The organism is Deinococcus metallilatus, from assembly GCF_004758605.1.
In the GTDB taxonomy this organism is placed as follows: Bacteria; Deinococcota; Deinococci; order Deinococcales; family Deinococcaceae; genus Deinococcus; species Deinococcus metallilatus.
Map to the genome: position 1 here is coordinate 1,256,966 of NZ_CP038512.1, position 180,535 is coordinate 1,437,500.

Below are 180,535 nucleotides of genomic sequence, written 5' to 3' on the forward strand. Positions count from 1 at the left end.
TTGTGGACGACACCTATTACGCCTACGGCACGGGCCTGAACGGCCAGGCGGGGCAGCGGGCGTTCGAGGTGCTGACCTCGCCCGACCTCGTCCACTGGACCTCGCACGGGGGGGTGCTGGAACCGCTCGGCCCGGAGCGGCTGGACTACTGGGCGCCCGAGGTGGCGCGTTCCGGAGATACCTTTTACCTGTACTACTCCGCCGGGCACGGGGACGCAGGCCACCATCTGCGGGTGGCGGCGGCCCCGCACCCACTCGGCCCCTTTCGTGATCTGGGGCTGAACCTCACGCCGGGGGAACTGTTCGCCATCGACCCGCACCCCTTCCAGGCGCCCGACGGGTCGTGGTGGCTGTTCTACGCGCGGGACGACCTGAGCGGCGAGCGGCCCGGCACGCTGCTGGCCGCCGCGCCCCTCCACGACATGACCCGGCTGGGCGAGCCGCGCACCATCCTGCGCGCCAGCGGTGACTGGCAGGTGTACCAGCGCGGCCGCAGCATGTACGGCGCCGTCTACGACTGGCATACCCTGGAAGGTCCCTTCGTGCTGTACCGGGGGGGCCGCTACCACCTGCTGTACTCGGGGGGCGCCTGGACCAACGAAACGTATGGCGTCGGGCACGCCGTCGCGGACCATCCGCTGGGGCCCTGGACCGAGCCCCGACCGGGCGCGAACGTGCTGCGCACTGCCGGGCACCTGCGCGGTCCCGGCCACGCCAGTGTCACGCGGTTGGGGGGCCAGGACATCCTGGTCTTTCACGCCTGGAACGAGGAGCGCACCAAGCGGCAACTCCACGCCGCGCCGCTGCGCTGGGAAGGCGGCCTGCCCACCGCGTTGCCCGAACCCGTCTGAGGCGTTCGGAGTGGGGGAGGGCCGGGGGCGAGGCGGCCTCCCACCCCCTCCCCCGTGCTATCCTGTAATCCCGGAGGCCGAGCGCCCCGGCTTTTCTTTTTGGCCCCAGGCAGGGGTCAGGCGCTCGTGTTCAGACATGAAATACATCTTCGTGACGGGCGGCGTGGTCAGCAGCCTCGGCAAGGGCGTGGCGAGCGCCAGCCTGGGGGCGCTGCTGCGGGCGCGCGGTTATAAGGTCACGGCGGTCAAGATCGACCCCTACATCAACATCGACGCGGGCACCATGCGGCCCTATGAACACGGCGAGGTCTTCGTGACCGCCTCGGGCGCGGAAACCGACCTCGACATCGGCAACTACGAACGCTTCCTCGACCTCGACATTCCGCCGGGCAGCAACATCACGACCGGGCAGGTGTATCTGGAAGTCATCCGCAAGGAACGCGCCGGGGATTACCTCTCGCAGACGGTGCAGGTCATTCCGCACGTCACCGACGAGATCAAGCGCCGCATCCGCGGGGCGGGCGAGAACGCCGGGGCGGAAATCGTGCTGATCGAGGTGGGCGGCACCGTGGGCGACATCGAATCGCTGCCCTTCCTCGAAGCCATCCGGCAGTTCAAGTTCGACGAGGGCGACGAGAACGTTCTCTACATCCACCTCACGCTGGTGCCGTACCTGGGAACCTCGAACGAGTTCAAGACCAAGCCCACGCAGCACTCGGTGGCCGAACTCCGCTCGGTCGGCATCAGCCCAGATATCGTGATGGTCCGCTCCAGGGAGAAGCTGCCGCCCGACATTACCCGCAAGATCGCTCTGTTTACCTCCGTGCGCGAGAACCGCGTCTTCTCCTCCTACGACGTGGGCCACGTCTACGAGCTGCCGCTGGCGCTGGAGGAACAGGGCCTCGGCAAGGCGGTGGAGGACCTGCTGGGCCTGGAGCGGACCCACCCCAACCTGGGCGTGTGGCAGAACGCCGTCCGCACGATGAAGCATCCGCAGAATGAGGTCACCATCGCCATCGCGGGCAAGTACACCGAGATGCCCGACGCCTACCTCAGCCTGCTCGAATCGCTCACCCACGCCGGGATCGCCAACGACGCCCGCGTGAACATCAAGTGGGTGAACGCCGAGGAACTGGCCGAAGGCGACCTGGAAGCGCAACTGGGGGACGCGGACGGCATCCTGGTGCCCGGCGGCTTCGGCATTCGCGGCATCGAGGGCAAGGTGCGCGCCGCCGAGTACGCCCGCACCCATGACGTGCCCTACCTGGGCATCTGTCTGGGAATGCAGATCGCGGTGATCGAGTACGCCCGGAACAAGGCGGGCCTTGCGGGGGCCAACTCCGCCGAGTTCGACCCCTACGCGCCTCACAAGGTGATCGACCTGATGCCCGAACAGCTCGAAGTCGAGGGGCTGGGCGGCACCATGCGCCTGGGCGACTGGCCGATGGAACTGCGCGCCGGAACGAAAATCGCCGAGCTGTACGGCGTCCCGCAGGGCGGCACCGTCAAGGAACGCCACCGCCACCGCTTCGAGGTGAACCCGGCCTACACCGGGCAGCTTCAGGACGCGGGTCTGGTGATCAGCGGCGTGACCCCCGGCGTGGAGGGGCGCGGCGCGGGGCTGGTGGAGAGCATCGAGATTCCCGAGCATCCCTTCTTCGTGGCGCTCCAGGCCCACCCGGAGTTCAAGAGCCGCCCGATGCGGCCCAGCCCGCCCTTCGCGGGATTCGTGGCGGCGGCGCTGGGGAGCCAGCCGTCAGCCGTCAGTGGTCAGCCGGAGAAGGCCGGGGCGTAAGCCAGTTCAGCGAAAGAAAAGCCTCAGCGGTTGCTGGGGCTTTCTTCTTCCTGGCTGCTGGCGACTGGCGCCTGGATGCCCAGCACCCTCAGCGCCGCGTCCACCTGCCGCTCCAGCCCCGCCAGGTCGCCGCTGTTGTCCAGCACAAAGGTTGCCCGCTTCCGTTTCTCGTCGGCGGGCATCTGCCGGGCGTCGCGGGCCAGCACCTCCTCGGCGCTCAGGCCGCTGCGGGCGGTCACGCGGGCCAGGCGCAGGGCCAGCGGCGCGTCCACCACCAGCACGGCGTCCATCTGCGCCTCCAGGCCACCCTCGAACAGCAGGGGCACGTCCTGCACGATCCACCCCTCGCCGCGTGTGGCGGCGGCCTGCTCCAGCGCCAGCATCCTCTGCCGCACGCGCGGGTGTGTGATTGCGTTCAGCACGGCCAGCCGCGCCGGGTCCGCGAAGGCGACTTCGGCCAGGGCCGCGCGGTCCAGCACGCCTTCCCGCACCACGCCGGGAAAGGCCGCCCCGATCTCACGCAACACCGCCGGGTCGTGCGTGACTTCGCGGGCCACGGCGTCGGCGTCGAGGACAGTCAGGCCGTGGGCGCGCAGCAGGCCAGCGACCGTGCTTTTGCCCGCGCCGATGCTGCCGGTCAGGCCCAGGCGGCGCGGGTGGGAAGGTCGGGAGGTCATGCCCTTCAGTGTAGGGGGCGCGCCGCCCGCGTCAGAAGCCCGTCAAACCGGCCCCTTACCCTGCGTGTATGCTTCCTTCACCCGCCGCCGGGTGGCCCACCGTTCACCGGGCGGCCTCTCACAGCGGCTTGCACCCCCGTGGGCGCGGTGTTAGCCTCATCCCGGAGGTTTCTGAGTGAAACGACGTACCCTCGGCCTGCTCCTCGCGGCAGCCACCCTGACCGGAGCAGCCGCACAGACGCAACCGACGGCTCCCGCCACCGCTCAGCCTGCACCCGCCCCGGCCGCTCCGGCGGCGGCCCCGGCACGGCCCGCACGCCCCGCCGCGAATTACGTGGTGCTGGGCAACTACTACTACGAGCAGGGCAAGTTCGACCAGGCATACGTGGCCTTCCGCGCCGCCGCCGAGATTGATCCCAAGAACACCGACGCGCTGCTGGGCCTGGGCCGCTCGCAGATGCGGCTGCGGCTGTATGCCCCGGCCATCGAGACGTTGCGCCGCCTGACGGTGACGGCCCCCGGCGACCTCAGCGGGTACATCGCGCTGTCACAGGCGTACCAGCAGCAGTTCATCGGGGCCAGTGACCGCGCCAGCGTGACTGGCAACCTGGCCGAGGCGCTGCGCGTGCTGACCCAGGCCGAGACGGTCGCGCAGGCCCAGACCGGCAATGACCGGAACCTGGACCTCAGCAAGCTGTGGAATGAACGCGGCAGCGTGTACCGCCTCCAGGGCGACGCGGGCAAGGCCATCGACGCCTTCAAGCAGGCCAGCGCCCTGAACCCCGACAACGACGTGATCCTCTTCAATCTGGGGGACATGTACTACGCGACCGGCAATCTGGTGGCGGCGCTGGGCAGTCTCCAGCAGGCCGTGATCGCCAAGCCCAGCGACGCCTACAACCGCGCGTACTACGCCAAGCTCCTCGCCCTGAGCGGGAACACGGTCGCCGCCAAGCCCGAGGCCGCGCAGGCCGCGCGCCTGGCCCCCACCAACGCCTACGCGGTCGGGCAGTACGGCGTGGTCAGCTACCTCAGCCAGGACCCGGCCACCGCCCGGACCCAGCTCGCGCAGGCGGTAAAGCTCGACCCGCTGCGCTACCCCGAGTTCTACTACTACCTCGGAAGGCTGGACCTCGACGGCGGTGACCTGAAGTCGGCCCGCGAGAACCTGACGCGCGCCGCCGCGCTGGGCAGCACCACCCCCGAGTACGCCTACTACCTGGGCCTCAGCTACGAGCGCGGGGCGGGGACCCTCGCCCCTGACCGCCTCAAGGCCCGCGAGAACTACGAGCGGGCCCTGAAGCTCAGCCCCAACTACACCCTCGCCAAAGAGGGCCTCGCCCGCGTCCGCTAAGCCTGCCCGTCCGCTGGCCCCTGCCTGAAGAGGTGGGGGCCGCTGGCTTGTTCGGCTCCTGAACGTTCCCTAAAGCCCGCGCAGGCCCTCCCGGCTCATCCGGCGCGGGTAAGATGAGAACCGTTGCCGCCCTCATCCACGGTGGGTGAGGCTCCCGGCCCGAAAGGAGCACCAACATGGCTTACCAACTGCCCCCGCTGCCCTACGCCTACGACGCCCTCGAACCCTACATCGACGCGCGGACGATGGAGATTCACCACACCAAGCACCACCAGACCTACATCGACAACGCGAACAAGGCGCTGGAAGGCACCGAATTTGCCGATCTGCCGGTCGAGGTGCTGATCACGCGGCTGGACGAGGTGCCCGCCGACAAGAAGAACGTCCTGCGCAACAACGCGGGCGGCCACGCCAACCACAGCCTGTTCTGGACGGTCATGCGCGGCGGCAACGGCCAGAGCAGCCAGCCCAGCGGCGAACTCGCCCAGGCGATCAACGACGCCTTCGGCTCCTTCGACGCCTTCAAGGAGAAGTTCGAGGACGCCGCCAAGGGCCGCTTCGGGTCGGGCTGGGCGTGGCTGGTCGTGCAGCCCGGTGGCAAGCTCGCCGTCGTCAGCACCGCCAACCAGGACAACCCGCTGATGGGTGAGGCCATCGCGGGCGCCAGCGGCACGCCGATCCTGGGCGTGGACGTGTGGGAACACGCCTACTACCTCAACTACCAGAACAAGCGCCCCGACTACCTCAAGGCCTTCTGGAACGTGGTGAACTGGGACGAGGTCGCCCGCCGCTACCAGGAAGCGAAGTCGCAGGCCCAGGCGCAGTAAACGGAGTTGCACGACACCCCCGGCCGAGTGAGCCGGGGGTGCTGTCTTGGAGGGGGCAGGCTTCGGCCGGTGTCTTTACACCGGTTCCTGGCGCATCCGCAGGGCCGCCCTCCGCGCCGCGCGCATCCGCAGCACGGGCGGCAGGATCAGCGCCATCGCCACGATCAGCAGGATGCCCGCCGTGAGGGGCTGCCGCGCGAAGATGCTGAAGTCGCCGTTGCTCTGCTGGAGGGCCGTGCGGAACTGGGCTTCGGCCACCGGCCCCAGGATCACGCCGATGATGGCGGGCGTCACCGGGAAGTCGAAGCGGCGCATCCCGTACCCGATCACGCCGAAGAGGGCCAGCAGGAACAGGTCGAAGACGCTGTTGTTCAGGCTGTACACGCCGACCGTCGAGAACACCAGAATCCCGGCGTACAGGAAGGGGCGGGGAATCAGCAGCAGCCGCGCCCAGACCGGCGCCAGCGGCAGGTTCAGCGCCAGCAGCATCACGTTGCCGATGTACAGAGAAGCGATCAGGCCCCAGACGAGGTCGCCGTTCGTCACGAACAGCAGCGGCCCCGGTTGCAGGCCGTACTGCTGGAAGGCGGCCAGCAGGATCGCGGCGGTCGCGCTGGTCGGCAGGCCCAGCGTGAGCAGCGGCACCAGCACCCCGGCGGCGGCGGCGTTGTTGGCCGCCTCGGGACCGGCGACGCCCTCGATGGCGCCCTTGCCGAACTCCTCGGGACGCCTGGTCAGGCGCTTTTCCAGCGTGTAGCTCAGGAAGGTGGGAATCTCCGCGCCGCCTGCCGGAATCGCGCCGAAGGGAAAGCCCAGGGCGGTGCCGCGCAGCCAGGGTTTCCAGCTCCGGCGCCAGTCCTCGCGGCTCATGCTGGCACCCCCCTCCAGCTTGATCACGCTGCCCTTGTCCCTCCGCAGGCGGCTGGCGACGTACAGCGTCTCCCCGATGGCGAAGAGGCCGATCACCACCGTGATGAAGTCGATGCCGTCGAGCAGTTCCGGGAAGCCCAGCGTGAAGCGGGCCTGGCCGCTCTGGAGGTCCGTACCGATCAGCCCGACGGCCAGACCCAGGAACAGGCTGGTCAGGCCCCGCAGCGGACTGCCGCCGAAGGTCGCGCTGATGGTCACGAAGGCCAGCATGATCAGGGCGAACTTGGCGCTGGGCGGAATCTGCACCGCGATCTCCGCGATGGCGGGGGCGGCGAAGGTCAGCAGCGCGGTCCCGATGGTGCCTGCCACGAAGGAACCGATGGCGGCGGTGGCGAGCGCGGCGGCGGCGCGGCCCCGGCGGGCCATCTTGTTGCCCTCCAGCGCGGTGATGATCGAACTCGATTCGCCGGGCGTGTTCAGCAGGATCGAGGTAGTCGAGCCGCCGAACATCCCGCCGTAATAGATGCCCGCGAACATGATGAAGGCGCTGACGGGCGGGAGCTTGGCCGTGACCGGCAGCAGCAGCGCCACCGTCAGCGCCGGGCCGATTCCGGGCAGCACGCCCACCAGCGTGCCGAGCGTGACGCCGATCAAGGCCCACAGCAGGTTCAGGGGCGTGAGGGCGGTTTCAAAGCCCGCGAAGAGGGAATGCAGCGCGTCCATCTACAGCACCCCTTTCAGCACGCCGGGCGGCAGCGTCAGGCCCAGCCCGTGTGTGAAGACAAGGTAGGTGACCAGGGCCACGACCAGCGAGACGAACACCATCAGTCCCCAGCGCCGTTCCCCGAAGGCGAACGCCACGCTGAAATACATGATGGCGGTCCCCAGCACGAAGCCCAGCGTGGGCAGCAGCACCGCGCCCAGCAGGAAACCGCCCAGGATGATCCCGGCGGCCCCCAGATTCACCGGTGCGTCCGGGTCGGTGTCCTCCTCGGCGGCGGGTTCGGCGCGGTCGCCGCGCAGGGCGTTCACGGTGAGCAGCACGCCCATCACCGTCGTCCCGACACTGACGATCAGGGGAAAGACGCGCGGGCCGATCACCGCGTTGATGCCGAAGGGAATCTGGAAGCTGCCCACGAGCAGCAGCACCCCGAGCAGCGTGACCCCCAGGGCGACCAGCAGGTCCGGCACGCTGATACCGCGCCGGGCGGCCGGGGGCGCGACCCGGGGCGGGAGAGAGGGAACATCTGACATAAACACTCCTCAGGAACGGCACGCCTTCAGACAGGCGTCAGGTACACGGGAAAAAGCGGGCGGGGCGGGCCATGTGGGCCGCCCCGCCGCGACGCGCTTACTTGACCAGGCCGATGTCCTTCAGGATGTTCCGGGTACGGTTGGCCTCCAGCTTCAGGTACACGTCGAACTTGCTGCCGCTGAGGTACAGGTCGGTCCAGTTGCGGGTCGCCAGCATGTCCTTCCATTCCTTGCTGGCGTGCATCTTGTCCAGGGCGGCGACCAGCGCGGCCTTTTCGGAGGCGCTGATGCCGGGAGGGGCCACGATGCCGCGCCAGTTGGCGAGGTCCACGTTCAGGCCCTGCTCCTTGAAGGTGGGCACCGGAATCCCGGCCTGGCGCTTGGGCGCGCTGATGCCCAGGGCGCGCAGCTTCCCGGCCTTGATCTGCGCCTCGAACTCGCCGTACCCGGCCACGCCCGCCGCGACCTGGTTGCCCAGCACCGCCGCCAGCGTCTCGCCGCCGCCGCTGAAGGGCACGTAGTTCATCTTCCGGGGGTCCACGCCCGCTTCCTTGGCGAGCAGGCCGACCAGCATGTGGTCCGTGCCGCCCGCGCTGCCCCCCGCGATGGCGACCCCGCCGGGATTGGCCTTCCAGGCGGCGGCCAGGTCCTGCATCGTCTTGTAGGGGCTGGAGGCGGGCACCACCAGCACCTCGTACTCGCCGGTCAGGCGGGCGATGGGCGTGACGCGGCTGAGGTCCACCTTGCTGTTGTTGGTCTGGATCGCGCCGACCATCACCAGGCCCATCGTCATCAAGAGGTTGCCGTCGCCCTTGCTGTTGTAGAGCTGCGCGAGGCCGATGGTGCCGCCCGCGCCGGGCACGTTGAACACCTGCACCGGCTTGACGATGTTCTGGTCCTGGAGCACCGTCTGGATCGCGCGGCTGGTCTGGTCCCAGCCGCCGCCGGGGCTGGCGGGCGCCATGATCCGCAGATTGTTGATGCCCTGCGCGGCGGCGAGGGGCGTGAAGAGGCTGAGCAGGGCCAGGGACAGCACTTTTTTCATGAATTCCTCCGGGGGGCGGGCCGGGGTCGGCCACGCGGGTCTGGGCTGTGAGATCGGCCTCACCTTACTCCCCGGCGCCCCGGTCAGACAAGCGGTTTTCTGCGTGCCGCACGTACTTTTTCGTGAGCATTATTTACGGCGCCGAACGCAATGTACGCAAGTCCGGCGGGGCCCCGGCCAGCCTCTAGAATGGGACAGGACGCCTATGCTGCTTTCTGCCCGCCGAGAACCGCGACACGCCAGACCGGGGTTGCAGGGCCGCCTCGTGCGCCTGCATCTGCTGGTGCTCTGCGCGATGACGCTGGTGCTGGTGGCGGTGCAGACCGCGTCCCTCTACGGGCAGGCGCGCGAACGGCTGGGCGAGCGGGCCATCACTGCCAGCCGCCTGGTGGCGCGGCTCCCGAATGTGGTGGCGGCGGCGGCGGCGGGCATGCAGAATCCGGCGCTGAACGCCCAGATCAACGCCCTGCGCGACGAGGCGGAGGCGGATTTCATCGTGGTGGGCAACCGCCAGGGCATCCGGCTGGCCCACCCGGTGCCCGAGCGGCTGGGACAACCGATGGAGGGCGGCGACAACGTGGAGCCGTTCGCGGGGCATGAGGTCGTGAGTGTCGCGCGCGGCAGCCTGGGCGTCAGCGTGCGCGGCAAGGTGCCCATCTGGCAGGGCGGGCAGGTGGTTGGCGTGGTCAGCACCGGCTACCTGATGCCGCAGGTGTGGCATCTGGTGGCGCAGGCCCTGCTGAGTCTGGCCCCCTGGTTCCTGCTGGCCCTGGCGCTGGGCACGGTGGGCGCGGTGTGGGCCGCCCGCCGCCTGCGCGCCGAGATCCTGAACCTCGAACCCGAGCAGATCGCGGCGCTGGTGGGGCAGCACCGGGCGGTCCTGGCCGCGCTCCGCGAGGGGGTGATCGCGGTGGACGCGGGCGGCCGGATGACGCTCGTCAGCGACCGCGCCGCCGAGATGCTGCCCCCGGTGGCCCCCCCGTCCCCGCTGGCCGCCGCCTGGCCGGAACTCGCCGGGCACCTCTCGGCCACCGGGCCGGTGCGGCAGCAGAACGTGGAACTCACCTTGCGCGGCCAGCCGGTGCTGGCGAACGTGGAGCCCCTCAGCGGCGGCTTCGTCGCCAGCTTCCGCGACCGGGCCGAGGCGCTGGCCCTGGCCGACGAACTCACGCACGCGCGCGGCTTCGTGGACGTGCTGCGGGCGCAGACGCACGAGTATCAGAACCGCCTGCACGTCCTCTCCGGCCTGCTGCAACTGGGCCGCCCCGACGAGGCGCTGCGCGTGCTGGACGCCGAGATCGAACAGGGCGCGCAGTTCCGCCAACTGCTGCGCGACGTGCAGGTGCCCCGACTGGTCGCGCTGCTGGCCGGAAAACGCGAGCGGGCACAGGAACTGGGCATCGACTTTCAGGTCGCCCCCGAGAGCAGCCTCTCGCCCGCCTGGGAGCGGCACGCGGATACGCTGGTGACGGCGGTCGGCAACCTCACCGAGAACGCCTTCGAGGCGCTGAACGGCCAGCCCGGCACCGTCACCGTCCTGATCGGTGAGGACCCCGAGGGGGCGCAGATCGAGGTGGAGGACAGCGGCCCCGGCGTGCCCCCCGAGGTCGCCGCCCGGCTCTTCACACGCGGCGCGAGCAGCAAGGGCGAGGGGCGAGGCTACGGTCTGGCGGGGGTCCATGCCCGCGTGCTGGCCCTGGGCGGCGAGATGCGCTCCACCCGTCGGGAGGGCTGCACGGTCTTTCAGGTGAACCTTCCCCCGCCGACCACCGCCCCGGCGGCGCGACTGGAGCAGGTATGACCCGCGTGCGCGTGCTGCTGGTCGAGGACGACCTGCGCGTGGCCCGCGTGAACCGCGACCTGCTCGAACGTGACCCCGACGTGCACGTGGTCGGCAGCGCGGCCACGCTCGCGCAGGCCGACGCGCTGGCCCAGGCCCTCGCCCCCGACCTGATTCTGCTCGACGTGCATCTGCCCGACGGGAGTGGCCTGGGCCTGCTGCGCCACTGGCGCGCGCAGGGGCGCACGACGGACGTGGCCCTGATCACCGCCGCCGACGACGAGGCGAGCGTGAGGACCGCGCTGGCGCAGGGTGCCTTCGATTACCTGATCAAGCCTTTCACGGGCGCCCGGCTGGCGGAGGTGATCGCCCGCCACCGCGCCCGCCGTACCCCGCGCGCCACCCTCGACCAGTCGCACCTTGACCGCCTGCTGGGTGTGAGTGGGAGCACGCCGGAACCTCTTCCGCGCGGCATCGACCCTCATACCCTCGAACGGGTCGCGCAGGTGCTGGAGGGGGCGGAGGACGCCCTGAGTGCCGAGGAGGTCGGGGACCGCACCCACCTGTCGCGGGTGACGGCGTGGCGCTACCTCGAACATCTGGTGCGGGTGGGCCGGGCCTCCCTCGACCATCAGTACGGCCTGGCCGGGCGTCCGGCCAAGCTGTACCGGGCGCGCACCGGGGCCCCGGGGGAATAGGAGACACGCTTCATCCCATCCGCCACCCGGGACCCTACACTGTCTCCCCGATGCGCGCCCCGCTCCCTGCTGCCCTGCTCGCCGTGTCTCTGTTCCTGGGAGCGTGCGCGCCCAACCTGACGCGGCCGCCCCAGCCCCATACTCCTGCCCTCGACTTCGGGGGGCCTGTCCCGGACGTGGTGGTTTTCGCGGTGTCGGGGCGCTGCGGGACCGGTTGCACCGCGCCGCGTGACAACTGGGATTACCTCACGGCGCGCGGGACCGTGGACCGGGTCGCGGACACCATCGCCGCCGCCGGGTACCGCGTGGAGGCGGCCGGGTACGCCTCCAGCGCCAGCGAGAGCTTCATGTCGCGCCGGGCCCAGACCCCCCAGCGCGGGTATCCGGCGTTGCTGTCGGACTACCTCCGCCTCCAGACCGCCTGGCCGGGTGCGGCGCGGCCCCGCGTGGTGCTGCTGGGGCATTCGCAGGGCGTCGCCTGGCTGCACCACCTCGCCCGCGTGACGCCGGAGCAGCCGGTCGCCCTCCAGATCGACCTCGACGGCATCTGCGCCGCGTGGCACAGCGACCACGGCGACGCGCTGAGCGAGCTGCCGGACGACCCGGCGCGGCCCTCGCCCGCCGAGGCCTGCAACCTCTTCCGCGTGGCGGGCCACTCGCTGCGCGGCAAGGACATCGTGTGGCCGAACGTCGCGCGCAACCTAGAGGTGCAGAGCAAGCGCCTGCCCGCGCGGGTCAGCGACAGCGGGGGCTTCCTGGTCAACTATCTCTTCGAGGTCACGCCCAACCTGCGGGTGGACGGCAGCTTGCAGGGCATCGAGCGGTACGTGTCGCCCCGTGAGGATCACGGCGCCGTGTCCTACCCCAACAGTGACGCGCTGCGCTGGGTGGCAGAGCAGACGGCGCTGATCGTGCAGGACTGGAAGCGCGAGGACGCCGCCCGCCCGCACTGACGCTCCCTCAGCCCCCGGCCGTCAGGGACGCGAGCCAGGCCGCCGCTTCCTGCGGCCCCTCCAGCCGCGCGCCGCGTTCAGGTGGGAACCACGCGAGCAGGGCCAGCACATCGCCGCCGTGGTGTTCCTCCAGATTCCCGAACACCACCTTGTGATCCCCGTCCGCGAGGCGCAGCAGGCCTGAGGGCACGGCGGTCACGCGCTCACCGACCGCGAGGGGCGTGCCCAGCCACACGGCGTCCACCTCCGCACCGTCGGCCGGGTTGAGGGTGCCGGGCAGGCAGCCGTAGTTCACCGGGGCGGGCCAGGGTTCGGCGCGGTAAGGGACCACCTCGCCGCCGTGCCACACGAAGCGGTCGAGGGTGCCGCGCGTCCACTCCACCACGCCCTCCACCGGCGTGCCCTCCAGAGGCCCGGTCAAGGCAGCACCTCATACAGTTCGATCTGCCGCAGCACCGTGCCGTCAAACGCGAGGACCGCCCGGTACGCGCCGGGATTCGGCGCCGGGAGGCGGAAGGTCGCGTCCCGCTGCGCCGCGTCGAGGTACACGCTGTCGCGCCCCAGTTCGCGCGCCCCGTCGAACCAGGCGACACTCAGGTAACCCGGCGTGAAGCGGCCCTCCACCCGCGCCCGCAGCACCAGTGCGTCCCCCTCGCGCACCAGGGTGGCGGCCGTCACGCGCGTCGGGAGCGTCACCTCCACCGGTTTTGGAATCAGGGGAACGTAGGCATAGCGGCAGCCTGTCAGCGCGGGCGCGAGCAGACACGCCAGCAGCAGCAGGCGGATGGGGGTGGGAAGCATGGGCGCATTGTAGGGAGGGGGAATGAGGAGGAGCGCCCTCTCCACCACGCCTACACTCCCGTTGCCACCAATGCCCCCAGCAGCGCCACCGGGGCCGTCTCCGCGCGCAGGATGCGGGGGCCGAGGGTCACGGCAACGGCTCCTCTGGCGGTGAGGGCCGCGACCTCTGCGTCCGAGAGGCCGCCTTCCGGTCCGGTCAGCACCGTGACGGGTGCGTCCCAGGTCAGGTGGTCGGTGAGGCGGGCGGTCGCGCCGGGTTGCGCGACGAAGAGCTTGCCTTGCCAGGTCAGCTCGCCCAGAGGCACGGGGGCCAGCACCTCCGGCGTGACGGCGCGGCGGGACTGCTTGCTGGCCTCCTCCGCCACGCGGCGCAGCCGCAACAACTTCTGCGCCCCGATCTCGCGGGCGTCGGCGTGCCGGGTGACGAGCAGTTGCACCCGCGCCGCGCCCAGTTCGGTGGCCGCCCGGACCACGTCCGCCAGCTTGTCGCCCTTGAGCAGCGCCACCGCCAGCGTGACGGGTTGCGGCGTCTCGGCAACTCCGGTGAGGCGTTCGCCCAGCGTCAGGACGGCGTGGGCTTCTTCCAGCCGCGTGAGCGTCGCGGCGGCCTCCGTGCCCTGACCGTCGAACACGCGCACCTCGTCCCCTTCGCGCAGCCGCAGCACGTGCAGATGCCGGGTCTCACGTGGGCCGAGCGTCATTTGCGGGGCCAGGGCATCCACCCGGACGCGGTGGGGCGCCATCAGGACCGCCTCACGAGAGCGGCGCGCGGGCCGTCACCAGCGCCCACTCGTCGTCGAGCGTTTCCTGCACGTCCCCGAAGCCCTCGCGTTCCAGCGCCGCGCGCACCAGCGGGAGCTTGACGGTCAGGATGCCGGTCAGCACCAGCGGACCGCCCGGCACGAGATGCGCGGCGTAGTCCCCGGCCAGCAGGTCGTGGAGTTCCGCGTAGAGGTTCGCCACCAGCACGTCGTAGGCGTCCACGTCTTCTTCGGGGAAGGTGAGGGCATCCTCGCCCAGCGTCCCCTCCTCGAAGCGCACGCGCCCGGCCGGGACGCCGTTCACTTCCGCGTTTTCCCGTGCAATCGGAATGGTGATCGGGTCGATGTCCACTCCGAAGGCGAAGCGCGCGCCCAGCAGCGCCGCCGCAATCGCCAGCACGCCGCTCCCGGTCCCCACGTCCAGCACCCGCGCCCCCGTTCCTTCCGGGCCGAGCGTGGCGAGGTTCAGGTCCGAGAGCGCCTCCACCGCCAGCCGCGTCGTCGCGTGGTGCCCCGTCCCGAAGGCCATGCCCGGCTCGATCACCAGCGGGAGTTGTCCAGCCTCCACCTCCTCCCGCAGCCACGGCGGCACGATGGTCACGCGGCCTGCCCGCACGGGGCGCAGCGTCCGTTTGAACTCGGCCAGCCAGTCCTGGTCGGCCTCCTCGCGCCAGTCGCCGTCCGAAACCTGGGGGGGCAGGTCGGTGCGGGCGTCGAAGTAGGCGCGGATGATGCCCGCGCGCTCCTCCAGGCCGGTCGCGCCTGCCGTCCACAGCAGGTCGAGGTCGGCTTCGCGGGTGCCAAAGGTGCCGGGCAGGTGGTACACGAGCATGGGGGAGAGTGTAGGGCCTGTGGGGTCGGGGCACGATGATGAGCCGCGCCGGGTCCCTTCGCTTTAGAAAACCGCGTGCAGCCCTTCCGGGGTTGTACTTATGGAGGATGGACGAGAACGACAGGAACGGTAGGCCGGAACAGAGGCCCAGCCCCCTCAAGCGGTGGCTGCCTCTGGTTGCCGGTGGCCTCGCGGGGGCAGTCACGGTGACGCTGCTGAACGAGGGCGCCCGGCGGCTGGTGCCGCACGCTCCCCGCCTGGACGTGATCGGTGAACGTGCCCTCAGTCAGTCGCTGCGGGCCGCTGGCGTGGAACCGCCGCACGGTGACGACCTCTACCGCTGGACGCTGGCGAGCGACCTCGTGTCGAATGCGCTCTATTACGGCCTCGTGGGCGTGGGCGACCCGGCGAACGCGACGCGCCGAGGGGCCTCCCTCGGCCTGGCGGCGGGACTGGGCGCCGTATTCCTGCCGCGACCGCTCGGGCTGGGGCGCCAGCCGGGGGAACAGCCGCCGCTGACCCAGCTTCTGACAGTGACGTGGTATCTGGCGGGCGGGCTTGCGGCGGCAGCGACGTACCGGGCGCTGAGCCGGGACGTTTCCTGAATACATCCTGAACACACAGGAATCTTCGTCGTATGGCCCACCTGCCCGGAAGGACAGGGGGCGTCCCCCTATACTCCCCGCATGAGACTCGCCATCGTCGGCGTCGGGAAACTCGGCCTTGCCCTGCTGGAGGGCGTCACCTCGCGCGGCGTGATGCCCGCAGGCGAGATCGGCCTGCTGGACGCGAACGGCACCCGGGCTGCCGAACTCGCCGCCCGCACCGGGGCGCGGAACCTCACGCCGCCTGACCTGCGCTACGCCGAACGCATCCTGATCAGCGTCCAGCCGCGCGTGTTTTCCGAGATCAGCGACTGGCTCGCGCAGGAAAACGCCGGGTACATCAGCACGATGGCGGGCGTCAGCACCGCAGCCCTGACCCGCCGCCTGGGCACCAAGCGCGTTGTGCGCGTGATGCCCAACCTCGCCGCCACCATCGGCCTCAGCCAGACGGCCATCACCGCGCCGCGCGAGGCCGAGAGCGCAGGCGACCTGGAGTTTGCCCGGCAACTCTTCGGCGCCGTTGGTGACGTGTACGACCTCCCCGAACACCTGTTCAACGCCTTTACGGGCATGAGTGCTTCCGGTCCCGCCTACGCCGCCGTGTTTGCCGAGGCGCTCGCGGACGGCGGCGTCCGCATGGGCCTTCCCCGCGCCCTCGCGCACGAACTCGCCGCCAAGCTCCTCGTCTCCAGCGGCGAACTCCTCCAGGGGCGTGCCCACCCCGGTCTGCTCAAGGACGAGGTCGCCAGCCCCGGCGGCACCACCATCGCCGGGCTGGAGGTGCTGGAAGCGGCGGGCGTGCGCGGCGCGCTGATGCGGGCGGTCGTGGCGGCCACGCGCCGGGGAGCGGAGCTGGGGAAGGATCAGGAGTGAGGCAAAGGGCAGAGGGCCTTATCCTGACCATGCGGAAAGGGCGTTGCCTTCTGGCTGCGCTGCTGCCTGCCTCTGCCCTGGCGGATGGTGGGCCGCGCCTCTCGCCGCTCGGTGTGCCGTACAGCGATACCGTCACGCTCCATTGCCAGAGCGGACGCAGCATCCTGTTCTTCTCCCCGAATACGCAGTCCGTCCGGTTGCTGTACCGGGGGAAGGTGAGTGGCTGGCTGGGATATCTGTCTTTTACATCAGGCATCCGGTACTCGAATGTCGGTTTACCTGGTATGGGCGAGTTCGACACGCCGAGGTTGGGCGAGGGGCTGGAATGGCGCAGCCTCGCCAAATCCGGCTTCTCGTGGTCAAAGAGCGAACTGTATCGGGTCACGCAACACGCGAACGGCCAGCGCGACCTGAACCTGCTGGAACGCTGCTCCGGCTGATACAGTCCCCTTCGTGCCCCAGCCCGAAGTCCTGCTCTACGGCCTCCCCCTCGCCTTTCTCGCCGGATTCATCGACGCGGTGGCGGGTGGCGGGGGCACCATCACGCTCCCGACGCTGTTTTTCATGGGCCTCTCGCCCGCGCAGGCGGTCGCCACCAACAAGCTGCTCGCCATCTTCGGGTCGGGCAGCGCGACCTTTCAATACTGGCGCAAGGGGCATGTGGAGAAGGCGCTGGTGCTGCGGCTGATTCCGCTGGCGCTGGTTGGCAGTGCGCTGGGCGCCTACCTGGTCCATTTCGTGAACCCGAATGCCTTCCGCACGCTGGTCGGCGTGGTGATTCTCGGCGTGGGCGTGCTGGTGCTGGTCAACAAACGCTTCGGCCTGGAGGACCGCTATCCCGGTCTGACGCCCCGGACGCTGGCCCTCACGCTGCCCGGCGCCCTGATCATCGGCGTGTACGACGGCTTTCTCGGCCCCGGCACCGGCACCTTTCTGATGTTCCTGTTCACGCTGGTGGGCTTCAACCTCGTCCGCTCCAGCGGCAACGCCCGCACCATCAACTTCGCCACCAACCTGGGCGCGTTCCTGTTCTTCCTGATCGGCGGGCAGATGGTCTGGTGGATCGGCCTGCCGATGGGGGCCGCCAACGCTCTCGGCGCCACGCTGGGTGCCCGGATGGCGATGCTGCGCGGCAGCGGCTTCGTGAAGGTGATGTACGGGCTGATCGTGGTGCTGGTGGCGGCGCGGCTGCTGACGCAGTGAGGCTTGTGGCACGTGGCTTGTGGCTTGTGGCTTGTAGAGAAGCTTTTGCATTGGCTTAAGCCCTCCACACGCCACATGCCACAAGCTACACGCTAAAAAAGCCACAATCCCCTATGACCTCATCACAGACGGGCGGACAGACGCAGCAGGCAATCTTCGCGGGGGGGTGCTTCTGGTGCACCGAGGCCGTCATGAAGGACGTGCGCGGCGTGACGAAGGTGGAGAGCGGGTACATCGGCGGGCACGTGCCGAACCCCGACTACCGGACGGTGTGTGGCGGTCAGACCGGACACGCCGAGGCGGTGCGCGTGACCTTCGATCCCTTGCAGGTCAGCTTCAAGGACCTGCTGAGGCTCTTTTTCGCCACGCACGACCCCACCAGCCTCAACCGCCAGGGGGCCGACGTGGGCACCCAGTACCGCAGCGCCGTCTTTCCGCTGAATGCCGAGCAGGAGCGCGAGACGCGCGAGGTGATCGACGAACTCACCCGGCAAAACATCTTTGACCGGCCCATCGTGACCACGATTGAACCCGCCAGCGAGTTCTACGGGGCCGAGGACTACCACCAGGACTTTTACGCCAACAACCCGCGTCAGCCCTACTGCATGGCCGTGATCGCCCCGAAGGTGGCGAAATTCCGCAAGGAATACAGCGACCGGCTGAGGGTCTGAACGGGGCACGGCCGGGTTCTCTATCATTCAGGGCATGGAGCGAGACGGCGGAATCTCTGAGCTGGAAAGCTTGCATGCCCTGTGGCGGGACTTCGAGGAGAGCGTGCTGGCGTCCGGCCTCGAACCGGCCAGATGCCGCAAGCTTCTGCTGAAGGCGTCCCGTTACCGGGAAGGGGCGCTCATTTACCGGCTTTCGGGCACCGACCGGCTGGAAGAGCTGAAACTGGAGATCAAGAACTCGTACTTCAAGCTGCTGCGCCCCGAATGGTTCAGCGAGCTGAACAGGGACGAGGTGATCGAGATTCTCCCCCTGCTCGTCCCCGCGTCCCTGCACTGGGAACCGCACGGCAACGGCGGGCTGATGAACTTCATCAACGTGGCGCTGGACGCCCTCCCGCGTGACCTGGCGAGCCGCATCTACCTGGACGCCTTCGCCCGCTACCTCCGGAGCTTCGGCTACTACGCGCGGGCAACACCGGAAGAAAAAGTCGGCATGCTGAAGGAATTCATGTGCCTGGACCGCCTGCACATCTACCGTTCCGCCACCGCGCGCGAGAACCGGCAGGCCCTGCAAGACCTCATCCGTGACCTGCTGGGCGAGGAGGCGGTGGCCGTGTACCAGGCTGGACTGGACGCGGCGCTGGCCGCGAGCCGGGGCTGAACCGCTGCGGCTGCTAGCTGGAACGGGCGTCCGCCAGCCGTTCCTCCAGGTTGCGGCGGAGCCGGACGGCCAGCGGGGAGTGCAGATACCGTTCCAGCGTCGCGCGGGAAGGCGTGTCCTCGTACCACAGGTCAAAGAGCTCCGCGATGGTCGGGGCCTCTGCCGGTGCGGGGGCGCGCGTGACCTCGTCCCCCCGGCCCAGGTCGCCCCCTTCCAGTACCCGGGTATAGAAGCCGGGGCGGCGTGCCCGCGCGAACCGCTTCACGAAGCCTGCGTCCGCCATGCGTGCGCCCAGGGTGCCGCAGGGAATACGCGGGGCCGTGACCTCCAGCAGCACGCTCCCCACCCGGAAGCGTTCGCCCACCTGCACACCGGCCGACTCCAGCCCGCCGATCAGCAGATTCTCCCCGAAGGTGCCGGGTTCGAGCGCCGCGCCGAGGGCCTCGGCCCAGTGGTCGTAGTCCTCACGGGTGTAGATGTAGACGGCCTGATCGGGACCGCCGTGATGCTTGCGGTCCAGCACGTGATCCCCGTCCAGCCCCTGCGCCGTGACCCTGACCCGGCCGGGCACTGGATGCTTGCAAATCCCCGTCACCGCCATGCGCTGGCCGATCTGGACAGCGGTGGGCTGGCCGATGTTCACGCTGATGAGCTTCATGCCGCAGGCTACCAGTCCCAGTCATGGGGAGCGGTCCGCGTTTCCGCCGGAACGGCTGGACGGGGCATACTCTGCCCAGGATGCGTGCGGTTCCCTCCACCCGTCTGGCCGCCTGGGCGCTCGCCTTCCTGGCGTTGCTGGCCGGGCCGTGGCCGGACGCGCACGCCCGCGGGCCGGTCTTTCCGGCCGGGCTGGAGGTGGTGGGCAACATGCTGCCGCCGCCCGACCGCGCGGCGCTGGGCGGGCTGGGGCTGAACACCTGTCCGCCGCCCGAAGCGCCCCTCGACCGCCTGCTGTATGACCGCACGCTGGGGGAGGGCGCGGCCCTGAGCTGCGGGAACCGCTTCGAGGGCCTGCTGCACTTTCCGCAGGCGGACCCGGCCTACAGCACGCAGCCGCGCACCCCGCACGGCGGCTTCGACCTGCTGGAGACGCAACTGCGCGGGACGCGACGCGAACTGCTGATCGCCAACATGATCTGGGACGACGGCCCGGACGCCCCCGGCGCAGAGGTCGCGCGGGCCATCGCGGCCCTGCGGCGGGACGTGGCCGAGCACCCCGAACGCCATCCGGACGGCCTGACCGTGCGGGTGATGCTGGGCAATTCGATCCGGCTCGACGCGCTGCTCGATCCGTCGGCCAGCGCCTACAGCGCGGCCCGGCACCTGCTGGCGGCGGGCGTGCCCCTGACCGGCGACACGGTGCCCGGCTGGCGGCTGGAGATTGCCAACTACGCCTACAGCCTGCCGCACAGCCACGTCAAACTCGTGGTGCAGGACGGCGAGACAGTGCTGGCGGGGGGTTTCAATATCAGCTTCTATCACCTGCCAGCGGACGCTCCCGGCGGGCACGGCCTGGACCTGACGGACCTGGCGCTGCGGGTGCGCGGCCCGGTCGCCCGGAACGCGGTCGCAGCCTTTCAGGACGGGTGGGCGCTCAGTCACTTGCTGACCTGCCGGACCGAGCCGACACCGGACACCCTGCGGCGGGACTGCACCTTCAGCCGCCCCACCTCGCCCCTGCCGCCCGTCTGGACGGCGCCCGCCCCCGCCGCCGGGCAGGCGCGCGTGTACCCCCTCTACCGCCGCAACGGGTACACCGGCGCGGACGAAACCGTGGTGGCCCTCTTCGGGGCGGCCCACAGCAGCATCGACGTGATGCAGTCGCAGGTCAGCGGCACCCTGGGCTGCATCGGCGCCCTCTTCGAGGAGAACGGCTGTCCGCCCGCCCTGCAACTCCCGGTGTGGCAGGCCGCAGCGCAGGCCATCCGCGAACGGGGCGTCACGCTGCGGCTGCTGCTCGACTACGACCCGCTGCTTCAGGCCGAGACGCTGGCCTTCCTGCGCGGTCTGCGCGCCGAACTGGCCCCGCTGGGGCTGGCCGACCACGTCCAGGCCCGCTGGTACGGCACGGCGGGCGGCCTGCACACCAAGGCGGCGCTGATCGACGGCCGGATGCTCACCGTCGGCAGCCAGAACCTTCACCATTCCTCCTTCGGGCGGCTGGGCCTGGGCGAATACACCCTCGCCACCAGCGACCCCGGCGCGGTCAGCGAGTACGCGCGGATGTTCGCCTTCGAGTGGGCGCGGGCCGGAGCCATCCACGCCCCCTGGTGGCTGCCCGAGGGCCAGCCCCTCCCCGCGCCGCGACCGGACGCGGAACCCGCCGAGCGTCCGGGCCGCCCGCTCCCCGCCCCGTGACCCCCGTCCTGGTGCGTCCGGGCCGCCTGTGCTGGAATGCGGGGGTGAGCCTTCCCACGCGCGGGCCGGACCCGTCTCCCTTCGACCCTGCCCTGGCCGGGGCGGGGCGCACGCCCACCCTGGCTGTCCTGGCGGGCCTGTTCATGCTGGCGACCACGCCCTTTTTCGGCCATCTGCTCCAGGGCAGCACCGACAACCTCGCGCGGAATGTGCTGTACGCCTGCGCGACCGCCGTGCTGCTGGGGCAGGTGTGGCGCGGCAGCGTGTGGGCATGGCGGCTGACGGTGGGCTTTAGCGTGTGCGCGGGCCTGCTGGTCTTCGTGGCCGGGATGCTGGCGGGCGTCAGCAACTGGCAGGGGTGGATCGTGAGCCTGGCGGGCGTGGGCTTTCTGCTGCTGGGCATGTGCCTGGTGGCGGTCCCCAGTATCCGCGCCTTTCTCGATGCGCGCTGGGCGGCCCGCGGCGGGAGGCGGGCATGACCGCGCGGCGGTTCACCGTCCAGGGCACCAACAACGCCTTTACCTGCGCGAACTGCGGCGCGGCGGTGCAGCCCCTCCAGAACGGCTCGGTTCGCAACCACTGCCCGGAGTGCCTGCACTCGCTGCACGTGGACGTGTTGCCCGGCGACCGCGCCAGCACCTGCCACGGCCTGATGATTCCGGTCGGCGTCGAGCAGAGCGGCAAGAAAGGCTGGATCATCCTCCACCGCTGCCAGAAATGCGGCTTCACCGGCCGCAACAAGGCCGCCCTGGACGACCCGGCCCAGCCCGACCGCTGGGACGCTCTGGTCCAGCTCAGCGGCCAGCGGCGCGAGTAACGGTCCGGAAAGGGGAGAGGCTGGAAAGGCCTTTCTGCCTGGACCGGCTTCCCGTGCCGTTCCTGACCCCTGGTACACTTCGGCTATGGGCTTGTGGCTGGTGGTGGCATTGATCGTGTTGAGCGCGACCTTCATTCTGGCGCTGACCTTCGGCGTGCTGCGGTCGGTGCCGAATGTGCGGGTGCTCCGGGCGGTCGCGGCGGTGCAGTACGTGGCGGCGGCCCTGCTGGCGGGGGCCCGCCTGACGGGGAACGCATGACCGGCCCGCAGCGCATCGACCTGAACTTTCAGGACGTGCCGGGCGTGATCGCCGCCCACGTGCTGGACACCGGGGACGGGCTGGCGATTGTGGACGTGGGGCCGGGCAGCACCTTGCCCGCGCTGGAAGCGGGCCTGTCCGACCTGGGCGCCTCGCTCTCCGACGTGCGGCACGTGCTGCTCACGCATATCCACCTGGACCACGCGGGGGCGACCGGCACGATTCTGGACCGGGTGCCGAAGGCCCGCGCCTACGTCCACGAGCGCGGCGCGGCCCACCTGTCGCGCCCCGAGCGGCTGCTGGCGAGTGCGGGCCAGATTTACGGCGACCAGATGGAGCGCCTGTGGGGCGAGATGCGGCCCATCGATCCGGACCGCCTGAAGGTGTTGGAAGGCGGGGAGAGCCTGAAGATCGGCCAGGCGGAGGTGCGGCCCCTCTACACGCCGGGGCACGCGGTCCATCACCTCGCCTACCACGTGGGCGACGACCTCTTCGTGGGCGACGTGGGGGGCGTCCGCCTGGACCCGCGCCAGACACCCCGCGCGCCCACCCCGCCGCCCGACATCAACCTGCCCGCCTGGCGCGAGAGTATCGCCGCGCTGCGTGATGTGGACGCCCGCACGCTCTACCTCGCGCACTTCGGCAGCCATTCACAGGAAGCGGCGCACTGGGACCGCCTGCTGGAGATGCTGGAGCAGGACGCGGATCGGGTGCGCGCGGGCCTGGACACCGGCGAACCGCTGGAAGGCCTCACCGAGCGGTTCACCGCCGAACTGCTGGACGAGCTGCGCGAGGAAGCCCCCGAGCTACCTGAACGCTATGAATTTGCCTGTCCCCCCTGGATGAGCGTGCAGGGCCTGGTGCGCTACTGGCAACGGGCCGCCGCCCGCGGCACCGAATCCCGGAGCCAGGGCTGATGCGGGTGCTGGTGGTGGGCGGCGGGGGCCGCGAACACGCCATCGTGGACGCCTGCCAGCGGGCAGGGCACGAGGTCCTGTGTACGCCCGGCAACCCCGGCATCGCGGCCCAGGCGCGCGTGATCGCCAGCCCCCAGGACCCCGGCACCCTGGCCGACCTTGCCTTGCGCGAGGGGGTAGAGGTGGTGATCGTCGGCCCCGAGGCCTACCTCACTGCCGGGTTGGTGGACGCCTGCCGTGAGCGAGGTGTGCCCGCCTTCGGCCCGACCCGCGCCGCCGCCCGGCTGGAGGGCGACAAGGCCTGGAGCAAGGCCTTCATGCTCCGCCACGGCATCCCCACCGCCGCCCACCGCAGCTTCACGGTGCTGGAGGAGGCGCTGGCCTACGCTGCGGCCCAGCCCCTGCCCCTGGTGGTCAAGGACGCCGGGCTGCGGGCCGGAAAGGGCGTCACCATCGCCCCCACCTTCCCCGAGGCGGAAGCCGCCCTGCGTGACATCTTCGCCCAGGCGGGCGCCCAGGCCGTGCTGGAAGAGTTCATGACCGGCCAGGAGGTCACGGTCCTGGCGCTGACGGACGGTGAACGTTACGCCCTGACCCCCCCCAGCCAGGACCACAAGACCATCTTCGAGGGCGATACCGGCCCGATGACGGGCGGCATGGGCGTGATCTGCCCCTTCCCGCTGACGGGCGCGGACCTGGCCCGCATCCGCGCCGAGATCATCGAACCCACCCTCGCCGGAATGCGCGCCGAGGGTCAGCCCTTCACCGGCGTCCTGTACGCGGGCCTGATGCTCACCCCGAATGGCCCCAAGGTCGTCGAGTTCAACGCCCGCTTCGGTGACCCCGAGGCCGAGGCGGTGCTGCCGCTGCTCGCCTCCGACCTCGCCCGGCACGCGCTCGACGCGGCGCAGGGCCACCTCGACCCCGCCAGCGTCCGCTTCCGGGACGGCGCCAGCGCGGTGGTGATCCTGGCCGCGCCCGGCTATCCCGGGGAACCGCAGAAAGGAATTCCCCTGCACCTCCCCAGCCCGCAAAGCGGCGAGGTGATCTACCATGCCGGGACCACCGAGCGGGAGGGGCAACTGCTCAGCAGCGGGGGCCGCGTCCTGGCCGTGACGGCGACCGCGCCCACGCTGAATGCCGCGCTGGGCCGCGCCTACGCCCTGGCGGACCGCGTGGGTTTCGCGGGCGCGCAACGGCGCCGCGACCTGGGCGGGCGCATCGGCGCGCGGCCTGACCCCCTGCCGGTTTAAGGCGGCCCGTTTGACCCCCGGACCCCCGGCACGCTAGCATCCACGTTGCCCCAGTTGGTGTTCTAGGTTGGCGGGGCGTGGGCCGGAGTGGCGGAATTGGTAGACGCACTCGACTCAAAATCGAGCGGGAAACCGTGCGGGTTCGAGTCCCGCCTTCGGCACCACCACAGACTTTCAGAGGTAATCCATGATCCTGACGCTCTTCATCATCCTGTTCGCCCTCGTCTGCGTGGGCCTGGTGTTCTTCGTGCTGCTTCAGGTGCCCAAGCAGGCAGGCCTGACCGCCAGCATGGCGTCCGGCGGCTCGCTGCTCGGTGGGCGTGGCGTGGAGGGCGGCCTGATCCGCGTCACCAGCGTCCTCGGCGGCCTGTTCATGCTGCTGTCGCTGCTGATCAGCTTCGTCTCGCACTGACCCCAGGCTCCGCTCCTCCGCCGTTCCGCTTCAGGGACGGCGGTTTTGCTTTGGCCCAGGCGGCCCCTGACCTCCAGAAGGAAGGCGGCTCCAGCAGTTCTGGGAACCCAGACGGAACGGGCCGCCCCACCACGAAGCTGACTGAAGTGTGACTGATGTGTGACCTGAAGGGGGCAATGGTGGAAAATCCCTTGACCTTTCTAGATAAATGTCCTTATATTGGCCGCGCTGGAATCCCCCAAATAGCCCGTTTGGACCGCTCCCCGGTGCGTGCCGGGCGGCGTTGAATTTCCAGATCAGGAGGAAGTCATGAAAAAAGCCCTGTTCGTTGCGATGGCGATGACGCTCGGCAGCAGTCTGGCCGCACCTTTCGTGTACCCGGCTGCCTGGACCACCAACAAGCCCGGCGATGTTCAGACGGGCGGCACGCTCCGCACCGTGAACCTCCAGGACTTCAAGACGCTGAACCCCTTCGTGAGCAAGGAAAGCCCCAACCTCCCCGCCTACATGACGGCGGGCGGGCTGCTGGGACAGGACCCCATCACGGACGAGTACTACCCGTACATGGCTTCCTCCTACACCCAGTCGGCGGACAAGAAGACCTTTACCTTCAATGTCCGTCCCGGCATGAAGTGGAGTGACGGCAAGCCGATTACGGCCGACGACTGGATCACCAGCTACACGCTCTACACCAACAAGGATATCGGCAGCAACGGCTACGACGGCTTCTTCATCAACGACCAGCCCATCAAGGTCAGCAAGGTGGACAACGACACCATCAAGGTCGTGTTCCCCAAGGCCGACGTGACGGCGCTGGAGTTCCTGACGGGCTTCGAGCCGGAGCCGACCCACGTGTTCATGCCCGTGTTCAAGAGCAAGGGCGCCGACGGCATCAAGAACATGTGGACCATCAGCACCGATCCCAAGGACATCGTGGTGAGCGGCAGCTTCATGCTCGATCGCTACCAGCGCGGTGAGCGCGCGGTGCTGAAGAAGAACCCCTACTTCGGCGAGTGGAACAAGGACAGCGCCGGGAAGGCCCTCCCGTACCTGGACGGTATCCAGATCAACGTAGTGCCCGACGCCAACGCGCAGCTCACGCAGTTCCTGGCGGGCAACATCGACGTGTACTCGCCCGGCGACCGCGACAAGCTCGCCCAGGTGAAGGCGGCGATGGACAGCAAGAAGATCAGCGGCGTGCTGATCCCCAACGCCAGCGCCCGCGCCAGCAGTGACTTTGTCGTCTTCAACATGGACGACAGCAACACCTTCAAGACCAAGCTGTTCAGCAACCCCAAGTTCCGTCAGGCGTTCAGCATGATCGTCAACCGTGACGCGATGGTGGACCTGACGCTGGGCGGTCTGGGCCAGCCCACCTACACCGGCGTGTACCCCGTCTACAAGGACTGGGTCGCTACCGGCGTGGACAAGTACAAGTACAACCCGGCGGGCGCGATCAAGCTGCTGAACGAACTGGGCTTCACCAAGAAGGCGCCCGACGGCGTCCTGATGGACCGGAACGGCAACCGGCTGGAGTTCACGCTGATCACCAACGCGGAGAACACCCGCCGTCAGGGCTTCGCCAAGATCATCCAGGACGAGGCCAAGAAGATCGGCATGAAGGTCAACACCAGCTTCATCGCCTTTAACCAGATGACCGACATGCTCGACGCCAAGCCGGATTTCAGCCGCCGGGGCTTCGACGCGATCCTGATCGGTCTGGTCGGGGGCGGGAAGGTCTTCCCCGTGAGCGGCCCGAACGTGATCCAGTGCACCAACCTGCCCGACGGCGGCAACCTGCACATGTTCAACCAGAGCAACAAGTGCCGCTTCCCCTTCGAGACGCAGACCATCAACCTGTACTGGAAGGGCCGCTCGGAGTTCAACCTCGCCAAGCGCAAGGCGATTGCTGACCAGATTCAGAAGGTCGAGGCCGAGGAGCAGCCGTACACGCAGCTTGCGGCCCAGACGGTGCACTTCGCCTGGACTGACCGCACGCAGGGCGAACTGCCCCGCGCCGCGATCAACAGCCTGAACGCCAGCACCCTCTACGGGCCCCGCATGATCGACCTGACCTGGATCAAGCGCTGAGGCGTTCCCGCCAGCGCCGCGAGTTTCATACGTAGGAGCGCGGGGCCGACTGGCCCCGCGCTTCACGCTGAGCGAGGTAGCCGTGCTTCCATACATCTTCCGCCGCGTCCTGTATTTCATCCCGACCTTTTTGCTCGCCACGTTGCTGGCCTTCCTGATCGTGCAGCTTGCGCCGGGCGACTTCCTCTCGCAGCTCAAGGAAAACCCCTCGGTGCGCCCGGAGACGGTCGAGCGGCTGCGCCAGGAATTCGGCCTCGACAAGCCCCTGTTCGTGCAGTATTTCCTGTGGCTCAAAAACTTTCTGTCGGGCAACCTGGGGATTTCCTTCCAGTACAAGCGCCCGGTGTCAGAAGTGCTGGTCGGCCCGTTTGTGAACAGCATGATTCTGGTGCTGATCGGCACGGCGCTGCACTACGCGGTGTCCATTCCCATCGGGGTGTACAGCGCCGTGCGGCCCTACAGCACGGGCGATAAGGTCTTTACGTTCTTCTCCTACCTGTTCCTGGGGATTCCCAGTTTCTTCTTCGCCCTGCTGGTGATCTGGGGCATGCTCAAGCTCCAGCAGAACTTCGGCTGGGACATGCCGCTCGGCAACAAGACGAGCAGCAGGCTGCCCCCCGATCTGCCGTGGTGGCGCTCGGCCTGGGACATCTTCATTCACGCGCTGGCCCCCAGCATTATCCTGGTGCTGCGCGGCATCAGCAGCGAGAGCCGCTTTCTGCGGGGACAGATGCTGGAAGTGCTGGGGCAGGACTACGTGCGGACCGCCCGCGCCAAGGGCGTGACTGAGAACAAGGTGGTCTACAAGCACGCGCTGCGGACCGCCCTGATTCCGCTGATCGCCGGGCTGGGGGGCCTGCTGCCTGCCCTGATCAGCGGCGCGGGCTTTCTCGAAGTGGTGTTCAACTGGCCGGGGCTGACGCCGCTGCAACTCACGGCGCTGAACAACCAGGACATCTATATCCTCCAGGCCGTCACGGCGATTGCCACGTTGCTTTATCTGGTGGGTAATCTGGTTTCGGACCTGCTGCTGTCTGTCATTGACCCGAGGATTCGGTACCACTGACCATGTCTAAGGAGAGCCTGTGACCACCACCGCCCCCACCACCGTCCGCAAGCCCCGTTCCCAGAGCCAGTGGAGCATCGTCTGGGCGCAGTTTAAGCGCAATCCCCTGGCCCGGGTCGGCCTGACCCTGCTGGCCCTGCTGTACCTGATGGCGATCTTCGCGGGCTTCCTGGCGCCGTATGGCCTGGCGGAGTACAGCACCACCGACCGCATCAGCTGGGCGCCGCCCACCTCCATTCACTGGCGCGACCAGCAGGGCCACTTCGTCGGCCCCTACGTCTACGGCCTCAAGCGCGACATCGACATGACGACGTTCCGCGACAAGTACGTCGAGGACAAGTCGGTGACCTGCCCGGTGAAGTTCTTCCAGACACATCCCGGTGTGGAGGGGCGCACCTACCGCTTCCTGGGCCTCATTCCCAGCAGCCTGAAACTCTTCAGCGTGGACCCGCCCTGCAAACTGTACCTGTGGGGCAGCGATTCGTATGGCCGCGACCAGTTCTCCCGGGTGATGTACGGCTCGCAGATCAGCCTCAGCATCGGCATCATCGCCTCGGTCCTGACGGTGCTGTTCGGCCTGATCATGGGCGGCATCGCCGGGTACTTCCGGGGGGTGGCCGATAACGTGATCATGCGTCTGGTGGAAGTCCTCTCGGCCATCCCGGAGCTGTTCTTGCTGATCACGCTGCGCGCCCTGTTCCCGCTCAACGCCGACCCGATCCTGGTGTTCTATCTGGTGATCGGCATCCTGTCGTTTATCGGCTGGGGCGGCCTGGCCCGGATCGTGCGCGGGCAGATTCTGTCGGTGCGCGAACTGGATTACGTGCAGGCGGCGACGGCGCTGGGCGCGTCCGACAGCCGCATCATCGGCAAGCACCTGCTGCCGAGTACCGCCACCTACATCATCATCTTCCTGTCGCTGGCAATTCCCGGCTTCATCCTCAGCGAGAGCGGCCTGAGCTTCATCGGCATCGGGATCGTGGAACCCTATGCCTCCTGGGGGAGCCTGCTGGGGGTGGCGCAGGCGGGAGGCTTCGAGAGCATCGACGCCCGGCCCTGGACCCTGATTCCCGGCGTCTTTATCGTGCTGGCAGTGCTGGGTTGGCAGTTTGTCGGGGACGGTCTGCGCGACGCCTTCGATCCCCGGCGCCGCAGGTGACCCGGACCGTGCCGCACATGCCCGTGAGGTGCGGCCTGACCTGTATGATGGAGCGCGTGCCTGGCAATCAGTGGCAGATGGAGGAAAGATGACCCATCAGGGTGAAGTGTTGCTGGCCGTGAATGGCCTCAAGACATATTTCAACACCGACGACGGTGTGGTGAAGAGTGTGGACGGGGTGACCTTCCACATCAACAAGGGCGAGACGCTGGCGGTGGTGGGTGAGTCGGGGTCGGGCAAGAGCGTGACCAGCCTCAGCATCATGCGCCTGATCCCGATGCCGCCCGGCAAGATCGTGGAGGGCGAGGTCCTGTTCACGGGCAAGGACGGCGTCCAGAAGGACATCGTGAAGCTCAGTGAAGCCGAGATGCGCAAGATTCGTGGCAACGACATCTCGATGATCTTCCAGGAGCCGATGACCAGTCTGAACCCGGTCTACACCGTCGGTGACCAGATCGCCGAGGCGGTTATGCTGCACCAGGGCAAGAACAAGAAAGAAGCCCTGGGCGTGGCGACCGACATGCTGCGCTTCGTGGGAATTCCCGCCCCCGAAAAGCGCGTCCATGAGTACCCGCACCAGATGTCCGGCGGGATGCGCCAGCGCGTGATGATCGCGATGGCCCTCTCGTGCAATCCGGCCCTCCTCATCGCCGACGAGCCGACCACGGCGCTCGACGTGACCATCCAGGCGCAGATTCTGGACCTGATGCGCAAGCTCCAGCGCGAGATCGGGATGAGCATCCTGTTCATCACCCACAACCTCGGGGTGGTGGCGGAGATGGCCGACCGGGTGGTGGTGATGTACGGCGGGCGCGTGGTCGAGGAAGGCGACGTGGTGGAAATCTTCAAGGCGCCGCGTCACCCCTACACGATGGGGCTGCTGAACTCGATTCCCCGCGCGGGCGAGGTCCATGTCCCGGGGCAGCCCAAGCCGCGCCTGGAAGCCATTCCCGGCAACGTGCCCAATCCCCTGAACCTGCCCCGGGGCTGCGCCTTCGAGCCGCGCTGCAAGTTCGCCGTCGAGGCCTGCCGCGAGGCGGTGCCGCCGCTGTATGACACCGGCGGCGGCCATACCGCCCGCTGCATCCGCTGGCAGGAATTTGAACAGGTCCAGCAGGAGGTGACCGCATGACCACGACGATTGCCACGGTCGATACCGGCGCGGCCCGCCGCGTGATGCCCGACAAGGGCGAGACGCTGCTGGAAGTCAACAACCTGGAAAAGTACTTCCCGATTCGCGGCGGCCTGCTCTCGCGCGTGGTTGGCAACGTGAAGGCCGTCAATGACGTGTCCTTCAGGCTGGGGCGCGGCGAGGTCGTCGGGCTGGTGGGCGAGTCGGGGTCGGGCAAGACCACGGCGGGCCGCGCGATCCTGCGCCTGATCGAACCGACCGGCGGGCAGGTGATCTTCAACGGCACCGACATCACCAAGCTCTCCAAGGGGCAGATGCGCGATTACCGCCGCGAGATGCAGATCATCTTCCAGGACCCCTTCGCCAGCCTCAACCCCCGCATGACGGTGGCCGACATCATCGGCGAGGCGATGCAGATTCACAACCTGAACCCCGGCAAGCAGCGCATCGAGCGCATCGCCGAACTGCTGGAGAAGGTGGGCCTGCGCCCCGAACACATGCGCCGCTATCCCCACGAGTTCTCGGGCGGGCAGCGGCAGCGCATTGGCATCGCGCGCGCCCTGGCCGTCAACCCCAGCTTCATCGTCGCGGACGAGCCGGTGTCGGCGCTGGACGTGTCGATCCAGGCGCAGGTGGTGAACCTGCTGCAAGACCTTCAGGAAGAACTGGGCCTGACGGTGCTGTTCATCGCGCACGACCTGGCGGTGGTGGAGTACATCTGCGACCGCATCATCGTGATGTATCTGGGCCGCGTGATGGAGATCGCGTCCAGCCGCGAGCTGAACAACAACCCCAAGCACCCCTACACCGAGGCGCTGCTCTCGGCGGCCCCGGTGCCCGACCCGACGGTGAAGCGCCAGCGCATCATCCTGGAAGGGGACATCCCCAGCCCGATCAACCCGCCTTCGGGCTGCGTGTTCCGCACCCGTTGCCGCTACGCCATCGACGACTGCGCCAAGATCGTTCCCGAACTGCGCGAAGTCGCCCCCGGCCACTTCAAGGCCTGCATCCGCGACGATATTCTTTAAGCGGTCAGCTCTCAGCTTCAGACGCCCTCGCTCCATGCGGGGGCTTTTTTGCTGATGACTGACCGCTGAAAGCTGCCCTTCTCACACTTCATCAGCGAGCGCGGGGCAAGCTGCTCTCATGAAGAGCATTGTGACGCTGGCCCTGGCGGCCACCCTGGGGGCGGCCTCGGCGGCGGACCTCCGTATCTATCCGAGCTTCAGCGAAGTGCGCGAGCCTGTGCAGGCGACCGGTCCCACCCTGACGGTCACGCTGCCGGAAGCGGCCTGGGCGGGTCTGATCCCCGGCACGCTGGACCTCGACGGGCTGACCTTTTCCGGCGCGGTGCAGCGGCAGGGCGCGGGCTGGCTGGCCTCTCTGGAAGGCAAGACGGTGTACGTGAAGCGGGATGATGGCACGGCGGAACCGGTGACCCTGATCCGTGCCCGTGACCTGCTGGTGCGGGACGCGCAGGGCCGTTACCGGACCGTCCGGTTTGAGGACCTGATCTTCGACGTGCTGCCCCCCCCGAACCCGCAGGCGCCCACGCAGACGCTGACCTTCACGCTGCCGCAGCCGGGGACGGGCACGCTGACCTACCTCACCCGCGCCGTGACCTGGGCGCCGCGCTACACCCTCAAGGCCAGCACGGGCGGCGCGCAACTCTCGGCCCTGGCGGACATCCGCAACATGTCCGACCTCGCCTATGACGTGAAGGGGACCGAACTGTACGCTGGGGACGTGGACGTGCAGGGGGGGCCACCACCCGCGCCGATGATGATGGAAAGCCGCGCGACGGCTGGGAACGCATCCGCCGACTTCGCCGCCCCCAAGATCAACTCCCTCGGTGAGTTGCGCGGCCTCTACCGCTACGCCCTCTCCACGCCCTTCGCGCTGCCCGCCAACAGCACCGTCACGCTGCCCTTCCTGACGCCCAAGCTCACGCTGTTCGAGCGGTACGCGGGCCTGAACACCTACTTCACGCCGCAGAACACGGACGGCACCCTCAGCCGCTTCTACCGCCTCAAGGCCGACCAGCGTCTGCCCGGTGGGAGCATGACCGTGCGCGAGGAGGGCCGCATCGTCGGACAGACCTCCATCTCCGAGACGCCGAAGGGCGAGGAGATCGAGTTCAGTCTCGGCAACGACCCCGACGTGCGCTACACCCGCACGGTGCAGACCGTCGGCAGTGAGAAGAACGCGCAGGGCAACGTCGTCAAGACCACCTACAAGGTCACCTACACCTTCGAGAGCAGCAAGGACCGCCCCGTCCGCGCCGAGGTGACCGAACGTGTAGGCGGGCGCCGTATCACCATCGACGGCACGGCGAAGGGCCAGAATGCCGCCGCCGAACTGCGCGTGGACGTCCCTGCGAACGGCAAGGCGACGAAGTCGTTCACGCTGGTGGTGGACAACAGCTAGGCAGAGAGCCGAGAGCAAAGGGCCACTTCCCGTTGAGGAGGCGGCCCTTTTTCTGGCTGACGGCTGACCACTCCTAAACGATCCCCTCCAGATACGCCCGCACGTCCGCCTTCACCGGCATGAAGTACATGTGTTGGCCGCGCTCGCGGGCGAAGGCGAGGGCCTGGGCCGCGAAGGTGCGGTTCCACTCCAGGGTCGGGGTGAAGGTGCGGGGAAAGACCGCGTGGTTGCGGGCGCGCCAGTAGTTCAGGGTGGCGTCGCCCGTGACGGTGGTCGCGCCCCACCAGATCTCGGCGCCTTGCGGGATCAGGTCGGCGTAGGCGTCCATCAGCCGCAGGTCGAAGAAGGGCTGGGTGAAAAAGCCGCAGGCGCCCGCGTCCAGCTTGCGCTCCAGATAGTCGCGTTCGTGGGCGAAGCTCTGCCGGTAGGGGTCCAGGCCCGCGTAGACCCGCACGTGCGGCAGCTCCCGCCGGAAACGGCGAATGGCCCGCACCGCGTCCACGTCGTAGACCCGCGCGCTCATGTCGGCGGGGGCGTCTCCAGTGATGACCAGCACCTCGTCGATGCCCGAAACCGTAAGCGCCTCGGCCATCGGCAGCGGCTCGACGGGGTTCAGGTCCACCGCTCGGACATGCGGAATCGCCCGGTAATGGGGCCGCGCGAAGGAGCAGCCCACCCACGACCGTGTGGAAAAGCGTGTCAGGTCGGGCACATTCACCGTGCAGATGCCCGGCAGGTGCCGCGCCACCACCTCCAGCTCGGCCTTCAGGCTCGAACGGCTGCGGGGGACCAGCTCGATGGAGACGCGGGTCATGCGTGGCCTCTGCCTTGCAGCTCTCCGAGTCCGGCCACAGGTCCGACGGTCAAACGGTCAGACGGTCGAGGGGGAGCCTCTTTGGGCAGTTCGGCGGTTGGACTGTTCGACCCCGCAGGGTCATACGCCAATACCGGCCCCAGCCAACGCTCCGCAACCGAAAGCGTCCAGCCCTTGCGCTCCGCGTAGTCCTCCACCTGATCGCGCCCGATGCGGCCCACCGCGAAGTAATGGGCTTCGGGGTGCGCGAAGTACAGGCCGGAGACGGCGGCGGCGGGGAACATCGCGCCCGACTCGGTGAGCGAGAGGCCAACCTCCTCCGCGTTCAGCAGGGAGAAGAGGGTGCGTTTCTCGGTGTGGTCGGGCTGGGCGGGATAGCCGGGCGCGGGGCGGATGCCCGCATAACGTTCCTTGATGAGGTCGTCGTTGCCCAGCGCCTCATCGGGCGCGTAGCCCCAGTACCGCACGCGCACGTCGCGGTGCAGCTTTTCCGCGAAAGCTTCGGCCAGCCGGTCCGCCACCGCCTTGACCAGAATCGCGCTGTAATCGTCGTGCTGCGCCTCGAAGCTGCGGGCCAGTTCCTCGGCGCCGTGGATGGCGACGGCGAAGGCGCCGATGTGGTCGCCCCGCAGCGCCACGAAATCGGCCAGAGCGGTGTTGGGAGTGGCCTGGTCGCGTTGCTGGCGGAGGGTGTGGAGGGTGGCGATCTTTTTCTGGGGAGAGAAGACCGCGATGTCATCCCCCACCCGCCGCGCCTCCCACAGCCCGATCACGCCGCGCGCCGTCAGCAGGCCTTCCTCCACCATACGTTTCAGGAGGGTCTGCGCGTCGTCGAAGAGTTGCCGCGCCTCCGCGCCGCGCAGGGGGTCGGTCAGGATGTTCGGGTAGATGCCCTTCATCTCCCAGGCAATGAAGAAGGGTGTCCAGTCGATGTAATCGAGCAGTTCGGCAATCGGCTGCTCGATGACGTGGCGGCCTGGCTGGCGCGGAGCGGGGGGCAGGGCAGAGGAGAGGCGGGGCGCGCGGGCGCGGGCTTCCGCGAGGGAAACCAGGCGCACCTTGCGCTCGCCGTGCCGTTCGCGCAGGGCGGCGTATTCCTCCTCGACGCGTTCCCGCACTGTCTCCGGCTGCGAGAGCAGGTCGCCCACTACGCCCACCGCGCGGCTGGCGTCAGCCACGTGGACCACGGTGCCGTCGTAGGCCGGGTCGATCTTGACGGCGGTATGGGCGCGGCTGGTGGTCGCGCCGCCGATCAGGAGGGGCGTGTCCAGACCCCGGCGGGTCATCTCGCGGGCCACGTTCACCATCTCGTCCAGGCTGGGGGTGATCAGGCCGGAGAGGCCGATCACGTCCGCCCCCAGCTCGCGCGCGGTGTCCAGAATCTTCTCGGTCGGCACCATCACACCCAGATCCGTCACCTGATAGCCGTTGCAGGCCAGCACCACGCCCACGATGTTTTTACCGATGTCGTGAACGTCGCCCTTCACCGTCGCCAGCAGCACTTTGCCCTTGCCGCTGCCACCTTCCTGCTTCTCGGCCTCCAGATACGGCGTCAGGTGCGCCACCGCCCGTTTCATCACGCGGGCCGACTTCACCACCTGCGGTAGAAACATCTTCCCGGCCCCGAACAGGTCCCCGACCACGTTCATCCCGTCCATCAGCGGCCCCTCGATCACGGCAAGCGGGGAGCCGAGGAGTTGATACGCTTCCTCCGCGTCCTCCACGACATAATCGGTGATGCCGCTGACCAGCGCGTGCTTGAGGCGTTCGGCCACGGGCAGATCACGCCAGGCGCTCTGGGCGGTTGCCTCGCGCTTCACGCTCTTGTAGCTCTCGGCCAGCGCGATCAGGCGTTCGGTGGCGTCCGGGCGGCGGGCCAGAATCACATCCTCGACCGCCTCCCGCAGCTCCGGCTCGATGTCCTCGTAGACGGCCAGCATCCCCGCGTTCACGATGCCCATGTCCAGCCCGGCGCGGATGGCGTGGTAGAGGAAGACGGCGTGCATCGCCTCGCGCACGTGGTTGTTGCCCCGGAACGAAAAGGACACGTTGCTGATCCCACCCGACACCAGCGCGCCCGGCAGGTTCGCCTTGATCCAGCGTGTCGCCTCGATGAAGTCCAGGGCGTAGCGGTCGTGTTCCTCCATCCCCGTCGCCACCGTCAGCACGTTGGGGTCGAAGATGATGTCCTGTGGCGGAAAGGCGGCCTGCTCGGTCAGCAGCCGGTAGGCGCGGGAGGTGATCTCGATGCGCCGCTCCAGGTTGTCGGCCTGGCCCTGCTCGTCGAAGGCCATCACCACCGCCGCCGCGCCGTAGCGCCGCAGCAGCCGCGCGCGTTCCAGAAACTTCTCCTCGCCGTCCTTGAGGCTAATCGAGTTGACGACGGCCTTGCCCTGCACCCGCCCCAGGCCCGCTTCCAGAATCTCCCACTTGGAGGAATCGAGCATCAGCGGTACGCGCGAGATGTCCGGCTCCCCGGCCAGCAGATTCAGGAACTTCACCATCGCGGCCTCGCCGTCCAGCATCCCCTCGTCGAAGTTCACGTCCACGAGCTGCGCGCCGTTCTGGACCTGCTGCCGCGCGATCTTGAGGCCCGCGTCGTAGTCCCCGGCCAGGATCGCTTTGCTGAACTTGGGGCTGCCCGTCACGTTCGTCCGCTCGCCCACGTTCACGAAGTTGGTTTCGGGGGTGACGGTGAAGGCTTCCAGGCCGCTGAGGCGGAGATAAGGGGGCAGCTTGGGCGCGGTGCGCGGGGGGAGGTCCGCGACGGCTTCCGCAATCGCGCGGATGTGGTCGGGGGTGGTGCCGCAGCAGCCGCCCACGATGTTGACCAGCCCCTCCTCCGCGAAGGAGCGCAGGACCGCCGCCGTGTGTTCGGGCGTCTCGTCGTACTCCCCGAAGGCGTTGGGGAGGCCCGCGTTGGGATGGACGCTGACCAGCGTCTCGCTATTCGCCGCGATTGCCCGCAAGTGAGGCCGCAGCAAATCTGCCCCCAGCGCGCAGTTCAGGCCCACGCTGAAGAGGTCGGCGTGTTCGGTGCTGATGACAAACGCTTCCGGCGTCTGCCCGCTGAGGGTACGCCCCGAAGCGTCGGTGATGGTGCCCGACAGCATGATGGGGAGCTTCTTCCCGGTCCGCGCGAACGCTTCCTCGCAGGCGAAGAGGGCCGCCTTCGCATTCAGCGTGTCGAACACGGTTTCGATCAGAATCAGGTCCGCTCCACCCGCGATCAGCCCCTCGATCTGCTCGACGTAGGCGGCGACCAGATCGTCGAAGGTCACGTTGCGGAAGTCGGGCCGCTCCACGTCGGGGGAGAGGGTGGCGGTGCGGTTGGTCGGCCCCACCGACCCGGCCACCCAGCGGGGCCGTCCGTCGCGGGCCGTCAACTCGTCCGCGACCTCGCGGGCCAGACGCGCCCCGGCCTCGTTCATCGCGCGGGCCAGATGCTCCGTCCCGTAATCGGCTTGCGAGATGACCGTGCTGTTGAAGGTATTCGTGCTGGCGATGTCCGCCCCCGCCTCGAAGTAGGCGCGGTGAACCTCGCGGATCACGTCGGGGCGGGTCAGTTGCAGCAGATCGAAATTGCCCCGGTACATCCGCAGGGGGTCGGCTTCAGGCCAGCGGAAGTCCCCTTCCGTCAGGCCCGCCCGCTGGAGCATGGTGCCCCACGCGCCGTCCAGCACCAGAATCCGTTTCCGCGCGTGTGCGCGAATGTCGCGTGTGTCCGCCATCCCATCACCTCAAAAAACAGCAGAGCCGCCTGTGTAGCAGCCCATGAATCTCGAATACGCCAGTCAAGCGCCGCCTCTGGGCCATCGTTCCCCGCTTCCGCCATCGTCGGCGTCTAGCGCGGGGCCTTCCAGAACGGGCACCGTTGCCGTGATGAGGGCCGGTTGCCGCGCCGTCGCCGGGGCTGGAATCCCCTCGGGCGCTCAGGATGACCGTGCCGGGGGCACGATGAATGGAGTCTAGCGCGGGCGGGGCGGGGGGAAAGGTGAGAGGGGCAGACAAGGAGAGGCGTCACTCAGGAGTGATGGTGGGCCGTTGCTCCTCTTCTCCGTGCCAGTCGAAGCGGGCCACGAACACGCCGCAGGCATCCTTACGCCGTGCATAGAGGAATCTGGCGTCGGCCCAGAATCCCACATAAGCAGCGTCATCCCAGGCGTAATCGTTGACGCTACCGCAGTTGGCGCGTTCAGGAATCCGCAGGTTCAGATGTGTTGCCTCACCTGTTTTCAGGTCATTGAGAACAAGGTTAACTTGCAGCAGCTTGAAATAGGGACTTTGGCTTTGATTCCGTAGGAAAAGAATTTTCCCCTGGCTGAAAGCCAGAGGATAGCCAACGTCAATGTTTTCCCAAAGCAGCTTGCCATCGCTTATGCGGAAGCCCGTGTTGTCCACGTGCCAGTGTTCGCCTCCGGTGGTATGGGAAACCCAGAGAACCGAATTCACCATGCCCCACCCCGGAAGGTTCCGGGTAGCACTGGACGCCTGGTAAAGTCGTCCCTCAATCTGTCGCTTCCAGAGCAGTCTGCCGTCTTTCTTCTCGTACAGGTTGATAGTGAGTTTCCTCGTCCCATACTGCACGCTACCCTGCTCTGTGAACACGGCATAAACCTTCCCCGCCGCTCCAGCCGCAACAATGTCATTCCCGCCGCCCGCATGGCCTGTGCTGGAGAGCAGGAGCGGGAGGAGCAAGGCCAGGACTTGCCGCATATGGAGAGTTTACCGACTCACCCCACCGTCTCCCGCGCCATCGGATAACTCCCGATGATCTTGGCGTAACTGGCCTTTCTCAATACCCCGGCGAGGGCCTGCGCCACTTGCGGGTCGCGGGCGTTGCCCTCGATGTCCACGTACATCAGGTAACTCCAGGCGCGGTCACGGCGGGGGCGTGACTCGATGCGCGAGAGGTTGAGGCCGCGCAGCTCATTGAGCGTCTCAACGAGAAAGCCGGGGGTGTGACGCACGGCGAAGACCAGGCTGGTCTTGTGCGGCACGTCGGTGGGCGCAGGTTCCTGGCGCGAGAGGATCATGAAGCGCGTGAAGTTGAAAGGCTCGTCCTCGATCTCGCGGGCCAGAATCTCCAGGCCGTACAGCTCGGCGGCGCGGGCGGAGGCGATGGCGGCCTCGTCGCGGGCGCCACGTGCGGCCAGGTCCTTCGCGCTTCCGGCGGTGTCGTGCGCGGCGACGGGTTGCAGCCCGTACTTGCGAATCAACCCCGTGCACTGGTCGAGGGCGGGCTGCTGGCTGGCCACCTTCCGCACATCTTCCAGCCGCACGCCGGGCAGCGCCATCAGGCAGTGGGTGACGCGCACCACCACCTCACCGGCGACGTGCAGGTCCGTTTCGGTCAGCAGGTCAATCGCCTGGTGAATCGCGCCCATCAGGCTGTTCTCGACGGGCAGTACGCCGTAGTCGGCCTCGCCGCTTTCCACCGCCCGCGCGACCTCGTGAAAGGTGGGAAAGCCCCGCGTGGTGACGCCCGCGTGGGGAATGCCCGCGCTGGCAAGGGCATTCAGCGCGGCAATCTCCCCGTATGCGCCGGGATTGCCCTGAAAGGCGACGGTGAGATGCGGCGCGTCCGCCTGCTTCTCGCTCTGCTCTTGCGCTGCGGTCCCCTGGCCACTCATGGAGGGCAGGCTAGCGCACCGCGTCCCGCCCAGTCGGAACGCGGGGTAGACGTGGCCTAGACTGTCGGAGTGTCCTCTCCACAGATGCCTGACCCCATCCTCGACCTCGACGCCGCCGCGCTGAGCGCCGCGATCCGCCGGGGCGACCTGACGGCGCTGGAAGTCACGCGCGCATACCTTTCCCGCATCCAGGCCCACAATCCCCGCCTGCACGCCGTCATCACTGTGAATGGGGAGGCAGAGGCCGACGCGGAACGGCTGGACGCCCTCCCCGAGAGCCAGCGCGGCCCGCTGCACGGTGTACCAGTGCTGATCAAGGACAACATCGACGTGGCGCGCCTCCCCACCACCGCCGGAAGCCTCCTGATGACGCGGCATGTGCCCCAGGCCGACGCGCCGCTCGTCGCCCGCCTGCGCGCCGCCGGGGCCGTGATTCTCGGCAAGGCCAACCTGACCGAGTGGGCCAACTTCATGACGCTGGGGATGCCCAACGGGTATTCGGGGGTGGGCGGGCAGACCGTGAATCCCTGGGGTGCGGGGCTGGATACGGGCGGCAGCTCCAGTGGCAGCGGCGTGGCGGTGGCCGCCCGGCTGTGCGTGGCCGCCATCGGCACCGAGACGAGCGGCAGCATCCTGAGTCCGGCGCAGCAGAACGGTGTCATCGGCCTGAAGCCGACGGTGGGCCTGATTCCGCGCACGGGCGTCGTGCCGATCAGCCACAGCCAGGACACCGCCGGGCCGATCACCCGCTCCGTGCGTGACGCCGCCCTGCTCCTCGGCGTGATGGCCGGACCCGACGAGGCCGACCCCGCCAGCCGCCGCCTCCCGGTGCCCGACCTGACCCTGCAAGCGGACGCCCTGGCGGGTGCCCACATCGGCGTGCTGCGCGACCCGCCCGGCGGGCCAGTCAGCGAGGCCGAACGCGCCGCCCTCTCCCGCGCCGAGGCCACCTTGATCGAGGCGGGCGCGACCTTGCGGGACGTGACGCTGGAAAGCGCGCCCGAACTGAGCGGCTGGCGGCTGGAGGTGCTGGTCTATGAGTTCAAGCACGACCTGAATGCCTACCTCGCGGGCGTGCAGGACGGCCCCCGCAGCCTGACCGAGATCATCGAGGCGAACGACGCCGATCCCGAACGCCTCCAGCGCTACGGCCAGACGCTGCTGTACGCGGCGCAGGCCACCCGAGGCGACCTCAGCGAGCGGGCCTACCGCGAGGCACGCGCCCGCGACCTCGACCAGACCCGGACGCGGGGCCTTGACCCCCTCTTCGCCCTGGGCCTCGACGCGCTGCTGTGGCCCGGCCTGCACGGGTACGCGGTGGGCGCCAAGGCCGGGTATCCCAGCGTGACGGTGTCGACCGGACCGCACGAGGGGGAGCCGACTGGCGTGCTGCTCACCGGCCCGGCGGGGAGTGACGGCCGCCTGCTCGCGCTGGCCGCCGACCTGAACCGCCGCCTGGGTGGGGTGCAGTTCCCGCCCGACCCGGCGTGACCGCTTGACCCCTCGCGCCTGCCCGACTAGCATGGGCGGGCTGCTCCTGCGGGGCAGGTGCGGGCGGTTAGCTCAGCGGTAGAGCGTACGCCTTACAAGCGTAGGGTCGGGGGTTCAAATCCCTCACCGCCCACCACGAAACCTCGGCTTGGCCGGGGTTTTTGCGTTTGGTGCCACCCGATGCCACCCGGGACGCCGCAGCTTGACAGACGAGGGACAGATGAACGTCGGCAGGCAGAACTCAGGCACGCCGAAAGGAGAGGCCCCTGGGTCGGCCGCCTCGGGGTCAGGCTCCCCCACGGGCGGCCCACCGGGGGATGAGGGTGCGGCCTGATCCCGACTTGCTCCGATTCCACGCGGTCCCACGTGACCGGCCAGGGGTTGGCCCCTGGAGCCGCCCTGGTAGACTCCATGGATGGCGTCCCTGCCCGAAGTCCCCCGCATCATCGACATCTTCTCGGGGGCGGGGGGCCTTTCTTTGGGCTTCAGGCAGGCAGGCTTTCAGTCCGTGTTCGCGGTGGAGCTTGATCCTCCTGCCGCCGCCACCTACGCCGCCAACTTCGGGAACCACGTGCGCTGTGGCGATGTCCGGGACGTCGTCAGCTTCGCCCAGTACCCCGCCGAGGTCATCGTCGGTGGCCCGCCCTGCCAGGGTTTTTCTCCTCTCGGGCGGATGAGCGCGACGCAGAGCCGCCTCACCCGGCACGGTGAACTCAACGCCTTGTGGGGGCACTACCTGCGGGCCCTGCACGACGTGCGTCCCCGCGCGTTCGTCATCGAGAACGTCCCGGAGTTTCTGGCCTCGCGGGAATACGCGACCTTCCGGGCCGCGGCGGTGCAGGCGGGCTACGACGTCGCGCAGGGCGTCTTGCGCGCCGAGGACTTTGGCGTGCCGCAAAAACGGCGGCGCGGCTTCGTGGTCGGCCTGCGGGGCGGGCAGGCCAGCCTCCCCGTCCCGACCTTCGAAACCCTCACCGTACGCGGGGCCATCGGGGACCTCCCCCTCGATCCCACCGGCGAGGATCTGCACTGGGGTCGTCAGCCGACCCCGGTGTCCCTGGAACGCTACCGGGTGGTGCCCCCGGGCGGCAACCGCTTTGACCTGATGCGGGCCCGGCCCGACATCACGCCCCGGTGCTGGCTGGACAAGCCCACGGGCAGTACCGATGTTTTCGGCAGGTTGCGCTGGGATGCGCCCGCGCTGACCATCCGCACCGAGTTCTTCAAACCGGAGAAGGGCTGCTACCTGCACCCCGAGGCGCACCGCCCGATCACCCACCGCGAGGCGGCGCGGTTGCAGACGTTCCCGGACGACTTCGTGTTCCAGGGGAGCCGCACCGAAGTGGCGCGGCAGATCGGGAACGCGGTGCCCCCCAAGCTGGCGGCAGCCGTCGCGCGTCACGTCCGGGCGCTGCTCGCACCCTGCGCGACACTCACGGGTGTGATGGACTACTTGCCGGTGGCTGACGCTTGAAGGCTTCAGCCCGCCGGAGCAACTCGGAAGTCAGGTCCGGCCTTGCCGGTGCTGGAGGAGGACCTGTACATGCTCGCTCTGCACCGGGCGGCGCCCCACCTCTTTGTTATGCGTTATGCCTGATTCGTGTCACTGGCGTGGACGTCGATGGTCGGGTGACGTTTCTCGAAGCGCACGCTCAGCACTCCGGCGTTCAGGCTGGCCTGGCCGCTCTGGGGGATCACGGCTTCCGGAAAGGGGAGGGTGCGGGTAAAGGTGCCGCCGGGCCGCTCGGCGCTGAGGGCACGTTCGGGCATCTCGCGGCGGCCCGCGATGGTCACGCTGCCGCCCTCCTCGTGGAGTTCCAGTGTGCCCGCGTCCACGCCCGGCACGTCGAGGAGCAGCAGCAGGTGCGTGCCCTGGTCCACCCAGTCGGCGGGCGGCGTCCAGGGACCGCCCAGGCCGAGCGTCTCGACCTCTTCACGCAGGGTCATCAGGTGCTGGAGGCGCGCGAAAACCGGCTCGTTCATGCCCTCCAAGCTACCATTCCGGTCCGGGCGCATTTGTCAGGGTTCAAGCAGGGAGAGAAAAGCCCTTTCTCATCCTGGCACGGAACTGGGTCGGGGAGGCTCTAGAATCGCGCCCGTGACGCGCGTCCCCATTCTCACGGCGCCGACAGCGGCGGGCAAGAGCGCCCTCGCGCTGGACCTGGGGCGGCGGTTCGGCCTGGAGGTGGTCGCGGCGGACGCCTTCACGGTGTACCGGGGCCTGGACATCGGCACGGCCAAACCGACCCCCGCCGAGCGCGCGGACGTTCCCCACCACCTCCTCGACGTGGCTGACGTGACCGAGGATTACGACGTGGCCCGCTACGTGCGGGAAGCGGAAGCTGCGATTGCGGATGTGCTGGAGCGCGGTGCCCTTCCGCTGGTGGTGGGGGGCACCGGCTTTTACCTCTCGGCGCTGGTGCGTGGCCTGCCCCTCACGCCGCCCGCCGACCCACAGGTGCGCGCCGAGGTGGAGGCCGATCTCGCGGTGCGCGGCCTGGACGCCCTGCTGGCCGAGGTGGAAGCGGCCCACCCCGCCGAGGCCGCCCGGCTGGAACGCAACCCGCGCCGGGTGGTCCGGGCGCTGGAGGTGTACCGCCGCACCGGGAAGTTTCCGGGTGAATTCGGGTACAGTTCCCCCGCCTTCCGCTACCGCGTCTTCGCCTTCACGCGCCCCTGGCCGGAACTGGAGGCGCGTATCGCCGCCCGCACCCGGGCCATGCTGGCGGAGGGCTGGCCGGAGGAGGCGGCCTGGCTGGCCCGGCAGGTTCCGCCCGACCGGGACCCCCGCCCGACGGCCTGGCAGGCCCTCGGCTACCGCGAGGCGCTGGCCGTCTCCACTGGGGCCCTGACGCCCGAGGCGGCCGCCCGTCAGATCGCGCTCACCACGCGGCAGTACGCCAAACGGCAACTGACCTGGGCCAGGACGCAACTCGGAGCCTCCCCCTCCACCCCGGACGAGGCGGCGCGGGCGTTGGCGGCCTTCCTGGGAGGCTGATCCCAACTTCAGGTGAGTCGCGGACGAGGGGCGAGCGAAGCGAGAAGAAGAGAATACCGGCTGGCGGCGATGGACCATGAGCGGGTCAGCCTAGGGCGCTTCCGGCAAGACAGGCGAGGGGCCGTCCCTGAGCCTCCGGCCATTGGAGAACATCCGGCGCTTTCCCGGATGTTCTGGAATCAGGGCCAGTCGGTGTGAGGCGGGGCCGGGCCAGCCCTGGCTTCCTTCGCGTCTGGACGGGGTTGAGCGGCGCCTATCCATTCTTTACCTTCGGCTGCCTGCTCATGAGTGCGCCCAGTTGCCGCGTCCGACCCGCTACACTGAAACCCGAGCAGCACCTTCACTGCGTCCCTGTGGAGTCTCGACCTGTCTCCAGGGGGACGTTCCGTCACGGACCCCGGCAGGTCCGGTCATCCCACATCCCGGTGAATCCAAGGGGGGAATGAAATGAAGCCACGAGTTCTGGGCATGATCCTGGCGGGAGGGCAAGGCTCCCGGCTCGCGCCACTGACCCTCAAACGCTCCAAACCCGCCGTGCCCTTCGGCAGCAAGTACCGCATCATCGACTTTGCGATCAACAACTTCATCAACTCGGGCGTCTTTTCGATCTACGTGCTGACCCAGTACAAGGCGCAGAGCCTCACCGAGCATATCCAGCGGGGCTGGCGCTTCGGCACCTTCCTTCAGGACTACTTCATCACGCTGGTGCCCGCCCAGATGTACCGCTACGAGGAACTGGGCGCGGTGTGGTACCGCGGCACCGCCGACGCCGTCTACCAGAACCTGCACCTGATCGACAACTTCGATGCTGATTACGTGGCGATCTTCAGCGGCGACCACATCTACAAGATGAATGTCGAACACATGCTGGCGGCGCATATGGACGCCCGCGCCGACGTGACCATCGCCGCCTACCCGATGCCCCGCACCGAGGCGCACCGCTTCGGCGTGATGCAGGTCGATGACCGCTGGCGCGTGACGGAGTTTCTGGAGAAACCCAAGAATCCGCCCGGCATTCCCAGCGATGCCAACACCAGCCTCACCAGTATGGGCAACTATATCTTCTCGCGCCGCGCGCTGGAGGAACTGCTGCACACCAGCATCAGCGCCGAGTCGGACGGCTTCGATTTCGGCCACGACGTGCTGCCCCGCGCCCTGGCGGACGGCTACCACGTGCAGGCCTACGACTTCCACCAGAATCCCATCCCCGGCCAGAGCAGCCCCAACCTGTACTGGCGGGACGTGGGCACGCTGGACGCCTACTTCGACGCCAGCCTCGACCTCGTCAGCGTGAATCCCGAGTTCGACATCTACAATCCCGAGTGGCCGCTGCGGACCAGCAGCGAATTCAGTCCGCCTGCCAAGTTCGTCCACGAGGCCGAGGGCCGCAAGGGCCAGGCCTTCAACAGCATCCTGGCCGGGGGCGACATCATCAGTGGCGGTACCGTGCGCGACAGCGTCCTCAGCCGCAACGTCCGCACCCACTCCTACTCGCTGGTCGAAAGCTGCGTGCTGTTCGACAACGTGGAGGTCGGGCGTCACTCACACCTGCGCCGGGTGATCGTCGACAAGGACGTGACCATCCCCCCTGGGACCAAGATCGGCCTTGACCACGATGAGGACCGCGCGCGCGGCTTCACGATCACCGAGAACGGGGTGGTGGTGGTTCCGAAGAGCTATACGTTCTGAAGACCGTCAGTGGGAAGTGGTGAGTGGTCAGTGGGAAAAGAGGAAGGTGGGCCGCCAGAACTGGAATGGCCCACCTTCTGTTTTTTCCACTGACCACTTCCTACCAACCCCTCACCGTCACACCAGCACCGGCTCCACGTATTCCCCGTACACCTTCTTCAGCGTGTCCATCTGTTCGCCCAGGGTGGCGTAGGCGTGGGCACTTTCCAGGAAGGCGGGCATGGTGTTGGCACCCGTGACGGCGGCGTCGCGCAGGGCGCCCAGGGCCGCCTCCACGCGCTTGGGGTCGCGCTCGCGGCGCACCTGGGCCAGCCGGGCTTCCTGCACGCGCTCGACTTGGGGGTCGATCAGTTGGATCGGCACCTCCACCGCGTCCTGGACGAATTCGTTCACGCCCACGATGATGCGGTCCTTGGTTTCCACCTCGCGCTGGTAGCGGTAGGCGGCTTCCGCCATTTCAAGCTGGAAGAAGCCGCTCTCGATGCCCGCTTCCACACCGCCCAGCGCGCGAATCTGCTCGATGTAGCCCATCGCGGCGGCCTCGATATCGTTCGTCAGCTTCTCGACGTAGTAGCTGCCCGCGAGGGGATCGACGACGCCCGCCACGCCCGTTTCATAGGCGATGATCTGCTGCGTCCGCAGGGCGATGGTCGCGGCCTCCTCAGTCGGCAGGGCCAGCGCCTCGTCGAAGGCGTCGGTGTGGAGGCTCTGCGTCCCGCCCAGCACGGCGGCGAGGGCCTGAATCGCCACACGGGCGATGTTGTTGAGCGGCTGCTGCGCGGGCAGGCTGACCCCGGCGGTCTGCGAGTGCGTGCGGAGCATCCAAGAGCGGGGATTCTTCGCCCCGTAGCGGTCGCGCATCTGCCGCGCCCAGATGCGGCGGGCGGCGCGCAGCTTGGCGATCTCCTCGAAGAAGTCGTTGTGGATGTCCCAGAAGAAGGAGATGCGCGGCGCGAACTCGTCGATGTCCAGCCCCCGCTCCAGCGCCTTTTCGACGTAGTGGAAGCCGTCCGCCAGCGTGAAGGCGAGTTCCTGCACGCCCGTCGCCCCCGCCTCGCGGATGTGGTAGCCGCTGACCGAGATGAAGTTCCACTTCGGCACCACGCGGGGTCCCCACTCGAAGGTATCGATCACGAGTTTCACGCTGGGAGAAGGCGGGTAGATGAACTCCTTCTGCGCGATGAACTCCTTGAGGATGTCGTTCTGGATGGTCCCGCCGATCCTCGTCAGGTCCTTGCCCTGCTTCTGGGCGTTGGCGATGTACATGGCCCAGATCGCGTTCGCGGGGCTGTTGATGGTCATGGAGGTGGTGACCGCTTCGGGGTCGATCCCCCGGAACAGGATTTCCATGTCCGCCAGTGAGGACACCGCCACGCCACACTTGCCGACCTCGCCCTTGCTGAAGGGGTGGTCAGAGTCGTAGCCCATCAGCGTGGGGAGGTCGAAGGCGGTCGATAAGCCCGTCTGCCCGGCCTTCAGCAGTGCGTGGAAGCGTTCGTTCGTCTGCTCGGCGCTGCCGAAGCCCGCGAACATCCGCATGGTCCAGAGCTTGCCGCGGTAGACGCTGGGCTGCACGCCGCGCGTGTAGGGGAACTCGCCGGGGTAGCCCAGGTCCCGCTCGGCGTCCCAGTCCTTCAGGTCGTCCACCGTGTAGATCGGCTCGGGGTCCATATCGGACAGGTTCTTGAAGTTGTACTTGCGCTCGGGGAACTTCTGGGTGGCGGGCTGGTAGACGCTCTGCATCCACTCGTTCTTGGTTTTCATGCGGACCTCCGAAGGGGCGGAAACAAACGCTCGTTAGGTAGGAATAGGGTAGCAGAAAGGCCGGGCGATTTGACCGTCTACCCTGACCAAACCGCCCAGCTATCTGCTAAAATACCTGTTTGGGTGTCCCGCCCACGCCAGCCCTCCGAGCGTTCCTGCTTCTCCGAGGTGCCGTGCGGCGGGCTTTTTCGTGCCGACAACCGAGCTGATGGCTGAAAGCTGACCGCTGAGAGCCAGCCGCTCCGAGCAAGGGAGCTGAACTATGGAATACCGCAACATCGCCATTATCGCGCACGTCGACCACGGCAAGACCACGCTGGTGGACGGCATGCTCAAGCAGACGCTGGAACTCAAGCACGGCGAGGAAATTGCCGAACGCGCGATGGACAGCAACGACCTCGAACGCGAGCGCGGCATCACCATTCTCGCCAAGAACACGGCGGTCGAGTACAAGGGCGTCAAGATCAACATCGTGGACACGCCCGGCCACGCCGACTTCGGCGGCGAGGTGGAGCGCGTGCTGGGCATGGTGGACGGCGCGCTGGTGCTGGTGGACGCGGCGGAAGGCCCGATGCCCCAGACCCGCTTCGTGCTGCGCAAGGCCATCGAGCTGGGCCTCAAGCCCATCGTGGTCATCAACAAGATCGACCGCCAGGACGCCCGCCCGGAAGAGGTCGTCAACCTCACCTTCGACCTGATGGCCGAACTGGGTGCGAACGACGACCAGCTCGACTTCCCGATCCTGTACGCCGTCGCCCGCGAAGGCAAGGCGTTCAAGGACCTGGACCACCCCCAGCCCGACATGCACGAACTCTTCGACATGGTGCTGGAACAGATTCCCGCGCCGAAGGTCGATCTGGACGCCCCCTTTCAGATGCTCGTCACGAACCTGGATTACAGCGAATACCTGGGCCGCATCGTGCTGGGGCGGGTGCAGCGCGGCAAGGTGAAGAAGGGCGAATTCGTGCAGCTCATCCACAAGGACGGCACGATGACCAAGACCCGCGTCATCCAGCCCTTCACTCACCTGGGCCTGCGCCGCATCGAGGTGGACGAGGTGAGCGCCGGGGACATTGTGGCCCTGGCCGGGATCGAGGACGCGCAGATCGGGGAGACGGTGGCCGACCTCGCGGACCCCGAGGCGCTGCCGATCATCACGGTGGATGAGCCGACCGTGAGCATGCTCTTCCAGCCCAACACCAGCCCGTTTGCCGGGAAGGAAGGCAAGTACGTCACCTCCCGCCACCTGAATGACCGCCTCAAGCGCGAAGTCATGACCAACGTGTCCCTCAAGGTGGAGGAAATCCGCCCCGACGAATTCAAGGTGTCGGGCCGCGGCGAGCTGCACCTCTCCATCCTGCTGGAAACCATGCGCCGCGAGGGGTACGAGGTGCAGGTGGGCGCCCCGCAGGTGATCACCCGCGAGATCGACGGACAGAAGCATGAGCCGGTCGAACATCTGGTGATCGACGTGCCCGAGCAGCACGCCAGCAGCGTGATCGGCGTGCTGGGCGCGCGCAAGGGCCAGATGGTGAACATGGAGCCGCAGGGCAGCCGCGTAAGGGTGGAGTTCAAGATTCCCTCCCGCGCCCTCTTCGGCTTCCGCACCCAGTTCCTCTCGATGACCCAGGGCGAGGGCATCATGAGCCACATCTTCGACGGGTACGCGCCCTGGGCCGGGGACCTCAAGACCCGCCAGAACGGGTCGCTGGTCAGCATGGAAGACGGGTCGGCCTTCGCCTACTCGATCTTCAAGCTTCAGGACCGCGGCAGCTTCTTCATCGACCCCGGTCAGGATGTGTACGTGGGCATGATCGTGGGGGAGAACGCCCGCGAGCAGGACATGAACGTGAACGTCTGCAAGAACAAGAAGCTGACGAACATCCGTTCGGCGGGTGCGGACGAGGCCCTGACCCTGATCCCGCCCAAGCGCCTCTCGCTGGAAGACGCGCTGGAATACATCGCGGACGACGAACTGGTGGAGCTGACGCCGCAGAGCATCCGGCTGCGGAAGAAGGTGCTGAACCCGAGCTTCCGCAAGTAAGTGGGAAGTGGTCAGTGGTGAGTAGGGGCTGGAGCCGTGGGCTTCGGCCCCTACTCCTTTGGGGAACCCGCGACCCGTGGAAGGCGTAGGGTGGGGTATGTTCGGATGGATGGTTCACCCGCTGGCCGCGTTCGCGCTGATGTTCTGGGCGTCGGTGATTTTCGGGCGGCGAGGCCGGGAATGGCAGGCGGTGGCGCTGGCGGCAGGTGTGGTGGTGGGGCTGGCGGCGCTGGGGGCGGACTGGGTGGTTCACCCGGCGGCGGGGATGTTGCTGGGATTCTTCGGCTCGCGGGCCTTTCACCGCTGGCGGGAACGCTGGCCCGCACTGCTGGCCGGGTTGGTCGCGGGCGTGTTCTTCATGGCATTGGGCGCTGGGTGGCTGATTTTCCCGCTGGCCGTGATGGGCATGATCTGGCTGTTCACGGCCGCACTGACCTGGAGCAGTGAGAAGAACGCCGCTCCCCTCGGTGCTCCGCCGTCCGTCTCTGCCCTGCCCGAGCAGGGAGGCGGCTTCCCGCTGGGGAACTTCGGCTCCCGTGCGGAGAAGGTGGCGGCCAAAGCGGCCCGCCGCGAGGCCCGCAGGCAGGCGAAGGCGCGGCTGGAGACTCCGCCGCCCGCCCCCGCACCCGCTGCTCCCGACCTCTTCATCTCGTATCTCCGTGACGAGCGCCTGCCGGGGGAGGCCCGCGCGCAGCTCGCCGCGCTGAACCTGCGGACCCGCGAGGCGCTGGCTTACCTGGACAGCCTGGGCCAGTCGGGCAGCGAGGCGGCGTATCTGGCACGCGCGGTCCGGGACGAGTACGCGCCGACCGCCGTGCAGGCTTACCTCAAGCTGCCGCCCACGCTCGCGGGCACCGCGCCCCTTCAGGACGGCAAGACGGGCCGCGACCTGCTGCGCGAACAGCTCGATCTCCTGCTCAACGCCGTGCAGGACATCCTGAACACGACGCTTCAGGCAGGTGGCCAGGAACTGCTGACCCACCAGAGGTTTCTGGAGGACCGGTTTCGCAAGGCCAGGCGTGACCTGGAGGTGTAGGCGGGTGCCTCCTGCCTGGACAGGGCCCCCAGTTCCCGGAGGTTCTCCGAGCGTGTTTTAAAAGTCAGGCTGAGTTTCCCACAGGCACGATCAGCACGGCTTTTTTGCTCCTCCCCTTGAGGGGGAGGTTGGGATGGGGTGAACGGGCACGCCAGGCAGACGCAGTTCACCTTGGATGAGGACCTGTTTGAAACACGCTCTCAGGCGGCACTGCCTGTCCTCCCGCCCGCAGAGGGCATACGTGAGACGCGGCGTCCCGGCGAGAGCCGCCCACTGACGCTGCCCCTTCAGATCACCAGCACCCCATGATGCTTGGCCTTGTCCTGCGGCTCGACATGGATGGTGACGGCGGCGCCTTCAAGCTCGGCGCGGATGGCGTCTTCCAGGCGGTCACAGATGGTATGGGCCTCCTGCACGCTCATGGCCCCTGGCACGACGAGGTGAAACTCCACAAAGGTCATGCGGCCCGCGTGCCGGGTGCGGAGGTCATGCATTTCCAGCGCGCCCTCGGCGTGTTCGCTCATCGCCTGGCGGAGGCGGGCCTCCGTGGTGGGGTCCACGGCGGCGTCCATCAAGCCGCCCACGCTCTCGCGCATCAGCGCCCAGCCACTCCAGAGGATGTTCAGGGCGACCAGCAGCGCGAGCAGCGGGTCCAGCCAGTGCAGCCCGGTGAGGCGGGCGAGCAGCACCCCGAGCAGCACGCCGATACTGGTCACCACGTCGGTGAGAATGTGCCTCCCGTCGGCCAGCAGCGCCACCGACCGCGCCGCCCGGCCTGCCCGCAGCAAGACCCCGGCCCACAGGGCATTCAGCACGCTGGCCCCCAGGTTCACCAGCAGTCCGGCGGGGGCAGCGTCCACGGCGCGGGGATGTTGCAGGGCTGGAAGGGCCTCTCGCGCGATACTCACCGCCGCCAGCACGATCAGGACGCCCTCAGCCACCGCACTGAAGTATTCGGCCTTGGTGTGGCCGTAGGGGTGGTTGGCGTCGGCAGGCCGGACGGCGACCCGCAGGGCGATCAGCGCGGCCAGCGCCGCCGCCACGTTGATGATGCTCTCCAGCGCGTCGGAGTACAGGGCCACGCTGCCGGTCAGCAGGTACGCGAGGAACTTCAGGGCCAGCACGACGGCGGCCACCACCACGCTGCCCAGGGCAATGCTCGTCGTGCGGTCCATTCAGGGGAGGCTAACAGGGTTAGGCGCGGCGAAAGGCGGCACCGGGCGGGGGACAGGGGTAGGCTGGCAGACATGAGTGATCCGGCGCGGGAGGCGGTGAAGGTGGAGGGCTATGATCCCCGCTGGCCGTGGTGGGCCAACCGGGAGATCACGCTGTTACGAGGGATTCTCGGTGACCGCATTGCCGAGATCGAGCACATCGGGAGCACGGCCGTCCCCGGAATGGACGCCAAGCCTACCGTGGACCTGATGCTCGGCACCGCTGCCTGGCCCTGGAATCCGGAGGACGATGCTCGGCTCCTGGCTGCCGAGTACAGCTTTTACAAGTCGCCGAATGAACGCTGGCGGGTTTATCTCAAACCACGAGGGAACCTGCTGCGGGGCTTTCACCTGCATGTCGTGGAGGCGGACAGCGCGCACTGGCGCGAGCATCTCCATTTCCGCAATCATCTCCGGGCGCACCCGGAGGATGCCAGAGCTTACGCCGGGGTGAAACGGGAACTGGCGCAGAAGTTCGGGCATGACCGGGGCGCATACCAGGCCGGGAAAGCTGACCTCATCCGGGCGATCCTCGCTCGCGCTGTTACGCCCCCAACATAACCCCACCTGCTAGAATCTTACGGTGACTTCCGTGCCGGACCTGCCCGAATCCCCCCTGCTTTCCCAGCTCAACCCCAACCAGGCGCAGGCTGCCGACCACTACACCGGCCCGGCCCTGGTGATCGCCGGGGCAGGCAGCGGCAAGACGCGCACGCTGGTCTACCGCATCGCGCACCTGATTCAGCATTACGGCGTGGACCCCGGCGAGATTCTGGCCGTGACCTTTACCAACAAGGCCGCCGCCGAGATGCGCGAGCGGGCCAAACATCTCGTCAGCGGGGCCGATCGGCTGTGGATGAGCACCTTTCACAGCGCGGGCGTCCGCATTCTGCGCGCGTACGGCGAACATATCGGCTTGAAACGCGGGTTCGTGATCTACGACGACGACGACCAGATGGACATCCTCAAGGAGATCATGGGGTCCATTCCCGGCATCGGCCCGGACACCAATCCACGTGTGCTGCGCGGCATTCTGGACCGTGCCAAGAGCAATCTGCTGACGCCCGCCGACCTCGCCCGCCACCCCGAGCCCTTTATCAGCGGCCTGCCGCGTGAGTCCGCCGCCGAGGTCTACCGCCGCTACGAGGCCCGCAAGAAGGGGCAGAACGCGATTGATTTTGGCGACCTGATTACCGAAACCGTCCGTCTGTTTAAAGAAGTGCCCGCCGTCCTCGACCGGGTGCGGGACCGCGCGAAGTTCATTCACGTGGACGAGTATCAGGATACGAACAAGGCGCAGTATGAATTGACGCGGCTGCTGGCTTCAAGGGACAGAAACTTGCTTGTGGTGGGCGATCCCGACCAGTCGATCTATCGCTTTCGCGGCGCAGACATTCAGAACATCCTCGACTTTCAAAAAGATTACCCCGACGCCAAGGTCTATATGCTGGAGCATAATTACCGTTCCAGCGCCCGCGTCCTGACCATTGCCAACAAGCTGATCGAAAACAACGCCGAGCGGCTGGACAAGACGCTGCGCGCCGTGAAGGAAGACGGGCATCCGGTCTTCTTCCACCGCGCGACCGACCACCGCGCCGAGGGCGATTTCGTCGCGGAGTGGCTGACGCGGCTGCACGCCGAGGGCATGAAGTTCGCGGACATGGCGGTGCTGTACCGCACCAACGCGCAGTCCCGCGTCATTGAAGAATCCCTGCGCCGCGTCAGTATTCCGGCCAAGATCGTCGGCGGCGTGGGCTTCTACGACCGCCGCGAGATCAGGGACGTGCTGGCCTATGCCCGCCTCGCCATCAACCCTGCCGACGACGTGGCGCTGCGCCGCATCATCGGCAGGCCCCGGCGCGGCATCGGGGACACGGCGCTGGAGCGGTTGATGGAGTGGGCGCGGGTGAACGGGACCTCGATCCTGACCGCCTGCGCGAATGCCCAGGAACTCAACATTCTGGAACGGGGCGCGCAGAAGCCGGTGGAGTTCGCCCAGCTCATGCACGCGATGAGCGAGGCCGCCGACAACTATGAACCAGCACCGTTCCTCCGTTACGTGATCGAGACGAGCGGCTACCTCGACCTGCTGCGCCAGGAAGGGCAGGAGGGGCAGGTCCGCCTGGAGAACCTGGAAGAACTCGTCAGCGCCGCCGAGGAATGGTCGCGCGAGAACGAGGGGACCATTCAGGACTTCCTCGACGACGCCGCGCTGCTTTCCAGCGTGGACGACATGCGCGCCAAGCAGGAGAACAAGGATGTGCCCGAAGACGCCGTGACGCTGATGACGCTCCACAACGCCAAGGGACTGGAGTTTCCGGCGGTGTTCATCGTGGGGACGGAAGAGGGCCTGCTGCCCAGCCGCAATGCGCTGATCGAGCCGGGCGGGATCGAGGAGGAGCGGCGCCTCTTCTACGTGGGCATCACGCGGGCGATGGAGCGCCTGTTCCTGACTGCCGCGCAGAACCGGATGCAGTACGGCAAGACCAACGCCACCGAGGACAGCCGCTTTCTGGAGGAGATCGAGGGCGGCTTCGACACGGTGGATGCCTACGGGCAGGTGATCGACGCCCGCGCCAAGAGCTGGAAGGAGTACCGCCCGACCGTCCCCACCCGCCCGAGCGCGGTCAAGAACACCAGCCCGATGACCGAAGGCATGGCTTACCGGGGTGGCGAGAAGGTCGCGCACCCCAAGTTCGGGGAAGGGCAGGTGCTGGCGGTGGCGGGGATGGGCGACCGCCAGGAGGTCACGGTGCATTTTCCTTCGGCGGGCACGAAGAAACTGCTGGTGAAGTTCGCCAACCTCACGAAGGTTTGAGCCTCAACTCCGCTCGACGAGGTGCCGCACCTCGCCCGGCCCGGCGGTCAGGAACTCGCTCAGGGCCAGGGGGTACACGGGACGCGCCGCCAGCTCCGTCAGGGGGACCCACTCGCAGAGCGTCTCTGCGTTGTCCAGCACCATGAACGGCTCGTCGGGGAGTTCCGGCGGCGCGTCCATACGGAAGTAGAAGCCGAGTTCATGTTGCCGCTTGTGGGGTGGGCCGAAGAAGTTCTCCAGCACACCCACCAGCCGCAGCGGTCCTGCTGACGTGCCCGTTTCCTCCTCCCACTCGCGGGCGGCGCAGGTGGTAATGTCCTCGTCGGTGGCGAGGGCGCCGCCCGGCAGGAACCAGAAGCCCAGCCCCTGGGCCGTGTTCGCCAGCAGGCGGTCATCCCGGACACAGAGGATGGCGACGCGCACGCTGAACTTGAGGCCACCGAGGGGAAGGCGAATATCGGTCATGGGGGCAGTGTGACGGGGAAGAGAGGCTGGGGCGTCGGCCGTTTGGCGGAAGTCACCGGCGGCCCTCAAGCCGCGCCCCGTCACACGTCACCGTCAGCGCCCACATCGGCAGTCCGAACAGCGTCAAGGCCTGTGTTCTGGCCCAGTACAGCCCCCGGCTGACGAACGGAAGGTCGCCGCAAGTTCCCTCCATCCCCACCGGCGTGACGCTTACCACCCGGAGGCGGCGGGTCAGGAGCCTCTGGAACGGATTGTCCAGCAGGTTGACCGAATCACGGAGGACGTGCCGGGCAAAGCTGCGCTCCTCGCTCGTCAGATCGGCGGGCATCTGTGGCACCAGCGCGGGAACGATCACGCCGGGCACGAGGAGGACAACTGTCAGAGCGAGGGGACGCGGAACCTTCACTCCGGCAGTCTGCGCTCTTGAACTGGCGTGAGCATCCCGCTTTAGGCGGAGTCCCCTGAGCCTGCCGCCTCCGCCCGCACGCTCTCGTCCGGGTCGCGGCTCAACTGTTCGCGCAGTTCTTCCGGCAGGTCTTCACGCGCCGCCACCGCCAGCCGCACCCCCTCATCAGGATCGGCGGCCAGGGCAGGCAGCAGCCCAGCGGGGAGGTCACGGTGGCGGGCGGCGGCGCGGCGCACTCCGGCATTGGCGTCGGCGGCCAGAGCAGACAGCGCGGCCTCACCGGGAGCTTCGGCGTAGGCGACGGCGCGGCGTACTTCCGCGTCCCGGTCGGCGGCGAGGCGGCTCAGGCGCTCCGGGCCGAGATCGGGCCGCACGGCGAGAATGGTGCGGACGGCGGTATCGGCATCGGCCAGCAGCGCGTCCAGCACGCTGCCTGCCAGGCCCTCCGCGCTGGCGACATGCAGGCGGATGTCCTGCTCGGGGGCGCGGGCGAGCAGCAGCACGGCGTCCTCCGGGAGGTCGTTGCGTTCCAGCAGGGCACGGCGCACCGTTTCCGACTCGGCGGCGGCGAGGCGGGCCAACCGTTCGGCTCCGGCGTCGGGGCGGCGGGCCAGGGCGGCGCGGACCTCGGGGTCGGCGTCATGTTCGGCCCGGTCCAGCCAGGCGGCGGGTACGCTCCAAGCTTGCAGCGCGGCACTCCGCACCAGCGGCTGCTCATGCCCGGCCAGCCACTCGCGCACGGCGCGGGGCAGGTCCACCCGCCGCGCCAGGGTCGCCAGCACGTCCGCGTCACCGTCGGCGGCCAGGGTCAGCATGCAGTCCAGAGGCAGGTCGAGCCGCCGCGCCACGCTGGCCCGCACGATGCTGTGCGCGTCCGCTGCCAGCGTCCGCAGCACGTCGCCGGGGAGGTCGGGGCGGGCGGCGACGGCCTTGCGCACGTCGTAGTCGTCGTCGGCGGCGAGCTGGCGCACCAGGGGTTCGGGGAGGCCAGCGCGGCCCGCCACCGCCTCGCGCACCTGCCACCCGGCGTCCCGGGCCAGGGCCTCCACCCGCTGGGCGCTCAGCTCGGGCCGCGCGGCCAGCGCCGCCCTGACGCCGAAGTCCTCGTGCCGCGCCGCGCCGTCCAGCACCCAGCCCGGCGCGCCCGGCAGGGCCAGCAGCGCGATCACGCCCTCTGCCGGAAAGGCGCCCAGCAGATTCGGGCGGGCCAGGCGCATCAGCGGGAGGCCGGGATTGTCCAGCACCTCGCGCGGGAACACCGGGGCGAGCGTTCCCAGCACCTCCACCGGCGTGTTGGGGTGCCGCGCCACCCGCGCCCGCACGCGGCTGTCCGGATGCGCGCTCAGGCCCGTCAGGGTTTCGGCGGTGGCCCGGGCCTCGCCCGCAGCCTCCAGCGCCCGCTCCATCCCCAGCGTCGTGAGGGTGCGGGGGTCGAGTTCCGAGAAGGTCATGGGGTCAATATCGCAGAAGGTGGCTGGCGCAAGGGTCCGGAGATGTCACGATGGCGGCCATGAGAGTGGCGATCCTGAGTGACGTTCACGGCAACCGTTTCGCGCTGGAGGCGGTGCTGGCTGACCTCCAGAACGCGGCGCCCGACGTGATCTGCAATCTGGGCGATACCGTCTGGGGCGGGGCCGACCCCGCCGGAGCCTGGGCGCTCCAGCTCCACGCGGCGCCGCCCACCGTGCGCGGCAACACGGACGAGTTCCTGACGGCGGCCCCGGCCGAACTGCAACCCCGGACCCGCACCTACCGCGCATTCGTGGAACGCGAGCTGGGCGGCGTGCCCCCGGAACTGGCCGCTCTCCCCCTGACGGCGACCGTTGCGGGGGGCGAGGTGCTGCTGGCCCACGGCAGCACGAACAGTCCCTGGGATGCCCTGTTCCTCACCGGAGAGGGGGAAGGCGTGCGGCCCGCCCTGCCCGGGGAAATGCTGGAGCGGGTGGCTGCCTGGCCCGGTGTCCGTGTGGTGGTCGTGGGGCACACGCACAGGGAGAACATCGCCTCGCACCGGGGCGTCACCTTCGTCAACGCCGGTTCGGTGTCGCGGCAGGGGCACGGGGACCCGGTGGCGCGCTGGGTGCTGCTGGAACGCCGCGCGGGCTGGTGGAACGTGACCTTCCGTCGCACGCCCTACGACACCGAGGCCGCCGCCCGCTGGGCCGAGGCCCACGCGCCGGACGGAGCCCAGGAGGCGCGGCAACTGCGGACCGGGCTGATGGAGTAAAGGCCCTCACTTCCCTCCGGCCACCGCGTCGATCAACTGGCGGCTCAGGCTGAAGGGCGCGGGCAGGCCGGGGAGTTCCGTGACCCGGTACCAGCGCGCATCCTCGATCTCGCCCGGCTGGGGCACGATGTCGCCGCTCACGTAGTCCGCCGTAAAAGCGATCATCAGCGAGTGCGGGAAGGGCCAGGGCTGGCTGGCGAAGTAGCGCGGCCCTCCGATCTCCACGCCGACCTCCTCGCGCACCTCGCGGCGGCAGGCGTCCTCCAGTGTCTCGGACGGCTCCACGAAGCCCGCCAGCGCCGAGTACACGCCCGGCGCGAAGTGGGGACTGCGGGCCAGCAGCAGCTCGCGCTCCGCGCCCTCGCCGCGCGTGATGAGGACCATGACGACCGGGGCCACACGCGGGTAGGTACACCGTCAGGCCACAATTCGGGCAGACTTTCGACAGCTCGTGACTACTGCGCCGGGTTGGGGTAGCGCAGGCTCCGCAGTACCGGTGCGTCCGGTCCCACTCCATCACCTGCCCCGCGTACCCGGCCAGGCCGAACAGGTCTTCGGGCAACACGCCGAAGGTGCCGCGCAGGGGCCGCAGCGTGTAGCCGCCCGGCACCTCGCCCACCAGCCGGGCGGCCAGGGCGGGCGTGCCGTCCAGCGTGCCGAGCGGGTTCACGAGGTCCAGCGGAAAATCCTCCAGGCGGCCTTGCGGCAGCGTGCCGTCTTCGCGCAAGAGGAGGCGGCCTCCCTCGAACAGGAACAGCAGCGCGTCTTCGGAGGGGGGCACGTGCAGGGACGGCACGAACGAGGCGGGGCGAATCACCCGCGCAGCATAGGCCTACTCTTCCAACCGCAGCACGTCCCCGAAGGGAAAGCCCTCGTCCTCCAGGCCGCCGGGAGGGACCACCCACAGCGTCGGCATTCCGGGGGCCTGCTCCGGGAAGTCGCCGTAGCCGTCCGTCAGGTAGATCAGCACGTCGGGCTCGTGCGAGTCCGCCAGTTTGAAGATGGGGCGGAAGTCGGTTCCGCCGCCGCCGACGGGTGCGGGAATCGTGTCACCGGGGCGTAGGGCGTAGGGGCCGTAAGCCTCGGTGTCCGCGTAATAGAGGATGGCCTTCACATGGGGGTACGCCCCCAGCACGCCCTGGACCTCCCCGACCAGCGCGCGCACCGCCTGGTCGTCCACGCTGCCGGACGTGTCCACCGCGATCAACGCGGTCAGTGACTCGTCGTCGAGCGCCTCCAGATAGAGGCCGCGCCCCACGAAACGGCGGTCGAAGCCCCCGAAGTCCACCGGCGTCCGCGCCAGGAAGCGCCACAGTTGCGCGCGCCAGTCCAGCCGGGCGGGGGAGAGGCGGGCCAGTTCGCGGTGCGCGCCCAGCGGATCGTCACCCTTGCCGCCGCTCATCGCGTCCACGCTGCGCGCCTGGGCGAGGGCCTGCTGCCACTGCCGCGCGGCATTCTGGCCGGGCTTGCTCCCCTTCGGCGGTGCGTCGGAGGGGGGACCGTCCAGCAAATCCTCCCCGGCCTCGTCGCCTTCCCCTTCCTCCTGCCCCTCCAGCGCGGTGTAGACCTCCTCCACACTGAGTTTTTCCAGATGCTCGTCGCGCTGGCTCTGCGGCGGTGTGGGCAACCCGGCGGCAGCCACCATCCCATTCACGATCAGGTCCGCCGCCCGGTTCCAGCGTTTCTTCTCGCGCGGCCCCCGCCGCTGAACGTGCGAGAGCGCCGCGTGCAGCACCTCATGCAGCAGCAGCCCGTCCAGCACATCGGGGGGCAGACTCGCCGCCACTTCGGGGTTCACGTACACCCGCTCGCCGTCCGTGCCCACCGCCAGCACCTCGCGCGAGGGCACGAACTCCGCGTGCAGCAGCAAGGTGGCGAAAAAGGCCGACTTGCCCCGCAGGCGCAGGCGCGAGCCGGAGATCAGGTGGTGGAAGTCGGGGGTCATCGCGCCTCTGGCGCGGGCGTGTGGCGCGTGGCTTGTGGCTTGTGGAAAAAGCCCACCCTTCTACAAGCCACAGGCCGCAAGCGACAAGCCGCCCTCACGCCCCCTCCGCCAGCGCCAGCGTCCCCTGCACCAGCCCCGCCAGCCGCTCGTCCCTTCCCAGCAGCCCGGCGAGTTCCCCCAGTTGGCCGAGGGCCTGGAATTTGCTGACCAGGGTGGCGATATACAGTTGCAGCCATTCCGGCCCGGCGGCGTCCGCGAGCCACTCGAAGGCGTGGAAGGCCTCGTCGGCATCGGCGGCGCGGGCGGCGAGGCCCACGACCGCTGCGTACCGCACGCTGGGTTCGTCGGGCAATCTCAGGCCCACGCCCTGACCGCGCAGCACCAGGCCCAGGTCGGGGAGTTGCTCGTACAGGCGCACGAAGGCGCTGAACTCGGCGCCCGCCGCATCACCAATGGCCGGGGCCACGTCCAGCCCGGCGCGGTGCAGTTGCGAGGCCATTTCCCAGGCGCGCGGACTCGGCCAGGCGGGTTGCGAGGGATCGAGGTGGTGCAGCAACTCGGGGCGGAAGGTCAGGAAGGCGATCACGTGTTCGTGCAGGCCGCGCCCCAACGCATACGCCCGCCAACTGTCGAAGTCGGGCCGCACGGTCAGGTGCAGGAAGCGGTTGGCGAGCGGCGCGGGCATGTCGAACACGCTGGCGCGGTCCTCCTTGCGGTTTCCGGCGGCCCACACGAACCAGCCTTCGGGCAGTACGTAGCTGCCCACCCGCCGGTCGAGGATGAGCTGCTGCGCCATGCCCTGCATCGTGGGCGGGGCCATGTTCACCTCGTCCAGAAAGAGGATGCCGTGGCCGGAACGGGGGAGAAACTCCGGTGGATACCACTTGCTCACGCCGCTGCCCTGGCCGTCCGCCTCGGGCACCGGCAGGCCGCGCAGGTCGGTCGGCGCGAGCTGCGAGAGGCGCACGTCCACAAAGTCCAGGCCGTGCCGCTGCGCCACCTGCGCCACCACGCTGCTTTTGCCCACGCCGGGCGGTCCCCAGATCATCGTGGACAGCTTGAGTTCCCCGTTGACCAGGGCGGAGAGGTAGGTTTGCAGTTCGGCGGGGGTGAGGCTCACTGAATCAGGGTAGCGCCTGACGCGCCCGTTTTTGGTGGGGTGCCGGAAGTGGAGGGGTTCACTGGACAGCCGCAGAGAGGGACAGGCTTTGGGCCTGCCTCTCTCTGCGTACCGTGCTGGTTTTATGGCGGCGATCAGAAAGCTTGTCGCCCCGGACGAAGTGAAGGGCCTCGCCGCTGCCAGCGGTGGGGGAGGCTCGGCGTTCCGCTCAGCCAACCCTTTTGCGCCCTGCCTAGAGGTTCAGGGTGCAGGTGGAAGACACCGATCCGCCGCCCGCGAGGTGCTTCATGGCCTGGATTTCCAGTTTGGGGGTCATGCCGGTGCCCCAGCGCGCCTCGAAGTCCAGTTCCTTGGGTTCGTTGGCGGTCATGGGATCGTCGATCAGCCAGATCACCTGCTGGGCACCCTGGATGGCGTTGTGGCCGAAGATGCGGATGCTCTGGGCGCTGGCGGCGAAGGTGTACGACAGCGTGGGGCTGGCGTAGTCGTAGCCGCCGTCGGCCCGGACGGTCAGGGAGCAGTCGGCGCCCGACAGCGTCTTGCCCGCATATGTTCCGGCCAGGCATGCGCTGGCCGCGGGATCGGAACTGTTGTTCACGACCGGGCAGGCCGCCAGGCGGGCGGTGATGCCCGAGCCGGGCGTGGGGTTCGGATTCGGGTTGGGACTGGGGTTCGGGCCGGGATTCGGGCTGGGGGCCGAACCGCCGCCACAGGCGGAGAGGGTCAGGGCCAGCAGGACGAGCGACGTACCTAAGACTTCACGTTTGGGCATAGGACTCCTTGGATGCAGCGGGAATGGGGGGGCAGGCCCAGGCCTGCGTGACCCGGTGGCCGAATGCTGCGGCCCGATGATGAATCAGGAGCAGCTTGCAATGAAAGGACCGTGGGCAAGCTGGGACCGGGGCCTTACACTGCGGCTGACATGAGCAACATGAGCAGCGCCGACCCGCTGGGGCGGCCCCTGGAGGTCCGGTCGGCTCCCATCACGCGGCTGTTTTCCAATTTGCGGAACGTGCAACTGCTGATGCCGTTCATGCGCCCGGGGGGCGAAACCGTCACCGGCCTGGCCCAGAAGCACCACCTGACCCTGAACGCGGCGTACCGCAAGGTCAAGCAGTTCGAGGCGCTGGGCCTGGTCCGGGTGGTGGCCGAGGAGGCCCGCCCCGGACGGGCCGTGAAACAGTACGTGTGCGTGACGCGCTCGTTTTTTATTCCAGCCGGTCAGATGTCGCTGGCCGAGACGCTCTCCGAGAGTTTCGGACGCTACCAGGCGGCCATGAACACGGCTTTCGTGCGGCACGCCCAGCTCCCGCCCAACCCGGTCGGCGGCCTGCTGCTGGTGGTCGAGGAGGGCGAACTGTGGCTGCTGCCCGCCACCCCGGGCGGTGAACGCTGGCGGCCTGATGTGCCCGGCACAGCCGCCATCCACCACGCGAGCGGTTCCCTGATGCTCGATTACGCCGACGCGCGGCAACTGCAACGGGAGCTGGTGGACCTCTTTGACCGTTACCGGGACCGCCAGGGCACCCATTGCTACCTGATGCACCTCTTCCTGACGCCGCTGGGCCTGACCCACGACCTGGCGCTGCCGCACGCGGGCTACACCGCCCGGCCCCTCGGGGGTTCCTGACCGGGCTGGGGGCGTATCGCCCTGGTCGGCGCAACCTCGCGGCGCCGCTCCCTTCCCTGGCCCCGCCTCCGCGTAGACTGAGACAACTTCCGAGCGTCCCGCCCGCGCCCGCTATACTTTGACCGAGTTCAATTTTCCGGGTTCAAAGTTCTGCCACTGTCCGAGGAGACTTGCCTTGCTGCCGCTGACCCACAAAATCCTGTTCTTCGTGTTTGCCCTGGTTGTCGGAATCTTTGGCGCCTGGGGCTTTTACCGCCTGTTCCTGCGGATTCGCCGGGGGACGCCCGCCAGCGAGGTCCGCTGGAACGAATTGGGGTCGCGCCTCTGGTACGCGGTCAAGACCTCGCTGACGCAGGAGCGCACCTTCCGCCGCCGCCCGGTCATCAGCGTGCTGCACGCCTTCATCTTCTACGGGTTCGTGTACTACATCGCGGTGAATCTGGTGGACGGGCTGGAAGGCTATTTCAACTTCCGTATCCTGTCCACCAACCCGCTCGGCGCCCTCTACAACATCCTGGCCGACCTCCTCAGCTTCCTGGTGCTGGTCGGCGTGATCGGCCTGGTGATTCGCCGCCTGTTCACGCCCAGCAAGCGCGACTTCCGCTTCACCGAAAAGACGCTGCTGCACCCGCTCGTTATGGACCGCTACATCCTGCGCGACAGCTTGATCGTCAGCGCCTTTATCACCTTCCACGTCGGCAGCCGCATTCTCGGTCAGGGCGCCAAGATGGTGCAGGAGGCGCGCGAGTTCGGGCATTACGACGCCTTCCAGCCGGTGTCGAGTGCGATTGGCGGCACGCTGTTCGGCGGCCTGAGTGACCAGGCGCTCGAAGGCTGGCGCATCTTCGGGTTCTGGGGCGCGCTGGGCAGCGTTCTGGCCTTCTTCCTGTATTTCCCGTACACCAAGCACATCCACATCTTTATGACGCCGATCAACTACGCGCTGAAGCGTCCGGTCGGCACCGGCGTTCTCCCCCCGATGAAGGGGCTGGAGGAGGCGATGGAGGCCGAGGAACCCAAGCTGGGTGTGGAGAAGCTGGAAGACCTGGAATGGCCCCGTCTGCTCGACGCCTACGCCTGCATCCAGTGCAACCGCTGCCAGGACGTGTGCCCGGCGAACGCCACCGGCAAGGCCCTCTCGCCCGCCGCGCTGGAAATCAACAAGCGGATGGAATTGAACGTGATCGCGGCGCATCCCAGCCCCTTCACGCTGCGGCCCGCGCCTTTCGAGACGGGCGGAAACACCTCTCAGCCCCTCCTCGAATACGCCATCAACGAGGAATCGGTCTGGGCCTGCACCACCTGCGGGGCGTGTATGCACGTCTGCCCCGTGCAGGACGAGCAGATGCTCGACATCATTGACATCCGCCGCCATCAGGTGATGGTCGCGGGCGAGTTCCCGCCGCAGCTTCAGACCGCCTTTCGCGGCATGGAGCGGGCCAGCAACCCCTGGGGCATCAGCCGTGACAAGCGTATGGAATGGGCCGAGGGGCTGAAGGTTCCGACGATTGACGAGAACCCCGAACCCGACGTGCTGTACTGGGTCGGTTGCGCGGCCAGTTACGACCCCGGCGCGCAGAAGGTGGCGCGGTCCTTTGTGCAACTGCTCGACAAGGCCGGGGTCAGTTACGCCGTCCTCGGCAAGAAGGAAGCCTGCACCGGCGACAGCGCCCGCCGCGCCGGGAACGAGTTCCTTTACCAGACGCTCGCGGCGGAGAACGTCGAGACGCTCAACAGCGTGCGGCCCAAGCTGATCGTCGCCACCTGCCCGCACTGCATGAACATGATCGGCAACGAATACCGGCAGATTGGCGGGCATTACCGGACGATCCACCACACCGAGTACCTCGAAACGTTGGTCGCGGCGGGCAAGCTTCCCCTGGCGCAACTTCAGGACGACGTGACCTACCACGATCCCTGCTACCTGGGCCGCCACAACGGCGTGTATGGCGCGCCGCGTGCGCTGATTACGCAGATGGCGGGCGAGGTGCTGGAACTGGAACGCAGCCGCGAGAACTCCTTCTGCTGCGGCGCGGGCGGCGCCCAGTTCTGGAAGGAGGAGGAGGAAGGCCGCGAGCGCGTGAGCGACAACCGCTTCCGCGAGATTCAGGCCCGGCTGGATACGGCCGCCGAGCAGGTGGCCGAGTACGAGCGCAGCGGCAAGGTGCTGGCGGTCGGTTGCCCCTTCTGCAAGTCCATGATGAACTCCACGCCCGAAAAGGCGAAGCGCGACGACATCGTGGTGAAGGACGTGGCCGAGCTGATGCTGGAAAGCGTGCAGCGCGCGACCGGCGAGTGGGTGGCGCCGACCGCGCTGCCGGAACCGAACGCACTGGAGGAATCCGACCAGCCCGTCGTCCCCAACGCCGCCGTACCGATGGACCGCACCGGGGCCACACCCGCCGCCGGTTCGCCCGTGACGGGCGTGACCAATGCCGACGTGATCAACGCGCAGCCCGGCAGCCCGGTGAATAATCCCGACACCGACCCCGAACCGCAGGCGGCGTACCCGGAAGACTTCAACGGGACGCCCCCGCGCAAGACGTGGGAGGCGGAAGCCGAGGCAGCCAGTGCGACTGTCCCCGCCGAAGCTGCCCCGGCCCGCAAAGCCTGGAAACCGAAGGCGAGCGCCGATGACGTGAGCGCCGCGCCTGTGAGTGAGGCCGCGACCACAGAAGCTCCCGCACCCACCCGCAAAGCCTGGAAGCCGAAAGGCAGCACGGACGAGGTGCAGGCTGCGCCGGTGGCGGAAGCGGTCAGCGAGCCGGGAGCCGTCGAGCCTGCGACCGCACGCAAGGCCTGGAAACCGAAGGCCAGTGCGGACGATGTGAGCGCGGCACCCGCGACGGAGACGGGGGGTGAGACGATTGTTGCCGAAACTGCACCTGCCCGCAAAGCCTGGAAACCGAAAGCCCAGGCTGCGGAGAGCGGGACCTCCTCTCAGGAACAGGCGACTGCGCAGGCGCCCGTCCAGCCGGAACCGGAGCCGACTGCACCGGCGAGCGGGCGGAAGAAGTGGGCACCGAAAGCAGCCACTCCGTCCGCCGAGGCTGCTCCTCCTCCCGGCGTGCCCGTTGGGGAGGCGACCCCGGCGGAAACCACTCCCGCCCCCGCGCCCACTTCCGGCGAGCGGCCCAGGTGGCAACCCAGGGCGAAGGCTGAAGCGGCCCCCACCGCCGAACCTGCCGCGGCGGCACCTCTCACCGAGCAGGCGCCCGTGGCCGAGGCGGGCCAGCCCGCGGCCCCCGAGCCGGGCGAGGGTGGCCGCAAGAAGTGGGTGCCCAGGAAGAAAGACTGAGGGCTGGAGCCTGGAAAGAATGCCGTCCATCCGGGCGGCGTTTTTTATTCATGCTGGCCGCTCCACCTCAGGTCACCCGCGTTAAGATGGCGTTCATGACTACCGCCATCGTCACGGACTCCACGAGCGACCTCAGCCCCGGGTTGCTCGCGCAATACGGGATTCGCAGCGTGCCGCTGTACGTGCTGTTCGACGGCAAGATGCACAAAGACGGCATCGACATCACGCCCGCCGACCTGTTCCGGGGCCTCAAGGAAGGCAAGAAGACGCCCTCGACCTCCCAGCCCAGCCCCGCCGAGTTCGCCTCCGTCTACCGCGAGGCCCTGGAGTCGGCGGATCAGGTGCTGAGTATCCATATCAGCGGGCAACTGTCGGGGACGGTGGGCAGTGCCCGGCTGGCGGCGCAGGAGTTCGGGGACCGGGTGACGGTGGTGGACAGCCGCTCGGTCAGCATGGGTCTGGGGATGCAGGTCCTGCGCGCGGCCCAGCGTGCCCAGGAGGGCCGCAGCGTGCCGGAGATCGTGGCCGAACTGGAGCGCGTGGCGCAGCAGGCGGATATTCGCTTCACGGTGGACACCCTGGATTTTCTGCGGATCAACGGGCGCATCGGGGGAGCGGCGGCGCTGCTGGGCGGCCTGCTGAACATCAAGCCGATCCTGACGGTGAAAAATGGGCGTGTCGAATCGGGCGGGCGTGTGCGCGGCCACAAGAAGGCGATGCAGGACATCGTGGACCACGTCCGCAAGTATGTGGAGGCCCACGGCGGGACGCGGGCGGCCTTCCTGTCCACCGTGGGCGGCGAGGACTATCTGCGGGAGGTGCGCGGGGGCCTGAGCGGCGTGCCCTTCGAGGACATGGGTGACCACCAGCTCGGCGCGGTGGTGGCGACCCACGCGGGGCCAGGGACCGTCGGCGTGACGCTGGAGCCCGTCACGGCCTGAGCGTATGGGAACGCCCCCTCCTGCCCTGCGGAACAAGGGCCGGTATCTGCTCGCGGCCCTGGCCCTCGCCGGGGGGCTGTGGGCCTGCCGCCGCCCCGACGCTGCCCCTCCCCGCGTGTCGGTGCAGGCGGCCGCTCCGGTCCGGCCTGAAACGGCCGTTGCCACAGCGGCACCTGAACCGAATGCCCCCGGTTGCCTCGGGAATGCGCCCGCCACGCTGCCCGCCCCGCCGCCGCCCCTGCCCCTCAGCGGCCGCCTGGGCCTGTGGGTCGCGGAGGTCGATCCGGTCACCCTGCGGCCCCTGCGCGCGGTCGCCTCGAACCCCGACGAGGTGTTCCCGCTCGCCAGCACCTACAAGCAGGCGGTGCTGTGGGCGGTGCTGCGGCAGTTCGACGCGGGCACCTTGCCGCCCACCGAACGCTTTGGCGTGACCCGCGAGAACCAGAGCCTGGGCAACTATCCCTACGACGGCACGACCGTCAAGGACCTGACGATTCGCATGATCCGCAACAGCGACAACACGGCCACCGACATCCTGCACCGCCGGGTGGGGCTGAAGGCCGTGCAGGCGGTGGCGGACGACCTGGGCCTGTGCCGCACCCGCCTGATCCTCCCCACCAAAGCGTGGTGGGCCGCGCAGGCGGGCCTGTCCGCCACCTTCAACGGCAAGCAGGGCTGGGGAGCCGCGACCGGGGAGGAGCGCGAACACCTGGCCGCCGCCATCGACGCCGACGCGCAGAAGTACCGCTCCGACTACCTCCAGCGCAAACTGGACGGGTATTTCGAGAGGGAGCCTGACCCACAGGACGATCTGCGTGTCCACAACCTCAGCACCCCCTACGAGTTCGCCACGCTCCTGGCGCACGAATACCTGCGGCCCGGCCTGAGTCCCCACGCCCTGAAGTGGCAGCACGAGGTCGCCGCGCTGGGTTTTGGCCGCTCGGCACTGCGGGAGGAAACCCTCCACAACGTCGCCGCGTTCTACGGGAAGGGCGGGAACGGCTGGCGCATCCTCACGTATACCGGCTACTTCCAGACCAAAGACGGCCGCCACATCGTCTACGCCTTCATGCAGCACGGGGCCGACCAGACGTACACCATGCCGAACACCCGCCGGGCCTTCGCCTGGATCAACGCCGGGATAGACGCGGTGCTGGGGGAGCAGCGGGCGGTGCCGGAGGTGAAGGCCGCCCAGCCGTGAGGCCGCAGGATCAGGCTCCAGCCTGCGCCGCGTCCACCCGGGCCAGTTCCGCCGTGATGGCCTGGTCCAGCAGCGGACGCACCTCGGCGTAGGGGAGGGCCAGGGTGGCGCCCGCCGCCGGGACGTGCCCGCCGCCCCCCAGCGCGACCGCGATGTTCTGCGCGCTGACGTCTCCGCGCGAACGCAGCGACAGTTTCACCCGGTCCCCGAAGTCCTTGACCATCACGGCGAGGACCGAACCCTCGGCCCCGCGCAGCAGGCTCACGTAGGATTCCACGTCCTCCCAGGAGGCCCCGGCGCGCTGCACCATCGCGTCGTCCACCCGGGCGAGGACCACGCGGCCCCCGTGCAGGAATTCCATCGTGCTCAGCACCTCGCGCAGCAGCAGGTAGTAGGTGCGGGGGTTCTGGCCGAGCTGATCGTTGATCCAGCCCAGCCGCGCCCCGTGCGCCCGCAGCCGTGCGGCGGCCTCGAAGGTTTCGGGCGTGACACTGTCGAATCTGAAAGACCCGGTATCGGTGGACAGCCCCAGCATCAGCGGCGTGGCGATGGCCTCCGACCAGGGGGCGCACAGAGCGTCCACCACGTCCGCGACCATCATCGCGGTGGCGGGCCGCCCCGGGTCCACGACCAACGCGGCGGCCCGGCGGGCATTGGTGCCGTGATGGTCCACGTTCACCACTTCGCCCGTGAAGGTGGACAGGTCGGCACCTGCCACCCGCGCGGGGTCGTTGTTGTCCACGTCCAGCACCGCGACCAGGGCCCCGGCGGGCCATTCCGCGAGCGGCGGGCTGAGTTCGCCCGGTCCGGGCAGAAAGCGCAGGTAGCGGGGGACGTCCATCGGCGCGATCACCGTCTTGCCCAGCGCCCGCAGCGCCCGCGTCAGGCCCAGCACACTGCCCAGCGCGTCCCCGTCCGGGTTCTCGTGCGAGAGGACCACGATGGGGCCGGGGTGCTGCCTCAGTTTGGCCGCGACGGCCGCGACGTCCTGGGCATAGGCGGGGGCAGCTTCGTTCATGCCGATCATGGCGCCGAGTATAAAAGGTCTAGGCAGACCGCAGGTTCGGGCCGGTGAGAGCGTGGGAATGCTTCCGTCCCGGTACCGCGCTATCCTGCCGGGCGTGCCCGTACGGCTGGACCTGGCGGCCCTGACCGCCGACGAACTTCAGGCGCTCCTCGGTGAAGAGGCCGCGCAGGGACGGCTGCCGGACGTGAGCCGCGCCCGCCTGGAGGGCCGTTCCCTCCCCGGCCCCGTCCTGCACACTGCCCTGACCTTCGAGGCCCTGGAGGAACGCGCCTGGGGGGCCACGCCCCAACAGGCCCGTGCCCTGACGGCGCTGGATGGCGAACTGCGCGCGGCGGGGGCCGAACCGCTCGGTATGTACTACGTGCCGCTGCTGAGCGAGCGGCGTTACCTGCGGGCCTATCTCTTCGGGCCGGAGGTGGCCGCCGCGCTGCGCTGGAGCGAGACGCCCCATTCGCCGCGCATCGCCCGCCCCTTCGTGCAGGCCGTCACCTGGCTGCGCGACCGGGCCAGCGGTGTGGCCTGCGTCTTCAGCACCACCGCCGCCGAACCGCCTGTCCCCGCTCTCAGCGAAGAGGTGGACGTACGGTTCCTCCCCGCTGCCTCTCCCGCGGACCTGCTGGCGGCACACCGCGCCGCCGTGCTGCGTCACGGGCGGGGCGGCAAGGTCGGGGGTGCCGAGGGCTGGGTGCGCGCCTGGCAGGAACTCCGCGCGCTGAACGTCGCCGCCTGGACCCGCCGGGGCCTGCTGCTGGAGGACAGCGAGGCGGGGTAATGTCCCGCGTCTGCACAGCCGCCCTGCCCGGTCGGGTCCGCTGGGGCAGAATGCGCCGCATGACTGATCCCACCCCCGCCCGTCACGTCGCCTTCGACTGGGGCGGCGTCTTCACCGTCGGCACCTTCGATGGCCGCAGCACTCAGAACCTCGCGGAGCGCAGCGGCGTGGACGTGGAGCGTGTCCGTGAGAGCTACTTCCGGCACGTGCGGCAACTGGAAGTGGGTGCCTGGACCCTCCCGCAGTTCTGGCAAGTGATGCAGCAGGAAACGGGCATCACCCTGCCCTACGCCGACTTCGAGGCCTTGTACCTGGGCAGCATCCGCGACAACCTCCCCATGTACACCACCCTCGCCGCCCTGCCCCGTGAGGTGCGGGTGGGCCTCCTCAGCAACAATTACCCGGTCGTCTGTGACCACCTGCGCCGCGACCCCCGCTTCGCCCGCTTCGACGCGCTGGTCTTCAGCAACGAGATTGGGCAGAAAAAGCCTCATCCCGACGCCTTCGCCGCGCTCGCAGACGCGATGGGCGTGCCCGCCTCCCAGGTCGCCTTCGTGGACGACGTGCAGGAGAACATCGACGCGGCGCAGGCGGCGGGCTTTCACGGTCTGCTCTACCACCACGACCACCATGCGACCTTCGAGCGCGAACTGGGGGCGTGGCTGGGTCTGCCAGTCGGCGCTTCCGGCTGAACTGGGGACCGACGCGACTTGATATGTGAGTCCATGTAGGACAACGTTTTTCTCCCTCTCCCCTTGCGGGTGACTCGTAGAGCCGCGAAGCGGACTTGTAAAGCTCCGCAGGAGAGGGCTGGAGAGAGGGGTGGCAGCCCAGCTTGCCCTCACGACATCCCAGTGCCACTTGCATTTCCACCCATCACAGGGGCTTTCGCGTAAGCCCTGAACGCCCCCGCGCCCCCAGCCCCCCGGTGGGCGCCTCGCTTTGGCCGTAGTGGTGTACCCGCCAAAGTGGTGTACCCCGCTGTCCCACGAGTACACCATCTCTGAAGTGAGGCTGCCTCACCCACAATGACCTCACTCAACACCGAGGCCGCGAGCCTCAACCGAAATCTCCCCGCACCTGCCCCCCGGGCAGGCCAGCCTCTCACACCCCCGAAGGAGCCGACCATGACCCCCACCCCCCGCACCCACGCCGAGATTCTGGAAAAGACCTGGAAGACCGAGGAACGCTGGCAGGGCATCCAGCGCAACTACTCCGCCGACGAGGTGGTGAGGTTGCGCGGCAGCCTGCCCATCGAACACACCCTCGCCAAACACGGCGCGCAGAAGCTGTGGCGGCTGATGAAGGAAGAACCCTTCGTGAACGCGCTGGGCGCGCTGACCGGCAACCAGGCGATGCAGCAGGTGAAGGCGGGCCTCAAGGCCATCTACCTCAGCGGCTGGCAGGTCGCGGGCGACGCCAACAACGCCGGGCAGATGTACCCTGACCAGAGCCTTTACCCGGCTTCTTCGGTGCCCGACGTGGTCAAGCGCATCAACAACACCTTGCGCCGCGCCGACCAGATTCAGCACGCGGAGGGCAAGGACGACATCGACTACTTCGTGCCCATCGTGGCCGACGCGGAAGCGGGCTTCGGCGGTCCCCTGAACGCCTTTGAACTCATGAAGGCGATGATCGAGGCGGGTGCGGCGGGCGTCCACTTCGAGGACCAGCTCGCCTCCGAGAAGAAGTGCGGCCACCTGGGCGGCAAGGTGCTGGTGCCCACCTCCCAGTTCATCCGGACCCTGAACGCCGCGCGCCTCGCCGCCGACGTGTCCGGTGTCCCCACCGTCCTGATCGCCCGCACCGACGCCGACGCCGCCAACCTGCTCACCAGCGACATCGACGACAACGACAAGCCCTTCACGACCGGCGAACGCACCCCCGAGGGCTTCTTCTACGTCCGCCCCGGCATCGAGCAGGCGATCAGCCGCGCCCTGGCCTACGCCCCCTACGCCGACGTGATCTGGTGCGAGACGAGCGTGCCCAACCTGGAAGACGCCCGCCGCTTTGCGGAAGCCGTCCACGCCAAGTTCCCCGGCAAGTTGCTGGCCTACAACTGCTCGCCCAGCTTCAACTGGAAGAAGAATCTGGACGACGAGACGATTGCCAAGTTCCAGCGCGAACTCGGCGCGATGGGCTACAAGTTCCAGTTCATCACGCTGGCGGGCTTCCACAGCCTCAACTACTCGATGTTCGAGCTGGCCTACGGCTACGCGCGCAGCCAGATGAGCGCCTTCGTGGAGCTTCAGGAAAAGGAATTCGCCGCGCAGGACCGGGGCTTCACCGCCGTCAAGCACCAGCGCGAGGTGGGGACGGGCTACTTCGACCTCGTCAGTACGGCGGCGGGTGGCGGCCAGAGCAGCACCACCGCGCTGGCGGGCAGCACGGAAGCGCAGCAGTTCGGCAAGGGAGAGAAGGAGATGGTCGCTGCGCACGACTGAGCCGCAGCAGGTCATGACCGCCAAGGGAGGGGAGAGCCGAGAAGGGTTCTCCCCTCCCGGCGTTCGTCATGTCGCCGTCATTCGGCGTACATAGGCTGGGCCATGCTTGCGCTTCTGCTGGTTGCCGCCGCGTCCACCCTGCCTGTGCCGCCGACACCCCAGGTCGAAATCACGTTTCCGGACGCCGCCCCTGTCACCGTGACCGGGCCGGAGAACTCCGCGCAAAATGCCGAGTACCCCTGGACGCATCAGCAAACGCTGATGTCCCCCCGTGGGGACGCGGCCGCCGTGCGCTTTTGCTGGCAGATGAGCAAGTACGGCAGTTGTCAGGTTGACCTGGCCCGGCCCGGTCAGCCGGTGCTGGAACTGAAGAACAGCAACGTGACGCGCTTGCTCTGGACGGCGGACGGCAAGTACCTGATCGGGGCGGGCGAGAACACGGTGCGGCTGTGGAACCTGACGGGTGGCAGCAGGGCCGCCGTCCCCAGACCGTTTCTCGGCGGCAAGCAGCAGAGCGTCTCACACATCGGGCGGCTGTGGCTGAGAGACGGTGACCTGTGCGTGGCGATGAACAGCGAGGTCTTCGGTCCGAATGGTGGGTACGCCACCGGGCAATTGATGACCACTACCCGCTACGCCCTCCCCATCCTCAAGCCGCTGGAAATCGTCACCCTTCCCGCGCGTGAGGGACAGGAGGCTCCCTGCCACATGCCCCAGACCTAACCGTGAGCGCCATAGGGAAAAAAAGAGGCGGAATGCCGCCCCTTCCCCGCTCTGATGACCTTTGACTCTATTGAAAGATGCGTCCTCAACCGCAGCCGGGGCGCGTTTTGTTCTTCACCCGGAAGTGTTCGCCCTCTCCGGAGCCTCCTGCTAGGCTGAGCCTACTTTGCCGACGCCCGCGAGGAGCAAGACAGCCAGAGAGTTATGGGGAGAAGCATGAATCCGAAAAAGCAGAGCCTTCTCTCGTCCTGGCCTCTTGTCCTGTCCCTGCTCATCCTGCTGCACTTCATTGCCTCGCTGGTGGTCCACAGGGTCTACCACGCGGGAAGTGTGGCGGCGTCGCTGCTCCTGCTGCTGTATTTTGCGTCTGCCAGGGCTGAGAAGTAGTCTCTTCGCCTACTCCGTCCCCACCTCGTGCCCGTCGTCGCGCTGCTCCAGCCGGAAGCCGTGCGGCAGGAAGTCGCGCACGTAGCCGCTCACCACGTCGCCGTGCTGGTTCACGCAGACCACGCGGGCACCCGGCGCGAACTCGAACAGCACCTGACGGCAGGCCCCACACGGGCTGGCGGGCGGCGTGGCCTCCGAATACACCACGATATCGGTGAACTCGCGCCCTCCGGCGGTCGCCATCGCCTGCACGGCGCTCTGTTCGGCGCAGCGGCCCAGGCCGTAGCTGGCGTTCTCGACGTTGGCGCCGAAGTACACCCGGCCGTCCGGCGTTCTCAGGGCCGCGCCGACGCGGAACTTGCTGTAGGGGGCGTAGGCCTGTCTGAAGGCGGCCTTTGCGCCCTCCAGCAGTTGCGGATCGGGCGTGAGGTTCAGGGCGTTGGCAGCGGGGGCGGTCGGGCTACTCATGAACAGGGTCCTCCACGGGTTCCAGCGGGTCGGGCATGGGTGCACGCTCCACGCGGACGCGGGTGACGCGGCGCTGGTCGGCGTCCTCCACCGTGAAGGCCCAGCCGTTATAGACGAAGCTCTGGCCGATCTCCGGAATATCCCCGAAGTGGCTGGTCATGAAGCCCGACAGGGTGTCGTACTCGCCCTCGCCGTCCTCCAGGTTGGTGCCCAGGCGTTCTTCCACCTCACCGACGGTCAGGCTGGCGTCCATCAGGTAGATGCCCTCGCCCAGCACCTCGATCAGCGGCACCTCGTCCTCGTCGGTTTCGTCGTAGATCTCGCCCACGATCTCTTCCAGCGCGTCTTCCAGCGTGACCAGGCCCGCCGTACCGCCGAACTCGTCCACCACGATGCTCATATGCGATTTCTTGTCGCGCATCTTGGCCAGCAGGTCGTTGATCTTCATGCCCTCGGGCACGAAGTACACCGGGCGCATCACGTCCGCGATCATGGTTTCGTCGAGCTGGTCGAGGTGGCGCAGCATGTCGCTGGTGTGCGCGATGCCCACGATGTTGTCGGCGGTGTCCTGATACACCGGCACGCGCGAGTAGCCGTGTTCGGCGCTCAGTTCCAGCAACCGGCGCAGGGGGGCGGCCCCGTCCACCACCACCATGTCGATCCGCGGCGTCATCACCTCGCGCACGGTGGTGTCGGAGAGGTCGAAGACGTTATAGACGAGTTCCTTCTCCTCGTCCTCCAGCACGCCCTCCTGGCTGGAGGCGCTGACGATCATGCGGATTTCCTCTTCCGAATAGGCGGTGTGGTGCCCGGCGACAGCCTTGAGGCCCATCAGCCGCAGCACGAAGGCGCCCAGCCCGTTGAGGCCCAGGATCACCGGGCGGAAGATCGCCGTGAACAGCACCAGCGGGCGCACCAGCCTCAGGGCGAGCTGCTCGCTTTTCTGGAGGGCGGCCGACTTCGGTACCAGTTCGCCCAGCACGATATGCAGCGTGGTGGACAGGATAAACGCCAGCGCGAAGGCGGCGGGCTGCTGGTAGCTGGCGGGCAGGCCCGCGCGGTTGAACAGCGGCTCGGTCAGGTGTTCGATGGCCGGTTCGGCAATGAAACCGATCAGCAGGCTCATCATCGAGACGCCGAGCTGCACGGCGGCGATATAGAGGTCGAGGCGGCCCAGCACGCGCTGAACCATCCTGGCGGCCGCGTTGCCCTCCTCGACCAGTTGGTCGATTTTGGTGCGCCTTACGCTCACCAGCGCGTATTCGACGGCCACGAAGTACCCGTTGGCGAGCACCAGCAAGAGTAGCGAGGCTACCCGAATCCAATCATTCATCTGTTCGCGCGCTCCATCGCGCCCCGGCGTCCCGCAGGGCCCATGCTGCCCACCCCGCCCGCAGGAGGGCCAGGTGTCGGTCGCCGGAATCAGTTGTCTGCCACAGCAAAAAGCCCGCCCACAGACGGTCAGGGCCGGGCGTCAGGTCAGAGCCAGAACTGGGAGGCTCCATAGGCAAAAAGAAGTCTATCACAGGGAGGCGCACCGACTGGGGAGAGGGAACCTTTAGGCGGCCTTGAGGGGAGTGAGGAGGGTGAGCGGCTCAACCCAAGAAGCGCAGCAGCGGCGGTCCCAGCACCGCCAGGCCGACCAGCAACGCGCCGAGGCTGGCGACCAGCACCGCCCCCGCCGCCCCGTCCTTCGCGGCCTTTGCCAGGGGGTGAAAGCCGGGGCTGGCGAGGTCCACCACCGCTTCCAGCGCGGTGTTCACCAGTTCCAGACTCAACACCAGCGCGCAGGACAGCAGGATGGGGGCCAGGGGTGCGTGAAGCAGCAGCGCCAGCGTCACGGCGAGAACGCCCAGCCACACCTCGATCCGGAAGTTCGCCTGGGTGCGGTAAGCGTGGGCGATGCCTGACCACGCGAAACCTGCCGAACGCACCCAGCGGCGCAGCGAGAGGGCAGGGCCATCTGACCTCATACGCCTGGAGGCAAGGCGGCCTGCGCAGCGGCCCAGGCCTCGTGGAAGACCTGCCATTCCGGCCCGGTTGCCCCTTCCTCGAAGCCCAGGCCCTCCGCGTGCGGGTGGTCGTGCCCCACCAGATGCGTGAGGCCGTGGCTGGCGAGCAGCGCCACCTCGCGTGTGAGGGAATGCCCCCGCGCCGCCGCCTGCCGCCCCGCCGTGTCCAGACTGATGATGATGTCCCCCAGGTGCGGCGGCATGAAGGGGTCCCCCGGCTCCCAGGTGGGAAAACTCAGCACGTCGGTGGGGGCGTCCTCGCCCCAGTGTTCGCGCTTGAGGGCGCGGATGGCCCGGTCACCCACCAGCACCACCGTCACCTCGCGGTCCTCCACGCCGAAATGCCGCATGGCCGCCTCCAGACTGGCGCGCAGGGCGGGCCGCAGACCAGCGGGCGGGGTCTTGCGGGCAATGAGGTCGATCACGGGAACAGGATAGGGCAGAGTGCAAAAAAGCAGAGGCAGAGGCCGCTCCGGCGCTCTGCCCTCTGCTCCCGGCTCCGGGCCTACCTGTCCCCTTCGGCCTCCGGGATACTGGCGAACTCGCCCCGGCGGGCGGCCCGCTTGTCCTGCTCGGCGTCCTCGGCGGCCTCGTAGGCCCTGATGATCTTGCCCACCAGCGGGTGACGGACCACGTCCACGTCGGTGAACTCGTGCCAGGCGATGCCCTCGATGCGGCTCAGGACGCGCTTGGCAACGGCCAGACCGCTGGTCACGTGGCGGGGCAGGTCGATCTGGGTCACGTCGCCGGTCACCACGACCTTGCTGGAAAAGCCCATGCGCGTGAGGAACATCTTCATCTGCTCGCCGGTGGTGTTCTGCGCCTCGTCGAGGATGACGAAGGCATCATTCAACGTGCGCCCGCGCATAAACGCCAGCGGCGCCACCTCGATCACCCCGCTCGTCAGGTACGACTCGAACTTCTCCTGGTCGAGCATGTCGTACAGCGCGTCGTAGAGGGGGCGCAGGTAGGGGTCGATCTTGGCCTGGAGGTCGCCGGGCAGGAAGCCCAGGCGTTCGCCCGCCTCCACCGCCGGGCGGGTCAGGATGATGCGCTTGACCTTCTTGGCCTTGAGGGCCTGCACGGCCATCGCCACGGCCAGGTAGGTCTTGCCTGTCCCGGCGGGGCCGACGCCGAAGGTGATGTCGGAATTCTCGATCTTTTCGAGATAGGTCTTCTGGCCGGGCGTCTTGGGCTTCAGGCCGCGCGGCAGGCTCAGGCCGCTGACCTGCGTTTCCTGGGCCAGGCTGCGGCCCTCGCCACTCAGGCGGGCGCTGCGGAGCAGGCTCTCGGGGGTCAGTTCGCCGCCCGTTCTGACCACGTCCAGCGCGTCGCGCACCATGCGTTCGGCGGCCTGCACGTCGGCCTGCTCCCCGGTGATCGTGACGGTTTCACCCCGCGCGATGATCTTGGCGGGCGTCAGCTCGCGCATCCGCCGCAGGTTGGCGTCACCCGCGCCCAGCAGGGCGAAGGCTTCACGCTGGTTGCTGAGCTGCACCGTGGCGGTGTTGCCTGCAGCGGGAGAGGAGGTGGGGGTGGGCTGACCGGGGGTACGCTCTGTCAATGTGGCTCCTGTCGGGTGTGTCTCCGTGCGCCAAAACGCACTCTCCCCCCAGCGGTTCTCTGGCGGGAGTCAGGAAAGGAAAGAGGCATTCGGACCCTCATATTTTCTGGCGTTCGGGCCGGGGGAGACGTGGGGCGAGGCACAATCTCCTGCCCACCGGGTCAAGGTTCAGGAAAGGGTAAAGTGCCGGGCCGCCGTTGCCGACGCGCCGGAGGCTTGCGGGCCAGAGCGGGACAGTAGACTTGACCGCGTGAACGACGGCCAGACCTCCTCCCGCAGTTCGGCTTCCAGCCTGCTGCGTGCCTTTCTCTACGCCGACCCCGCCGCGCATTCCCTGTCCCCGGCCATGCACCGCGCGGCCTTTGCCTGGGCGGGTCTGCGTGGCGATTACGAGGCGCGGCGCGTGCCCCCGGCCGAGCTGCCCGCCGCCCTGGCACAGTTGCGGGAGCCGGGCGTGCTGGGCGCCAACCTCAGTCTCCCGCACAAGGAGGCGGCGCTGGCTTATCTGGACGACCTCTCGGCGGCGGCGCGGGCCATCGGGGCGGTGAACACGGTGGTGAACCGGGAGGGAAGACTGTTCGGAGACAACACGGACGCGCCGGGTCTGTTTGACGCCTTGCTTGATCTCGGGGCGGGGAGGACGGGCGACCGGGAAATGGAGGGCCCGGTCGTGGTCCTGGGGGCCGGGGGCGCCGCCCGCGCAGCGGTCTACACGGCACTGATCTTGCTCGAACGCGACGTGTTCATCGTCAACCGGACGCGGGCGCGGGCGGAGGAGCTGGCGGCCTTCTGGCAGAATGGGGACGCTGAGGGTCAGGCCTGGGCGGCTGACCTCTCTGAGATTCCCTGGTCAAAGGTCCGCCTGATCGTCAACGCCTCCAGCGCGGGCCTCTCCAATCCCGCTGAAACGCCCCTCCCCGGCTTCGACTTCGCGGCCCTGGCCCCCGGTGCCCTGTTCTACGACATGGTCTACAAGCCCCGCGAGACGCGACTGATGCGGGACGCCCGGGCCGCCGGGGTACGCGCCGAGAACGGCCTGGGGATGCTGGCGCACCAGGCCCGGCTGGCCTTTCTGGCCTGGACGGGGGCGGACGTGCCGGTGGGCGTCTTTCTGGGCGCGCTGGAGGAGCGGTGTTGATGCGGTCCCTGCCCCGCCACCGCCGGATTCCCCTGGCCGTGCTGGTGCTGGTGCTGGCCCTGAGCGTGGGGGCGGCCCTGCTGCTCAACCGCTTCGTGGTGGCCCAGCAGAATGCGCGTTTCGACCGCGAGGTGAACGCCGCCACCTCCAGTCTCCGCAACCGCCTGAACGACTACGAGAACCTCCTGCGGGGGGTCCGGGCCTTCTGGAACGTGCGGGGTGATCCGGGTCAGGCGGCCTTTGGCGCCTACGTCGCCAACCTCGACCTGAACCGCCGTTATCCGGGGGTGCTGGCGGTCGGGTTTGTCCGCTGGGGGCCGGGGGGGCAGCCAAGCGCCGTCATTGACCGGATCGCCCCGCTGGACGCCGTCAACCGCGCCGCGCTGGGCTTCGACATGATGAGTGAACCCTGCCGCCGGGAGGGCATCTTGCGGGCACGCGCCAGCCAGAGCGCCCAGATCAGTTGTCAGGTGTCCCTGGTGCAGCGCGGGCCGGACGGGCAGCGGCTGCCGGGCATGCTCCTGTTCCTGCCGGTGCGCGAGGGCGGCGTGGTCTATCTCGCGCTGCGGACCGATCAATTTCTGTCGAGTCTGACGCCCCCGGACGCGATGCCCGGCGTCACGCTGCGGACCCTGCTGAACGGTCAGGCCCTGGGCCGTTCCGGTCCCGCCGCAGAGCCCGCCTCGCAGGCCACCTTCAGTGAACGCACCCGCCTGGATGCGGCCGGTGCGGCGTGGGGGCTGGAGTTCAGCGCGCCCGCCAGCTTTGGCCGCGACGTGGTCACGGATGTCCCCATCGTGGTGCTGATGGCGGGGCTGCTGGTGGCGGGCCTGGCCTTTTTGCTGACCCAGGCCCAGGTCCAGGCCCGCGAACGCGCCGAGGAGGCCACCCGCATCCTAGGGCAGTCGCGCGCCCGCCTGGAGCGCTCTCGCGCCGAGTTCGAGGCGATCTTCCACGCGATTCTGGACGCGGCGGCCTTCACCGACCCGGCGGGCCGCGTGCAGCGGGTCAACCGCGCCCTGGAGCAGCAGTTCGGCTACGCCCCCGGCGAACTGGAGGGCCAGGAACTGGGCCGCCTGCACCTCGACCGGCGGCTGGAGGGCCGCGCCACCTTCGACCTGATCACCACGCCCTACCGCCGCGCGGACGGCAGCGTCTTCTCCGGCGAGGCCCAGCGCAGCGAGGTGGTGGGGCCCCACGGCGAGGTGCTGGGGCTGCTGGAGGTCGTGCGTGACGTGACGGACCGCCTGGAGGCCGAGCGGGCCGTGCAGGCCGGGGAGCGCCGCTCGCGGGCGGTGCTGGACGCCATCCCGCACATGCTGTGGGTGAGTGACCCGCAGGGGGAGGTGACCTACGTCAACGCGCAGCACCGCGAGCGGCTGGGGGGCGAGCAGGTGCGCGAACGGGTCCACCCGGAGGACCGGGCGACCTACGAGCGGCTGTGGGCGGACGCCTACGCGACCGGCGCGCGGACCCAGTGCGAGGTGCGGCTGCTGGTGGGCCAGGGGGACAGCGCCCGCTGGTTCGTGCTGCGCGTCGCGCCGATCCGCGACGAGCAGGCCAGCGTGGCCGAGTGGGTGGCAAGCGCCACCGACATCCACGACCGCGTGGTGGCCGAGCGGCTGGCGCAGCGCAGCGAGGAACGCTACCGGGGCGTGCTGGAGGGGCTGCCGCAGATCGTGTGGCTGACCGATCCGCAGGGCCACCCCACCTACTTCAACCGCCGCTGGGAGGAGTACGTGGGCGTGGACCGCGCCGATTCCGGCTTCCTGAGCCTGGTCCACCCGGAAGACCGCCCCGAGTACCAGGCCCGCTGGGCCGCCGCCGTGAAGGTCCAGCGGCCCTTCGAGGCCGAGCACCGCCTGCTGGGCGAGGACGGCCGCTACCGCACCTTCGTCACGCGCGGCCTGCCGGTGCGCGCGGTGCAGGGGCAGGTGCTGGAGTGGGTGGGCACCAGCACCGACGTGGACGACCAGGTGTACGCCGAGGCGGCTGCCCGCCTGCTGGCCGACGTGTCCGAGCAGCTCTCCGCCCGCGCGGACGACCCGCTGGCGTCGCGGGAGGCCCACGCCCAGGCGGCGCTCGACCTGATCACGCAGCGGCTGGCCGAGAGTGCCGGGCTGTGGGGCACCCCGCCCGGGCTGGCGCTGCTGGCGACCTCCCGCCTCGACCTTCAGCGCGTGTCGTCCGCCGCGCGGGAGACGACCCGTCAGGCGCTGGAGCAGGTCGTGCGGAGCGAGGACCCGCTCTTCGCCCACGCGGCGGCCTACCCGCTGCTGCACGAGGTGAACGCGACCGGCGCGGTCCTGTACCCCCTGATCGGCCGCGACGGGGCCATGCGCGGCGTGCTGGGCCTCACCTACCGCCAGGCCCCCACCGACCGCGACCACGACCTCGCGCACGAACTTGCCAAACGCTTCGCCACCGCCCTCGACAACGACGCGCTGCGCATCCAGGCCGAGGCGGCGCAGGCGGACCTCCAGGCGCTCAACCAGTCGCTGGAGGAACGGGTGCAGCAGCGCACGCTGGAGTTGCAGGACGCCAACCGCGAGCTGGAAGCCTTCAGCTACAGCGTCTCCCACGACCTACGGACGCCGCTGCGGCACATCGTCGGCTTCGGGGACCTGCTGCGCAAGGACGCCTCGGGCCAGCTCTCCGCCAAGGGCGAACGCTACCTCGCGGTGATCACCGACGCGGCGGGCCGCATGAGCCAGCTGATCGACGACCTCTTGGAGTTCTCGCGGATGGGCCGCCAGGAACTGCGGCGCGGCCCGGTGGACCTGGGGGCGCTGCTGCGCGAGGTGTGGCAGAACCTCGAACCCGACCGCGCGGGCCGCGACGTGACCGCCCAGATCGGCCCGCTGCCGACCGTGCAGGGGGACCCGGCGCTGCTCACCCTGGTGTTTACCAACCTGCTCTCTAACGCCATCAAGTACACCCGGACCCGCGAACAGGCCCACATCGAGGTGACCGCGCGGGAAAGCGCGCAGGAGGTGACCGTCACCGTCCGTGACAACGGCGTGGGCTTCGATCCCAAGTACACGGATAAACTGTTTGGCGTGTTTCAACGCCTGCACCGCGCCGAGGAGTTCGAGGGGACCGGCATCGGCCTCGCGAATGTCCGCCGCATCGTGACCCGTCACGGCGGCCGGGTGCGTGCCGAGGGGGTTCCCGGTGAGGGCGCCGCCTTCCACGTGACCCTGCCCCGCACGCTGCTCCTGGATGGAGGGTCCCCGTGACCGCCCCCGGCCCCACCGACCACGCCCTGCCCGAAGCCGGACAGCCCCTGCGCATCCTGCACCTGGAGGACAACGAACTCGACCACGAACTCGTGGCCCTCAGCCTGGACGGCGACCTGCCCTGGCCGGTGGAGATCGAGCGCGTGGAGGACGAGGATGCCTTTTTGCACGCCCTGGACACGCACCGCCCGCACCTGGTCCTCAGCGACTACGCGCTGCCCAGCTACGACGGCCTGAGCGCCTTCCGGGCCGCCCATGCCCGCGCCCCGCACCTGCCCTTTATCATCGTGACCGGCGCGATGGGCGAGGAGGTCGCGGTGGACACGCTGCGCCAGGGCGTCACCGACTACATCCTCAAGCAGCGCCTGGAGCGCCTGGCCCCCAGCGTGAAGCGCGCCATCGCCGAGGCCGACGCCCGCGACCGCCGCGAGCGTGCCGAGCAGGAGGTGCGCCAGCTCAACCTCTCCCTCCAGGCCCGGCTGGAGGAGGTCGAGCGTCTGCGCGGCATCGCCGAGGCCCAGCGGCAACGCCTCGAACAGCAGGCCCGGCAACTGGAGGAGGCCCTGAACCTCCAGAAGACCTTCCTGGCCGAAACCAGCCACGAACTCCGCACGCCGCTGACCGCCCTGCTGGGCTACCTGCGCCGCGCCGAGCGCGAGGTGGGCGGTTCCCAGACCCTTCAGGACGCGCAGCGCGTCGCGGAGAACATGACCCGGCTGGTCAACGACCTGCTGCAACTCTCGCGCGGCGAACTGGTGCAGGGGATCGAGATGCACTTCGTGAACCTGGGCAATATCGTGCGCCAGGTGGGGCGCGACTACGGCGTCAAGGCCACCGCCCCCAACGCCGAGATCATCGGCGACCCGGGGCGACTGACCCAGGTGTTCGTGAATCTGGTCAGCAACGCCATCCGGGTCTGCGGCAGCCCCGACCTCGTGAGCCTGGAAGTGTCCCAGGCGGGGGGACAGGCCTGCGCGGCCGTGATCGACCACGGCCCCGGCATCCCCGACCACATCAAGCCGCGCATCTTCGACAAGTTCTACCGGGGCAAGGAAGCCGGGTCCACCGGACTGGGCCTGACCATCGCCCAGCAGGTCGTCCACTCGCACGGCGGCACCATCGAGGTGCTCGACACGCCCGGCGGCGGCGCGACCTTCCACGTCTGCTTCCCCACCCCCGACGAGGACGAGGACGATCTGGAGGTGGGTGCGGACCTGCACGGAGTCACCGCCGAAGACCGGACCCCCTGAGCCGCGCTACGCTGCCCCTATGACTGTGCCTCACAAGAAGACCCTGAACGTGACCTGGCTGGGTGAGCAACGCTACGTCGGCGTCAGCGGGAGCGGCCACCAGATCCTGATCGACAACAGCCCCGTGAAGGTCGGCGTCTCCCCAATGGAGGCGCTGCTGGCCGCACTCGCCACCTGCACCGCCTACGACGTGGTCGAGATCATGAAAAAGCGCCGCACGCCCCTCACGGCCTACCGCATCGAGGTGGAGGGCGAGCGCGCGGACACCGACCCCAAGCGGTACACCACCATCACCGTGCGCCACATCGCCAGCGGCGAGGGCCTGACCGGGGAGGCGCTGAGCAAGGCCGCCCACCTCAGCCACGAGAAATACTGCTCGGTGGCGGCCAGCCTGAACAGCGAGATCGTGTTGGAGACGCGGGTGGAGTAGGGCTTGTGGCGTGTGGCCCGTAGCTTGTGGAAGCTGATGCTTTCGCTTGAGGCTTCTGCTCGTCTACAGGCGACAAGCCACGAGCTACAAGCCTGTCTCCCCCCACACCGCCACGCCCGCCCCCCGCAGCAGCCGGATCACCAGCGCCAGCGGAAAGCCCACCACGTTGGAGTAATCGCCGTCGATACGGGCGACCAGCGCCATGCCGACGCCCTGGATGCCGTAGCCGCCCGCCTTGTCCAGTCCCTCGCCGGTATGGGCGTAGTGGGCCATTTCCATATCCGACAGGTCGCGGAAGGTCACGTCGGTGCGTTCCACGCCGCCTGCCACCTCTCCGGCAGAGATGACGGTGACGCCCGTGTACACCTGATGCGTCCGCCCCGCGAGCCGCCGCACGAAGGCGCAGTTCTCGGCCTCGTCCCGCGGCTTGCCGAGCAGTTCACCGTCGATGGCGACGACGGTGTCCGCCGCGATCACCACCGCTTCCGGGTGTGCCCGCGCGACCGCCTGCGCCTTGAGCGTGGCCAGTTCACCCGCCAGCCGCGCCGGGTCGCGTTCCGCGCTGTCCTCGGCCTCGCCGCTGACGACCACGCGGAACGTGACGCCCAGGTTCGCCAGCAGTTCCCGCCTCCGCGGGCTGCCCGACGCGAGAATGACCTCGCGGGCTTCAGTAGCCAGAACCGCTCCCCTCGCCGCTGACCAGGGCGACGCCACCCGAGGTCCCCAGCCGGGTCGCGCCCGCCTCGATCATGGCCCGCGCGTCGTCGGGGGTGCGGACGCCCCCAGCGGCCTTGATCTGCGCGCGGCCCGCGATCACGTCCCGCATCAGCCGCACGTCCTCCACGGTCGCGCCGCCCGTGCCGAAGCCGGTGCTGGTCTTCACGAAGTCCGCGCCGCCCCGCACGGCGGCCTCCGTCGCGCCGCGTTTCTGCTCGTCATTCAGGTAACAGGTTTCGATGATCACCTTCAGCACGCTGTCGGGAATGGCCCGCCGCACGGCCCGCACATCGGCCTCCACCGCCTCCCAGTCGTTCTCCAGGGCGGCGCCGATGTGGATCACCATATCCACCTCGTCCGCGCCCGCCTCCACACTCAGGCGGGCCTCGACGGCCTTCTGCCCCGGGAGGATGGCCCCCAGCGGAAAGCCGCAGACCGTGGCGATCTTGACGCCGGAGCCTTCCAGTTCCGTCTTCGCCAGCGGCACGTAGACCGGGTTCACGCACACGGCGTAGAACGAATGTTCGCGCGCCTCGGCGCAGAGCTGGCGGATGTCGGCGGCGGTGGCGGTGGCCTTGAGCAGGGTGTGATCGATGTAGGGGGCGAGGTTCACGTCCTTCAGGATAAGGGCTTGTGGCGTGTGGCTTGTCGCTTGTGGAAGAGACGCGCGTGGGAGCTGCGGCTTTTGCTTCGGCGTCTACACGCCACAGGCCACAAGCCACAGGCAATCCGCTACCCTCTGCCTATGACTTCTGGGACCCCCCGCCTCCAACCCGGTGAGCCTTTCCCCGACTTCGCCCTGCCTGGCGCCGAGGGGCAGACGCACCGCCTCTCCGACTACGCGGGCCGTTACGTGGTGCTGTACGCCTACCCCAAGGACGACACGCCGGGCTGCACCAAGGAAGCCTGCGACTTCCGCGACAGCGCCCTCCTGAAGTCGCACGGCGCGGTCATCCTCGGCGTGAGCCGCGACGATGCCGAGAGCCACCAGGCTTTTGCCGAAAAGTACAGCCTGCCCTTCCCGCTGTTGACCGACCCGGACGCGGACTTCCTGAAGAGCATCGGCGCCTACGGTCCCAAGAACCTGTACGGCAAGATTGTCGAGGGCGTCAAGCGGCAGACTTTCCTGATTGGCCCGGACGGGAGACTGGTCAAGAGCTGGCTGGCCGTATCCGTGGACGGCCATGCTGACGCCGTGGCCGCCGCCATCGACGCCGACCGGAAGACCCGCCCCAATGCCTGAAAACCCGATGCCTGAAAACACTGTGCCTGATCTGGAGGCGTTGAAAAAAGAAGCCGCGCTGCGGGCCGTCGCCCTGGTCCACAGCGGGATGCGCGTCGGCCTGGGCACCGGCAGCACGGCCAAGTATGCGATTGAGGCCATCGGGGAACGCTTGGCGTCCGGTGACCTGAAGGGCGTGGTGGGCGTGGCGACCAGTGACGCTTCGGAGGCGCTGGCCCGGCAAGTGGGTATCCCGGTGGAACCGCTCGACCCGCGCCCCCTCGACATCGCCATCGACGGGGCGGACGAGATCGATCCACGACTCAATCTGATCAAGGGTCTGGGTGGGGCGTTGCTGCGCGAGAAGCTGACCGAGGTGCAGGCGCGGCAACTCGTGATCATCGCGGATCAGACCAAGCTGGTCACGCGGCTGGGCGAGAAGGCTCCCCTGCCGGTCGAGATCGCCCGCTTCGGCTTTCTGTCCACCATCGAGCGGCTGCGGGAGATCGTGCCCCGCGGTCGGTTGCGGCAACCCGGCGCGCAGCCCTACGTCACCGACAACGGCAACTACATCTACGACGCGCGACTGCCAGAGAGCTTCGACGTGGCGGCGCTGGAACGGCAGATCAAGGGGACGCTGGGCGTGGTGGAGACGGGCTTCTTCCTCGGCATGGCGGACGTGGCGTTCGTGGCCGCGTCGGAAGGGGTGCGGGAACTCAGACCGTGAGCCGGAAGCTCAGGACTTACGCGAGACTCTGGATCGGAATATCGGGGAGTTGAGAAAACGTGGGGCTGGGATGCCCGGCCCGTTCACCCCCTCTCCTGCGGAGCTTTACAAGTCCCAGCCTCCCCCCTCCAGGGGGAAGAGAAGAAACAGCGTCCCACACGCTTTCTTCTTCCCAATCGCGTAAGCCCTGAGCTCACAGCCTCCGCAACTGCTCCGCCAGCACCTCCGGCTCCCGCGTCGGCAGGTCGCAGGCGCGGCCCACGCACACATAGGCGGTGCCGCCCCCCGGCCTTCCCTCCAGCACCGGCAGCCCTGCCCCGCGTTCGGCGGGGGCGATGGCCGCGAAGGGGAGGGGGAAGCGGGCCACCGTCCGCTCCAGCGGCGCGCGCTCCCTGGGCGTGCCGATGAGGGCCACCTCGACGTGGGGCGCTTCCAGAAACGCGGCGGCCTGCCACAGCCCCCCGAATCCGCCCGCTGCGGCCAGCATGTCGGCCTGATAGGTGCGGACGACGGAGCGGGCCAGCCGCTCGGCCTCCTCGTCGCCGTAATAGCGGCTGATCCACAGGCCCAGCAGCGAGGCGGCGGCATTGTCGCTGAGGACGGCGGAGTCGAAGCCCTGCGCCTGCCGGGTCAGCAGCGTCTCGGCCCGTCCGCCCGTAGATCGGAAGAGGCCCGCCTCCTCGTCCCAGAAGTCACGCCGGACGATCTCCCAGAGTTCGCGTGCCCACTCCAGATGGGCCAGATCGCCCCCCGCCTGGTACAGCGCCACCAGCCCCAGGCCGTAGAGCGCGTGGTCCTCCAGCAGCCCCTCCACCCGCGCCTCGCCGTCCTTGAAGGTGTGCCGCAGCGTGCCGCCTTCGAGACGGAGGTGGTCCCGCACAAAGTCCGCGTTGCGGCGGGCAAGGTCGAGGTACCGTTCCTCCCCCAGAATCCGCGCCGCGTCCGCGAAGGCGCCCAGCGCCAGCCCGTTCCACGAGGTCAGCACCTTGTCGTCGGTGCCGGGCTGCGGCCGCTGTTCGCGGGCGGCGAGCAGGCGGGCCCGCGCAGCGTCCAGTCTCGCCGTCAGCGTCTCTCCGTTCTCCCCCAGGTCACGCGCGAGGTCGGCGGGCGGCGTGAGGACGTGCAGCACGTTGCGCCGCCCCGCGTCCGGGCGGTGGGGGTCCTCGAAGTTGCCCTGCTCGGTCACGCCGTACACGCGCAGCACGAGGTCGGCGTCTGGCCCCTCGCCCAGCACCTCCCGCACCTCGTCCGGCGTCCACGTGAAGGTCAGGCCTTCCACCCCCTGCGTATCGGCGTCCTGCGCGCTGTAGAAGCCGCCCTGGGGGGCGAGCATCTCGCGTTCCAGATAGGCGAGCGTCTCGCGGGCCAGGCAGGTGAAGGTTTCATCTCCGGTGTACTGGTAGGCCCGCAGCAGCGTCCGCGTCAGTTGCGCGTTGTCGTACAGCATCTTCTCGAAGTGCGGCACCAGCCATCGTTCGTCCACGCTGTAGCGGTGAAAGCCGCCGCCGAGCTGGTCGTAGATGCCGCCCCGCCCCATCATCCGCAGGGTGTGGAGGGCCATGTCGCGCCCGTCCGGCTGCGTGAGCAGGAAGTCCAGGGTGGTCGGCGCGGGGAATTTGGGTGCGCGCCCGAAGCCGCCCAGGTCGGCGTCGTACACGCGGCGCAGGTTTTCCACGCCCCGGCGCAGGAAGCCCTCGGGAAGGTCGCCCGCCGCCCGCCGGGGACGGCTCGCCTCGCGGACGTGTTCGGTGAGGGCCTGCGCGTTGCCGGTCAGCTTGTCGCGGTCCTGTTCCCAGGCATGGGCCACGCTCGCCAGCAGGCGGCGGAAGCCCGGCATTCCGTAGCGGTCCTCGGGCGGAAAGTAGGTGCCCGCGTAGAATGGCTGGCCGTCCGGCGTCAGAAAGACCGTCATCGGCCAGCCGCCCTGCCCGGTCATCAGTTGCGTGGCGGTCATGTACACGCCGTCCACGTCCGGGCGTTCCTCGCGGTCCACCTTGATGTTCACGAAATGCTCGTTCATGAATGCGGCGGTCGCGGGGTCCTCGAAGCTCTCGTGCGCCATCACGTGACACCAGTGACAGGTCGAGTACCCGATGCTGAGCAGCACCGGCACGTCCCGCCGCCTCGCCTCCGCGAAGGCCGCCTCGCCCCAGGGCCACCAGTCCACCGGGTTCCCCGCGTGCTGAAGGAGGTAGGGGCTGGTTTCCTGCGCGAGACGGTTCATACGGGAAGCGTAGCCGTCCCAGGGTTCAAAGGTCTAAGAGGCTCAGGGGCGGAAATAGCCCATTTCCTTAGACTTTTAGACGGTTCGGCCCTCCTCAGTCCCGCATCAGCCCTTCCAGCAGGAGCTCGACATCCTCCAGGCTCGTGTAATGCGCGATGCTGGCGCGCACCACACCCTGCGGATACAGCCCCAGGTCCTTGAGCGGCTGCACCGCGTAGAAGTGCCCGGCGGCCACGTCCACCCCCTCCGCCGAGAGCCGGGCGGCGGTCAGCTCGGGCGCCTCGCCCTCCACGCGGAAGGCGACGGTCCCGACGCGGTCCTGCGTGCTGTGGGGACCGTAGACCGTGACACCGGGCGCGTTCAGCAGGCCGGAAAGCAGGTTCTCCGTGATGGGCCGTTCCAGTTCCGCGATATGGGCGGAGGCCGCCTCCAGCGCCGCGCGGGTGAGGACCGCGTGCCCGCCAAGTTCACGCAGATAGTCGAGGGTGCCCAGCCACCCGGCCAGCAGTTCAAACTGCGGTGTGCCGTACTCGATCCCGGTGATGTCCCCCGGCGGGACGAAACTCAACTTGGGCCAGGGCAGGCGTGCGCGGTGCTGCGGCGCCACCCACAGCGCCCCCAGGTGCGGCCCCCACACCTTGTAGGGACTGAAGGCGACGAAGTCCGCACCCCAGGCCTGCATGTCGGGGAAGGCGTGCGGGGCGGCGTGGACAGCGTCCACCACGGTCCACGCTCCTGCTGCCCGCACCTGTGCCGTGACCGCCGGAATATCTACCCTGACGCCCAGGGCATTGCTGGACGCCGTGACTGCCACCAGCCGTGTCCGGGGCGAGAGCAGGGCCGCGAGATCGTCCGGGTGCAGGCGCATCTCGGGCTGCCGCGCGTGCCAGACCCGCACGGTCACCCCCACCCGCTCCAGCTCCCGCCAGGGACTCGCGTTCGCCTCGTGCTCCAGGCCGCTGAGGATCACCTCGTCGCCGGGGCCCCACAGCCGCGCGAAAGCCGCCGCCAGCCGGAAAGTCAGGGCGGTGGTGCTCGGCCCCAGGGCGACATCCTCGGCGTCCGCATTCAGGAAGAGGGCGGTTCCTTCCCGGGCGCGCTTCTTCAGGGCCAGGACTTCCCGGCCCGGCGCGTGCCCCGGCATCGCGTTCGTGGCCCCGTAGCGCGTGAGATGTTCCGTGACCGCCGCGATTGAGCGCAGCGGCAGCAGCCCGCCCGCCGCGTTGTCGAGGTACGCGCGGCCGGAGGCGAGCGGCGGGAACTGCGCCCGGAGGGTGTCGAAGTTCATGGGGGGCAGTGTACGCGGAAGCCGCCCGCCCCTACCGCCGCCCCAGCGTCCAGGCCAGTCCGCCCCCCAGCACCAGCCCCCAGACGGCGCTCCCCACGCCCAGAAAGGTCACGCCGCTCGCCGTGACCGCCAGCGTGAGGAAGGCCGCCTCGCGTCCCCGGTCGTCCGTCAGTGCGGCCGTGACGCTCGCCAGCGTGGTGGAGACGAGGGCCAGGCCCGCCAGCGCCGCCACCACCGGGGCAGGCACGGCTCCCACCGCGCCGACCACCCAGCCCGCGAACACACCCAGCAGCAGATAGAAGAAGGAGGCACTCAGGCCCGCGACCCAGCGCCGCTCAGGATCGGCGTGCGCCTCCTCGCCCGCCGCGATGGCCGCCGTGATCGCCGCGAGGGTGGTGGTGTGTGCGCCGAACGGGGCAGACAGCAGGCTCGCCACGCCCGACCACGTGATCAGCGGCGAGGTCGGCACGCGGGCAAAACCGCAGGCCCGCAGCACCGCCACCCCCGGGAGCTGCTGCGAGGCGAGGTTCAGCACCGTCAGCGGCAGCGCGAGGGTCAGCACGCCGCGCAGGCTGAACTGGGGCGTCGTCCACACCAGCCTGCCCAGGCCGCCTCCCGTCAGCGGCGACACCGCTCCCACCGCCAGCGACAGCCCCGCCCCCGCCAGCAGCGCCGTCGGAACCGCCCAGCGCGGGAACCAGGCCCGCCCGGCCAGAAACACCAGCAGCATTCCGCCCACCGGCAACGGCGCCTGCGGCAGCGCCTTGAACGCCCCCAGCACGAACGGCAGCAGCACCCCGGCCAGCAGCGCGTTCGCCAGCGCCGGGGGAATGCGGGCCGTGACCCGCTCGAAGGCGCCCGTCACCCCCAGGCCGGTCATCAGCAGCGCGCTCAGCACGTAGGCGCCCAGCACCTCCGCATAGTGCATCCCGTGCGAGGCGGCCAGGGACGCGACGAGCGCGAGGCCCGGCGTCGTCCAGGCCATCTTGACGGGGGCGCGGTGCCGCCAGGTCAGCGCGAAGCCCGACACGCTGATGGCGAGGTAGCAGGCCAGCACCCAGCTCACCGTCTGGCCGTGCGTCAGCCCGAAGTCGCGCGCCGCCCCCACCAGCAGGCCGATGCTGCTCGCCGCGCCGACCACCACCGCCACGAAGCCCGCCGTCACCGCCGAGGCGGAAGCGTCCCGCCGCAGGTCAGTCAGGGCCGTCATGGGCTCAGCCGCTCCGCCCGGCCTCCCACCCACACGTCGGCTGCGCCGTCCGGCACAGCCGTGAACTGCGCGGTCAGGCGCGACGGGGCACCCGGCATCCGCTGGGCCCCCCGCAGCATGTTGGTATCGGTGGGGAGCCTGCCCTGCGCCCCCAACGTTCCTACCAGGCAGGCAAACATGTTGCTGCTCGCGCTGTCCTCCAGAAAGCCCTTGAGGGGGCCGAAAGCCCGGAAGCTGACCTCGGCCCGGTCGGGACCACTGGGGGCGTACAGGATCAGCCCCGTCGTCCCCGTCGCCCGGTTCACTGCCGCGATGGCTTCCGCATCCGCTTGGAAGGCCTCCAGCGCCGTGAAGTCCGCGGCTTCCACCACCAGATTCGGGCGGCCTACCGACGCGACCTGAATGCTCCTGGCCTCGATTCCGATGGGGGAGAGGTCCACCGCCGCAGTGTCTGTCACCTTCACATCCCCCTGACGCAGCAGCCATTCCCCGCCGCACAGTTGGGCGGGTAGCACCTCCTCGCCCATTCGCACATCCACCACGTCCAGCAGTTCGCCCCGCGCTTGCAGGCAGGCGAGGGCCGCCAGGGCGCCGGAGTCCGAGCTGCCCTTCTCTTTCGTCGGCGTAAAGACCCTCAAGGTCACGCTCCCCACGTCCGCCGCCTCCACGAACACACTTAGCGGTGCCTCGGCAATGGCGGCTCTGGCCTGAAGGTCGCCGTTTGCGTCGAAGAAGACGGCCACCGTTTTGCCGCCTTCCGAACGGGGAGGGGAGAGGACGCGGTAGAGGGCGGGGGCAACGGCGGAAGTCATCTGGAGTCTATTTCAGCACCTCACGGGGAGGCGGGTATCGCCCTTGCCTGTCCCGCCCCGTGTTCTGCTGACCGCTGAAAGCTGACGGCTGACCGCTCCCCCTACGCCCGCACCCACTCCCGCAGCACCTGTTCCAGATGGGCGTCGTCCAGCTCGCCTTCCTCGGCCAGCGCCTTGATGTGGTCGGTCACGCGGCGCAGGGCATCCTCGCCGTAGTGCAGGCCCAGTTCGCGGGCCTTGTACGCGATGGCGTGCTTGCCCGTCACCTTGCTGGCGGCCTGGATGCGGCGGCCCACGCCGAAGACGCCGGGCGGAATCGCCTCGTAGGCGCCGGGGTTCAGGTAGATCGCCTTGAGGTGCATCCCCGCCTTGTGGTTGTAGGCGAATTCGCCGGTGAGGTAGTTGTTCCAGGGAATCGGCAGGTCCACCAGTCGCGCGATCAGGCGGTCGAGTTCGGGCAGCAGCTCCAGGTTGTACTTGTCGATCAATCCCTGCGGGTCGAAGGTGAACATCCGCGCCAGGAAGCCCCCCAGCGGCGTGATGCCGTTGCGCTCCCCGATGCCCAGCACGGTCGTGTCGATATGGGTGGCCCCCGCCTCGATGGCCTCGTAGGCGTTGGAGACGGCGCAGCCGGTGTCGTTGTGCCCGTGGAATTCGATGCCGCATTCCGCGTGGATCACCTTGCGAACCTCGCGCACCAGCGTATAGACCTGCCGGGGCGTTGCCACACCGACCGTATCCGCCAGCCCGACGCGGTGAACGCCCAGGTCGGAGACGGCGCGGTACACCGCCATCAAATCCGCCTCCTCCGAGCGGAAGGTGTCCTCCGCGCTGAAGCGAATCTGGAGGCCAGGGTGATTGTGCTTGATCCAGCCGATCACCTGCGAGGCTGTGTCGATGATCTGCGCGATGCTCTTGCCGTGGCTGAATTCGCGCAGGAAGCTGCTGGTCCCGAACAGCAGGTCCAGCCCGTCCACCCCCAGGTCCACCGCCCGCTGCACGTCCTCCAGGTGGCAGCGGACGTGGGTGAGGATCTTGGCGTTCAGGCCGAGGGAGGTCAGTTGCCGGATATCGGCCTGCGTCTGCGCGCCCACCATCGGCGTCGTCACCTCGATGAACTCGGCCCCGAAAGCGTCGAGGAGCCGGGCAATCTCGATCTTGTCCCCCGTTTTGAAGTTCCCGCGCGCAAACTGCTCGCCCTCCCGCAGCGTCGAGTCGATGATGGCCCACGAACGGGCCGGGATCAGGGGGATGGAGGTTTCTGGAGTCATGGGGCGCCTCGTGGGGCGTATTTTGCCGAGAGGGCTTGGTGAATGTCAAGGAAAGATGGCTTGTGGCCTTTCACTTGAAAAGACAAGTTGCGGTGAAGAGCCGGTCCCTCTGAAGCCTGCCCTCATGTGCGGCGGCTTTTTCGGGGCGTAGGGTACGCGCATGACCATGCATGAGCGTCCGCTGGGCCGCACCGGCCTCCTTGTCAGCGAGATCGGCTACGGCGCCTGGGGCATCAGCGGCGTGCAGTGGCTGGGGGCCCAGGACGACGAGAGCCTGGCCGCCCTGCGCCGCTACCTCGACCTGGGCGGGAACTTCATCGACACGGCCCTGGCTTACGGCGAGGGGCACAGCGAGGAGCTGGTGGGGCAGGTCGCGCGGGAACGGGAGGGTGTGATCGTCGCCACCAAGATCCCGCCCAAAAATCGCGAGTGGCCCGCCGCCCCCACGACCACCGCCGATCAGGCCTTTCCCGGCGACTACGTGATCGCCTGTACCGAGCAAAGTCTGGCGAATCTGGGCATGGACAGTGTGGACGTGCAGCAGTTCCACGTCTGGAACGACTCCTGGCTGGGCCAGGGCGACTGGCAGGACGCCGTGGCGCAACTCAAGCGCGAGGGCAAAATCCGCCACTTCGGCATCTCCATCAACGACCACCAGCCCGAAAATGGCCTGCGGGCGGTCGAGGAGGGCGTGGTGGAGACGGTGCAGGTCATCTACAACGTCTTCGACCAGTCCCCGCAGGATCGCCTGCTGGACGCCTGCCAGGCGAACGGCGTCGGCGTGATCGTGCGCGTCGCGCTGGACGAGGGGAGCCTGACCGGGAACATCACGCCGGACACGACCTTTCCGGACGGTGACTTTCGCAACGGCTATTTCAGTGGCAACCGCAAGACCGAACTCCACTACCACCTGCGCGCCATCGAGGCTGACCTGGGCATCACGACCGCGGGGCTGCCGGAAACCGCCCTGCGCTTCGTCCTGAGCCACCCCGCCGTCAGCACCGTCATCGTGGGGATGCGGAGTGTTCGCAACGTGGAGCGCAACGCCGCCCTCGCGGACGGGCGAGGCCTCCCCGAAGGGCAGGTGCAGAAACTGCACGCCCACCGCTGGGAGCGCAACTGGTACGACCCGGCGTGAGGGGGAAGCTGTCAGCTTTCAGCCGTCAGCACAAGTCAGGAAGCCCCGGCAGGCGCTGAGGCGTCCTTTGCTGACCGCTAACGGCTGACGGCTGACGGCTTCTTCTGCATCAGCGCCGTCCGCTTGCAGCGCGCCACCACCTCATCGCGCTGGTTGATCGCCCGGTGTTCGACCGTCACCAGTCCCGCGTTCGGGCGGCTGCGGCTCTCGCGGGCCTCCAGCACCTCCGATTCGGCGCGGATGGTGTCGCCGTGAAAGACGGGCTTGGGAAACACCACGTCGGTCAAGCCCAGGTTGGCGACCAGGGTGCCCAGCGTCAGTTCCGGCACGCTGAGGCCCACCAGCAGGCTGAGGGTCAGCATGCTGTTCACGAGGGGCTGCCCGAACTCGGTCGCGGCGGCGTATTCGCGGTCGAGGTGGAGCGGCTGCGGGTTCATCGTCAGCGTCGTGAAGAACACGTTGTCCGCCTCGGTGATCGTGCGCGTGACCCGGTGGCGAATGACGGTGCCGGGCGTGAGTTCCTCGAAGTAGCGGCCCTGCGGGCGGTTGAGGTCGTCGTTCATGGGGGGCCTCCTTGAGCGGGATGAGGTGTTAGGAGTTTTGCTCCTCCCCCCTTGCGGGGGAGGCTGGGACTCGCAGAGCTGCTTGCAGAGGGGGGTGGCAAGCGCAGCTTGCCCTCATTCCTGAGTGATGAGGTCCTCACCTCACCCCTCTTCCCGCTCCCCGCGCGCGTGCAAAGTCGCCCGCGCCTTCGCCAGCATCGGCTCGTCCACCATCTGCCCCTCGAAGGTGAAGGCACCCCGGCCTTCCTGCGCGGCTTCGTGGGCAGCCATCAGCAGGCGGCGGGCGCGTTCGGCATCCGCGTCGGTGGGGCCGAAGATGTCGTGGGCCAGTGCGACCTGTGCCGGGTGGATGCACAGCTTCCCGCCGTAGCCGAGCGCGCGGCCCTGCACCGCGTCCTCGCGGAAGGCGGCCTCGTCGTTCAGGCGCGTGACCACGATGTCGAGCGCGTGAACGCCCGCCAGCCGTGCGGCGAGCGCGACGTGCGAGCGGGGGTACAGCACTTCCTGATTCCCCGGCGTGCGCAGCCCCCCCAGGTCGGTCGTGTAGTCCTCGGCACCGAAGTAGGCCCAGGCCACCGGCGGCACCATGATCTCGCGGGCATTCCACACCCCTGCCCCCGTCTCCAGCCCCGCCAGGATGGGCAGGTCAAGGCCCCGGGCCGCCAGCGCCTCCGCGACCAGGCGCACATCCGCCGCCGATTCCAGCTTGGGGACGACCACGCCCGCGAGTTCCGGCGTCAGCACGGCCAGATCGTCCTCGAAGTAGGGCGAGTGCGGCGCATTCACGCGCACGAAGACGGCGAGGTGGGGCGCGGCGGCGATCAGGTCGCGGGCGGCGTCGCGGGCGATGGGACGGGCGGCCGCCTTCGCTTCCCCGGTCCCCGGTACGGCGTCTTCCAGGTCGATCACCACCGCATCCGGACGACTGCGGGGCAGCTTGGCGATCAGGTCGGCGCGGTTGCCCGGCGCGAACAGCACGCTGCGGGGGCGGACCACCTCCGCGCTCATGGCGCTTCCCCACAGGTCAAACAAGCGTTCGTCAGCACGCCGCCCAGCATACGGGAGGAGCGGCCAGGCGGGCGGGGTCATCTCTAAAGTTCCTCAGAAGAAAGAGGCGGAACTTCTGTGCCTCCGCCTGTCCAAGTGGACTTACAACAGGGGAGAGACGCCCCCTCGCCCCACTCAGGAGAACGGCATGACCACCCCCACCCTGCCTTTTGAGCCTCGCCCCTTTGAACTCGGCATCTACACCTTCGCGGAACGCACACCCGACCCCGCGACTGGCCTCACCGTCAGTCCCGGGCAGCGGATGAACGACCTGCTGGAAGAGATCGAACTGGCCGATCAGGTCGGTCTGGACGTGTTCGGCGTCGGGGAACACCACCGGCCCGACTACCTCGTTTCCGCGCCGAGCGTCGTGCTGGCGGCCGCCGCCACGCGCACACGGAACATCCGCCTCACGAGTGCCGTAACCGTCCTGGGCACCGAGGACCCGGTCCGGGTCTACCAGCAGTTCGCCACGCTGGACCTGATCTCCGGGGGCCGGGCCGAGATCATGGCCGGGCGCGGGTCCTTCGCGGAGTCCTTTCCGCTGTTCCTGGGGGGACCGCCGGTGGACTACGACGCGCTGTTTGCCGAGAAGCTGGACCTGCTGCTGGGGGTCCGCGACCAGGAACACGTCTTCTGGCAGGGCCGCAGCCGCCCCACCCTGCGCGGCGAAGGCGTCTACCCGCGCCATCTGCAAAAGGAACTGCCGATCTGGCTCGCGGTCGGTGGCACGCCTTCCTCGGCCCGCCGCGCCGGAACGCTGGGCCTGCCGATGGCGCTCGCCATCATCGGCGGAATGCCGGAGCGGTTCGTCCCCTTCGTGAACCTCTTCCGTGAGGCCGCCCGCGCCGCCGGGCACGACCCGGCCCGCCTGCCCCTCGGCATCAACTCTCACGGCTTTATCGCTCCCACCTCGCAGCAGGCGGCCGACGAAGCCTTTCCGGTCCACGCCGCCGTGATGAACCGTCTCGGGCGCGAGCGGGGCTGGCCGCCGATCACCCGCGCGCACTTCGAGGGGGACCGCTCTCTGCGCGGCGCGCTGTTCGTGGGCGACCCGCAGCAGGTCACCGAGAAAATTCTCTTCCAGCACGACCTGTTCGGCCACCAGCGTTTCCTGTTGCAGATGAGCGTCGGGACCATGCCGCACGCGCAGATCATGCGGAGTATCGAACTCTACGGCACCGAGGTCGCTCCCGCCGTCCGCGCCGAGATCAGGCGCCGGAATGCCGGTACAGCCGGTCTTCAGGCCGTCCAGAACAGCGATTGACGCGGGACGGGCGCCCACCCTTCCTTCATGTCCTGCGCCGGTCTGGACCCCTGTCCCTTTTCACACCCCCCCACCCGCTACACTCGCCCCCATGAGTTCCCTGCCTCTGCCGCTCGATCACGGCCACCTCCAGAAGCTGGTGACCGCCGACCTCGTGCGCCCGGACCACCTCCTCGGCGCGCACCTCGTCACCGAGAACGGCGTGGAGGGCGTGCGCTTCGCCGTGTGGGCGCCGGATGCCCAGCACGTCAGCGTGGTCGGGGACTTCAACGGCTGGAACGGCTTCGACAACCCGCTGGGGCGGCTGGACTTCGGGTTCTGGGGGGCCTTCGTGCCGTCGGCGCGGCACGGGCAGCGGTACAAGTTCCGCATCACCGGGGCGGACGGGCGCACCGTGGACAAGATGGACCCCTACGGCACCTTTACCGAGGTCCGGCCGGGCACGGCCAGCATCATCTGGCGCCGGCCCTTCGAGTGGACGGACGACGCCTGGATGGGGCAGCGCGGCCCCGGCTTCGACCGGCCCATGAGCATCTACGAGGTTCACGTGGGGTCCTGGGCGCGGCGGGAGGACGGCTGGTTCCTGAACTACCGCGACCTGGCGCACCGATTGGCCGACTACGTGACCTATATGGGGTACACGCACGTCGAACTGCTGGGCGTGATGGAGCACCCCTTCGACGGCTCCTGGGGCTATCAGGTGACCGGCTACTACGCGCCGACCAGCCGCCTGGGGGCGCCGGAGGACTTCGCCTACCTCGTCAACCACCTGCACGAGCGGGGTATCGGCGTCCTGCTCGACTGGGTGCCCGGCCACTTCCCGACCGACGAGGCGGGCCTCGCGCACTTCGACGGGGCGCCGCTGTACGAGTACGCCGACCCGCGCAAGGGCTTTCACTTCGACTGGAACACCTCCATCTTCGACTATGGCCGCAACGAGGTCGTGATGTTCCTGATCGGCTCGGCGCTGAAGTGGTTGCAGGACTTTCATGTGGACGGCCTGCGCGTGGACGCGGTGGCCTCGATGCTGTACCTCGATTTTTCAAGGACAGAATGGGTCCCCAACATTCACGGTGGGCGCGAGAACCTGGAAGCCATCGCCTTTCTCAAGCGGCTGAACGAGGTCGTGCATCACATGGCCCCCGGCTGCATGATGATCGCGGAGGAGAGTACGGCCTTTCCCGGCGTGACTTCCCCGACCCCTTTCGGCCTGGGCTTCGATTACAAGTGGGCGATGGGCTGGATGAACGACACGCTGTATTACTTCGAGCAGGACCCCATCTACCGCAAGTACCATCACCACAAGCTGACCTTCTTCAACGTGTACCGCACTGGGGAGAATTACATCCTGGCGATCAGCCATGACGAGGTGGTGCACCTCAAGAAGTCGATGGTGTCGAAGATGCCCGGCGACTGGTACATGCAGCGGGCGGGCTACCGCGCCTTCCTGGCGATGATGTGGACCACGCCCGGCAAGAAACTGCTGTTCATGGGTCAGGAGTTCGCCCAGGGCACCGAGTGGAACCACGACGAGGAACTGCCCTGGTACGTCACCGACATCCCCGAACACCGCGGCGTCATGAATCTGGTGCGCCGCCTGAACGATCTGTACCGCGAGCGGCCTGACCTGTACGTGGGCGACACCTGGGAAGAGGGGCAGCTCTGGGTCAGCGCCGACGACGCCGAAAGCAGCGTCTACGCCTACATCCGCCGTGACCCCCGGCCCCAGGCGGAAGGCGGCGGGGCATGGAGCCTCACCGTCGCCAACCTCACGCCCGTCTACCGCGAGAAGTACCCCATCGGCGTGCCCCAGGGCGGCGAGTACCGGGTGCTGCTCTCCAGCGACGATGGCGAATACGGCGGCTTCGGCACCCAGCAGCCCGACCTGACCGCGAAGGAGGAGGGCTGGAACGGCCAGACGCATCACCTGCGCCTGAACCTGCCGCCCATGAGCGTGCTGATTCTGGAACACGTAGGGGGCACGCCCCGCAGCGAGGACCGGTGAGCGACCTCCGCCCGCAGCGCCCCAGACCGGACGCCCTGACCGTCGTCAGCCTCCTCCTGCTGACGCTGGTGGCGGTGCTGCTGCTGGTCCCGCTGCTGGGCGGGCCGCTTCCCAGCCCGTACCTGATCGTGGCGCTGCTGGCCGCCCGGTTGGTCCTGCAATTCCTGCGTTCCCGCCGCGACCCCAACCTGAAACGACCCGCTGCCTGGGCCTTCGACCTGATCCTGATCGGGCTGCTGCTGTGGGTGGCGGCGAACCGGCCGGGGGGGTGAGGGGGGTAGCTCTCAGCGGTCAGCCGTCAGCTTAGGACTTGCGCAAAACGGCTCCTCACTGGGAGAGGAAAACAGAAATTCCTTGTGATGGGACGGTTGCGCCGTCCACCCTCCTCTGCTTCGCAGCTTTTCAAGTCCCAACCTCCCCCGCAAGGGGGGACTCGTAGAGCTGCCCAGCAGAGGAGTGAAAGGCCCTCACCCACACGCACTTGGCTTTTGAATCGCGTAAGCGCCAGCTTACCCCTCTGCCAGCCGCTCAACCTGCTCCTGCTTGTCCCATCTCTTTGGCCTGTCATTCACATCAGGCGTTTGCTGGCGGGGGAGCAGGACTGCCCCCTCATTCCTGACCACTTGTGTAAACGACGTTGCGCCCGCGCCCCCCGCGCGCTATCCTCCCCCCATGACCGTGAACGGCGCGATGATGTGGTGGCCCGGCTTCGCCTGGGCTTGACGCGCCGTACCTTCCGCGAAACCGGACGCGCCCAGGTGGAACCCCCACCGGGCGCGTTTCCCGTTGTCCTTTCCCAAGGAGCCACATGACCCCCACCGTCCTCCGCCCCCCCCTCGCCGTCGCCGTTCAGGAGCTGAATGCCGACCTCGACACGCCCGTCACCGCCTATCTGAAAGTCGCGCAGGGCCACCCGGTCAGCTTCCTGCTGGAGAGCGTGGAGGCGGGGGAGAAACTGGGCCGCTATTCCTTTATCGGTGTGGGCGAACAGGGCCGCTTCGCGTACCGCGCCGGGCGGGTGACCAGCCGTGGCACCTTCGGTGACTTCGACGGGCCGGAGGCCGATCCCCTCGCGCGGCTGTACCATGCGGCCACGCGAGCCGCGCCCCTCCCCGCCGGGCTGCCTGCCTTTATCGGCGGGGCAGTCGGGTACGCCGCCTACGACCTGATCCGTGCCTACGAACGGCTCCCCGACGGCAATTCCGACGAATTGAACCTCCCCGACGCACTCTTTATCGCCCCCGAGGGCATGGTGATTTACGACCACCTGAAGCACCGGCTGATCGCGGTGGCGACCTCCGACACGCAGGTGCAGGCGGACGCGGTGGTGGAGAATCTCGCCGCCCGCCTGCGTGGCCCCCTCCCCGACGAGGTACCGGGACGCGAGCGGGCCGCAGCGCCGACCTTTACCAGCAACTTCACACCGCAGGGCTTCATGGACGCGGTGGAGAGGTGTCTGGAGTACATCCGCGCCGGGGACATCTTCCAGGTGGTGCCCTCGCAACGCTTCAGCGCCGACCTCACGGTGCATCCTTTCGCGCTGTACCGGGCCCTGCGGCGGGTCAATCCCAGCCCGTACCTCGGCTACCTCGCGCTGGGGGACGTGACGCTGGTCGCCTCCAGCCCGGAGAGCCTGCTGCGGAGTGACGGGCAGACCGTCGTGACTCGCCCTATCGCCGGAACACGGCGGCGCGGCGCGAATCCACAGGAGGATGAGGCCCTGGCCGCCGAACTCCTGGCCGACGAGAAGGAGCGGGCCGAACACCTGATGCTGGTGGACCTGGGCCGCAACGACCTGGGAAGGGTGAGCGGCTACGGCAGCGTGAAGGTGCAGGACGCCTTCAGCATCGAACGGTACAGCCACGTCATGCACATCGTCTCCACCGTCACGGGCGAACTGCGCGCAGGCCAGACGCCCCTGCACGCCCTCGCCAGTGTCCTGCCGATGGGCACGGTCAGCGGCGCCCCCAAGATTCGCGCGATGGAAATCATAGACGAACTCGAACCCGTCCGGCGCGGTCCCTACGGCGGCGCTTTCGGCTACATCGCCTTCGACGGCAGCCTGGACATGGCGCTGACGCTGCGGACGATGGTGATTGCAAATGGCAGGCTCCACATCCAGGCCGGGGCGGGCATCGTGGCCGACAGCGACCCGGCGAGCGAGGAGCAGGAGACGCGCAGCAAGGCGGCGGCGCTGATGCGGGCGGCGGAGATGGCGGCAGGGGGGTTGTGATGGTCATTGAACTTGCGGCCTTGGACGACCTGCCTGCCATCCTCGCCCTGCAACGCCGCGCTTATGCATCTGAAGCGGCGCTGTACCCCGAAGCGACACTCCCGGCCATGACGCAGACCCTGGCGGAATTGCGGGGGGAGGCCGGAAGGCAGACCGTCCTGAAAGGCGTGCTGGACGGGCGGCTTATCGGGTCGGTGCGTGGGTTTGTAGACAGCGCCGGGGTGGGACAGATTGGACGCCTCATCGTTGAACCGGCGGAGCAGGGTCGGGGGTACGGCACTCACCTTCTGCACGCCATTGAAGCGGCCCTGCCCACTCGTACCCTGGAACTGTTCACGGGGGAGCGCAGTACGGCAAACCTGCGCCTCTACGAGCGCCTCGGCTACGTCCGTGACCGTGTGGAGCAGCACGGCGGCCTGCCCCTGGTCTTTTTGCAAAAAGAGAAAGCGACGGTGGCGACATGATCCCGCCCCTGCGAATCCTCCTGATCGACAACTACGACTCCTTCACTTACAACCTTGTCCAGTATTTCGGTGAGTTGGGCTGTGAGCTGACGGTCTGGCGCAACGACCAGTTCACACTCGATGACGTGCGGTACCTCGACCCCGACGCCATCGTCGTCTCACCCGGTCCCTGCACGCCGCGCGAGGCGGGCCTGAGCGTGGAAGTCATCCGCGAGTTGGGGCCGACGTATCCGACACTTGGTGTCTGCCTGGGCCATCAGAGCATCGGGGAGGCGTTCGGGGCGCGGGTGGAGCGGGCGGCGTTGCCCGTTCACGGCAAAACGAGCGCAGTGCGGCATGACGGCTCGGGCCTGTTCGCGGGCCTGGGGGACGGGGTGCGGGTCACGCGCTACCACTCCCTGCTGGTGCGCGACCTGCCGCCCGAACTCGTGCCGGTCGCCTGGACGAGCGACCCGCAGGAGGAAGTCCTGATGGCGCTGCGTCACCGTGAGTATCCGGTCTTCGGCGTGCAGTTCCACCCGGAGAGCATCGCCACGGAAGACGGCATGGCAATGATGCGAAACTTTCTGAATATGGTGCGAGATCACAAGGCGCAGCAGGAGGCCCACGCATGACCGTTTCCTCTTCCGTGACCGCTCCCCCCGATGGCCGCATGATGCACGCCCGCCTGATGAACGGCGAGATTCTGACCCAGGCGGAGGCGGAAGCCTTCATGCGCGAGGTGATGGAAGGCAACGTGAGCGGCGTGCGCCTCGCGGCGGCGCTGGCCGCCCTGCGCGTCCGTGGCGAGACGCCCGAGGAAATCGCGGGGTTCGCCCAGGCGATGCGTGAAAACGCGGTGCGGGTGCAGGTGGCGCCCCGCGAAGTCTTGCTCGACGTGGTGGGCACCGGGGGCGACGGCGCCCATACCTTCAACATCAGCACCACGACGGCCTTTGTGGTGGCGGCGGCGGGTGTGCCGGTCGCCAAACACGGCAACCGCGCCGCGAGCAGCCGCGCCGGGAGTGCCGACGTGCTGGAGGCCCTGGGCGTGAACCTGGACGCCTCGCCGCAGGTGGTGGCGGACGGCGTGAACGAACTGGGCATCGGGTTCATGTTCGCGCGCAACTACCACCCGGCCCTGCGCCACGCCGCGCCCGTCCGCGCCGACCTCGCCGCCCGCACGGTGTTCAACATCCTGGGGCCGCTCGCCAACCCCGCCGGGGCGTCGCATCTGGTGGTCGGCGTCTACCGGCCCGAGCTGACGCGGATGCTCGCGGAGGTGTTGCGCCTGCTCGGAGCGAAGGGGGCGACAGTCGTTTACGGCAGCGGCCTGGACGAGTTCACCGTCTGCGGCGCGAACACGGTCACCGGTTTGCGCGACGGTGAGGTGATCGACCGCACCATGCACCCCGAGGAGTTCGGCGTGAGCCTCCACCCCAAGGAGGCCATCGTGGGCGGCAGTCCCGCCGAGAACGCCGAGATCACCCGCGCCCTCCTCACTGGCGGCGGTACCCCCGCCCAGCGCGACATCGTGGCGCTGAACGCCGGGGCCGCCCTCCGCACGGCCGAGCGTGTGGGCAGCATCGCGGGGGGCGTGGCGCAGGCCCGCGCGGTGATGGCGAGCGGGGCTGGGTGGGAGTTGCTCCAAAGGTACGGGGCGCACACGCGGCGGGGCGCCGCGAGCTGAAGGCAGAGAGCGGCGGGCCGGAAGTGCTGTTGCTCAGCTTCCCTGGCTCTCCGCCTAGTTCGGCGGCAACAGCGTTTTCCCCTCCAGCGGCGTACTCAGCACGATGCTGGTGTCGCAGGTGAAGCCCATGGCGATCAGGTCGGCCAGCATGGTTTCCAGCGCGCCCACGTCCGGCACGGCGACCTTCAGGATGCAGGAATTGTCTCCCGTGACGCTGTGACATTCCAGCACGCCGTCGTGTTTTCTGGCCCAGCGGACCAGGGTGGGGTCGTTGCGCCCGCTGTCCTGCACGCCGATAAAAGCGGTGATGGTGCGCCCTAGCGGCTTGGAGGCCACCCGCACGCCGTAGCCCAGAATCACGCCCGCGTCTTCCAGTCGCCGCACCCGCTCGGTCACGGCGGGCGCCGAGAGGCCGACGCGGCGGCCCAGTTCGCGCATGCTCAGGCGCGAGTCGGTTTGCAGTTCTTCCAGAATGCGGTGGTCGAGGGGATCGAGGTTGCCGCCGTGCTGCTTCATAAACCCATCTTAACAATTGCAAGGTGTGGGGTGGCGTTTGCCAGCTTGGTGTGTGGGGAGAAGTGGCGTAAGCGCGTGCTGCGCGCCTTCCAATAGGGCTTTGGGGTCGCCAGAATAAAGGAGACAGCACTCACTTTTTTCTCCCCAGGAGGCTTTCCATGCCCACCCCCACGAAACTGCACCCGGAGGCGACCGTCCGGTCCCAACAGATGCTGCCCCGCAACCACCGCGCCCCCAAGTGGCAGGACGTGCCCGACGAGCAGTGGTACGACTGGAAGTGGCAGCTCAAGAACCGCATCAACTCCGTCGAGGAACTCGAAGAGGTCATCCGCCTGACCCCCTCCGAGCGGGCGGGCGCGAGCGCCGAAGGCATCTTCCGCCTGGACATCACGCCGTACTTCGCCTCGCTGATGGACCCGGAAGACCCCACCTGCCCGGTGCGCCGTCAGGTGATCCCCACCCATCACGAACTCGAACCCTTCACCTCGATGATGGAGGACTCGCTCGCGGAGGACAAGCACAGCCCCGTCCCCGGCCTGGTCCACCGTTACCCTGACCGCGTGCTGATGCTGGTCACGACGCAGTGTGCGAGCTACTGCCGCTACTGCACCCGCAGCCGGATTGTGGGTGACCCCAGCGAGACGTTCAAACCCGCCGAGTACGAGGCGCAACTGAACTACCTGCGCAACACGCCCCAGGTCCGCGACGTGCTGCTCTCCGGCGGCGATCCCCTCACCCTCGCGCCGAAGGTGCTCGCGGGTCTGCTCTCCGAACTTCGCAAGATCGAGCACATCGAGATCATCCGCATCGGCACGCGCGTCCCGGTCTTCATGCCCATGCGCGTCACGCAGGAACTCTGCGACGTGCTGGCCGCGCACCACCCGCTGTGGATGAACATCCACGTCAACCACCCCAAGGAGATCACGCCGGAAGTCGCGGATGCCTGCGACCGCCTCACCCGCGCGGGCGTGCCCCTGGGCAACCAGAGCGTGCTGCTGCGCGGCGTGAACGACCACCCGGTGATCATGCAGAAGCTGCTGCGCGAACTGGTCAAGATTCGCGTGCGGCCCTACTACATCTACCAGTGCGATCTGGTTCATGGCGCCGGGCACCTGCGCACCACCGTGGCCAAGGGTCTGGAGATCATGGAGAGCCTGCGCGGCCACACCAGCGGCTACAGCGTTCCGACCTACGTGGTGGACGCGCCCGGTGGCGGCGGCAAGATTCCCGTCGCGCCCAACTACGTCCTCAGCCACAGCCCCGAGAAACTGATTCTCCGCAACTTCGAGGGCTACATCGCCGCCTACTCCGAGCCGACCGACTACACCGGCCCCGATATGGCCGTTCCTGAAGAGTGGCAGCGCCGCGAACCCGGCCAGAGCGGCATCTACGGCCTGATGGAAGGCGAGCGCATCTCCATCGAACCTCGCGAGTTCAGCGAGAGCCGCAACCGCCCCGGCGCGACCCAGCACCGCCTCAACAGCCGCGAGGACAAGTGGGCGGCGTATGGCGTGGGGGAGAACAGCGGGCCGCTGACGCATGAAACGACTGTGACCGCCACCGCGCCCGACGGTCAGGTGAACGAACCGCAGGCGGTGAGCGGGGATTGAGGCAAGAATACAAGAATAGGGGCATGGACCGGCACGACTGGGCAGCGCTGAACTACCTACAAGAGGCACCTGCCGAGGACTGGATGTGTTTTGCGTGGCTCTATCTGGACCACTTCTACTTTCATCTGGCAGTGTGGATGGCTAATCAAAGAAGTTGCCCGGAAGCTGTGGCCCTTGCTCTCTACTGGTATTCGCATCCTGCGGTGTGTTTAGAATACAGAAGAGGGGGAAACATCCCGGAGTATCACTCAACGAGATTTGCCGTTTTTGAGGCGGTGGAACACCGTTACACAGCCAATTTCTATGCCGTGTCGGAAATCGGTTTCGATCCTATGAACGATGTCACTGAGCCGGTCGGCCCGCTTGGCTTTGGGCGAAACTGGTTAGATTCACTGGAAAATGTGCGTAACTTGGCCCTGCCACAACTTAATGTCCCAGTGCCCGGAAAAATCGTGGATGTACGCACGCGAATTGCTGATTGGGTCGAAGGGTTGCCCCCACATATTGCCGCGCTTGTCCCCAACCTCTAAACCAGCTAAGGAGTCCCTATGACCACTCTTCCTAAAGCCCGCCAGCCCGAACTCAAAACCACCCTCCCCGGCCCCAAGACGCAGGCCATCATGGAGCGCGACGCTCAACACCTCTCCACCTCCTACATGCGCCCCTATCCCTTCGTGCCGGATCATGGCAAGGGCGTGTGGCTGACCGACGTGGACGGGAACACCATGCTGGACTTCTTCGCGGGGATCGCCGTCAGCACGACCGGTCACGCGCACCCGCATGTCGTGAAGGCCGTGCAGGAGCAGGTGACGAAGTTCAGCCACGTCTGCCTGACCGACTACCCACAGGAAATCACCACCAGCCTCGCGGAGCGGCTGGTCAAGCACGTCGAGAAGCCCGGCGAGAAGTGGCGCGTGTTCTTCGGCAACTCCGGCGCGGAGGCGGTCGAGGCGGCAATCAAGCTGGCGCGCAACCACACCGGGCGCACGCACGTCATTTCCACGCTCGGCTCCTTCCACGGACGGACCTACGGCGCGATCACGCTGACCGGCAGCAAGACAAAGTACAAGCGCGGTTTCGGCCCCCTCCTGCCGAACGTCACACACGTCCCGTACCCTAACCCCTTCCGCCCGCCCCTCGGCAGCACGTCCGAAGCCTGTGGGCAGGCCGTCATCGACCACATCGAGTCGCTGTTCGTGGGCGTGATTCCCGCCGACGAGGTGGCCGCGATCATCATTGAGCCGATGCAGGGTGAAGGGGGCTATATCGTGCCGCCCGCCGACTTCCTGCCGAAACTGCGCGCCCTGTGCGACAAATACGGCATCGTGCTGATCTTCGACGAGGTGCAGGCCGGAATGGGCCGCAGCGGGAAGATGTTCTCGTTCCAGCATTTCGACGTGCAACCCGACATCATCACGCTGGCGAAGGGCATCGCCTCGGGCCTGCCGATCAGCGCGATGCTGGCCAAAGAAAGCGTGATGACCTGGCCGGTCGGCTCGCACGGCTCGACCTTCGGCGGGAACCCGGTCGCGGCGGCAGCGGCACACGCCACCCTCGATCTGCTCGAAGGCGAGGTGGGGCACCCCGGCTGCGGCGAGAGCCTGATGGACAACGCGGCCAGCGTGGGCACGTACATCATGGACGAGCTGCGGAAGATGCAGGCCGAGTTCCCCTTCCTGGGCGACGTGCGCGGCGCGGGCCTCTTCATCGGCCTGGAGTTCGTGAAGCCGGACGGCAGCCCCGACGGCAAGCTGCGCGACCGCGCCAGCATGGCGATGTTCGAGCGCGGCCTGCTGAACCTCGACTGCGGCGAGGCCGTGATCCGCATCAGCCCGCCGCTGATCCTCACCCGCGAGGAGGCGGAGACGGGGCTGAAGATCATGCGGGAGGCGCTGGCAAGCCTGTAGGAGCGGTCAGCGTTCAGCAACAGAAGGGGCCGTCCTCCGGGTGGGAGCGGCCCCTTCAGGTGTGTTGCTGGAGCCAGCGCAGCACGTCGGCCGCGTGGGTGGCGGGGTTCACGGTGCGCCAGTGGTGGGCGAGGTTGCCCTCCGGGTCGATCAGGAACGTCTGGCGGGCGGCCAGGCCCAGCAGCCCGCCCAGCCCGCCGATCACGCCGTAGGCCCGCGACAGGGTGCGTTCACTGTCGGGAATCAGCGGGAAGCTGAGGCCGCAGTTGTCGCGGAAATTCGCCTGCCGCGCCTCGGTGTCCGTGCTGATGCCGATCACGGCGGCGTTCAGGCGCCCGAACTCGGGCAGGGCCGCCTCGAAGCGCCGCGCCTCGGTGGAGCAGCCGGGCGTGTTCGCACGCGGGTAGAAGTACAGCACCACCCACTGCCCGCGCAGGTCGGCTAGGCGCACGCGCCGACCATCGTCGCTGCGGACATCGAAGTCGGGGGCGGGCTGACCGGCGCGGAGGGGCATGGGGGTCATTGTAGGTGCGGGCGCATGAGGGGACGGGACTCGGTTCCGGTGCTCAGGCTCCCTGCACCCGGCGGACGATCTGCGCGGCGCCCTCGGCGGGGGACAGATGGGTCAGGTCCACCTCCAGGTCGGAGGTGACGCCCTGATGCACCAGCGTGGCCTGATGCCGGGCCATCCCCGGTACGCGGTCGCCCCTGGCCTGTTCCCGGCGGGCGGCCTCTTCGGGATCACATCTCACGCTGACCCACAGCACCCGCAGGCCGGTCAGCGCCTCCCGCCAGCGGGCCTGCGAGGCGCCGCCGCCCAGAAACACCTCGTCCACGATCACGGGGGCGCCCGCACGGGCCAGCCCGGCCACGCCCCGGCTCCAGGCCATGTCCAGGCGGCGAAATTCTGCACCCACCTCGATCTGCCCGTCCTCCCCGAAGGTGATGCCCGCGTCCGAGGCTTGCAGGGCAGGCGGCAGGGCGGCCAGGAACGTGTCGGTCCCCAGGGTCAACCACGCTTCGCACAACTGGGCTTGCAGTTGCCGGGCCAGCGTGGATTTTCCGGCACTGGAACCGCCGTTCAGCACGATCACGTCGTAGGTTCGCCGCAGCGGCGGGGACTGCCTGGGGTCGGTCATGCCCGCACCCTACAATGCCGCCTATGCCCGCCCTTCTCACGCCGCTGGAGCCGTACGCGGGTCAGACGGTCGTCCTGGGCGTGTCGGGCGGGGCGGACAGCGTGGCACTGCTGCGGGCGCTGGTGCTGGCCGGAGCGCAGCCTGTCGCGGCGCATCTCGACCACGCCCTGCGCCCGGACTCGGCGGAGGATGCCGCGTGGGTGCGCGAACTGGCGGAAAAGCTGGACGTGCCCTTCGAGGAAACGCGGGTGGACGTGGCGGCGGTCGCGGCCCGGCGCGGCTGGAATCTGGAGGACGCGGCCCGGCGCGTGCGCTACGAGTTCCTGGGCAGGGTCGCCAAACGGCACGGCGCTTCAGCCATCCTGACCGCCCACACCCGCCGCGACCAGGCCGAGACGGTGCTGCTGCAACTGCTGCGCGGCGAGGCGGTCCTGAACGGCATCCCGCCCGCGCGGGGCCGGGTCCGGCGTCCCTGGCTGGATGTTCCCCGCGCCGACCTGGAGGCGTTCTTGCATGCGCTCGGCCAGGACTGGCGCGAGGACCCGACCAACGCCGACCCTTCCCAGACCCGCGCCTGGCTGCGGACGGTGGTGCTGCCCCTGCTGGCCGCCCGTTTCCCCGACGTGGAGGCGGCCCTGGCGCGCGTCGCCCGCCTCGCACGCGAGGACGACGGAGCCCTGACCGAACTTGCGGCCCGGTTGACCGCCCATGCGCCGCTGGCGGACCAGCCGCCCGCCGTCCTGCGCCGCCATGTCGCGCAGGCCCTGACGGGCGCGGACCTCCCGTACCACACCGGCCACGTGGAACGCCTCGCCGCCGCGCTGGGCACGGGGGAGACGGCGCACGTGACCCTGCCCGGTGCGCGCGACGTGACCGTGACGGGTGGAAGGCTCCACCTGACGCCCCAGGTCTGGTCTGCCCCCGACTTCCCCATTCCCGGCGGCTGGACCCTGCGCACCCGGCAGCCGGGGGACCGCGTGCGCCTGCCGGGTGGGACCCGCAAGCTCAGCGACGTGCTGGGGGGCGCGAAGGTGCCGCGTGAGGCACGGGACCGCGTGCCGCTCCTGGCGGTGGGCGCGGAGGTGCGGTGGGTCGGCCTGCGCCCCCCGCTGTGGGCGGTCGGGGCACGGGAAGAGGCGGGCGTTCCTGAAGACCTCCTCCACGCCGCGATGGGCGAGGCCCTGAAGCTGGCCCACGAGGCGGCGCGGGTGGGCGAGGTGCCGGTCGGCGCGGTCGTCCTCGGTCCCGGCGGGACCATCGTCGGACGGGGCCGCAACACCAGCCGCGAACACGGGGACATGACCCGGCATGCCGAACTGGCCGCCCTGCGCGAGGCCGCCCAGACCCTCGGCACCCCCTATCTGACGGACTGCACACTGGTGGTCACGCTGGAACCCTGCCCGATGTGCCTGGGCGCGGCGCTGGAAGCGCGGGTGGGGCGGGTGGTGTACGGCGCGCGGAATCCGAAAGCGGGGGCGCTGGGGGGGGTCAGCGACCTGCTGGCGTCCCACTGGGGCCACCGACCTGCCGTGACGGGTGGTGTCCGGGCCGGGGAGGCGGCGCGGCTGCTGCGCGACACGTTCCGGGGCCTGCGGGGGGAGGTGGAGCCGGAGACGCCCTAGCGTCACGGCTGTTCTGCTGTCCGCTTTGCTACGGGCCGTCCGGCCTCGGCCCAGGCTTTCATCCCGCCGTCGAGATGGGCCACGTTCGCATAGCCCAGCTGCTGCAAGGTATCGGCGGCCAGGGCGGAACGGCCCCCGGAAGCGCAGTGCAGAATGATGCGGCGGCCGGGGTCAAACTCGCTGCGGTGGTAGGGACTCGCGGGGTCGGCCCAGAATTCCAGCATCCCGCGCGGCGCACTCACGGCCCCTGGAATGGTCCCCATCTGGTCCTGTTCGCCGGGTTCACGGAGGTCGATCAATACGGCGTCGCCCCGGTCCAGTTCGGCGGCGACCTGATCGACCGAGAGATTCTCGACGCGCTGTCTGGCCTCCTGCACCATCTGGGCGGCGGTTTTCGGCTGCATATGATCCTCCTTGTGCCTATGAGGGAACGTGGCTGCCGGACATCCGTCCGTCTGACGGGGGCAGCAGGTCTGGGGTGCTCCCGTTCGGAGCGTAGCCTCCTTTGCCCCTGGCGGGACCAGGCCCACTTGGCCCGGCAGGGGCTCCACGCGAGGTCAATCCCAGCATACTCCCCCTGTCTGTGGCCCCTTCCTGCGGCGGGCACCCACCCCGCACGCATAGGCGAGCCGCGCCCCGCCTGCCCTGTCTCCCCCTATCCTGACGCCATGCGCGTCGTCCTGAAGCTCGGCACCAGTGTCCTCACGGCGGGGACCGACCGCCTGCACCGGCCCCGGCTGGTGGACCTGCTGCGCGGGCTGGCGGCGGTGCGCGCGGCGGGGCACGAGGCCGTGCTGGTGACCAGCGGGGCGGTGCTGGCCGGGTGGGAGGCGCTGGGGTTCCCGCCACGTGACCGAACCCTGGCCGAAAAACAGCTCCTCGCGGCGGTCGGGCAGGGGCGGCTGATGCACCTGTATGCCAGCATCGCGGACCTGTACGGCCTGCCCGTCGCGCAGGTTCTCCTGACCGCCGACGACTTCCGCGACCGCACCCGCTACCTGAATGCCCGGACCACCCTGGAGGGCTGTCTGAGCCGGGGCGTGCTGCCGATCATCAACGAGAACGACGCGGTGGCCGCCGAACAGATCAAGGTGGGCGACAACGACACCCTCTCCGCCTTCGTCGCCAATCTGGTCGAGGCCGATCTGCTGGTGATCCTGACCGACGCGCCCGGCCTCTACACCGCCGACCCGCGCAGCGATCCTACGGCCACCCTGATCCCGGTGGTGGAGCGGGTGACGCCGGACATCTGGGCGCTCGCGGGCGGGGCAGGCAGCCACCGGGGCACGGGCGGGATGCACACCAAGCTTCAGGCCGCCGAGATCGCCACCCGCGCCGGAACGCCGGTCGTGATCGCCCCCGGCGACACCGAGAACGCGCTCGCCCGCATCGTGAACGGCGAGGCGCTCGGCACGCGCTTTGTGGCGCACGGCTCGCGTCTGGAGGCCCGCAAACGCTGGATTCTGGCGGAAATTGCCCTGGGCCGCGTCCTGCTGGACGAGGGCGCCGCCCGAGCTGTGCGCGAACGCGGCGGCAGCCTCCTGCCCGCCGGAATCACCGCCGTCCACGGTCCCTTCGAGCGCGGCCACACCGTCCGCCTCCTCGCCCCCGACGGCAGCGAGGTCGCGCGCGGCCTGACGCGCTACCGCGCCGCCGATCTGGCGCGGATCGCCGGGCGCCACTCACGGGACATCGAGGGGGTGCTGGGGTTCACCTACGGGCCGGAGGCGGTCCACCGGGACGATCTGGTGCGGCTGTAGGACGCGGTGCGCGGGAAAAGCGCAGCCCCGTCTCCCGCGCACCGCGCCCTCTCGACAAGCCCCGGGCCACCCGCCACCGGCCCTGCTACCCTGCCCCCATGACGACGGAGGCTCTCACTGTCCGTGACCTGGGCCAGCGGGCGCGGGCGGCGGCGCGGGTGCTGCGCTCGCTGCCCACCGCGCGCAAGGCGGCGGCCCTGCACGCCATCGCGCGGGAACTGCGGGCACACGAGGCCGTGATTCTGGCCGCGAACGCACGGGATGTGGAGGCGGCGCAGGCGGCAGGCTTGCCTGCCCACATGGTCGCCCGCCTGCGCCTGGACGCCGCCTCGCTCGCCGCCATCGCGGATGACGTGGAGGCGGTGTCGGGACTGCCCGACCCGGTGGGGGAGCGGACGCCCGAGCAGACGCTCCCCAGCGGCATCCGCGTGCGGCAAATGCGCGTCCCACTCGGCGTCCTGGGGGTGATCTACGAGAGCCGCCCGAACGTGACCGTGGACGTGGCCGCCCTCGCCCTGATGAGCGGCAACGCGGTGATCCTGCGCGGCGGCAAGGAGACGGTGAACAGCAACGCGGCTCTGGAGAACGCGATCCGCAGCGCCCTGGCCTCCCAGGACCTCCCCGAGGACGCCGTGCAGGTGATCCGCGACCCGGCCCGCGAGCGGATGCTGGAACTCCTGCGCCTGGACGATCTGGTGGACGCGATCATTCCGCGCGGCGGGGCGGGCCTGCACCGCTACTGCGTGGAGAATGCGACCGTGCCCGTCATCGTGGGCGGCATCGGGGTCGTCCACATCTACCTGGACGAGAGTTTCACCCGTGATCCCGCCGATGTGGAGCGGGCCGTCCAGCTCATCCGCAATGCCAAAGTGCAGAAGCCCAGCGCCTGCAATGCTCTCGACACCCTGCTGATTCACGCGGGAGCGCTCTCCGCCCTGCCCGCCATTGCCCGTGCCCTGATCACGGGCGGCGTGACCCTGCGGGCCGACCCGCCCGCCCTGGCCGCGCTTCAGGCCGCCGGAGTGGAGGCCCAGCCCGCGACGGACGCCGACTACGGCACCGAGTTTCTCGCCCTGACCGCCAGCGTCCGCACGGTGGGCGGGTTGGAGGAAGCCCTCGACTTCATCGCCGCGCACGGCAACCACACCGACGTGATCCTGACCCGCGACCCCGCCCAGGCCGAACGCTTCGTGCAGGACGTGGACAGCGCCGCCGTGATGGTGAACGCCAGCCCCCGCTTCAACGACGGCGGCCAGCTCGGTCTGGGGGCTGAGGTCGCCATCAGCACCCAGAAGCTGCACGCGCGGGGGCCGATGGGCCTGCGCGAACTCACCACGACCAAGTGGGTCGTCGTGGGGGATGGGCACGTGCGGGCGTGAGCAGAGGCTTGCGCTATTTCCGTATGCACGGAGATACGGGGAAAGAAGAAACCGAAGAACTGGTCGAATATGTTGGGGAATATCCCTCCCGGCAGGTGCGTATTCTGCTCCGCGACGGTACGGGCTACACCGACGAGCGACGGAGGTGGTACGTCAATTCAGTGTACGGGGGAGTTCTGACGGACTGTCTGCTTGACCCGAATGATAAGTCACCCCCCTACGACGAAAATGGCCGCCTCAACCTCGAACCGATCACCAAGGAAGAGTTTGAGGCGGCCTGGATCAAATCATTCGAATTTCTAGGCAAGAAATTTTCTGGTCCCTGAGCCATTCTTGAAAAGAGGCCAAGCTCAGTGATGTTGTGCTGGCGGCTGGAAGCTGGCGACGGGTTGCCCGAAGGCTCTATGCCGACCCCGCCTTGCCCGCGTGCGCCAGCGCGAAGGCCAGCGCCGCCCCGGCGGGCAGGGGGCGGGCGAACAGGAAGCCCTGGCCGTGGGTGCAGCCCAGGTCGCGCAGCATCCGCAGTTGCTCGGGCGTCTCGATGCCCTCCGCGATCACGCGCAGCCGGAGGTGCTGGGCCAGCATGGCAACGCCCTGCACGATGCCGCGCTGCCGCGCCCCGTCCGGCAGGGCCGCCACGAAACTGCGGTCGATCTTGAGGGTCGTGATGGGGTGCCGTTCCAGGGCACTGAGCGAAGCGTAGCCGGTGCCGAAGTCGTCCAGCGACAGGCACACGCCCCGGTCGGCCAGGGTGCGCAGCACCGCCTGGGCCTCGGGGGCGTCGAGCAGCGTGCTCTCGGTGACTTCCAGCTCGATGCCGGGGGCCGGGGGCCGGTTCAGAAAGTGTTCCTCCGGCTGGGCATGGCGGTGCAGTTGCCGCCCGCTGACGTTCACGCTGACCGTCAGCTCCGAGAGGCCAGGATGCGCCGCGCGCCACGCCGTCAGTTGCCGCCCGGCCTCGTCGAGCACCCAGCGCCCGAGGGGCACGATCAATCCGGACGCCTCGGCCAGCGGGATGAAGCGGGCGGGCGGGACCGGGCCGCGCTGCGGGTGGGTCCAGCGCAGCAGCGCCTCGAAGCCCACGCAGCGCAGGGCCGTGAGGTCCATGATCGGCTGGTAGTGCAGCGTGAGTTCACCCTCTTCCAGTGCCCGGCGCAGGTCGCGTTCCAGCGTGAGCCGCTCGAGCACCTCGGCGTGCATGCTCTCGTCGAACAGGGCCGCCCGGCCCTTCCCGGCCTGCTTGGCGCGGTACATCGCGGTGTCCGCGTCGCGCAGCGCGTCCTCCACCCGGGTGTACTGGGAGGAGGCGAGCGTCACGCCCAGGCTAGCGCTGACGTGCAGCGGCTGGCCCATCACCCGGAAGGGCTGGGCCAGGGCCACCTGGAGGCGCTGGGCCACCCGCATCACGCTGGTGGCGTCGCCGGGGTTGTCGAGCAGCACCGCGAACTCGTCGCCGCCCAGCCGGGCGATGGTGTCACTCCCCCGCAGCGTCTGCTGGAGCCGCGTCGCGGTTTCCAGCAGCAGCCGGTCCCCCACGTCGTGGCCGTAGGCGTCGTTCACGGTCTTGAAGTTGTCCAGGTCACAGAACAGCACCGCGTAGCCCTGCCGCCCGTCGCGCAGATGGCGCTGGATGGCCGCCTCCAGGCGGGTGTACAGCAGCGCCCGGTTGGGCAGCCCGGTCAGGCCGTCGTGCAGCGCGGCGTGCTGCCAGCGTTCCTCGGTGTGCTTGCGTTCGGAGATGTCGTGCATGGCCACCACCGCCCCGAACAGTTGCCCCTGCTCGTCACGCAGCGCCCGGCCGCTCGCCAGGACCGTGCGCCGGGGCAGGTTGCGCGGCGCGATCACCATTTCCTGTTCCCTGACCGCCTCGCCCCGCCAGGCGCGGAACAGCGGAATCCGCTCCAGCGGCAACGGCGTCTGCCCATCGGCCTCGAACAGCGAGTACCGCTCGGCCCAGGCGTCCGGCGCCAGGCCTTCGCTCCCGATGCCGTGCATCTCGCGGCTCATGCGGTTGAAGATGGTCAGGCGGCCCTCGGCGTCGCAGGCCACGATGCCGTCGGCCACATCTTCCAGCACCGCTTCCAGAAAAGCCAGGTGCCGCCTGGCCTCGCGGGCCAGCCGCTGCTGTTCTTCCTGCTGTTCTTCCGTGCGCGCCGGGTTCCGGACCGCCCGCAGGGCCTCCCAGTCACGGACCACTCCGGCCAGGGCGCGCAGCGTCCCTTCGGGCGGGTGTTGCGCGGGGCCGTGCAGGGTTACCGCTGCCCCGAAGTCGTCCAGCCGGTAGCCGCCGGTGGCCTGCCCGCTGGGGGAGAGCCAGGCCCCGGCCAGGCCCAGCGCCTCCAGCAGGGGCCGGAAATGGGCGTTCAACGTGTCGGGGATCAGTTCGTCGGGCATCGTGTCTGCGGGGTGAACGCCCGGGAGCGGGGAGAGGAGCGGGCCGGTACGGCAGACCATGTCCGGTCCAGCCTACCGGCCCGCGCCCCGGCCCGATGTGGGAAACCCCATGCACGCGGCGAAACGCCCTTTCCTTTTGGGGGGGGAAGGGGGTACTCGCGCCGCCGCTCCGGTTACACGCCCAGCGGCACGTCCACCCCGAGCTCGGCCAGCACCGTGCGGATGGCGGGGGCATCGATGCCCGCCCGGGCGTGGACGCTCTCGACGGTGGCGTGGTCCTGAAATTCGTCGGGGATGCCCAGCACGCGCACAGGTGTCCGCAGCCCCATCCCGCTGAGCGCCTCCAGCACCGCGCTGCCGAATCCGCCGACCACCGTGTTGTCCTCCACCGTGACCAGTGCCCGCGCCCGGGCGGCCACCTCGCGCAGCATCTTCTCATCGAGCGGCTTCACGAAGCGGGCATTCACCACGCCGACCCCGGACAGGTCGCGGGTGGCCTTCAGTGCGTATTCCAGCGCCTTGCCGCCTGCCAGGATCACCACGTCGTCGCCGCCCTGCACCCGCTCCCAGGTGCCCCACAACAGAGTCGGCCAGGTGCCCTCCGGCACGCGCTCGGTGTTGCCGCGCGGATAGCGGATGGCGAAGGGGCCGGGATTCTCCTGCGCGGCCTTCAGCATCCCGCGCAGTTCGGCGGCGTCCCTCGGCAGGCCGATGCCGACATTCGGAATCGAGCGCAGGAAGCTCAGGTCGAAGACGCCGTTGTGGGTGGCCCCGTCCGCCCCCACGATGCCGCCCCGGTCGATGGCGAAGGTGACATTCAGGTTCTCGATAGCCACGTCGTGCAGCACCTGATCGTAGGCGCGTTGCAGGAAGGTCGAGTAGATCGCCACGATGGGCCGCATGCCCTGGAGGGCCAGCCCGGCGGCGGTCGTCACGGCCACGTCCTCCGCTATCCCGACGTCCAGATAGCGGTGCGGGTGGACCTGGCTGTACTTCACCAGGCCGCTCCCTTCCCGCATGGCGGGCGTGATGACGAAGGTGCGGGGGTCCTGCCGCGCCAGTTCGGTCACCGCGTCCCCGAAGGCGCTGCTCCACGAGTAGGCGCTGCTGGGCGTGCCAGCCTGAAGAGACAGGGTGCCGGTCGCCGGGTCGAACTGGCCGGGGCCGTGCCACTTGATCGGGTCGGCCTCGGCGTAGCTCAGGCCCTTGCCCTTCTTGGTGACGACGTGCAGGATGGTCGGCCCGTCGAGGTCCACCAATCTCTCGATCAGCCACACCAGCTCCTGCATGTTGTGGCCGTCCACCGGCCCCACGTAGCGGACGCCCATCGCCGCGAAGGGGTTCACGCTGGCGGGGTCGAAGAAGTGCCGCGTGCTGCTCTTGGCGCGGCTCATGAAGTCGGCCAGCGGCTTGCTGACGGCCTGCACCGCCTTTTTCCCGGCCTCCTCGCCCTCCTGGAACCACTTCTGCACCTGGAGGCCGCGCATGAACTTGTTGATGGCCCCCACGTTCTCGCTGATGCTCATCTCGTTGTCGTTCAGCACGATCAGCATCCGGCGCTGGGTGTCCCCGATGGTGTTCAGCGCCGCCAGCGCCATGCCGCCCGTCAGCGAGCCGTCCCCGATCAAGGCGGCCACCTTGTAGTCCTGCCCCAGCGCGTCCCGTGCCAGCGCCATGCCCAGCGCGTTGGCGAGCGAGGTGCTGGCGTGCCCCACCGTGATCGCGTCGTGTTCGGACTCGCTGACCTTGGTGAAGCCCGACAGGCCGCCTTCCTTCTTGACGGTGTGCATCAGGCTGCGGCGGCCCGTCAGCATCTTGTGCGCGTAGGCCTGGTGCCCCACGTCGAAGAGGATGCGGTCACGCGGCGAATTCAGCACGTAATGCAGCGCCACGATCAAATCTGTTGCCCCGAGCGAGCTGGCGAGGTGCAGGCCGCCCACCGAGCAGACCCGCACGATCTCCTCGCGCAGTTCGGCGGCGAGCTGGGGGAGCTGGTCACGGGGGAGCTTTTTCAGGTCTTCCGGACTGTTCACCAGGTCCAGCAGCGGCGTGCGGCTGGCGGGCTGGAGGTTGGATGTCGGCTCGCTCATGGCTGGCCTCCCGGGACTGAGGGTAGGCGGAAGGGGCGGGGCGGCATGTCCCCACGGTAGCGGACCGGCGGCACCTTTACCTCCCTCCAAAGTTGCGCCCGGTGAGCAGGAGGCCCTCCGGCGTTCTGACATCGCCCACGAACGGCGTGAACCAGAGCTGCTGCGTCTGGGGAAACAGTCCGCCCACGTCGTCACTGATCTGGCGGGTGACCACCCACACGTCGAAACTCCCGGCGGGCGTGGTCACGCGGCGGCGGTCCTGCACGTCGTAGCGGTAGCGCAGCGTGCCCTGCGCCTGCACCTTGCCGTCGTCGCTGGTCAGGGTGATGCGGCTCTGGCTCTCCCAGCTCAGGCCCACGCGCCAGGCACCCTCGGCGGGGGCCTCCGTCCAGGCCGGTTCCAGCCGGGCCGTCACGCCGGGCTTGCGAAAGCCGAGGAGCTGCACGCCCGCCGCGCTGATCTGCCGGTACCACGTCTGGTCCGCGCCGCGCCCGGTGAGCTGAAAGGCCAGCGCCTGCTGTCCCGCGAACACGGTGGGACCGAGCGCGCGCAGCATGTACGGCGGGCCGCCCGCCGCTTCGCCTTCGGGCAGATAGGTCCATCCCAGACCCGTCTCGCGCGGATAAAAGGACACGCTGCTGACGCTGGTGCTGGCCTCCACCGGCGCAGCGGCGGTTTTCGTGGCGGCAGGCGCGCAGGCCCCCAGCAGGGTCAGAAGGGGCACGGTCAGCAGTGAAAAGGCGCGGCCTCGCATGCGGTTCAGGGTAAAGCGCGTCATCGGCTTATTCTGTCAGGGTTCATGAAGTCGGGCTGATGGAGCGGGGGCCAGAGGAACCGGGGGAGAGCACCGGGCGGCGCAAAAAGACCCCTCACCCAACCCTCCGCAAGCGGCTGTATCAGTCTCCCCACGGTGGAGGGCTTTCTGACCCCTCTACCGTGGGGAGAGGGGCCTCGCGCAGCGAGGGGGTGAGGGGTCTTTGTCCGGGCGCGAGGCAGGAAAAAAGGGCGCTTTCACGCCCCTTTCGCCTGATCCCTGCGGCTTCAGCCCTGCTTGTTGTCCCCGCCCTGCACCCGCGCCTTGAGAGCGGCGAAGGCGTCGTCGAGGTCCTTGTCGCGGCCCAGGTCCTTGAGTTGCGCGTCGAAGTCGTTCTCCTGGCGCAGCTCGGCCATGGCCTTGTTGCGGTCTTCCATCGTGGCGACCTTGCGCTCCATGTCATTGAAGGCGTCCATCGCGCCGCCCGCCTTGCCGAAGCCGCTCACTCGGTCGAGGGTGGCGCCCGCCTGCGCGGTCTTCTGCCGGGCGGCCAGCAGGGTCTTCTTGGACTCCAGCTCGTCGATCTTGGCTTCCAGGGCGCGCAGTTGCGTCTTGAGCTGGTCCACCGTGCTGGTCTGCACGGCGACCTGCTCCTGGAAGCCCTTGGCGAGGTCCTTGTGGTTCTGGGCGCGGCGCAGCGCCTCGCGGGCGAGGTCCTCGCTGCCGCCGCGCAGGGCTTCTTCGGCCTTCTTCTCGTACTCCTCGGCCAGTTTGCGGTTGGTGCTGGCCTCGCGGTCCAGGCGGGCGCTCTGGCTCATCGCGTCGGCCACCTCGGCGCGGGCCTCGCCGTAGGCCGCGCGCATGTCGCGCAGGGCCTGGTCGATGATCTTCGCGGGGTCCTCGGCCTTGCTGATCAGGTCGTTGACGTTGGCACGCAGCAGTCGGGAAAGACGGTCAAGAATGCTCATGGGTGTTCCTCCTTGCGACCATGATTACGCAGCGACTCCCCCCCCGGTTCCCGCCCGCCCGAACCTGAAGGCCAGCTAAAGATGCCGGGGAGGGCGCCGAACGGCTGGAGAGGAAGGGCCCACGCTCGGCCCTTCCCCTCTCCCGGCTGACTGCTCTCCGTCAGAACACGATGGGCCGCAGCCCCACGCTCGCCGTCCCGCAGGCGACCGTCACGTTGTTCCCCGACGGGGCCGGGGTCAGGGTGCAGCCCAGCGCGCGCAGGCCCGCCAGCGGGAAGATCAGGTTCTGGCCGTCGCTGGCCGGGACCAGCGGCAGTTCCACGCTGCCGCTCCCGAGCTGCGCGGTCTTCTGCCCGACCGTGACCGTCAGCGGCGACTCGCCGCCGCGCGTCAGGCGGTACTTGCCGCCGCCGAGGGACGTGACGTTCACCACGCCCACCAGATCGCTGCCCAGCACGTAGGCCTGACCCTTCACGACGCCTGCCGGGGTGGCCGGACGGGCGGCAGCTTGCGCGGCCGGGGCCTGGGCGGCAGGCGCCTGGGCTGTATCCACCACCAGCAGCGTTTCCCGCTCGGTCAGCGGCGCCATCAGCACGAACGCGCCCAGCGGGCCGCCCGGGGTGCCGGACACCAGCAGCGAGCTGGCCTGGCCGCTGCTGGAGGTCTTCCAGTCGCCCAGCGCGCGCGCGCCCAGTCTGCCCCGCACCAGGGGACGCAGGCTGGCGGGCGTGTTCTGCACGTACAGGCACACCGCCGCGGCACTCACCTTCAGCGTCTTGGGGCAGGCCACGATCTGGCCCTTGACCGTGCCGCTGATCTCCACGGCCACGCTGCTGACCGTGCGCGCCGTGTTGGCCGCGACGGGCGTGGTCGTGGCCGGACGGGCCGGAGCCGCAGGAGTGGTCGCGGGAGTGGTCGTGCCCTGCGCGCCTGCCACGCCCAGGAACCCGGTCAGCAACAGGCCCGCCACGCGAACCGCCTTCGAAACTTGACGCATGGCCAGCATGGTACCTGCCGCGTATGAGCGTCAACTTTGAGCGGCACATGAAGTGGTCAGATTCCTCATCACCCGCCGAAATGCGAGCCTGGGGAAGTTTGGGGGCGGGGGGTCGGGTAGACTCGGGAGCGTGCTTGCCTTTCGGCTTTTCATCATGCTGCTCGGCCTGCTCCTGGGGTGGGCGGCGGGCCACGCGCTGGCCGCCGGGATGAGCGACCCGGAGCTGGGGCGGGTCAACACCCTCAGCCTGATGCTGGCGGGCGCCCTGGCCGCGCTGCTCCTCGCCCCGCGCGCCGAACGCCTGGCCGCCCAGAGCCTCGCCCGCTTTCGCCGCTGGTACGCCGGTCTTTCGCCCCGCACGGTCGCGGCGGCCACCTGCGGCCTGATCGTCGCGCTCTTGCTCAGCGTGCTGCTGGGCAACCTGCTGCGCGGCGTGCCCTTCTACACCTGGATCGGGAGCGTCGTGGTGACGCTGGTGCTGGCGGCCTTTTTCGTCTCCTTCGCCGTCCGGCACGCCGAGGCCTTCGGGCTGCTCGCCTTTCCGCAGGTGCGCCGCCAGCCGGGCAGCAAGCTGCTGGACAGCAACGTGCTGATCGACGGGCGCATTCTGGAATTGAGCCGCAGCGGCTTTCTGGAGGGCGAACTGGTCGTGCCCGGCTTCGTGCTGCGCGAGCTTCAGGTGCTGGCCGACCACTCGGACCCGCAGAAGCGCACGCGCGGCAAGCGCGGCCTGAACGTGCTGGAGGAGCTGCGCCAGGTGCGCCCCCTGCGGATCGAGGACTGGGACGACCCACAGCTCCCCAACGTGGACGACAAGCTGGTGCGTCTGGCCCGCGAAACCGGCGGCAAGCTGCTCACCAATGACGGCAACCTGGGCAAGATCGCCCGGTTGCACGGCCTGGAAGTCCTGAGCCTGCACGCCCTCGCCGTCGCGCTGCGGCCCCAGGTCCAGGCCGGGGACCGCCTCACCATCACCGTCACCAAGAGCGGCCAGCAGCAGGGCCAGGGCGTCGGCTACCTCGAAGACGGCACCATGGTCGTCGTCGAGGACGGCCTGAAGTTCCGGGGCAAGGCGACGCGCGTTCTGGTGGTCAACAACGTGCAGACGAACGTGGGCCGCATGATTTTTGCGAAGGTGGAGAAAAGCGACGCGGCGTGAGGGAAGAGGGGTTAGGCGTTAGGGAGAGGGAGGGTCTGAGCTAATGCCCCTTTCCCCTAACACCTGACGCCTAAACCCTGCCCCTTGACCCTCACGTAACGTCCGGTTCTACCGTATCTGACAGGAGGGCAGCGTGAAGCTCAGGATCGGAGAACTCGCGCGGCGCACCAGCCTGACGGTCAGGACGCTGCGGCATTACGACCAGATCGGGCTGCTGACGCCCGCCGGGCGCACCGAGGCCGAGCATCGCCTGTACTCCGAAACCGACCTGCGGACCTTGCAGCAAATCCAGAGCCTCAAGGCCATCGGGCTGCCGCTGGGGCAGATCAGGGCCGCCTTGCAAGACCCGGACCATGACCCCCAGCGGGTGATCGCGGAGCATATCCGGATGCTGGAGGAGCAGATGGAGCGGCAGCGGGCGCTGCTGGACCGGCTGAAACGGCTGGACGTGCGCGGGGCGAGCTGGTCAGAACTCACGGAGGTGATCGGGATGAGCGAGAAGGTGGACAGGATGCTGGAAACGGCCCGCCGCGTCGGAGAACAGCCCAAGTTCGACGATGAGCAGGCGGCGTACATAGAGCAGCGGCGGCAGGAGGTGGGTGAGGCGCGCCTCCGGGAAGTCGAGCAGGAATGGCCGGGGCTGATGGCCGAGGTGCTGCGCGAGATGGAAGCGGGCACGCCGCCCTCGGACCCGCGTGTGCTGACACTGGCCCGCCGTTGGCAAGGTCTGGTGGCGGAGTTCACCGGCGGTCGTCAGGACATCGGCTCCACGCTCAACCGCTCCTATCAGCAGCACATGACGCCGGAGATGCAGACGATGTGGGCCTACGTGGGCGAGGCGATGAAGGCGCTGGACGGGTCGAAGCAGTAAGCCACGGAAAGCCGCCCCGGAATGCCAACAAGGCTCCGGGGCGGCTTCTCGCGCTTCACTCAGTCCCGCACCAGTTCAATCCCCGCCAGTTCATCCACCGGCAGGCCCCACACGTTCATCGCGGCGATGAAGGGATCGGGGTCGAACTCCTCGACGTTGTAGACGCCGGGCTTCATCCACTCTCCCTGGAGCATCAGCATCGCGCCGATCATGGCGGGTACGCCGGTCGTGTAGCTGATCGCCTGCGCCTGCACTTCCCGGTACGCCTCGGCGTGGTCGCAGATGTTGTAGACGAAGTTCACCAATTCAGAGCCGTCCTTGCCGATCCCGCGCGCCTGCACGCCGATGCAGGTCTTGCCGGTGTAGTCGGCGGCCAGCGACTCGGGGGCGGGCAGCACGGCCTTCAGGAACTCGATGGGCGCGATCTCCTCGCCCCGGAAGTTGATCGGCTCGATGGAGGTCATGCCGACCGACTCCAGCACGCTGAGGTACTTGATGTACTGCTCCCCGAACGTCATCCAGAAGCGGGCGCGCTGGATGGTCGGGAAGTTGATGACCAGCGATTCGAGTTCCTCGTGGTACAGCACAAAGCTCTTGCGGGTGGCGACGTTGGGGTAATAGATGTCCTGGCTGATTTCGAGGGGTGCCGTCTCGACCCACTGCCCATTTTCCCAGTAACGCCCGTTCGCGGTGATCTCGCGGATGTTGATCTCGGGGTTGAAGTTGGTGGCAAAGGCCTTGCCGTGGCTGCCGTTGTTGCAGTCCACGATATCGAGGTAACGGATTTCGGAGAAGTGGTGCTTGGCGTGGTAGGCGGTAAACACGTTCGTCGCACCGGGGTCGAAGCCGCAGCCGAGCAGCGCCATCAGGCCCGCCTGCTCGAAACGCTCGCGGTAGGCCCACTGCCAGGAATACTCGAACTTCGCCACGTCGCGCGGCTCGTAGTTCGCGGTGTCGAGGTAATGCACGCCCGTCTCCAGGCAGGCGTCCATGATGGTGAGGTCCTGGTAGGGGAGGGCCACGTTGATCACCAGCTCCGGCCCGAAGGAACGGATCAGCGCGGCAAGTTCCGGCACGTTGTCGGCGTCCACCGCCGCCGTCGTGAACTGCGTCTGGCTCTGCGGGAAGTGTTCCCGGATTTCCGCGACGATCCTGTCGCACTTGCTGACGGTGCGGCTGGCGAGCAGCACCTCGGTGAACACGCTGTCATTCTGCGCGCACTTCTTCGCGACGACGTTGCCCACGCCGCCCGCGCCAATAATCATCACTCGGCTCATACCGGGGGCAGTGTACCCTGCTTCTTCCTGGGGGCTGGGTCATGCCCGCGTCAGCTTCGCGGCGCACCATAAAAGGCGAGCGGTCATCTGGTCCCGCTCGCCCTGCCGGGCCGCGCCTTCCTCCCTCCTCCAGGGCGCGGCCCGCCCTTTGCCGGGGGCGCCTTGCCGGGGCGAGCGAGTGCGCTAGCCTCCCCCCGTATGCGGACCTTCCTGTTGATCCTGCTCGCCTTTGTCGCGGGCGTCATGGTGCTGGTCGCGGCCTTTTCCTGGCAGGGCCGCGCCGCCCGCGAGTACGGGCGCGAGGCGGTGCAGGCCGCGCAGCGGGCCGGACTGAGCGCCCCCGAACGCCTCTGCACCGACCTCCTGAACCGCAAGCCGCCCGCTGGGGTTCAGAGCTGTGTGGTGAGGGCGGAGGACGGGCAACTCTCCGCCGTCGTGACGCTGGAGGGGGGGCGGGCGTTTAGGGTCGTTCCCTGAAGGTTCCTACTTGCGGTTGCTCTTGCTGAACGTGTCCGCAGGGGTCGGAGCGTTGACGGCGTCTTCCAACGCCTGGACGACTTGGGCGACGGGCAGCGTGAAGACGCCCGCCTCACCCCGCTCGTAAGCGGCGCGCCACTCCTCGTAGCCGCCTCCGTCGTCGCTTGGGGTAGCGTTCTGCTCCAGCAGGTCCGTCACACTCTGCTGGACCGCCTCCTCACTGATGGGCATGTGCCCGAGGTCTGTCTGAAGGCCGCTCGCCGTGAACGGGTTTCGCAGCCGTAGCCCCTGGAGTTGAATGTGCAGGACGGGCAGATCGCCCAGTGCCTCGCGGCGCAGGATGAGCAACGTGGAATCCTCCTCACCGGGACGGGTATGGTAGGCCCAGCGTTGACCGGGAGTGAAGTCAGGCATGTGCCCAGCCTAACGGCGGAAGTGGCCGGAACCATCGGCCATGTGGCCCACCTGTCTTGCCTCGTGCAGAGCCTCCCACTCTTCCGGGCGCTAGCCTCCCCCCATGACTGACGGCCTGCCCGAGCGTTTCGATGTCCTGGTCCACCCGGCCTCCGAACTCCGGGGCGAACGGCGCGCGCAGCCGAGCAAGAACTACACCACCCGGTATCTCCTCGCGGCGGCGCTGGCCGAGGGGGAGACGCGCGTAGTGGGCGCCGCGACCAGCGAGGACGCGGAAGCTCTGGTCCGTTGCCTGCGGGACTGGGGCGCGGGTGTGGAACGGGTGGGCGAAGACGTGGTGGTGCGCGGCTTCGGGGCGCATCCGCGCGCGGGCGTGACGCTCAATCCCGGCAACGCGGGGGCGGTCGCGCGCTTCCTGATGGGCGTGGCGGCCCTGACCACGGAGACGACCTTTGTCACCGACTACGCCGAATCGCTGGGCAGGCGGCCCCAGGGGGACCTGCTCGCGGCGCTGGAACGGCTCGGCGCGCGGGTGAGCAGCAACGGCGGACGGCTGCCCATCACCATCGGCGGCCCGGTGCGGGGGGGGCGGGTGGAGGTGTCGGCGGAGAGGTCGAGCCAGTACGCCAGCGCATTGATGTTCCTCGCGCCGCTGCTGCAAGAGGGCCTCGACCTGCGGCTGACGGGCGAGATCAAGAGCCATGCGCCGCTGCGGCAGACGCTCGACACGCTCGCCGCGTTCGGCATCCGGGCCACCGCCAGCGCCGACCTCACCCGCATCACCATTCCCGGCGGGCAGGCGTACCGGGCGGGCCGGGTGCTGGTGCCGGGGGACTATCCGGGGAGCGCGGCCCTGCTGGCTGCCGCCGCCCTTCTCCCCGGCGAGGTGACGGTGACGAACTTGCGGGCGGACGACCTCCAGGGCGAGCGCGAGGCCGTGGACGTGCTGCGCGCGATGGGCGCCGACCTCGTGCGCGAGGGGGACCGGGTGACGGTGCGCGGGGGAAAGCCCCTCCACGCTGTCACGCGCGACGGGGACGGCTTCACCGACGCGGTGCAGGCTCTCACCGCCGCCGCCGCCTTTGCTCACGGCACGACCACCTGGGAGAACGTGGCGACGCTGCGGCTCAAGGAATGCGACCGCATCAGCGACACGCGGCGCGAACTGGAACGGCTGGGGCTGAAGGCGAGCGAGACGGAAGGGAGCCTCAGCGTCACGGGGACCGAACGGCTGGCGGGGGGCGTCACCGTGGGCGGGCACGGCGACCACCGCATGATCATGCTGCTGACGCTGCTGGGCCTCAGGGCCGACGCGCCCATCCGCATCACCGGCGCGCACCACATCCGCAAGAGCTATCCGTCGTTTTTCCGGCACCTGGAGGGGCTGGGCGCGCGGTTCGAGTATCTGGCGACGGACGCGCCCTGAAGAGCGTGGGCTGGGGCGCTTCTGACCTTTACTTCCCTCCCCGCGCCCTCTCACGCCTGCGTGGTCTGCTGGCCTCATGCTGAAAAGAATGCTGGTGGCGGGTGCGCTGGCCCTCGCCGCGTCCGCTGGCGCGCAGACGCCCGACCTGAAAGCACCGGACGGCTTCAAGGTGACGGTGTTTTCCGAGGGGTTCAAGCAGCCGCGCTTTATGGCCGTTGCGCCCAACGGGGACGTGTTCGTGAGCGATCCGGGCGCCGGGACCGTCACGGTGCTGCCCGATCAGAACAAGAACGGCGTGGCGGACGGCAAGACCGTCTTTGCCTCTGGCCTGAACCGCCCGCACGGCCTCGCCTTCCACGACGGCTTCCTGTACGTGGCGAACACGGACGGCGTGGTGCGCTTCGCCTACCAGCCGGGGCAGAGGGAGGCGAGTGGCGCGCCGCAGAAGCTGCTCAGCCTGCCCAGCGGCGGCGGGCACTGGACGCGCACGGTGGTCTTCGGGCCGGACGGCAAGATGTATGTGGCGACCGGTTCTTCCTGCAACGTCTGCGAGGAGAGCAACAGCCACCGCGCCTCGGTGTGGGTCTACGACGCGGACGGCACCAACGGCAAGCCCTACGCGACCGGGCTGCGGAATCCGGTAGGTCTGGAGTGGTATGGCGGCACCCTCTACGCCACCAACAACGGGCGTGACATGCTGGGTGACAACCTCCCGCCCGAAGGCTTCTACAAGCTGAGGGCGGGCGGCTTCTACGGCTGGCCGTACTGCTACACGACCGAAGCCGGGCAGCCGCAGGTCTGGGACAAGGACTTCGGGAAGAAGAGTGCGGCGGTCTGCCAGGATGCCATCCCCGCCTTCGCCCTGACCACCGCGCACGCGGCGCCGCTGGGCCTGGCCTTTTACGACGGCAAGACTTTTCCCGACAAGTACCGCGGTCAGATGTTCGCCGCGCTGCACGGCTCGTGGAACCGCAGCACCAAGAGCGGCTACAAGGTGGTGACCGTCAACCCCGAAACGGGCCAGGTCGCGGACTTCCTGACCGGCTTCCTGAGCGGGCAACGGACGCTGGGCCGCCCCGTTGACCTCGTGGTGGCCCAGGACGGCGCGCTGCTACTGACGGACGACGACACGGGGCGCATCTGGCGGATTCAGTACATGGGGAAGTAGGGGTTAGGGATGAGGGGTGAGGAGCCAGAGCATTCGCCCAGGCTCTCCTCTTTCCTAACGCCTGACTCCCAATACCTAACCCCTTCCCGCGTATCCTGCCCCGCATGACCGCTGACCCGCTGACCCGCCCGACCCGCACGCCCAAGGAAGTCCGGGCCTTTTACGACACGCACCGTACCGTTCGCCACTACGTCACCCAGGCGGACGGCTCGCCGTTGCCGCTGCCCGAAGAGCATCTGGACGCCATTCTGCACGCGGCCCAGCGCGCCCCCACCGACGCGACCGCGCAGCTTTACTCGTTTATCCGGCTGGTGAGCCCGGAAGTCCGCGCCCGCGTGGCCGAACTCACCACGAATGCCCACATCGCCACCGCTTCCGAGGCGTTCGTGGTCTGCCTGGACGTGCGGCGGGTGGGCCGGGTGCTGGAGGTGGCGGGGCAGGGCGTGGGGCACTGGCCCGCCATCGCCGTGCATTTCGGCATCGGGGACGCGGTGCTGGCGGGGCAGAACCTGCTGACCGCCGCCGAGATGCTGGGCTATCAGGGCTGCTGGATCGGCGGCGTGCTGAACGGGCTGGAAGGCATCCTCGACGTGCTGGACCTGCCCGCCGGGGTGCTGCCCTTCGCGGCCCTCACCCTCGGCCTGCCCGCCGAGGAACCGCCGCTGCGCCCGCGTCTGCCCCGTCCCTTGGTCGTCCACGAGGACCGTTACCGGGACGGCACGGAGGAGGAACTGCGCCAGGGCATCGAGGTGATGAACCCCATTGCGGCGCGGCGGGGCCAGCCGGGGGACTGGGTGCGGTTGCTGCGGGCCTACTTCGCGCCTGGGGGCAGCATGGAGAAACGCGAGCCGGGTCTGGTGGCGGCGCTGAAACGGCAGGGGTTGTGGGCGGGGGGGGAGTAGAGGAGGCGACAATCTGAACGCGGGGACCAGGCGCGGAACTGGACCGGCACCCGCGCCAAAGCGTTAGCCTGATCCGGTGACGCCCGCCGACTACGACCTGACCACCCTCGCCGCCCGCGCCGGGGAGGAGGCCCGCCCGAACAGCAGTGTTCCCCTGGTAGAACCCATCTACCAGTCCACCGTCTACGCCTTCCCCGACCTCGACGCCCTGGAAGGAGCTATGAGCGTCGAGGACCCGGCCAGCTTCTACTACCGCAACGGCACGCCGAACGCGGGGACGCTGGAACGCGCCCTCGCCACGCTGGAGGGGACGGAGGCCGCGCTGGTCGCAGGAAGTGGTATGGCCGCCATCAGCGCCGCGCTGCTGGGTGTCCTGAAGGCCGGAGATCACATCGTCGCGGACGCCCGCGTGTACGGCGTGACCTACGCCCTGCTCGCGGAGGAGTTCCCGCGTCTGGGGATCACGACCACCTTTGTGGACGCTTGCGACCCGGAGGCGGTGGAGGCGGCTTTCCGCCCGGAAACGCGCGTGCTGCACGTCGAGAGCCTCACCAATCCCCTCATGACGGTGCCGGACGTGCCCCGGCTGGCGGACCTGGTCCACGCGCGCGGGGCGCTACTGAGCGTGGACAACACCTTTGCCAGTCCCGCCGTCTTCCGTCCGGCGCTGCACGGGGCGGACCTCGTGACGCATTCGGTCAGCAAGTATCTCAGCGGGCACAGCAATGCCTTTGGGGGCGTGGTGTGCGGCCCCGCGGACCTGATCGCTCCGGTCCGCACGCGCCTGCTGCGGCTGGGCGGCACCATGAGCGCCTTCGACGCCTGGATGACCCTCCAGGGCCTCAAGACGCTCGGGCTGCGGATGCGTGCCCACAGCGGCAACGCGCAGGCCGTGGCGGACGTGCTGGCGAACCATCCCCGCGTGCGGGCCGTGTACCACCCCGGCCTCGCAGGGCACCCGCAGTTCCACCTCGCGCAGGAGTTGTTTCCGAACGGCTTCGGCGGGATGCTCAGCGCCGACATCGAGGACGCGCCCGCCTTCGTCCGCGCGCTCGCTGGCCGCATTCCCCTCGCGCCCAGCCTGGCGGACGTGGTGACCACCCTCTCCTGGCCCTGGGGCACCAGCCACCGCGCCCTCCCCGAAGCCGAACGCCGCCGCCTGGGGATCACGCCGGGCCTCCTGCGCCTGAGCATCGGCATCGAGGAGATTGGCGACCTGCTGACCGACATCGAGGGGGCACTGGAGACGGCGGGAGGCTGAGCCCCGCTCCCGGCATGTCCTTCTCCCACGCCATCGGCTTCGACGACGCCCCCTTTGCCCGTGAGCATCGCGGCAATGTCGCCATCTACGGCACCGTCTACGCGCGGGACACCCTGCATGGTGTGGTCAGCGGGCGGGTGCGGCGCGACGGGCGCAACAGCACGTCCGAACTCGCCCGGCTGGTGACGGCGAGCGGCGCGCGGGAGCACCTGCACCTGATCCTGCTTCAGGGCGTGGCGCTGGCGGGCTTCAACGTGGTGGACGCGCCCGCCCTGAGCGCGCTGACCGGCCTGCCCGTCCTGATCGTGGCGCGCCGCCCGCCCGACGTTGACCGCCTCCGCGCCGCCCTGCTGACCCGTGTGCCGGGCGGGGCCAGGAAGTGGCGGCTGATCGAGGCGCTGGGGCCGATGGAACCGTGCCGGGGCGTGTGGGTGCAGCGCGTGGGCCTGAGCTTGCCGCAGGCGGAAGCCGCCCTCGCTACCTTGACGGTCACGGGCCGCATTCCCGAACCCCTGCGCGCCGCACACCTGATCGCCGGGGGTGTCACGCGGGGGAGCAGCCGGGGTGGGCGGGTGTAGGTCAGCGCCCCCGTGTCTCGATCTCCCGCAGGTGCCGGATGCGCTGCGCGGTGCCGGGGTGGGTCTGGAGGAGGTCCGCTGTGTGGCTGCCTTCCTCCACGCTGTTCTCGTCCGCGTTCCGGTCCCCCTCTTCCAGCCGGGCCAGAAGGTCGCGCAGCGGTTTGGTGGTGCCGTACGCCTGCATCAGGTAACGGCCTGCCACCTCGTCCGCCTGCGTCTCGGCGGCGCGCGAGTAGCCGTTGCGCAGGAGGGAGGCGGGGACGGCGGCCGCAAACGTGCCCGCGCTGATCAGGTCCCCCGTCACGGCCACCGACAGCAGCGTCAGCCCCAGGCCCTGATACACGCTCGCCAGCGTATGCCGCCCGGTCACGTGTCCCGTCTCGTGCGCGAGGACGCCCAGCAGTTCCCGGTCGTTGTGCGCCAGGGCGACGAGCTGGTCGGTCAGCACCACCGTGCCGTCCGGGAGCGCGAAGGCGTTCGCCCCGAGCTGGAAGGGCGCGTCTTCCGGTTCACCGTCGCGCAGCAGCAGGCGGTAGGGATACCCATGATCCGCCCAGGCCGCCACACGCCGGAACGCGGCCTGAAGGTGCGCCTGCCGCGCGGCACTGAGCCTGCTGGGGCCGAGATAGCCTCCCTCTTCCAGAACCTGGACCGTTTCGCGGTCAAAGGTCGCCAGCACGCTGCGCGGTGTGGCGCTCGCGGCCCCGCGGGCCAGCGCCGGAAGGCCGTAGGCCACGAAGGCCCACGCGAAGGCCAGCGTCAGAGCGAGCGCGGCGAGGGCCGTCCACCAGCGCGTTTCCAGGCGGCGGACCCGGCCCAGCGCGCGGTTGCGCCCGGTGCGGGCCTCCAGCGCCGTCACGGCGGCATCGTCTGCCGTCTCGAAACGCGAACCGTCGGGGAACTTCAGCACGCGCCGCACGCCGGGGACGGGCGGGTCGATACGGAGCTGCGTCAGGGGCCAGCGCGTTTCCAGCCCCCCCTCGGCCTGAAGCCGCACGTCTTCCCCCGTCACGTCCAGGGCCGCGGCCCGGTCGCGGCTGGTCCGCCCATCGAAGAACACGCCGGACAGCGAGAGGCTGGAGGGGCCAGAGGTCGTCACGGGGCACCCCGGGGGCCGTGCGGATGGGGACCGGACCGGGGCATCAGAACCCCAGGTTGATGTCGAGCAGTTCCGTCGCCGCCTCCCCGAGCGCGCTCTCGGGCGGGGTGACATCGGCGGCGAAATCGTCCAGGCTGGCAATCGCCCGCACCTGCACGCCCTGCGCGATGTAACGGGTGCGGCGCACGGCGGCCCAGGGCGTCGCCAGGCCCAGCGTGAGAATCTGCGCCAGCGTGTTCGACACGCCGATCCACGTCAGCCGCCAGGGGCTGAAGGTCGCGCCCGTGCGGACCACGCCGCCCACCTCCACCCGGTTCAGCACGTAACGCAGGGTCGCGGCCCTCACGTACTGCCAGGCGACGGCGTAGAGGGCGAGGAAGGCGAGGTACGCGGTCAGCAGGGCGAGCAACACGCCCAGGCTGAGGCTGCCTGCACCGAGGCCGGGCAGGTCACTCAGCACAAACAGCAGCGCGAACACCGGCACGGCCAGCAGCACCGCCCCCCCTATCCCGACCGCCAGCCCGGTCAGCCCGATCACGTAAAAGTCCCCCACATCCCCCCGGAAGGAGGCGCGGGCACTGCCGTAGGCGGCGTTCTGCACCTGATAGCGCCGCTGCATGAACCACGCCCAGGGCAGGGCCAGCCCGCCGGTCAGGAGCGCCGCGATATTCGCCAGCCCGTAGGTCAGATAGGCGCCCCCCGCCTTCCCGTGATACCGGAACCGCAGCCCCCGGTAGGTCGTGCTCGCGGCCACGAACCGCAGCGACTTCATCACCAGCCAGGGGTACAGCCCGAAGAACAGCACGCCGATCCCGCCCGCAATCCACAGGGTCGAGTCGAAGTTGGCCGTGACCGAGTACGTCAGGAAAAACGCGCCCACGATCAGGTACCCGCGCAGCAGCGCGACCGGGTTGGCGTTGTACTCGAAGTTCTGCCCGTCCAACCAGGTGTGCCCGTAGAAATACTGCCGCTGCCGCACCCGCGCCCACGGCAGGTACACCCCCAGCGTCACGATGCTGAGCGCCGTATTCACGATCCAGAGGCGGAAATACTCGCCCGCCTGCCCGGTGAAGGTCAGCGGATAGGTGGTGACCGTGGGGGGCAGGGGAGGAAGGTGCTCCCCCTCTTCCCGCTCGGCGGCCAGCGCCGGGGGAGGGAGGTCGTGTCGGCCCGGCGGAGCGGGAGGCGGGGCATCGGTCATGGGTGCATCCTACGGGCGGCCAGCAGGAACCGCCTCTGAGACGAGGTGCCTGTGACAAGGCACCTGTGACAAGGCGAGGGGGCGAGCCGCACGCAGGCGCTCACCCCCGAATGTTCAGGTGTCCCGGCTTACCAGCGGCTGCCGCCGCCACGGTTCCCGCCGCCCATGCTGCTGCCACCCATGGGCGCAGGTGCGGCGTTCGTGACGACCACGTTCTTGGCCTGCGGGCCTTTGTTGCCCTGGCCGGGCTCGACCTCGAACTCGACCTCGTCACCCTCGTTCAGCTTGCGGAAGCCGCCGCTCTGGATGGCGCTGTAGTGCACGAACACGTCAGGGTTGCCGGGATGTTCGATGAACCCGTAGCCCTTTTCGACGTTAAACCACTTTACCCGACCTTGAGCCATAACTCTCCTTGCATCCCATTGCCCAGTACCCGGCACACGGCCCTCTGAGCCGGTGCCTCTTCAGGGGTGGACTTGAGACAAGTGCAGTATCGCACGTTCGGCCAGGGAAGGTGGCCGCAAATCGGTAAACATTAAAGGCCCCCGGCCGGGCACGTATACTCCCGGCATGGTTTCCCCTTCTGGCCCGGCCGCCCCCAGCACCGCTCCCACGCCCGGCGCGGGCGGCGTGGTGCTGGACGGCGGCGGGCGCGTGCTGCTGGTGCGGTACCGCAGCGGGGCCTGGGCCTTTCCCAAGGGGCACGTCGAGGCGGGGGAGACGCTGGAACAGACCGCCGTGCGCGAGGTGCGCGAGGAAACCGGCGTCAGCGCGGCGCCCCTGGCCCCCCTGCCCCCGACCCGTTACACCAACGACCGGGGCGAGGCCCGCCTGATCCACTGGTTCGTGATGCGCGCCGCGCCGGAGGCCCCGACCACCCTGGAGGACACCTTCGCGGAGGGCGGCTTTTTTGCGGCGGACGTGGCGGCGGCTATGTTAACTTACCCTGAAGACCAACAGTTGCTGCGCGCCGCGCTGGCCCTGGCCCCCGCCCTGGCTGGCCTGTGAACGCAGCGCCCGGAGGACCCATGCCCCTGTATGCGCTCGACGGAGTTTGCCCGGACCTGCACCCCACCGCTTTTGTCGCGCCCAGCGCCGACCTGACCGGCCAGGTGACGGTCGGTGAGGACGCCAGCGTGTGGTTCGGGGTGGCCGCGCGCGGCGACATCGAGGCCATCACCATCGGGCCGCGCTGCAACGTGCAGGACGGGGCCGTGCTGCACACCGACCCCGGCTTCCCCTGTGTGCTGGAGGCCGATGTGACGGTGGGGCACCGCGCCGTCGTCCACGGAGCGCACTGCGCGCCCGGCAGTCTGGTGGGCATGGGCGCCATCATGCTCAACGGCTCCCGTCTGGGCGCGGGGGCGGTGCTGGCTGCCGGGGCGCTGCTGCGCGAGGGGCAGGAGGTGCCCGACGGGATGCTCGCGGTGGGCGTGCCCGCCCGGGTGGTGCGTGAGGTGGAGCCTCCGGCCAACGCCGCGCGCTACGTGGAGAACGCCGCCCGTTACCGCCGGGGCCTCCGCGCGCTGGAGCGGCCCGTTGCGCGGAGGGAAGGATGATTCCGCCCAACGAGGGTTCACAGGGCGACGGCCTGCACGGTGATGGGCTGCACGCGGACCCGCCCCACCCCTCCGGCCCGGGCGGGGAGCCGCCGGAGGAACTCGCGGAATGGATTCCCGACCTCGTCCCGATGTTTCCGGGCGCGTCTCCCTTTCTCGCGCGCTTTCTGCCGCAGTCTCCGCCCACCCACGCGGGCCTCAAGATTCAGTTCTGCGACCTGCACGCCTTTCTGAAGTATCTGCACGAGGGGGCGTGGTTCGGCTACCTGTACGCGACCCTGGGGGACCTGAGCGCCTACGTGCTGCTGTTCGAGGGCCGCACGGTCACGGCGGGGGCCGCGAACGCCACCGGGGAGCAGGCCCTCGGTGAACTGCTGAACCTCTACGAGCAGGGGGCCTCGCTCAGCGCGCATCCGCTCCCGCCGACCTACGCGCACGTGCTGAGCGGCGTGGGCAGCCGCGCCTGGAAATTCAACCTGACCGAAGACTTCACCGGGCTGCACGCCCGGCCCAGCGGCGCGATCTTCTACGTGCGCGGCGAGATCATCGCCACCATGCCCGCCACCCTCCCCTACGAGGGCGCCTTTCCCGCCCCGCTGCGCCCCCAGACGCTGATCCTGCCCAGCAGCCTCGCCGGGTGGGCGCACCGGAACTACGCCCTGATGCTGCGGGGCCGCGACGCCCTGAACCCCATCCTCGACGTTCACCGCAGTTTCCGCGCCCAGTACGGGGCGGTGGGCCTCGCGCTCCTGCGCGCCCTGCACGAGCACCTCTCGCCCGCCGAGTACGCCATGCGGAGCGACCTCGCCCTGCACGACCTCGAACCGCTGGTGCAGGAGTTTCTGCGGACGGGATACATCCGCGAGGGGTAGCCGAGGGCCGGGAAAAGCTCAGGTTGTGGCGCTTCGCGCCCTCTGCGCTGGTGCTTTACTGCATCGTGCGCGGCAGCGTCTGCCCCGGCAGAATCTTTTTCGGCTCGCGGAATTCGATGTTCTCCCACTCGCCTTCCTCGATCACGGCGAGGTCGGGGTTCAGGCGGCGGAAGTGCGCGACCACGTCCTGCACCAGATCGTCGGGCGTGCTGGCCGCGCTGGTGATGCCCAGCGAGCGCACCCCCGTCAGGTCGAGGCCCGCGAGGTCCGCCGCCGTTTCCAGCCGCTCGGCCCGGCCGCACAGGTCGCGGGCGAGTTCGAGCAGCCGCATCCCGTTGCTGGAGTGCGTGCTGGTCAGCACCAGAAAGGCGTCCACCTGCGGGGCGATGGCCTTGACGGCGTCCTGGCGGTTCTTGGTGGCGTAGCACAGGTCCTCGCTGGGCGGAATCACCAGCTTCGGGAAGCGGGCTTTCAGGATGTCGATGGTGCGCCGGGTGTCGTCCACGCTGAGGGTCGTCTGCGTCAGGACCACCACCCGCCCGGGGTCGGGGACCTCGACGGTGTGGGGGTCGTGCAGGCCCTCGCCGCTCTTGCCCAGCACGCCGACCACGATGGTGTGTTCGGGCGCCTCGCCGCGCGTGCCGATCACCTCCTGGTGCCGGGCGCTGTCCCCGATCAACAGGATGGTGTAGCCCTCGCGGGCGTACTTTTTCGCCTCGGTGTGGACCTTGGTGACGAGGGGGCAGGTCGCGTCGATGGTGCTCAACCCCAGCACCCGCGCCCGCTCGCGCACGGCGGGGCTGATGCCGTGGGCGCTGAAGACGACCGTTTCACTGCCGTCGGGCAGCGCCCCGATGTCATCCAGGCTCTCCACGAAATGCACGTCGTGCTGGTTCTGGAGCCGCTCCACAACCGTGTGGTTGTGCACGATGGAGTGGTAGACCGTCACCGGCCGGTCCTCGGCCTGCGCGGCCCGCTCGACCGCCCGGATCGCCATGACCACACCCGCGCAGAAGCCGCGCGGCTTGGCGAGATGAATACGTTCAACCTGTGATGAGGCTCCCGTCACCCCCCCAGTGTAGGCGGGGAGGCCGGGTGAGAGGGTGCGGGAAGTCCCGGAAGATGCCGTTCGGTCAGGGCTTCGGCGCCTCCACGTTCCGCATCCACCATTCCTGCGGCACCTCGCGGCTGTGGTGGGCCCACAGGTCCTCAAAGCTGGCGCGCTGCTCGGCCACCGCCCGCGCGTCCGTGGTCGCCAGCATCGCCTCGTTCAGCCCGAGGGGTCCCCAGGCCGAGAAGTGCAGGTTCTGACTCCCGGCCAGCACCATCTGGTCGTCCACCGTCATCGCCTTGGTGTGCATGTTCAGGGTCACGTAGCGTGCCTCGAAGCGGTCCTCGATGCCGCGCCGCCGCGCCTCCAGCCGCATCAGCGCCACTCCGCTGCGGTTTGCGGCCCGGTCGGTGCCGTAGTCCACCATCAGCGCGCGGACCTTCACGCCGCGCTCCATCGCCTCCAGAACGGCGCGGAAGTATGTGGGCCAGGTGCTGACCGGGCAGTCGTCGGGGTTCAGGTAGGCGTACCAGCAGTGCAGGCTGGGGCTGAATTCCGCCTGCATCAGATCGAGGCTCCGCTGCGCCGCACCGAACAGGGCCGCTTCGGCGCGGTCGGCCTGGTCGAACCCGGGACGGCGGTAAAGCAGGAAGGCCCGCGCTTCCCCGGCGGGCACCAGCGTCCGGGCCAGCGCCGGGTGGGTGGGCGCTTCCGGTGGGGCGAGGGTGCAGGCGCTCATCACCGCGTCTGCCGCCGTGCCCACCGGACAGGTCACCTCATGGGAGTGCCGCCAAAGGTCATCGAAGACCGCCACCCCGTCCTGCGCGACCGGGCCGCGCATCCGCAGGCCCAGATCGTGCAGGCTCCGCCCGCCGGGCCGCGTGTCGGGGAGATGCACGTCCGTATAGTTGTACCCGGATACCGTCAGGTCCTGACCGTCGATGACATGGAGTTTGACGTGGCTGTGCGGAAAATAGTCGTAGTTGGCGACCGCCAGGTGCCAGCCCGCCACCGCGTCATTTGGCGGCACCCCCAGCCGCGTGAGGTCCCGCACGAGTTCGAGCGCCTGCGTGGCCCCGTCCCGGCGCTTCAGGTCCGGATAGCCGCCCAGCGAGACGCGCACGGTCATTCCTTCCGGGTAGGCTGCCGGGTTCGCCCTGACCCTGGTGTACAGGTCCCGCACCGCCTGCGCGAAGGTCCACCCGGGATGCCCCTCGCCCGCCTGCCACTCCATGCTGGCGAGCAGCACTTCCGCCCGGGCACCGCGCACCTGCTGCGCCGCCACGTCGAAGGCATCCGGCTGCTCGGGCGTCCCCGGCGTCCGCAGGAAGCCCACGAAGGCATTCGCGCAGGAGTGGTCGGGCCTTCCTCCCTCGGTCGTGACGCGCCAGAGCGCCAGCTCCAATGGCTCGCTCGGCGCGGGACAGGTCAGCGCTGACGGATTGAGGGGCGCGGCAGGCAGCACGCCGCCCAGCCCCACCGGAAATTCCGCCGCCCCGGTCCACCCGGGGAGGGTCAGACCGACAAGGAGCAACGGACGCAGGCAAGAGCGGGGGAAGCGCACCATCGTCCCAGAAGATAGGCCCTCCTCCCAGGTGGCAAGGATGAGGCTTCCTGACGGACCGTGAAGCCTTGGGGGGAGCCTCATCCCGACTTGCCCTGATTCCAGAACATCCGGGAAAGTGCCGAATGTTCGCGTTGGCCGGAGGCTCAGGAACGGCCCCTCGCCTGTCTTGCAGCGAACGCCGGAGGCTCACTCGCTCATGGTCCATCGCCGCAAGCCGGGATGTTCTTCTCGCTCTGCTTCGCAGCTTTGCAAGTCCGCTCGCCCCTCGTCACTCCCCTGAAGGTCGTATCAGTCCACCACCGTGAAGCCCAGCCGGTCGGCCTGCTCCACGAAGAAGTTGATGTTCTCCGTCAGCGTCTGCGGCCCCAGGCTTTTGCGCTCGTGTTCGCCGGTCGCCGCGATGATCAGCGTCTCGGCCAGGCAGGCGGGCACCGCGCCCTCCCCAAATTGCAGGTCGATGTTGCTGGTCATGCCGCCGGGGGGGCGCACCACGCCGCCGGGAATCACCCGCACGCCCGGCACCTCCCGCACGCTCTCGTCCACGTCGGCGGGGCGGCCCTCGTCGAAAATCCAGGCGCCGGGCTTGACGTGCTGCGGGAAGATCACGGGATTGGGGTCCGAGGTGGCGCTGAAGATCAGGTCGGCGTCCTTGAGGGTGTCGTAGTCCGTCGTGGTGACGATCTCCGTCTCCTTCGCCGCCCGGCGCAGGGTGTTCGCGCTGCGCGAGAGCCGCTCCAGGTCCCGCCCGACCATGATCACCTTGCCGACCTGCGGCGCGATGGTGCGGGCGATTCCGAAGGCCACCACGCCGTTCGCCCCGACGATGCCCGCCGTCGCTTCCTTCAGATCGCGGCCCGTCTGCTGGAAGTGGTCCAGAATGCCGGGAATCGCCGCCTTGATGGTGCCGCTGGTGTACGCCCCGCCGTTCGTGACGGTGATTTCCGGCACCGCCGCCTGCACGTCCACGCCCTTGTTGCCCACCACGCTCCAGAAGGCCCCCAGGCCGAACACCTCCGCCCCCAGCTCATGCGCGAGGCGGGCGCCCTCGATGGCGCGGCGCGTGGCGAGGTCGGGCTGATCGCGGAACACGTCGGGGAGGAGGGGACTGCTCAGCAGGTAGCAGCGGATTTCCTGGCCTCCCGCCGTCTTGATGCCGTGCAGTTCCCCGACCTTCATGGGCCGCAGGTTCTGGGCCATCTGCCGCACGCTCGCCTCGCTGATCACGCCGCGCTCGACCAGCGGCTTCATCCACGCGAAGCGCGGCGACTGCCAGAAGTTCTCCAGCGTCATCGGGTGAATCATGAAGGCGGTGACCACCTGATCGGCGCGTTTTCCGGCCATCGGCACGTCCTCCCCGAAGCGCGGCTCGGTGCGGTCGAGGATGCGCCCCAGGTTCTCCTTGAAGCGCCAGGTGGCCGCCACCAGCAGCGCCAGCGCCCCCAGCTTGGCGGGAATGCCCAGCGGCGACAGCGCGACCAGCGCCGCGAAGACGAGCAGCCCCGCGAGCGTCGCCGTACTCACGTACCCCCAGAACCCCACGGCCGCCGCGTACACGACCACCGGCAGGACCGTCAGCCAGAAGCTCAGGCCCCCCGCCACCGACAGCCCCGCCATCACCCCCAGCAGCACCAGATTTCCCCGCCCACGCGGCGGCATGTCCCCGTACAGGAAGCGCGGCGGATTGAGGTGCCCCAGGTACGCGGCGAGGGCAGCCAGGACACACAGTTCCGGCGAGTGAAGGCTGGAGGCCATCAACACCGCCAGGAATCCTTTCGCGAAGTCCAGCCCGGCACTCGCCGCGGCCAGCCCCGGCCCGACCCTTCGCAGCACGTTCTCGATGCCCAGGTTGTACGCGCTGTTCACGCGCGGGTTCACGCCCATGCGGGAAAGCAGCCAGTGCCCCAGCGGCAGACTCCCCACCAGAAACGCGACACCCAGGAGCAGCACGGACAGAAAGGCCATGCGGGGCATTCTAGCCGGGCGGCGCGGACTCGTAGAGCTGCGAAGCAGAGGGAGCGTCAAGCCTTTCACTAACCCCTAACGCCTACCCCCTCCCCGGATACCCGCCCCGCTCGCTGCTGTGGCCCGGACGCACCTTCAACTCGGGCCGGACGTGGTGCGCGGCGTGGTTGGCAGTGACCGCAGCCTGCGCGAAGGCCAGCGAGAGCAGCTTGAAGTCCCCGCCAGAACGGGCGAGGTCACCGATCACGTAGACGCCGGGCAGGGCCGTCTGCCCGCCGGGGCCGTCCGGCACGTACTCGCCGTTCCAATCGAGGGGCCAGCCCAGCAGGGGAGAGAGGTCGGGCAGGTAGCCGTTCAGGACCAGCACCGTGTCGGCCTGGACCTCCACCGTCTCGCCTCCCACCGCCAACTCGGCGCCGTCCGGGGTGAGCCGGGCCAGCACGGCGGGGGCCAGCACGCGCACGCGGCCCGCCTGCCGCTCCGTCTCCAGCCGGGAAAGGGCCAGTGGGTCACCCCGGAACCCGGCCCGCCTGTGCGTGAGGGTGACCGTGGCGCCCGCCTCTGCCAGTTCCAGCGCCGCCCGCGTCGCCTGCGGGACGCCGCCCACGACGAGGACCCGCCGCCCGGCCAGCCCGGCGGGGTCAGGCAGGTCCGTCCTCACGTCCGGGTGAGCTTCGGCGCCCAGCACGCGCACCTCACGCGGCAGCAGCGCGCCCAGGCCCGCTGCCAGGATCACCGCCCCTGCCGCATACCGCTCTCCGTCCGTGCCGACCACCCAGCCGTCCTCTCCATCCGGGTCCAGCGTCCGGGCGATCTCACCTGTCCGGAGGTCCACGTTCAGCGGTGCCAGTTGGGCGAGCAGAGCGGCCACGAGTTCCCCCGCCCGCACCTGCGGCACGCCCGGCGCGTCGTAGATCACCTTGTCCGGATACAGCGCCATCAACTGCCCGCCCAGCTCGCCGCGCGCCTCCAGCACCCGCACGCTCAGCCCCCGCCAGGCCGCGTAAAAGGCCGCGTGCAGTCCCGCCGGGCCGCCGCCGATCACCAGGATGTCCGTGCGCGGGACGGGCTTGGTCTGCATGGGGGGGAGTATGGCAGATGGCCGAAAGCCGAGGGCAGAGGGCAAAGAAACCGGGTTGCCCCGGCCTCTCGCAGTCCTGCCCCTCCGCCCCCGGTCTTTAGCCCTCGGCCCGCTGCATCTCCTTGCGGCGGTGGCTGAGCATCTCGTGCTTGTGGACGACCTTGGCGCGGGGGCGGCCCTGTGCCTGGCCCTGGGCGAGTTCGTGGGCATCCAGCGTCTGCCAGTCCTCGAAGCTGTACACGTCCACGCCCCTGCTCTTCAGCAGCGCATCCACCGCTGCCCGGGTGGGCTGGCCCGCTGTGGGAAGGGTTCCCGCCTGCGCGTCCTTGATCAGGTGGGCCACCGTATCCACCGCGTCCTTGCGGTTGGTCCCGATCACCCCGCTGGGCCCCCGTTTGATCCACCCGGCGGTGTACTCGCCCGCCCGACCTTCCACCCGCCCCTCGGTGTTGGGAATCACGCCGCGTTTCTCGTCGAAGGGGACGCCCGGCAGGCCCACGCCCTTGTACCCCACCGAGCGCAGCACCATCTGCACCGGCAGCGTCTCGTACTCCCCGGTCCCCACCGCGTTCCCATTCTCGTCCAGGCGGTTTTTCTCGACCTTCAGCCCGCCCACGTTGCCCTGACCGTCGTCCAGAATCTCGACCGGCGACACCAGGAAGCGCAGGTGAATGCGGCGGGGCTTGCCCCCCGGTGTCCGCCCGGCGAAGTCGCGCAGCACTTCCAGATTCTTCTTCACCACGTTGTCGCTGACCTGGGCCTCTTCCGCCTCGCTGACGGCGATCTCCTCCGGCTTGACGATGGGGTCGGCGCCGCTCAACTCTCCGAACTCGCGCAGTTCCTTGGTGGTGAATTTGGCCTGGAGGGGACCGCGCCGTCCCAGCACCCACACGTCCTGCACCGGGCTCTGCTCCAGCGCCGTCAGCGCGTGGGCCGCGATATCACTGCCCTGCAATTCCTCCACGGTCTTGACCAGGATGCGGCTCACGTCCAGCGCCACGTTCCCCACGCCGACCACCGCCACGCCGGTCGCGTTCAGCACCATCTCGCGGGCGGCGGCGTCGGGGTGGCCGTTGTACCAGGCGACGAACTCGGTGGCGCTCATGCTGCCCTTCAGGTCCTCGCCCGGAATTCCCAGGCGGCGGTCCGAGGAGGCGCCGACGGTGTAGATCAGGGCGTCATAGTGGGCGCGGGCCTCGTCGTAGGTGAGATCGGTCCCGAATTCGACATTGCCGAGGAAGCGCACGCGCGGGTCGGACAAGGTCTTTTCGAACCCCTTGGTCACGCTCTTGATGGTGAGGTGGTCGGGGGCGACGCCGTAGCGCACCAGACCGTAGGGGGTGGGCAGGCGGTCGAACACGTCCACCTGAACGGGGACTTCGGCCTGCTTGAGCAGGGCCTCGGTGGCGAAGACACCGCTGGGGCCGCTGCCGATCACCGCCACCCGCAGGGGGCGCTCGGGGGTGAAGTGCTGCTGGGAGGGGGTCGTCATGGGGCGAGTGTAGCGGGCAGGCCCGGCCCCGGTGTGATCTGAATCTGGACGAATCCGGTCCGGTTTAGGAAGTGCCTCCATAACAGCAAAAACCGCTCGGTATGAACCGGGCGGTCTGGGCAGTTTGATCTGGGAAGTTGGGGTGGACTTTACGCCGCGGCGATGTCCGCCAGGGCCTTTTCATCCTTGAGGGTGATCTTGCCGTACCCGGCGCTGATCACGCCCTCGCGGCTGAGTTCGCCGACGACCTTGGTGACGGTTTCGCGTACGCTGCCGACGGCGGCGGCCAGTTCGTCGTGGGTGGCGTAGATCATCGTCTCGCCGCTGTCGAGCTGGGTCGCCAGGGCGGTGTCCTTCAGCTCCAGCAGCTCACCGGCGATGCGGGCGCGCAATCTCTTGCCCACCAGGCGGTAGATGCTCTCGTAGGCACGTTCCAGCGTCTTGACGAGGTGGGTGGTCACCACCAGGTTGTCCTCGGCGGTCATCAGGGCGGGGTTGATCACGTCGACCGTGGAGTCGGTCACGGCTTCCGCGAAGTAGGCGCGGTTCACGCCCGCCAGGGCTTCCTCGCCGAAGTATTCGCCGGGCTTCACGTAGCGGAGGGTCAGGCCGTTGCCGTCGTCGTCCATCGTATGCACGCGCACCAGGCCGGAGGCGACGCGGTAGAGCATGTCGCTCTTGCCCGGGTACAGGATCACGGCGCCGGGACGGTAGGTGACGGTGTCGACAAAGGTCTTGGTCAGGGAGGAGTTGGTCTGCGTCATTGTGGTCGCCTCCTGGGCGTTGGTTTCGAGGGGTCGGGGAACATCCCCGCACAGGTCACAGTGTAACCCAGAACTGCTATTTTGTAAACACTTTTGTTTCTTTAAACAGCATTTAGCTTACGAAGCTCGACGGTGGGCAGGAGGTGTGAAATTGGCTCTATGTCGAACAAAATCGGGAGGAGGAGCCCGGATATGATCTCACTCCGCCCTCATTGTTCCGCGTCCCCAGAAGAGCGGCAGGGTTTGAAGTAAAGGCGGGAGAACGTCCGGCAAAACGAAGTGCCCGACCACGGGGGCCGGGCACGTTTGAGGGCTGCGCGGCTTACAGCGCGTCCTCACGGCGAATCGGGAAGGCGCTGATCACGCGGTCTTTTTCGCTGATGTTGATCACCTTCACGCCCTGCGCGTTGCGGCCCGTCACGCGGACCTCCTCGACGCGGGTGCGGATCACGGTGCCCTTCTCGGTCAGGACCATCAGTTCCTCGTTCCCGGCCACGTGGGTCAGGGCCACCAGCTTGCCGGTCTTGTCGGTCACGTCCAGGGTGATCACACCCAGGCCGCCGCGTCCCTTGCTGGGATAGTCATTGACGGGCGTCCGCTTGCCCAGTCCGTACTCGCTGACCGCCAGCAGTTCGCTGCCCTCCTCGCCGCCGGGTACCAGGGCCATGCTGACCACCTCGTCGCCCTCGCGCAGGCGGATGCCGATCACGCCCTGGGTGGCGCGGCCCGTGTCGCGCACCTCGGTCGCCGCGAAGCGCATCGCCTGGCCCTCGCGGGTCGCCAGCACCAGGTCGTCACCGTCGCGCTGGATGTCCACGCCGATCAGCTCGTCGCCGGGCTGGAGGTTGATAGCGATCAGGCCCGCCGAGGTGATGTTGCCGTACTCGGTGATCAGCGTCTTCTTGACCATGCCGCGCTTGGTGGCGAAGACGAAGCTGCCCGGCTCACCGAAGCCCTTCACGCTCAGCACCGAGGCGATGTTTTCTTCCTCGCGCAGCCCCGGGATCAGGTTGCGGATGTGGGTGCCCTTCGCGTCGCGGCCCGCTTCCGGCAGGTCGTAGATCTTCTCGTGGAAGACGCGGCCCTCGTCGGTGAAGAACAGCAGGTAATCGTGCGTGGAGCCGACAAAGACGCTGGTATTGATGTCCTCGTCGCGCAGCTTGCCCCCCGACGCGCCGCGCCCACCCCGGCCCTGCGCCCGGTAGGCGTCCAGTTTGGTGCGCTTGAGGTACCCGGCCCGGGTCATGGTGATGACCATGTCCTCGACGGCGATCAGGTCTTCCTTGGAGATGTCGTCTTCCAGGTCGGTGATCGTGCTGCGCCGCTCGTCGCCGTAGCGGTCGCGGACATCGCGGATTTCCTTCTTGATCTCGCGCCACAGCAACCGGTCGTCGCCCAGGATAGCCTTCAAGCGGGCAATGGTCTTCTGAAGCTCGTCGTATTCGCCCAGCAGCTTCTCGCGCTCCAGGCCGACCAGCCGTTGCAGGCGCATGTCCAGAATCGCCTGGGCCTGAATCTCGGTCAGGCCGAAGCGGGCCATCAGCACATCTCTTGCCTCGGCGCCCGTGTTGCTGCCACGAATCAGCGAGATCACCTCGTCGATGTGGTCGAGCGCCTTGATCAGCCCTTCCAGCACGTGGGCGCGTTCCTCGGCCTTCTTCAGGTCGTACTGGGTGCGCCGGGTCACCACGTCGCGGCGGTGGTCGAGGAAGGCGCGCATCGTGTCGATCAGCGGCAGCACGCGCGGCTCGCCGTTCACGATGCTGAGGTTGATCACCGTGAAGGTGCTTTGCAGTTGCGTGTACTTGTAGAGCTGGTTCAGCACCAGCGTGGGAATCGCGCCGCGCTTCAGCTCGATCACGATGCGGACCGGTTCCTTGCGGTCGGACTCGTCACGCAGGGCGCTGATGTCGGGAATCTTCCCGGCCTTGTACATCGCGCTGATCGTCTGGATCAGGTTGGTCTTGTTGACCTGATACGGAATCTCGGAGATCACGATCTGCGTGCGCCCGTTCTTCTCGTCGATGCGGGCCTTGCCGCGCACCTTCAGGCCCGAGTGCCCGGTCGCGTAGGCCTCGCGGATGCCCTGGCGGGAGATGCGCCCCCCGGTCGGGAAGTCCGGCCCCAGCACGTGCGTCATCATCTCGTCGAGGCCGATCTCGGGTTTATCGATCAGGGCCAGCAGACCGTTGCTGATCTCGGTCAGGTTGTGCGGCGGAATGTTGGTCGCCATGCCCACCGCGATGCCCGCCGCGCCGTTGACGAGGAGGTTGGGCACCGCCGACGGCAGCACCGAGGGTTCCTCGGTCGTCTCGTCGTAGTTGGGCTTGAGGAGGACCGTCTCCTTTTCGAGATCGGCCAGCACCTCCTCCGCGATCTTGGTCATGCGCGCTTCGGTGTAGCGCATCGCGGCGGGCGGGTCGCCGTCGATGGAGCCGAAGTTGCCCTGAGGGTCCACCAGCGTGTAGCGCATGTTCCACCACTGGCCCAGGCGCACCATCGCGTCGTAGATCGAGGCGTCGCCGTGCGGGTGGTACTTCTTCATCACCTCGCCCACCACGGCCGCCGACTTGGCGTGCTTCTGGTTGGCCGCGAGGCCTTCGAGCAGCATCGCGTACATGATCCGGCGCTGCACGGGCTTGAGGCCGTCGCGCACGTCGGGCAGCGCGCGGTCCACGATCACGTTCATCGCGTAGTTGATGAAGTTGGTCTTGACTTCGCTGGTGATGTCAACGGGATGGATTCCAGTCATGAGGCTCCAGTCAGTGGGCGTCAGCCGGAGGAAAACCTGCTGACGACGGGGGGAAAAGAGGCCCGGCACCCTCGCCGGGGATGGAATGAGTATAGCACATTATGCTATTGACGTAATGACTTCCCACTCCTTCAACTGCCGACATTCTACCGCAGCGGGACGCGAAAAACAGGCAGCGGCGGGGGTGGTTGCTTCGCCTTCCAACCCTCAACATGCGCGGATGCCTGCCGCCCCCGACGGTGCCCTCAACTTCCGCCGCCCGCTGCCCGGCCTCTGGCGCAGTGGCAGCCTCAGCCGCCTGAGCGAGCGGGGGAGGGCAGAACTGCTGGCCGCTGGTGTCAGCCGCATTCTGGACTTACGTAACCGCGCCGAATGCACCGTTGCCCCGCCGCCCTTCCTGGGACGCGCCGAATACCTGAACCTTCCCCTGCTGCCGTACCGGAACCGCGCCCTGAACACGGCGACGGCGGAGGCGCGGACGAACGCAGATCATTACCGCTCCGAACTCGACCACGCGGCGAACCAGATCGTCGCCATTCTCGGGGCAGTTCTGGACGCACCGCCCGGCCCGGTCCTGATCCACTGTCACGCCGGGAAAGACCGCACCGGCCTGGTCGTGGCCCTGTGCCTGGAACTGGCGGGCGTGCCGCGCGGGGAGATTGCCGCCGATTACGCGGCGAGCGGGCCGGAGTTGCAGGCGTTCTATGCCGCGGCCAGAGCCAGGAAAACCCCGGAAGCCTGGGCGAAGGTGGACCCCTTCGTCGCTTCCCGCCCGGAAGACATCCTGGCGGCCCTGGCGCATCTGGACGCGAGTTGGGGCGGCCTGGGACCGTACCTCGCCGCGCACGACTTCAGCGAGGCGGAACAGGCCCGGTTGTGTGACCGGCTGCTGAACCTTCCCCCCTTGTGAGAATTTTGCGTTACTTCGTCCCCTATCATCGCGGCTGATGCTGCCTCATCTCACACAACTGGTGGCGGACGTGGACGGCGCGTGGGCCGCCGCGATTGGCGGGCTGGACGGCCTGCTGGTCGAGGGCCACGCGGCCGCCACCACCGATCTGAACCTTCTCGTCGCCGAACATGCGGGGCTGCTGCGGGCCGCGCATGCCGCTTACGGCGACACGCTGGGGGGCGGGGCCACGCGCGAGCTGTACCTGCGTGGCGAGCGCCTCAGCGTGTACCTGCACCCGATCACGCCCGAATTCTTTCTGCTGCTGGCCCTGGACGCCCGCAGCAACCTGGGCCAGGCCCGGCTGTATGGCCGCGAAGCCGCCCGCAGACTGGAGAGCTTCCTGTGAGACTTGGTCCCCTGCGCGCCGTGCCCGGTGTGGTGGCCGCTGCCCTGGTCGGTCTGGACGGCCTGCCCCTCGAAGTCATCGGTGAGGGTGGCGACGCCCTGGCCGCCGAACTCGCTTCTCTGCGGGTGGGGCTCGACCGCATAGGCCGCCGTCTGGGCGCCGGGAACGTCACCCGCGTGGCCTTTACCAGCGAGCGCGTCGAGGTGGTCGCCGTCACCAGCGGCGATTTTGTCCTCGGGGTGGCCCTTATGCGGGGCCAGGACACCCGGCTGGCCCAGCAGCTCCTCGCCCGCCTCGCGCTCGACCTCACCGAGCTGCCCAGGGCGGAGCCCGTATGATTCAGCAGCTTCTGGAGGTGCGCGGCATCCGGCACGTCGCCCTGATCGACCCGGCGGGCGGCATCGTGACCAGCGCGGGCGGCGGCGCCGACATCAGCGTGGTCCAGGCGGGCCGCGCCGTGATCGGGAGTCTGCGGGCCGCGCTCGGGCAGGGCGAGTGGCAGGACCTGCTGCTGGACCTGGAGGGCGGCCCCATCCTGCTGACGCCGCACGGTGATCAGGTCTTGCTGACCGCCTTCGACGAGGTGGCGAGCCTGGGGCGTATCCGGTTCGCGGTGCGGCGGCTGCTGGGGTAGGGCTTGTGGCGTGTGGCTTGTCGCTTGTGGATCAGCAAGAGCTTCGACCCCCACGAGCCACGAGCTACAAGCCGTCCTCGTCCAGTTCCCCGAACCCCGGCAACCCGTCGAACAGGCCGCGCAGCGGATACCGTTCGATGGCCGTGCGCGTGCCGCCGATGCTGAAGTTCTCGGTGACCAGTAAACGGGTTTCCATCGCCGCGCGTTCTTCCGGCGTCATGCGGCCCAGCAGGCTCTGCTCGCCCGTCTGCGTGCCGTGGGCCAGCAGGGCCGCCTTCTTGTTCTGGGCATAGGCGGCGACGTTCATGCGGACGGCGACGGTACTCTCCGAGACGCCGTACACCAGAGGGTCGAGGTTCTGACCCATCCGCGCGAGGCCCTGCGCCGCCTCGTGCGTGAGGGCCGTGTAGTACAGCCGCCTTGGTCCGCCGTCCGGCAGATTCCCGGTGCTGAAAAAGGCGGCGGTGGCGGCCCGGTGAATCTGGACGTGATCCACGTGCCCGTAGGCGCCGTGTGGGTCGAAGGTCACCATCACCTGCGGCTGCACGTCCGCGATCAGCGCGCGGAGTTTCAGTTCCACGTCCAGCGGGCTGACGTTCATCAGGGCCAGGGGGTCATCGTAGCGGGTGCGCTCGTAGCGGCCCGAGTCGTGGTAGTCCAGAAAGACCGGTTCGGGAATCTCCAGCGCGCGGCAGGCGGCCCGCAATTCCTGCTCGCGCTGCTGGCCCAGGTCGTCCACCGTCATGCCGGGGACGGTGATCTTGCCCGCCTCGCCGCGTGTGGCACAGGCCAGCACCACCCGCACACCTCGGCGGGCGTAATGGGTGAGGGTGCCGCCGACACTGAACGCCTCGTCGTCGGGATGCGCGAACACGGCCAGAAGGGTCGCCTGGGGCAAAGCGGTCATGGGCGGCAGTGTACGCCGGGAACGTCCGTGCTTCGGCAGACGTAACGTCAGCATGAAAGGGATGCTCCACGCCCTCTGGACCCTGCTCACGCAGTTCTTCCTCGCGCTGATCGGCCAGCCGGTGCCGGGCCAGAGCCGCTCGGAACGGGCGCGGAATCTGCGGCAGACGCAGCGGGCACAGGCGGAAACGGAGCCAGCAGGCGCCCGCGGTGCGCTCCGGGCCGTGCTGCGTGAAGGCTTCTACGCCCTGATCGGTCAGCCCGCGCCGGAGGCCCGCTCCGCCTCCTCCAGACGCAAGCCGCGCTGGTAGAAGTCCCAGAGTTCGGCGGTCCAGCCCTCGTAGATGCGGCGGCGGTTGGCGAGGTCGGCGGCCTCCAGCGCCTCGCCCAGCGCCCGGTAGAAGCGGCTGCCCTGCTCACGCATCGCCCGCGCTGTCCAGTACGGCTCGGAGTGCAGGAGCGTCTGCAATCGGTCCTCGGTCATGCCTGCATGATGCGTCAGGGCCACGGGGCCGGGGCAGCTCCCGGACGCGGCCTCCCTGCTGGTGCTCCTGGCCCTCTGGGATGATCTGCGCCCTGTGCCGGACGTGCGCTAGCCTGAGCGGGATGACCGTCCTCCCCGCGCCCGCCGTGGGCCGCTTCGCCCCCAGTCCGACCGGGGCGATGCATCTGGGCAATGCCCGGACGGCGCTGCTGGCGTGGCTGCATTCGCGGGCGCTCGGCGGCCAGCACCTCCTGCGCTTCGAGGACCTGGACACCGGCCGGGTGCGCCCCTGGGCCTACGACACCACCCGGCGCGATCTGGAATGGCTGGGCCTGGACTGGGACACCGAATATCGCCAGTCGGAGCGGCTGGACGTGTACGCGGACGCCCTGGCGCGGCTCACGGCGGCGGGGGAGACGTACCCCTGCACCTGTACCCGCCGCGAGATTCAGCAGGCCATTCTGGACAGCGCGGGGGCACCGCACGGCCACGAACCCGTCTACCCCGGCACCTGCCGTGTTCATGCCGCCGACCCGGGCCGCCCCGCCGCGATCCGCTGGCGTGTGCCCGACGAGACGGTGTGCGTGACGGACGCCCTGACCCATGAGACGCTCTGCCAGAACCTCCCCGGTGAGGTGGGCGACTTCGTGCTGCGGCGCAACGACGGGGTGTTCGCGTACCACTTCGCCGTTGTGGTGGACGACGCTTTGATGGGCGTGACGGACGTGCTGCGCGGTGCGGACCTCTGGCCCGCCACCCCCCGGCAGGTCGCCTTGCAACGGGCGTTGAGCTATCCCACCCCCCGCTATCTGCACGTGCCCCTGCTGACCGATTACCGGGGCGAACGCCTCGCCAAGCGGGGAGGGGCGCCCCCCGTGCAGGCGTTGCGCGAGGGAGGAGAGGACGCGAGCCGGGTGGTGTCGGCCCTGGCCCGTTCGCTGGGCTGGGAGGTGCCGGAGAGGGTCACCGCCGCCGAACTGCTCCCGTTCTGGCGGGCGCGGCTGGCCGAGGCGGGATTCTTCATCAACTCACAAACTTAGACCGGTTGTCTAAGTTTCCCTAACAGCCGTTAGGGTGAACGCTCTACTCTGAAAAATATGTCCCTGACTCTCCCCACCTACCCGCAGCCGGACGCGCGCGGGCGGTACGGACGCTTTGGCGGGCGCTACGTTCCCGAGACGCTCATTCCGGCGCTGGATGAACTGGAGCGGGCGTACCGCGCCGCGAAAAAAGACCCGGCCTTCCTGAACGAGCTGGGCCGCCTCCTCCATGACTATGTGGGGCGTCCGAGTCCCCTCTACCTCGCGCAGCGCCTCACGGACTACGCGGGCGGCGCGAAGATTTACCTCAAGCGCGAGGACTTCAACCACACCGGCGCGCACAAGATCAACAACTGTCTGGCGCAGGCCCTGCTCGCTCAACGCATGGGCAAACGCCGGGTGATCGCGGAGACAGGCGCCGGGCAGCACGGGGTCGCCAGCGCCACCGCCGCCGCGCTGCTCGGCCTGGAATGCATCGTGTACATGGGCGCCGAGGACATCCGGCGCCAGGCGATGAACGTCTTCCGCATGAAGCTGCTGGGCGCCGAGGTGCGCGAGGTGACCTCCGGTACCAGCACCCTCAAGGACGCCACCAACGAGGCCATCCGCGACTGGGTCACCAACGTGCGCGACACCTTCTACATCCTGGGCAGCGTGGTGGGACCGCACCCCTACCCCGCGATGGTCCGCGACTTCCAGAGCGTGATCGGGGAGGAGGTCAAGGTGCAGCTTCAGGCCGCCGAGGGCCGCGCGGTGCCGGATGCCATCGTCGCCTGCGTGGGCGGCGGCAGCAACGCCATCGGGATTTTCGCGCCCTATGCCTACCTGCCCGAGGGAGAACGTCCCCGCTTGATCGGCACCGAGGCCGCCGGGGAGGGTGTGGAGAGCGGCAGGCACGCGGCCAGCATGGCGGGCGGGCGCGTCGGCGTGCTGCACGGCGCGATGATGTACCTGCTGAACGACGCCGAAGGCCAGATCGAGGCCGCGCACTCCATCAGCGCGGGCCTGGATTACCCCGGCATCGGCCCCGAACACTGCCACTACAGCGAGACGGGCGTGGCCGAGTACGTGCCGGTGACCGACGCGCAGGCGCTGGAGGGCTTGCAGCTCCTCACCCGCCTGGAAGGCATCATTCCCGCCCTGGAGAGTGCCCACGCCATCTATTACGCGGTGCAACTCGCCCGCGACCTGGGGCCGGACCAGGTGATCGTGGTGAACCTGTCGGGGCGCGGCGACAAGGACGTGGCCGAGGTGATGCGTCTGCTGGACCTGGAGACGAAGCGTGAGGAGGTGCGGGCATGACCGCCACCACGACGAGAGGGGCCGCGCGTATCCACGCCGCCTTCGACCGCGCGAAGGCGGAGGGCCGCGCCGCCTTCATGCCCTTCATCACCGCCGGATATCCGGGTGCCGCCGAGTTCCCCGCCCTGGCCGACACGCTGCTGGCGCGGGCCGATCTGCTGGAGGTCGGCATTCCCTACAGTGACCCCCTGGGCGACGGTCCCACCATCCAGCGGGCCAGCGAACAGGCGCTGGCGGGCGGCACCAGCACGCGGCGCACGCTGGACCTGGTGAAGGCCCTGCGCCAGCGGCACGACACGCCCATCGTGATCATGACCTACGTGAACCCGATCTATGCCGTCGGCCCCCGCGAATTCATGCGGCTGGCGGCGGAAGCGGGCGTGGACGGGCTGATCCTCCCCGACCTGCCGCCCGACCAGGACATCGAGATCGCGGACCTGGCCGCCGAGTACGGCCTGGCGGTCACGTTCCTGATCGCGCCGACCAGCACACCCGAGCGGGTGAAGCTGGTGGCGGAGGCCTGCACGGGCTTCCTCTACGCGGTCAGCGTCACGGGTGTCACCGGAGCGCGCGAGGGTTCGGCGCTGGGCGAGGTCCCCGCCATGCTCGCGCTGGCCCGCCAGTACGCCCATGTGCCCATCGCCGTCGGCTTCGGCGTGAAGGACCGGCAGACCGCCCATCAGGTCGCGCAGGTCGCGGATGGGGTGGTCGTCGGGAGCGCCTTTATCAACGCCGTGCGTGACGGGCAAGACGTGGCCGCGCTCGCCGCCGAGATCGCGGCGGGGTGCCGGAAAAGTGTCTGAAGGTCAAATCGTCTAACGGTCTGACCGCCCAGGGTTCCGGGCGGTCAGACTTTTGGACGGCAGACGGTTTGCCACCTCCTGCCGCTTTCCGCAGGAGGCTTACTGGTTCATCGCCTCCATGTTGATGCCGCGGGCGAGGCCGGTCAGCTTCTGGTCGGTGGACTTTTCCTCGTCCTCGGTGGTGCGCAGGAGGTCCACGTCCTGCTGGCGGCCCAGGATTTCGGCATAGGTCCGCAGGGTGCCGTAGGCCGAGATCTCGTAGTGCTCGGCGCGCTGGGCGGCGGCGATCAGGGCGGCGTCACGCACGGCGGGCGTGGCCTTTTCCTTGATCGTCTCCTGGCCCTCGGCGACGATGCCCTGCATGGCCTTGCAGGTCTTGCCGCCGGGCTGCTGGCCCAGATCCTGGAAAATCTGTTGCAGACGCTGGGTGTGCTCCTGGGTCTGTTGCAGATGCATCTGGAAGGCCTGGCTGAGCTGGGGGTCGCTGGCGGCCTGGGCCATCTGCTGGAGAGCCTGGGTGAGCTGCTGCTCCGCCGAGTACACGTCCTGGAGCTGCTCCACGTAGAGGTCTTGCAGGTCGGTCATCTTCATGCTCATGCCGCCGCTGCTCTGCCCGCTGCTCTGTCCACTGCCACTTTGCGTCATCTTCAGCCTCCCTTGCTCTGACCCGCCCTGTCTGACCGGGTTCTGATCCCAGTCTTCCCGCCCGGACGGTCAGCGGGATGGGCAGGCTGTGAATTTCGCTTCATTCGCGTCTGGGGCCTTCCTTCACGCGGGCCGGAGGTCAGCCGCCCGTCTCCTTCGCGGCCAGCGGCACAGGTCGTACGCGCGTCACCGCCTGCATCACCAGCCAGGCCCCCAGGGTCAGCAGCCCGCACAGCAGGAACACCGCCCGGTAGCCGAACAGTTGCGCGCACGCGCCCGACACGATCCCCGCGAGCATCGCGCCGATGTTGGTGGTATTGGCAAAGAGGGTGGTGGCGGCGGCCAGGCGCCCCGGCATCAGCTCCTGAAAGTAGGCCATGCCGAGGCCCGCCATCACCGCGATCACCGCCGCCCGCACGCCCTGCGCCGCGATCAGGAGCGCCGTCCCCTGCGAGAAGTACACCAGCGCGAAATGCACCACGAACAGGGCCAGCGCGTACTTCACCAGCCGCTCGGTGGCCGGGAGGCGCCGCGCGACCACGAAGGCCAGCATGACCGGAATCTCCAGCAGGGCGCAGAGGCCCACCAGAAAGCCGACCTGGCCGTCCGTGCCGTGCAGCACTTTGGTGATCAGCAGCGGGAACATCGTCATGCCCATGCTCATGCTCATGCCGTACAGGACGAAGGCCAGCGCGACCGGGACCAGCGGGCGCCGGGCAGCCCCTCCTCCCGCCTGAGCGCGCGGCGGGGTGGGCAGGGGACCGGCAGGCGCGGGCGGCACCCGCCAGGCCAGCAGCCCGGCCAGCGCGAAACATGCCGCCGCCAGCAGAAAGAGGCCCCGGAAGTCCAGCCCCGCCAGCGCCCACGCCCCCACCCCCGGCCCCACCACCCAGGCGAGCGAGAACACCGAGCGCAGCAGCGTGACCGCCCGGTCGGGGAGGTTGCCCCCCGCGCCCGCGAACTGCGCCCGCGCGAACGAGAACAGTTGCGGAAAGGCCGCCGCCCCGGTGCCCAGCAGCACGGCCCCGATCACCAGCAGCGCCGGGTACACTCGGACCACGCTCAGCAGCCCGTACCCCAGCGCCGCCGCCCCCAGCGTGAACAGCACCAGCGGCTTGCGGTCCGTGAGACGGTCCGACCATCGGGCCAGCCGCGTGCTGATCAGGACGCTGCTCACGGCGTTGACCGTCAGAAAAATGCCCAGTTGCAGCGGCGTCATGTGAACCCGGTTCACGCCGAAGAGCGCCATGAAGGGACTCGCCAGCGAGAGGGCAAACCCCAGCAGCAGCACCGCCAGCGCCAGCCGGGCCGCGTGCGGCAGCCGCCAGACCGCCGCGAGGCCGCTGGAAGGGGCGAGGGATTCGGTCATGGCCGTTACCCTAGAGTATTCGCGGCGGGTCAAGGCGGGTCTAACCGTCTAAAAGTCTAACCGCTGAAGGCGCCGCTTCATGGCAGCACTTGAGCCGTTAGACGGTTAGACCGTTCGGCCGTTAGACCTTTATCCTGCCGGGCATGGCCTGGACCCAGTATCTCCGTATCGGCGACGCCGACGTGTATTCCCTCACCGATGGACAGTTCCGTCTGGACGGCGGCGCCATGTACGGCAGCGTTCCCAAAGTCCTGTGGGAGCGGGGCGCCCCCGCCGACGACCTGGGCCGCATCCGCCTCCGCATCAATCCCCTGTTGATCCGGCTGGGCGGAAAGAATGTGCTCGTGGAGACGGGCTTCTGGGACCAGGGTGGCGAGAAGTTCGAGGGCATGTACGCTGTGGACCGCGACGAGACGGTCTTTCGCGGCCTCTCCGACCTGGGCCTCGCGCCGGACGACATCGACCTCGTCGTGAATACCCACCTGCACTTCGACCACGCCGGGCGCAACGTGACCCTGACCGGCGAACCGACCTTCCCGAACGCCCGCTACGTGGTGCAGAAGCAGGAACTCCACGACGCGCAGAACACCCATGAACGCAGCCGCGCCAGCTACATTCCTGGCTACATTGACCCCATTCTGGACGCGGGCCTCTTCGACGTGGTGGAGGGCGAACACGAGCTGCTGCCCGGCCTGAGCGTGCTGCCGTTGCCCGGGCACAACCTCGGCCAGCAGGGGGTGGTGCTGCGCTCGGGCGGCCAGACGTTGGTGTATGCGGCCGATCTGCTGCCCACCCTGGCCCACGCGCCCTACCCCTACATCATGGGCTATGACCTTTACCCCGTGACCACGCTGGAAACCCGCAAGAGGTACTTCCCGCAGTGGTTCGAGGAGGGGGCGGTGATCGCCACGCCGCACGATCCCGATGTGGCCTTCGCGCGGCTGGAGGCGGGGAAGAAGGGGGGGTTTACGGCGGTGGCCCTGCCCTGATTTGTAGGCAAAAGACCGCCCGCCTTCCCGGAGGAGGCGGGCAGTCTTTGTGGACAGAATCAGGCGGCGCCCAGGAGTTACCGGTTGAGGCTGCTGTAGGAAGTCCGCGCGGTGCTGTCGGCCCAGATCGTCCAGAGGCCGCCGGGCAGATTCAGGGCCGTGCGGTTTGAGCTGCCATATCCCAGGTCGATGGTGCGCTCCACCTGCCCAATCTGGGGGTTGAAGGCTTTGATCTGCCCGCCACTGCCGCTCCAGAGCAGACCCTGCTCATCGAAGCCAAAGGTTTCGGGCAGGTCGTTGGAACCGGCGTAGAAATTGAACAGGGTCGTGGTGCCGTCGCTGTTGACGCGGGCGACCCGTGTGCTGAAGTCCGAGCTGCGCCCATACACCCAGGGCGTCCCTCCGGCATCCACGGCGAGAGCGGTGATCATATTCAGGCCGGGCAGCGGCCGGGCCGAGGTCGTGCCGCTGGCCGTGTCGATCTGCAACAGCCGGGCGTTGCTGCTGTCGTACAGGAACAGGGCCGTGCCGTCGGCGTTGCGGACCAGCGGGGCAGAGCCCGAGTTGGACGTGAAGCCCTGACGGACCACCGCCTCGACCTTGCCGCTGCCCGCGTCCAGCCGCATCAGGCTGTAATCCGCGCTGCTGGTCTGATAGCCCACGAACCACAGGCGGTTCTGGTTGTCGGCGGCGATCTGGGGCGAACTGCCCAGGTTCACGTCCCAGCTCTGCAACTGACCGCCCGCGTAGCGGAAGGCCTTTTCACCGCTGGTCTGCAAGCCCCAGACATCGCCATTGGGGGCTGTGACCAGACGCCACGAGTTGAAGGAGCCGCTCACCGGCAGAGCCACCTCGTCCACCACCTTCGTACCGTCGAAGCGCGCGAGCCTGGCCCCGGCGCCGGACTGGTCATACGGCTGGCTGGTGAACCAGAAGCCGCCCCCCCTGGCCGCCGTGGTGGTCACGACGTTGACCTGGCCCAGCGAGAGGCGTTTCGGGCGGAGCGTCAGGGTCGTCGTGCCTCTGGCGGCCAGGTTCGTGCCCTGCACGTTCAGGGTGATCTCGCGGGAAGGCAGGGTGCCCAGGTTCTCCGCGCCAGTCAGGGTCAGCGTGGCCGAGGCGGCCCCACCGCGCGGTACGGTCACGTTCACCGGCGTGGCGGTGACCCCCGCAGGCAGGTCAGCCGCACTCACCGTCACCGCCCCCTCGAAGCCGTACTGGCTTTCCAGCGTGACGGGCAGGCTGACCGTTTCACCGCCGTAGACCGTGGCCGCCGGGGCGCTCACGCGGAGGGCAGGCGCAGCGACCTTGACATTCAGCGTGGCGACCGTTTCCTTTCCGGCGGCGTGGGTCGCCTGCACGGGCAGGGCATACGTGCCGGGGGCTGTGCCACGCGGGACGGTGATCTTGAAGGGCACGCTCTCGCCGTTACTCCCCAGCGTGACCGGTCCCCCCTCCCCGGAGATGCCGGTTACGGGATCGCTCATGCTCAGGCGCACCTCGCCCGTCAGGCCCCCTTCCGGCGTGACGATGGCGGTCAGAGAGGCCGTGTCCCCGGCCCCCAGGGTGATGCCGGAGGTGCTGTAGTAACCGTCCCTGAGTTCGGTCCGCACGCCGGGCGCGTTGACGCTCAGGTAGGTGGTGGCCTCGACGCGGTCCTGGCCGTACGTGAAGCGTAGCCGGAGCAGATGCGGACTCTTGTAGGCCGTGTTGGTTCGCGGTGTATCCGCCGAGGTCTGGATGGTGATGGCCGCCGAACCGACGGTCTGCGGGGCGATCAGGGAAGATGGCGACACTGCCGACCCCCGTCCACCCTGATGCGTCGGGGAGGAGGCTGCCTTCAGGGTCTGGGGGAGGCGCCGTGGCAGGCTGCTGGCGCGTTGCGACGAGCCACCACCATTCACGGGGAGACTGCTGGTCGTCAGGCTGACGCCGGGGGGAGGGTCAAGGAGTTCCACCTGCACAGTTCCGGTCGTGCCGTCGGGCACGGTAATCGCCGTGTCCAGCGTGCCGCTCTCGCCCCGGTTGACTGTGAGCGAATTGCTGTTCAGTTGCACGTTGAACCGTTGCTGGGTCTGAAGGGAAGTGAAGGCCTGGGTGACCGTCCCCCCCGCGAACATGCGGAACATCTGCGCCGTGATCTCCCCGGCGCTCACCTTCGTGACGGTCCGCTGAACGATGTTCCAGCCCGCCTTGAGGTCCAGGTCGAAGCTGCTGGTCACGTCGCCGCAGGAGAACTCCCCCGTGACGCGCGACGCGGCCGAAGCATAGAAGCGCAGCAGGTCACTCCGGCCGCTGCCGTCGGCCGCGCCGCCGTCCACGATTTCCTCACCGAAGCCCACCAGATTCCCCGCGATCCCGACCGGGTACAGATCGGTGTACACGAATTGGGCGCTGGAGGGGACGACGGTGGGCTGAGCAAGACAGCTCGTGTCCGAGGGGTCCGTCAGAGTGAACAGGGCCTCGGGGGGCAGAGTGGTAGGCAGCGAGAGACTGAAGCTGCCGTTCGCGCTGACTTTCCCCTGCGCCAGGCTGTCTTCCAGAAAGGGGGCATAGGCGTAGATGTCCCCCGCGCCCAGCCGGTAAGGCGAAAGAATCCCCTCGACCACGCTGGCCTTGAGAGGGGGAGCCGCCACCCGGTACGTCAGCGTCACCGTCTTGTCCGCGTCCAGCGTGACAGTTTGCATGTTAGGGGCCGTGAAGCCATTTACCGTGCCCCCCTCGACCTTGAACACGTCTCCGGCCTTGAGGCTGCTGAAGGTCTTCCCGCTTTCGAGCGTGCCGCTGAAGACCTGGGTGTTCGTGGTGGTGTTCGTGACCGTGACGGGCGCGCTGGTCACGCCCTCCAGCTTGACGGTCAGGGTGTGGGTGGTGGAAGGCGTGATGTCGCCCCCACTACAGGCGGAGAGGAGCGCGGTGAGGCCGAGCATGGCACTGAGGGAGAGACGTTTCTTCATGTCCGCTCAGGATTTTAATGGGCTTTTTTTCCGGCGGGGACGAATTTGCGTGTCGCCACTCCTTCATGAAGAGTCCGTCAGATTAAGGCCCTATGGGAAGTTGCAAAGTGCCTCTGTCCGCCTGCCCGTCTACACGTCTCCCCAATCTTCCCCCACCCGCGCGTTACACTTCCTCCTGATGTTCACCCGTCCACCAGCCGGAAAGAACGCCCACGGGGCGCTTCTTCTTCGTTGGGGGCGGTGAGCGCAGCCCAGCGTTCGCTGATCCGCCCCCGGAGCCACTTGAGCTTCGGGGGCGTTTTGCGTAGAGGGACGCGCATCTGAGAGGAGTTGTGCCTGTATGGGAATGACGATTGCGGAAAAGATTCTGGCGGCCCACAGCGGCCATGACCACGTGGTGCCCGGCCAACTGATCGAGTGCGCGACCGACTGGGTGCTGTGCCACGAGATCACCACCCCCGCCGCCCTGCGGATGCTGGAAGAGCGCGGCATGGACCGCGTGTTCGATCCTGAAAAGATCGTGGCCGTCCCCGATCACTCCGTCCCCGCCATGAACATCAAGGCCGCCAAGATGTACCAGAAGCTCAAGTCCTGGGTGCAGGAAAAGGGCATCCGCCACTTCTACGACGTGGGGCGCGGCGGCATCGCCCACGTGGTGCTGGAAAACACCGGCCTGATCAAGCCGGGGCAGACGCTCGTCAGCGGCGACTCGCATACCTGCAACGCGGGCGCGCTGGGTTGCTTCGCCACCGGCGTCGGCAGCACCGACCTCGCCGGGGCGATCTACGCGGGCAAGGTGTGGTTCAAGGTGCCCGAAACCATGCTGATCCGCGTCACGGGGGAGATGCAGCCCGGCGTGACGCCCAAAGACCTCGTGCTGGAAGTCATCAAGCGCATCGGCGCGGACGGCGCGAACTATCTGGTGATGGAGTGGGTCGGGGACACCATCGACCGCATGGACATGGAAGGCCGCTTCACGCTGACCAACATGGCGATTGAGGCGGGCGGCAAGACGGGCATCGTGGCCGTGGACAACACCACCCGCGCCTATCTGGCCGAGCGCGGCGTCACCCCCGACCAGTACACCGAATACACCTCCGACCCGGACGCGAGTTACAAGGTCGTCATCGACCTCGACGCCTCGAAGGTGGAGCCGACCGTCGCCTACCCCCATATTCCCAGCAACGGGCGGGTGGCGGGGAGTGACCGGATCGCCGTCACGCACGCTTACGTCGGAAGCTGCACGAATGGGCGCATCGGTGACCTGCGCGACGTGGCGCGCATCCTGAAGGGGCGCCGGGTTGCGGACGGCGTGCAGATGATCGTGGTGCCCGCGACCCAGGCGATCTGGAAGCAGGCGGCGCAGGAAGGCCTGCTGGAAATCTTCGTGGACGCGGGCGCGAGCGTGAGCTATCCCAGTTGCGGCGCGTGCCTGGGGATGCACTCGGGCGTGCTGGGGCCGGACGACGTGTGCATCAGCTCCAGCAACCGCAACTTCGTGGGCCGCATGGGCGACCCCACCGCGCAGATTTACCTCGCCAGCCCCGCGACGGTGGCCGCGAGTGCCGTCGCCGGGTACATCAGCGACCCGCGCGAGTACAACGCGGAGGGCGGGGAAGCGGCGGATTGAGGAGGGACGTGGACCGTGGGGAAAAGCCCTTTCCACGATCCACGATCCATCCTCCACGTTCTAAGCTGACACCTATGGGAGAAGCCAAACGCCGCAAACAACTCGGGCTGATGCCCACCGTCCACCCCTTCGAGGCCGAACTGGACGCGGAAGGCAACGTGACCCTGACCAGCGGGCCGGGGGACGCGGCGCTGCGTGAGCGCCTGCTGGCGGCACTGCGGGAGACGCAACCCACCGGGGACGCCTGGGCGCGCAGCTACCGCCGCCAGTACATCATGGTGGGGCTGCCCGACAAACTGATCCGCACCCGTGAGGACCTGGAGGCCATCCCGGTGCCCCCGCTGCGGCGGTTGACCGGCGAACTGGTATTCAACCTCGACCCCAAGACGTTGCATGGCAACCCGCTCCGCACGATTCAGGAGTACCTGCCGCTGGAGGACGGGGCGTTCCTGCACGTGCGCCGGGAGGAGACGTCTGGGGACGGGCGACACTGGGAAAGCCTGCCGGAAGACGAGAATCCGCTCGCGGGTATGCAGTACCTGATGCAGCACCCCCTCAGCCGCGAGCAGGGCGCCCTGGTCGCTGGCTACGACGCGACCCAGTGGCGCGAGGGCCGCATCGACTTCGAGCCGGACCCGCCCGCCGAGCATCTGGAGCGACTCGAAACCCTGGTGCGCGAGTGGCACGGCGAGACGCCGGAAGAGTGGGCCGAGACGCACTTCGAGTCTCTTGAGCTGCCCGAAGAGGAGGAGGACGAGTCGCTGATTCCCACCGCCCGCCGCGTGCGCCTGGAACTGCGCGAGCCGGTGCCCCTCTCCTCCTTCCTCAACACGGCCTACACGTCCCTGGGTGAACACGACGTCCACATCCCCCTGGACCACCGCTTCTACACCCTGGACGGCGAAACCTGGCACTCCTACGAGGACCCTGACGCCGAGCTGGAGGACGAGAGCGGCGCGCTGGGCGAGTTCATCGCGGACATGCTAGACGTGGACACCGTGGAAGTGACGGTCTGGGCCGATGGCCGCGTGGAATGGGAGGAAGGGGACATCCCCGAAGACCAGGCCGAACGGGTGCGCGCCGACCTGCTGCGGGCCACCGGAGCGGGGAACCCGGATTTCTGGGCCGGGTTTACCGAGCAGGTGCTGCGCGACATGTTCACGCCCGACACGCCCGCCCTGGAGGACGTGGACGATCTACCCGTGCCCCAAGCGATCCGCATCGATATCCCGGTGGACGCCCTGACCGACCCCGACCCCCTCGCGCAGGCCTTTATCGAGTCGGAGGTCACCTTCGACGGGGAGAACTGGCGCGACCTCTACGACGACCTGCCCGAAGAACTCGCGCTGCGGTTGCCGCAGAACTGAACCCCTCTTTTCATAAGGAGTTTCCATGCCCACCGTTCACGTTTTCGCCCGTGCCCACATCAACACCGACGAGATCATTCCCGCCCGCCACCTGACGACCGATGTCGAGTCCGAACTGGCCAAGTACGCGATGGAGGACTACGACAAGAACTTCGTGCGCCGCGTGAAGCCGGGGGACATCATCGTGGCGGGGGCGGATTTCGGCTGTGGGTCCAGCCGCGAACACGCGGTCTGGGCGCTGCGCGGCGCGGGCGTGGCCGCCGTGATCGCGCCCAATTTCGCCCGCATCTTCTACCGCAACGCCATCAACAACGGCTTCCTGGCGCTGGAATGCGAGGACGTGGTGGAGACGTTCATGGACGGCGATCCGGCGGAGCTGGATTTGACGGGCGGGACCATCACCAATGCCCGCACCGGGCAGACACTGACTTTCGTGCCCGTGCCGCAGTTCGCGCTGGACGTGCAGAAAGCCGGAGGCTGGCTGGAATACATGCGCGAACAGGACCAGAAGCAGCCCCAACAGGAGGAACAGCATGCCTAAAGTCGTCACCCTGCCCGGCGACGGGATCGGCCCCGAAGTCACCGCCGCCGCTGTGGAAGTGCTGCGCGAGGTCGCCCCGGACCTGAAATTCGAGGAACAGGCTATCGGTGGGGCGGCCTACGAGCAGTACGGCGACCCGTTCCCGCAGGTCACGCGCGATGCCCTGAAGGGCGCGGACGCCGTGCTGCTGGGCACTGTCGGCGGCCCGCAGAACAGCCCCTGGAACAGCCTCCCGCGCCACCTGCGTCCAGAAAGCGGCCTGCTCGCGCTCCGTAAGGCGCTGGGGTGCTACGCCAACCTGCGGCCCGTGCGGGTGCAGCCGGGCCTGGAACACCTCTCGCCGCTCAAGCCCGAACTGGCGCGCGGCGTGGACATCCTGATCGTGCGCGAACTGCTGGGCGGCATCTACTTCGACGGCGACCGCCAGATCGAGGGCGATACCGCCTACAACACCATGCGCTACACCACCCCCGAGGTCGAGCGCGTGGCGAAGGTCGCCTTCTGGGCCGCCGAGCAGCGCCGGGGCCGCGTAACCAGCGTGGACAAGGCGAACGTGCTGGAAGTGTCCGAGTTGTGGCGCCGCGACGTGCAGGCCCTGCGCGACCGCGAGTACCGCAACGTCCACCTCAACCACGAGTACGTGGACTCCGTCGCCATGCTGATCGTCGCCAACCCCAGCCGCTACGACGTGATCGTCACCGAGAACCTCTTCGGCGACATCCTCTCCGACCTGGCCGCCGTGATTCCCGGTTCCCTGGGGCTGATGCCGAGCGCCAGCCTGGGCGACGGCCCCGGCCTCTTCGAACCCATCCACGGCAGCGCCCCCGACATCGCCGGGCAGGGCATCGCCAACCCCGCCGCCGCCATCATGAGCGCGGCCATGTTGCTGCGGCACGGCCTGGACCGCCCGGTGGCCGCCAATCAGGTCGAGCGCGCGGTCGCCCTGGCCCTGCGCGCCCATCCCACCCGTGACCTGGGCGGCAAGGCCGACACGCGGACCTTTACCCATGCGGTGCTGGACGCGGTGGCGAGTCCGAGCGTGGGGTGAGAGGGGTCAGGCATTAGGAGATAGGAGTTAGGGCAGAGGGTGAGGGGTGCCTCTGCCTTTTCTCTTGGTCCCCTTGGATTGAATCAGGTTTTGAAAGAGAAGGAGAGGCACACTGAACGTATGAAGTTCATGTGTGAATGCGGCAGCGTCATCGTGGATCAGACGGACGGCTTGCCCTACAGAGCGTACCTGCTGCCGGATCAGGACGCCTTCGCGTTCTTGGATAGATTGCGGACGCTGCTGGATGGATTGGTCAGCCCGGACGAGGGCCGGAAAGGAAAGGCGACAGTTCAGGCTATGCCCCTGCGAAATAAGTTGCAGAGGGAAGTGAACCGCTTGTGGGCCGAGTCGTTTCGTGATGTGTATCAGTGTCCCGAGTGTGGACGACTGCATGTCGAGAGCCTGGACAGGCAGCGTCTCGCCTCGTTTCTGCCCGAGGACGAGGACACCCCGAAGACGCTCCTTCAGTCGGCGGCCTCACCCGAATAACCCAGCCCCCGTGCTAGACCTCCCTATGCCGCTGCGCCGCGCTGTCCTGACCCTCGCCCTGCTGACCGCTCCCGCCCTGGCCCATGCCTCGGCCGCCCCGGAAGTCTTCGTCGCCTACCCGCCCGAGGGCTACCGGGTCGCGTTCGATCACGTGATTCTGGAGGGGAGCGTGCCGCCCGGCGCGGGGCTGAAGATCGGCGGGGAGGCGGTGCCAGTTGGCCCGGACGGCCTCTTCATGCTGTGGTGGCCGCTGCGGCCCGGTACGAACGACCTGCGCCTGAGTACGACCGTGGGGGGGCAGACCGGCACGCGGACGCTGCACGTGACCCGCACGGTGATGGCCCCTCTGCCTGCTGCGCCCACCCAGATCGACCCGGAGAGCGTCACGCCTCGCGAGCCGCTGGAGTTCTGGGACGCGGCGGGAGACGCGCCCGCCGAACGCACCGTCACCGTGGCCTTTCGGGGGTCGCCGGGGGGGCAGGCCGCCTTCCGGGTGGGAGGCGGCCTGCCCCTGCCCATGCGTGAGGTGAGCGCGGGGAGGTACGAGGGGGCTTACCTGCTGCCCGCCTCCGCCCGGCTCGAACAGGCGCCGGTGACCGTCAGCCTGACCGGACGGAGCGGCCAGGCGGTGACCGTTGCCGCCCCCGGACGCCTGAGCAGTACCGGGAGTGGTCCCCTCACCGGCACCCAGCGGGCGGGCACGGTGCGCGGCCTGGGCCTGAACGACGCGGGCAACGTGACCACGACGCTGGGCGGTGAAGCTTTCCTGTACCCGCGTGACGGCATGACCTTCACGTTGGTGGGGCGGCAGGGGGAGGATGTGCGCGCCCGCCTCGCGCCCGGCGTGAGCGTGCTGATCACGGAGAAGCAACTGGACGTGACGCCGGGCAAGCCCGCTTTCGGCAGAAGTGGCCCCGTGACGCTGGAGACAGTCCCGCCTGCTGCCATTCTCGCCACCCTGCCCACCCCTCCGGCCACGCCCCCCGTCACTGCGCCGCCTGCTGCACCGGAGGCCGTGCCCCCTGTCTCCCCCGGCGACCTGCGGGTCCGGGTGCCGCTGGGTGGAGCGCGGGTGCCCTTCACAGTCGCCCAGGAACAGGGAGGCCGCCGCCTCACCCTCACGCTGTACGGCCTGGACACGCTGCCCACGCTGCCCGCCCCCCTCGCTGACCCGCTGATCGCCGGGGCAGAGGTGCAGCCGGTGGGTCTGGGCGTGACCCGGCTGACGCTGGACCTCACGGCTCCGCAGGCGTGGGGCTTCACCGCGAACTATGACGGCGGGGACCTGCTGCTGACGGTGCGCCGCCCGCCTGCCCTCGGCGCCGCGCAGCCCCTCGCCGGGCGCGTGATCGTGCTGGACGCGGGGCATGGGGGCACCCAGTGGGGCGGGGCGGGCAGCCTGCGCGTGCCGGAAAAGGACCTGACCCTGCCTATCGCGCGGCGGGCGGCCGAGCTGCTGCGTGAGCGGGGCGCGCAGGTGATCCTCACCCGCGACGGGGACGTGACCCTTGGCCTGTACGAGCGTGACCTGACCGCCGAGGCGGCCCACGCCGACCTGCTGGTGTCCATCCATGCCAACGCCCTGCCCGACGGACGCGACCCGCGCGGCCTTCGCGGCCCGGAAGTCTACTTCACGCACCCGCAGGCCGAGGTGCCCGCCGCCGCCCTCCTGGCCGCGCTGCGCCGCACCCTGCCCGACCTCGGCCCCGGTGCGGGCCTGAAACCGGGAGCGAACCTCGCCCTGACGCGGCCCACCACGCAGCCCAGCCTGCTGATCGAAACCGCTTACCTGACCGACCCGCAGAACCTCCGCACCCTGATGGACCCCGCCGGACGTGAGCGTTTCGCCCAGGCGATTGCGGCGGGCATCGCGGACTTCTACGCGGCCCAGGTGTCCGTCCGGTGAAGGTGCGCCGGTGGGGCCTTCAGCCGCGCGTCATGACCGCCCGCTACGCTCGGTGCATGTTTTGCCGGGTCCTGGCCCTGCTCGTGCTACCGGCCCTGCTCGGCAGTTGTGCGCTGCTGGGCGGGTTGCCGGGTCCTGACCCGCACGAGTCGCCGCCCGGTCCTGGGCCTGCGGCCGCAGTTTTCCCCCAGTCCATTCCGCCGCTCACCGCGCAGGCTGAAGCGGCGGCCACCGGGCGGGAGGTGACGGTCGCCCTCACGGTGCAGAACGGGAGCGGGCAGCCCCTGCTGCTGAGGTATGCCGCGCAGGTCAACTGGGGCAGTTGCGGCCTGCCGCCCTACGTCGCCCTGGCGCGGCTGGACGGGACAGCGGTGGCCGCTCCCACATCTGCCGGACGCCTGACCTGCCCCGAACTCCAGTTCAGCCGTATCCTCGCGCCCGGCGAGACGCTGACCCTGAAACGGACCCTGCCGCCCCTCCCACCCGGGACGTACACGCTGACGGGCTGGTTCGACGGCGAGGCAGGCGGTGAGCCGCTGCGCGTGCAGGCGGGCCCGGTCGTGGTGGAGGTGAAGTGAGGCGCCCCGTGATCACCGTGGAGCCTCCTCCTCCCCCAGATCAATCAGCGTCAGCCCGAACTCCTGGTTGAACTTGCGGCGCAGGTGGGTGGGCTGCTCGGTCAGCGTGACCTCCAGCGTGGGCTTGACGTGCCCGCGCAGCAGGTGGCCGCCCATCGCCGTGCCGTCGCGCTTGCCGATCACCAGATGGGCGTGGACCTGGGGCGTGCCGTCCTCCTTCAGCGCCACGTTGCCCAGCAGGCTCAGCACCTCGACCTGCTCGTTCACCTCGGTAGGAACGTATTCCTGCGCGTCCACGTCATAGAAGCCGAACTTCACGTCGCTCAGCGCGCCGATGGCCGTGAAGGCGGCGGCATCGAGGTTCTGCTCGCGCGCAAAGGCTTGGAGGCCCTGCGCCACCTCATCCCCGGCGGCAAAGACGAGCACGAAGGTCCGTTCGCCTGTGGGGCTGGTCTGGAGGAGTCGGCTGTGCATGGTCCAGCGTAACAGGCAGCGGGCAGCGGGCAGCGGGGAGTGTAAGTCTTTTCACCAACTCCTGACGCCTGATCCCTGACGGCTGAAAGCTGACCGCTGACCACTGACTGCTAGAATCTCCGGTTATGGACCTCAAGGCTGAACTCAAAGCCGCCGTCGAACGGGCCGCTGCCGAACTCGGGGCGCCGGTGGACGTGGCGATTCAGGAAACCCCGGCCAACAAGCCCGGCGACTACGGCACGCCCGCCGCCTTCCAGATGGCGAAGGCCCTGGGCCAGAACCCCGCCCAGGTCGCGGCCCAGCTCGCCCAGCAGGTGCAGCTCCCGGAGGGCATCTCGCGCGTGGAGGCGGCCGGGCCTTTCCTGAACTTCTTCGTGGACGTGGGCGCGTTCGTCAAGGGGGTGGTGGAGGAGCAGGCGCTGATTCCGGCGCAGAGCGGCAAGGTCGTGATCGAACATACCTCCGTCAACCCCAACAAGGAATTGCACGTCGGCCACCTGCGGAACGTGGTGCTGGGAGACAGCATCGCCCGCATTTTCCGCGCGGCGGGGCACACGGTCGAGGTTCAGAACTACATCGACGATACCGGGCGGCAGGCCGCCGAGGCGCTGTTCGCGGTGAACCACTATCACCGCGCCTGGGACGGCGTGCAGAAGTATGACCACTGGCTCGGTGAGGGCTACGTGCGCCTGAACGCCGACCCCGCGAAGCCCGCTCTCGAAGAAGGCATCAGCGCCGTGATGCACCGTCTGGAAGCCGGAGAATTGCGGCCCGAGATCGAGAAGGTGGTCCGCGCCCACCTCGAAACCTGCTTCCGCCTGGGCGCCCGTTACGACCTGCTGAACTGGGAGTCGGACGTGGTGGGCAGCGGCTTTCTCAGCAGCGCGATGAACATTCTGGAGAAGAGCCGCTACACCTCGCACCCGCAGGAGGGCAAGTACGCCGGGGCCTTCGTGATGGACGTGTCCGAGTTCATGCCGGGCCTGGAGGAGCCGAACGTGGTGCTGCTGCGCTCGGACGGCACGGCGATGTACGCCGCCAAGGACATCGGCTACCAGTTCTGGAAGTTCGGCCTCTTCGAGGGCATGAAGTTCAAGCCCTTCATCACGGACCCCGAGGGCCACGTGGTCTGGACCAGCGCCCCGGACGGCGAACCCGATACCCGGCGCCGGTTCGGCCACGCGCAGGAGGTCATCAACGTGATCGACTCGCGCCAGGACCACCCGCAGACGGTGGTGCGTTCCTCGCTGGGCGTGGCGGGCGAACCCGAGAAGCAGGCGCGCAGCATCCACCTCTCCTACGCCTTCGTGACGCTGGAAGGGCAGACCATCTCGGGCCGGAGGGGCATCGCCGTGAGCGCCGACGAGGCGATGGACGAGGCCGAGCGGCGGGCGCTGGCGGTGCTGGCCGAGATCAACCCCGACCTGGCCGCCCGCGAGGACGCCGCCGAGATCGCCCGCCGCATCGGCATCGGCGCGATCCGCTTCGCCATGCTGAAGGCCGAGCCGACCCGCAAGATCGATTTCCGCTGGGAGCAGGCCCTCGCCCTGAACGGCGACACCGCCCCCTACGTGCAGTACGCCGCCGTCCGCGCCGCGAGCATTCTCCGCAAGGCTCAGGAAGCCGGATACGCCATCGACGGCACTGGCGCCGACTGGGACGCCCTGACCGACCTTGACCTGACGCTGGCCAAGATGGTCGCCAAGCTGCCGGAGGTGGTCGCGCAGGCGGTCCGCGTCCACTCGCCCCACGTGGTCGCGCAGTACGCCCTCGACCTCGCCACTGCCTTCAACGCCTGGTTCAATGCCAAGGACAAGGCCGGAAAACCGACCACCAACGTCCTCCAGAGTCCCGCCGGACTGCGCGAGGCCCGCCTCGCCCTGGTGGCCCGCCTGAGGCAGGCCTTCGAGGAAACGCTCGATCTGATTGGGATTCAGGTACCTGCGGCGATGTAAGAAGCTCAGGATTTACGCGAAGTTCGCGCGGGAAGAGTGGGGGAGTTGAGGGAAAGGTGGCTCTGGGAGCCAGGCACGTTCACCCCCTCTCCTGCGAAGCTGTACCAGTCCCAGCCTCCCGCCTCAAGACGCTTGATGTGCAATGAAGAGCAGGGGCGGTGGGAATGCAGCAGTGGTTTTCTCGTCTGGCATGAGGGCGAGCTTCGCCCGCCACCCCCCTCCCCAGCCCTCTGCAAGCAGCTCTACGAGTCCCCCGCAAGGGGGGAGGGATCAAAAAGCTCATCCCAGACAGCAAGTTTCTATTGCACATCGAGCGTTCAAGGGGGAGGAGCAAAAATGCCCTCCCACATACAGCTCTTGCCTTCGCCGGGATTTCCGCTCCCCCTGGAGCCTGGAAGTCCCGGTTTCCCTATCAGCCATAAATATTAGCCGGGTAATATTGACAGCTTTATTTTACCCGGGTAGTATTTCGGCATGGATGAGCCAACCACCTACACTGCCTTTCACGGTCACCGATGGCTTGCCAACGGCGAACTGCGTCCCCTGCTGACGCAGGTCAAGGCGCAACTGGACGAGCTTGACCCCCACCTCCCCCTCCTGATCTTCGAGGACCGCGGCGGCAGGCAGGTGGACTTCAATCTGCGAGGCACGCTGGAGGAGGTGCTGGAACGGGAAGCACCGCTGCCGAGGCGGGCCGGGCCGGGCCGTCCCAAACTGGGCATCGTGTCGCGGGAAGTCTCGCTGCTGCCCCGCCACTGGACCTGGCTGGAGGAACAGCCGGGGGGTGCCTCGGCCACCCTGCGCCGATTGATCGACGAGGCACGCAAACAGAACCCGGAGCAGGAGCGCGTGCGGCAGGCCCAGACCGCCGCCGACCGCTTTCTGGGTGTGATGGCGGGTGACCTCCCCGGTTTCGAGGAGGCGTCCCGCGCCCTGTACGCCCGCGACCTCACCCGGTTCGAGAAGCACAGCCAGGCCTGGCCCGAAGAGATTCGCGCGCACGCTCTGGCTCTGGCCGCCCCCGTCTTTCAGGCCAGCCGCAGTCAGGAGGGAACCGACCCCGCCTGAAGCCTGCCCGCTGAACTGAACCAGGAACCCGGCGACGCTTCCCCGCGCCGCTGACGCTGCTCCACACCCCTGACCCCCTGCTTCGGCATACCGTCCACGCTGACGGTGTGATGGGAGGCCATTGCTTTCTGGAGATTCCCATGCCCAGGTCCCGCCCGCGCCCCGCTCCCGCATTCCTCTTTCTCTTCGTCACGCTCGTCATCGACATGCTGGGGATGGGCCTGCTGATTCCCGTCCTGCCGGAACTGGTGGCGCAACTCGTCCATGACCGGGGCGAGACGGCACAGGTGTACGGTCTACTGATCAGCCTCTACGCGCTGATGCAACTGCTGTTCTCGCCGGTTCTCGGTGCCCTCAGTGACGCTTACGGGCGCCGCCCGGTGCTGCTCCTCTCGGCGCTGGGGACCGCGCTGGCGACCCTGCTGATGGGCCTGACGCCCGCGCCGCCCGGGTTGCTGCTGGCCCGTGCGCTGGCCGGGATGACCAGCGCCAGCGTGTCCACTGCCAACGCCTACGTCGCCGACATCAGCACCGCCGGGAACCGCGCGAAGAACTTCGGCATGGTGGGCGCGGCCTTCGGGCTGGGCCTGATCGCGGGACCGGCCCTCGGCGGTCTGCTGGGCCAGGTGGACCTGCGGCTGCCCTTCTTCTTCGCGGCGGGCCTGGCCTTCCTGAACTTCCTGTACGGCCTGCTGGTGCTGCCCGAGTCCCTGCTGCCCACCCGGCGCCGCCCCTTCGGGCTGGCCCACCTCAACCCCCTGTGCGGTCTGGGGATGCTGTGCTGCTTCCCTGGTGTCCCGGGGCTGGCGGTGACCCTGATGCTGGCCGGGCTGGCCGTGCAGTTCAGCACGAGTACCTGGGTGCTGTACACCACCGCCCGCTTCGGCTGGGCACCCGGCGCGAACGGCGCCTCGCTGGCCGTGAGTGGCTTTCTGATGGTCCTGGTGCAGATGCTGCTGCTCGGGCGGGTCATCCGGAGGCTGGGGGAACGCCGCACGGTCGTCCTTTCCCTGCTGCTGGGCGCCCTGAGTTACGTGCTGTACGGTCTGTCCTCGGACGGCTGGATGCTGTACGCCACCATGCTGATCGGCGTGATGCTCGGGCTGGGCGGCCCCGCCCTCCAGGCCATGCTCGCCGCCAGAGTGCCCGCCGACGCGCAGGGCCGCGTCCAGGGGGCGCTCGCCAGCCTGAACAGTCTCGGTGCCATCGTCGGGCCGCTCGTCTCCACGGCGCTCTTTGCCCGGTTCACCGGACCAGCGGCGCCGGTGCCGCTTCCCGGCATCGCCTTTTTCGCCGGGAGTGCCGTGCTGTTGCTTGGCCTGGTCGTCTTCAGGCGGAGCGCGCGCCCCCCGCAGGGCTTCGCCACTCCCTCTGCCACAGGAGAACCCTCATGACCTCCGCTTCCCGCCCCTACAAGGGCTTCACGCCGCGCCTCGGCGTCTACCGCGTCCTCCACCACCGCACGGGAAAAATGCTGATCGGCCACAGCGCGCACCTGACCGGCACCCTGAACCGCATCCGGTTTCAACTGGACCTGGGCAACCACCCTAACTGGTCGCTCCAGCAGGACTGGAACCGGGACGGCGCGGACGGCTTTACCTTCGAGGTGCTGGACGAACTCACGCCGCTGGAACCTCGGGCGGACCCCACGGATGACCTTCAGGAACTGCTCGCCCTCTGGCGCGAGAACCTGCGGCTCCGGCCCGGGGACGAGTACTGAGCGGGGAATGGGGGGTGCCTGGGGGCCAGTGCTCCCCTCCCTTTCAGGAACCCTTCCGCCCCCCCGCGCTGAACAGCCGGTTGACGCGCCGGGCCAGCGCCAGCCGGAAGGGGGAGGGCGGCTCTTGCAGGGCGCGCTCGGCCCGCTGGACCGCGCGGGTCATGGCCGCCCGGGGAGCACTCAGCACGGGGCCATGTCCCAGGGCCAGGGCTGCCAGGGGCAGGTCCAGCAGGCACCGCGCACTCTCCAGGGCCTGCGCGGGGTCGGAGGTCCCCAGGGTGGGCATCGGGAACAGGGGATGCAACTCGGTGACCACCCGCAGGCCCAGCACGTTCACGAAGGTGTCCCCGGCATAGAGCGTGCCGTCCCGCTCGTCCAGAAAGGCCAGGTGTCCGGGCGCGTGCCCCGGCGTGGCGACGGCGCGGAGGTGCCCCACCCGTTCCCCTTCCGAAAGCCAGCGTGTGGGCGCTGTCCGCACGTGGCTGTGGACCAGATTTCCCTCCTCGCCCTTCCCGACCAGCACTTCCAGGTCGGGGAGGGCGGCTTTCAGATCGTCCAGGCTGCCCACATGGTCGCCGTGGGCGTGCGTGAGCAGCAGGCGCCGGATGGGCCTTCCCGCCGCGCGGGCCGCGTTCAGGATCACCGGGGCCATGCCGGGCAGACCCGCGTCGATCAGCGTGAAGCCGTCGTCCTCGGGCACGAGGTACACATTCACCAGCCCCAGGCGCGTCAGGGCGAGGCCGTTCATTGGAGCCTCCTGGCAGGCGCGACGAGGACGGTCAGCGCCGCCAGCCCGAGGAACACTCCGGCGGGCACCAGTCCCCAGACCTGCCCCGCCGCCAGCCCCACCAGGCCGAACAACGTGAGTTTCAGGACGCGGTGAGCCGCGGTGGGCAGATGGACGCGGGCACGCGGCGCGAGCAGCGTTCCCCACACCAGGGCGAAGGCGAGCGGTGCGCCCAGCGCCGGAATCCACCTCCCCACCTGCCAGCCCCACCCCGCCAGCGCCGCCAGTGCCGCGAGTTCCAGCCCAAACGCGAGCAGGTCCAGCCAGTTGGTCCTCCAGGAAGAGTCCTGTGGCCCTTGCTCCACCCCCCAAATAGCCGGGGAGAGGGCGTCCGGTGGCGCAAAGTGAACATCGTTCTTCTTCATGGTGAACACCGTACACCTTCCGCTGCCCTCGGTCAAGACGTACCCTGTTCACCATGCCTTACCCTGCCAAACTCAACCCGGAAACCATCCTGAACGCGGCCCAGTCGCTTCTCGAAGAGGGGGGGCCGGAGGCGCTCAACATGCGGAGCCTGGCCGAAGGGTTGTCCGTGCGTCCCAGCAGCCTCTACCGGCACTACCCTGGCCGGGAGGGCCTGCTGTGCGCCCTGGAGCAGCGGGCCATGCTGGCTTTAAGGCAGGCCCTCGAAGCGGCCAGCCAGGGCCTGCTGCCGCGCGAGGCGCTGGTCGCCGCGGCCCACGCCTATCTCCGGTACGCGCGCCTGCACCCCCACCTGTACGCCCTGCTGCTGACGCCCGCTTGTGGCGACCCCGCCCAGCAGGCCAGCGGCAAGCGGCTGTGGAATACGCTCCTCGCTCTGGTCGGGGCACTCAGCGGCCACCCCGACGACACGGATCATGCGGTGGCCTTCTGGACCTTTTTGCATGGCTTCGCGGTGCTGGAACGCAGCGGCATGTTTGGGGAAAGTGGCCCGCGTGGTGGCCTCCAGGTCGGCCTGGACGCCCTGCTGGACCATATGGCGGAAGCGGGCCGCCCCGCCTGACTCAGCCCCGCCCCCGCACCTCGAAGCCCGCCGACCCCAGAATCTCGCTCGCCCGGCGCACGTCCTCCACGCTCTCCAGCCCCAGCCGGATCGCGCCGCCCTCCTCGCGGATCGCCAGAACCTCGATGTCCTTGATGTTCACGCCCGCCGCGCCGAGCGCCTGCGTGACCGCCCCGATCTGGTTGGGCTGGTCGGGCACGGCGACCACCAGATCATGCTTCGGGGGCAGTAGGCTGCGCTTCACGACCGGGAGGCTGTCGCGGGTGCGCTTGCCCTCGGTGGCGGCGGCCAGCAGTTCCTCGGGCTGGTCCAGGTCGGCCTCCAGGCGTTCGAGTTGACGGCGGAAGCGGGCCAGGGCCTCGCGCAGCGCGGCGCGGTTTTCCACCACCATGTCGCGGCTCATCCGGGGGTCGCCGCTCGCCACCCGCGTCAGGTCGCGGAAGCCCCCGGCGGCCAGCAGGCTGAGCCGCTCGTCCCGCGCGACCAGATGCGTGAGGGCCAGACTGGCGAGGTACGGCAGATGGCTGACCGTCGCCACCAGTTGATCGTGGGCGTCGGGCGGCATCACCACCGGGGCCGCGCCGAGCTGCTCGACCAGCGTTCTCACCCGGCTGAGGGCCGTCAGCGGCGTGTGGTCGGTGGGCGTCAGAACCCACACGGCGTTTTCGAGCAGGGCCGCCCGCGCGTGCGTCACGCCGCCCCGCTCGCTGCCCGCCATCGGGTGCCCCGGGACGAAGTTCCGCACGCCCAGCGCCTCCAGCTCGGCGGCGATCCCGGCCTTCACGCTGCCCACGTCCGTCACGAGCGCGGTGGGGGAGACGAAGGGCGCCAGGTCGCGGGCCAGCGGTGCCAGTGCCCGCATCGGCGCGGCCAGCACCACCAGATCGCAGTCCCGCAGCCACTCGCCCGGGGTGGCCCGCACCTCGTCCACCACGCCCAGGGCTTCGGCCTCGCGCAGCACCTCCACGCTGGCGTCGTACCCGATCACGCGCCGGGCCAGAAAACGCTGCCGCAGTCCCAGCGCCACGCTGCCCCCGATCAGCCCGACGCCCGCGATGGCGGCCTGCTCGAAGAGGGGGGCGGGCGTCACGGGGCCGGGGTGGGCTGCGGTCATGGGGGCGAGGCTAGCACGCGCTTTTCGATCTTCCTGAAGCCCTGTCCGGTCAGGCCCCGGCTACCCCTCCCGCCGCTTCCGCCGTTTGTAGGTGAGGAGGTCGGCGTACATCTTCGTGCGGTAGCTGACCCCCTTCCAGAAACCGCGCTTGGTTTCCTTGAGCACCTGCCTGACCTGGCCCAGTTCCACATAGCCCCACAGCGCCCCGGTCGCGCGCAGGTGGTCGGTGATGGGCGGCTCGGGCCAGCGTTCATCCCCCAGACGCGGCACGGCCAGCAGCCAGTCGCGGCGGCAGGCCCGCTGCCCGCTGAGGTGCGGCGTGAGTTTGTTGCCCCAGTCGCTGGCGAAGCCGCCCCCCTCGAACACGCCGATGGCCATGTCCAGCTTGCCTGCCCGGACGGGCCGCAGGAGCTGCTCCAGATGGTCCCGCGTCAGGCCCATCAGATCGGCGTCCAGCATCACCACGTACTCGGCGGTGGTGGCCTCCAGTGCAGCCTTGAGGGCCGGACCCTTGCCCACGTTCTCGTGCAGCTCCACGACCCGCGCCCCGGCGTCCCGCGCGACCTGCGCGGTGCGGTCGCTGCTGCCGTCGCTCGCCACGACCACCTCGGGCGTGAGTTCCCGCGCCACCCGGATCACGCCCGCGACCGTCTCCTCCTCGTTGAACGCGGGAATCACGACCGCCACGCGCGCCCCTGTTTCCTGCGCCTGTGCCTGCTGCATCCCGGACATGGTAAAGCCTTCAGCCTTCAGCGGTCAGCTTTCAGCCGTTTTTGCTGACGGCTGACCACGGAAAGCTGAAAGCTCCTAAAAAAACCGGCTCACATCCCGCACCACCACAAAGGCCATCAAGAGCATCACGAAGGCGAAGCCCGCCACGTTGATCGCCTGTTCCTGCGCCAGCGTGAGGGGGCGACCTCGCAGCGCGCCCACCAGCACCAGCAGGATGCGTCCGCCGTCCAGGCCGGGAATCGGGATCAGGTTGAAAAAGGCCAGCGAGAGGTTGAGCAGGACCGCCACCTGCACCAGGGCCCAGGGACTCAGCGCGGCGGCCTGACTCACGATCTGCGCCGTGCCTATGGGACCGCTGACATTCTGATCCTGAGAGAGATTCAGGGTGAAGAACTTGGCGAAAAGGCCGCCGAAAGCGCGCAGAAGTTGCGGCACGGCCTCCCCGGTCGTCCGCAGGGAGGTGACGAAGGCGGCGGGCAGGCTGGCGGGCTGCACGTCCGGGGCGTACTGAATCCCCAGGCGCTGCTGGACGCCGTTCACGCGGGCCTGCCAGTCGAAGGCGACCTGGCGGGCCGTACCGTCTCGCAGGACGGTCAGCGTCTTGTGCCCGCTCGTGGCGAGCGTATCGCGCAGGCTCTCCCACCCGGCGTGCGGCTGGCCGTTCACGGTGTACGTGTCGGGGATGTCGCGCCCGTTGATCGCCGTGATCACGTCCCCCGCCTGGAGTCCCAGCGCCCCCGCCCGCGAGTTCGGCAGCACCGCCTCGATCCGCGCACGGTCTGGCGCGGGCACCCCCTGCGAGGCGAAGGTGAGTGTCATCAGGCCGATGGTCAGCACCAGATTCATCAGCGGCCCGGCGAGCAGCACCGCGACCTTGCCCCAGGTCGGCAGCGCCGCGAAGCCGCGGGTGGGCTGGCGGTAGACGCCGTTTGGCTCTTCGACCGGGGCCATCCCGTCGATTTCCACATAGCCGCCGATGGGCAGCAGGCTGAGGCGCCACTCGGTCCCGCGCCAGACCCGCCGCAGCAGCACCGGCCCCATCCCCACGCTGAAGGACTTCACCGCCACGCCCTGCCAGCGCGCGAGGGCGAAGTGCGCCAGCTCGTGCAGGAAGGTCGCCGCGCCGATGATCAGCAGCGTCCACAGCAGCCCCAGGGGCGTGAGGGCCGCCGCGATGCTCTGGAGGACGTTCATGCCCGCACCCCCGCCGCCACGAGTTCGTCTGCCCGCGCCCTGGCCCACGCTTCCGTCTGCGCGAGAGTGTCCCAGGACAGCGTGCCGCGCGGCGTCTCGTCCAGCACCCGCTCGATCAGGCGCGGGATGTCCGTGAAGCCGATCTGCCCGGCCAGAAAGGCTGCCACCGCCACCTCATCCGCCGCGTTCAGCGCCGCAGGGAAGAGGCCGCCCGCCTCGCCCGCCCGGTACGCGAGGCCGAGGCAGGGGAAACGGGCGGCGTCCGGCTCGCGGAATTCCCAACTTCCCCGCAGGGGCCAGCCGAGGTGCCCGGCGACCGAAGGCCCCCGCCGCGCGCCCCGCACGTCGCCGGGGCGGGTCATGCCGCCAGGCGCGGCGTCGATGGCGTAGGCGATTGCCAGGCGCATGTCCGTCGGGCCGAACTGCCCCTTCAGGCTGCCGTCACGAAAGCGCACCGCCGCGTGGACCACGCTCTGCGGGTGAATCACCACGCCCACCTGCGACAGCGGCAGGCCGTACAGGCTGGCGCACTCCATCACCTCCAGCCCCTTGTTCATCAAGGTGGCCGAATCGATGGTGATTTTCGGCCCCATGCTCCACGAGGGGTGCTTGAGGGCCTGCTCTGGGGTCACGCCGCTGAGGTCCGCCGGGCCATCCCGAAAGGGCCCGCCGCTCGCTGTCAGGATCAGCTCGGCCACGTCCGCCAGGTGTTCCCCGGTGAGGCACTGGAACACGCCGGTATGCTCGGAGTCCACCGGGACCAGGCGGCCCCCGCCGCGCGCCGCCGCCTGCCAGATCAGGTCCGCCGCCGTGACCATCGCTTCCTTCGTCGCCAGCGCCACCGCCCGCCCCGCTTCCAGCGCCGTCCGCGTCGGCTCCAGGCCGATCAATCCGCTCATCGCGTTGACCACCACGTCCGCCGGGAGGGCCGCGACTTCCGAAGGGCTGGCTATCACGCGCACACCGGGAAGTCGGGACCGCGCCTCGGCCAGCACCTCTTCCGCCACGCTCACCACGTCCGGGCGGAACTCCCGCACCTGCGCTTCCAGCAGGTCGAGCTTGCGCCCCGCCGCCAGCGCGCCGACCTCCCAGCCGCGCTCCCGCGCCACGTCCAGCGCCTGCGTCCCGATACTGCCCGTACTGCCCAGAACCGTCAGCTTCACACCTACAGGATGGCGCACGGGCGCGGGGCTGTCTGTGGCCGGGGGTGAAGGAGGGCTTCCCCGTCAGTCCCGCACGTACACCGTGAGTTGCTTGAGACCGCCCCCGATGTAGCTCGCCGGGTTGAAGTCGTCCCAGGGGGCGAAGTCCACGTTCAGGCTGATGCTTTCCACATTGGCAGCGTCCAGGCCGAGTTTCAGGGGCCGGGTGCTGCCGTCGGGGAGGGTGGCGGTGGCCGTCAGGACATACGCGCCCAGGGGAAGGTCGTTGAGGTTGGTGGAGTGGTAGGGCCAGCCTTCGCCCAGCACCGTCCGCCCGCCGCCATTGGGATTCGTGTAGGGATAGCCGCCGGGCGGGGACAGCGGGGCCGCCTTGAAGGTGAACACCACCGGCTTGCCGGTCGTGCCGTCCACCAGCGGTCCCCGCGGCGTGAGGGTGACGGTGACGGTGGAGCCAGCCGGGGCCGCGCCGGGCGTGACCTCCGTATACTTCGCGTCGCAGTAGGCGCTGGCGGGCAGGCCGCAGTAACTGAAGTTCACGCTCGCGCCGTAGAAGCTGGTCGGGTCGCTGGCGCCGGGCGCGCTGTAGGCGGTGAGGCCGGTGAGTTTCCAGCGGAAATTGAGGTTGCCGCCCTCGGTCGAGTCCACCTCGGTTTTCGGGTTGCCGCTTTCGGGGTAGAGGATGAACGAATAGGTGCGTCCCCCGTACTGGGTGGTGTACGACGCCTTGGCGTGATAGCGCCCGTCGGGCACCCGCAGGGCATAGGTCCCGTCGGCCTTGGTCACCGTTTCGAAGCTGGTGCGCTGCCCCTGGGTGAAGGTGGTGCCGTCCAGGTACACGCGGGCATTCGCCAACGGGCGGCCCTGGGTGTCCAGCACGATGCCCGACACGTATCCGGGCTTGGGGGCGGGCGCCTTGGCGGCCTGGGCGGGCGGTCGGCTGGCCGGAGCGGGGGCGGGAGCAGGTGCGGGCGCTGGCCTGGGGGCCGGGGCAGGAGGTGCCGAGGTGGGCCGGGTCGGTGCCTGCGCCGTCTGCGTCAGCTTAAGGGTGCACCAGCCGAGAACGGCAGTACCCCCCGTCTCCACCCAGATGCCCGCGAGGGCCTGTCCGGCCTTGCTCAGCCGGAAGACCGCCGCGTACCCGTCCTGGTCGTCACTCTTGTCCAGCAGGTCGTACTGGAACCCTAGGGCGCCCAGGCCCGTGTTGAACTGCTGTTCCAGGCCGGGCCTGATCTTGGGCCACACCACGTACTCGCTTTTCTGGCAGGTTCCCCCGGCGGCGGTCGCGGCGTCCCGCAGCGCCCCGGCGAAGTCCGCGACGGCCTGGCGGTCGGTCACGATCACCGCGTCCGGCGTGAAGCTGGCGCCGACCAGGCTGCTTTTCGGCCCCGCCTGGGCGAGGCCGGAAGCACTCAGGGCAAGGAGGGCGGTCAGGGCGAGGTGGGCAGCGGGTGTGTTCATCATGCGTCCTTTCGAGGGAGCGGCTAGAGGCCGGGCTGCGGGCGGGGGAGGGGTGCGGCGTAGGCCTGGCCGCACCGGGGGCAGAACTGCGAGTAGGGCGACCGGATGGGCTGGGCGCAGCCGGGGCAGGCGGTCAGGAGCCTGGTCCCGTCGTTCACGCAGAAGACTTCCTGCGTCTGGGCCGGGACCGCGCGGCCACAGCGCGGGCAGAGGTGGTAGGACACGGGGTTCCTGGGCACGCCGGACTCCTTCCTGGCCCCGAGCTTAGGGCTGGAAAGGTAACGCGCCACTAACGCGAACGGGGGGTGTACGGTGGGGAGGTCGTTTTTCTCCCTCTTCCCTTGTGGGAGAGGGGTGGCAGCCTCAAAAAGGAGGGCAAGCCTTCCCACTGGCCTTGCAAACGCCCAGCCCGCTCACCCCCTCTGCTTCGCAGCTTTACAAGTCCCAGCCTCCCCCCTCAAGGGGGAGGAGTTTTTTGTCGTTCTCAACGTGTTTTCTCCAATGAGAGATCGGCGCGTTATCTAGAGATTGAAGGGGGCTTGTGCCGTTTCACGCCGGAGTCTCCTCCAGCAGCGTTTCCCATGCGGGCAGGTGTTCGCCCACCTCCAGAAAGCGTTCCCGGCTCTGGTCATACAGCTTTTGCGCGCCCCGGCGGTTCCCGCTGGCCAGGAGGGCACGCAGCGTCAGGGCCAGCGCCTGACGGTCGTAGGGATCGTGCTCCAGCAGGAGGCGGCCCAGCCGCGCCGCTTCGCGGGGGTCGTCCTCCAGCAGTTCGCGCGCTCGGCGCTGGAGCTGGTGGGCGAGGGCTTCCTCGACCGTCACGTCCCAGCCGGACCCCAGGCCGTGCAGGTAGGGACCGCGCCACAGCCGCGTGTCCCCGGTGCTCAGGAACGTCTCGGCGTCGGACTGGACGGCGCCCAGGCGGTACCCGTTGTCCGTCCGCAGGATCGCCTCCTGGCCTAGCACCTGACGCAGCCGGTAGACGAGCTGCTGCAAGGCCGAGGCGGCCTGGAAGTCCGGCAATTCCGGGTAGAGCGCTTCCTGAAGGGCGAGTTGGCTCACCTCGGCCTGCCCCGCCAGCCGCGTCTCCAGCAGGGAGGCCAACAGTTCCTTGCCCTTGTGGCCGCGATACTTCAGCAGTTCCCCGTCCCGCCAGAGCTGGACCGGTCCCAGCACATCGAGCCGCACCGCGCAGGCCGGGCCAGGCACCGGGGAGGAGGCCCCGGTCAGGGCCGGAAAGTACCGGGCCGTCACGTTCATCCAGTTGCGGAGCTGGTGCTGCTCGAAAAACCGCAGCTTCACCTGTGCGGCGGCGGTGTCACCGGCCAGCCGGTCGGCTTCCAGGCCCAGCCGGTTGGCCCAGAGGGTGAGGCCGCGCCCCACCAGGTCCTCCGCCCCCGCCCGGAAGGCGGCCAGGGCCTCGGCGGGGCGGCCCGCCGCTTCCAGCGCGAACCCTCTGGCCCAGGTACACCAGGCGGTATCGTGCGAGGAGCCGTGCCGCCGCATCAGTTCGAGCGCCTCGTCCGCCAGCGCAAGGGCACGTTCGGGCGAACCGTGGGTGGCCTCGGCGCGGGCGGCCATCGTGGCGGTCTGGGCGACGATCAGGGGGCTGCCCGCCTGCCGGGCGTGTTCCAGCCCGGCGTGGGCGTACTTCAGGGCCAGCGTCCCGCCGAAGGGCGGATTCTGCTCCAGGTACAGGTAGGCGAGGTTGTATTCGGCCAGGGCCAGCAGATGGGACACGCCCGCCCGCCGCATGACCTCCAGGCCTTCTTGCAGCAGCGTCTCCGCCTCTGCGTATTCGCCGTATTCCAGCAGCAGGCAGGCCAGGCGGCTCTGCTGCTGCGCGTGGTCGCGCGTGGCCCCCAGTTCCGCGAACAGCGCCAGCGAGGCCTGGGCGTCCGCCAGCGCCTCGGGGTAATGGCCCAGGCTGTCGCGGATGGTCGCCCGCGTGGACAGGCCGCGGGCCAGATCGTGCCGCCGCCCTCCCGCCCGCGCGAGGGTGACGACCTCGCTCGCGTCCGCCTCGGCTGCCGTGACCTCCCCCGCGTTGTAAAGGGCGCGGGCACGGGCGAACAGCAGGGCTGTCCGTTCGTCGTCCGTCAGGCCCGCGCGGGCCAGGTGGCGGCTCGCCAGGGCACAGGCCCCCGCGGTCTGCCCGCAGAAATCCAGGGCGCGCACGACCTGGGCCAGCACGGGTGCGGGCACCTCGGCGTGCAGCGCGGGATGGGCCTGCCAGAGGTCCAACACGGCCACGTAATCGTTCCTCTCGGCGTGCAGCGCCATGAGTTGAAAGAGCCAGCGCGGCTCTGCCCCGGAGGCGTCCCGCAGCGCCGCGATCAGCCGTTCGGCCCGTTCCCCCTCGCCTTGCAGGACCAGCCCGCCCGCCAGCAGAAAGGTCGCCTCCAGATTGCCGGGCTGCCCTGCCAGCGCCCGCTCGGCCAGCGCGACCATCCGGCCCGGCTCGTGTTCGCGCCACAGCCGCGCGGCGGCCAGCGCCAGGTCCACCCGCTCACTGCCGCTGGCCCGGTCGGCGGCCCAGGTCAGGAACTCGGCGGCCCGGCGCCCCCGCCCCTGTTCCTGTGCCCGCTCGGCGGCGCGGCGCAGGAGGGGGAGCGCCTCTTCCGCCGTCAGGTCCGCCTGGGGGACCAGGGCCGCCGCCGCTTCCACGTCTGTTCCCTGGAGCGCGGCCACCGCCCGCCTCGCCAGGTCGCGCTGCCGCTCGTGCGCGAGGTGCCGCCAGTTCACCTCGCGGTACAGCGGGTGAACGAAGTGCCCTCCCCGCAGGATGCCCCGGCGCTCCAGTTCCTCCCGGGCGCCGGGCAGCCTGCCGGGGTCCAGCCGCGCGACCTGTGCCCAGACCTCCGGGGGGACTTCGGGGGGGAGGACCGAGCGCGCGTGTAGGGCCGCTTGCGCCTCGCAGCTCAGCGCCGCCGTGTGGAGGAGGTGGGCGATCAGGGCCTCGACACCGCTGGGAATGCGGTCCTCGCGTGGGGCGCGCCAGTGCCAGCGGTGCCCGTCGTTCCAGAGGCAGCCCTGCCGCACCAGAAACCGCAGGTAGTCGAGGCTGAACAGCGGATTGCCGAGTGCCCGCCGCTCGATCCACGTGGCGGCCTCGCCCGGCAGGTCCGCCCCCAGGCCCTGCCGCAGAAGCGCGGCGGTTTCCTCCCGCGTCAGGGGAGGCAGGGCCTGGGCCTCGAAGGGTTCGGGAGGCCGCTGGCGCGTCGTGGCGAGGAGGGCTACGCCCCGGCTGCGCGTGACGGCGGCCGCGAGCGCGCTCCACAGGCGGAGCTGCTCGGCGGAGGCGGCGTGCAGGTCCTCGACATGCAGCACGAACGGCGCCAGTTCGCTGAGCAGCGATCCCAGCGCGTCCACCGCCCCCTCGG

171 protein-coding genes, 2 tRNA genes and 1 pseudogene (2 of these 174 cut by a window edge) are annotated in these 180,535 nt (G+C 68.9%); 99 read left to right on the top strand and 75 right to left on the bottom strand.

Annotation, left to right across the window (positions count from 1 at the left end; all coding sequences use genetic code 11):
• Both E5F05_RS12060 and E5F05_RS12065 read left to right on the top strand, forming a co-directional pair.
• Positions 1-851, top strand: partial view of a glycoside hydrolase family 43 protein gene (locus E5F05_RS12060; RefSeq protein WP_129118879.1) — the 3' portion only. It extends 88 nt beyond the left edge of the window; the window shows 851 of its 939 coding nt (coding positions 89-939); its start codon lies beyond the left edge, outside the window; the stop codon is at positions 849-851.
• Between the two features lie 136 nt (positions 852-987).
• Positions 988-2,646, top strand: coding sequence for a CTP synthase (locus tag E5F05_RS12065; RefSeq protein ID WP_129118880.1), 1,659 nt, complete (start codon positions 988-990; stop codon positions 2,644-2,646).
• A gap of 23 nt (positions 2,647-2,669) precedes the next feature.
• Here E5F05_RS12065 and coaE read toward each other — a convergent pair whose 3' ends face one another.
• Positions 2,670-3,323 (bottom strand): dephospho-CoA kinase, encoded by a 654-nt coding sequence (gene coaE / locus E5F05_RS12070; RefSeq protein WP_129118881.1) that lies wholly within the window; start codon positions 3,321-3,323, stop codon positions 2,670-2,672.
• 175 nt (positions 3,324-3,498) lie between these two features.
• Here coaE and E5F05_RS12075 point away from each other — a divergent pair, with 175 nt between their 5' ends.
• On the top strand, positions 3,499-4,677 hold the full coding sequence (locus tag E5F05_RS12075) for a tetratricopeptide repeat protein (RefSeq protein WP_129118882.1): 1,179 nt from the start codon (positions 3,499-3,501) through the stop codon (positions 4,675-4,677).
• 176 nt (positions 4,678-4,853) lie between these two features.
• Entirely contained in the window at positions 4,854-5,504 is a 651-nt protein-coding gene (gene sodA / locus E5F05_RS12080; protein WP_129118883.1) for a superoxide dismutase [Mn], read from the top strand.
• Between the two features lie 75 nt (positions 5,505-5,579).
• On the opposite strand, the gene E5F05_RS12085 is transcribed toward sodA, so the two are convergent.
• The 3 genes from E5F05_RS12085 to E5F05_RS12095 all read right to left on the bottom strand — a co-directional run bounded on the left by E5F05_RS12085 (position 5,580) and on the right by E5F05_RS12095 (position 8,673).
• Positions 5,580-7,097: a tripartite tricarboxylate transporter permease gene (locus E5F05_RS12085; RefSeq protein WP_129118884.1), complete on the bottom strand. Its 1,518-nt coding sequence runs from the start codon at positions 7,095-7,097 to the stop codon at positions 5,580-5,582.
• Complete coding sequence (locus E5F05_RS12090) at positions 7,098-7,628, bottom strand: tripartite tricarboxylate transporter TctB family protein (protein WP_129118885.1); 531 nt, start codon at positions 7,626-7,628, stop codon at positions 7,098-7,100.
• Positions 7,629-7,725: 97 nt separating this feature from the next.
• Positions 7,726-8,673, bottom strand: coding sequence for a Bug family tripartite tricarboxylate transporter substrate binding protein (locus E5F05_RS12095; RefSeq protein ID WP_129118886.1), 948 nt, complete (start codon positions 8,671-8,673; stop codon positions 7,726-7,728).
• Positions 8,674-8,878: 205 nt separating this feature from the next.
• On the opposite strand from E5F05_RS12095, the gene E5F05_RS12100 reads away from it, so the two are divergent.
• Genes E5F05_RS12100 through E5F05_RS12110 form a run of 3 tightly spaced genes read left to right on the top strand, consistent with a single transcriptional unit; the run spans position 8,879 to position 12,104 of the window.
• Positions 8,879-10,474: an ATP-binding protein gene (locus E5F05_RS12100; RefSeq protein WP_129118887.1), complete on the top strand. Its 1,596-nt coding sequence runs from the start codon at positions 8,879-8,881 to the stop codon at positions 10,472-10,474.
• Positions 10,471-11,151, top strand: coding sequence for a response regulator (locus E5F05_RS12105; RefSeq protein ID WP_129118888.1), 681 nt, complete (start codon positions 10,471-10,473; stop codon positions 11,149-11,151). The genes E5F05_RS12100 and E5F05_RS12105 overlap by 4 nt, the downstream gene beginning before the upstream one ends.
• A gap of 50 nt (positions 11,152-11,201) precedes the next feature.
• Positions 11,202-12,104 (top strand): hypothetical protein, encoded by a 903-nt coding sequence (locus E5F05_RS12110; RefSeq protein WP_129118889.1) that lies wholly within the window; start codon positions 11,202-11,204, stop codon positions 12,102-12,104.
• A gap of 7 nt (positions 12,105-12,111) precedes the next feature.
• On the opposite strand, the gene E5F05_RS12115 is transcribed toward E5F05_RS12110, so the two are convergent.
• Genes E5F05_RS12115 through E5F05_RS12130 form a run of 4 tightly spaced genes read right to left on the bottom strand, consistent with a single transcriptional unit; the run spans position 12,112 to position 14,498 of the window.
• Positions 12,112-12,525 (bottom strand): inorganic diphosphatase, encoded by a 414-nt coding sequence (locus tag E5F05_RS12115; protein WP_221274247.1) that lies wholly within the window; start codon positions 12,523-12,525, stop codon positions 12,112-12,114.
• Positions 12,522-12,905, bottom strand: a complete 384-nt coding sequence (locus E5F05_RS12120) for a hypothetical protein (protein WP_129118890.1) — start codon at positions 12,903-12,905, stop codon at positions 12,522-12,524. Before E5F05_RS12120 ends, E5F05_RS12115 begins: the two co-directional genes overlap by 4 nt.
• 50 nt (positions 12,906-12,955) lie before the next feature.
• Positions 12,956-13,648: a 16S rRNA (uracil(1498)-N(3))-methyltransferase gene (locus tag E5F05_RS12125; protein WP_129118891.1), complete on the bottom strand. Its 693-nt coding sequence runs from the start codon at positions 13,646-13,648 to the stop codon at positions 12,956-12,958.
• A 10-nt stretch (positions 13,649-13,658) separates the two neighbouring features.
• Positions 13,659-14,498, bottom strand: coding sequence for a 50S ribosomal protein L11 methyltransferase (locus tag E5F05_RS12130; protein ID WP_129118892.1), 840 nt, complete (start codon positions 14,496-14,498; stop codon positions 13,659-13,661).
• A gap of 107 nt (positions 14,499-14,605) precedes the next feature.
• Here E5F05_RS12130 and E5F05_RS12135 point away from each other — a divergent pair, with 107 nt between their 5' ends.
• The 6 genes from E5F05_RS12135 to E5F05_RS12160 all read left to right on the top strand — a co-directional run bounded on the left by E5F05_RS12135 (position 14,606) and on the right by E5F05_RS12160 (position 18,511).
• The gene (locus E5F05_RS12135; protein WP_129118893.1) at positions 14,606-15,103 is read left to right on the top strand and encodes a hypothetical protein; all 498 of its coding nucleotides are present in this window, start codon (positions 14,606-14,608) and stop codon (positions 15,101-15,103) included.
• 81 nt (positions 15,104-15,184) lie between these two features.
• Positions 15,185-15,976: a pyrroline-5-carboxylate reductase gene (gene proC, locus E5F05_RS12140; RefSeq protein WP_129118894.1), complete on the top strand. Its 792-nt coding sequence runs from the start codon at positions 15,185-15,187 to the stop codon at positions 15,974-15,976.
• A 29-nt stretch (positions 15,977-16,005) separates the two neighbouring features.
• On the top strand, positions 16,006-16,416 hold the full coding sequence (locus E5F05_RS12145; protein WP_129118895.1) for a hypothetical protein: 411 nt from the start codon (positions 16,006-16,008) through the stop codon (positions 16,414-16,416).
• 13 nt (positions 16,417-16,429) lie between these two features.
• Positions 16,430-17,179, top strand: coding sequence for a TSUP family transporter (locus E5F05_RS12150; RefSeq protein ID WP_129118896.1), 750 nt, complete (start codon positions 16,430-16,432; stop codon positions 17,177-17,179).
• A 113-nt stretch (positions 17,180-17,292) separates the two neighbouring features.
• Positions 17,293-17,850 carry a peptide-methionine (S)-S-oxide reductase MsrA gene (gene msrA / locus E5F05_RS12155; protein WP_129118897.1) on the top strand — a complete coding sequence of 186 codons (558 nt, stop codon included), beginning with the start codon at positions 17,293-17,295 and terminating at the stop codon, positions 17,848-17,850.
• A gap of 34 nt (positions 17,851-17,884) precedes the next feature.
• Positions 17,885-18,511, top strand: coding sequence for a hypothetical protein (locus tag E5F05_RS12160; protein WP_241687147.1), 627 nt, complete (start codon positions 17,885-17,887; stop codon positions 18,509-18,511).
• Positions 18,512-18,524: 13 nt separating this feature from the next.
• Here E5F05_RS12160 and E5F05_RS12165 read toward each other — a convergent pair whose 3' ends face one another.
• Entirely contained in the window at positions 18,525-19,169 is a 645-nt protein-coding gene (locus E5F05_RS12165; protein WP_129118898.1) for an MOSC domain-containing protein, read from the bottom strand.
• Positions 19,170-19,249: 80 nt separating this feature from the next.
• On the opposite strand from E5F05_RS12165, the gene E5F05_RS12170 reads away from it, so the two are divergent.
• The 14 genes from E5F05_RS12170 to E5F05_RS12230 all read left to right on the top strand — a co-directional run bounded on the left by E5F05_RS12170 (position 19,250) and on the right by E5F05_RS12230 (position 32,402).
• Positions 19,250-20,869, top strand: coding sequence for a phospholipase D-like domain-containing protein (locus E5F05_RS12170; RefSeq protein WP_129118899.1), 1,620 nt, complete (start codon positions 19,250-19,252; stop codon positions 20,867-20,869).
• Positions 20,870-20,913: 44 nt separating this feature from the next.
• Entirely contained in the window at positions 20,914-21,348 is a 435-nt protein-coding gene (locus E5F05_RS12175; protein ID WP_241687148.1) for a hypothetical protein, read from the top strand.
• Positions 21,345-21,686: an RNHCP domain-containing protein gene (locus E5F05_RS12180; RefSeq protein ID WP_129118901.1), complete on the top strand. Its 342-nt coding sequence runs from the start codon at positions 21,345-21,347 to the stop codon at positions 21,684-21,686. Before E5F05_RS12175 ends, E5F05_RS12180 begins: the two co-directional genes overlap by 4 nt.
• Before the next feature lie 85 nt (positions 21,687-21,771).
• The gene (locus tag E5F05_RS21355; RefSeq protein ID WP_164973455.1) at positions 21,772-21,945 is read left to right on the top strand and encodes a hypothetical protein; all 174 of its coding nucleotides are present in this window, start codon (positions 21,772-21,774) and stop codon (positions 21,943-21,945) included.
• Positions 21,942-22,862, top strand: coding sequence for an MBL fold metallo-hydrolase (locus E5F05_RS12185; RefSeq protein ID WP_129118902.1), 921 nt, complete (start codon positions 21,942-21,944; stop codon positions 22,860-22,862). Before E5F05_RS21355 ends, E5F05_RS12185 begins: the two co-directional genes overlap by 4 nt.
• Complete coding sequence (gene purD / locus E5F05_RS12190) at positions 22,862-24,115, top strand: phosphoribosylamine--glycine ligase (RefSeq protein ID WP_129118903.1); 1,254 nt, start codon at positions 22,862-22,864, stop codon at positions 24,113-24,115. The genes E5F05_RS12185 and purD overlap by 1 nt, the downstream gene beginning before the upstream one ends.
• A gap of 81 nt (positions 24,116-24,196) precedes the next feature.
• Positions 24,197-24,279: transfer RNA gene (locus tag E5F05_RS12195), tRNA-Leu, on the top strand.
• 23 nt (positions 24,280-24,302) lie between these two features.
• Positions 24,303-24,527 (top strand): preprotein translocase subunit SecG, encoded by a 225-nt coding sequence (secG, locus tag E5F05_RS12200; RefSeq protein WP_129118904.1) that lies wholly within the window; start codon positions 24,303-24,305, stop codon positions 24,525-24,527.
• Between the two features lie 309 nt (positions 24,528-24,836).
• Positions 24,837-26,618 carry an ABC transporter substrate-binding protein gene (locus E5F05_RS12205; protein WP_129118905.1) on the top strand — a complete coding sequence of 594 codons (1,782 nt, stop codon included), beginning with the start codon at positions 24,837-24,839 and terminating at the stop codon, positions 26,616-26,618.
• Between the two features lie 82 nt (positions 26,619-26,700).
• Positions 26,701-27,684, top strand: a complete 984-nt coding sequence (locus E5F05_RS12210; protein ID WP_129118906.1) for an ABC transporter permease — start codon at positions 26,701-26,703, stop codon at positions 27,682-27,684.
• Positions 27,685-27,703: 19 nt separating this feature from the next.
• On the top strand, positions 27,704-28,843 hold the full coding sequence (locus E5F05_RS12215; protein ID WP_129118907.1) for an ABC transporter permease: 1,140 nt from the start codon (positions 27,704-27,706) through the stop codon (positions 28,841-28,843).
• An 88-nt stretch (positions 28,844-28,931) separates the two neighbouring features.
• Positions 28,932-29,975, top strand: coding sequence for an ABC transporter ATP-binding protein (locus E5F05_RS12220; protein ID WP_129118908.1), 1,044 nt, complete (start codon positions 28,932-28,934; stop codon positions 29,973-29,975).
• Positions 29,972-31,003, top strand: a complete 1,032-nt coding sequence (locus E5F05_RS12225) for an ABC transporter ATP-binding protein (RefSeq protein WP_129118909.1) — start codon at positions 29,972-29,974, stop codon at positions 31,001-31,003. Before E5F05_RS12220 ends, E5F05_RS12225 begins: the two co-directional genes overlap by 4 nt.
• 118 nt (positions 31,004-31,121) lie before the next feature.
• Positions 31,122-32,402, top strand: a complete 1,281-nt coding sequence (locus tag E5F05_RS12230; RefSeq protein WP_129118910.1) for a DUF4139 domain-containing protein — start codon at positions 31,122-31,124, stop codon at positions 32,400-32,402.
• Between the two features lie 73 nt (positions 32,403-32,475).
• Here E5F05_RS12230 and E5F05_RS12235 read toward each other — a convergent pair whose 3' ends face one another.
• The 4 genes from E5F05_RS12235 to E5F05_RS12250 all read right to left on the bottom strand — a co-directional run bounded on the left by E5F05_RS12235 (position 32,476) and on the right by E5F05_RS12250 (position 38,849).
• Positions 32,476-33,216 carry a methylenetetrahydrofolate reductase gene (locus E5F05_RS12235; RefSeq protein WP_129118911.1) on the bottom strand — a complete coding sequence of 247 codons (741 nt, stop codon included), beginning with the start codon at positions 33,214-33,216 and terminating at the stop codon, positions 32,476-32,478.
• Positions 33,213-36,947: a methionine synthase gene (gene metH, locus E5F05_RS12240; RefSeq protein ID WP_241687149.1), complete on the bottom strand. Its 3,735-nt coding sequence runs from the start codon at positions 36,945-36,947 to the stop codon at positions 33,213-33,215. The genes E5F05_RS12235 and metH overlap by 4 nt, the downstream gene beginning before the upstream one ends.
• A gap of 289 nt (positions 36,948-37,236) precedes the next feature.
• Entirely contained in the window at positions 37,237-37,932 is a 696-nt protein-coding gene (locus E5F05_RS12245; RefSeq protein WP_129118912.1) for a hypothetical protein, read from the bottom strand.
• 17 nt (positions 37,933-37,949) lie between these two features.
• Positions 37,950-38,849 carry a prephenate dehydratase gene (locus E5F05_RS12250; protein ID WP_129118913.1) on the bottom strand — a complete coding sequence of 300 codons (900 nt, stop codon included), beginning with the start codon at positions 38,847-38,849 and terminating at the stop codon, positions 37,950-37,952.
• An 84-nt stretch (positions 38,850-38,933) separates the two neighbouring features.
• Between E5F05_RS12250 and E5F05_RS12255 the strand changes: the two genes are divergently transcribed.
• The 3 genes from E5F05_RS12255 (at position 38,934) to E5F05_RS12265 (ending at position 41,814) form a co-directional block, all read left to right on the top strand.
• Positions 38,934-40,340, top strand: coding sequence for an amidase family protein (locus E5F05_RS12255; RefSeq protein WP_129118914.1), 1,407 nt, complete (start codon positions 38,934-38,936; stop codon positions 40,338-40,340).
• 61 nt (positions 40,341-40,401) lie between these two features.
• Positions 40,402-40,476: transfer RNA gene (locus E5F05_RS12260), tRNA-Val, on the top strand.
• Positions 40,477-40,755: 279 nt separating this feature from the next.
• On the top strand, positions 40,756-41,814 hold the full coding sequence (locus E5F05_RS12265; RefSeq protein WP_129118915.1) for a DNA cytosine methyltransferase: 1,059 nt from the start codon (positions 40,756-40,758) through the stop codon (positions 41,812-41,814).
• A gap of 113 nt (positions 41,815-41,927) precedes the next feature.
• Here E5F05_RS12265 and E5F05_RS12270 read toward each other — a convergent pair whose 3' ends face one another.
• On the bottom strand, positions 41,928-42,323 hold the full coding sequence (locus tag E5F05_RS12270; protein WP_129118916.1) for an Hsp20/alpha crystallin family protein: 396 nt from the start codon (positions 42,321-42,323) through the stop codon (positions 41,928-41,930).
• Positions 42,324-42,438: 115 nt separating this feature from the next.
• On the opposite strand from E5F05_RS12270, the gene miaA reads away from it, so the two are divergent.
• Together miaA and glgC are read left to right on the top strand one after the other, a co-directional pair.
• Positions 42,439-43,338, top strand: coding sequence for a tRNA (adenosine(37)-N6)-dimethylallyltransferase MiaA (miaA, locus tag E5F05_RS12275; RefSeq protein ID WP_129118917.1), 900 nt, complete (start codon positions 42,439-42,441; stop codon positions 43,336-43,338).
• Between the two features lie 447 nt (positions 43,339-43,785).
• On the top strand, positions 43,786-45,027 hold the full coding sequence (glgC, locus tag E5F05_RS12280) for a glucose-1-phosphate adenylyltransferase (RefSeq protein ID WP_129118918.1): 1,242 nt from the start codon (positions 43,786-43,788) through the stop codon (positions 45,025-45,027).
• 117 nt (positions 45,028-45,144) lie between these two features.
• Here glgC and E5F05_RS12285 read toward each other — a convergent pair whose 3' ends face one another.
• Positions 45,145-46,791, bottom strand: a complete 1,647-nt coding sequence (locus tag E5F05_RS12285; protein WP_129118919.1) for a methylmalonyl-CoA mutase family protein — start codon at positions 46,789-46,791, stop codon at positions 45,145-45,147.
• 262 nt (positions 46,792-47,053) lie between these two features.
• Here E5F05_RS12285 and typA point away from each other — a divergent pair, with 262 nt between their 5' ends.
• Together typA and E5F05_RS12300 are read left to right on the top strand one after the other, a co-directional pair.
• Complete coding sequence (gene typA / locus E5F05_RS12290; protein WP_129118920.1) at positions 47,054-48,835, top strand: translational GTPase TypA; 1,782 nt, start codon at positions 47,054-47,056, stop codon at positions 48,833-48,835.
• Between the two features lie 97 nt (positions 48,836-48,932).
• Positions 48,933-49,871, top strand: a complete 939-nt coding sequence (locus tag E5F05_RS12300) for a hypothetical protein (RefSeq protein ID WP_164973457.1) — start codon at positions 48,933-48,935, stop codon at positions 49,869-49,871.
• A gap of 287 nt (positions 49,872-50,158) precedes the next feature.
• On the opposite strand, the gene mntE is transcribed toward E5F05_RS12300, so the two are convergent.
• Entirely contained in the window at positions 50,159-51,046 is an 888-nt protein-coding gene (mntE, locus tag E5F05_RS12305; RefSeq protein WP_129118923.1) for a manganese efflux transporter MntE, read from the bottom strand.
• Between the two features lie 72 nt (positions 51,047-51,118).
• Between mntE and E5F05_RS12310 the strand changes: the two genes are divergently transcribed.
• A complete protein-coding gene (locus E5F05_RS12310; protein ID WP_129118924.1) occupies positions 51,119-51,646 on the top strand; it encodes a GrpB family protein in 528 nt (175 codons plus the stop codon).
• A 22-nt stretch (positions 51,647-51,668) separates the two neighbouring features.
• Positions 51,669-53,903, top strand: coding sequence for an ATP-dependent helicase (locus E5F05_RS12315; RefSeq protein ID WP_164973458.1), 2,235 nt, complete (start codon positions 51,669-51,671; stop codon positions 53,901-53,903).
• A 3-nt stretch (positions 53,904-53,906) separates the two neighbouring features.
• On the opposite strand, the gene E5F05_RS12320 is transcribed toward E5F05_RS12315, so the two are convergent.
• From E5F05_RS12320 to E5F05_RS12330, 3 genes are read right to left on the bottom strand one after another with little or no spacing between them, the layout of a single operon-like run.
• A complete protein-coding gene (locus E5F05_RS12320) occupies positions 53,907-54,368 on the bottom strand; it encodes an NUDIX hydrolase (RefSeq protein ID WP_129118925.1) in 462 nt (153 codons plus the stop codon).
• Positions 54,369-54,420: 52 nt separating this feature from the next.
• Positions 54,421-54,774 carry a hypothetical protein gene (locus E5F05_RS12325; RefSeq protein WP_129118926.1) on the bottom strand — a complete coding sequence of 118 codons (354 nt, stop codon included), beginning with the start codon at positions 54,772-54,774 and terminating at the stop codon, positions 54,421-54,423.
• Between the two features lie 41 nt (positions 54,775-54,815).
• Positions 54,816-56,225 carry a hypothetical protein gene (locus tag E5F05_RS12330; protein WP_129118927.1) on the bottom strand — a complete coding sequence of 470 codons (1,410 nt, stop codon included), beginning with the start codon at positions 56,223-56,225 and terminating at the stop codon, positions 54,816-54,818.
• Between the two features lie 50 nt (positions 56,226-56,275).
• Between E5F05_RS12330 and E5F05_RS12335 the strand changes: the two genes are divergently transcribed.
• Positions 56,276-57,001 (top strand): metallophosphoesterase family protein, encoded by a 726-nt coding sequence (locus tag E5F05_RS12335; protein WP_306461359.1) that lies wholly within the window; start codon positions 56,276-56,278, stop codon positions 56,999-57,001.
• 6 nt (positions 57,002-57,007) lie between these two features.
• Here E5F05_RS12335 and nudC read toward each other — a convergent pair whose 3' ends face one another.
• From nudC to E5F05_RS12355, 5 genes and pseudogenes are all read right to left on the bottom strand, one after another.
• Positions 57,008-57,400, bottom strand: a complete 393-nt coding sequence (gene nudC, locus E5F05_RS21650) for an NAD(+) diphosphatase (RefSeq protein WP_241687150.1) — start codon at positions 57,398-57,400, stop codon at positions 57,008-57,010.
• 55 nt (positions 57,401-57,455) lie between these two features.
• Positions 57,456-57,818: pseudogene (locus tag E5F05_RS22000) on the bottom strand (NUDIX-like domain-containing protein); the annotation flags it as partial.
• Positions 57,819-57,833: 15 nt separating this feature from the next.
• Entirely contained in the window at positions 57,834-58,946 is a 1,113-nt protein-coding gene (locus tag E5F05_RS12345) for a vWA domain-containing protein (RefSeq protein ID WP_129118928.1), read from the bottom strand.
• A 94-nt stretch (positions 58,947-59,040) separates the two neighbouring features.
• Complete coding sequence (locus tag E5F05_RS12350) at positions 59,041-60,066, bottom strand: ATP-binding protein (protein WP_129118929.1); 1,026 nt, start codon at positions 60,064-60,066, stop codon at positions 59,041-59,043.
• A gap of 232 nt (positions 60,067-60,298) precedes the next feature.
• Complete coding sequence (locus tag E5F05_RS12355) at positions 60,299-60,838, bottom strand: hypothetical protein (protein ID WP_129118930.1); 540 nt, start codon at positions 60,836-60,838, stop codon at positions 60,299-60,301.
• 150 nt (positions 60,839-60,988) lie between these two features.
• On the opposite strand from E5F05_RS12355, the gene E5F05_RS12360 reads away from it, so the two are divergent.
• The 4 genes from E5F05_RS12360 to E5F05_RS12375 all read left to right on the top strand — a co-directional run bounded on the left by E5F05_RS12360 (position 60,989) and on the right by E5F05_RS12375 (position 67,136).
• The gene (locus tag E5F05_RS12360) at positions 60,989-61,696 is read left to right on the top strand and encodes an ArsR family transcriptional regulator (protein ID WP_241687151.1); all 708 of its coding nucleotides are present in this window, start codon (positions 60,989-60,991) and stop codon (positions 61,694-61,696) included.
• Positions 61,697-61,871: 175 nt separating this feature from the next.
• Positions 61,872-64,994 (top strand): heterodisulfide reductase-related iron-sulfur binding cluster, encoded by a 3,123-nt coding sequence (locus tag E5F05_RS12365; protein ID WP_164973459.1) that lies wholly within the window; start codon positions 61,872-61,874, stop codon positions 64,992-64,994.
• A 95-nt stretch (positions 64,995-65,089) separates the two neighbouring features.
• Entirely contained in the window at positions 65,090-65,935 is an 846-nt protein-coding gene (locus E5F05_RS12370; RefSeq protein WP_129118932.1) for a DegV family protein, read from the top strand.
• Positions 65,936-65,939: 4 nt separating this feature from the next.
• Positions 65,940-67,136, top strand: coding sequence for a serine hydrolase (locus E5F05_RS12375; protein WP_129118933.1), 1,197 nt, complete (start codon positions 65,940-65,942; stop codon positions 67,134-67,136).
• Between the two features lie 10 nt (positions 67,137-67,146).
• On the opposite strand, the gene E5F05_RS12380 is transcribed toward E5F05_RS12375, so the two are convergent.
• A complete protein-coding gene (locus E5F05_RS12380) occupies positions 67,147-68,163 on the bottom strand; it encodes a DHH family phosphoesterase (RefSeq protein ID WP_129118934.1) in 1,017 nt (338 codons plus the stop codon).
• Between the two features lie 94 nt (positions 68,164-68,257).
• On the opposite strand from E5F05_RS12380, the gene E5F05_RS12385 reads away from it, so the two are divergent.
• The 5 genes from E5F05_RS12385 to E5F05_RS21360 all read left to right on the top strand — a co-directional run bounded on the left by E5F05_RS12385 (position 68,258) and on the right by E5F05_RS21360 (position 72,489).
• Positions 68,258-68,935 (top strand): hypothetical protein, encoded by a 678-nt coding sequence (locus E5F05_RS12385; protein WP_241687152.1) that lies wholly within the window; start codon positions 68,258-68,260, stop codon positions 68,933-68,935.
• Between the two features lie 59 nt (positions 68,936-68,994).
• Entirely contained in the window at positions 68,995-69,627 is a 633-nt protein-coding gene (locus E5F05_RS12390; protein ID WP_164973460.1) for an HAD family hydrolase, read from the top strand.
• Positions 69,628-70,062: 435 nt separating this feature from the next.
• Entirely contained in the window at positions 70,063-71,379 is a 1,317-nt protein-coding gene (gene aceA, locus E5F05_RS12395) for an isocitrate lyase (protein ID WP_129118936.1), read from the top strand.
• A 102-nt stretch (positions 71,380-71,481) separates the two neighbouring features.
• Complete coding sequence (locus E5F05_RS12400) at positions 71,482-72,102, top strand: hypothetical protein (RefSeq protein ID WP_129118937.1); 621 nt, start codon at positions 71,482-71,484, stop codon at positions 72,100-72,102.
• 216 nt (positions 72,103-72,318) lie between these two features.
• Positions 72,319-72,489, top strand: coding sequence for a hypothetical protein (locus E5F05_RS21360; RefSeq protein WP_164973461.1), 171 nt, complete (start codon positions 72,319-72,321; stop codon positions 72,487-72,489).
• Between the two features lie 9 nt (positions 72,490-72,498).
• Here E5F05_RS21360 and cdd read toward each other — a convergent pair whose 3' ends face one another.
• The 5 genes from cdd to E5F05_RS12425 all read right to left on the bottom strand — a co-directional run bounded on the left by cdd (position 72,499) and on the right by E5F05_RS12425 (position 76,533).
• Positions 72,499-72,957, bottom strand: coding sequence for a cytidine deaminase (gene cdd, locus E5F05_RS12405; protein WP_129118938.1), 459 nt, complete (start codon positions 72,955-72,957; stop codon positions 72,499-72,501).
• Positions 72,950-74,290: a hemolysin family protein gene (locus E5F05_RS12410; RefSeq protein ID WP_129118939.1), complete on the bottom strand. Its 1,341-nt coding sequence runs from the start codon at positions 74,288-74,290 to the stop codon at positions 72,950-72,952. The genes cdd and E5F05_RS12410 overlap by 8 nt, the downstream gene beginning before the upstream one ends.
• A gap of 262 nt (positions 74,291-74,552) precedes the next feature.
• Complete coding sequence (locus tag E5F05_RS12415) at positions 74,553-74,930, bottom strand: diacylglycerol kinase (RefSeq protein ID WP_129118940.1); 378 nt, start codon at positions 74,928-74,930, stop codon at positions 74,553-74,555.
• Complete coding sequence (gene ybeY, locus E5F05_RS12420; RefSeq protein ID WP_164973462.1) at positions 74,927-75,394, bottom strand: rRNA maturation RNase YbeY; 468 nt, start codon at positions 75,392-75,394, stop codon at positions 74,927-74,929. Before ybeY ends, E5F05_RS12415 begins: the two co-directional genes overlap by 4 nt.
• Before the next feature lie 80 nt (positions 75,395-75,474).
• On the bottom strand, positions 75,475-76,533 hold the full coding sequence (locus E5F05_RS12425; protein WP_129118942.1) for a PhoH family protein: 1,059 nt from the start codon (positions 76,531-76,533) through the stop codon (positions 75,475-75,477).
• Positions 76,534-76,783: 250 nt separating this feature from the next.
• On the opposite strand from E5F05_RS12425, the gene aroE reads away from it, so the two are divergent.
• From aroE to E5F05_RS12445, 4 genes are read left to right on the top strand one after another with little or no spacing between them, the layout of a single operon-like run.
• The gene (aroE, locus tag E5F05_RS12430) at positions 76,784-77,671 is read left to right on the top strand and encodes a shikimate dehydrogenase (protein ID WP_241687153.1); all 888 of its coding nucleotides are present in this window, start codon (positions 76,784-76,786) and stop codon (positions 77,669-77,671) included.
• Positions 77,671-80,910, top strand: coding sequence for a PAS domain S-box protein (locus E5F05_RS12435; protein ID WP_129118943.1), 3,240 nt, complete (start codon positions 77,671-77,673; stop codon positions 80,908-80,910). Before aroE ends, E5F05_RS12435 begins: the two co-directional genes overlap by 1 nt.
• Positions 80,907-82,160: a hybrid sensor histidine kinase/response regulator gene (locus E5F05_RS12440; RefSeq protein WP_241687154.1), complete on the top strand. Its 1,254-nt coding sequence runs from the start codon at positions 80,907-80,909 to the stop codon at positions 82,158-82,160. Before E5F05_RS12435 ends, E5F05_RS12440 begins: the two co-directional genes overlap by 4 nt.
• A gap of 19 nt (positions 82,161-82,179) precedes the next feature.
• The gene (locus E5F05_RS12445) at positions 82,180-82,590 is read left to right on the top strand and encodes an OsmC family protein (protein WP_164973463.1); all 411 of its coding nucleotides are present in this window, start codon (positions 82,180-82,182) and stop codon (positions 82,588-82,590) included.
• Positions 82,591-82,674: 84 nt separating this feature from the next.
• Here the strand turns inward: E5F05_RS12445 and E5F05_RS12450 are convergent, their stop codons facing one another.
• Complete coding sequence (locus E5F05_RS12450) at positions 82,675-83,304, bottom strand: Maf family nucleotide pyrophosphatase (protein WP_241687155.1); 630 nt, start codon at positions 83,302-83,304, stop codon at positions 82,675-82,677.
• Positions 83,258-83,920: a deoxyribose-phosphate aldolase gene (gene deoC / locus E5F05_RS12455; protein ID WP_129118944.1), complete on the bottom strand. Its 663-nt coding sequence runs from the start codon at positions 83,918-83,920 to the stop codon at positions 83,258-83,260. The genes E5F05_RS12450 and deoC overlap by 47 nt, the downstream gene beginning before the upstream one ends.
• 132 nt (positions 83,921-84,052) lie before the next feature.
• On the opposite strand from deoC, the gene prxQ reads away from it, so the two are divergent.
• Together prxQ and rpiA are read left to right on the top strand one after the other, a co-directional pair.
• The gene (prxQ, locus tag E5F05_RS12460) at positions 84,053-84,550 is read left to right on the top strand and encodes a thioredoxin-dependent peroxiredoxin PrxQ (protein WP_129118945.1); all 498 of its coding nucleotides are present in this window, start codon (positions 84,053-84,055) and stop codon (positions 84,548-84,550) included.
• Positions 84,551-84,557: 7 nt separating this feature from the next.
• The gene (gene rpiA / locus E5F05_RS12465; RefSeq protein ID WP_129118946.1) at positions 84,558-85,256 is read left to right on the top strand and encodes a ribose 5-phosphate isomerase A; all 699 of its coding nucleotides are present in this window, start codon (positions 84,558-84,560) and stop codon (positions 85,254-85,256) included.
• A 193-nt stretch (positions 85,257-85,449) separates the two neighbouring features.
• Here rpiA and E5F05_RS12470 read toward each other — a convergent pair whose 3' ends face one another.
• The 5 genes from E5F05_RS12470 to lysS form a co-directional block, all read right to left on the bottom strand.
• A complete protein-coding gene (locus E5F05_RS12470) occupies positions 85,450-87,480 on the bottom strand; it encodes a thioredoxin domain-containing protein (RefSeq protein ID WP_129118947.1) in 2,031 nt (676 codons plus the stop codon).
• Positions 87,481-87,574: 94 nt separating this feature from the next.
• Positions 87,575-88,768 (bottom strand): cysteine desulfurase-like protein, encoded by a 1,194-nt coding sequence (locus E5F05_RS12475; protein WP_129118948.1) that lies wholly within the window; start codon positions 88,766-88,768, stop codon positions 87,575-87,577.
• Positions 88,769-88,799: 31 nt separating this feature from the next.
• Positions 88,800-89,978 carry a benzoate/H(+) symporter BenE family transporter gene (locus tag E5F05_RS12480; RefSeq protein ID WP_129118949.1) on the bottom strand — a complete coding sequence of 393 codons (1,179 nt, stop codon included), beginning with the start codon at positions 89,976-89,978 and terminating at the stop codon, positions 88,800-88,802.
• Positions 89,975-90,790: a PhzF family phenazine biosynthesis protein gene (locus E5F05_RS12485; protein WP_129118950.1), complete on the bottom strand. Its 816-nt coding sequence runs from the start codon at positions 90,788-90,790 to the stop codon at positions 89,975-89,977. Before E5F05_RS12485 ends, E5F05_RS12480 begins: the two co-directional genes overlap by 4 nt.
• A 101-nt stretch (positions 90,791-90,891) precedes the next feature.
• Positions 90,892-92,061 carry a homocitrate synthase gene (gene lysS, locus E5F05_RS12490; RefSeq protein ID WP_129118951.1) on the bottom strand — a complete coding sequence of 390 codons (1,170 nt, stop codon included), beginning with the start codon at positions 92,059-92,061 and terminating at the stop codon, positions 90,892-90,894.
• A gap of 166 nt (positions 92,062-92,227) precedes the next feature.
• On the opposite strand from lysS, the gene E5F05_RS12495 reads away from it, so the two are divergent.
• Entirely contained in the window at positions 92,228-93,199 is a 972-nt protein-coding gene (locus E5F05_RS12495) for an aldo/keto reductase (RefSeq protein ID WP_129119086.1), read from the top strand.
• A gap of 77 nt (positions 93,200-93,276) precedes the next feature.
• On the opposite strand, the gene E5F05_RS12500 is transcribed toward E5F05_RS12495, so the two are convergent.
• Both E5F05_RS12500 and E5F05_RS12505 read right to left on the bottom strand, forming a co-directional pair.
• A complete protein-coding gene (locus E5F05_RS12500) occupies positions 93,277-93,762 on the bottom strand; it encodes a MaoC family dehydratase (RefSeq protein ID WP_129118952.1) in 486 nt (161 codons plus the stop codon).
• A gap of 141 nt (positions 93,763-93,903) precedes the next feature.
• Entirely contained in the window at positions 93,904-94,770 is an 867-nt protein-coding gene (locus E5F05_RS12505; RefSeq protein WP_129119087.1) for an HpcH/HpaI aldolase/citrate lyase family protein, read from the bottom strand.
• 187 nt (positions 94,771-94,957) lie between these two features.
• On the opposite strand from E5F05_RS12505, the gene E5F05_RS12510 reads away from it, so the two are divergent.
• The 7 genes from E5F05_RS12510 (at position 94,958) to trpD (ending at position 102,447) form a co-directional block, all read left to right on the top strand.
• Positions 94,958-96,076, top strand: a complete 1,119-nt coding sequence (locus E5F05_RS12510) for an LLM class flavin-dependent oxidoreductase (protein ID WP_129118953.1) — start codon at positions 94,958-94,960, stop codon at positions 96,074-96,076.
• Between the two features lie 91 nt (positions 96,077-96,167).
• Entirely contained in the window at positions 96,168-98,081 is a 1,914-nt protein-coding gene (locus tag E5F05_RS12515; protein ID WP_129118954.1) for a 1,4-alpha-glucan branching enzyme, read from the top strand.
• Positions 98,078-98,353: a hypothetical protein gene (locus tag E5F05_RS12520; RefSeq protein ID WP_129118955.1), complete on the top strand. Its 276-nt coding sequence runs from the start codon at positions 98,078-98,080 to the stop codon at positions 98,351-98,353. Before E5F05_RS12515 ends, E5F05_RS12520 begins: the two co-directional genes overlap by 4 nt.
• A 536-nt stretch (positions 98,354-98,889) precedes the next feature.
• The gene (trpE, locus tag E5F05_RS12525) at positions 98,890-100,314 is read left to right on the top strand and encodes an anthranilate synthase component I (RefSeq protein WP_129118956.1); all 1,425 of its coding nucleotides are present in this window, start codon (positions 98,890-98,892) and stop codon (positions 100,312-100,314) included.
• Positions 100,314-100,778: a GNAT family N-acetyltransferase gene (locus tag E5F05_RS12530; RefSeq protein ID WP_129118957.1), complete on the top strand. Its 465-nt coding sequence runs from the start codon at positions 100,314-100,316 to the stop codon at positions 100,776-100,778. The genes trpE and E5F05_RS12530 overlap by 1 nt, the downstream gene beginning before the upstream one ends.
• Positions 100,775-101,392 (top strand): anthranilate synthase component II, encoded by a 618-nt coding sequence (locus E5F05_RS12535; protein WP_129118958.1) that lies wholly within the window; start codon positions 100,775-100,777, stop codon positions 101,390-101,392. The genes E5F05_RS12530 and E5F05_RS12535 overlap by 4 nt, the downstream gene beginning before the upstream one ends.
• Positions 101,389-102,447 carry an anthranilate phosphoribosyltransferase gene (gene trpD, locus E5F05_RS12540; RefSeq protein ID WP_164973464.1) on the top strand — a complete coding sequence of 353 codons (1,059 nt, stop codon included), beginning with the start codon at positions 101,389-101,391 and terminating at the stop codon, positions 102,445-102,447. Before E5F05_RS12535 ends, trpD begins: the two co-directional genes overlap by 4 nt.
• Before the next feature lie 54 nt (positions 102,448-102,501).
• Here the strand turns inward: trpD and E5F05_RS12545 are convergent, their stop codons facing one another.
• On the bottom strand, positions 102,502-102,963 hold the full coding sequence (locus E5F05_RS12545; protein WP_129118959.1) for an Lrp/AsnC family transcriptional regulator: 462 nt from the start codon (positions 102,961-102,963) through the stop codon (positions 102,502-102,504).
• Between the two features lie 158 nt (positions 102,964-103,121).
• On the opposite strand from E5F05_RS12545, the gene kamA reads away from it, so the two are divergent.
• The 3 genes from kamA to E5F05_RS12560 are packed head-to-tail and all read left to right on the top strand — an operon-like array spanning position 103,122 to position 106,480.
• Positions 103,122-104,573, top strand: a complete 1,452-nt coding sequence (gene kamA, locus E5F05_RS12550) for a lysine 2,3-aminomutase (protein ID WP_129118960.1) — start codon at positions 103,122-103,124, stop codon at positions 104,571-104,573.
• A 23-nt stretch (positions 104,574-104,596) separates the two neighbouring features.
• Positions 104,597-105,103 (top strand): DUF4274 domain-containing protein, encoded by a 507-nt coding sequence (locus E5F05_RS12555; protein ID WP_129118961.1) that lies wholly within the window; start codon positions 104,597-104,599, stop codon positions 105,101-105,103.
• 18 nt (positions 105,104-105,121) lie between these two features.
• The gene (locus tag E5F05_RS12560) at positions 105,122-106,480 is read left to right on the top strand and encodes an acetyl ornithine aminotransferase family protein (RefSeq protein ID WP_129118962.1); all 1,359 of its coding nucleotides are present in this window, start codon (positions 105,122-105,124) and stop codon (positions 106,478-106,480) included.
• A gap of 55 nt (positions 106,481-106,535) precedes the next feature.
• On the opposite strand, the gene E5F05_RS12565 is transcribed toward E5F05_RS12560, so the two are convergent.
• Positions 106,536-106,994 (bottom strand): peroxiredoxin, encoded by a 459-nt coding sequence (locus tag E5F05_RS12565; protein ID WP_129118963.1) that lies wholly within the window; start codon positions 106,992-106,994, stop codon positions 106,536-106,538.
• 52 nt (positions 106,995-107,046) lie between these two features.
• The gene (locus E5F05_RS12570; RefSeq protein ID WP_206733012.1) at positions 107,047-107,619 is read right to left on the bottom strand and encodes a chloramphenicol phosphotransferase CPT family protein; all 573 of its coding nucleotides are present in this window, start codon (positions 107,617-107,619) and stop codon (positions 107,047-107,049) included.
• Between the two features lie 23 nt (positions 107,620-107,642).
• On the opposite strand from E5F05_RS12570, the gene tilS reads away from it, so the two are divergent.
• On the top strand, positions 107,643-109,241 hold the full coding sequence (gene tilS, locus E5F05_RS12575) for a tRNA lysidine(34) synthetase TilS (protein ID WP_129118964.1): 1,599 nt from the start codon (positions 107,643-107,645) through the stop codon (positions 109,239-109,241).
• Between the two features lie 2 nt (positions 109,242-109,243).
• On the opposite strand, the gene E5F05_RS12580 is transcribed toward tilS, so the two are convergent.
• Positions 109,244-109,645, bottom strand: a complete 402-nt coding sequence (locus tag E5F05_RS12580; protein ID WP_129118965.1) for a rhodanese-like domain-containing protein — start codon at positions 109,643-109,645, stop codon at positions 109,244-109,246.
• 264 nt (positions 109,646-109,909) lie between these two features.
• Between E5F05_RS12580 and proB the strand changes: the two genes are divergently transcribed.
• The 3 genes from proB to E5F05_RS12595 all read left to right on the top strand — a co-directional run bounded on the left by proB (position 109,910) and on the right by E5F05_RS12595 (position 112,706).
• Complete coding sequence (gene proB / locus E5F05_RS12585; RefSeq protein ID WP_129118966.1) at positions 109,910-111,001, top strand: glutamate 5-kinase; 1,092 nt, start codon at positions 109,910-109,912, stop codon at positions 110,999-111,001.
• 98 nt (positions 111,002-111,099) lie between these two features.
• On the top strand, positions 111,100-112,380 hold the full coding sequence (locus E5F05_RS12590) for a glutamate-5-semialdehyde dehydrogenase (protein WP_129118967.1): 1,281 nt from the start codon (positions 111,100-111,102) through the stop codon (positions 112,378-112,380).
• 8 nt (positions 112,381-112,388) lie between these two features.
• Positions 112,389-112,706, top strand: coding sequence for a hypothetical protein (locus tag E5F05_RS12595; RefSeq protein WP_129118968.1), 318 nt, complete (start codon positions 112,389-112,391; stop codon positions 112,704-112,706).
• A gap of 76 nt (positions 112,707-112,782) precedes the next feature.
• Here E5F05_RS12595 and E5F05_RS12600 read toward each other — a convergent pair whose 3' ends face one another.
• The 5 genes from E5F05_RS12600 to E5F05_RS12620 all read right to left on the bottom strand — a co-directional run bounded on the left by E5F05_RS12600 (position 112,783) and on the right by E5F05_RS12620 (position 119,583).
• The gene (locus E5F05_RS12600; protein WP_129118969.1) at positions 112,783-114,834 is read right to left on the bottom strand and encodes a putative bifunctional diguanylate cyclase/phosphodiesterase; all 2,052 of its coding nucleotides are present in this window, start codon (positions 114,832-114,834) and stop codon (positions 112,783-112,785) included.
• A 113-nt stretch (positions 114,835-114,947) separates the two neighbouring features.
• On the bottom strand, positions 114,948-116,864 hold the full coding sequence (dxs, locus tag E5F05_RS12605) for a 1-deoxy-D-xylulose-5-phosphate synthase (protein WP_129118970.1): 1,917 nt from the start codon (positions 116,862-116,864) through the stop codon (positions 114,948-114,950).
• Between the two features lie 76 nt (positions 116,865-116,940).
• A complete protein-coding gene (locus tag E5F05_RS12610; protein ID WP_129118971.1) occupies positions 116,941-117,642 on the bottom strand; it encodes a hypothetical protein in 702 nt (233 codons plus the stop codon).
• Between the two features lie 263 nt (positions 117,643-117,905).
• Positions 117,906-118,586 carry a PspA/IM30 family protein gene (locus tag E5F05_RS12615; RefSeq protein ID WP_129118972.1) on the bottom strand — a complete coding sequence of 227 codons (681 nt, stop codon included), beginning with the start codon at positions 118,584-118,586 and terminating at the stop codon, positions 117,906-117,908.
• A 160-nt stretch (positions 118,587-118,746) separates the two neighbouring features.
• Positions 118,747-119,583 (bottom strand): hypothetical protein, encoded by an 837-nt coding sequence (locus tag E5F05_RS12620; RefSeq protein WP_129118973.1) that lies wholly within the window; start codon positions 119,581-119,583, stop codon positions 118,747-118,749.
• A 130-nt stretch (positions 119,584-119,713) separates the two neighbouring features.
• Here E5F05_RS12620 and E5F05_RS12625 point away from each other — a divergent pair, with 130 nt between their 5' ends.
• Both E5F05_RS12625 and E5F05_RS12630 read left to right on the top strand, forming a co-directional pair.
• The gene (locus E5F05_RS12625) at positions 119,714-120,742 is read left to right on the top strand and encodes a PIN/TRAM domain-containing protein (RefSeq protein ID WP_129118974.1); all 1,029 of its coding nucleotides are present in this window, start codon (positions 119,714-119,716) and stop codon (positions 120,740-120,742) included.
• A 133-nt stretch (positions 120,743-120,875) separates the two neighbouring features.
• A complete protein-coding gene (locus E5F05_RS12630) occupies positions 120,876-121,613 on the top strand; it encodes a MerR family transcriptional regulator (protein ID WP_129118975.1) in 738 nt (245 codons plus the stop codon).
• 59 nt (positions 121,614-121,672) lie between these two features.
• Here the strand turns inward: E5F05_RS12630 and E5F05_RS12635 are convergent, their stop codons facing one another.
• Positions 121,673-122,890, bottom strand: coding sequence for a saccharopine dehydrogenase family protein (locus E5F05_RS12635; RefSeq protein ID WP_129118976.1), 1,218 nt, complete (start codon positions 122,888-122,890; stop codon positions 121,673-121,675).
• 198 nt (positions 122,891-123,088) lie between these two features.
• On the opposite strand from E5F05_RS12635, the gene E5F05_RS12640 reads away from it, so the two are divergent.
• Positions 123,089-123,367: a hypothetical protein gene (locus E5F05_RS12640; protein WP_129118977.1), complete on the top strand. Its 279-nt coding sequence runs from the start codon at positions 123,089-123,091 to the stop codon at positions 123,365-123,367.
• A 6-nt stretch (positions 123,368-123,373) separates the two neighbouring features.
• On the opposite strand, the gene E5F05_RS12645 is transcribed toward E5F05_RS12640, so the two are convergent.
• Positions 123,374-123,781: a hypothetical protein gene (locus tag E5F05_RS12645; RefSeq protein WP_129118978.1), complete on the bottom strand. Its 408-nt coding sequence runs from the start codon at positions 123,779-123,781 to the stop codon at positions 123,374-123,376.
• Positions 123,782-123,884: 103 nt separating this feature from the next.
• Between E5F05_RS12645 and aroA the strand changes: the two genes are divergently transcribed.
• From aroA to E5F05_RS12670, 5 genes are all read left to right on the top strand, one after another.
• Positions 123,885-125,207, top strand: a complete 1,323-nt coding sequence (gene aroA, locus E5F05_RS12650) for a 3-phosphoshikimate 1-carboxyvinyltransferase (protein WP_129118979.1) — start codon at positions 123,885-123,887, stop codon at positions 125,205-125,207.
• A gap of 76 nt (positions 125,208-125,283) precedes the next feature.
• The gene (locus E5F05_RS12655) at positions 125,284-126,375 is read left to right on the top strand and encodes a PQQ-dependent sugar dehydrogenase (protein WP_129118980.1); all 1,092 of its coding nucleotides are present in this window, start codon (positions 125,284-125,286) and stop codon (positions 126,373-126,375) included.
• A gap of 104 nt (positions 126,376-126,479) precedes the next feature.
• Positions 126,480-127,277, top strand: coding sequence for a nitroreductase family protein (locus tag E5F05_RS12660; RefSeq protein WP_129118981.1), 798 nt, complete (start codon positions 126,480-126,482; stop codon positions 127,275-127,277).
• A 76-nt stretch (positions 127,278-127,353) separates the two neighbouring features.
• Entirely contained in the window at positions 127,354-128,538 is a 1,185-nt protein-coding gene (locus tag E5F05_RS12665; RefSeq protein ID WP_129118982.1) for a trans-sulfuration enzyme family protein, read from the top strand.
• Positions 128,539-128,552: 14 nt separating this feature from the next.
• Entirely contained in the window at positions 128,553-129,116 is a 564-nt protein-coding gene (locus E5F05_RS12670) for an endonuclease dU (protein WP_129118983.1), read from the top strand.
• Position 129,117: 1 nt separating this feature from the next.
• Here E5F05_RS12670 and E5F05_RS12675 read toward each other — a convergent pair whose 3' ends face one another.
• The 3 genes from E5F05_RS12675 to E5F05_RS12685 form a co-directional block, all read right to left on the bottom strand.
• Entirely contained in the window at positions 129,118-130,215 is a 1,098-nt protein-coding gene (locus tag E5F05_RS12675) for a M48 family metallopeptidase (protein WP_129118984.1), read from the bottom strand.
• A gap of 43 nt (positions 130,216-130,258) precedes the next feature.
• Entirely contained in the window at positions 130,259-131,416 is a 1,158-nt protein-coding gene (locus E5F05_RS12680) for a YjgN family protein (RefSeq protein WP_129118985.1), read from the bottom strand.
• 128 nt (positions 131,417-131,544) lie between these two features.
• Positions 131,545-131,820, bottom strand: coding sequence for a cold-shock protein (locus E5F05_RS12685; protein ID WP_129118986.1), 276 nt, complete (start codon positions 131,818-131,820; stop codon positions 131,545-131,547).
• Positions 131,821-131,986: 166 nt separating this feature from the next.
• Between E5F05_RS12685 and E5F05_RS12690 the strand changes: the two genes are divergently transcribed.
• The 3 genes from E5F05_RS12690 to E5F05_RS12700 are packed head-to-tail and all read left to right on the top strand — an operon-like array spanning position 131,987 to position 133,847.
• A complete protein-coding gene (locus E5F05_RS12690; RefSeq protein WP_129118987.1) occupies positions 131,987-132,424 on the top strand; it encodes an NUDIX hydrolase in 438 nt (145 codons plus the stop codon).
• A gap of 20 nt (positions 132,425-132,444) precedes the next feature.
• Positions 132,445-132,975, top strand: a complete 531-nt coding sequence (locus tag E5F05_RS12695; protein WP_129118988.1) for a gamma carbonic anhydrase family protein — start codon at positions 132,445-132,447, stop codon at positions 132,973-132,975.
• Positions 132,972-133,847, top strand: coding sequence for a hypothetical protein (locus tag E5F05_RS12700; protein WP_129118989.1), 876 nt, complete (start codon positions 132,972-132,974; stop codon positions 133,845-133,847). The genes E5F05_RS12695 and E5F05_RS12700 overlap by 4 nt, the downstream gene beginning before the upstream one ends.
• Positions 133,848-133,902: 55 nt before the next feature.
• On the opposite strand, the gene ispH is transcribed toward E5F05_RS12700, so the two are convergent.
• From ispH to gyrA, 7 genes are all read right to left on the bottom strand, one after another.
• Positions 133,903-134,844 (bottom strand): 4-hydroxy-3-methylbut-2-enyl diphosphate reductase, encoded by a 942-nt coding sequence (gene ispH, locus E5F05_RS12705; protein ID WP_221274258.1) that lies wholly within the window; start codon positions 134,842-134,844, stop codon positions 133,903-133,905.
• Between the two features lie 136 nt (positions 134,845-134,980).
• Complete coding sequence (locus E5F05_RS12710; RefSeq protein ID WP_241687156.1) at positions 134,981-136,432, bottom strand: phospholipase D-like domain-containing protein; 1,452 nt, start codon at positions 136,430-136,432, stop codon at positions 134,981-134,983.
• 321 nt (positions 136,433-136,753) lie between these two features.
• The gene (locus E5F05_RS12715; RefSeq protein ID WP_129118992.1) at positions 136,754-138,427 is read right to left on the bottom strand and encodes a glycerol-3-phosphate acyltransferase; all 1,674 of its coding nucleotides are present in this window, start codon (positions 138,425-138,427) and stop codon (positions 136,754-136,756) included.
• 82 nt (positions 138,428-138,509) lie between these two features.
• On the bottom strand, positions 138,510-139,508 hold the full coding sequence (locus E5F05_RS12720) for an NAD(P)/FAD-dependent oxidoreductase (RefSeq protein ID WP_129118993.1): 999 nt from the start codon (positions 139,506-139,508) through the stop codon (positions 138,510-138,512).
• Positions 139,509-139,605: 97 nt separating this feature from the next.
• Positions 139,606-141,000, bottom strand: coding sequence for an FAD-dependent oxidoreductase (locus tag E5F05_RS12725; protein WP_129118994.1), 1,395 nt, complete (start codon positions 140,998-141,000; stop codon positions 139,606-139,608).
• 149 nt (positions 141,001-141,149) lie between these two features.
• The gene (locus E5F05_RS12730; RefSeq protein ID WP_011530152.1) at positions 141,150-141,764 is read right to left on the bottom strand and encodes a helix-turn-helix domain-containing protein; all 615 of its coding nucleotides are present in this window, start codon (positions 141,762-141,764) and stop codon (positions 141,150-141,152) included.
• Between the two features lie 322 nt (positions 141,765-142,086).
• A complete protein-coding gene (gene gyrA, locus E5F05_RS12735; protein WP_129118995.1) occupies positions 142,087-144,516 on the bottom strand; it encodes a DNA gyrase subunit A in 2,430 nt (809 codons plus the stop codon).
• Between the two features lie 220 nt (positions 144,517-144,736).
• On the opposite strand from gyrA, the gene E5F05_RS12740 reads away from it, so the two are divergent.
• The 4 genes from E5F05_RS12740 to E5F05_RS12755 are packed head-to-tail and all read left to right on the top strand — an operon-like array spanning position 144,737 to position 146,448.
• Positions 144,737-145,426, top strand: coding sequence for a tyrosine-protein phosphatase (locus E5F05_RS12740; RefSeq protein ID WP_129118996.1), 690 nt, complete (start codon positions 144,737-144,739; stop codon positions 145,424-145,426).
• 37 nt (positions 145,427-145,463) lie between these two features.
• On the top strand, positions 145,464-145,814 hold the full coding sequence (locus E5F05_RS12745) for a roadblock/LC7 domain-containing protein (protein WP_129118997.1): 351 nt from the start codon (positions 145,464-145,466) through the stop codon (positions 145,812-145,814).
• Positions 145,811-146,152 (top strand): roadblock/LC7 domain-containing protein, encoded by a 342-nt coding sequence (locus E5F05_RS12750; protein ID WP_129118998.1) that lies wholly within the window; start codon positions 145,811-145,813, stop codon positions 146,150-146,152. Before E5F05_RS12745 ends, E5F05_RS12750 begins: the two co-directional genes overlap by 4 nt.
• The gene (locus E5F05_RS12755; RefSeq protein WP_129118999.1) at positions 146,149-146,448 is read left to right on the top strand and encodes a roadblock/LC7 domain-containing protein; all 300 of its coding nucleotides are present in this window, start codon (positions 146,149-146,151) and stop codon (positions 146,446-146,448) included. Before E5F05_RS12750 ends, E5F05_RS12755 begins: the two co-directional genes overlap by 4 nt.
• Before the next feature lie 64 nt (positions 146,449-146,512).
• On the opposite strand, the gene E5F05_RS12760 is transcribed toward E5F05_RS12755, so the two are convergent.
• Positions 146,513-147,355, bottom strand: a complete 843-nt coding sequence (locus E5F05_RS12760) for a PIG-L deacetylase family protein (RefSeq protein WP_129119000.1) — start codon at positions 147,353-147,355, stop codon at positions 146,513-146,515.
• Between the two features lie 61 nt (positions 147,356-147,416).
• On the opposite strand from E5F05_RS12760, the gene E5F05_RS12765 reads away from it, so the two are divergent.
• The gene (locus E5F05_RS12765) at positions 147,417-147,665 is read left to right on the top strand and encodes a hypothetical protein (protein WP_129119001.1); all 249 of its coding nucleotides are present in this window, start codon (positions 147,417-147,419) and stop codon (positions 147,663-147,665) included.
• Here the strand turns inward: E5F05_RS12765 and E5F05_RS12770 are convergent.
• Positions 147,611-147,838 carry a hypothetical protein gene (locus E5F05_RS12770; protein ID WP_129119002.1) on the bottom strand — a complete coding sequence of 76 codons (228 nt, stop codon included), beginning with the start codon at positions 147,836-147,838 and terminating at the stop codon, positions 147,611-147,613. The genes E5F05_RS12765 and E5F05_RS12770 overlap by 55 nt on opposite strands.
• A gap of 122 nt (positions 147,839-147,960) precedes the next feature.
• Between E5F05_RS12770 and gluQRS the strand changes: the two genes are divergently transcribed.
• From gluQRS to trpA, 3 genes are read left to right on the top strand one after another with little or no spacing between them, the layout of a single operon-like run.
• Positions 147,961-148,878 (top strand): tRNA glutamyl-Q(34) synthetase GluQRS, encoded by a 918-nt coding sequence (gene gluQRS, locus E5F05_RS12775; RefSeq protein ID WP_129119003.1) that lies wholly within the window; start codon positions 147,961-147,963, stop codon positions 148,876-148,878.
• Positions 148,879-148,935: 57 nt separating this feature from the next.
• On the top strand, positions 148,936-150,180 hold the full coding sequence (trpB, locus tag E5F05_RS12780) for a tryptophan synthase subunit beta (RefSeq protein ID WP_129119004.1): 1,245 nt from the start codon (positions 148,936-148,938) through the stop codon (positions 150,178-150,180).
• Positions 150,177-150,983 (top strand): tryptophan synthase subunit alpha, encoded by an 807-nt coding sequence (trpA, locus tag E5F05_RS12785; protein WP_129119005.1) that lies wholly within the window; start codon positions 150,177-150,179, stop codon positions 150,981-150,983. The genes trpB and trpA overlap by 4 nt, the downstream gene beginning before the upstream one ends.
• Positions 150,984-151,082: 99 nt before the next feature.
• Here trpA and E5F05_RS12790 read toward each other — a convergent pair whose 3' ends face one another.
• Together E5F05_RS12790 and E5F05_RS12795 are read right to left on the bottom strand one after the other, a co-directional pair.
• On the bottom strand, positions 151,083-151,628 hold the full coding sequence (locus E5F05_RS12790) for a YciE/YciF ferroxidase family protein (RefSeq protein WP_129119006.1): 546 nt from the start codon (positions 151,626-151,628) through the stop codon (positions 151,083-151,085).
• A 139-nt stretch (positions 151,629-151,767) separates the two neighbouring features.
• On the bottom strand, positions 151,768-152,997 hold the full coding sequence (locus E5F05_RS12795; RefSeq protein ID WP_129119007.1) for a sugar efflux transporter: 1,230 nt from the start codon (positions 152,995-152,997) through the stop codon (positions 151,768-151,770).
• Between the two features lie 143 nt (positions 152,998-153,140).
• On the opposite strand from E5F05_RS12795, the gene E5F05_RS12800 reads away from it, so the two are divergent.
• Entirely contained in the window at positions 153,141-153,986 is an 846-nt protein-coding gene (locus E5F05_RS12800) for an MBL fold metallo-hydrolase (protein ID WP_164973466.1), read from the top strand.
• Between the two features lie 77 nt (positions 153,987-154,063).
• On the opposite strand, the gene E5F05_RS12805 is transcribed toward E5F05_RS12800, so the two are convergent.
• The gene (locus E5F05_RS12805) at positions 154,064-156,943 is read right to left on the bottom strand and encodes a hypothetical protein (protein WP_129119008.1); all 2,880 of its coding nucleotides are present in this window, start codon (positions 156,941-156,943) and stop codon (positions 154,064-154,066) included.
• 340 nt (positions 156,944-157,283) lie between these two features.
• On the opposite strand from E5F05_RS12805, the gene E5F05_RS12810 reads away from it, so the two are divergent.
• The 7 genes from E5F05_RS12810 to E5F05_RS12840 all read left to right on the top strand — a co-directional run bounded on the left by E5F05_RS12810 (position 157,284) and on the right by E5F05_RS12840 (position 164,502).
• Positions 157,284-158,573, top strand: a complete 1,290-nt coding sequence (locus E5F05_RS12810) for a 3-isopropylmalate dehydratase large subunit (RefSeq protein ID WP_129119009.1) — start codon at positions 157,284-157,286, stop codon at positions 158,571-158,573.
• Between the two features lie 74 nt (positions 158,574-158,647).
• Entirely contained in the window at positions 158,648-159,940 is a 1,293-nt protein-coding gene (locus E5F05_RS12815; RefSeq protein ID WP_129119010.1) for a hypothetical protein, read from the top strand.
• 25 nt (positions 159,941-159,965) lie between these two features.
• Positions 159,966-160,481: a 3-isopropylmalate dehydratase small subunit gene (locus E5F05_RS12820; protein ID WP_129119011.1), complete on the top strand. Its 516-nt coding sequence runs from the start codon at positions 159,966-159,968 to the stop codon at positions 160,479-160,481.
• Positions 160,474-161,529 carry a 3-isopropylmalate dehydrogenase gene (gene leuB, locus E5F05_RS12825; RefSeq protein WP_129119012.1) on the top strand — a complete coding sequence of 352 codons (1,056 nt, stop codon included), beginning with the start codon at positions 160,474-160,476 and terminating at the stop codon, positions 161,527-161,529. Before E5F05_RS12820 ends, leuB begins: the two co-directional genes overlap by 8 nt.
• A gap of 120 nt (positions 161,530-161,649) precedes the next feature.
• Positions 161,650-162,018 carry a hypothetical protein gene (locus E5F05_RS12830; protein ID WP_129119013.1) on the top strand — a complete coding sequence of 123 codons (369 nt, stop codon included), beginning with the start codon at positions 161,650-161,652 and terminating at the stop codon, positions 162,016-162,018.
• 25 nt (positions 162,019-162,043) lie between these two features.
• Positions 162,044-163,924 carry an N-acetylmuramoyl-L-alanine amidase family protein gene (locus E5F05_RS12835; RefSeq protein ID WP_129119091.1) on the top strand — a complete coding sequence of 627 codons (1,881 nt, stop codon included), beginning with the start codon at positions 162,044-162,046 and terminating at the stop codon, positions 163,922-163,924.
• A 56-nt stretch (positions 163,925-163,980) separates the two neighbouring features.
• Positions 163,981-164,502, top strand: a complete 522-nt coding sequence (locus E5F05_RS12840; RefSeq protein WP_241687157.1) for a hypothetical protein — start codon at positions 163,981-163,983, stop codon at positions 164,500-164,502.
• Between the two features lie 12 nt (positions 164,503-164,514).
• On the opposite strand, the gene E5F05_RS12845 is transcribed toward E5F05_RS12840, so the two are convergent.
• Positions 164,515-164,976, bottom strand: coding sequence for a PPC domain-containing DNA-binding protein (locus E5F05_RS12845; protein WP_129119015.1), 462 nt, complete (start codon positions 164,974-164,976; stop codon positions 164,515-164,517).
• Between the two features lie 125 nt (positions 164,977-165,101).
• Here E5F05_RS12845 and E5F05_RS12850 point away from each other — a divergent pair, with 125 nt between their 5' ends.
• The 4 genes from E5F05_RS12850 (at position 165,102) to E5F05_RS12865 (ending at position 169,719) form a co-directional block, all read left to right on the top strand.
• Entirely contained in the window at positions 165,102-166,931 is a 1,830-nt protein-coding gene (locus tag E5F05_RS12850) for an arginine--tRNA ligase (RefSeq protein ID WP_129119016.1), read from the top strand.
• 474 nt (positions 166,932-167,405) lie between these two features.
• Positions 167,406-167,999: a DUF2239 family protein gene (locus E5F05_RS12855; protein WP_129119017.1), complete on the top strand. Its 594-nt coding sequence runs from the start codon at positions 167,406-167,408 to the stop codon at positions 167,997-167,999.
• Between the two features lie 140 nt (positions 168,000-168,139).
• Positions 168,140-169,393: a TCR/Tet family MFS transporter gene (locus E5F05_RS12860; protein WP_129119018.1), complete on the top strand. Its 1,254-nt coding sequence runs from the start codon at positions 168,140-168,142 to the stop codon at positions 169,391-169,393.
• Positions 169,390-169,719 (top strand): GIY-YIG nuclease family protein, encoded by a 330-nt coding sequence (locus tag E5F05_RS12865; RefSeq protein ID WP_129119019.1) that lies wholly within the window; start codon positions 169,390-169,392, stop codon positions 169,717-169,719. Before E5F05_RS12860 ends, E5F05_RS12865 begins: the two co-directional genes overlap by 4 nt.
• A 43-nt stretch (positions 169,720-169,762) precedes the next feature.
• Here the strand turns inward: E5F05_RS12865 and E5F05_RS12870 are convergent, their stop codons facing one another.
• Together E5F05_RS12870 and E5F05_RS12875 are read right to left on the bottom strand one after the other, a co-directional pair.
• Entirely contained in the window at positions 169,763-170,467 is a 705-nt protein-coding gene (locus E5F05_RS12870) for an MBL fold metallo-hydrolase (protein ID WP_129119020.1), read from the bottom strand.
• The gene (locus E5F05_RS12875) at positions 170,464-170,871 is read right to left on the bottom strand and encodes a YrdB family protein (RefSeq protein WP_129119021.1); all 408 of its coding nucleotides are present in this window, start codon (positions 170,869-170,871) and stop codon (positions 170,464-170,466) included. The genes E5F05_RS12870 and E5F05_RS12875 overlap by 4 nt, the downstream gene beginning before the upstream one ends.
• A 53-nt stretch (positions 170,872-170,924) precedes the next feature.
• On the opposite strand from E5F05_RS12875, the gene E5F05_RS12880 reads away from it, so the two are divergent.
• Positions 170,925-171,491 (top strand): TetR/AcrR family transcriptional regulator, encoded by a 567-nt coding sequence (locus tag E5F05_RS12880; protein ID WP_129119022.1) that lies wholly within the window; start codon positions 170,925-170,927, stop codon positions 171,489-171,491.
• Position 171,492: 1 nt separating this feature from the next.
• Here the strand turns inward: E5F05_RS12880 and E5F05_RS12885 are convergent, their stop codons facing one another.
• The 7 genes from E5F05_RS12885 to E5F05_RS12915 all read right to left on the bottom strand — a co-directional run.
• The gene (locus tag E5F05_RS12885; RefSeq protein WP_129119023.1) at positions 171,493-172,605 is read right to left on the bottom strand and encodes a prephenate dehydrogenase; all 1,113 of its coding nucleotides are present in this window, start codon (positions 172,603-172,605) and stop codon (positions 171,493-171,495) included.
• A gap of 60 nt (positions 172,606-172,665) precedes the next feature.
• Complete coding sequence (locus E5F05_RS12890) at positions 172,666-173,337, bottom strand: glycosyltransferase family 2 protein (protein ID WP_164973467.1); 672 nt, start codon at positions 173,335-173,337, stop codon at positions 172,666-172,668.
• A gap of 75 nt (positions 173,338-173,412) precedes the next feature.
• On the bottom strand, positions 173,413-174,531 hold the full coding sequence (locus E5F05_RS12895) for a M50 family metallopeptidase (protein WP_129119025.1): 1,119 nt from the start codon (positions 174,529-174,531) through the stop codon (positions 173,413-173,415).
• A complete protein-coding gene (gene dxr / locus E5F05_RS12900) occupies positions 174,528-175,694 on the bottom strand; it encodes a 1-deoxy-D-xylulose-5-phosphate reductoisomerase (protein ID WP_164973468.1) in 1,167 nt (388 codons plus the stop codon). Before dxr ends, E5F05_RS12895 begins: the two co-directional genes overlap by 4 nt.
• 63 nt (positions 175,695-175,757) lie before the next feature.
• A complete protein-coding gene (locus E5F05_RS12905; RefSeq protein ID WP_129119027.1) occupies positions 175,758-177,155 on the bottom strand; it encodes a carboxypeptidase-like regulatory domain-containing protein in 1,398 nt (465 codons plus the stop codon).
• Positions 177,156-177,175: 20 nt separating this feature from the next.
• Positions 177,176-177,391 carry a double zinc ribbon domain-containing protein gene (locus E5F05_RS21365; RefSeq protein ID WP_164973469.1) on the bottom strand — a complete coding sequence of 72 codons (216 nt, stop codon included), beginning with the start codon at positions 177,389-177,391 and terminating at the stop codon, positions 177,176-177,178.
• 310 nt (positions 177,392-177,701) lie between these two features.
• Positions 177,702-180,535, bottom strand: the 3' portion of a protein-coding gene (locus E5F05_RS12915; protein WP_241687158.1) for an ATP-binding protein. It continues 271 nt past the right edge of the window; 2,834 of the gene's 3,105 nt are visible here — the last part of the coding sequence; the start codon falls outside the window, past its right edge; it ends in the stop codon at positions 177,702-177,704.

Excerpts from the sequence above, each read along its gene's own strand:
- rpiA (WP_129118946.1), top strand. The coding sequence starts at position 84,558 with ATGCCTGAAAACACTGTGCCTGATCTGGAGGCGTTGAAAAAAGAAGCC.
- E5F05_RS12685 (WP_129118986.1), bottom strand. The coding sequence starts at position 131,820 with ATGGCTCAAGGTCGGGTAAAGTGGTTTAACGTCGAAAAGGGCTACGGG.
- E5F05_RS12515 (WP_129118954.1), top strand. The coding sequence starts at position 96,168 with ATGAGTTCCCTGCCTCTGCCGCTCGATCACGGCCACCTCCAGAAGCTG.
- E5F05_RS12505 (WP_129119087.1), bottom strand. The coding sequence starts at position 94,770 with ATGAGCGCGGAGGTGGTCCGCCCCCGCAGCGTGCTGTTCGCGCCGGGC.
- E5F05_RS12160 (WP_241687147.1), top strand. The coding sequence starts at position 17,885 with ATGGAGCGAGACGGCGGAATCTCTGAGCTGGAAAGCTTGCATGCCCTG.
- E5F05_RS12720 (WP_129118993.1), bottom strand. The coding sequence starts at position 139,508 with ATGCAGACCAAGCCCGTCCCGCGCACGGACATCCTGGTGATCGGCGGC.
- E5F05_RS12125 (WP_129118891.1), bottom strand. The coding sequence starts at position 13,648 with ATGGCGCCCCACCGCGTCCGGGTGGATGCCCTGGCCCCGCAAATGACG.
- E5F05_RS12670 (WP_129118983.1), top strand. The coding sequence starts at position 128,553 with ATGTCCTTCTCCCACGCCATCGGCTTCGACGACGCCCCCTTTGCCCGT.
- E5F05_RS12265 (WP_129118915.1), top strand. The coding sequence starts at position 40,756 with ATGGCGTCCCTGCCCGAAGTCCCCCGCATCATCGACATCTTCTCGGGG.
- E5F05_RS12640 (WP_129118977.1), top strand. The coding sequence starts at position 123,089 with ATGCGGACCTTCCTGTTGATCCTGCTCGCCTTTGTCGCGGGCGTCATG.
- E5F05_RS12100 (WP_129118887.1), top strand. The coding sequence starts at position 8,879 with ATGCTGCTTTCTGCCCGCCGAGAACCGCGACACGCCAGACCGGGGTTG.
- E5F05_RS12535 (WP_129118958.1), top strand. The coding sequence starts at position 100,775 with ATGATCCCGCCCCTGCGAATCCTCCTGATCGACAACTACGACTCCTTC.
- E5F05_RS12300 (WP_164973457.1), top strand. The coding sequence starts at position 48,933 with ATGTTCGGATGGATGGTTCACCCGCTGGCCGCGTTCGCGCTGATGTTC.
- E5F05_RS12840 (WP_241687157.1), top strand. The coding sequence starts at position 163,981 with ATGTTTTGCCGGGTCCTGGCCCTGCTCGTGCTACCGGCCCTGCTCGGC.
- E5F05_RS12335 (WP_306461359.1), top strand. The coding sequence starts at position 56,276 with ATGGCGGCCATGAGAGTGGCGATCCTGAGTGACGTTCACGGCAACCGT.
- E5F05_RS12410 (WP_129118939.1), bottom strand. The coding sequence starts at position 74,290 with ATGAATGATTGGATTCGGGTAGCCTCGCTACTCTTGCTGGTGCTCGCC.
- E5F05_RS12860 (WP_129119018.1), top strand. The coding sequence starts at position 168,140 with ATGCCCAGGTCCCGCCCGCGCCCCGCTCCCGCATTCCTCTTTCTCTTC.
- E5F05_RS12360 (WP_241687151.1), top strand. The coding sequence starts at position 60,989 with ATGAGCAACATGAGCAGCGCCGACCCGCTGGGGCGGCCCCTGGAGGTC.
- E5F05_RS12660 (WP_129118981.1), top strand. The coding sequence starts at position 126,480 with ATGACCGCTGACCCGCTGACCCGCCCGACCCGCACGCCCAAGGAAGTC.
- E5F05_RS12415 (WP_129118940.1), bottom strand. The coding sequence starts at position 74,930 with ATGAGGTCAGATGGCCCTGCCCTCTCGCTGCGCCGCTGGGTGCGTTCG.
- E5F05_RS12345 (WP_129118928.1), bottom strand. The coding sequence starts at position 58,946 with ATGACCCCCGACTTCCACCACCTGATCTCCGGCTCGCGCCTGCGCCTG.
- E5F05_RS12435 (WP_129118943.1), top strand. The coding sequence starts at position 77,671 with ATGCGGTCCCTGCCCCGCCACCGCCGGATTCCCCTGGCCGTGCTGGTG.
- E5F05_RS12220 (WP_129118908.1), top strand. The coding sequence starts at position 28,932 with ATGACCCATCAGGGTGAAGTGTTGCTGGCCGTGAATGGCCTCAAGACA.
- E5F05_RS12495 (WP_129119086.1), top strand. The coding sequence starts at position 92,228 with ATGCATGAGCGTCCGCTGGGCCGCACCGGCCTCCTTGTCAGCGAGATC.
- E5F05_RS12805 (WP_129119008.1), bottom strand. The coding sequence starts at position 156,943 with ATGAAGAAACGTCTCTCCCTCAGTGCCATGCTCGGCCTCACCGCGCTC.
- msrA (WP_129118897.1), top strand. The coding sequence starts at position 17,293 with ATGACCTCATCACAGACGGGCGGACAGACGCAGCAGGCAATCTTCGCG.
- E5F05_RS12690 (WP_129118987.1), top strand. The coding sequence starts at position 131,987 with ATGGTTTCCCCTTCTGGCCCGGCCGCCCCCAGCACCGCTCCCACGCCC.
- E5F05_RS12795 (WP_129119007.1), bottom strand. The coding sequence starts at position 152,997 with ATGACCGAATCCCTCGCCCCTTCCAGCGGCCTCGCGGCGGTCTGGCGG.
- E5F05_RS12225 (WP_129118909.1), top strand. The coding sequence starts at position 29,972 with ATGACCACGACGATTGCCACGGTCGATACCGGCGCGGCCCGCCGCGTG.
- E5F05_RS12745 (WP_129118997.1), top strand. The coding sequence starts at position 145,464 with ATGCTGCCTCATCTCACACAACTGGTGGCGGACGTGGACGGCGCGTGG.
- E5F05_RS12715 (WP_129118992.1), bottom strand. The coding sequence starts at position 138,427 with ATGGCCTTTCTGTCCGTGCTGCTCCTGGGTGTCGCGTTTCTGGTGGGG.
- E5F05_RS12170 (WP_129118899.1), top strand. The coding sequence starts at position 19,250 with ATGCGTGCGGTTCCCTCCACCCGTCTGGCCGCCTGGGCGCTCGCCTTC.
- E5F05_RS12835 (WP_129119091.1), top strand. The coding sequence starts at position 162,044 with ATGCCGCTGCGCCGCGCTGTCCTGACCCTCGCCCTGCTGACCGCTCCC.
- E5F05_RS12180 (WP_129118901.1), top strand. The coding sequence starts at position 21,345 with ATGACCGCGCGGCGGTTCACCGTCCAGGGCACCAACAACGCCTTTACC.
- E5F05_RS12570 (WP_206733012.1), bottom strand. The coding sequence starts at position 107,619 with ATGACCGACCCCAGGCAGTCCCCGCCGCTGCGGCGAACCTACGACGTG.
- E5F05_RS12135 (WP_129118893.1), top strand. The coding sequence starts at position 14,606 with ATGGACGAGAACGACAGGAACGGTAGGCCGGAACAGAGGCCCAGCCCC.
- E5F05_RS12850 (WP_129119016.1), top strand. The coding sequence starts at position 165,102 with ATGGACCTCAAGGCTGAACTCAAAGCCGCCGTCGAACGGGCCGCTGCC.
- E5F05_RS12655 (WP_129118980.1), top strand. The coding sequence starts at position 125,284 with ATGCTGAAAAGAATGCTGGTGGCGGGTGCGCTGGCCCTCGCCGCGTCC.
- E5F05_RS12820 (WP_129119011.1), top strand. The coding sequence starts at position 159,966 with ATGCCCACCGTTCACGTTTTCGCCCGTGCCCACATCAACACCGACGAG.
- E5F05_RS12755 (WP_129118999.1), top strand. The coding sequence starts at position 146,149 with ATGATTCAGCAGCTTCTGGAGGTGCGCGGCATCCGGCACGTCGCCCTG.
- trpE (WP_129118956.1), top strand. The coding sequence starts at position 98,890 with ATGACCCCCACCGTCCTCCGCCCCCCCCTCGCCGTCGCCGTTCAGGAG.
- E5F05_RS12390 (WP_164973460.1), top strand. The coding sequence starts at position 68,995 with ATGACTGATCCCACCCCCGCCCGTCACGTCGCCTTCGACTGGGGCGGC.
- E5F05_RS12905 (WP_129119027.1), bottom strand. The coding sequence starts at position 177,155 with ATGATGAACACACCCGCTGCCCACCTCGCCCTGACCGCCCTCCTTGCC.
- lysS (WP_129118951.1), bottom strand. The coding sequence starts at position 92,061 with ATGACTCCAGAAACCTCCATCCCCCTGATCCCGGCCCGTTCGTGGGCC.
- E5F05_RS21355 (WP_164973455.1), top strand. The coding sequence starts at position 21,772 with ATGGGCTTGTGGCTGGTGGTGGCATTGATCGTGTTGAGCGCGACCTTC.
- E5F05_RS12610 (WP_129118971.1), bottom strand. The coding sequence starts at position 117,642 with ATGACGCGCTTTACCCTGAACCGCATGCGAGGCCGCGCCTTTTCACTG.
- E5F05_RS12790 (WP_129119006.1), bottom strand. The coding sequence starts at position 151,628 with ATGACGCAAAGTGGCAGTGGACAGAGCAGCGGGCAGAGCAGCGGCGGC.
- E5F05_RS12480 (WP_129118949.1), bottom strand. The coding sequence starts at position 89,978 with ATGACGGCCCTGACTGACCTGCGGCGGGACGCTTCCGCCTCGGCGGTG.
- E5F05_RS12445 (WP_164973463.1), top strand. The coding sequence starts at position 82,180 with ATGACTGTGCCTCACAAGAAGACCCTGAACGTGACCTGGCTGGGTGAG.
- leuB (WP_129119012.1), top strand. The coding sequence starts at position 160,474 with ATGCCTAAAGTCGTCACCCTGCCCGGCGACGGGATCGGCCCCGAAGTC.
- ispH (WP_221274258.1), bottom strand. The coding sequence starts at position 134,844 with ATGGCGATCCGGGCGGTCGAGCGGGCCGCGCAGGCCGAGGACCGGCCG.
- purD (WP_129118903.1), top strand. The coding sequence starts at position 22,862 with ATGCGGGTGCTGGTGGTGGGCGGCGGGGGCCGCGAACACGCCATCGTG.
- E5F05_RS12485 (WP_129118950.1), bottom strand. The coding sequence starts at position 90,790 with ATGACTTCCGCCGTTGCCCCCGCCCTCTACCGCGTCCTCTCCCCTCCC.
- E5F05_RS12065 (WP_129118880.1), top strand. The coding sequence starts at position 988 with ATGAAATACATCTTCGTGACGGGCGGCGTGGTCAGCAGCCTCGGCAAG.
- proC (WP_129118894.1), top strand. The coding sequence starts at position 15,185 with ATGAGACTCGCCATCGTCGGCGTCGGGAAACTCGGCCTTGCCCTGCTG.
- aroA (WP_129118979.1), top strand. The coding sequence starts at position 123,885 with ATGACTGACGGCCTGCCCGAGCGTTTCGATGTCCTGGTCCACCCGGCC.
- E5F05_RS12130 (WP_129118892.1), bottom strand. The coding sequence starts at position 14,498 with ATGCTCGTGTACCACCTGCCCGGCACCTTTGGCACCCGCGAAGCCGAC.
- E5F05_RS12560 (WP_129118962.1), top strand. The coding sequence starts at position 105,122 with ATGACCACTCTTCCTAAAGCCCGCCAGCCCGAACTCAAAACCACCCTC.
- E5F05_RS12230 (WP_129118910.1), top strand. The coding sequence starts at position 31,122 with ATGAAGAGCATTGTGACGCTGGCCCTGGCGGCCACCCTGGGGGCGGCC.
- E5F05_RS12250 (WP_129118913.1), bottom strand. The coding sequence starts at position 38,849 with ATGAGTGGCCAGGGGACCGCAGCGCAAGAGCAGAGCGAGAAGCAGGCG.
- E5F05_RS12255 (WP_129118914.1), top strand. The coding sequence starts at position 38,934 with ATGCCTGACCCCATCCTCGACCTCGACGCCGCCGCGCTGAGCGCCGCG.
- prxQ (WP_129118945.1), top strand. The coding sequence starts at position 84,053 with ATGACTTCTGGGACCCCCCGCCTCCAACCCGGTGAGCCTTTCCCCGAC.
- proB (WP_129118966.1), top strand. The coding sequence starts at position 109,910 with ATGCGCGTCGTCCTGAAGCTCGGCACCAGTGTCCTCACGGCGGGGACC.
- glgC (WP_129118918.1), top strand. The coding sequence starts at position 43,786 with ATGAAGCCACGAGTTCTGGGCATGATCCTGGCGGGAGGGCAAGGCTCC.
- E5F05_RS12095 (WP_129118886.1), bottom strand. The coding sequence starts at position 8,673 with ATGAAAAAAGTGCTGTCCCTGGCCCTGCTCAGCCTCTTCACGCCCCTC.
- E5F05_RS12725 (WP_129118994.1), bottom strand. The coding sequence starts at position 141,000 with ATGACGACCCCCTCCCAGCAGCACTTCACCCCCGAGCGCCCCCTGCGG.
- kamA (WP_129118960.1), top strand. The coding sequence starts at position 103,122 with ATGCCCACCCCCACGAAACTGCACCCGGAGGCGACCGTCCGGTCCCAA.
- E5F05_RS12875 (WP_129119021.1), bottom strand. The coding sequence starts at position 170,871 with ATGAAGAAGAACGATGTTCACTTTGCGCCACCGGACGCCCTCTCCCCG.
- E5F05_RS12380 (WP_129118934.1), bottom strand. The coding sequence starts at position 68,163 with ATGATCGGCATGAACGAAGCTGCCCCCGCCTATGCCCAGGACGTCGCG.
- coaE (WP_129118881.1), bottom strand. The coding sequence starts at position 3,323 with ATGACCTCCCGACCTTCCCACCCGCGCCGCCTGGGCCTGACCGGCAGC.
- E5F05_RS12085 (WP_129118884.1), bottom strand. The coding sequence starts at position 7,097 with ATGGACGCGCTGCATTCCCTCTTCGCGGGCTTTGAAACCGCCCTCACG.
- E5F05_RS12120 (WP_129118890.1), bottom strand. The coding sequence starts at position 12,905 with ATGCTTCCCACCCCCATCCGCCTGCTGCTGCTGGCGTGTCTGCTCGCG.
- E5F05_RS12845 (WP_129119015.1), bottom strand. The coding sequence starts at position 164,976 with ATGCACAGCCGACTCCTCCAGACCAGCCCCACAGGCGAACGGACCTTC.
- E5F05_RS12165 (WP_129118898.1), bottom strand. The coding sequence starts at position 19,169 with ATGAAGCTCATCAGCGTGAACATCGGCCAGCCCACCGCTGTCCAGATC.
- E5F05_RS12555 (WP_129118961.1), top strand. The coding sequence starts at position 104,597 with ATGGACCGGCACGACTGGGCAGCGCTGAACTACCTACAAGAGGCACCT.
- E5F05_RS12245 (WP_129118912.1), bottom strand. The coding sequence starts at position 37,932 with ATGCGGCAAGTCCTGGCCTTGCTCCTCCCGCTCCTGCTCTCCAGCACA.
- mntE (WP_129118923.1), bottom strand. The coding sequence starts at position 51,046 with ATGGACCGCACGACGAGCATTGCCCTGGGCAGCGTGGTGGTGGCCGCC.
- E5F05_RS12545 (WP_129118959.1), bottom strand. The coding sequence starts at position 102,963 with ATGAAGCAGCACGGCGGCAACCTCGATCCCCTCGACCACCGCATTCTG.
- trpA (WP_129119005.1), top strand. The coding sequence starts at position 150,177 with ATGACCGCCACCACGACGAGAGGGGCCGCGCGTATCCACGCCGCCTTC.
- E5F05_RS12500 (WP_129118952.1), bottom strand. The coding sequence starts at position 93,762 with ATGAACGACGACCTCAACCGCCCGCAGGGCCGCTACTTCGAGGAACTC.
- E5F05_RS12865 (WP_129119019.1), top strand. The coding sequence starts at position 169,390 with ATGACCTCCGCTTCCCGCCCCTACAAGGGCTTCACGCCGCGCCTCGGC.
- E5F05_RS12855 (WP_129119017.1), top strand. The coding sequence starts at position 167,406 with ATGGATGAGCCAACCACCTACACTGCCTTTCACGGTCACCGATGGCTT.
- E5F05_RS12285 (WP_129118919.1), bottom strand. The coding sequence starts at position 46,791 with ATGAAAACCAAGAACGAGTGGATGCAGAGCGTCTACCAGCCCGCCACC.
- E5F05_RS12885 (WP_129119023.1), bottom strand. The coding sequence starts at position 172,605 with ATGACCGCAGCCCACCCCGGCCCCGTGACGCCCGCCCCCCTCTTCGAG.
- E5F05_RS12375 (WP_129118933.1), top strand. The coding sequence starts at position 65,940 with ATGGGAACGCCCCCTCCTGCCCTGCGGAACAAGGGCCGGTATCTGCTC.
- E5F05_RS12510 (WP_129118953.1), top strand. The coding sequence starts at position 94,958 with ATGACCACCCCCACCCTGCCTTTTGAGCCTCGCCCCTTTGAACTCGGC.
- E5F05_RS12810 (WP_129119009.1), top strand. The coding sequence starts at position 157,284 with ATGGGAATGACGATTGCGGAAAAGATTCTGGCGGCCCACAGCGGCCAT.
- E5F05_RS12530 (WP_129118957.1), top strand. The coding sequence starts at position 100,314 with ATGGTCATTGAACTTGCGGCCTTGGACGACCTGCCTGCCATCCTCGCC.
- secG (WP_129118904.1), top strand. The coding sequence starts at position 24,303 with ATGATCCTGACGCTCTTCATCATCCTGTTCGCCCTCGTCTGCGTGGGC.
- E5F05_RS12310 (WP_129118924.1), top strand. The coding sequence starts at position 51,119 with ATGAGTGATCCGGCGCGGGAGGCGGTGAAGGTGGAGGGCTATGATCCC.
- E5F05_RS12185 (WP_129118902.1), top strand. The coding sequence starts at position 21,942 with ATGACCGGCCCGCAGCGCATCGACCTGAACTTTCAGGACGTGCCGGGC.
- E5F05_RS12870 (WP_129119020.1), bottom strand. The coding sequence starts at position 170,467 with ATGAACGGCCTCGCCCTGACGCGCCTGGGGCTGGTGAATGTGTACCTC.
- E5F05_RS12205 (WP_129118905.1), top strand. The coding sequence starts at position 24,837 with ATGAAAAAAGCCCTGTTCGTTGCGATGGCGATGACGCTCGGCAGCAGT.
- E5F05_RS12730 (WP_011530152.1), bottom strand. The coding sequence starts at position 141,764 with ATGACGCAGACCAACTCCTCCCTGACCAAGACCTTTGTCGACACCGTC.
- E5F05_RS12700 (WP_129118989.1), top strand. The coding sequence starts at position 132,972 with ATGATTCCGCCCAACGAGGGTTCACAGGGCGACGGCCTGCACGGTGAT.
- E5F05_RS12890 (WP_164973467.1), bottom strand. The coding sequence starts at position 173,337 with ATGTCCGGGATGCAGCAGGCACAGGCGCAGGAAACAGGGGCGCGCGTG.
- E5F05_RS12680 (WP_129118985.1), bottom strand. The coding sequence starts at position 131,416 with ATGACCGATGCCCCGCCTCCCGCTCCGCCGGGCCGACACGACCTCCCT.
- E5F05_RS12400 (WP_129118937.1), top strand. The coding sequence starts at position 71,482 with ATGCTTGCGCTTCTGCTGGTTGCCGCCGCGTCCACCCTGCCTGTGCCG.
- E5F05_RS12145 (WP_129118895.1), top strand. The coding sequence starts at position 16,006 with ATGCGGAAAGGGCGTTGCCTTCTGGCTGCGCTGCTGCCTGCCTCTGCC.
- E5F05_RS12270 (WP_129118916.1), bottom strand. The coding sequence starts at position 42,323 with ATGAACGAGCCGGTTTTCGCGCGCCTCCAGCACCTGATGACCCTGCGT.
- dxs (WP_129118970.1), bottom strand. The coding sequence starts at position 116,864 with ATGAGCGAGCCGACATCCAACCTCCAGCCCGCCAGCCGCACGCCGCTG.
- E5F05_RS12475 (WP_129118948.1), bottom strand. The coding sequence starts at position 88,768 with ATGAACTTCGACACCCTCCGGGCGCAGTTCCCGCCGCTCGCCTCCGGC.
- E5F05_RS12620 (WP_129118973.1), bottom strand. The coding sequence starts at position 119,583 with ATGCGTCAAGTTTCGAAGGCGGTTCGCGTGGCGGGCCTGTTGCTGACC.
- E5F05_RS12320 (WP_129118925.1), bottom strand. The coding sequence starts at position 54,368 with ATGACCGATATTCGCCTTCCCCTCGGTGGCCTCAAGTTCAGCGTGCGC.
- E5F05_RS12090 (WP_129118885.1), bottom strand. The coding sequence starts at position 7,628 with ATGTCAGATGTTCCCTCTCTCCCGCCCCGGGTCGCGCCCCCGGCCGCC.
- E5F05_RS12105 (WP_129118888.1), top strand. The coding sequence starts at position 10,471 with ATGACCCGCGTGCGCGTGCTGCTGGTCGAGGACGACCTGCGCGTGGCC.
- E5F05_RS12895 (WP_129119025.1), bottom strand. The coding sequence starts at position 174,531 with ATGAACGTCCTCCAGAGCATCGCGGCGGCCCTCACGCCCCTGGGGCTG.
- E5F05_RS12830 (WP_129119013.1), top strand. The coding sequence starts at position 161,650 with ATGAAGTTCATGTGTGAATGCGGCAGCGTCATCGTGGATCAGACGGAC.
- E5F05_RS12695 (WP_129118988.1), top strand. The coding sequence starts at position 132,445 with ATGCCCCTGTATGCGCTCGACGGAGTTTGCCCGGACCTGCACCCCACC.
- E5F05_RS12800 (WP_164973466.1), top strand. The coding sequence starts at position 153,141 with ATGGCCTGGACCCAGTATCTCCGTATCGGCGACGCCGACGTGTATTCC.
- aceA (WP_129118936.1), top strand. The coding sequence starts at position 70,063 with ATGACCCCCACCCCCCGCACCCACGCCGAGATTCTGGAAAAGACCTGG.
- E5F05_RS12635 (WP_129118976.1), bottom strand. The coding sequence starts at position 122,890 with ATGAGCCGAGTGATGATTATTGGCGCGGGCGGCGTGGGCAACGTCGTC.
- cdd (WP_129118938.1), bottom strand. The coding sequence starts at position 72,957 with ATGAGTAGCCCGACCGCCCCCGCTGCCAACGCCCTGAACCTCACGCCC.
- tilS (WP_129118964.1), top strand. The coding sequence starts at position 107,643 with ATGCCCGCCCTTCTCACGCCGCTGGAGCCGTACGCGGGTCAGACGGTC.
- E5F05_RS12470 (WP_129118947.1), bottom strand. The coding sequence starts at position 87,480 with ATGAACCGTCTCGCGCAGGAAACCAGCCCCTACCTCCTTCAGCACGCG.
- gyrA (WP_129118995.1), bottom strand. The coding sequence starts at position 144,516 with ATGACTGGAATCCATCCCGTTGACATCACCAGCGAAGTCAAGACCAAC.
- E5F05_RS12590 (WP_129118967.1), top strand. The coding sequence starts at position 111,100 with ATGACGACGGAGGCTCTCACTGTCCGTGACCTGGGCCAGCGGGCGCGG.
- E5F05_RS12355 (WP_129118930.1), bottom strand. The coding sequence starts at position 60,838 with ATGCCCAAACGTGAAGTCTTAGGTACGTCGCTCGTCCTGCTGGCCCTG.
- E5F05_RS12615 (WP_129118972.1), bottom strand. The coding sequence starts at position 118,586 with ATGAGCATTCTTGACCGTCTTTCCCGACTGCTGCGTGCCAACGTCAAC.
- trpB (WP_129119004.1), top strand. The coding sequence starts at position 148,936 with ATGTCCCTGACTCTCCCCACCTACCCGCAGCCGGACGCGCGCGGGCGG.
- E5F05_RS12740 (WP_129118996.1), top strand. The coding sequence starts at position 144,737 with ATGCCTGCCGCCCCCGACGGTGCCCTCAACTTCCGCCGCCCGCTGCCC.
- E5F05_RS12770 (WP_129119002.1), bottom strand. The coding sequence starts at position 147,838 with ATGACCGAGGACCGATTGCAGACGCTCCTGCACTCCGAGCCGTACTGG.
- sodA (WP_129118883.1), top strand. The coding sequence starts at position 4,854 with ATGGCTTACCAACTGCCCCCGCTGCCCTACGCCTACGACGCCCTCGAA.
- metH (WP_241687149.1), bottom strand. The coding sequence starts at position 36,947 with ATGGCGGACACACGCGACATTCGCGCACACGCGCGGAAACGGATTCTG.
- E5F05_RS12760 (WP_129119000.1), bottom strand. The coding sequence starts at position 147,355 with ATGACCGCTTTGCCCCAGGCGACCCTTCTGGCCGTGTTCGCGCATCCC.
- E5F05_RS12765 (WP_129119001.1), top strand. The coding sequence starts at position 147,417 with ATGCTCCACGCCCTCTGGACCCTGCTCACGCAGTTCTTCCTCGCGCTG.
- typA (WP_129118920.1), top strand. The coding sequence starts at position 47,054 with ATGGAATACCGCAACATCGCCATTATCGCGCACGTCGACCACGGCAAG.
- E5F05_RS12565 (WP_129118963.1), bottom strand. The coding sequence starts at position 106,994 with ATGCCCCTCCGCGCCGGTCAGCCCGCCCCCGACTTCGATGTCCGCAGC.
- E5F05_RS21360 (WP_164973461.1), top strand. The coding sequence starts at position 72,319 with ATGAATCCGAAAAAGCAGAGCCTTCTCTCGTCCTGGCCTCTTGTCCTG.
- E5F05_RS12580 (WP_129118965.1), bottom strand. The coding sequence starts at position 109,645 with ATGCAGCCGAAAACCGCCGCCCAGATGGTGCAGGAGGCCAGACAGCGC.
- E5F05_RS12110 (WP_129118889.1), top strand. The coding sequence starts at position 11,202 with ATGCGCGCCCCGCTCCCTGCTGCCCTGCTCGCCGTGTCTCTGTTCCTG.
- E5F05_RS12600 (WP_129118969.1), bottom strand. The coding sequence starts at position 114,834 with ATGGTCTGCCGTACCGGCCCGCTCCTCTCCCCGCTCCCGGGCGTTCAC.
- E5F05_RS12645 (WP_129118978.1), bottom strand. The coding sequence starts at position 123,781 with ATGCCTGACTTCACTCCCGGTCAACGCTGGGCCTACCATACCCGTCCC.
- E5F05_RS12370 (WP_129118932.1), top strand. The coding sequence starts at position 65,090 with ATGACTACCGCCATCGTCACGGACTCCACGAGCGACCTCAGCCCCGGG.
- E5F05_RS12235 (WP_129118911.1), bottom strand. The coding sequence starts at position 33,216 with ATGACCCGCGTCTCCATCGAGCTGGTCCCCCGCAGCCGTTCGAGCCTG.
- trpD (WP_164973464.1), top strand. The coding sequence starts at position 101,389 with ATGACCGTTTCCTCTTCCGTGACCGCTCCCCCCGATGGCCGCATGATG.
- E5F05_RS12880 (WP_129119022.1), top strand. The coding sequence starts at position 170,925 with ATGCCTTACCCTGCCAAACTCAACCCGGAAACCATCCTGAACGCGGCC.
- E5F05_RS12330 (WP_129118927.1), bottom strand. The coding sequence starts at position 56,225 with ATGACCTTCTCGGAACTCGACCCCCGCACCCTCACGACGCTGGGGATG.
- gluQRS (WP_129119003.1), top strand. The coding sequence starts at position 147,961 with ATGACCGTCCTCCCCGCGCCCGCCGTGGGCCGCTTCGCCCCCAGTCCG.
- E5F05_RS12815 (WP_129119010.1), top strand. The coding sequence starts at position 158,648 with ATGGGAGAAGCCAAACGCCGCAAACAACTCGGGCTGATGCCCACCGTC.